Annotated in this window: 204 protein-coding genes, 4 tRNA genes, 1 other RNA gene and 1 riboswitch (2 of these 210 running past the window's edge); of the genes, 73 read left to right on the top strand and 136 right to left on the bottom strand. The window is 62.6% G+C overall.

Annotated elements, in window-relative coordinates; all coding sequences use genetic code 11:
- The 5 genes from serA to ilvD form a co-directional block, all read right to left on the bottom strand.
- A protein-coding gene (gene serA / locus AB0N65_RS05315; protein ID WP_364158663.1) for a phosphoglycerate dehydrogenase crosses the window boundary here: on the bottom strand, positions 1-1,387 show its 5' portion. The gene continues 209 nt to the left of window position 1, outside the view; the window shows 1,387 of its 1,596 coding nt (coding positions 1-1,387); its start codon is at positions 1,385-1,387; its stop codon lies off the left edge, out of view.
- A 249-nt stretch (positions 1,388-1,636) separates the two neighbouring features.
- Positions 1,637-2,662: a ketol-acid reductoisomerase gene (ilvC, locus tag AB0N65_RS05310; RefSeq protein WP_364158660.1), complete on the bottom strand. Its 1,026-nt coding sequence runs from the start codon at positions 2,660-2,662 to the stop codon at positions 1,637-1,639.
- A gap of 111 nt (positions 2,663-2,773) precedes the next feature.
- Positions 2,774-3,286, bottom strand: a complete 513-nt coding sequence (gene ilvN, locus AB0N65_RS05305; protein ID WP_011775174.1) for an acetolactate synthase small subunit — start codon at positions 3,284-3,286, stop codon at positions 2,774-2,776.
- A gap of 2 nt (positions 3,287-3,288) precedes the next feature.
- Positions 3,289-5,193 carry an acetolactate synthase large subunit gene (locus tag AB0N65_RS05300; protein ID WP_364158656.1) on the bottom strand — a complete coding sequence of 635 codons (1,905 nt, stop codon included), beginning with the start codon at positions 5,191-5,193 and terminating at the stop codon, positions 3,289-3,291.
- Between the two features lie 324 nt (positions 5,194-5,517).
- Positions 5,518-7,239, bottom strand: coding sequence for a dihydroxy-acid dehydratase (gene ilvD, locus AB0N65_RS05295; RefSeq protein ID WP_364158653.1), 1,722 nt, complete (start codon positions 7,237-7,239; stop codon positions 5,518-5,520).
- A 175-nt stretch (positions 7,240-7,414) separates the two neighbouring features.
- Between ilvD and AB0N65_RS05290 the strand changes: the two genes are divergently transcribed.
- The 4 genes from AB0N65_RS05290 (at position 7,415) to AB0N65_RS05275 (ending at position 10,032) form a co-directional block, all read left to right on the top strand.
- On the top strand, positions 7,415-8,362 hold the full coding sequence (locus AB0N65_RS05290) for a hypothetical protein (RefSeq protein WP_364158650.1): 948 nt from the start codon (positions 7,415-7,417) through the stop codon (positions 8,360-8,362).
- A 48-nt stretch (positions 8,363-8,410) separates the two neighbouring features.
- Positions 8,411-9,580 (top strand): PQQ-dependent sugar dehydrogenase, encoded by a 1,170-nt coding sequence (locus AB0N65_RS05285; protein ID WP_364158647.1) that lies wholly within the window; start codon positions 8,411-8,413, stop codon positions 9,578-9,580.
- A gap of 107 nt (positions 9,581-9,687) precedes the next feature.
- Positions 9,688-9,763, top strand: a tRNA-Lys gene (locus AB0N65_RS05280).
- Between the two features lie 193 nt (positions 9,764-9,956).
- Positions 9,957-10,032: transfer RNA gene (locus AB0N65_RS05275), tRNA-Lys, on the top strand.
- Between the two features lie 142 nt (positions 10,033-10,174).
- Here the strand turns inward: AB0N65_RS05275 and AB0N65_RS05270 are convergent.
- Complete coding sequence (locus AB0N65_RS05270) at positions 10,175-10,636, bottom strand: MarR family transcriptional regulator (RefSeq protein ID WP_364158644.1); 462 nt, start codon at positions 10,634-10,636, stop codon at positions 10,175-10,177.
- 85 nt (positions 10,637-10,721) lie between these two features.
- Between AB0N65_RS05270 and bcp the strand changes: the two genes are divergently transcribed.
- The 7 genes from bcp (at position 10,722) to AB0N65_RS05235 (ending at position 19,842) form a co-directional block, all read left to right on the top strand.
- Complete coding sequence (gene bcp, locus AB0N65_RS05265) at positions 10,722-11,195, top strand: thioredoxin-dependent thiol peroxidase (protein WP_364158641.1); 474 nt, start codon at positions 10,722-10,724, stop codon at positions 11,193-11,195.
- A 63-nt stretch (positions 11,196-11,258) separates the two neighbouring features.
- Positions 11,259-11,340, top strand: a tRNA-Leu gene (locus tag AB0N65_RS05260).
- A 222-nt stretch (positions 11,341-11,562) separates the two neighbouring features.
- On the top strand, positions 11,563-13,230 hold the full coding sequence (locus AB0N65_RS05255) for an ABC transporter substrate-binding protein (RefSeq protein WP_364158638.1): 1,668 nt from the start codon (positions 11,563-11,565) through the stop codon (positions 13,228-13,230).
- Between the two features lie 79 nt (positions 13,231-13,309).
- Entirely contained in the window at positions 13,310-14,815 is a 1,506-nt protein-coding gene (locus tag AB0N65_RS05250) for a malate:quinone oxidoreductase (RefSeq protein WP_364158636.1), read from the top strand.
- Between the two features lie 62 nt (positions 14,816-14,877).
- Positions 14,878-18,117, top strand: a complete 3,240-nt coding sequence (locus AB0N65_RS05245) for an efflux RND transporter permease subunit (RefSeq protein WP_364158633.1) — start codon at positions 14,878-14,880, stop codon at positions 18,115-18,117.
- 139 nt (positions 18,118-18,256) lie between these two features.
- The gene (locus AB0N65_RS05240) at positions 18,257-19,381 is read left to right on the top strand and encodes an LLM class flavin-dependent oxidoreductase (RefSeq protein ID WP_364158630.1); all 1,125 of its coding nucleotides are present in this window, start codon (positions 18,257-18,259) and stop codon (positions 19,379-19,381) included.
- The gene (locus tag AB0N65_RS05235; protein ID WP_364158628.1) at positions 19,381-19,842 is read left to right on the top strand and encodes a MarR family winged helix-turn-helix transcriptional regulator; all 462 of its coding nucleotides are present in this window, start codon (positions 19,381-19,383) and stop codon (positions 19,840-19,842) included. Before AB0N65_RS05240 ends, AB0N65_RS05235 begins: the two co-directional genes overlap by 1 nt.
- Before the next feature lie 28 nt (positions 19,843-19,870).
- Here the strand turns inward: AB0N65_RS05235 and AB0N65_RS05230 are convergent, their stop codons facing one another.
- Complete coding sequence (locus AB0N65_RS05230) at positions 19,871-20,677, bottom strand: transglutaminase family protein (protein ID WP_364158625.1); 807 nt, start codon at positions 20,675-20,677, stop codon at positions 19,871-19,873.
- Positions 20,678-20,746: 69 nt separating this feature from the next.
- Complete coding sequence (locus AB0N65_RS05225; RefSeq protein WP_364158623.1) at positions 20,747-21,589, bottom strand: hypothetical protein; 843 nt, start codon at positions 21,587-21,589, stop codon at positions 20,747-20,749.
- Positions 21,590-21,695: 106 nt separating this feature from the next.
- Between AB0N65_RS05225 and AB0N65_RS05220 the strand changes: the two genes are divergently transcribed.
- The 4 genes from AB0N65_RS05220 to AB0N65_RS05205 all read left to right on the top strand — a co-directional run bounded on the left by AB0N65_RS05220 (position 21,696) and on the right by AB0N65_RS05205 (position 24,514).
- Positions 21,696-22,373 (top strand): DUF1684 domain-containing protein, encoded by a 678-nt coding sequence (locus tag AB0N65_RS05220; protein ID WP_364158870.1) that lies wholly within the window; start codon positions 21,696-21,698, stop codon positions 22,371-22,373.
- A gap of 95 nt (positions 22,374-22,468) precedes the next feature.
- Positions 22,469-23,041: a DM13 domain-containing protein gene (locus AB0N65_RS05215; RefSeq protein ID WP_364158621.1), complete on the top strand. Its 573-nt coding sequence runs from the start codon at positions 22,469-22,471 to the stop codon at positions 23,039-23,041.
- Between the two features lie 90 nt (positions 23,042-23,131).
- On the top strand, positions 23,132-24,010 hold the full coding sequence (locus AB0N65_RS05210; protein WP_364158619.1) for a fumarylacetoacetate hydrolase family protein: 879 nt from the start codon (positions 23,132-23,134) through the stop codon (positions 24,008-24,010).
- 18 nt (positions 24,011-24,028) lie between these two features.
- Positions 24,029-24,514 (top strand): GtrA family protein, encoded by a 486-nt coding sequence (locus tag AB0N65_RS05205; protein WP_364158616.1) that lies wholly within the window; start codon positions 24,029-24,031, stop codon positions 24,512-24,514.
- Here AB0N65_RS05205 and AB0N65_RS05200 read toward each other — a convergent pair whose 3' ends face one another.
- The 6 genes from AB0N65_RS05200 to AB0N65_RS05175 form a co-directional block, all read right to left on the bottom strand.
- A complete protein-coding gene (locus AB0N65_RS05200) occupies positions 24,515-25,681 on the bottom strand; it encodes a cysteine desulfurase family protein (RefSeq protein ID WP_364158613.1) in 1,167 nt (388 codons plus the stop codon).
- 5 nt (positions 25,682-25,686) lie between these two features.
- The gene (nadC, locus tag AB0N65_RS05195) at positions 25,687-26,559 is read right to left on the bottom strand and encodes a carboxylating nicotinate-nucleotide diphosphorylase (protein WP_364158611.1); all 873 of its coding nucleotides are present in this window, start codon (positions 26,557-26,559) and stop codon (positions 25,687-25,689) included.
- Positions 26,556-28,340 (bottom strand): L-aspartate oxidase, encoded by a 1,785-nt coding sequence (nadB, locus tag AB0N65_RS05190; RefSeq protein WP_364158609.1) that lies wholly within the window; start codon positions 28,338-28,340, stop codon positions 26,556-26,558. The genes nadC and nadB overlap by 4 nt, the downstream gene beginning before the upstream one ends.
- A 48-nt stretch (positions 28,341-28,388) precedes the next feature.
- The gene (gene nadA / locus AB0N65_RS05185; protein ID WP_364158607.1) at positions 28,389-29,696 is read right to left on the bottom strand and encodes a quinolinate synthase NadA; all 1,308 of its coding nucleotides are present in this window, start codon (positions 29,694-29,696) and stop codon (positions 28,389-28,391) included.
- Positions 29,693-30,412, bottom strand: coding sequence for an NUDIX domain-containing protein (locus AB0N65_RS05180; RefSeq protein WP_364158604.1), 720 nt, complete (start codon positions 30,410-30,412; stop codon positions 29,693-29,695). The genes nadA and AB0N65_RS05180 overlap by 4 nt, the downstream gene beginning before the upstream one ends.
- Positions 30,413-30,512: 100 nt before the next feature.
- A complete protein-coding gene (locus tag AB0N65_RS05175) occupies positions 30,513-30,986 on the bottom strand; it encodes an Lrp/AsnC ligand binding domain-containing protein (protein ID WP_207593857.1) in 474 nt (157 codons plus the stop codon).
- Positions 30,987-31,160: 174 nt separating this feature from the next.
- Between AB0N65_RS05175 and AB0N65_RS05170 the strand changes: the two genes are divergently transcribed.
- The 5 genes from AB0N65_RS05170 (at position 31,161) to AB0N65_RS05150 (ending at position 35,958) form a co-directional block, all read left to right on the top strand.
- The gene (locus AB0N65_RS05170; RefSeq protein ID WP_364158601.1) at positions 31,161-32,543 is read left to right on the top strand and encodes an amino acid permease; all 1,383 of its coding nucleotides are present in this window, start codon (positions 31,161-31,163) and stop codon (positions 32,541-32,543) included.
- A gap of 139 nt (positions 32,544-32,682) precedes the next feature.
- Positions 32,683-33,735: a thiamine pyrophosphate-dependent enzyme gene (locus AB0N65_RS05165; RefSeq protein WP_364158599.1), complete on the top strand. Its 1,053-nt coding sequence runs from the start codon at positions 32,683-32,685 to the stop codon at positions 33,733-33,735.
- Positions 33,728-34,804 carry an alpha-ketoacid dehydrogenase subunit beta gene (locus tag AB0N65_RS05160; RefSeq protein WP_364158597.1) on the top strand — a complete coding sequence of 359 codons (1,077 nt, stop codon included), beginning with the start codon at positions 33,728-33,730 and terminating at the stop codon, positions 34,802-34,804. The genes AB0N65_RS05165 and AB0N65_RS05160 overlap by 8 nt, the downstream gene beginning before the upstream one ends.
- The gene (locus AB0N65_RS05155) at positions 34,797-35,126 is read left to right on the top strand and encodes a biotin/lipoyl-containing protein (protein ID WP_364158595.1); all 330 of its coding nucleotides are present in this window, start codon (positions 34,797-34,799) and stop codon (positions 35,124-35,126) included. The genes AB0N65_RS05160 and AB0N65_RS05155 overlap by 8 nt, the downstream gene beginning before the upstream one ends.
- A 1-nt stretch (position 35,127) precedes the next feature.
- On the top strand, positions 35,128-35,958 hold the full coding sequence (locus AB0N65_RS05150; protein ID WP_364158593.1) for an alpha/beta fold hydrolase: 831 nt from the start codon (positions 35,128-35,130) through the stop codon (positions 35,956-35,958).
- Between the two features lie 49 nt (positions 35,959-36,007).
- On the opposite strand, the gene AB0N65_RS05145 is transcribed toward AB0N65_RS05150, so the two are convergent.
- Entirely contained in the window at positions 36,008-36,421 is a 414-nt protein-coding gene (locus AB0N65_RS05145) for a MarR family transcriptional regulator (RefSeq protein WP_364158590.1), read from the bottom strand.
- Positions 36,422-36,492: 71 nt separating this feature from the next.
- Here AB0N65_RS05145 and AB0N65_RS05140 point away from each other — a divergent pair, with 71 nt between their 5' ends.
- Positions 36,493-37,170 carry a phosphoribosyltransferase family protein gene (locus tag AB0N65_RS05140; RefSeq protein ID WP_364158867.1) on the top strand — a complete coding sequence of 226 codons (678 nt, stop codon included), beginning with the start codon at positions 36,493-36,495 and terminating at the stop codon, positions 37,168-37,170.
- 78 nt (positions 37,171-37,248) lie between these two features.
- Here the strand turns inward: AB0N65_RS05140 and AB0N65_RS05135 are convergent, their stop codons facing one another.
- Positions 37,249-38,583, bottom strand: coding sequence for an MFS transporter (locus AB0N65_RS05135; protein ID WP_364158587.1), 1,335 nt, complete (start codon positions 38,581-38,583; stop codon positions 37,249-37,251).
- Between the two features lie 202 nt (positions 38,584-38,785).
- On the opposite strand from AB0N65_RS05135, the gene AB0N65_RS05130 reads away from it, so the two are divergent.
- Entirely contained in the window at positions 38,786-39,532 is a 747-nt protein-coding gene (locus AB0N65_RS05130) for a helix-turn-helix domain-containing protein (RefSeq protein WP_364158585.1), read from the top strand.
- A gap of 121 nt (positions 39,533-39,653) precedes the next feature.
- Positions 39,654-40,463, top strand: coding sequence for a MoaF C-terminal domain-containing protein (locus AB0N65_RS05125; RefSeq protein WP_364158582.1), 810 nt, complete (start codon positions 39,654-39,656; stop codon positions 40,461-40,463).
- An 87-nt stretch (positions 40,464-40,550) separates the two neighbouring features.
- Here the strand turns inward: AB0N65_RS05125 and AB0N65_RS05120 are convergent, their stop codons facing one another.
- Positions 40,551-42,026, bottom strand: coding sequence for an APC family permease (locus tag AB0N65_RS05120; RefSeq protein ID WP_364158579.1), 1,476 nt, complete (start codon positions 42,024-42,026; stop codon positions 40,551-40,553).
- A 250-nt stretch (positions 42,027-42,276) separates the two neighbouring features.
- Here AB0N65_RS05120 and AB0N65_RS05115 point away from each other — a divergent pair, with 250 nt between their 5' ends.
- Positions 42,277-43,260 (top strand): helix-turn-helix domain-containing protein, encoded by a 984-nt coding sequence (locus AB0N65_RS05115; RefSeq protein WP_364158577.1) that lies wholly within the window; start codon positions 42,277-42,279, stop codon positions 43,258-43,260.
- Between the two features lie 30 nt (positions 43,261-43,290).
- On the opposite strand, the gene AB0N65_RS05110 is transcribed toward AB0N65_RS05115, so the two are convergent.
- Genes AB0N65_RS05110 through AB0N65_RS05085 form a run of 6 tightly spaced genes read right to left on the bottom strand, consistent with a single transcriptional unit; the run spans position 43,291 to position 50,094 of the window.
- A complete protein-coding gene (locus tag AB0N65_RS05110; RefSeq protein ID WP_364158574.1) occupies positions 43,291-44,901 on the bottom strand; it encodes a sulfatase-like hydrolase/transferase in 1,611 nt (536 codons plus the stop codon).
- Positions 44,898-45,752 carry an ABC transporter ATP-binding protein gene (locus tag AB0N65_RS05105; RefSeq protein ID WP_364158572.1) on the bottom strand — a complete coding sequence of 285 codons (855 nt, stop codon included), beginning with the start codon at positions 45,750-45,752 and terminating at the stop codon, positions 44,898-44,900. Before AB0N65_RS05105 ends, AB0N65_RS05110 begins: the two co-directional genes overlap by 4 nt.
- Entirely contained in the window at positions 45,749-46,528 is a 780-nt protein-coding gene (locus tag AB0N65_RS05100) for an ABC transporter permease (protein WP_364158570.1), read from the bottom strand. Before AB0N65_RS05100 ends, AB0N65_RS05105 begins: the two co-directional genes overlap by 4 nt.
- Positions 46,528-47,301, bottom strand: coding sequence for an ABC transporter permease (locus AB0N65_RS05095; RefSeq protein WP_364158567.1), 774 nt, complete (start codon positions 47,299-47,301; stop codon positions 46,528-46,530). The genes AB0N65_RS05100 and AB0N65_RS05095 overlap by 1 nt, the downstream gene beginning before the upstream one ends.
- A 27-nt stretch (positions 47,302-47,328) precedes the next feature.
- Positions 47,329-48,321 carry an ABC transporter substrate-binding protein gene (locus AB0N65_RS05090; RefSeq protein WP_364158564.1) on the bottom strand — a complete coding sequence of 331 codons (993 nt, stop codon included), beginning with the start codon at positions 48,319-48,321 and terminating at the stop codon, positions 47,329-47,331.
- A 51-nt stretch (positions 48,322-48,372) separates the two neighbouring features.
- On the bottom strand, positions 48,373-50,094 hold the full coding sequence (locus AB0N65_RS05085; RefSeq protein ID WP_364158561.1) for an amidohydrolase: 1,722 nt from the start codon (positions 50,092-50,094) through the stop codon (positions 48,373-48,375).
- 231 nt (positions 50,095-50,325) lie between these two features.
- Between AB0N65_RS05085 and AB0N65_RS05080 the strand changes: the two genes are divergently transcribed.
- On the top strand, positions 50,326-50,937 hold the full coding sequence (locus AB0N65_RS05080; protein ID WP_364158558.1) for a helix-turn-helix domain-containing protein: 612 nt from the start codon (positions 50,326-50,328) through the stop codon (positions 50,935-50,937).
- A 6-nt stretch (positions 50,938-50,943) separates the two neighbouring features.
- On the opposite strand, the gene AB0N65_RS05075 is transcribed toward AB0N65_RS05080, so the two are convergent.
- The 6 genes from AB0N65_RS05075 to AB0N65_RS05050 form a co-directional block, all read right to left on the bottom strand.
- The gene (locus tag AB0N65_RS05075) at positions 50,944-52,392 is read right to left on the bottom strand and encodes an MFS transporter (RefSeq protein ID WP_364158555.1); all 1,449 of its coding nucleotides are present in this window, start codon (positions 52,390-52,392) and stop codon (positions 50,944-50,946) included.
- 88 nt (positions 52,393-52,480) lie between these two features.
- On the bottom strand, positions 52,481-55,522 hold the full coding sequence (locus AB0N65_RS05070; protein ID WP_364158552.1) for an SMC family ATPase: 3,042 nt from the start codon (positions 55,520-55,522) through the stop codon (positions 52,481-52,483).
- On the bottom strand, positions 55,519-56,691 hold the full coding sequence (locus tag AB0N65_RS05065) for an exonuclease SbcCD subunit D (RefSeq protein ID WP_364158550.1): 1,173 nt from the start codon (positions 56,689-56,691) through the stop codon (positions 55,519-55,521). The genes AB0N65_RS05070 and AB0N65_RS05065 overlap by 4 nt, the downstream gene beginning before the upstream one ends.
- Before the next feature lie 71 nt (positions 56,692-56,762).
- On the bottom strand, positions 56,763-57,710 hold the full coding sequence (locus tag AB0N65_RS05060) for an aquaporin (RefSeq protein WP_364158547.1): 948 nt from the start codon (positions 57,708-57,710) through the stop codon (positions 56,763-56,765).
- 109 nt (positions 57,711-57,819) lie between these two features.
- On the bottom strand, positions 57,820-58,170 hold the full coding sequence (locus AB0N65_RS05055) for a DUF202 domain-containing protein (RefSeq protein WP_364158545.1): 351 nt from the start codon (positions 58,168-58,170) through the stop codon (positions 57,820-57,822).
- A gap of 30 nt (positions 58,171-58,200) precedes the next feature.
- Positions 58,201-58,557: a DUF202 domain-containing protein gene (locus AB0N65_RS05050; protein ID WP_364158543.1), complete on the bottom strand. Its 357-nt coding sequence runs from the start codon at positions 58,555-58,557 to the stop codon at positions 58,201-58,203.
- 79 nt (positions 58,558-58,636) lie between these two features.
- On the opposite strand from AB0N65_RS05050, the gene AB0N65_RS05045 reads away from it, so the two are divergent.
- Positions 58,637-59,704 (top strand): ADP-ribosylglycohydrolase family protein, encoded by a 1,068-nt coding sequence (locus AB0N65_RS05045; protein WP_364158540.1) that lies wholly within the window; start codon positions 58,637-58,639, stop codon positions 59,702-59,704.
- On the opposite strand, the gene AB0N65_RS05040 is transcribed toward AB0N65_RS05045, so the two are convergent.
- The 5 genes from AB0N65_RS05040 to AB0N65_RS05020 all read right to left on the bottom strand — a co-directional run bounded on the left by AB0N65_RS05040 (position 59,691) and on the right by AB0N65_RS05020 (position 63,554).
- Positions 59,691-60,272: a DUF4395 domain-containing protein gene (locus AB0N65_RS05040; protein ID WP_364158537.1), complete on the bottom strand. Its 582-nt coding sequence runs from the start codon at positions 60,270-60,272 to the stop codon at positions 59,691-59,693. The two genes, AB0N65_RS05045 and AB0N65_RS05040, sit on opposite strands and share 14 nt — an antisense overlap.
- A gap of 81 nt (positions 60,273-60,353) precedes the next feature.
- Complete coding sequence (locus AB0N65_RS05035; RefSeq protein WP_364158535.1) at positions 60,354-61,367, bottom strand: exonuclease domain-containing protein; 1,014 nt, start codon at positions 61,365-61,367, stop codon at positions 60,354-60,356.
- A gap of 158 nt (positions 61,368-61,525) precedes the next feature.
- Positions 61,526-62,212, bottom strand: coding sequence for a hypothetical protein (locus AB0N65_RS05030; RefSeq protein ID WP_364158532.1), 687 nt, complete (start codon positions 62,210-62,212; stop codon positions 61,526-61,528).
- On the bottom strand, positions 62,209-63,156 hold the full coding sequence (locus tag AB0N65_RS05025) for an ABC transporter ATP-binding protein (RefSeq protein WP_364158529.1): 948 nt from the start codon (positions 63,154-63,156) through the stop codon (positions 62,209-62,211). Before AB0N65_RS05025 ends, AB0N65_RS05030 begins: the two co-directional genes overlap by 4 nt.
- Positions 63,153-63,554 carry a GntR family transcriptional regulator gene (locus AB0N65_RS05020; protein WP_364158526.1) on the bottom strand — a complete coding sequence of 134 codons (402 nt, stop codon included), beginning with the start codon at positions 63,552-63,554 and terminating at the stop codon, positions 63,153-63,155. The genes AB0N65_RS05025 and AB0N65_RS05020 overlap by 4 nt, the downstream gene beginning before the upstream one ends.
- Before the next feature lie 129 nt (positions 63,555-63,683).
- Here AB0N65_RS05020 and AB0N65_RS05015 point away from each other — a divergent pair, with 129 nt between their 5' ends.
- Positions 63,684-64,448 carry a VTT domain-containing protein gene (locus AB0N65_RS05015; RefSeq protein ID WP_364158864.1) on the top strand — a complete coding sequence of 255 codons (765 nt, stop codon included), beginning with the start codon at positions 63,684-63,686 and terminating at the stop codon, positions 64,446-64,448.
- Positions 64,449-64,538: 90 nt separating this feature from the next.
- Here the strand turns inward: AB0N65_RS05015 and rdgB are convergent, their stop codons facing one another.
- From rdgB to clpS, 6 genes are all read right to left on the bottom strand, one after another.
- Positions 64,539-65,216, bottom strand: coding sequence for an RdgB/HAM1 family non-canonical purine NTP pyrophosphatase (rdgB, locus tag AB0N65_RS05010; RefSeq protein WP_364158524.1), 678 nt, complete (start codon positions 65,214-65,216; stop codon positions 64,539-64,541).
- Positions 65,213-65,971 carry a ribonuclease PH gene (rph, locus tag AB0N65_RS05005; RefSeq protein ID WP_364158522.1) on the bottom strand — a complete coding sequence of 253 codons (759 nt, stop codon included), beginning with the start codon at positions 65,969-65,971 and terminating at the stop codon, positions 65,213-65,215. The genes rdgB and rph overlap by 4 nt, the downstream gene beginning before the upstream one ends.
- Before the next feature lie 48 nt (positions 65,972-66,019).
- Entirely contained in the window at positions 66,020-66,817 is a 798-nt protein-coding gene (locus AB0N65_RS05000; RefSeq protein ID WP_364158519.1) for an MBL fold metallo-hydrolase, read from the bottom strand.
- Positions 66,814-67,923 carry a glutamate racemase gene (gene murI / locus AB0N65_RS04995; protein ID WP_364158517.1) on the bottom strand — a complete coding sequence of 370 codons (1,110 nt, stop codon included), beginning with the start codon at positions 67,921-67,923 and terminating at the stop codon, positions 66,814-66,816. The genes AB0N65_RS05000 and murI overlap by 4 nt, the downstream gene beginning before the upstream one ends.
- A 64-nt stretch (positions 67,924-67,987) precedes the next feature.
- Positions 67,988-68,554, bottom strand: a complete 567-nt coding sequence (locus AB0N65_RS04990) for a DUF2017 domain-containing protein (protein ID WP_364158514.1) — start codon at positions 68,552-68,554, stop codon at positions 67,988-67,990.
- Entirely contained in the window at positions 68,547-68,909 is a 363-nt protein-coding gene (gene clpS, locus AB0N65_RS04985; RefSeq protein WP_364158511.1) for an ATP-dependent Clp protease adapter ClpS, read from the bottom strand. Before clpS ends, AB0N65_RS04990 begins: the two co-directional genes overlap by 8 nt.
- Positions 68,910-68,946: 37 nt before the next feature.
- On the opposite strand from clpS, the gene AB0N65_RS04980 reads away from it, so the two are divergent.
- Together AB0N65_RS04980 and AB0N65_RS04975 are read left to right on the top strand one after the other, a co-directional pair.
- Positions 68,947-70,275, top strand: a complete 1,329-nt coding sequence (locus tag AB0N65_RS04980) for a nicotinate phosphoribosyltransferase (RefSeq protein WP_364158509.1) — start codon at positions 68,947-68,949, stop codon at positions 70,273-70,275.
- Entirely contained in the window at positions 70,275-70,901 is a 627-nt protein-coding gene (locus tag AB0N65_RS04975) for an isochorismatase family protein (protein ID WP_364158507.1), read from the top strand. The genes AB0N65_RS04980 and AB0N65_RS04975 overlap by 1 nt, the downstream gene beginning before the upstream one ends.
- A 6-nt stretch (positions 70,902-70,907) precedes the next feature.
- Here AB0N65_RS04975 and AB0N65_RS04970 read toward each other — a convergent pair whose 3' ends face one another.
- From AB0N65_RS04970 to AB0N65_RS04935, 8 genes are all read right to left on the bottom strand, one after another.
- Entirely contained in the window at positions 70,908-72,683 is a 1,776-nt protein-coding gene (locus AB0N65_RS04970; protein WP_364158504.1) for a DEAD/DEAH box helicase, read from the bottom strand.
- A 112-nt stretch (positions 72,684-72,795) separates the two neighbouring features.
- Positions 72,796-73,134 carry a DUF3039 domain-containing protein gene (locus tag AB0N65_RS04965; protein ID WP_364158501.1) on the bottom strand — a complete coding sequence of 113 codons (339 nt, stop codon included), beginning with the start codon at positions 73,132-73,134 and terminating at the stop codon, positions 72,796-72,798.
- Between the two features lie 8 nt (positions 73,135-73,142).
- Positions 73,143-73,925 (bottom strand): glucosamine-6-phosphate deaminase, encoded by a 783-nt coding sequence (nagB, locus tag AB0N65_RS04960; protein WP_364158861.1) that lies wholly within the window; start codon positions 73,923-73,925, stop codon positions 73,143-73,145.
- Positions 73,926-74,029: 104 nt separating this feature from the next.
- The gene (locus AB0N65_RS04955; protein ID WP_364158498.1) at positions 74,030-75,601 is read right to left on the bottom strand and encodes a transporter; all 1,572 of its coding nucleotides are present in this window, start codon (positions 75,599-75,601) and stop codon (positions 74,030-74,032) included.
- Positions 75,583-76,449 (bottom strand): ABC transporter ATP-binding protein, encoded by an 867-nt coding sequence (locus AB0N65_RS04950; RefSeq protein WP_364158495.1) that lies wholly within the window; start codon positions 76,447-76,449, stop codon positions 75,583-75,585. Before AB0N65_RS04950 ends, AB0N65_RS04955 begins: the two co-directional genes overlap by 19 nt.
- A 40-nt stretch (positions 76,450-76,489) precedes the next feature.
- A complete protein-coding gene (locus AB0N65_RS04945) occupies positions 76,490-77,590 on the bottom strand; it encodes an NADH:flavin oxidoreductase/NADH oxidase (protein WP_364158492.1) in 1,101 nt (366 codons plus the stop codon).
- Entirely contained in the window at positions 77,590-78,573 is a 984-nt protein-coding gene (locus tag AB0N65_RS04940) for a tetratricopeptide repeat protein (protein WP_364158489.1), read from the bottom strand. The genes AB0N65_RS04945 and AB0N65_RS04940 overlap by 1 nt, the downstream gene beginning before the upstream one ends.
- A gap of 37 nt (positions 78,574-78,610) precedes the next feature.
- Positions 78,611-80,353: a hypothetical protein gene (locus AB0N65_RS04935; RefSeq protein ID WP_364158486.1), complete on the bottom strand. Its 1,743-nt coding sequence runs from the start codon at positions 80,351-80,353 to the stop codon at positions 78,611-78,613.
- Between the two features lie 202 nt (positions 80,354-80,555).
- Between AB0N65_RS04935 and AB0N65_RS04930 the strand changes: the two genes are divergently transcribed.
- The gene (locus AB0N65_RS04930; protein WP_364158483.1) at positions 80,556-81,848 is read left to right on the top strand and encodes an AI-2E family transporter; all 1,293 of its coding nucleotides are present in this window, start codon (positions 80,556-80,558) and stop codon (positions 81,846-81,848) included.
- Between the two features lie 37 nt (positions 81,849-81,885).
- Here AB0N65_RS04930 and AB0N65_RS04925 read toward each other — a convergent pair whose 3' ends face one another.
- A complete protein-coding gene (locus AB0N65_RS04925) occupies positions 81,886-82,683 on the bottom strand; it encodes an alpha/beta hydrolase (RefSeq protein WP_364158480.1) in 798 nt (265 codons plus the stop codon).
- 19 nt (positions 82,684-82,702) lie between these two features.
- A complete protein-coding gene (locus tag AB0N65_RS04920) occupies positions 82,703-83,047 on the bottom strand; it encodes an ATP/GTP-binding protein (RefSeq protein WP_364158477.1) in 345 nt (114 codons plus the stop codon).
- 49 nt (positions 83,048-83,096) lie between these two features.
- On the opposite strand from AB0N65_RS04920, the gene nucS reads away from it, so the two are divergent.
- The 3 genes from nucS to AB0N65_RS04905 all read left to right on the top strand — a co-directional run bounded on the left by nucS (position 83,097) and on the right by AB0N65_RS04905 (position 85,568).
- On the top strand, positions 83,097-83,792 hold the full coding sequence (gene nucS / locus AB0N65_RS04915) for an endonuclease NucS (protein WP_364158474.1): 696 nt from the start codon (positions 83,097-83,099) through the stop codon (positions 83,790-83,792).
- Positions 83,793-83,839: 47 nt separating this feature from the next.
- Complete coding sequence (locus AB0N65_RS04910) at positions 83,840-85,087, top strand: amidohydrolase family protein (protein WP_364158471.1); 1,248 nt, start codon at positions 83,840-83,842, stop codon at positions 85,085-85,087.
- 277 nt (positions 85,088-85,364) lie between these two features.
- Complete coding sequence (locus tag AB0N65_RS04905; RefSeq protein ID WP_018776337.1) at positions 85,365-85,568, top strand: cold-shock protein; 204 nt, start codon at positions 85,365-85,367, stop codon at positions 85,566-85,568.
- A gap of 174 nt (positions 85,569-85,742) precedes the next feature.
- On the opposite strand, the gene AB0N65_RS04900 is transcribed toward AB0N65_RS04905, so the two are convergent.
- The 25 genes from AB0N65_RS04900 to argS form a co-directional block, all read right to left on the bottom strand.
- A complete protein-coding gene (locus AB0N65_RS04900) occupies positions 85,743-88,259 on the bottom strand; it encodes a DUF2156 domain-containing protein (protein WP_364158468.1) in 2,517 nt (838 codons plus the stop codon).
- On the bottom strand, positions 88,241-89,539 hold the full coding sequence (locus AB0N65_RS04895) for an alpha/beta hydrolase-fold protein (RefSeq protein WP_364158465.1): 1,299 nt from the start codon (positions 89,537-89,539) through the stop codon (positions 88,241-88,243). Before AB0N65_RS04895 ends, AB0N65_RS04900 begins: the two co-directional genes overlap by 19 nt.
- A gap of 5 nt (positions 89,540-89,544) precedes the next feature.
- Positions 89,545-89,976 carry a DUF2550 domain-containing protein gene (locus tag AB0N65_RS04890; RefSeq protein WP_364158462.1) on the bottom strand — a complete coding sequence of 144 codons (432 nt, stop codon included), beginning with the start codon at positions 89,974-89,976 and terminating at the stop codon, positions 89,545-89,547.
- A gap of 10 nt (positions 89,977-89,986) precedes the next feature.
- Complete coding sequence (locus AB0N65_RS04885) at positions 89,987-90,271, bottom strand: F0F1 ATP synthase subunit epsilon (RefSeq protein ID WP_364158459.1); 285 nt, start codon at positions 90,269-90,271, stop codon at positions 89,987-89,989.
- 1 nt (position 90,272) lies between these two features.
- Positions 90,273-91,724 (bottom strand): F0F1 ATP synthase subunit beta, encoded by a 1,452-nt coding sequence (atpD, locus tag AB0N65_RS04880; protein ID WP_364158456.1) that lies wholly within the window; start codon positions 91,722-91,724, stop codon positions 90,273-90,275.
- Between the two features lie 84 nt (positions 91,725-91,808).
- The gene (locus tag AB0N65_RS04875) at positions 91,809-92,699 is read right to left on the bottom strand and encodes a F0F1 ATP synthase subunit gamma (protein ID WP_364158453.1); all 891 of its coding nucleotides are present in this window, start codon (positions 92,697-92,699) and stop codon (positions 91,809-91,811) included.
- A 76-nt stretch (positions 92,700-92,775) separates the two neighbouring features.
- Positions 92,776-94,413: a F0F1 ATP synthase subunit alpha gene (gene atpA / locus AB0N65_RS04870; protein WP_364158858.1), complete on the bottom strand. Its 1,638-nt coding sequence runs from the start codon at positions 94,411-94,413 to the stop codon at positions 92,776-92,778.
- 83 nt (positions 94,414-94,496) lie between these two features.
- Positions 94,497-95,324, bottom strand: coding sequence for a F0F1 ATP synthase subunit delta (locus AB0N65_RS04865; protein WP_364158450.1), 828 nt, complete (start codon positions 95,322-95,324; stop codon positions 94,497-94,499).
- Positions 95,324-95,878 (bottom strand): F0F1 ATP synthase subunit B, encoded by a 555-nt coding sequence (locus tag AB0N65_RS04860; RefSeq protein ID WP_364158447.1) that lies wholly within the window; start codon positions 95,876-95,878, stop codon positions 95,324-95,326. The genes AB0N65_RS04865 and AB0N65_RS04860 overlap by 1 nt, the downstream gene beginning before the upstream one ends.
- A gap of 50 nt (positions 95,879-95,928) precedes the next feature.
- Positions 95,929-96,147, bottom strand: a complete 219-nt coding sequence (gene atpE, locus AB0N65_RS04855; RefSeq protein ID WP_011775261.1) for an ATP synthase F0 subunit C — start codon at positions 96,145-96,147, stop codon at positions 95,929-95,931.
- A gap of 80 nt (positions 96,148-96,227) precedes the next feature.
- The gene (atpB, locus tag AB0N65_RS04850; RefSeq protein WP_364158444.1) at positions 96,228-97,028 is read right to left on the bottom strand and encodes a F0F1 ATP synthase subunit A; all 801 of its coding nucleotides are present in this window, start codon (positions 97,026-97,028) and stop codon (positions 96,228-96,230) included.
- Between the two features lie 81 nt (positions 97,029-97,109).
- Positions 97,110-97,445, bottom strand: a complete 336-nt coding sequence (locus AB0N65_RS04845; protein ID WP_364158441.1) for a hypothetical protein — start codon at positions 97,443-97,445, stop codon at positions 97,110-97,112.
- Positions 97,432-97,923, bottom strand: coding sequence for a hypothetical protein (locus AB0N65_RS04840; protein ID WP_364158438.1), 492 nt, complete (start codon positions 97,921-97,923; stop codon positions 97,432-97,434). Before AB0N65_RS04840 ends, AB0N65_RS04845 begins: the two co-directional genes overlap by 14 nt.
- Positions 97,924-98,043: 120 nt before the next feature.
- Positions 98,044-99,156, bottom strand: coding sequence for an MraY family glycosyltransferase (locus tag AB0N65_RS04835; protein ID WP_364158435.1), 1,113 nt, complete (start codon positions 99,154-99,156; stop codon positions 98,044-98,046).
- 282 nt (positions 99,157-99,438) lie between these two features.
- Positions 99,439-100,395: a glycosyltransferase gene (locus AB0N65_RS04830; protein ID WP_364158432.1), complete on the bottom strand. Its 957-nt coding sequence runs from the start codon at positions 100,393-100,395 to the stop codon at positions 99,439-99,441.
- Positions 100,395-101,180, bottom strand: a complete 786-nt coding sequence (locus AB0N65_RS04825; RefSeq protein WP_364158429.1) for a WecB/TagA/CpsF family glycosyltransferase — start codon at positions 101,178-101,180, stop codon at positions 100,395-100,397. Before AB0N65_RS04825 ends, AB0N65_RS04830 begins: the two co-directional genes overlap by 1 nt.
- The gene (locus AB0N65_RS04820; protein ID WP_364158426.1) at positions 101,177-101,995 is read right to left on the bottom strand and encodes an L-threonylcarbamoyladenylate synthase; all 819 of its coding nucleotides are present in this window, start codon (positions 101,993-101,995) and stop codon (positions 101,177-101,179) included. Before AB0N65_RS04820 ends, AB0N65_RS04825 begins: the two co-directional genes overlap by 4 nt.
- 12 nt (positions 101,996-102,007) lie before the next feature.
- A complete protein-coding gene (prmC, locus tag AB0N65_RS04815) occupies positions 102,008-102,880 on the bottom strand; it encodes a peptide chain release factor N(5)-glutamine methyltransferase (RefSeq protein ID WP_364158423.1) in 873 nt (290 codons plus the stop codon).
- A 15-nt stretch (positions 102,881-102,895) separates the two neighbouring features.
- A complete protein-coding gene (gene prfA / locus AB0N65_RS04810) occupies positions 102,896-103,969 on the bottom strand; it encodes a peptide chain release factor 1 (protein ID WP_364158420.1) in 1,074 nt (357 codons plus the stop codon).
- 308 nt (positions 103,970-104,277) lie between these two features.
- Positions 104,278-106,419 carry a transcription termination factor Rho gene (gene rho / locus AB0N65_RS04805; protein WP_364158417.1) on the bottom strand — a complete coding sequence of 714 codons (2,142 nt, stop codon included), beginning with the start codon at positions 106,417-106,419 and terminating at the stop codon, positions 104,278-104,280.
- Positions 106,420-106,728: 309 nt separating this feature from the next.
- On the bottom strand, positions 106,729-107,703 hold the full coding sequence (gene thrB, locus AB0N65_RS04800; RefSeq protein WP_364158414.1) for a homoserine kinase: 975 nt from the start codon (positions 107,701-107,703) through the stop codon (positions 106,729-106,731).
- Between the two features lie 2 nt (positions 107,704-107,705).
- On the bottom strand, positions 107,706-108,809 hold the full coding sequence (thrC, locus tag AB0N65_RS04795; protein ID WP_364158411.1) for a threonine synthase: 1,104 nt from the start codon (positions 108,807-108,809) through the stop codon (positions 107,706-107,708).
- Positions 108,810-110,126, bottom strand: coding sequence for a homoserine dehydrogenase (locus AB0N65_RS04790; protein WP_364158408.1), 1,317 nt, complete (start codon positions 110,124-110,126; stop codon positions 108,810-108,812).
- Entirely contained in the window at positions 110,119-111,585 is a 1,467-nt protein-coding gene (gene lysA / locus AB0N65_RS04785) for a diaminopimelate decarboxylase (RefSeq protein ID WP_364158405.1), read from the bottom strand. Before lysA ends, AB0N65_RS04790 begins: the two co-directional genes overlap by 8 nt.
- 5 nt (positions 111,586-111,590) lie before the next feature.
- The gene (gene argS, locus AB0N65_RS04780) at positions 111,591-113,240 is read right to left on the bottom strand and encodes an arginine--tRNA ligase (RefSeq protein ID WP_364158402.1); all 1,650 of its coding nucleotides are present in this window, start codon (positions 113,238-113,240) and stop codon (positions 111,591-111,593) included.
- A gap of 262 nt (positions 113,241-113,502) precedes the next feature.
- Here argS and AB0N65_RS04775 point away from each other — a divergent pair, with 262 nt between their 5' ends.
- From AB0N65_RS04775 to AB0N65_RS04750, 6 genes are all read left to right on the top strand, one after another.
- Positions 113,503-113,976 (top strand): hypothetical protein, encoded by a 474-nt coding sequence (locus tag AB0N65_RS04775; protein WP_364158399.1) that lies wholly within the window; start codon positions 113,503-113,505, stop codon positions 113,974-113,976.
- A 5-nt stretch (positions 113,977-113,981) separates the two neighbouring features.
- On the top strand, positions 113,982-114,854 hold the full coding sequence (locus AB0N65_RS04770; protein WP_364158396.1) for an FAD:protein FMN transferase: 873 nt from the start codon (positions 113,982-113,984) through the stop codon (positions 114,852-114,854).
- Complete coding sequence (locus AB0N65_RS04765; RefSeq protein ID WP_364158393.1) at positions 114,851-116,353, top strand: oxidoreductase; 1,503 nt, start codon at positions 114,851-114,853, stop codon at positions 116,351-116,353. Before AB0N65_RS04770 ends, AB0N65_RS04765 begins: the two co-directional genes overlap by 4 nt.
- A gap of 174 nt (positions 116,354-116,527) precedes the next feature.
- Positions 116,528-116,600, top strand: a tRNA-Arg gene (locus tag AB0N65_RS04760).
- Between the two features lie 175 nt (positions 116,601-116,775).
- Complete coding sequence (locus AB0N65_RS04755) at positions 116,776-117,819, top strand: M4 family metallopeptidase (protein WP_364158390.1); 1,044 nt, start codon at positions 116,776-116,778, stop codon at positions 117,817-117,819.
- Positions 117,820-117,889: 70 nt separating this feature from the next.
- Entirely contained in the window at positions 117,890-118,192 is a 303-nt protein-coding gene (locus AB0N65_RS04750) for a protealysin inhibitor emfourin (protein WP_364158387.1), read from the top strand.
- Here the strand turns inward: AB0N65_RS04750 and AB0N65_RS04745 are convergent.
- Complete coding sequence (locus AB0N65_RS04745; RefSeq protein WP_364158384.1) at positions 118,189-119,157, bottom strand: helix-turn-helix domain-containing protein; 969 nt, start codon at positions 119,155-119,157, stop codon at positions 118,189-118,191. The genes AB0N65_RS04750 and AB0N65_RS04745 overlap by 4 nt on opposite strands.
- 81 nt (positions 119,158-119,238) lie before the next feature.
- Between AB0N65_RS04745 and AB0N65_RS04740 the strand changes: the two genes are divergently transcribed.
- From AB0N65_RS04740 to hrpA, 3 genes are all read left to right on the top strand, one after another.
- Positions 119,239-119,409 (top strand): hypothetical protein, encoded by a 171-nt coding sequence (locus AB0N65_RS04740; RefSeq protein ID WP_364158381.1) that lies wholly within the window; start codon positions 119,239-119,241, stop codon positions 119,407-119,409.
- A gap of 169 nt (positions 119,410-119,578) precedes the next feature.
- Entirely contained in the window at positions 119,579-120,556 is a 978-nt protein-coding gene (locus tag AB0N65_RS04735) for a transcriptional regulator (RefSeq protein WP_364158378.1), read from the top strand.
- 28 nt (positions 120,557-120,584) lie between these two features.
- A complete protein-coding gene (gene hrpA / locus AB0N65_RS04730) occupies positions 120,585-124,589 on the top strand; it encodes an ATP-dependent RNA helicase HrpA (protein WP_364158376.1) in 4,005 nt (1,334 codons plus the stop codon).
- A 59-nt stretch (positions 124,590-124,648) separates the two neighbouring features.
- On the opposite strand, the gene AB0N65_RS04725 is transcribed toward hrpA, so the two are convergent.
- From AB0N65_RS04725 to AB0N65_RS04715, 3 genes are read right to left on the bottom strand one after another with little or no spacing between them, the layout of a single operon-like run.
- Positions 124,649-125,077 (bottom strand): HIT family protein, encoded by a 429-nt coding sequence (locus AB0N65_RS04725; protein ID WP_364158373.1) that lies wholly within the window; start codon positions 125,075-125,077, stop codon positions 124,649-124,651.
- A complete protein-coding gene (locus tag AB0N65_RS04720; RefSeq protein WP_364158370.1) occupies positions 125,074-126,240 on the bottom strand; it encodes an NAD(P)-dependent alcohol dehydrogenase in 1,167 nt (388 codons plus the stop codon). The genes AB0N65_RS04725 and AB0N65_RS04720 overlap by 4 nt, the downstream gene beginning before the upstream one ends.
- Positions 126,237-127,139: a sulfurtransferase gene (locus AB0N65_RS04715; RefSeq protein ID WP_364158368.1), complete on the bottom strand. Its 903-nt coding sequence runs from the start codon at positions 127,137-127,139 to the stop codon at positions 126,237-126,239. Before AB0N65_RS04715 ends, AB0N65_RS04720 begins: the two co-directional genes overlap by 4 nt.
- A gap of 85 nt (positions 127,140-127,224) precedes the next feature.
- Here AB0N65_RS04715 and AB0N65_RS04710 point away from each other — a divergent pair, with 85 nt between their 5' ends.
- Positions 127,225-128,307: a PLP-dependent cysteine synthase family protein gene (locus tag AB0N65_RS04710; RefSeq protein WP_364158365.1), complete on the top strand. Its 1,083-nt coding sequence runs from the start codon at positions 127,225-127,227 to the stop codon at positions 128,305-128,307.
- Here the strand turns inward: AB0N65_RS04710 and AB0N65_RS04705 are convergent.
- Positions 128,304-128,981, bottom strand: coding sequence for an MBL fold metallo-hydrolase (locus AB0N65_RS04705; protein WP_364158362.1), 678 nt, complete (start codon positions 128,979-128,981; stop codon positions 128,304-128,306). The genes AB0N65_RS04710 and AB0N65_RS04705 overlap by 4 nt on opposite strands.
- Positions 128,982-129,075: 94 nt before the next feature.
- Between AB0N65_RS04705 and AB0N65_RS04700 the strand changes: the two genes are divergently transcribed.
- Positions 129,076-129,543 (top strand): Fur family transcriptional regulator, encoded by a 468-nt coding sequence (locus tag AB0N65_RS04700; RefSeq protein WP_364158855.1) that lies wholly within the window; start codon positions 129,076-129,078, stop codon positions 129,541-129,543.
- 38 nt (positions 129,544-129,581) lie between these two features.
- On the opposite strand, the gene AB0N65_RS04695 is transcribed toward AB0N65_RS04700, so the two are convergent.
- The 5 genes from AB0N65_RS04695 to AB0N65_RS04675 form a co-directional block, all read right to left on the bottom strand.
- Positions 129,582-130,472, bottom strand: coding sequence for a metal ABC transporter permease (locus AB0N65_RS04695; protein ID WP_364158358.1), 891 nt, complete (start codon positions 130,470-130,472; stop codon positions 129,582-129,584).
- Positions 130,473-131,288, bottom strand: a complete 816-nt coding sequence (locus AB0N65_RS04690) for a metal ABC transporter ATP-binding protein (RefSeq protein ID WP_364158356.1) — start codon at positions 131,286-131,288, stop codon at positions 130,473-130,475. It abuts the gene before it with no gap.
- Between the two features lie 155 nt (positions 131,289-131,443).
- The gene (locus tag AB0N65_RS04685; protein WP_364158353.1) at positions 131,444-132,460 is read right to left on the bottom strand and encodes a zinc ABC transporter substrate-binding protein; all 1,017 of its coding nucleotides are present in this window, start codon (positions 132,458-132,460) and stop codon (positions 131,444-131,446) included.
- A gap of 105 nt (positions 132,461-132,565) precedes the next feature.
- The gene (locus AB0N65_RS04680) at positions 132,566-133,636 is read right to left on the bottom strand and encodes a hemolysin family protein (protein WP_364158351.1); all 1,071 of its coding nucleotides are present in this window, start codon (positions 133,634-133,636) and stop codon (positions 132,566-132,568) included.
- Positions 133,633-134,985, bottom strand: a complete 1,353-nt coding sequence (locus tag AB0N65_RS04675; protein ID WP_364158349.1) for a hemolysin family protein — start codon at positions 134,983-134,985, stop codon at positions 133,633-133,635. The genes AB0N65_RS04680 and AB0N65_RS04675 overlap by 4 nt, the downstream gene beginning before the upstream one ends.
- Before the next feature lie 504 nt (positions 134,986-135,489).
- Here AB0N65_RS04675 and AB0N65_RS04670 point away from each other — a divergent pair.
- The 4 genes from AB0N65_RS04670 (at position 135,490) to AB0N65_RS04655 (ending at position 141,605) form a co-directional block, all read left to right on the top strand.
- Entirely contained in the window at positions 135,490-139,302 is a 3,813-nt protein-coding gene (locus AB0N65_RS04670) for a multifunctional oxoglutarate decarboxylase/oxoglutarate dehydrogenase thiamine pyrophosphate-binding subunit/dihydrolipoyllysine-residue succinyltransferase subunit (protein ID WP_364158347.1), read from the top strand.
- Between the two features lie 139 nt (positions 139,303-139,441).
- Positions 139,442-140,041 carry a GDSL-type esterase/lipase family protein gene (locus tag AB0N65_RS04665; RefSeq protein WP_364158345.1) on the top strand — a complete coding sequence of 200 codons (600 nt, stop codon included), beginning with the start codon at positions 139,442-139,444 and terminating at the stop codon, positions 140,039-140,041.
- A gap of 101 nt (positions 140,042-140,142) precedes the next feature.
- Positions 140,143-140,991, top strand: coding sequence for a DUF4097 family beta strand repeat-containing protein (locus AB0N65_RS04660; protein ID WP_364158343.1), 849 nt, complete (start codon positions 140,143-140,145; stop codon positions 140,989-140,991).
- Positions 140,991-141,605, top strand: a complete 615-nt coding sequence (locus AB0N65_RS04655; protein WP_364158340.1) for a PadR family transcriptional regulator — start codon at positions 140,991-140,993, stop codon at positions 141,603-141,605. Before AB0N65_RS04660 ends, AB0N65_RS04655 begins: the two co-directional genes overlap by 1 nt.
- Positions 141,606-141,868: 263 nt before the next feature.
- Here AB0N65_RS04655 and rsrA read toward each other — a convergent pair whose 3' ends face one another.
- Together rsrA and AB0N65_RS04645 are read right to left on the bottom strand one after the other, a co-directional pair.
- Complete coding sequence (gene rsrA, locus AB0N65_RS04650; protein ID WP_364158337.1) at positions 141,869-142,129, bottom strand: mycothiol system anti-sigma-R factor; 261 nt, start codon at positions 142,127-142,129, stop codon at positions 141,869-141,871.
- Entirely contained in the window at positions 142,126-142,845 is a 720-nt protein-coding gene (locus AB0N65_RS04645) for a sigma-70 family RNA polymerase sigma factor (RefSeq protein ID WP_364158334.1), read from the bottom strand. Before AB0N65_RS04645 ends, rsrA begins: the two co-directional genes overlap by 4 nt.
- Positions 142,846-143,115: 270 nt before the next feature.
- Here AB0N65_RS04645 and AB0N65_RS04640 point away from each other — a divergent pair, with 270 nt between their 5' ends.
- The 8 genes from AB0N65_RS04640 to AB0N65_RS04605 all read left to right on the top strand — a co-directional run bounded on the left by AB0N65_RS04640 (position 143,116) and on the right by AB0N65_RS04605 (position 150,800).
- Entirely contained in the window at positions 143,116-143,631 is a 516-nt protein-coding gene (locus AB0N65_RS04640; RefSeq protein ID WP_364158331.1) for a DoxX family membrane protein, read from the top strand.
- Between the two features lie 6 nt (positions 143,632-143,637).
- Positions 143,638-145,011 carry a 3-phosphoshikimate 1-carboxyvinyltransferase gene (gene aroA / locus AB0N65_RS04635; protein WP_364158328.1) on the top strand — a complete coding sequence of 458 codons (1,374 nt, stop codon included), beginning with the start codon at positions 143,638-143,640 and terminating at the stop codon, positions 145,009-145,011.
- A gap of 2 nt (positions 145,012-145,013) precedes the next feature.
- The gene (locus tag AB0N65_RS04630; RefSeq protein WP_364158325.1) at positions 145,014-146,129 is read left to right on the top strand and encodes a ribosome small subunit-dependent GTPase A; all 1,116 of its coding nucleotides are present in this window, start codon (positions 145,014-145,016) and stop codon (positions 146,127-146,129) included.
- A 53-nt stretch (positions 146,130-146,182) separates the two neighbouring features.
- Positions 146,183-146,995 carry a histidinol-phosphatase gene (gene hisN / locus AB0N65_RS04625; protein ID WP_364158322.1) on the top strand — a complete coding sequence of 271 codons (813 nt, stop codon included), beginning with the start codon at positions 146,183-146,185 and terminating at the stop codon, positions 146,993-146,995.
- A gap of 181 nt (positions 146,996-147,176) precedes the next feature.
- Positions 147,177-147,290, top strand: a riboswitch (SAM riboswitch).
- A 29-nt stretch (positions 147,291-147,319) separates the two neighbouring features.
- Complete coding sequence (locus tag AB0N65_RS04620) at positions 147,320-148,729, top strand: aminotransferase class V-fold PLP-dependent enzyme (protein ID WP_364158319.1); 1,410 nt, start codon at positions 147,320-147,322, stop codon at positions 148,727-148,729.
- A 157-nt stretch (positions 148,730-148,886) separates the two neighbouring features.
- Positions 148,887-149,648, top strand: coding sequence for a class I SAM-dependent methyltransferase (locus tag AB0N65_RS04615; RefSeq protein WP_364158852.1), 762 nt, complete (start codon positions 148,887-148,889; stop codon positions 149,646-149,648).
- A 27-nt stretch (positions 149,649-149,675) separates the two neighbouring features.
- Positions 149,676-150,389: a metal-dependent transcriptional regulator gene (locus AB0N65_RS04610; RefSeq protein ID WP_364158316.1), complete on the top strand. Its 714-nt coding sequence runs from the start codon at positions 149,676-149,678 to the stop codon at positions 150,387-150,389.
- A gap of 36 nt (positions 150,390-150,425) precedes the next feature.
- Positions 150,426-150,800, top strand: coding sequence for a hypothetical protein (locus AB0N65_RS04605; RefSeq protein ID WP_364158313.1), 375 nt, complete (start codon positions 150,426-150,428; stop codon positions 150,798-150,800).
- A 6-nt stretch (positions 150,801-150,806) separates the two neighbouring features.
- On the opposite strand, the gene AB0N65_RS04600 is transcribed toward AB0N65_RS04605, so the two are convergent.
- The 14 genes from AB0N65_RS04600 to AB0N65_RS04535 form a co-directional block, all read right to left on the bottom strand.
- Positions 150,807-151,736 (bottom strand): trypsin-like peptidase domain-containing protein, encoded by a 930-nt coding sequence (locus tag AB0N65_RS04600; protein ID WP_364158849.1) that lies wholly within the window; start codon positions 151,734-151,736, stop codon positions 150,807-150,809.
- 267 nt (positions 151,737-152,003) lie between these two features.
- Positions 152,004-152,372: a transfer-messenger RNA gene (gene ssrA / locus AB0N65_RS04595) on the bottom strand.
- A gap of 127 nt (positions 152,373-152,499) precedes the next feature.
- On the bottom strand, positions 152,500-152,970 hold the full coding sequence (gene smpB / locus AB0N65_RS04590; RefSeq protein ID WP_364158310.1) for an SsrA-binding protein SmpB: 471 nt from the start codon (positions 152,968-152,970) through the stop codon (positions 152,500-152,502).
- 82 nt (positions 152,971-153,052) lie between these two features.
- Positions 153,053-154,465 (bottom strand): peptidoglycan DD-metalloendopeptidase family protein, encoded by a 1,413-nt coding sequence (locus AB0N65_RS04585; protein ID WP_364158846.1) that lies wholly within the window; start codon positions 154,463-154,465, stop codon positions 153,053-153,055.
- Between the two features lie 56 nt (positions 154,466-154,521).
- Complete coding sequence (gene ftsX, locus AB0N65_RS04580) at positions 154,522-155,436, bottom strand: permease-like cell division protein FtsX (RefSeq protein ID WP_364158307.1); 915 nt, start codon at positions 155,434-155,436, stop codon at positions 154,522-154,524.
- The gene (ftsE, locus tag AB0N65_RS04575) at positions 155,433-156,197 is read right to left on the bottom strand and encodes a cell division ATP-binding protein FtsE (RefSeq protein WP_364158304.1); all 765 of its coding nucleotides are present in this window, start codon (positions 156,195-156,197) and stop codon (positions 155,433-155,435) included. The genes ftsX and ftsE overlap by 4 nt, the downstream gene beginning before the upstream one ends.
- Before the next feature lie 215 nt (positions 156,198-156,412).
- On the bottom strand, positions 156,413-157,528 hold the full coding sequence (prfB, locus tag AB0N65_RS04570; RefSeq protein WP_364158301.1) for a peptide chain release factor 2: 1,116 nt from the start codon (positions 157,526-157,528) through the stop codon (positions 156,413-156,415).
- A 49-nt stretch (positions 157,529-157,577) separates the two neighbouring features.
- The gene (locus AB0N65_RS04565; RefSeq protein WP_364158298.1) at positions 157,578-157,988 is read right to left on the bottom strand and encodes a pilus assembly protein TadG-related protein; all 411 of its coding nucleotides are present in this window, start codon (positions 157,986-157,988) and stop codon (positions 157,578-157,580) included.
- A gap of 56 nt (positions 157,989-158,044) precedes the next feature.
- The gene (locus AB0N65_RS04560; protein ID WP_364158295.1) at positions 158,045-158,506 is read right to left on the bottom strand and encodes a hypothetical protein; all 462 of its coding nucleotides are present in this window, start codon (positions 158,504-158,506) and stop codon (positions 158,045-158,047) included.
- Entirely contained in the window at positions 158,490-158,861 is a 372-nt protein-coding gene (locus AB0N65_RS04555; RefSeq protein ID WP_364158843.1) for a TadE family protein, read from the bottom strand. Before AB0N65_RS04555 ends, AB0N65_RS04560 begins: the two co-directional genes overlap by 17 nt.
- A gap of 23 nt (positions 158,862-158,884) precedes the next feature.
- On the bottom strand, positions 158,885-159,133 hold the full coding sequence (locus AB0N65_RS04550; protein ID WP_364158292.1) for a hypothetical protein: 249 nt from the start codon (positions 159,131-159,133) through the stop codon (positions 158,885-158,887).
- 43 nt (positions 159,134-159,176) lie between these two features.
- Positions 159,177-160,118 carry a type II secretion system F family protein gene (locus tag AB0N65_RS04545; protein WP_364158289.1) on the bottom strand — a complete coding sequence of 314 codons (942 nt, stop codon included), beginning with the start codon at positions 160,116-160,118 and terminating at the stop codon, positions 159,177-159,179.
- On the bottom strand, positions 160,115-160,969 hold the full coding sequence (locus AB0N65_RS04540) for a type II secretion system F family protein (protein WP_364158286.1): 855 nt from the start codon (positions 160,967-160,969) through the stop codon (positions 160,115-160,117). The genes AB0N65_RS04545 and AB0N65_RS04540 overlap by 4 nt, the downstream gene beginning before the upstream one ends.
- Positions 160,969-162,192, bottom strand: coding sequence for an ATPase, T2SS/T4P/T4SS family (locus AB0N65_RS04535; RefSeq protein WP_364158840.1), 1,224 nt, complete (start codon positions 162,190-162,192; stop codon positions 160,969-160,971). Before AB0N65_RS04535 ends, AB0N65_RS04540 begins: the two co-directional genes overlap by 1 nt.
- Before the next feature lie 286 nt (positions 162,193-162,478).
- On the opposite strand from AB0N65_RS04535, the gene AB0N65_RS04530 reads away from it, so the two are divergent.
- Complete coding sequence (locus tag AB0N65_RS04530) at positions 162,479-165,202, top strand: GH25 family lysozyme (protein ID WP_364158283.1); 2,724 nt, start codon at positions 162,479-162,481, stop codon at positions 165,200-165,202.
- Between the two features lie 263 nt (positions 165,203-165,465).
- The gene (locus AB0N65_RS04525) at positions 165,466-166,812 is read left to right on the top strand and encodes a hypothetical protein (protein WP_364158281.1); all 1,347 of its coding nucleotides are present in this window, start codon (positions 165,466-165,468) and stop codon (positions 166,810-166,812) included.
- 56 nt (positions 166,813-166,868) lie between these two features.
- On the opposite strand, the gene AB0N65_RS04520 is transcribed toward AB0N65_RS04525, so the two are convergent.
- A complete protein-coding gene (locus AB0N65_RS04520) occupies positions 166,869-167,309 on the bottom strand; it encodes a hypothetical protein (protein WP_364158278.1) in 441 nt (146 codons plus the stop codon).
- Positions 167,310-167,494: 185 nt separating this feature from the next.
- A complete protein-coding gene (locus AB0N65_RS04515; RefSeq protein ID WP_364158275.1) occupies positions 167,495-168,280 on the bottom strand; it encodes a hypothetical protein in 786 nt (261 codons plus the stop codon).
- A gap of 229 nt (positions 168,281-168,509) precedes the next feature.
- Here AB0N65_RS04515 and AB0N65_RS04510 point away from each other — a divergent pair, with 229 nt between their 5' ends.
- Positions 168,510-171,953: a chitobiase/beta-hexosaminidase C-terminal domain-containing protein gene (locus AB0N65_RS04510; protein ID WP_364158272.1), complete on the top strand. Its 3,444-nt coding sequence runs from the start codon at positions 168,510-168,512 to the stop codon at positions 171,951-171,953.
- Positions 171,954-172,018: 65 nt separating this feature from the next.
- On the opposite strand, the gene AB0N65_RS04505 is transcribed toward AB0N65_RS04510, so the two are convergent.
- The 10 genes from AB0N65_RS04505 to AB0N65_RS04460 form a co-directional block, all read right to left on the bottom strand.
- Positions 172,019-172,975, bottom strand: coding sequence for a glycosyltransferase family 2 protein (locus tag AB0N65_RS04505; protein ID WP_364158269.1), 957 nt, complete (start codon positions 172,973-172,975; stop codon positions 172,019-172,021).
- A gap of 3 nt (positions 172,976-172,978) precedes the next feature.
- A complete protein-coding gene (locus AB0N65_RS04500) occupies positions 172,979-173,464 on the bottom strand; it encodes a GtrA family protein (RefSeq protein ID WP_364158266.1) in 486 nt (161 codons plus the stop codon).
- A gap of 2 nt (positions 173,465-173,466) precedes the next feature.
- Positions 173,467-175,572: a DUF6541 family protein gene (locus AB0N65_RS04495; protein ID WP_364158264.1), complete on the bottom strand. Its 2,106-nt coding sequence runs from the start codon at positions 175,570-175,572 to the stop codon at positions 173,467-173,469.
- Positions 175,573-175,645: 73 nt separating this feature from the next.
- On the bottom strand, positions 175,646-176,377 hold the full coding sequence (locus tag AB0N65_RS04490) for an ABC transporter ATP-binding protein (protein ID WP_364158261.1): 732 nt from the start codon (positions 176,375-176,377) through the stop codon (positions 175,646-175,648).
- Positions 176,378-177,235, bottom strand: coding sequence for an ABC transporter permease (locus AB0N65_RS04485; RefSeq protein ID WP_364158258.1), 858 nt, complete (start codon positions 177,233-177,235; stop codon positions 176,378-176,380). It lies immediately after the preceding gene.
- A gap of 2 nt (positions 177,236-177,237) precedes the next feature.
- A complete protein-coding gene (locus AB0N65_RS04480) occupies positions 177,238-179,250 on the bottom strand; it encodes a glycosyltransferase (RefSeq protein ID WP_364158255.1) in 2,013 nt (670 codons plus the stop codon).
- On the bottom strand, positions 179,247-180,431 hold the full coding sequence (gene glf, locus AB0N65_RS04475) for a UDP-galactopyranose mutase (protein ID WP_364158253.1): 1,185 nt from the start codon (positions 180,429-180,431) through the stop codon (positions 179,247-179,249). The genes AB0N65_RS04480 and glf overlap by 4 nt, the downstream gene beginning before the upstream one ends.
- A gap of 185 nt (positions 180,432-180,616) precedes the next feature.
- A complete protein-coding gene (locus tag AB0N65_RS04470; RefSeq protein ID WP_364158251.1) occupies positions 180,617-181,603 on the bottom strand; it encodes a Gfo/Idh/MocA family oxidoreductase in 987 nt (328 codons plus the stop codon).
- Positions 181,603-182,694, bottom strand: coding sequence for a DegT/DnrJ/EryC1/StrS family aminotransferase (locus tag AB0N65_RS04465; protein ID WP_364158249.1), 1,092 nt, complete (start codon positions 182,692-182,694; stop codon positions 181,603-181,605). The genes AB0N65_RS04470 and AB0N65_RS04465 overlap by 1 nt, the downstream gene beginning before the upstream one ends.
- Complete coding sequence (locus AB0N65_RS04460) at positions 182,691-183,281, bottom strand: acyltransferase (RefSeq protein ID WP_364158246.1); 591 nt, start codon at positions 183,279-183,281, stop codon at positions 182,691-182,693. The genes AB0N65_RS04465 and AB0N65_RS04460 overlap by 4 nt, the downstream gene beginning before the upstream one ends.
- Positions 183,282-183,478: 197 nt before the next feature.
- Between AB0N65_RS04460 and AB0N65_RS04455 the strand changes: the two genes are divergently transcribed.
- The gene (locus tag AB0N65_RS04455) at positions 183,479-187,651 is read left to right on the top strand and encodes an FtsK/SpoIIIE domain-containing protein (RefSeq protein ID WP_364158243.1); all 4,173 of its coding nucleotides are present in this window, start codon (positions 183,479-183,481) and stop codon (positions 187,649-187,651) included.
- 23 nt (positions 187,652-187,674) lie between these two features.
- Here the strand turns inward: AB0N65_RS04455 and AB0N65_RS04450 are convergent, their stop codons facing one another.
- Positions 187,675-188,076: a hypothetical protein gene (locus AB0N65_RS04450; RefSeq protein ID WP_364158838.1), complete on the bottom strand. Its 402-nt coding sequence runs from the start codon at positions 188,074-188,076 to the stop codon at positions 187,675-187,677.
- A 271-nt stretch (positions 188,077-188,347) separates the two neighbouring features.
- Here AB0N65_RS04450 and AB0N65_RS04445 point away from each other — a divergent pair, with 271 nt between their 5' ends.
- Positions 188,348-188,596: a WhiB family transcriptional regulator gene (locus tag AB0N65_RS04445; protein WP_003804966.1), complete on the top strand. Its 249-nt coding sequence runs from the start codon at positions 188,348-188,350 to the stop codon at positions 188,594-188,596.
- Between the two features lie 123 nt (positions 188,597-188,719).
- Here the strand turns inward: AB0N65_RS04445 and AB0N65_RS04440 are convergent, their stop codons facing one another.
- From AB0N65_RS04440 to AB0N65_RS04425, 4 genes are read right to left on the bottom strand one after another with little or no spacing between them, the layout of a single operon-like run.
- Positions 188,720-190,189, bottom strand: coding sequence for a histidine kinase N-terminal domain-containing protein (locus AB0N65_RS04440; RefSeq protein ID WP_364158240.1), 1,470 nt, complete (start codon positions 190,187-190,189; stop codon positions 188,720-188,722).
- Between the two features lie 30 nt (positions 190,190-190,219).
- Positions 190,220-195,076, bottom strand: a complete 4,857-nt coding sequence (locus tag AB0N65_RS04435) for an NAD-glutamate dehydrogenase (protein WP_364158237.1) — start codon at positions 195,074-195,076, stop codon at positions 190,220-190,222.
- A 57-nt stretch (positions 195,077-195,133) separates the two neighbouring features.
- A complete protein-coding gene (locus AB0N65_RS04430) occupies positions 195,134-196,444 on the bottom strand; it encodes a P-loop NTPase (protein WP_364158234.1) in 1,311 nt (436 codons plus the stop codon).
- Complete coding sequence (locus AB0N65_RS04425) at positions 196,441-197,085, bottom strand: SAF domain-containing protein (RefSeq protein WP_364158231.1); 645 nt, start codon at positions 197,083-197,085, stop codon at positions 196,441-196,443. The genes AB0N65_RS04430 and AB0N65_RS04425 overlap by 4 nt, the downstream gene beginning before the upstream one ends.
- Before the next feature lie 145 nt (positions 197,086-197,230).
- On the opposite strand from AB0N65_RS04425, the gene AB0N65_RS04420 reads away from it, so the two are divergent.
- On the top strand, positions 197,231-197,446 hold the full coding sequence (locus AB0N65_RS04420; RefSeq protein WP_364158228.1) for a helix-turn-helix domain-containing protein: 216 nt from the start codon (positions 197,231-197,233) through the stop codon (positions 197,444-197,446).
- A 60-nt stretch (positions 197,447-197,506) separates the two neighbouring features.
- Here the strand turns inward: AB0N65_RS04420 and AB0N65_RS04415 are convergent, their stop codons facing one another.
- Positions 197,507-198,076, bottom strand: a complete 570-nt coding sequence (locus AB0N65_RS04415; RefSeq protein ID WP_364158226.1) for a hypothetical protein — start codon at positions 198,074-198,076, stop codon at positions 197,507-197,509.
- A gap of 127 nt (positions 198,077-198,203) precedes the next feature.
- On the opposite strand from AB0N65_RS04415, the gene AB0N65_RS04410 reads away from it, so the two are divergent.
- Complete coding sequence (locus AB0N65_RS04410; protein WP_364158223.1) at positions 198,204-199,016, top strand: LysM domain-containing protein; 813 nt, start codon at positions 198,204-198,206, stop codon at positions 199,014-199,016.
- Between the two features lie 155 nt (positions 199,017-199,171).
- A complete protein-coding gene (locus tag AB0N65_RS04405) occupies positions 199,172-199,594 on the top strand; it encodes an Rv3235 family protein (protein WP_364158220.1) in 423 nt (140 codons plus the stop codon).
- Positions 199,595-199,616: 22 nt separating this feature from the next.
- On the opposite strand, the gene secA is transcribed toward AB0N65_RS04405, so the two are convergent.
- The 4 genes from secA to AB0N65_RS04385 form a co-directional block, all read right to left on the bottom strand.
- Positions 199,617-202,358, bottom strand: coding sequence for a preprotein translocase subunit SecA (gene secA, locus AB0N65_RS04400; RefSeq protein ID WP_364158217.1), 2,742 nt, complete (start codon positions 202,356-202,358; stop codon positions 199,617-199,619).
- A gap of 115 nt (positions 202,359-202,473) precedes the next feature.
- On the bottom strand, positions 202,474-203,679 hold the full coding sequence (locus tag AB0N65_RS04395) for a crosslink repair DNA glycosylase YcaQ family protein (RefSeq protein ID WP_364158214.1): 1,206 nt from the start codon (positions 203,677-203,679) through the stop codon (positions 202,474-202,476).
- A gap of 29 nt (positions 203,680-203,708) precedes the next feature.
- Entirely contained in the window at positions 203,709-204,437 is a 729-nt protein-coding gene (gene raiA, locus AB0N65_RS04390) for a ribosome-associated translation inhibitor RaiA (protein ID WP_364158212.1), read from the bottom strand.
- 184 nt (positions 204,438-204,621) lie between these two features.
- A complete protein-coding gene (locus AB0N65_RS04385) occupies positions 204,622-204,828 on the bottom strand; it encodes a phosphoribosyltransferase (protein ID WP_364158209.1) in 207 nt (68 codons plus the stop codon).
- A 471-nt stretch (positions 204,829-205,299) separates the two neighbouring features.
- Here AB0N65_RS04385 and AB0N65_RS04380 point away from each other — a divergent pair, with 471 nt between their 5' ends.
- Positions 205,300-205,428 carry a hypothetical protein gene (locus AB0N65_RS04380; RefSeq protein ID WP_364158206.1) on the top strand — a complete coding sequence of 43 codons (129 nt, stop codon included), beginning with the start codon at positions 205,300-205,302 and terminating at the stop codon, positions 205,426-205,428.
- A gap of 256 nt (positions 205,429-205,684) precedes the next feature.
- Here the strand turns inward: AB0N65_RS04380 and AB0N65_RS04375 are convergent, their stop codons facing one another.
- From AB0N65_RS04375 to mtrA, 3 genes are all read right to left on the bottom strand, one after another.
- The gene (locus AB0N65_RS04375; RefSeq protein WP_364158203.1) at positions 205,685-207,403 is read right to left on the bottom strand and encodes an LpqB family beta-propeller domain-containing protein; all 1,719 of its coding nucleotides are present in this window, start codon (positions 207,401-207,403) and stop codon (positions 205,685-205,687) included.
- The gene (gene mtrB / locus AB0N65_RS04370) at positions 207,400-209,199 is read right to left on the bottom strand and encodes an MtrAB system histidine kinase MtrB (RefSeq protein ID WP_364158835.1); all 1,800 of its coding nucleotides are present in this window, start codon (positions 209,197-209,199) and stop codon (positions 207,400-207,402) included. Before mtrB ends, AB0N65_RS04375 begins: the two co-directional genes overlap by 4 nt.
- A 154-nt stretch (positions 209,200-209,353) precedes the next feature.
- Positions 209,354-210,028, bottom strand: coding sequence for an MtrAB system response regulator MtrA (mtrA, locus tag AB0N65_RS04365; protein ID WP_144649950.1), 675 nt, complete (start codon positions 210,026-210,028; stop codon positions 209,354-209,356).
- Positions 210,029-210,254: 226 nt separating this feature from the next.
- Between mtrA and AB0N65_RS04360 the strand changes: the two genes are divergently transcribed.
- The 6 genes from AB0N65_RS04360 to AB0N65_RS04335 are packed head-to-tail and all read left to right on the top strand — an operon-like array spanning position 210,255 to position 216,522.
- Complete coding sequence (locus tag AB0N65_RS04360; protein WP_364158199.1) at positions 210,255-211,493, top strand: hypothetical protein; 1,239 nt, start codon at positions 210,255-210,257, stop codon at positions 211,491-211,493.
- Positions 211,433-212,182: a DUF4129 domain-containing protein gene (locus AB0N65_RS04355; RefSeq protein WP_364158196.1), complete on the top strand. Its 750-nt coding sequence runs from the start codon at positions 211,433-211,435 to the stop codon at positions 212,180-212,182. The genes AB0N65_RS04360 and AB0N65_RS04355 overlap by 61 nt, the downstream gene beginning before the upstream one ends.
- Positions 212,179-213,363, top strand: coding sequence for a DUF4350 domain-containing protein (locus AB0N65_RS04350; RefSeq protein ID WP_364158194.1), 1,185 nt, complete (start codon positions 212,179-212,181; stop codon positions 213,361-213,363). The genes AB0N65_RS04355 and AB0N65_RS04350 overlap by 4 nt, the downstream gene beginning before the upstream one ends.
- Positions 213,360-214,415 (top strand): MoxR family ATPase, encoded by a 1,056-nt coding sequence (locus AB0N65_RS04345; RefSeq protein ID WP_364158191.1) that lies wholly within the window; start codon positions 213,360-213,362, stop codon positions 214,413-214,415. The genes AB0N65_RS04350 and AB0N65_RS04345 overlap by 4 nt, the downstream gene beginning before the upstream one ends.
- 55 nt (positions 214,416-214,470) lie before the next feature.
- Positions 214,471-215,763 (top strand): DUF58 domain-containing protein, encoded by a 1,293-nt coding sequence (locus AB0N65_RS04340; RefSeq protein WP_364158188.1) that lies wholly within the window; start codon positions 214,471-214,473, stop codon positions 215,761-215,763.
- Positions 215,764-215,775: 12 nt separating this feature from the next.
- Positions 215,776-216,522: a DUF4166 domain-containing protein gene (locus AB0N65_RS04335; protein WP_364158185.1), complete on the top strand. Its 747-nt coding sequence runs from the start codon at positions 215,776-215,778 to the stop codon at positions 216,520-216,522.
- 94 nt (positions 216,523-216,616) lie between these two features.
- Here AB0N65_RS04335 and AB0N65_RS04330 read toward each other — a convergent pair whose 3' ends face one another.
- The 6 genes from AB0N65_RS04330 to AB0N65_RS04305 form a co-directional block, all read right to left on the bottom strand.
- Positions 216,617-217,651, bottom strand: coding sequence for a hypothetical protein (locus tag AB0N65_RS04330; RefSeq protein ID WP_364158182.1), 1,035 nt, complete (start codon positions 217,649-217,651; stop codon positions 216,617-216,619).
- 3 nt (positions 217,652-217,654) lie between these two features.
- A complete protein-coding gene (locus AB0N65_RS04325; RefSeq protein WP_364158179.1) occupies positions 217,655-218,044 on the bottom strand; it encodes a chorismate mutase in 390 nt (129 codons plus the stop codon).
- Positions 218,045-218,165: 121 nt separating this feature from the next.
- On the bottom strand, positions 218,166-219,872 hold the full coding sequence (locus tag AB0N65_RS04320; protein WP_364158177.1) for an ABC transporter ATP-binding protein: 1,707 nt from the start codon (positions 219,870-219,872) through the stop codon (positions 218,166-218,168).
- The gene (locus AB0N65_RS04315; protein WP_364158174.1) at positions 219,869-220,867 is read right to left on the bottom strand and encodes an ABC transporter permease; all 999 of its coding nucleotides are present in this window, start codon (positions 220,865-220,867) and stop codon (positions 219,869-219,871) included. Before AB0N65_RS04315 ends, AB0N65_RS04320 begins: the two co-directional genes overlap by 4 nt.
- 2 nt (positions 220,868-220,869) lie before the next feature.
- Positions 220,870-221,961 carry an ABC transporter permease gene (locus tag AB0N65_RS04310; protein WP_364158172.1) on the bottom strand — a complete coding sequence of 364 codons (1,092 nt, stop codon included), beginning with the start codon at positions 221,959-221,961 and terminating at the stop codon, positions 220,870-220,872.
- Positions 221,962-222,079: 118 nt separating this feature from the next.
- Positions 222,080-223,708 carry an ABC transporter substrate-binding protein gene (locus tag AB0N65_RS04305; protein WP_364158169.1) on the bottom strand — a complete coding sequence of 543 codons (1,629 nt, stop codon included), beginning with the start codon at positions 223,706-223,708 and terminating at the stop codon, positions 222,080-222,082.
- A gap of 225 nt (positions 223,709-223,933) precedes the next feature.
- On the opposite strand from AB0N65_RS04305, the gene AB0N65_RS04300 reads away from it, so the two are divergent.
- Positions 223,934-224,761, top strand: a complete 828-nt coding sequence (locus tag AB0N65_RS04300) for a caspase family protein (RefSeq protein ID WP_364158166.1) — start codon at positions 223,934-223,936, stop codon at positions 224,759-224,761.
- A gap of 57 nt (positions 224,762-224,818) precedes the next feature.
- On the opposite strand, the gene AB0N65_RS04295 is transcribed toward AB0N65_RS04300, so the two are convergent.
- Positions 224,819-226,444 carry a hypothetical protein gene (locus tag AB0N65_RS04295; protein WP_364158164.1) on the bottom strand — a complete coding sequence of 542 codons (1,626 nt, stop codon included), beginning with the start codon at positions 226,442-226,444 and terminating at the stop codon, positions 224,819-224,821.
- A 94-nt stretch (positions 226,445-226,538) separates the two neighbouring features.
- Positions 226,539-227,660, bottom strand: a complete 1,122-nt coding sequence (gene mnmA, locus AB0N65_RS04290) for a tRNA 2-thiouridine(34) synthase MnmA (RefSeq protein ID WP_364158832.1) — start codon at positions 227,658-227,660, stop codon at positions 226,539-226,541.
- A gap of 209 nt (positions 227,661-227,869) precedes the next feature.
- Here mnmA and AB0N65_RS04285 point away from each other — a divergent pair, with 209 nt between their 5' ends.
- Complete coding sequence (locus AB0N65_RS04285; protein ID WP_364158161.1) at positions 227,870-229,123, top strand: FAD-dependent oxidoreductase; 1,254 nt, start codon at positions 227,870-227,872, stop codon at positions 229,121-229,123.
- Between the two features lie 46 nt (positions 229,124-229,169).
- On the opposite strand, the gene AB0N65_RS04280 is transcribed toward AB0N65_RS04285, so the two are convergent.
- Positions 229,170-230,402 (bottom strand): cysteine desulfurase family protein, encoded by a 1,233-nt coding sequence (locus AB0N65_RS04280; protein ID WP_364158159.1) that lies wholly within the window; start codon positions 230,400-230,402, stop codon positions 229,170-229,172.
- A 27-nt stretch (positions 230,403-230,429) separates the two neighbouring features.
- Positions 230,430-230,686 carry the end of a helix-turn-helix domain-containing protein gene (locus AB0N65_RS04275; RefSeq protein WP_364158156.1) on the bottom strand. 427 nt of this gene lie beyond the right edge of the window, so the window shows 257 of its 684 coding nt (coding positions 428-684); the start codon falls outside the window, past its right edge — the gene reads right to left on this strand; its stop codon occupies positions 230,430-230,432.

Here is a 230,686-nt window from a genome sequence, read left to right as displayed (position 1 = left end):
CGTAGGCAACCACCACAAGGTGCTCGCTGATGGGGATTTCGACGTCATAGCCGTTGACTCCCACGAGCTTCTCGACCTGCTTGGGTCCCGTGAGGGTACCGGCAACGGAAATCTGCGAACCGTCGCTCAGTGCGCCGCGGATGGTGAGGACGTTGCGGTAGTCCTCGGCCTCGGGGGTGGTGATCAGGCGGGTGTTGATACCGCGCTGCTCGGCGATGACCGGTGCGTTGACGTACGACACCTGCTCCGTGACGACATCGGCGAAGACGCCCTTCAGCGCAGCAAGCTCAAGTACCTTTACATCCAGGGCGGCGATTTCACCGGCGACCTCGACGTCGATCTGGGTCAGCGATGCATGGGTCAGCGCCGTGAAGATCCGTCCCAGCTTTTCGATCAGCGGAATGCCCGGGCGGATGTCCGGAGCGATCACGCCACCCGCGACGTTGACGGCATCCGGGACCAGCTCACCGGCAAGGGCCAGGCGAACGGACTTAGCTACGGAAACACCGGCCTTTTCCTGGGCTTCGTCGGTGGAGGCACCAAGGTGTGGGGTCACCACGACGTTATCCAGCTCGAAGAAGGGCAGGTCCGTGCTGGGCTCCTTGACGAAGACATCCACGCCTGCACCGGCGATCTGGCCTTCCTTCAGCGCGATGTAGAGTGCTTCCTCGTCCACCAGTCCACCGCGGGCGACGTTGATGACGTACGCGGTTTCCTTCATCTTGCGGAAAGCATCGGCACCCAGCATGCCTACCGTCTCGGGCGTCTTGGGCATGTGGATCGTGATGAAGTCGGAGTTCTCCAAGAGTTCATCCAAGGTGACAAGCTTGACGCCCAACTGGGCCGCGCGGGCGGCAGTGATGTAGGGGTCGTAGGCGAGGATCTCGGTTTCGAAACCCTGCAGGCGGGCTGCGACGAGGGCACCGATGCGGCCGAGGCCGATGATGCCGATCTTCTTTTCGAAGAGTTCAATGCCGGTGTACTTGGACCGCTTCCACTCCCCGCCCTTGAGGGCTGAGCTGGCCTGCGGGATGTGGCGGGCAAGGCTCAGGATGTGCCCTACCGTGAGCTCAGCCGCCGAAACGATGTTGGACGTGGGGGCGTTGACGACCATGACGCCTGCCTGCGTCGCCGATTTGATGTCCACGTTGTCCAGCCCCACGCCTGCGCGGGCGATAACCTTCAGGTTCTTTGCAGCGGCGATGGCTTCGGCATCAACCTGGGTTGCCGAGCGCACCAGGATGGCATCGACGTCGGCGATGGCGGACAGCAGTTGGGAGCGGTCGGCGCCGTCGGTCTGGCGGATTTCGAAATCCGGGCCCAACGCCTCGACTGTGGCGGGCGAGAGTTCCTCGGCGAGGAGGACGACGGGTTTGGTGGCTGACACGGGGTGGCACCTTACTTTGGACAACTTGGGACAGAACTGGACAAGGAGCGGATGCGTGGCCCGGACACAGCGCCGGGACCAGCCCAGAATATCGAACACGGACCGCTATTCCGGAGCCGGTGTGCGATGTTACGGCCGGGCAGGGGCAGTTGTGAAGAAATTCACAGCACTCCGTGGGCGAAGGGAATGCAGGGGAAACGCGGACGCCCGCCCGGCTTTGTCGGCCGGACGGGCGTTGCGGGTGGAAGGTTAGCGGGCTGCCGAACCTTCAACGTAGTCCTCGTCCTGCTGCTGCCAGGAGAAGAGCGAACGCAGCTCGCGGCCAACTTCCTCGATCGGGTGCTGCTCTGCCTTGGCTCGCAGTTCCTTGAACTCGACGGCACCGTTGTCCTGGTCGTCGATGAAGCGCTTGGCGAAGGCGCCGCTCTGGATGTCCGCGAGGACAGCCTTCATGTTTTCCTTCACCTCGGGGGTGATGACGCGGGGGCCGGAGACGTAGTCGCCGTACTCAGCGGTGTCGGAAACGCTCCAGCGCTGCTTGGCAATGCCGCCTTCCCACATGAGGTCGACGATGAGCTTGAGCTCGTGCAGCACCTCGAAGTAGGCGATCTGCGGCTGGTAGCCGGCTTCGGTGAGGGTTTCGAAGCCATACTGGACCAGCTGGGAGACACCGCCACAGAGGACGGACTGCTCGCCGAAGAGGTCCGTTTCGGTCTCTTCAGTGAAGGTGGTTTTGATGACGCCGGCGCGGGTGCCGCCGATGGCCTTGGCGTAGGACTTGGCCAGCTCCCAGGCGGAACCGGAAGCGTCCTGCTCAACCGCGATGATGTCCGGGATGCCACGGCCTGCTTCGAATTCGCGGCGAACGGTGTGACCCGGTGCCTTCGGAGCAACCAGGATGACGTCAACGCCTGCCGGAGCTTCGATGTAGCCGAAGCGGATGTTGAAGCCGTGGGCGAAGGCCAGTGCCTTGCCTTCGGTCAGCTTGTCCTTGATGGAGTCGTTGTAGATCGCACGCTGGTGCTGGTCCGGCGCCAGGATCATGATGACGTCTGCCCATTCGGCGGCGTCGGCAACGTTCTTGACCGTGAAGCCTGCGTCCTCGGCCTTGGCGGTCGACTTCGACCCGTCCTTGAGCGCGATGACGACGTCGACGCCGGAATCGCGCAGGTTGAGCGCGTGGGCGTGGCCCTGGGAACCATAGCCAACAATGGCGACCTTGCGACCCTGGATGATCGACAGGTCTGCGTCGTCGTCGTAGAACATTTCAGTCACTTGCGTAACTCCTCTTGAGTGGATTTCTCGATATTGATTGTGGTGCTGCGGTACTGGACGCAACGCTCGGCGGGCCCAGTCAACGATGACATCGACTGAACCTGCCTGGTTTCACGCGGAGCGAAGCGCCCTGTCACTCATGGAGCGGGATCCCCGTCCAACGGCCAAGGTGCCGGACTGCACGATTTCGCGGATGCCGAACGGCTCCAACACCGAAAGCAGTGCTGCGAGCTTTTCGGGGGTACCGGTTGCCTCGATCACCAACGAGTCTGTAGACACGTCGACGACAGCGGCACGGAACAGGTCTGCAGCCTGGGTGACCTGCAGACGTGTTGCGGCATCCGCACGTACCTTGACCAGGATGTGGTCTCGTTGTACGGAAGATTCAGAAGTCAGCTCCACAATCTTGATCACGTTGACCAGTTTGTTGAGCTGCTTGGTGACCTGCTCGATGAGGTCGCCGTCGGCGTCGACGACAACCGTCATGCGGGACATGCCGGGGACCTCGGTTGGTCCCACAGCAAGGGAATTGATGTTGAAAGCGCGCCGGGCGAAGAGGCTGGCTACGCGGGTCAGCACGCCGGGCTTGTCTTCGACCAGAACGGACAGTGTGTGGCGGCTCATGCCTAGTCCTCCTCTTCCCATTCCGGGGTCATGTTGCGGGCAACCTGGATCTGGTCATTGCTGACGCCTGCGGGCACCATGGGCCACACCATCGAGTTGGGGCTGACCACGAAGTCGATCACTACAGGGCGGTCATTGATTTCCAGTGCCTTCTGGATGGTGGCGTCGATGTCTTCGTCGCGCTCGCACCGCAGCGCAGCGCAGCCGTAGGCATCTGCCAGCTTGACGAAATCCGGGATTCGGATGGTGTCGTGGCCCGTGTTCAGGTCCGTATTGGAATAGCGGCCTTCGTAAAACAGGGTCTGCCATTGACGGACCATGCCCAGCGAAGAGTTGTTGATGATGGCAACCTTGATCGGGATGTTGTTGATGGCACAGGTGGCCAATTCCTGATTGGTCATCTGGAAGCAGCCGTCACCATCGATTGCCCAGACCACGCGGTCCGGTTCACCAACCTTGGCGCCCATGGCTGCCGGAACCGAGTATCCCATGGTTCCGGCCCCGCCGGAGTTCAGCCAGGAGTGGGGACGCTCGTACTTGATGAACTGGGCAGCCCACATCTGGTGCTGGCCCACGCCGGCCACGTAGATACCGTCAGGTCCGGTGAGCTCGCCGATGCGCTTGAGCACCCGCTGGGGAGCGGTGAGTCCGTCATCCGGCTCCGTCCAGCCCAAGGGGTAGGTTTCGCGCAGGTTGTTCAGGAAAGCCCACCACGACTCAAGATCCGGCGTACCGCTCTGCTCGAACTGGGCCTTCACTGCCTCGGTCAGTTCCGGAATGATTTCCTTGACGGAGCCGACGATTGGCACATCGGCTGTCCGGTTCTTGGAAATTTCCGCGGGGTCGATGTCCGCGTGGATCACCTTCGCGAACGGAGCGAACGTCTTCAGCACACCCGTCACGCGGTCGTCGAACCGCGCACCCAAGGTGATGAGCAGGTCTGCCTGCTGGAGGGCGGTGACAGCAGAAACGGAGCCGTGCATGCCGGGCATGCCGACGTGCTGCGGGTGCGAGTCGGGGAAGGAACCGCGGGCCATCAGCGTGGTCACGACGGGCGCCCCGGTTGCCAGGGCCAACTCCATCAGTTCAGCCGAAGCGTGCCCCTTGATGACGCCACCACCTACGTAGAGGACGGGCTTGCTGGAGGCTGCAATGAGCTTTGCGGCTTCGCGGACCTGCTTGTTGTGGCCGCGGACCACCGGACGGTATCCGGGCAGGTCCACTTTGGGAGGCCACGAGAACGTCATCTGGCCAACCTGGGCATCCTTGGCGATGTCCACGAGCACGGGGCCGGGACGTCCGGTGGATGCGAGGTGGAAAGCTTCTGCCATGACGTGCGGGATGTCGTTGGGGTCGGTCACCAGGAAGGAATGCTTGGTGATGGGCATGGTGATGCCCACGATGTCGGCTTCCTGGAAGGCATCAGTGCCAATGACTGCACTGGAGACCTGGCCCGTGATGGCAACCATCGGCACGGAGTCCATGTGGGCGTCCATGATGGCGGTAACGAGGTTGGTGGCACCGGGGCCGGAGGTAGCGATGCAAACGCCTACCCGTCCGGTGACCATGGCGTAGCCTTGCGCGGCGTGGCCGGCTCCCTGTTCGTGACGGACCAGGATGTGATTCATGCTGGAAGCCATCAAGGGGTCGTAGGTGGGCAGGATCGCGCCACCGGGCAAACCAAAAATATCGTCCACGCCGAGTTCTTCGAGCGAGCGGACAATTGCTTGCGAGCCGGTCATCACCGTTGGGGGTACAACGTTGTTCGGCCCAAGTACAGGAGAGAGAGGTGCAGCAGCATCGACGACGACGGACTCTGCCGTCCGGTCGACCTTTTCCGGAGCTTTGGGGGCTCCAGCGGACTTTGCAGCCATCAGCGAGGGGCTGATCGGCGATCCTTTGCTCATCGGACTCTTCCTTAGTGGATCTTCAGTTGATGTGTCTTGCTTCTTGGTGCAGCCATACCGCGCTGCGAATCGACCTCAGGTAATAAAAAAACCCCTCAGCCTTGCGGCTCTTCGAGGGGTTGCGCGTGACAGTTCGTTACCAGTCGGGCTATGCCACGCGCTTGGTAAGGACGACGACGCCGAAGGTAACGAATGAGATCATGCGTTCAGTGTTCCCTCAAAGTGAGATACGTGTCAATTGAGCATCATCGTATCTCACTATTCGGACCCCGTTGTCCGCCTACCGGACTCCGCTCCGAAGAGCGGGGCGGAGCCGCGATGCTTCTACCCGCAGTAAGCGCCCGTTGAGGCACTGTGGACGAGCTTGGCGTACTTGGCGAGGACGCCCTTGGTGAACTTGGCCGGCAGCGGCTCCCATCCCACCTTGCGGGCCTCGAGTTCGGCCTCGTCCACCAGCAGGTCGAAGGACCGCGCTCCGATGTCTACGCGGATCCGGTCGCCGTCCCTGACGAAGGCGATGGGGCCGCCGTCGACGGCTTCCGGCGCAACGTGGCCAATACACAAGCCGGTGGTACCGCCCGAGAAGCGGCCGTCCGTGAGCAGCAGGACGTCCTTTCCAAGGCCGGCTCCCTTGATGGCACCGGTAATGGCCAGCATCTCGCGCATACCCGGACCGCCCTTGGGGCCCTCGTAGCGGATGACAACGACGTCCCCTTTGTGGATTTCGCCGTTGTCCAGCGCATCAAGGGCACCCTGTTCCCGCTCGAAGACGCGCGCAGTCCCCTCAAAGACGTCAGCGTCGAAGCCCGCGCTCTTGACGACGGCACCTTCCGGGGCCAGGGAACCGTGGAGAATGGTGATGCCGCCGGTCTTGTGGATGGGGTTGTCCAGCGCGCGCAGGATCTTGCCGTCAAGGTCCGGCGGATTAATGGTGGCAAGGTTCTCTGCGAGTGTCTTGCCGGTGACGGTGAGGCAGTCGCCGTGCAGCAGACCGGCGTCGAGCAGTGCCTTCATGATGACGGGCACGCCGCCAATCTTGTCCACGTCCGTCATGACGTAGCGGCCGAAGGGCTTGAGGTCGCCCAGGTGCGGGATCTTGTCGCCGATCCGGTTGAAATCGTCCAGGGTGAGTTCCACCTGGGCCTCGCGGGCGATGGCGAGCAAGTGCAGCACCGCGTTGGTGGAACCGCCGAACGCCATGGTGACGGCGATGGCGTTCTCAAAGGCCTTCTTGGTCATGATGTCCCGGGCCGTGATGCCCTGGCGGAGCAGGTTGACCACTGCTTCGCCGGACTTGCGCGCAAACTCATCACGACGACGGTCTGCCGAGGGTGGTGCGGCCGAGCCGGGAAGGGACATCCCCAAGGCCTCGCCGATGCACGCCATGGTGTTGGCCGTGTACATGCCGCCGCAGGCGCCCTCGCCCGGACAGATGGCCTTTTCGATTCGATCCAGGTCCTCACGGCTCATTTTGCCTGCCGCACATGCGCCAACTGCCTCAAAGGCATCGATCAGCGTGACTTCCTTCTCCGATCCGTCTTCGAGCTTGACCCAGCCGGGCATGATGGACCCCGCATAAAGAAACACGCTGGCCAGGTCCAGGCGGGCGGCAGCCATCAGCATGCCGGGAAGGGACTTGTCACAGCCTGCCAGCAGCACGGAGCCGTCGATGCGTTCCGCTTGCATGACCGTCTCCACCGAATCGGCAATGACTTCGCGTGAAACAAGGGAGAAGTGCATGCCCTCGTGGCCCATGGAGATACCGTCCGAGACGGAGATGGTCCCGAATTGCATGGGGAACCCACCGCCGGCATGGACACCTTCCTTGGCGCCCTGGGCGAGCCGGTTGAGGGAAAGGTTGCAAGGCGTGATCTCGTTCCACGAACTCGCGACGCCGATCTGGGGTTTGGCGAAGTCGTCGTCCCCCATTCCCACCGCACGGAACATGCCGCGTGCGGGAGCTGCGTGAATGCCGTCGGTCACCACCCGGCTACGGGGCTTGATGTCCGGCGTCGTCTCTGTCGCGGTTCGGGTGGCATCACTCATGAGCCAAAGTCTATGTGCCCTCATGCCGCCTTGCGATGAAAGGTGGCGGGTTACGCACAAAAGGCACAATATTTCGATCCGCCGGCTACGTCTCGAAATGCTGGACAGCCCAATTGCAGCAACGTACCGTCGGAAATACCACTAACTGCACCCCTGTGAGCAGAAGGGCTTCACCATGGACTGGTTGATTTGGGTCATTGTAATTGTCTTGATCGTCGCGATTGTCTGGTGGCTGATGAGCCGCAACAACAGGAATTCGCAATCTCCAACGTCCGGTGTCAGCCAGGGCGAAGGCACTCCGGGTCAGCAGGGCACCACCACACCGGCCGCCACGGAACCAAGCAACACCATGTCCGTGCCGGAAACCGCCGCGGCAGCAGCCGGCGTTGCAGGGCTGGCCGGGGTGACCAATATGGGCAGGGCCGCGGCAGAAGGATCCGGCCCCACGGAGGAAGAAGCGCGGATCCGGGAGGAGGACGCCGGACGGGAATCGAAGGACGTAGGCGAAGAATCAGCGACCGCAGTGCACGAACCTGCCGTTGAAGCGCCCGTGGTCGCTGAACCCGCCCTCTCCGAGCCGGACATCGGTACGAAAGCAGAGACGGCAGCGGGGCAAGGCGGCGACGTCGATGACTGGGAAGCAGGGTCCTCAACGCCGGCAGCAGCCGCGGCGCCGGTGGCCGACGCCGGAAGGCGTGCGGATGACGCTGCGGACAAAGCGGAATGGGAATCGTCGTGGACGGACGCAAAGGGCACCCCTGTCCATCACCACGAGTACACGGATGCACACTCTCCCACTCTCCCCGGGGCGGAGACAGCCGCGGCCGAAACGGCGGACGCCGACGATGCAGCCGGCTCCGCTGGAGAATACGCCACTCCTGAGCCGACTGCCGCACCATCCGGCCACTTGGCTGCCGACCATCCTTATGGAGTCGGTTCCTCGGGAGCTGCCGCCGATGGCAGTAGCCCGGATGGCTACCCCGTGAAGGCAGACGCGGCCACCATGACTTACTTCGAGGAAGATTCGTCCGGGTACGCAGAAGCGGGCGCCGACGTCTGGTTCGAGTCGGCAGCCCACGCGGAAGCAGCAGGCTTCCGACCACCACGGCGCAGCAGGCTCTGACCCGGGCACGAGACCCGCGGAGGACAATTGGGAAGGCACAGGACAGGAATGGACGGGCGGGTAGCCTCCCGGTTCGTGCCTGCCCTGTCGCTCTCCGTGGTGGTGCTCGCTGCCTGCACGGGCAGCCCGTCGTCGCCAGGATCAGCCGCGACACCGGGTGGGAGCGCGACACCAGGCCTTCCCGCGGCTTCCGCCCCAGGTCCGGGCGCAGCCTCCACCAGCGTCTCCGCCCCGCCAACAGCGCCGCAAAGCCTGGTGGTCCGGCAAAAGCTCGACGTCGACCTGCAGCTACCGTGGTCAGTCGTCTTCACGGGGGATGGGACTGCCGTCGTTTCGGAGCGGGATTCCGCTCTGATCAAGAGCATCCGAGATGGCCAGGCCACGACGGTCGGCGAGGTTCCCGGGGTCGATCCCGGCGGGGAGGGCGGGCTGCTGGGCCTGGCTTTGTCTCCCGAATTCGACAGCGATCGTTGGCTTTACGCTTATTTCACATCCGACACCGATAATCGGATAGCGAGAATGCAATTAACGGCTGATGCCTCGGGAAAGCTGTCATTGGGCGATCCCGAAGTGATCTTTTCCGGTATGTCGAAGGCCTCCACCCATAATGGGGGCAGAATCCGCTTTGGTCCTGATGGATTCCTCTACGTGGGCACCGGCGATTCCCAACGGCGCGAGCAGCCGCAGGACACGAACGCCCTTGGCGGCAAGATCCTGCGGCTGACGCCTCAAGGACAACCGGCCCCGGGCAATCCGTTCGGGGACAACCCCGTCTACAGCTATGGACACCGGAACGTGCAGGGCCTTGCCTGGGACAGCCAAGGCCGACTATGGGCAAGTGAGTTCGGCCCCGATGTGGACGACGAACTAAACCTGGTCATCCCTGGTGGCAACTACGGCTGGCCCACCGTCACGGGTGCTCCCGGCAAGAGCGGCCTTATCGACGCGAAGGTCGTCTGGCCCTCGACGTCGGAAGCGTCACCGAGCGGATTGGACATCGTTGATGGCGTGGCTTACACCGGCGCACTTCGCGGCCAGCGCCTTTGGGCAGTCCCGCTCAACGGCGAAACGGCGGGAACTCCCGTGGCCTACTTCACGTCCGAATACGGGCGATTAAGGGATGTCGCCAAGGCACCGGATGGATCAATATGGGTCCTCAGCAACAACAGAAACCCCGACTTCGCACTGATCGTGGACCCCCCGAAAGCCGGAAGCTAAGCTGCGTCGGCCCCGATTTCCCACATCGGCGGATGTCGTGTAGAGTTACTTGTCGTTGCGGAGATCTCCGAGGGAATAAACCCCTCGAGGGACCACCACCAACAGCTGCACCTCTAGCTCAACTGGCAGAGCAATTGACTCTTAATCAATGGGTTCCGGGTTCGAGTCCCGGGGGGTGCACCAAGGAAAGGCCTTGGAGTGAATTTCACTCCAAGGCCTTTTGCGTTGCCGCCTTAAAGCGCCCCGCCCTCCAATCGTGTGATACGTCACTCATGTCCGCAATTGGTCAATTGCGGCAAAAAAGTAGTGTAGAGTTATCTGTCGTTGCGGAGGTCGACAGGGAAATAACTTCCCCGAATCGCCTTCGACAATAGCTGCACCTCTAGCTCAACTGGCAGAGCAATTGACTCTTAATCAATGGGTTCCGGGTTCGAGTCCCGGGGGGTGCACCAAGAGAAAAAGCTCCGGAACGCTGATGCGATCCGGAGCTTTTTCTTTGTCCTTGAACTTTCCGGCTTTATTCCGTGGAACCGGTCTGCGGACCGGCCTCACTGAATTTCACCTCAAGCTACTCCCCGTGGTGGCTTGGCCACGCTATTGGGTGCCGGCGCTGGTCTCCCCTGCCGGGCCTTCGAGCGCGGGCGTACCCGCAAGGCCGCGGACCACGATCCTGAGTTCCTCGCGCAGCCGGGCGGTGTCGACAGCCACAGGAGCCAGGACGTCCTGCTCCAAGCGGACAGCTTCAGCCAAAGCGGCGCTGCCGGCCTCCGTAAGGGTGACCACATGGCTTCGACGGTCGGAGTCACTTCGTTGGCGGCTGACATGCCCGTGCAGTTCCAATCTCGCAAGAGTAGTGCCCATGGTTTGCGCCTTGACCCGGGCAACCTCTGCCAAGGCGGCCTGCGTAATGGGCCCCTTCGCCGCGAGCACCTGCATGGCGATGACGCCGGCATGCGTCAAGCCGATGTTCTTCAATTTTTCGTTCCACGAGATTTCCACGAGCCGCGCAGCCGTCGAAAGCAATCGCGTGGTGGGCCATCTTTCCATATCCGGCATGCCGACAGTATATGCGCGTGCGGCGTGAAGCCGTGGCTCCTCCGCACTATGCTGGGGAGTCGCGAACGTAAGCAAGGAGCAAATTTTGGCCGAACGACTCATTCCCGGTGACGCAGCTCCGGACTTCACACTTCAGGACAAGTCCGGAAACGACGTCAGCCTGTCCGACTTCAGGGGACGGAAGACCATTGTGTATTTCTACCCGGCAGCATCAACTCCCGGCTGCACCAAACAAGCGTGTGATTTCCGGGACAACCTCGCCTCCCTGCAAGCGGCAGGATACGACATCCTTGGAGTCTCCCCGGACCCCGTCAAAGCATTGGCCAGGTTCGCGGAGGAGGAGCAGCTGACGTTCCCGCTGCTTTCCGATGAAGACCATTCCGTGGCTGAGGCCTATGGGGCGTGGGGCGAAAAGAAGAACTATGGCCGCACCTACATGGGTCTCATCCGCTCGACCATTGTGGTGGATCCCGACGGCAAGGTCCAGCTCGCCCAGTACAACGTCCGAGCCACAGGGCATGTCGCCAAGCTGCGGCGGGATCTTAAGCTCGATAAGTAACGGGTACACTGGAGGCCGGTAGGACGCTGCACCGGCCCGCGAGGCAGGGACAGCGACCGTCCAGCGCGAGTGGTGAAATTGGCAGACACGCAGGATTTAGGTTCCTGTGCCTTCGGGCGTGGGGGTTCAAGTCCCCCCTTGCGCACAGTGGTGAACCTGCACAGTGGTGAACCGCGCACAGTGGTGAAGAACCGCGATCTCCCATATGCCCCCGGTTCGCTTTGGATCGGGGGCATTTCTTCCTCCAGCAGACGGGGACCATGTCCTGCATGCCTGCGACACGGGGCCACCAGGACGTTCAACTAGACTGGAATGCGGTCTGGCCGACGCCGGACACAGCACTTCCGACCGGCTTGAGGGGACAAGAGTGGCAAGCAGCAAGTTACGGCGGCTGGCAGTACAGCTCGGAGCCATCGCTATGGTCTTGGGGCTCGCTGCCTGCACCGGAACACCTGGACCTGCCCCTTCGTCGTCGGGAAGCAGTACAGCGGCGGCCGAGCCCTCAGCCATTTTCAACTTTGGAACGGCATCGATGCCCTTGGGCCTGGATCCTGCCATGACTGCGGATTCGGAGTCCTACAGGATTACCCGCCAGGTCCTTGAAGGATTGGTGGGCGTGGATGGCGCTACAGGACAAACCACTCCCCTGCTCGCGACGGAATGGAAAGACAGCAACAACGGGCTGAGCTACGACTTCACGTTGCGGTCCGGGGTGTCCTTCCACGACGGTACGCCGTTTGATGCGGCGGCAGTCTGCGCCAATTTCAACCGCTGGTTCACTTTCCCGGCAGAGCTCAGGAAACAGGCTCCGGGGATCTCCTTCCAGAGTGTTTTCCAAGCCTATTCGGACCAACCGGTGTTCTCTATCTTCAAGGACTGCAAGGTAATTTCTGCCAGCGACGTGCAGATCAACCTCACCCGGCCGTTCACGGGATTTCTCCAGGCCTTGACGCTACCTGCCTTCGCGATCTCGTCCCCCGCGGCCTTGGAAGCCCAAACGGCCAACGTCCTGGACAAGGTGCAGAACGGCCAGGCTGTCTCTGCCTACGCGGGTCATCCTGTGGGAACCGGACCGTATGAGTTCGGAACGTGGGACGAGCAGAAGATTACGTTGACCAGCTACAAGGGTTATTGGGGCGACAGGGGCCAGATCGCAACGATCAATTTCATACCCTACGACCACGCGGAGACGCGTCAGCAGGCCTTGCTGGATGGCAAGATCGACGCCTATGACCTGGTGACCTCGGGTACTTTCGATGAGCTGGTCAAGAAGGGTGTCCAGATCATTCAGCGCGACCCGTTCTCGGTGATGTACCTGGGCATTAACCAGGCCGTGGCACCCCTCGAGAAACTTGAGGTCCGCCAGGCGATAGAAATGGCCATTGATAAGGAAACGCTGATCAGGCGGTTCTTCATCGACAACACGGCACAGGCTTCCCAGTTCGTTCCGCCAAAGCTCAGCGGCTTCAACAACAATGCTCCGTCGCTGGGTTACAACCCGGAAAAGGCCAAGGAACTCTTGGAGAAGGCGGGGTACAAGGGCGAGGAGCTGAAGTTCTACTACCCCCTCAACGCAACCCGCGCCTACATGCCGACTCCGGAGAAGATCTACGCGGAGATCAGCCGTCAATTGGTGGCCGTGGGCCTCAACATCAAGCCTGTTCCCGTGGAGTGGGAGGAGGGTTACCTGCAGAAGGTCCAATCGCCGGGTGACCACGCCTTGCATTTGCTCGGTTGGAACGGTTCCTATGCCGACGCCGACAACTTCCTGGGCCCCCTGTTTGGAGAGACGAGCGGCGAATTCGGGTACTCGGATTCCGAGGTGTTCCATAAGATCGAGAGGGCACGCGCACTGCCTGACGGCGATGACCGCAACACCCAATACCAGGCTGTCAACGCCGAGATTGCAGCGTCCGTTCCAGCCGTTCCGATCGCCTTCCCCATCTCCGCCCTCGCCCTGTCCAACAAGGTGGAAAACTACCCGGCTTCCCCTGTTCTGAACGAAGTTTTCACAAACGTCCGCTTAAAGCCTTGACGATTCCCCACAATTTCAGTATTGGGTCTGCGCGGGGATATTCTGTGACAGCCAGTGCCGCCGCTAACGGAGATTGATCGTGACCTTCATTTCCAAGACTCAACATGCCGACGTCGTCCTTATAGGCGGCGGAATCATGAGTGCCACCCTTGGTGCTTTCATCAAGCAACTCGAACCCACCTGGACCATCTCCCTGTTTGAACGGCTCGATGAGGCCGGGCTCGAGAGCTCCGGCCCCTGGAACAATGCAGGCACCGGGCACGCCGCGCTGTGTGAGCTTAACTACTCCCCCGCGGCCAAGGACGGTTCCGTTGATCCCTCCAAGGCCATCCACATCAATGAACAGTTCCAGCTCTCCCGCCAGTTCTGGTCCCACTTGGTGGACAGCAAAGTCATCGGCTCGCCGAAGAACTTCATCAACACCGTCCCGCACATGAGCTTCGTCATTGGGGACGACCACGCGAACTTCCTCAAGACGCGGTACGAGGCACTGAAGCCCAACACCCTCTTCCGGAGCATGGAGTACACGGAGGATCAGGAACGGATCGCAAAGTGGGCCCCCTTGATCGTCAAGGGACGCGACCGCAAGCAACGCGTTGCCGCCACCCGGGCAGCTGAAGGCACCGACGTCGACTTTGGCGCGCTGACCCGGGAGCTGACCGGTTACCTGCAGGGCAGCGGCGCCGAGGTCAACTACGGTCACGACGTCACCAACATCCACCGTGCCTCGGGCGGCGGCTGGGACCTGTCCCTCAAGCACCGCAAGTCCGGCGAGCACGGGCGCATCCACGCGAAGTTCGTCTTTGTTGGAGCCGGCGGTGGAGCACTCCACCTGCTGCAGGCTTCGGGCATCCCCGAGAGCAAGGGCTACGGTGGTTTCCCGGTGTCCGGCCAGTTCTTCCGCTGCACGGATGAATCCATCACCAGCCAGCACAGCGCCAAAGTCTATGGCCAGGCATCAGTGGGGGCACCGCCCATGTCTGTCCCGCACTTGGACACCCGGTTCGTGAACGGCAAGAGGTCCCTGCTCTTTGGCCCGTACGCGGGTTTCTCCACGAACTTCCTCAAAACGTCCAGCTACCTTGACCTGCCGTTGTCCATCCGTCCCGGAAACATCATCCCCATGTTGGCTGTGGCCAAGGACAACATGGACCTCACGGCCTACCTGATCAAGGAAGTGGCAAAGCGCCACGAGGCCAAGGTTGAGTCCTTGCGTGAGTACTACCCGGAGGCGGCCGGCGGTGACTGGGAACTCATCACGGCAGGACAGCGCGTGCAGATCATCAAGAAGCACCCGCAAAAGGGCGGCATCCTGCAATTCGGCACAGAGGTCATCGCTTCCCGCGACGGTTCCATCGGTGCCCTGCTGGGCGCTTCCCCGGGAGCGTCCACTGCCGTGCCGATCATGATCGAGCTGCTGCAAAAATCGTTCCCCAAGAACTTCAAGGGTTGGCAGTCCAAGCTCAAGGACATGATGCCGGGCTACGGCGTCAAGCTCAACGAGAACCCGGAACTTGCAGCTGAGCTTGAAGCGAGCACGGCACGCTCGTTGCAACTGGAAGCAGCCAACGCGCTCCAGAGCTAGGCAAGGGGCTGCGGCCGGATCCCGTCAGCCGAATGACTCCGTAGACCTCAGGAGACGATGCAATGTTCCGCCTGGCCACGCTGTCCCTGGGAAACCGGGCCCTGATCGCGCTGATCACCGTCTTTGCGGCGGTGTTCGGCGTGATCACCATGGGGTCGCTCAAGCAAGAGCTCATTCCGTCCATCGAGTTCCCGCAAATTACGGTTGTGACGTCGATGCCGGGCGCCTCGCCCGAGGTCGTGGACAAGCAACTCAGCCAGCCCCTCGAGACGGCCCTGAACAGCGTGGAGGGGTTGGAATCCACAACGTCGACGTCCCGCAATGGTGTCTCCCAGATCACCATGGTGTTCACGTACGGGTCCAACCTCGACCGTGCACGCAACCAGATAGACCGGGCAATATCGAACGCCAAGCGTGTGCTGCCCGCGGACGTCGAACCGCAGTCCATTGCGGGAAACATCAGCGACTTTCCCATCGTCTACCTGGCGGTGTCCTCGGACAAGCCCCTCAGCGAGCTCAACGCCGACCTCCAACGCTTGAGCGTTCCGCGGCTCCAAAAGATCGACGGCGTTCGCGGCGCCGATGTGACTGGCGGCTCCACGCAGCACATCCTGGTGCAACCGCGCCCCACCGAGCTCGCAGCCTCGGGCGCATCCTTGCAATCGATCAGCGATGCGCTGAAGAACAACGGCGCCCTGGTGCCCGTGGGCACCATCGAGGACCAAGGCAAGACACTCTCACTGCAGCTCGGAAGCCCGGTTGATTCGCTGGACGTCATCCGGAGTCTCCCTTTGCCCGGCACCAAGAACGCGGCAACCATCGGAAACGTGGCCGACGTCGGCATCGAAGACGATGCCGCCACCTCGATCACCCGAACCAACGGGAAACCAACGCTGGCGTTGTCGGTCACCAAGAAGCCGGAAGGCGACACTGTAGCGATTTCCCATGCCGTGCGGGATGCGATCGGGCCGATGGAAGCCGAACTGGGCAACAATGCGGCCTTCACGCCCGTTTTCGATCAGGCTCCCTTCATCGAGAAGTCAATCAAGGACCTCACCACCGAGGGCCTCCTTGGCCTGGGTTTCGCCGTCGCGGTGATCCTTGTCTTCCTGATGTCGGTGCGGTCAACGCTGGTGACCGCCGTGTCCATCCCTTTGTCGCTACTGATTACCTTCATCGGCATTTCGGCCACCGGCTACTCCTTGAACATCCTCACGCTGGGGGCTTTGACCATCGCCATCGGCCGCGTGGTTGACGACTCCATCGTCGTGATTGAGAACATCAAGCGCCACCTGAGCTATGGCGAGCACAAGCTGACCGCCATCCTGACCTCGATCCGCGAGGTTGCCGGCGCCATCACCGCTTCTACGCTCACCACGGTGGCGGTCTTCCTCCCCATCGCTTTCGTGGGCGACCTCGCAGGCGAGTTGTTCAGGCCTTTTGCCCTGACGGTAACCATCGCGCTGTTGTCTTCGTTGTTGGTCTCCCTGACGATCGTCCCGGTGCTGGCCTATTGGTTCCTCCCCTCGGGAACCAAGAGCGCTCCGGGCACGGCAGGAACGGCAGAAGTGGATGGCAAGGCGGCGGCGCAACGGAAGCTCCGGCTTGAGCAAGTGCGTGAAGCTGAACAGCGGACCCGGCTTCAACGGGCCTATTTGCCGATCCTTGCCAAGACCCAGAAGCATCCTGTGATCACGTTGTCCGCGGCGGGCCTGGTGCTCGTGGCAACCATCGCTGTTTCGCCCCTCCTTGCCACTGACCTCCTGGGCCGCTCCGGAGAGAACAGCATGACGGTGCGCCAGGTGCTTCCTGCCGGTACCAGCCTGGAGGCGACCGCCAACGAGGCAGCAAAAATTGAAGAAGCCGTTCGTGGCATGGAGGGCATCAAGGATGTCCAGGTCACTTCCGGCAATGCCCGGACAGGCTTCGCAGCCCTGACTTCCACAGGATCCTCCAACTCCACCTTCACGATCGTTACCGATGAGAAGGCCAACCAGAAGAAGCTTCAAGACGATGTCCGCGCCAAGCTGGCAGGGTTTGCAGGCAAGGTCACCGTCGGATCCCAGCAGGGTGGGTTTGGAACGTCGTCCACAGTGGACATCACCATCAGGGCGGCGAATTCGGCGGATCTTCGGGCTGCCAGCGACGCCATGGTGAAGGCCATGGAGGGCGTTCCCGGCAGTACGGAAGTGGCCACGAACCTGGCAGCCAACCAGTCGGTGGTCCAGGTACGCGTGGATCGGGCCAAGGCAGTGGCGGCAGGCCTGACGGAGCAACAAGTCGGCGCTTTCCTGGCGGCCACTGTGAGCCCTGTTCCGGCCGGAACCGTGCGCATCGAGACCAACGACTACCCGGTGCAGATCGGGCAGGGAACCCGTTTTACGAGCATCACGGCGGTGCGTGGACTCCAGTTGCCAACAGCGCGGGGTCCGGTCGCGCTTGAGTCCATTGCCGCCGTCGAGCAGGTTGATACTCCGGTGTCCATAACAAGCAGCAACGGCCAGCGCACCGCGAAGGTGACGGTCACGCCGTCGGGGTCCAACCTGGGCAGCGTCAGCGCAGCAGTGCAGGAGCGGCTCGCCGATGTCCAACTGCCCGCCGGCGTCACTGCCACGATCGGCGGCGCAACCACGCAGCAGGCCGAGTCCTTCCGGCAATTGGGCCTGGCACTCCTGGCTGCCATCGCCATTGTCTATGTGATCATGGTGGCTGCCTTCAAGTCGCTGGTGCAGCCGTTGATCCTGCTGGTTTCGGTACCGTTCGCTGCTACGGGTGCTGTAGGGCTGCTGCTGGTGACCGGGGTTCCCCTGGGCCTTCCGTCGTTGATCGGCATGCTCATGCTGGTGGGAATTGTGGTGACCAATGCAATTGTGTTGATCGACCTCATCAACCAATACCGCAAACCGCATGATGGCAGCGCCGGCATGAACGTGGCGGACGCCATTACGCATGGGGCAAGGCAGCGCCTCCGGCCTATCCTGATGACTGCCCTCGCCACTGTTTTTGCGCTGACTCCCATGGCTTTGGGCCTTACCGGTGGAGGCGGATTCATTTCCCAGCCACTGGCGATTGTAGTGATTGGCGGACTGGTGTCTTCCACTGCACTGACGCTGGTCCTGGTACCGGTCCTCTACAGGCTGGTTGAGGGGCGACGAGAGAAGAAAAAGCTCCTGAAGGACCTGCAGAACCGTCCGGAGCCCGCCGCCGGTAACGGAAACAGCCAGGATGACTTCCTCGACTGGACCACGGGCATGATCCCCAGGGTTACGGGCCGGCGCGCCGCCAACAATCCAGCGGAATAGCTACCTCAGCAACAACAGGACAGGGCCGGGAACAAATCCCGGCCCTGTCCTGTTGTCCGCAGTGATACATGCAAATGCATCTATTTTCAGGTACACTGGTTTCAGGGCCCGGGACCACGGGCAGGGAGAAAGGCACATCATGCAGATTGGCGTATTCAGCGTCAGCGACATCACCACTGACCCCACCACGGGACGCACTCCCACGGAAAACGAGCGCATCAAGGCTTCCGTAGCCATCGCCAGGAAGGTGGAAGAAATCGGCATGGATGTCTACGCCTTGGGCGAGCACCACAACCGACCATTCTTCTCCTCCTCACCCACCACCACGCTGGCCTACATCGCGGCCCAGACCGAACGCATCACGCTTTCCACGGCCACAACGCTGATCACCACAAACGACCCCGTAAAGATCGCCGAAGACTTCGCGATGCTGCAGCACCTGTCCGACGGACGCGTGGACCTGGTACTGGGCCGCGGCAACACCGCCCCGGTATATCCCTGGTTCGGCAAGAACATCCAGGACGGGATCGAGTTGGCGATCGAGAACTACAGCCTGCTGCGCAAGCTGTGGGACGAGGACACCGTCAACTGGTCCGGCAAGTTCCGCACTCCCCTGCAGAACTTCACCTCCACGCCGCGCCCGCTGGACGGCGTTGCACCGTTCGTGTGGCACGGATCCATCCGTACGCCGCAGATCGCCGAAGTGGCGGCCTACTACGGTGACGGATTCTTCGCCAACAACATCTTCTGGCCCAAGGAGCACTACCAGCAGTTGATCGGCCTCTACCGCGAGCGCTACGAACACTACGGGCACGGCAAGGCAGACCAGGCGCTTGTTGGCCTCGGCGGGCAGTTCTTCATGAGGAAGAACTCCCAGGACGCCGTCAAGGAGTTCCGTCCGTACTTCGACAACGCCCCGGTATACGGCCACGGACCGTCCCTGGAGGACTTCACCTCACAGACGCCCCTGACGGTAGGCAGCCCGCAGGAAGTCATTGAGAAGACCCTCACGTTCCGTGAGTTCTTCGGCGACTACCAGCGGCAACTGTTCCTGATCGACCATGCCGGCCTGCCTCTCAAGACCGTCCTGGAGCAACTGGACCTCTTCGGCGAAGAAGTCCTGCCGGTCCTGCGCAAGGAGTACGCCGCCCGGAAGCCGGCCCACGTGCCGGACGCGCCGACCCACGCTTCGCGTGTTGCCTCCGCGCTGGAGGCCAGCGTCAGCGAATCCGCACCGGCCGGAACCGCAGGTCAGGACGCCTGATGACCGGCCCCTCGGCGTCCAGTGCCGTCCGTCTCGCCGCCGAAACCTGGGAGTCGCTGTTCCGCTCCCAGGTGGCGGTGATGCGGAAGCTGCAGTCCGGCCCTGCCTTCAAGGCCCTGCCGGTGAAGGAATACGACGTCCTCTTTACGCTCTCCCGCTGCCCTTCGGGCCAGCTGCGCCTGAACGAGATCAACGACAAAGTGCTCCTGAGCCAGTCGAGCCTCAGCCGGTTGGTGGACCGCTTGGAGAAGCGCGGTTTGGTGGAACGGACAACAGCCCCCGACGACGGTCGTGGAGTCCTGCTGTCCCTCACCGAAGCAGGCAGCGAGCTGCAGAAAACGATTGGTCGGGAACATGTTCGCGACATTGCCCAATTGGTGGCGCCTGCCCTTACCGCCGACGAGCAGCGGGAGCTGCTGCGCCTGACGGAAAAACTGCGGGCGGCCGTGGCAGGACATTAGCTAACGGACACTCGTCAACGGGACATGGTCAGCGCAGGCTGACAAGTTCCGCAGGATCCTCGGCTGGAAGCTCACCTTTGACGGATGCCTCGACCTTCAGTGTCTTAAGCGAGAGGCTCCCGCCGACTGTGGAGAGGAAAGCCGTGTCCGAGGAATCGCGTCCTGCGGTGATTCTCAGCATCGAGTGGCGGGGGGCAAGGCCGGTAGGGTCGATGATGTGCCAGGCATCATCAATGTAGGCCTCGGCCACTGCGTGGAAGTCCATCGGCTTCAGCCCGGGTGCGTAGACGGCAGCGAGTCGGGCCGGAACGTCCTTGGACCTCAGCAGTGCGATGGCCAGATGGGCGAAGTCGCGGCAGACACCTCGGCGGTGGAGAAGTGTCTCCACCGCTCCGTCCGTTCCGCGTGAGGAGCCGCTGACGTAGCGAAGTTCACCGTTGACCCAGTCGCGGACGGCGTGCAGGAGTTCGGCTCCGCGAAGGCTTCCGAACTGGGCATATGACGTGGGCAGGAGCCTGTCGGACTCCGCGTATCTGCTGGGTCGTACGTACCGGATGAGTTCCATCGGAGATGACGAGTCCCGCTCACCGAGGCCAAGGACTGTGGCCGTGTAGTCAACGGTCACCTCGCTTGGCTCAGTGAATTCCATGTACTGGAACCGGCCGCCATGGTGGTCGCTGAGCTCAGCGAAAGGAACTTCTTTGCCGTCCACGGTGATGGACAGTGATTCCGTCACTGACTCATACCCCGGATTGTTTGCCACGGCGATGGCCATGGCTACTTTCGTGTTGGCTACTGTCTTGAAAACGAGCTTGGCAGCAACGTTGCGTTCCATTGATCTCCGGGGTGGTTGCGGCGGTACAGCCCCCGATGCCGCCGTGGTGTGGATCAGCCAATCGCAGGGCTACAGATTGACCTTCAGAGACAGTAGCATCCGTTGGACGTTGGCAAATTCAGAACCGTGGGCAACATACTTGGCCGCCAGGTCCAGGGTGTCAAAGGTCTTTGCGGGAGCCACTTTTTCATCCGCGGCAAACGCGTGCACTGCCGCTACGTCACCAAAAGAGTAGTCGCCTCGGCCGGCCGGCCCCTGCACACGGTTTCGTAGCTCGCAGGAGTGGCCGTCCGCGCCCGCCACCATGTTGGTGATGCCGTAGGAACCGAAGAATTTGTAGCCTTGGATGACGCGGAAAACGACTCGTGGATCAATGGTGTCAGGGCCGTTGGAGTGCGGAACGTCAAGCGGGACGCTGCTGATAACGACGTAGGGACGGGCCTGGCCGGTTGAACACGGACGGGCTTCCGCGGGAGGCAGGCCCGTTTGCAGCGTCGCGACATACTTGCCTGCACTGTCTTTGACCTCCACTTTCACAGCACCCGGCAGTGCTCCGGCGTCGGTGTCCACAGACTGGGTGATCCAATCCTGCGGGAGCTCAAAGCTGACCGTCTTGGCGGGGTCCGTGTAAGTCTTCCATGACAATGCTGTCGCTACCGGCGTCGGACGTGCCGACTCCCCGGAGCCGGAAGTGCCGGACGGCGGGGCGGATGCCGCCGTCGTACTTCCCGCCGACGGCGAAGCCGTTGCCGGGCCGGACTCCGAACTGTTGGGCCGGGACGTGGCGGTGTCGGATACCTGTGGTCCCTTGTTTTCGGCGGAGCACGCAGCGCTGGCCCCGAGAAGGAAACCGCCCACGATACATGCAGCGATGGCCTGCCGGGCGGTACCGGGTTTTGTCATGCCCTTCATGCGGACAGCCTATCGGCCGTGGCCCAACGACACGCAGAGGCCCGGCAGGCCCGGGGGGCCGCCCTTGACGGCGTGGCATGAAACGGCCGGGGACTACGCTGAAGGCATGGCACCTGATCACTTCGACTCTGACGACAACATTCCCACCATGTCGGCGGTGGACATCGTGGACTGGCGCCTGCGGACTTTCGCGCTCTACGACCGTGTGCGGCAGCTCGCCGCCACCGACCCCTTCGACGCCCACAACTATTGGCGCCAGGAACGGGACAGGATGTTTGCCACGCATCCGGCTTCAGCGCTGACGGCGGACATGAAATCCTCCTTCGCAGGTTTGCTTACCGCCGACTACGATCCCGCCTTCCGAATGTCGGTCCCGTTGCTGCCTGAGGGTGCCGGTCAGGAAATGAACGTGGAGACCGGGACTGACGGCCTCGTCCCTTTTGTACGTCTTGGAACGTTCGACCTGCAGGGGCTGGGAACACTGGCAGTGTGGCGTTTGAAGAGCTACGGAGGTGGCATCTTCGTTCCGTTCCGCGACGCAACCGCCGGAAGGGAAGGCGGAAGCTACGGGGCGGGAAGGTATCTCCTGGACACCGTGAAGGGATCCTTCCACGGAATGCGCCGCTCCGGAGAACAACAGGAGTTCATCCTGGACTTCAACTTTGCCTACAACCCCTCCTGTGCCTACAACGAAGCTTGGGCTTGCCCCTTGGCCGGTCCGGCAAACCGGCTCCAGGCCGGGATCCCCGTGGGGGAACTTTACCTGGCAGGCAACCGGCCGTAGCCCGCCACAACCGGGATACAACCGCCAAACTCACCGTAAGGCGACGGTAAGCAATGGGGCACCCGCGGCCCGCCTCCGACGCCTAGCCTTAAACCATGAACCACATCGGCCGGCTGATCCGAAAACATAGGGTCCTTGCTCCCGTCGCTGCCGTCTCAATCCTGGCGTTGGTCGTCGTCGGGGCGGCCCTGTTCCAACCATGGCGCTTGTTCACCAGCAGCCTCGTGGACGAGGCCCCGCCCCTGGCGTCGCCGAGCATGGCATCGCCAACGCCAGGCGTGACGGTAACGACCGAACCGGCACCGCCCGCCGCGCCGGCAGCCGCTGTACCCCTGATCGTCAGCACAGGCAGCTTCCAGTCCCAGGAGCATGAGACCACAGGGTCCGCACAATTGCTGCGGCTTCCCGACGGCAGCCATGTACTCCGGCTGGAGAACCTGGCAAGCAGCGATGGGCCGGACGTCAAGGTGTGGCTGAGCAGCCTCGAAGCCGGCGGGGATTGGTTCAAATACCGCGGCGGAAAGTTCCTTGACCTCGGGCCCATCAAGGCAACCCACGGCAACCAGAACTACGCGATCCCGCCAGGCACAGAGCTCTCGGACCTCACAACGGTGGTCCTGTGGTGTGACCGGTTCAGCGTGGCGTTCGGATCCGCGGCACTCGCCTGACGTGTTGCGATGCCCGCTCTGCGCGCAAAGGGACTGGTCTTGGGGCGTAAAGCGGGCCTCACAACTCATGGCAGGACGTAGGATGTCATCATGAGTTCAACCCTCCCCCGCCGTATCGCGCGTGTACGGCCAATCGTTGCCCGCTCCTCAGCCCAGCCGTCCCGCACGGAGCCATGCCACGACGAGCAGTTCTTCGTCGCCAACAACGCACCGGATTTCGATTCCGACGCAGGCACCCGATGGACGGTCATTGATTCCCCGTTCCCGGCTTCGAGGGCAAACGCGGGGAGCCCCGCCAGGGAGGGTTGGGAACGTGGTGCCGTGGTCAGCCAGGATGCCTTTACGTTCCTGGCCCCTTCCGTACCGGTCAACGTGTTCGGCATGGCCCACAACACGGGCCAACCTGGCCGTGACCTTCCGCCCCAGGCGTTCCACAAGGCGGCGTCGAGCGTGATCGGACCCGGAGAGGCGATCCAGCTAAGCTCCACCGTAGGTTACGTGGACCCGGAAGCTGAACTGACTATCGTCATCGGCCGTGCAGCGCGGGGGTTGACCCTCGAAACAGCGCGGTCGGCGATCCTGGGCTACACCATCGGCAACGACGTCTCGGCGCGGGACCTGCAGAAGACCGACGAACTCTGGATCAGCGCCAAAAGCCAGGACACTTTCACGCCGGCAGGGCCATGGATTGTGACGGAGCTTGACGAAGCGGACCTTTCCATCGGGATCGTCCATAACGGCACCGAGCTGAAAACCGCCAGCTCTGCGGACCTCGGGTGGAACGTGGATGAGATCCTCGTCTACCTCACCTCGTTCATGACGCTGCAACCCGGAGACCTGGTGCTGACTGGATTCCCGGCGGAGTGCGCGCGCCTCCAGCCAGGGGACACCGTGGTGTGCCGCGTGGAAGGCATCGGTGAACTTCACAACCCCGTCACCAGTGCCTCGTGGGAGAAGCTGCCGGTTTAGTGTGTCAGGCTTGATGGTATGGAGAGAGCAGGGAATGCCACTGAGCTGCGCCCGTCTCCCTCTCCTAAATTGCCACGCAAGCGGCATCGGGGCGTCCTCAGGTATCCGGTGGTGCGGCAATTGCTGCGCTTCACGGGCGTCGGGATTGTTTGTACCGCGAGCTCACTCGCGATCTATGCGTTGCTGCGACCCTGGATCGATCCCCAGCTGGCCAATGCGGTTGCCTTGATTGTCACTTCCCTGATGAACACGGCATTGAACCGCCGCCTGACGTTCAAGATCACGGGCAGGAAGAAACGCGCACAGGACCACTTGAATGGGGTGATCGTCATAGTCATTGCCCTGATCATCACCGGCGGCAGCCTGGGCGTGCTGCACTTTTTCCGCCCGGAAGCTACGGTCACGGAGGAATTGTGGACCACGACCCTTTCAGGCTTTGTGGCCACGGCGGTGCGGTTTACGTTGCTGCGGCATTGGATTTTCCGCCGCGCCCGCCACGTCTAGCTAGCCGGCCTGCGGGGACGCGAGGTTCCGCACGCGCCCGACGGCGGTTTCCACGGCTGCCGCAGCTTCTTCGAGTTCCGCTGCGGTAATTGATGAGGCGAAGCTGAAGCGCACGGCTGTCTGGGCCGTTTCGGGCTCGATGCCCAGTGCGACGAGGACCGGGGAAGGCGCGTCCGAACCCGCTGCGCAGGCAGACCCGCTGGAGCAGAGCACGCCGAGGCGCTCAAGCTCCAGCAGTACCGATTCACCGCTGGTGCCCGGGAAGCAGAAGGACGCCACCGACGGGAGGCGTTGGCTGCGGTGTCCGGTAAGCATGGCGTCCGGCACAGCACCGAGGACGCGGGCAATGAACGACTCGCGCAACTCCGCCACCCGGGCCGATTGCACAGGCTGTTCGGAATGGCTGATGGCCAGGGCAGTGGAGAGTGCCACAGCGCCGGCCACATTTTCCGTTCCCGAGCGCTTCCCCCGTTCCTGCCCGCCTCCATGGACCAAGGGTTCAAGGCTCAAGCGTCCTTTGCAGAACAACACGCCCGAACCTTTGGGCGCGCCTATTTTGTGCCCGGAAAGGCTCAATGCATCCACGCCCAGGACCTTGACATCCACGGGCAACCAGCCGGCCGCCTGCACGGCGTCGGTGTGGAACGGCACGCCCAGCTCGTGTGCGGCCGCGCTCAGTTCGGCTATGGGCTGTACCGTTCCGATTTCATTGTTCGCGTACATGATGCTGACCAGCGCAGTCTCTGGCCGCAGGACCTCCCTGAGTGCGTCAACGCTGACCAGCCCGTCCCCGTCCACGGCCACCACATCCACCGCGAAACCGTGGACGCGCTCGAGGTAGCGGGCGGACTCCTCCACGGCAGGATGCTCGACGGCGCTGATCACCACCCGGTTAAGGGACGGGTCAGCTGACTGCCGTGCGAGGGCGATGCCTTTGACGGCCAGATTGTCCGCCTCCGTGCCACCCGAAGTGAACGTCACCTCACCGGCACGGCAGTTGAGGACCTTCGCGACGGCGGACCTTGCCCCGGCGAGCGCAGTCGCCGCGGTTTCGCCCAGGCTATGGTGGCTGGACGGGTTTCCGAATTCTCCGCTGAGGTACGGCCACATGGCCTCGAGCGCTTCGCGGCGGACGGGCGTGGTGGCGGCTGCGTCGAGGAAGATCATGGGATTCAGTGGGCCGCCAGCTCGACGTCAAGGCCGAGGTCCAGGGCCGCAACACTGTGCGTCAGGCCGCCGATGGAGATGACATCCACGCCTGTGGCGGCGATTTCGGCCACCGTATTGACGGTGACGTTGCCGCTTGCTTCCACAATGGCGCGGCCGTCCACCTGCTTGACGCCTGCCCGGAGCTCTTCCACGGAGAAGTTGTCCAGCATGATGGTGTCCACACCCGCAGCGAGCACGGGCTCGATTTGCTCTGCCCGGTCCACTTCCACTTCGAAGTGCGTGGTGTGTCCTAACTGTGTTTTGGCTGCGGTGAGCAGCTCAGTCAGTTTCGCCGGGTCCCCACCGGTCATCACGGCAAGGTGGTTGTCCTTGGCCAGCACGGCGTCGGAAAGGCTGTAGCGGTGGTTTGCTCCCCCGCCGCAGCGCACGGCGTAACGTTCCAGGATGCGCAGCCCTGGCGTCGTTTTCCGGGTATCGGTGATGCGCGCCCGTGTCCCTTGGACGAGCCTGACGAACTCCGCGGTCTTGGTGGCGATGGCGCTCATCCGCTGGACGAGGTTGAGTCCCACGCGTTCGGCGAGCAGCACCGAACGTGCCGTTCCGCTGACGCGCGCGAGGTGGGTGCCGGCGTCGAACGCTTCTCCGTCGACGAGCAGGAGCTCAACCTCGGTGTCGGGGTCGATGAGCTTCATGGCGTCGCGGAACACGGTGCCGCCGCTGAGCACACCCGGGACCCGGGCGTTGAGGACCGCGGTGGCACGGGCCGCTGCCGGAATCAGCAGTTGGGAGGTGATGTCGCCGCCGGGTGCGTCTTCGGCGAAGGCCCTTTCAAGGATCTCCCGCACAGGGGCGGCGGGAAGGGTCAGGTTAGTCATTGGACGAGGCTCGCTTTCCGGCTCATGGTGTAACGCTTGTCTATGTAGTTGGCGGGATCGTCGACGGCGGCTGGTTCAGACACACTATCGCTGCGGTAGTGCGCCCCGAGCGACGCCGGCCGCTCCCGCGCAGCCCGAACCAACAGCTGCGCAGCCACCAAGAGGTTCGCATCCTCGTGATCCCGCACCTCAAGCGAAGAAGCCCCTGCCAAAGGCAGCACGTCCTCAGCCCATTCAGCCAGCACAGCTTCAGCTTCGGCCAACAACACCCCGCTCCGAAGCACCCCGGCCTTGGCAGTCATGATCTGCTGCAGGGCCTGCCTGGAGAACGGCCTCTGCACTTGAGAGGCCCGCATATTGTCGAGTTCATCCAGCGGCGCCAGAGGCCCCGAAAGCGCCGTTGTCGCGTGAGCGGCCGGACTGGCCGCCGAGCTTGCGAGGCGATCGCCGGTCCGAGCCGCGAGCGCAGGCGCCGAGGGGCCTGTGGCGCCGCGCTCACCAAGGAACGCCGACACTGCCCGCCGCGCAAACACGAGGCCTTCAAGCAAGGAGTTGCTGGCCAGCCGGTTAGCGCCTTGCACACCGGTACAGGCGGCTTCGCCCGCAGCAAACAGGCCAGGCACAGTGGTCCGGCCGTGGAGGTCGGTCACCACCCCACCCATCCAGTAGTGCGCCGCCGGTGCTACGGGCACGGGTTCGCGGGTCCAATCGATACCGGCTTCGCGGGTGCGGCTGGTGATGGTTGGGAAGCGCTTCTCGAGGAAGCCCTTGCCGCGGTGCTTTTCGATCACTGTGGCGTCGAGGAACACGTGGCCGTTGGGGTCGTCCAGGGCGGCCAGGTGTAGTGCGATACTGCGGGAGACGACGTCCCTCGGGGCGAGTTCTGCATCGGGGTGGTAGTCGGGCATGAAGCGCCGTCCGGTGGCGTCGACGAGGATGGCTCCTTCACCGCGGACAGCTTCGGAGATCAGCAGGGGCTCGTTGTTCGATGGGGTTGGTGCGGACACGCCGGGGTCGGCGGGTGGAACCATGCAGGTGGGGTGGAACTGGAAGAATTCGAGGTCCGCTACGTCGGCGCCGGCGCGCCAGGCGAGTGCGAGTCCGTCTGCTGTGGCCACGGCGGGATTGGTGGTTTGCGCGAACAGTTGGCCCGCTCCCCCGCTCGCGAGGAGCACGGCCCCGGCGTTGAGCTCACGTTCCTTGCCTTGGTGGAGGACGGTCACTCCCACCACGCGCCCGCAGTCCCGGGCCAGCGACGTCACGTAGGCGCCTGCGATCACCTGGATGCGGCCTTCTGCCTGCACTTCCAGCACGCTCTTGATCAACGCATCGGAGATCCGGGCTCCGGTAGCGTCGCCGCCGGCGTGCAGGATGCGGGGCGCGGAATGTGCAGCTTCGAGTCCCAAGGCGGGATCGCCGTCGTCGTCCATATCGAACCGGACCCCGAAGCGAACCAGGCCGGCAATGTCCAGCCGCGCCTCCGTGCAGAGCACACCGACGGCGTCCGGATCACAATGCCCGGCGCCAGCTTGAAGGGTATCGGCGATGTGGGCTGCGACCGTGTCGCCGGGCGCAGGCACGTCGAGCACCGCTGAGATCCCGCCTTGGGCGTAGTACGTGTTGCTGTCCGCGAGGGCACCTTTGGTGAGCAGCACGACCTCCGCCCCGGCTTCGGCGGCGAGCAGGGCAGAGTACAGTCCCGCGATACCGCTTCCGACGACGATCAGTCGCTTGCGCTGGTGCCCGCCGGCAAGGCTCGGCGACGCAGGGCTCGTAGTCATGTGGGCTCGATTCGGCTCGTCCGGGGGTCCGGAGATGGTTTGCCTGGTTTAAGCAGGTTTCGCAGCCAGCATGCGCTCCAGCGCGATCTTGGCGTTGTCCTGCACGGTGTCGTCCACGGTGATGCGGTTGACGATGCGGCCTTCCACGAGTTCCTCAAGCACCCAGGCGAGGTAGCCGGGGTGGATGCGGTACATGGTGGAGCACGGGCAAATGACGGGATCCAAGCAGAAGATGGTGTGTTGCGGGTTTTCCGCCGCGAGCCTGTTCACCATGTTGATTTCGGTGCCGATGGCGAACGTGGTCGGTTCGGTGGCGGCGGCGATGGCCTTCTTGATGAAGTCGGTTGAACCTGCGGAATCCGCGGCGTCCACTACTTCCATGGGGCACTCGGGGTGCACGATGACGTTGACGCCGGGGAAGTCCTGGCGTGCCTTCTCGATCTGGCCAACGTTGAAGCGCTTGTGCACCGAGCAGAAGCCATGCCAGAGAATGACCCGGGAGTCCAGCAGCGTTTGTTCGTCGTTGCCGCCAAGTTCCTTGCGGGGGTTCCACATGGGCATCTGCTCCAGCGGGACCCCGAGGGCCTTGGCCGTGTTGCGCCCCAGGTGCTGGTCGGGAAAGAACAGCACGCGCTGCCCGCGCTCGAACGCCCATTCAAGGACCACCTTGGCATTGGATGAGGTGCAGACAATGCCGCCGTTGCGCCCACAGAACGCCTTGAGTGCCGCAGAGGAATTCATGTAGGTGACGGGGATGACGGGAACCCGGCCCTGCTCGTCACCATCGGCTCCGAAGATTTCCTCGAGCTGCTCCCAGCATTCTTCCACGGAGTCCTCGTCAGCCATGTCCGCCATGGAGCAGCCGGCGGCGAGGTTGGGCAGGATGACTGCCTGCTCCGGGGTGGACAGGATGTCTGCTGTTTCGGCCATGAAGTGGACGCCGCAGAAGATGATCGCCTCGGCGTCCGGCTTGGTGAGGGCTGCGTTGGCGAGCTGGAAGGAATCTCCCACGAAGTCGGCGTACTGGATGACTTCGTCCCGCTGGTAGAAGTGGCCCAGGATCACGGCGCGGTCACCGAGTTTGGCCTTCGCTGCGCGGATACGGGCGTCAAGTTCGGCATCCGTGGCCCGCTTGTATTGTTCCGGGAGCTGGCCCTGCCGGGGGGTGGAGCGGGGCGCCACATCACTGCTCGACGCCCCGGGCCCGTAGGCAGGTGCGTCCGCGATTGCCTCCGCGAGGTCGTATTCCCACGGGCCCTTGGCCAGGGCAGGGCTGCAGGTTGCTCCGGCGCGGGACAGGCCCTTCTCGGCTTCCTCCCGCGTGATCAGCTGGACGGCAGTGTTGACGCTGCTCATGGTGTACTCCTGTTATCTGGCCCGAGGCCGGGCGTGCCGGTGAAGCGGTAGAGGCGTGGCGGACGGTGCTTTCCGCCCTGCAGGTATTCACCGGTTTCTTCGATTTCCGGTGTGGCTTTGATGTGCCGGCGGAAGTTGGCCGGATCAAGTTGGCGGTCCAGGACTGCCTCGTACACTTCGCGCACCTGCGCCAACGTGAAGAACTCCCCCAGCAGGTGGTAGGCGATGGATCCGTAGGCCATCTTGTTGCGGAGCCGCCACAGCGCATAGTCCACGATCGCGTTGTGGTCGAAGGCAAGATCGCCGAGCCTGTCCGCGCGGAACCACTTCACGTTTTCTGATTCGTCGGCGAGCGCTGCTTCGGTGGGCTGGACGAGGGCCCAGTAAACGATGGACACCACGCGCTGGCTCGGCGAACGATGGACGCCCCCGAAGGCGTACAACTGCTCGAGGTAGTTGGGAGCCAGGCCGGTGGTTTCGCGCAGGTTGCGGGATGCCGCGTCCTGGAGGGATTCGTCGTGCGCCAGGGGTCCGCCCGGCAGCGCCCACATGTCCTTGTAAGGCTCGCGGATCCTGCGGACCAGCGGCAGCCACAAGGTGGGGCGCCCGGATTTTTCGCTGGGGCGCAGTGCAAAAATCACCGTTGAGATAGCCAACGACGGCGGTGCGAGCCGCCGCTCAGCGACGTTGGCAGAGTTGACGTTCACGGCGTTCACCTCGCTTCATCGCCGCCGGAGCTGCGCTCCGTATTAGTTAAAGTCACATTGACTAGAACTAATGGTACGACTTTGCGGCCCCGCAGCAAAATGCTTTGCGTCACACAGTCTTTGCAGCCGCCTCCATCAGGGGAAGCGTCCGGCCTTGGATGTGGCTGTTCAACACGATGACGGACGAACAACGCACTACGGATTTCGTGGCGATCATGGCATCAAGCACGCGCTGCATATCGGGATTGGAACGCGCCGCGATCCGCACCATGAGGTCGGAGTTGCCAGTCACCGTATGGACCTCGATGATCTCGGGAATGGCGCTCAAGCTCTCAATGATGGCGTCATGCCCGATTTCCTGCGTGATGGTGACCGAACAGAACGCAACCACGGGAAAACCGAAATTGGCCGGATCCGGTTGCGGCACCCACGAGCCAATGACCCCGTTCTCGATCATTCGGTCAATCCGCGACTGCACGGTCGCCCTCGCGACCCTCAGCACGCGGGAGGCCTCCAGTACGGAAGATCGCGGTGAATCCGTGAAGAAACGTACAATTTTTGCATCAAGTGCATCGACCAGCATCAAAGTTCCTGTCCCCGGGGAGCCATGCCCATCACTTCGCCACAGCAAAAAGTGATGTATCTTACAAACTGCGAGAATTATTCCACGGCTCTTGCTGCGTCGTCGACGCCCCGCGTGCCCAGCCCAAGAGGCTGCACGCGAAACCCTTGTGAAATCCATAGAAGGTAGACACGTATGACAACGAAGTCCATCGCGGCTCCTGCGCCTACATCCGGCCTCGGCCACTCACTGAAGCCCCGCCAGCTCACGATGATGGGGCTCGGCAGCGCCATCGGGGCAGGACTTTTCCTCGGCTCCGGCGCGGGCGTCCAAGCCGCAGGTCCGGCAGTCCTGATTTCCTATCTCGTGGCGGGAACCTTGATCATCGTGGTCATGTGGGCCCTGGGCGAGATGGCTGCCGCTAATCCCAACAGCGGGGCTTTCTCGGTCTACGCGGAAAAGGCCATGGGAAAGACTGCCGGCGGCACCATCGGCTGGCTGTGGTGGCTGCAGCTTGTGGTGGTCATCGCTGCCGAAGCCCTGGGCGCCGCGGGCCTGCTGTTTTCCATTTGGCCCGTGGTCCCCGTCTGGGTCCTGGCCCTCGTTTTCATGGTGGTCTTCACCGGCATCAACCTTGTTGGTGTCCGCAACTTCGGTGAGTTCGAGTTCTGGTTTGCCATCCTCAAGGTGGCTGCCATTGTGATCTTCCTGCTCATCGGCGCAGCCCTGCTCTTCGGCTGGCTTCCCAACGTGGCCTCCCCCGGTTTGTCGGCCTTCGGCGATTTCGCCCCCAACGGCCTTGGTGGCGTCGCAGCTGCCCTCTTCGTCGTCATTTTCGCGTTCGGCGGTACTGAAATCGTCAGCGTCGCAGCTGCTGAGACGGAAAACCCGACCCACAGCGTCGGCAAGGCCATCCGGACCGTCGTTTGGCGCATCCTGGTCTTCTACATCGGCTCCGTGTTTGTGATCGCAGCGATACTGCCGGTGGGGTCGGAGGGACTGAAATCCCCGTTCGCCGGCGTGCTGGACCTCGCAGGAATCCCGGGCGCCGGAGCTGCGATCACGCTCGTAGCCGTCGTAGCGCTGCTCTCGGCCCTGAACGCAAACCTCTACGGCGCCTCGCGCATGATCTTCTCACTGTCCGAGCGCGGCGAGGCTCCGCGCCTCCTGTCCCGCCTCAGCGGCGCCAAAGTCCCCGTTGCCGCCGTCGGCATTTCCGTCGCCTTCGGGTTTATTGCGACGGTCCTCGAACTCCTGTTCCCGGAAATGGTGCTGCCGGCGCTCCTGAACCTCGTGGGATCCACGTGCCTTGTGGTTTGGGGCACTGCCCTGGTGTCGCAGCTCATCCTGCGACGCAGGGCGGACCGGGAAGGCGTTGAGCTGCCGCTGCGCATGAAGGGCTTCCCCGCCCTCACCATCGTGGGCCTCGTGCTGCTGGGCATCATCTTCGCAGTGGGCTTCGCGAATCCTGTGAGCGCCGGCCAGCTGATCGGCACGTTTATCCTCATCCTCTTCATCGCCCTCGGCTGCTTCCTCAACGCCAGGGCAAAGTCCGCCAAGAGCGGCGCCGCTTCGTAGAGTTTTTGTCCATAGCTCATAAGAGGTCCTTTACAGTTTGTTTGGTAAAGGGCCTCTTTTGCTATCCGAATTGCGCAAAGTGTTTGACCAGGAATGTGCTGATTGCGCACCGCCCCCGAGGGTGACTATGGTCACAGCCATGACAAGCAATTCAGTGCTCGCCGCCGTCGATGACGACGCGGCCCCGCTCACGCACCAGCAATTGCGTGAGCTGTACACCCTGATGGCAGCAGTCCGCCACCTGGACACCGCGGCCGTTGCCTGGCAACGCCAAGGCATCATCCCGGGTTACGCCCCGCAACTCGGCCAGGAGGCGGCCCAGGTAGGCAGCGGCTATGCGGTTGACCGGCGCCGTGACTTTGTGTTCCCCACCTACCGCGAAATGGGCGTGGCCCGGGCGATGAAGCTGGACATGGTGGGCTACATGTCAACGCACAAGGCCACGTGGCATGGCGGGATGTACAACCCGGTGGAAGCCCGTTTCGCCCCCATCCAGGCCGTCGTGGCCGGTTCCGTCCTGCATGCCGTTGGCTGGGCGCACGGCCAAAGCCTGTCCGGCAAGCCCGCAGGAGAGCGGGGCGTCGCGCTGACGTACTTCGGGGATGGGGCCTCGTCGCAAGGCGATGTGCACGAAGCAATGAACTTCGCTGCCGTCATGAAGGCACCCGTGGTGTTCTTCATCCAGAACAACGGCTGGGCCATCTCCGTCCCTACAGAACGCCAGGTTGCGGGCGGCTCGGTGGCCGCCCGGGCAGCAGGTTACGGAATCCCCGCACTGCGGATCGACGGCAACGATGTCGTGGCAGTCCACGAAGCAACCCGCTCGGCCCTGGCGCACTGCCGCGCCGGGAACGGGCCGGTGGTGATAGAGGCCATGACCTACCGCCGCGGGCCACATTCCACCGCGGACGACCCCGGGCGCTACCGGACCTTGGATGAGGAACGCCTGGACGCCGGCGAGGACCCCCTCGAACGGTTCAAGCAGCGCCTGCTGGACGACGGCGTGGCCGACGAGGCCTTTTTCGCGGAGGCAGAGCGGCTTGCCCGCGAGGAAGAAGAAGCCGTCCGCTCCGGCATCGAGGACCTCGGGCCACGGCCCGGAGCGGAAATGTTCAGCCTGGTTTTCCAAGAGCCCACGCCCGCCCTTCAATCCCAGCACGCCGCATGGCGCGAGGAGTCCGAACATGCCTGAGACCATTACGGCGGCTACCGATGCCCCTGCTTCCACGCCTGCCATGGAACACCTTTCAATGCAGCAAGCGCTCAACAAGGCACTGGACGAAGTCCTCGCCGACAACCCCAAAACCGTGGTGTTCGGTGAGGACTGCGGCAGGCTGGGAGGTGTCTTCCGGATCACGGACGGCCTGCAGGCGAAGCACGGGGAAGACCGGGTCTTCGATACTCCCCTGGCCGAATCGGGCATCCTCGGCATGTCCGTTGGACTGGCCATGGCCGGCTTCCACCCCATCCCGGAGGTGCAGTTCGACGGCTTCGCGTATCCGGCGATCAACCAGATCGTCTGCCAGATTGCCCGAATGAACTACCGCAGCCGCGGAACCATGCCGATGCCCATCACGCTCCGCGTTCCCAGCTTCGGCGGCATCCGCGCTCCCGAACACCATGGGGAGAGCCTCGAAGCACTGTTTGCCCACGTTCCAGGACTGAAGGTGGTTTCCCCCTCCAATCCGCACGACGCGTACCACCTCCTGAAATACGCAGCTACCCGTCCGGACCCTGTCATCTTCATGGAACCGAAGTCCCGCTATTGGCAAAAAGGTCCCGTGGACGTCACCAATGCCGTTGCTCCGGAGAGCGGAACGTTCGACGCCGGCACGCAGCAGGGCGGGAACCTCACCGGCGCGCGGGTAGCCCGGGAGGGCCGCCACCTGACCCTGGTTGCGTGGGGTGCCATGGTGGCACGCTGCCTGCAGGTCGCGGAACTGGCCGCCGAAGACGGCATCGACATCGAGGTCCTGGACCTGCGCTGGCTGAAACCGATCGACGCAGAAGCCCTGGCGACGTCCGTCCGGAAGACGCGGCGCGCCGTCGTCGTGCATGAAGCGCCACTGACCTCAGGCCTGGGTGCCGAAGTAGCGCAACTGATCACGCAACAGTGCTTCAGCACGCTCAAGGCGCCTGTGGAGCGCGTGACGGGCTTTGACGTTCCTTATCCCTCCGGTGACCTGGAGGACGAATACATCCCCAACATCGACCGCATCCTCTTTGGGATCCAACGCGTACTGGAGTACCGCCGTGGCTGAAATTGCTTTCCCCCTCCCCGACCTTGGCGAAGGCCTCATCGAGGCAACCGTGCTCGACTGGCTCGTGGAACCGGGCCAGCACGTAGAACGGAACCAACCCCTGGTGGAGCTTGAAACCAGCAAGTCCGCGCTCGAATTGCCCAGTCCACAGGCAGGTAAAGTGGTGCGTATCCACGGAACGCCGGGTGAAACCATCAACGTCGGCGAACCGCTGATCGTGTTCGAGGTTCCGGATGACACCGCCGGCATCGTGGGCACTGTTCCGAAGGACGAAGCACCCAAGCGCCGGGTCCGCCTGAGCGCCGTACTCGATGAGGACTGACATGATGACCGGCAGGCACACCGTGGAACAGCAGAGACACACAGTGGAGGGCACGGACCCCGGCTTGTTCGTTGAAGTCCATGAGCCCGCTACGGACGCCGGGCTGCGGCCGGTCCTGCTGATCCACGGTTTTTCCTCCTCGAGCAAGCTCAATTGGGCGGACAGCGGGTGGATCACCACGCTGCAGGAAGCAGGGCGCCGCGTCATTACCGTGGACCTTCCCGGTCACGGCCGAAGCCACTCTCCCGAGGACCTCGATTCCTACACGCCAAGCCGCATCCGCGCCGACCTCCTCCAGATTGTCACCGACGCCGGCGCCCGCCCGCTCCGGCCCGGCGACCCAACCACAGGACTGGATGTCATCGGGTATTCGCTGGGATCCAGGCTCGCGTGGGAGTTCGCCTCGACCCAACCGGACCTGGTCCACCGCGTCGTCCTGGGCGGCCCCAGCTCTGCCGATCCCCTCGCCGCGTTCGATCTCGCGGCTGCACAGCGGTACCTTGCCGATGGAACGCCCATCGAGGACGAATCGACGGCAGGGCTGCTGAAGATGGCGCAGTTGCTGCCGAGCAACAACCTGTTCGCGATGCTGTCACTCATCGAGGCCATCAAGGGCGAACCGTTCGATCCCGCCGAGGCCGCACCGCACATGCCCATCCTGCTGGTGGCAGGCGAGAAAGATGACCGGGCGGCAACCATGCCGGAGCTTGCATCCCTTGCAGGCAAGCGCGGTGCATTGGTGGAAACACTGGTCATCCCGGGACGAACGCACACCAACGTGGTGACAAGCCGGGCGTTCAAGGATGCGGCTGTCGAGTTCCTGGGAGTTTAGCCGCGGGGGCCCTAGTGGCGGGCTGGCCGTAGTCGCGGCCCGGCCGGGGCTAACGTGCAAGGCGTTCGGCGTTGAGGCTCATGCGTTCCAGGACACTCAGCGCCATGGCGTACTCATCAATGCCGATGCCCATGGACAGGTCGCGGCGGGCATCCTCCACCAAGCGCAGGGCCTGATGGTAGCTTTCCCGCCCGCGCTCGCTCAGCATCAGGCGCTCGTCGATCATGGTGATGAAGCCCTTGCCGACGAGCGCGGCCAGCTCCCGCTCACGCAGGCGGTCGTCGCCACCCCAAAAAGGTCTCAGGGCATCCTCCAGTTCCTTGGGGCGGAGCGGCGCTTCCGCCAGGATGTTGAGGGTCTGCCATTGTCGTCGGCTGAGCCTGATGCGTGCCAACGTGGTGTCGAGCTGCATTTCAAGCGCCGCGTCCAGCCTCTTGATCCAATATCCGATGGGCTTGTCCACACTGCCATGCTTCCAGCGGACGCCTCACCGGGCAAGGATTGAACGGTAGGCTGGAAGCAGCGGTGAATCAGGTGGAAGTGGGGCAGATGGGCATGCGGTTCAAGGACCGGGCGGAAGCCGGGCGTCGCCTGGCGGAAGGACTCCCCCAGTTCAGGGAACGGCGCGACACGGTGGTCCTGGGCCTCGCCCGCGGCGGCGTTCCGTTGGCAGTTGCCGCGGCCTCCGCGCTGTACCTGCCGTTCGGCGCCGTGCTGGTCCGCAAACTGGGGATCCCGGGGCGCGCCGAAACCGCGTTCGGCGCTCTCGCGTGGTGCCAGGGCGACGTTGTCCGGATAGTCAACAAGCCCCTCAAAGAACACATCCTCGCGCACGGCATTACGGAGGCATCGCTGGAAACTGTCGAGGCGCACGAACGGGCAGAACTCGTACGCCGCGCCAAGCAGTATCCGGGAGTGGAGCACGACCTCCGCGGGAAGACCGTTGTCCTGGTGGACGATGGCCTCGCCACCGGCGCCACCATGCGTGCCGCCGTCGAAGCCGTGCGGGCGGCAGGTGCCGCCACCGTCGTCGCGGCCGTTCCGGTGGCCTCGCTGGAAGCGTCAACGTCGCTGGCGCGGGTGTGCGATTTTGTCCTGTCCCTGCACACCCCGGGCAAGTTCCATGCCGTGGGCGCATTTTACGACCGCTTTGAACAACTGTCGGACTCCGACGTCGTGGAGCAGCTCCGCACAGCGGGCGCGGCACCCTGATCCGCCTCCGACGTAAGTGGATACGCAAACGGGCGCAGCCCCGGAAGGCCGCGCCCGCTCTCTGACTCTGGTGCAGGATCAGTGGTGCACGCTGTAACCGAGGGGACGACCCTTGGTTTCCTTGGCAAGGATGACACCCACCGCTGAGATGACGCACAGCGCCATGATGTAGATGCCCACGGAGCCGGACCACTTGGTTCCATCCAGGAGTGCCTGCGCGATGGTCGGCGCGAAGGCACCTCCGAGGATTGCACCCAAGGCATAGCCGATGGAGATACCGGAGTAGCGGACCTGGGGCGGGAACATCTCGGCGTACATCGCGGACATAGGACCGTAAGACAAGCCGAGCCCGATGGTCAGGACGAACAGCGCAACTCCATAGAGAAGGATGTCCTTGCTATCAATGAGCGCGAAGAGCGGGATCATCCACACAAACACCAGCGCATAGCCGGCCAGGAATGTCTTGACACGGCCGATTTTGTCCGAAAGCCAACCGCCCACCATGGTGAAGATCAGCCAACCAAAGGAGGCAATGGTGGTAGCCAACAGAATCTGCGGGGTGGGCATCTTCAGCGCCCGGGTGGCATACGAAATGAAGAACGCAATCAGCAGGTAGCCGGCGGCGTTGTTGGCGATGAAGATCAAGGCCGCCAGAATGACCTCTTTGGTGTTGTGGCGGAACAGCTCACTCAACGGCGCCTTGCTCTCAGCCTTGCGCTGGGCAATCTCCTTGAAGACCGGGCTTTCACCAACAGCTCGACGGATAAGGTAACCCACCACGATCAGGACAACCGAAAGCAGGAAGGGAACACGCCAGCCCCATGCCGAGAAGGCCTCCTTGGACATCCCGGACTGGAGGAAGAACAGCAGGCCTGTCGCCAGGATCATGCCAATGGGAACACCGATCTGCGGGTAGGCGCCAAACAGTCCGCGCTTGGACAGCGGCGCGTGCTCCACGGCCATGAGCGCCGCGCCACCCCACTCGCCGCCTGCGGAAAAGCCTTGGACAACCCGCAGGAAGATCAACATGACTGGAGCCCAAAGGCCGATGGCATCGTACGTCGGCAGGAGGCCGATGAGGGCGGTGGCCGCGCCCATCAACACGAGCGTCATGACCAGGACAGCCTTACGGCCAACCCTGTCGCCCAAGTGGCCGGCTACGGTGGCACCCAGGGGCCGGAAGAGGAAGCTGATGCCAATGGTCGCGAAGGACAGGAGCTGTGCAACCCCTGGGTTGGACTCCTCCAACGGCGTCAGGAACAGCGGCGACAACAGCGTGGCCGTGAGCTGGGCAAAGATGAAGAAGTCGTACCACTCGATCGTGGTTCCCACCAAGGTCCCGGCCAGGACCCGGCGCTCTTCGCGGCGGCTGCTGGGGCCCGACGGGGAGTCGACAGTGGAAGCTGCGGTCATTGAAACTCCAAAAGGTGAGTGACTGGTCGGCTCGTGAAGAGCATTAACCGACAGAACGGTCAGTTAGGAAAGAATACTACAAGTGTGATCCCACGCACAGCCCCTTTGCGCAGGGCCTCTCTCCACGTTGAGTTCGGTAGTTGAAAAGACGATTCCCATAGTGGACGCGAGGCAGGAGCCTGCCACCGGACAGCACCATAGAATGGTTCGCATGAATCCCCGCAGCGACGCCAAAAGCCAGCCGGACGCAGCCATCCAAGCGCCGCCGTCGCAGACTCTCTCGCGCGGGATCCGCGCCCTGGAGATCCTCGCCGAGGCCGAACGCCCCCTCAGCATTGCCGAACTCTCGGAGGCCATGGGCGTACACCGTTCGGTGGCGTATCGCATCCTGCGGACCCTGGAGGACCACTCGCTCCTGTTCCGCGACGACTCCGGACGCGTACAGCCCGGCCCCGGATTGGCAGTCCTGGCACGCGGCGTGTCCCGGAACCTGCAAACCGCTGCCCTGCCCGAACTGACGCAGCTGGCCAACACACTGCACATGACAACCTTCGTGGCAGTGTGGGACCACCAGGAGTGCATCACCTTGGTCACAGTAGAACCTCGCCATTCCGGGGCGGCACTGGCCCAGCACCCGGGAACCCGCCACCCCATCAGCACCGGTGCGCCGGGAATCGCGATCCAATCCACCATGACCGAGGATCGCTGGCACCAAGTAGGCGCAGGTATCCCCTACCGCCCGGAGGCGCACGAGGCCCGTCGCGTAGGCTACGCCACGAGCCACGACGAAGTCATCGCCGGCCTGTCATCGCTTGCCGCCCCCATCCATGTTCCCGGCGGACGTCCGGCCGCCATCGCCGTCGTCTATATCCGCCTCGACCAGGACCCCGACGCCGTCGGCAAGGCCCTCGTGGCAAGCGCCGCGCGAATCGAGAGCCAGCTCGCCTAACCATTCCTTCCTGGTCAAGCGGAATGCTCCGCCGCACAAGACCCACCAGCCATGGAAGCCGAATACTCGAAGAAGGGCAGATCAGCTGTCCTTCATGTCGTCGAGCACGAGTAGGAAATCCATGACACTCAATCTTCTTGACACCTCCAACTGGCTCCCGCTGGACGGATTGGCACCCGGCTTCGATGCCAACAAAGCCGGGACCGTCCAGGACCTCGCAGGGCAGAACTTCACCGTCTGCACAGACAGCGGCACCATGGCCTTCAGCTTCGATGACGAAGAAGTCCAATGGTCCGCAGCCGGGCACAGCGGAACAGCACCGTATGAAGCCTTCGCCGTGGCCGGGCAACTGTACTACGCCCAATGGCACAGCCCCGTGGAACCGGACCTTGCCGTTTCACTGGTCCTGGACCTCACCCACGGCCGGGCGCTTTATGTCGGTGCTTCCCTCGGGCAGGCGTCCCACGGATCTCCGGCCGTCCAGCACGAGTTCCGTCCGGGAACCCTGGACAGCTACCCGGTCAGCGGTGCCCCCATCGGCGAGAGCACTTCCCTCATCGGGCGGCGCGTGGAGTGGGTCTACAGCGAATCACACGCATACGAACACATCTACCTCAGCCCTACCTGGTACACCTGGCAGTGCCTGGCCGGGCCGGAACGCGGACTGGCGGACACCGACGCCAACACTGTGCTGCAGGTCCGTCCGGGTATCTTCGTCTTCACGTGGCGGGAAAAAGTCATTCCCTGTGGGTCGGTAACCATCGCAGACCACCGGGATGTGAACGCCATCCGCTCACATGGCAGCCTGTTCGGCTGGGACGAATCGGGCACCACACCCGTGCACTTCACCTTCGGCGCCCATGGCCGGTTGATCAGCATCACGCACCACGGCCCCGGGCTCAACCCCGCGGCGGCCGCTCCCTCCGCGTAACGCACGGAAGGACCACGCAAGGAAGCCCCGGCAGTTGGACTGGTCAATTGCCGGGGCTTCCTTGCGTTGAGGACGGACGGTGCCTGGTCAGCCTTCCGCGCCGTGACCGATCCGGGCGTAGAGCTCCGGCTGCGAGCGCCGCAGGCGCAGGCCCCAGGCAACTCCCACCACGCCTGGCAGCAGCACCACCATCGGAAGGACGAACGTGGCCGGCGTCGAGTCGGTTTGCCCAAGCAGGACATTGAAGTTGGCGAGGATGAGCACGAACACCACGGCCAGCAGGGCGAAGCCCAGCCCCGGGGCCACCAGCCTGACCCACAGGCTTGCCCCATGCGGTTTCCGGCGGAAGTAGCCGATCACGGCCAGCGAGACAACAGTCATGAGCAGGACCAGCCCCATTGCACCGCTGTTGGTGAGCCAGGTAAACATGGTCAGCACGGGGTACAGTTCGCCGAATTCCGAACCTGTTCCTGCTGCGGCAAAAGCAACGGTCACGACGACGGCGATCACCGTCTGTGCCAACGACCCCGCAAACGGCGCACGGCTGTGTTTCCTGACGCCGGCGAAGAAGGGCGGAAGGACGCGCTCGCGGCCCAGGGAGAAGAAGTATCGCGCTACGGCGTTGTGGAAGCTGACCAGTGCTGCGAAGAGGCTCGTGACAAACAGGAGTTGCGCGATGTCGCTCAGCAGCACGCCACCGTTTGCGCCGAGGAAGGCGAAAATCATGTCCGGACCATTGGCAGTGGCTGTGTCGATGACAGCCGACGGACCGGCGCCCACCGTCATGGCCCACGCGGAAACCGCGTAGAACAGGGCGATGATCGCCACGGCCGCGAACGTGGCCCGGGCAACCGTACGCTTGGGGTCTTTGGATTCCTCCCCGTAGATCGCTGCGGATTCAAACCCCATGAAGGCAGCGATTCCAAAGGACAGGACCGCTCCGATACCCGGGACAAAGAGGCTTTCCGGGCTAAGGGACGCGGCGCTGACACCCTCGGGGGCGACGGCCAGGCTGATGGCGTCGTACACGATCACCACCAGGAATTCGAGGGCTACCAGCACCCCAAGGACCTTCGCCGACAGGTCCACCCTGTTGACGCCCAGCCAGCCCACGATGGCGATGCAGACCAGCACGGGGATCCACCACGGCACGCTGATGCCAAGCCGGGCTGACAGCAGCGACGAGACAGTGAAGCCGAAGAGTCCATAGATTCCCACTTGCATGAGGTTGTACGCCATCAGCGCGACGAGTGAGGCGCCCACGCCGGCGGGCCGCGAGATGCCTTGCGCGATGTAGGCGTAGAACGCACCGGCGTTGGTTACGTAACGGCTCATGGCGGCGTATCCCACGGCGAAGAGGCCAAGGATTCCGCCCAGGATCAGGAAGGACAGGGGCACCCCGGTGACGCCGGTGACGGCGAAGGTGGTGGTCACCCCGCCTGCCAGGACTGTCAGCGGCGCGGAGGCCGCGATGATCATGAAGGTCACGGCCGGTACGCCAAGCCGCCTTTTGGTTTCTGTGGCTCCGGCGATCTTGCCCTGGACTGGGTTGTCTACGCTCAAAATGTGCTCCTGCCTCGGTACCGTTGAAGATCGCACCGTGGGAGATTGCACGGCACGGTTGTCGGTCATTCCGCCATCTTCCATCGCCAAGGCGGGGCGTGACTTGTCTCACACCGCAGGGTCGTTGACTGTGCACGCAAGCACCGGCACAGGAGTGGCGCCGGTGTAGAATCGTGGGCAAGCTCACGTCCGCACTGGTGGCAACCTGGACCAGTGCCAAACGGCACGGCGGGCCATGAAAGGGAGTTTGATGACCGTCGCGGCTGACACTGGCCCCTCAACCGTGCACACCGTCGTCGCGGAGTCGTTCCAGGAATGGAGCCGGGCAATTTCCGCGTCCTTCGTTCCGTTGCTGGCAACCGGCCCCCGGGGGGCCACGTTCCACGGCACCATGCGGGCACGCGTCCTTGGGCAGATTTCGGTGGTCGAAGTCACGGCCGGTCCGCACACGGTACTCCGCACGCCGGAGCTGATCGCCAAGTCCGCCGGACGCTTCTTCAAGCTCAGCATTCAGCTTTCGGGCTCGGGCAGGTTGATCCAGGACCACCGCGAAGCGGTGCTTCACCCCGGGGACCTCTCCATCTACGACACCTCCCGCCCTTATGAGTTAACGTTCGACGACGACTTCCGCACCTTGGTGCTGATGTTCCCCCACGGCCTGCTCGACTTGCCCGCCGAAGCCATGGGGCATGTGACAGCGTTGAGGATCCCCGGAGACGAGGGCCTGGGCCAACTCATCAGCCCGTTCCTGGTGAGGCTGGCGGACAACCTCGAGGCGCTCTCGGGGACCAACGGGCTGCGGCTGGTACACAACGCCCTGGACCTGGTCACAACGCTCTTCAACGGCGAGCTTGACCAGCTCATCGAGACCGGCCGCGACCCCCACCTGCTCCTCCTGGGCCGGATCCATGACTACATCGAGGCAAACCTGGGCGATCCCGGGCTTTCGCCGGGCACCATAGCTGCGGCGCATTACATCTCCACGCGACACCTCCACGACCTCTTCCAGGAGATAGGCACCACCGTGGCGGCATCCATCAGGCAACGGCGACTGGAGCGCTGCCGCCGTGACCTGCTGGATCCGGTGCTGGCAGACCGGCCTGTCACCGCCATCGCGGCCCGGTGGGGTTTCACTGACGCAGCCCATTTCAGCAGGATCTTCCGGGCTGCCTTCGGGAACTCCCCCACCGGGTACCGCACCGCCAACCAAGGTTCCTCCACCGCGGAACCTTAGCCCCGCCGTCGAACTTTCAGAGCCTGACCTTCAGGCCGCCGCCGTGGGTGCTGTCCCCTGGTCCGCCACCGCGGCCATCTCATCCAGCATGGTCCGCATCAACCGCTCCTCGAGGTCCGCCGCTGCGGGGTCGCCGGCACGGTTGAGGAGCTCGCCGGGGTCGCTGCGGAAGTCATACAGTTCCGTCACGTCCGTGCCGAAGTAGCGCGTCAGCCTCCCCTCTGCGGTGATGACCGTCCGCATCCGTACGGGGCCGGGCAGCCCATCCAGGCCGAAGGGCTGTTCCTCTTCCACCAACAGGGCATCCCTGTGGCGCTCGGCAGTCCCCCGCAGCACGGGCAGCAGGGAACGTCCTTGGATGCCCCGGTATGCAGCGGAGCCGGCCAACTCAAGCAAGGTTGGTGCAATATCAGCGCTGGAGACGAGCGCGGAGGAGCGTTTCGGGGTGACGCCCGGGATTTTCACCAGCAAGGGAACGTTCGTCACTGCCCGGTAATGGACAAAATGCTTGAGCATGAGTCCATGGTCGCCAAAGAGGTCGCCATGATCGCTGGTGAAGACGATGACGGTGTCCTCCGCCATGCCTTGGCGCTCCAACTCGGCAAGAATCCTGCCGATGTGCTCGTCCATCAACGTGATCAGGCCGTACTGGGCGGCAGCAGCGTGCCTGTACTGCTCTTCGGTAGCCGCCCAGGTCATGGTGGGGTCGGCGTTGGGCGTGCCACGGTGTTCGATCATGGCCCTGACATGCGCAGGTGAGGCTGAGTGGTCCTGCTCGAAGCCAAGCGGCAGGGGCAGGTCCTTGGGATCGTACAGGTCCGCATAGCCTGCCGGCGGTGAGAAGGGATGATGGGGATCCGGGAAGGACACGAACATGAAGAAGGGCTGGTCCTGGCCCGCAGCGTCCTTAAGGTGTTCGATGGCCTTCTCGCTGACGTAGCTTGTGGGGTGTGCCTCGGCCGGAACGGCCGTTTGGTACACCTGGTCCCAGCCACCGAAAGTGCTGGCCGAGTTGCCGGGCCCACCCAATGCCTCGGGGTCGATGCCATGTTCCCGTGCCCAATGCACATAGTGCCCGCCGGGACGGTCGCCATGGCCAATGACCAGGTCCACATGGTTGTAGCCGTAATAGTTGGCGGGTAGCCCGATGAAGCGCTTGTCGTGGGCGTCGCGGTTCTCCCATTGGTCCCACCCTGCGTCGAAACCGTGGCGCCGGGCATCGCCCACACCGTCGTCGAGCAGCATGGGGTCCGTGGCCCGGATCTCCTCGGCCTGGTGCGGTTCGAACTCCCAGCCCATGTTCTGGTGGTGCAGCTTCCCAACGGCAACAGTGTGGTAGCCCCCCGCCGCCAATGACCCGGGCACGGTCTGGGTCAGCGGATCCAAGGTGATGCCGTTGCACCGTGTCCCGTGTGCCGAAGGCCATCTCCCGGTCATGAGGCTGGCGCGGTTGGGCATGCAGGTGGGGTTGGCCACTGTCGCGTTGTCGAACACCACGCTGCGGGCCGCGAGCGCATCAAGGTTGGGGGTCCGTACGGTGCTGTTGCCGCCGAATCCAAGGTGGTCGGCCCTCAGTTGGTCAGCGATGAAAAAGAGCACATTCGGCCTGCGCTTTGCCGGCCCGCGGTCCTCCCCTGTCATGCCGGCCTCTTGATGAGCGACAGGACTTCCGTTCTCTGGCGCGCGAATTCGGGCAAGGAACGCGTGGTGATCTGGTCCCGCGGTGCGGGCAGGTCCACGTCCACCACCCGCAGGACACGGGCAGGACGCGAACCCAGGACGACAACGCGGTCCGCAAGGTAGACGGCTTCGTCGATGTCGTGGGTCACCACGAGGATGGTCATGTTGAAATCACGGCGGATTTTCAGGCACAGGTCTTCCAGGTCGAACCGCGTTTGAGCGTCCACGGACGCGAAAGGCTCGTCCATGATAAGGATCTCCGGACGGTATGCGAGGGCACGCGCGATGGCAACGCGCTGCTGCATGCCTCCGGACAGCTGCCAGGGATACTGGTTGTCGGCATGGGAAAGCCCGACGGCGGCCAGCGCACTATCGCAGCGTTCCTTCAGTTCCGCTGACGGCAGCTTAAGGTGCCGAAGAGGGAGGACCAGGTTCTTGCGCACAGTCAGCCACGGCATCAGGGACCGGTTGTAGTCCTGGAAAACCAACGCCATCTCCGGCGGCGGACCGCTGATGGTCCTGCCGTCGATTGCTGCCCTTCCGCTGCTCGCAGGATGTAGGCCTGCGAGGCATTTCAGGAGTGTCGTCTTTCCCACCCCGGACGGGCCAACTATGCAGACCACTTCCCCGGCATCCACGGTGAACGTGAGGTCTTCGATGACAGTGCGGGCTTTGTCACCGCTGCCGTATGTCTTGGCCAGGTGCGCCACGTCCAACCGTGGAGTGGTCGCGTTGGTGCGTGTTTCTGGTTGCTGTGCCATGGCGGACTTTCTGTTTCGGGTGGGACGGGCGGGGGCCTGCCTGATGCTCATGCTGCACGCGCCAGGCGTCGGGAGCCGAGGTACCAGGAAAGGACCTTGCGCTTAAGGAGGCTGAAGAGGACGTTGACGAGGAACCCTATGACGCCAAGGAGCAAGATTCCCGCCCACATGTCAGCGGTCATGAAACTCTGCTGAGCCAGCAAGGTCATGGCCCCGATGCCTTGCGAACTCCCCAGCATTTCGCTCGCGATCATCACGATGAACGCGACTTGCAGGCTCACTTGGAGACCGGAAAAGATTTGCGGCCCGGCAGCGGGGAGAAGGACGTTCAGGATGCGCTCCCTGCGCGTGAGCCTGTAGACCCTGGCGACATCCATGAGCTCGGTGCCTACGCTGCGGATTCCGTCCACCGTGGCGATCATGGTCGGGAAGAGCGCGGCCAGGGCGATGCTGGTGACGCGCATCTCCGTACCGAATCCGATCAGCGAGATGAAGATCGGCACCAAGGCCACTGGAGGGATTCCCCGCAGGAAGTGGATCAGGGGATCGATCATCCAGCGGACCGGACGAACCAGTGCAGTGGCAAATCCCAAGCCGATCCCGGCAACGGCGGCGATGGCGAATCCGAGGAACAGGTTCCCCAGGCTGAGCAGGATGTCGGATTGGAAGTGCTCGAAAAGCCACAGTTCCTGGAAGCGGACCATGATGGATTGGAGCGGAGGAAAGAACGGGTCTGTCGAATCCGCTGACAGTACCCACCAAGCCAACAGCAGCACCAACGGTGTGCCTGCCCCGACCAGCCAATGTCGAAGGTTTGGGTTTTTCATCACGGCACCACTTCCCGGTAGGACTCATGCCAGTGCAGGACCCGGCGTTCGGCGAGCCTCGTGGCACCTTGAAACAGAAGGCCCAGGACACCGAGGACGATGACCAGTGCATACAGGCTCGCGTAGTCGCCGGCGGCCTGCGCTTGATAGATGCTTCGGCCCAGGCCAGGGCCCCCGCCGAGGAGTCCGGCCACAACTGTGACCACGAGCGCCGCGGGCGCTGCCACCCGCATGGCGGTACCGATGTATGGCAAGGCGCTGGGCAGGACGACGCGTGTCAGGATTTCCGCTTCGCCCATTCCGTAGGACCGTGCTGTGTCGCGGGCGACGGGGTCCGTCCCATGAACTCCGTCCACGGTTTGCATGATGATGGGCAGCAGGCAACCGAACGCCACCAGGAACAGGGACATCTCCCCCGTGGGGCCCAGTACCAGCACCGCGAGTGGAAGGATGACGATGGGTGGAACGGGCTTCAGGAACTCAAGCACAGCCAGGGTGGCGTACCTGACCGTTTCGAAGCTGCCGATCAGCAGACCCAGGGCTACGCCTGCCACGGCTGAGATCGCCAGGGCGAGCAGGGCGATGCCCAGGGTGGCTCCCAGCGAAGACCAGAACGTCGCTGTGCCGAGGATCGCCGCCAATGTGGTGAAGACCGTGGTGGCTGCAGGTAATGCGTTGCCTCCTGCATCGGCCTCCGCGAGGACCTGCCAGATCACCAGTGCCGCCGCGACACCCAGGGCGCTGAAGGCCATGGGACGGATGGACCCCTTCATGATGAATCTCCCATGATTGTCTTTCGCCTACTTCCCGAAAATGAGGTCGCCGGGAAGCTTTACGGGTGCATCCAGGAAGCCAAGATCGGCGAGGTTGGTGTTGGCACGCTCGATGTCTTCGATGCGGACGTCGTCCGGCCAGTAGTTGACGGCTCCGGCCTTGACCACCTCCACCGGGGTCTTGGTGATCTCGGCGCTGAGCTTCTGTGCCTCATCCAGGTTGCCGTTCGCGTAAGCATTGGCCTTGTAGATGGCGGTCCTGAAACCCTCCAAAGCCTTCTCCTTGGACTTCACTGTGTTGGCGCCGGACACCCAGAGTCCGATTGCTCCCTCTTCGAAAAACTCGACACCGGGGGAAGCCAGCAGACGGTTCCCTTCGGACACAGCCTTGGATGTGAACGGTGCCACGAGCGAGGCAGCGTCAACGCGTCCCGAGTTCAGGGATTGCAGCGCCGAGGATGGGTCGAGCACCATCCAGTTCACCTTGGCAGGATCACCGCCGTCGTCTTTGACAAGCTTGCTGACGGTGACTTCCAACTGGGCTTTCCGAGCGGGAACACTCACGCTCTTGCCTTCGAGGTCCTTTGGCCGGGAGATGGCGGACGACTGCTGGACCAGCAATCCCGTGTCATCGACGCGGTCGAGGTCTCCGGACTCTCCGGCTCCATCCTTGTATCCGTCTGCTGCCGCTACGACCTTCAGCGGCACGTTCTGGCTCAATGCGTTGAGCAGTGGGATGGATGGGGTGTACGTGAGATCGATCTGGCCGCTCTGGGCAGCTGCAATGCCGGCCGGCGGGTTGGCGATGACGGAAACCTCGACGTTGAGGTTTTGTTCCTTGAAGTAGCCCTTGTCAATGGCGAGCCGGAGTGCGGCATCGGAACCGATGCCGATGGTGCCCACCTTGAGTGTGGTGGTTCCGTCCGCTGCCGGCGTGGCTGCAGGGCCGGAACCGCCGCCGCAGGCCGCAAGCGTCAGAGAAAGGACCGCGGCCAAGGCCAGGGGAATGGTGCGTCGCATGTGGTGCTCCTTGGATTGGGAAATGAATTGCTGCAACGGTTGGGGGTGGTACTAGCTGGTGGATTGGTGGACAACGCGTCCACCGCTGAGAGTGAGCGTGATCTGCGCGTCGAGGAGTTTTTCGATCTCGTCGTCGTCAGGCCAGGGGACGGAGAGCATGCAAAGGTCCGCGGTCATGCCCGGAACCAGCGCACCCTTGAACTCTTCTGCGTGGTCCTGCCAGGCGGCGTTGATGGTCATGGCCGCGAGGGCCTGGAGTCCGGTGATCCGTTCGGGATCGTCCGGGTTGCCAGGCCGTGTGCGTGTGGACCGGCGAACCGCCGCGGCCACTGTCCGGCGCCAATCGGCGCTGGTCACCGGGGCGTCGGAGGCAATGGTGAAGCGGACTCCTGCCTTGAGCGCCGAGTCCAAAGGCTGATGTCGGGAGAACCGTTCTTCACCGAGTACCTGGCGCATCATGTCGCCTGCTTCCGTGCGGATCAGCGGATTGGTACTGTATCCGATTCCCTCGGCAGCCATGGTGTCCAGGACCGCGTTGTCGCTGAAGGCGCCATGGATGATGTAGTGGCGGTTCCCGTCAGCGGCGGGGTGGCGTTCCGCGGGGTGCCCGACGTTGCCGTCGCTTCGGGTAGCCGCGACGATGGCCTCCACCCCTGCCGATGTGGCGGCGTCCCCTGTTGCATGGATGCCTGCTTGGAGCCCGGCATCTTGAATCAACCGGAGGATGTTCTTGAGTTCAGCTACACGTTCATGGTCATCGGCGCCTTGGATCACCAGGCTGCCGTGCGTGCAGGCCTGGCCGTAGGGTTCACTCATCCACGCCGTTCCGCTGCGTGGAATCCCGTCCGCGAAGACCTTGACGCCGGCGATCCTCAACTGCTTGGGGTCGATCCGTCGATTGGCGTACGTCCCGCGGAGACCGCTGCGCAGCCCTTCGTCGATGGCCTTCGCGGTGGCGCCTCCTGTTCCGGCGAAAAGCATGAGCACGGTGATTCTCAGGCTCAATTCGTTTCCTTCGGCGAGATCCCCCAACAACTCCAGTGCCGCCGTCGAACCCGCCCCGTCCATCAGCCCGGCGCTGGCCGGCCCCAAACCCGGCTCAGTCAGTGACGTGATACCGAGTGCGTGCAACTGTTCCTGCAGTTTCAGCACGGCCGGGCGGAGGGTCGCCGAAGGAACCGGCGGCATGATGTGTGAGACGAGCCGCATGGCACCGTCCTGAAGAAGGCCGGTCGGCTGTCCGTCCTCTCCGCGGGCGATCACACCACCATCCACGTCGTCCGTCGAGGCAGAAATACCGGCCCTGCTGAGGGCCTCCCGGTTCGTCAGGAGTTGATGCCCTGTGCTGTCGAAGGCCACCACGGGAGTGCCGGGCCGGCTATCCAGCAGATTGCCGCTGGCCGGGCCGAGCAGAGACTCGTCCCAGCCATGGGCGCGAACCCAGCCGTCTTCCCCGGCGGGCGCACCTTCGATCACATCGACGACGGCTGCCCAGTCCCGCGCAGCCGAGGCATCCACACGGGTGTAACCGAAGGCGGCCATGGCCGCGGACACGAAATGCAGGTGGGAGTCATTGATTCCCGGAAGGACCGCGCCACCGGCAGCGTCGATGATGCGCGTGTTGGGCCCGGTCACCGCCGCCGTGCGTTCTTTCCCCAGCGCGAGGACGCTCCCGTCCTTGACCGCGACGGCATCCGCAATGAACCCTGGCCGCGCCGGATCCATAGTGTGAACCGATGCATTCACGATCACGAGGTCCGCGAAACGGTCCATGAAGCCTCCCTAAGGTTTCGCACCAACATGTGATGCACGCAACGTCTTAGAAAGAAGTATGTCGCCTGACTAGGTCACTTGACTAGGTTTTCGGATAAAATTTCTTTGACAGGTCTTTCCGGGCCGCGCGGCCCTGCGACAGGCAGGCCGGAGCACACAGCGCCTAGGATCGATGAGACCGATGATTGGTGAACCCGATCACGGATGTAACTGAGGGCAGGAAGGTACGCAATGGCCAGGGTTCCCGCTGAAGCGCGGCGGTTGCAGTTCGTTGAGGCCGCGGCAAGGGTGATAGCGCAGGATGGACTGGCCTCAGCCACCACCCGCCGGATCGCCAGCGAAGCCGATGCTCCGCTGGCTGCGCTCCATTACTGCTTCCGCAGCAAGGACGAGTTGCTGGAGGAGGTGTACAACTTCCTCAGCAGGGACTACGCCAAGGCGCTGGAACCGGTCGCCGATCCCGGCTTGGGCTTGCGGCATATGATCGGTGCCCATGCCAGGCGCATCTGGATCCGCATGCTGGAGAATCCGCACGAGCAGGTGACCACGTTCGAACTGCTGTTGCGACGGTTCCGCGTTGAGGCAGTCGACCAGCCCCAAGCACTCCTGATGAACCGTTCGATGTATGACGGGTGGGTCAACTCAACCATCGAACTGTTCCGTGGTGCCGCAGCCGCCGCAGGCGAGCCGGTCCCCCGCAACCTGGAAGACGTGACCCGCCTGTTTATCTCCGGCATCGATGGCATCAGCATGCAGCACTTGGCAGACCCCGACGACGAGCGGTCCATGCGCCTGGTGGAACTGATGGCGCAATCGCTTGCCGGGGCCCTTGACTACGCCTGAGCGGAACTACGCCCGGGGTCGGCGCTTCATGACCACGGACGTCACGAGGCCCAGGACCAACAGGCCTGCCGCGGCTGCCATGGAAACGAGGAAGGCCGCAGCCGGGCCCTGCGTCTCAGCCAACTGCCCGGCGAAATAGGCCCCGAGGGCGGTACCCGCGACGATTCCGCTGGCCAAGGCGGTCATTACCGTTGCCATACGGCCGGCCGGAGCAACCAAACCGCCGATGCTGAAAACTGTGACCATCACCGGCCCCACCGGGATTCCCAACAGCAGCAGGACAAAGACCATCGGCCAGATACCCGCCGGAACAAGCAGCAGCAAGGACAGCATTGACATCGCCAGTGCGGCAGCGACCCAGCGGGCAGCCAAGCCAAAGCGTTGCGGCCAGAAGGCCACCGACAACGCAGCCACAGCTGAACTTAGGCCCATGACGGAGTACAGGAGCCCGGCGAGCTCGGCGGTTGCATACTGAGCGGCATACGCACTCAACGCGTTCTGTGTCGCCCCGAAGAAGGTCCCCATGCACACCATCGCCGCTACGGGAACCGCTACTACAGCACCGGCCCGGCGGCTCCGCTGCCGTCCACCCTTTTCGGAACTTACGACGCCGGTCCCCGCCTTGGGGGCGGGCGGCACCACAGCGTGGTGGCTCGGGTGCACAGCAAACGCAGGCACCAAAGTAATCGTCATGAGGGCCGCCAGCGCGAGGGGCAACCAGGGAGCAAGAAGGCTGGCAAGCACACCCACCAGGGCAGGCCCCAGGACGAACGTGATCTCATCCGCCGTGCCCTCGTACGAGAGTGCGGTGTCGAGGTCGGCACGGTTCGCTGCAACACTGCGGCTACCGCTTACTGGAAAAGGAACGCCAACGGAATCCGGGGCGTTCGTGGGCTGCGGGGCGCCGACCGACTGCGGGGCGCGGGCCGGGAGCAAGTTCCGGGTAGTGAGGGCCATCCAGCGTACCCGGGCCATGGGGCCAACTTGGGGGCAGCTTGCACCGGCGAGGAACGCGGCAACCAGGACGCCGGTAGCAGCCAGTGCACTCTCGTAGCCCGGGGTGACGTAGGCCGCGGCAAGAAGCCCGGCTACGGCCAGGGTGTTAACCACTGCGGCGACGAGCAACACCACACGCTGCCCCGCACGGTCAGCCAACGAACCAAGTACCGGAGCACCCACGGCCGAGCCGATCCCCACGGCGCCCGCCGCCATGCCGCCGATCGCGTAGGACTGGCTGACGGAAGTGACGAGGGTCAGTGTGCCCACAGTGAGCATGGCCAAGGGAAGCCTGGCGAACAGGCCAAGCGGCAGGAAGCCCGGACCGGCCAGTTCCGGAAGCCGCGCAAACCTGCCGGGCAGGCGCGAGCGACGGGCGGAGGCTTTGGCGATATTTTGGGCCGAGCCGAACTGCTGGGGCTGCACGTGGGAGGAGGATGCCAGAGAGGGTTTTTCCATGTTTTTCCGGGTTCGCTAAATGGTGCGCATCGTCCCTCCTCCCGATGCGCGCGACCCGGTGTAACGAAGCAAGTCTATCGGATCCGACTCAGGCAGGCACAGCGTCCGCTATAAGGACGGTAGACCCGTTCCGGCCCTTGACCACCTGAAGCTGACTGCTGATCCGCTGCTTCATTTCGGCGACGTGACTGACGAGTCCAACAACCCTGCCGCCGTCGCGAAGGCCTTCCAAGGCATCCATGACCTGCTCCAGGGCTTGGTCGTCGAGGCTCCCGAAGCCCTCGTCCACGAAGAGTGTCTCGATGTCCACGCCACCGGCTTCATGCTGTACGACGTCGGCAAGTCCCAAGGCAAGCGACAAGGAGGCCATAAACGATTCCCCTCCCGACAATGTGGACGTATCCCGGCGTTGCCCCGTCCACTCATCCACGACTTCAAGTCCCAGCCCGGACTTCGCACCGCGCGCTGCTTTCGCATCCGTGTGCTGCAACGTGTACCGGCCGTCGCTCATGGCAACGAGTCTTTCGGAGGCCGCAACAGCCACCTGTTCAAGACGCGCGGCCAGCACGTAGCTGTTCAAGCTCATGCGGTAACTGTTGTCTCCTGCGCCACGCAGGGTCTCCGCAAGGCTGGTCAGGATACGGGCGTGCTCGCGCGGTTCCCTGCCCTCTTGGGCAATCCTTCCGTAGTCCTGGCGGACACGGATGATTGCCTCCAGTGCCTTGCTTGCAAGACCGGCTGACACCGCCAAAGCAGTTGCAGCCTCCGCCGCCCGGGCAACGTCGGCCTTGGCGTCCGCGAGTTCCGCCGCGGTAGGCGGAAGTTCGCCAATGCTCACCTCTTTGCCGGCCAGAACAAGGTCCTCCCCGGCAAACAGCTCGTCCAATCGAGCCGATTCGGCGTCGAAATCCGACAGGGCCTTCTCGATTGCCACCACGTCCGATGGTGACATCAGTTCCCGCCTTGCGTCCTCGACGGAAGCGAAGCCCGTCTCCGGCAGCGCCCTTTCCAGCGCAGCCGCCGCCTCAGCTTGCGCCAGCCCGGCCACGTGGACCTCATTTTCCGCGTCCACAGCATCCTGGAGGATATTGCGTTCCACGGACAACGCCTCCAAGCGATCCCCCAGGCTGGGGAATTCCTGCATGAGGCTGCTCAGCTCAGTTTCCAGGGCGTGGTGCTGTTCCTGGAGGAGCGCGGCACTCGAGGAGGCCTGCGCAGCAGCATTCACATGGGTATCGTGTTCCTCCTGCACATCCTTGATGCGCAGGATTTGGGTATCCAGCCGGCTGCGGAGGTTTTGCAGTGCTTCTGCCGCCGCACGTGCCTCCGCGGCTGCACCATCGGCGGCAACCGCGCGTGCTGCGGTTTCATCAGGATTGGCTGCACCCCCCTGCGCGGCCAATGCTGCGAGCAGCTGGGCCGTGGATGACATGTGTTCCGCGATCCGTGCCAGAGATTGCTCGCTGGCTTCAAACCGCAAACGTACATCTTCTTCTTCCTGGGCGATCGACAGTGCGGAACGGGCAGCTTCCGCTGGACGTGGGTGCTCCGTGCTCCCGCAGACGGCACAGGGTTTGCCCTCCGCCAAGGACGCGGCCAACTCTCCAGCAGCATTGGCCAGCCGGGTTTCGCGGAGGTCCAACCATGCTTGCCGGAGGTCCTGGGACTCCGAACGGGCTGCAGCATGCCGCTCGGTAACTATCTCCAGCTCAGAGGATATTGCCGTATGGCGGGATACAACCTCTACCAGGGCGGCTGCTGCGGCAGCCTCACGTTCCAGGTCCGGAAGCCGCAAAACCTGTGGTTCCAATGCTTTGATACTTGCGGAAAGTTCAGACTCCTCAAGGCGCAATTGCCGGAGCGTCGCAGCGGCTGCTTCCGCGGCGGTCGTCCTTCGCTCGGCTTCCCGCCATTGTGCGGTGAGCCGGGCTGCCACCTCTTCCATGCGCCGTTCGTCCGGAAGGCGGGCTTCCAGGACGGCAAGGGTGGTCCTCGCCGCCTCCAATGCCGCCAAGGGCCGGGCAGTGTCCAGGCCGGCAGACACCAGCTGCCGCCGGACACTGTCCTTGCGGGCTACGGCTGAGTCCAACTTGATCGCGGCCTTATCCACGGCATCCAGTTGTCCGGCCAGGACGGCGGCGCGACGATGGCCATCAAGCTTTTCTTTGTTCTCCAGGGCCTCGGGGGCCGCCAACTCCAGCAAGACGCGCCGTTGCATCGCCGCAGCCAGCCGGCCATGCCTTTGCATCTTTTCCTGGTCCTCCTGGAGCTTCCCTGCCAGACGGAGGGATCGGGAATCGGCCAGTGCGGCCTCCTCCGTGCGGCGGTCCCTTTCGGCCGCCATCTCCGACTCCAACTGTTCAAGCCATGCTTCAGGATCCAGTGGCGGGTCCGCAGCAGGTCCGGGGGTAGGCAATTCCGGGCCCTGCGATTCGTGGTTAGGGAGGGAAAGGCCAAGTTGCTCGCGTTCAGCGGCCGCCCTACCCAACAGCAGCCTGAGTTCTGCCGCGTTGTCCTCCACCACCCGGGCTGCTTCCACCGCTTGCCGGGCAATCTGCCGTTCCACTGCCTCGAAGCGCTGTGTTCCGAACAGCTTCTGGAGGAGCTCGAGCCGATCGTTCGCTTTTGAACGCAGGAAGGCGGCAAAGTCCCCTTGGGGAAGCATGACGACACGGGTGAACTGTTCCCGATCCATCCCCAGGACGTCTGAAAGTTCAGCGCCGACTTCGTCGTTCCGGGAGGATTTTTCTTCCCATCCACCCTCTACCCACTCCCTCAGGAGCGTCTTGGCCTGCTGTGTGGTGGAACCGTTTCGGCCGCGCTTGCTGGGACGCTCCCACGCAGGCGAGCGCGTGACTTCAAAGCGGCGGCCACGTGCCGAGAACTCGCATACCACGCGGGGCTCCACTCCCGGAGCGGCGTGATCGCTCCGCAGCCGCTTTCCCTCCTGGCGGGCTCCGGGGACAGAACCGTAAAGGGCGTAGCAGATGGCGTCGAGGATGCTGGTCTTACCGGCGCCCGTAGCCCCGTTGAGGAGGAAGAGCCCTTGGGCGCTGAGGTGGTCGAAATCTACATGCTGGGGCTCAGCAAAGGGTCCGAATGCCTCGATCTCCAGGCGGTGAATCCTCATAGCTCGGCTGCCTCCAACCTGATGGACTCCAGCGCCTCGCGCAGCGCAGCTTCTTCCACGGCCCCGGCGCTGCGTTGCCGGACGTGTTCCAGGAAGCCACAACAGATGCCGAGGTCGTCCTCTGCCGCAGCGAGCCTGCTGCTGTAGGTGGATTGCGGCTTCTCTTCGACACCTTCAGGATCGAACGCGAGGACCAAGGTGCCGGGAAAGCGTGTGCGGAGCTGTTCCATCGCCTGGACCGGGCGATGCGGGTCCGTGAGGGTGACTTGGCAGTAGGCGGTCTCAGCCCATCGGTGCTCCTCTGACTCCAGTAGCTGGTCCAGCGTGCCCCGCAGCACTGCAAGCTCGGTGGGGTTGTTCCACACGACCTCCTGGACTTCGATACCTCCGTCGCTGGCCAGATCCACCAACCAAGCACCCTTACGGTGCTTTGCTTCAGAGAACGAGTAAGCCAGCGGCGAGCCGGAGTAGCGGACGTTGGGGGCGAGCTCTTGCCGTCCGTGGAGGTGGCCCAATGCCGTGTAGCCAAAGTCCTGGAACAGGTCCAGGGGTACGGCGCCCAGCCCGCCAATGCTCAGGTCTCTCTCGCTGTCCGAGGTAATCCCGCCGCTGGCAAAGGTGTGGGCGAGGACCACTGAAGACACTGGTCCGGCCTGGCGGCGACGCTCGAGGTCACGCCGGATCCGTTCCGTGGCTTCACGGGTCACATCGAAATGGCCCGCGTTGGCAACACCGAGTCGCTCTGCCACCAGGCGCGGTTCCAGGTAGGGAATTCCGTAGATCGCTACCACCGCGCCCTGGTCCCCGTCGTCGAACGGGAGGAGCACCGGAACATCAAGATCCTCGATTTGGGTCCTTAAGTGGACCCCACCGCGTTCCAGCAAGCGGGCGGCAAAGCCCAGGCGGATCGCCGAATCATGGTTGCCGCTGGTCAGCACCACCTTCGCTCCGGTGCCGGTGATGCGCACCAGCGCGTCATCAAGCAGCTTGACGACGTCGAGTCCTGGCAGTGCGCGGTCGTAGACATCGCCCGCAATCAGGACGACATCCACCGACTCGGCTTCGACAAAGGCGACCAACTGGTCCACGAAACCGCGCTGCGCCTCAAGCATGCCAACGCCGTGGAAGGACCGGCCAAGGTGCCAGTCCGAGGTATGGAGTAACCGCATATTTTCAAGCTAACGCCGGGCACCGACAAAAAAGCGCAGGCAAGCCGCCCGGCGTCGAACCCGTCAGGCTCCTAACCCTTCCTGCCGTCAAAGAAGTCGCGGGCGTCGTCGACAACCGGATTCTTCCCGGCAGCCTCGGAGTCCCTCGTGGATTCCTTGCCGGATTCGTTAATCGGTGCGTCGAAATCGTCGTCCACCGTGTCATCCGCCTCAAGATGCAGGTCCTCGTCGGGTTCCTTGCGCGACTCCTTGGCTGCCGTGACCCTGCTGCTGCGGTTGACGTCCACTGACGCGACTGCGCTGAAGCCACGGAAGGCGAACCCGGCCAAGGCGGCCCCCATCAAGGGCGAAACCCAGAACAGCCACAAGCTACCCAGCGCCCAGGACGAACTGAAGAACGCCAAACCCGTAGCGTGGGCGGGGTTGAAGGGGATGTTGCCGAGCACCTGGCCAAACTGAAGCAACACGGCGAGCGCCAGTCCAACCGCAAAAGGTGCCATGGCCGGCGCGGCACGGCGACCGGCTGTAGCTCCGAGGAAGACCGCAACCAGGACAGCGGAGCCGATGACTTCAACCAGCAAGACACCCGCCAGTTGCGTTTGCGCGACCGCGTGCTCGCCGTAACCCGGGGCGGCCGTGTCGAAAGCCGCCCGGGCATCTGTCAGGACCGGTACCGTTCGCACAACGAGGTACACCAAGGCTGCACCGACGACACCGCCCACTACCTGTGCGGCAACGTAGGCAAGAGCTGCAACGGCACGGATACGGCCAACAATGAGGTTGCCCAGGGTGATGGCCGGGTTGAAGTGGCCACCGGAAACATAGCCGAAGGCCAGCATCCCGGCCGTCAACGCGAGGCCGGTTGCCAGGGAAGCCGGCAACGGTCCTCCCTGCTGGTTGGAGAAGATCTTCACTCCCACAGCGATAAGAACCAGGAACATCGTTCCCAGGGCTTCAGCACCCAGCCGGGCCACGATTCCCGATTCGTTCGCGGACGTGGCTTGCACAGGAGGGGTCATGTCGGATGATTCCTAACGTTCTGGAGTAAAGACCTGAGTATCTTGCCAGCCAAGGCTGGGCACTTGCTGGGTTCCGCCGCATGAGGGATACCCAGGCACAAAGCAGAGCTTAGCCGCCCAAGGCGATGGCGGCGATCGCCGTTGCCCCCAGACCCATGACGGCACAGGTACTGACAAGGATCAGCCGGGAGGATGCGGCCTCGTTTCCGCCGTGAAGCTGCCGTGAACGGACCCACACCACACAGGCCAAAACCACGGTGGCGGCCGCAGCCATCAACGCACAAATGCCTTGGTAATCCAAGCCCGGCAGGGCAGGGAACAAGTTTCCGGTCGACGGCTCGGACGTGAGCCAACTGCGCCAGATGAACAGGTCCACGACAACCAGAGATATGAGCGTACGGCGCCACGCAAGCGTCGTCCGCTCCGGTTGCAGCCCGGGATCCCGGACATCCATGCTCATGCGCGCACGCAGCTCAACGCGTCACCAGCGTCACCGCGCCACCAGGATCAGCACAGCGAACCCGAAAGCCGCGACTGCCACCACGATCGTCATGAAGAGCATCACCCTGGAAAACGGCAAGGCCTCGTCATTGCGCATGGCAGCTTCCATCTGCCCCCACCTGCGATAAGAAAGGGCAGCCAACCCCGCACCGATCAAGGCCAGCAGGACACAAAGGACGATGCGGACCGGCTGTGGTGCGATGTTGGGAGCCAGTTGGTCGATGGCCACCGCGCCTGCAAGAAGCGCCAGCGACGTACGGATCCAAGCAAGGAAGGTGCGCTCGTTGGCCAGGGAGAACCTGTAGTCAGGTGTCTTGCCTGTTCGTCGCCAAGCCGGTTCACGCACGTTGCTTCTCCAGTTTCCTCATGCCGCGCAGCTTCCCCACCATATCAGCGGCGGTTCCCGGGCACGGTAAGTTACTGGCATGAGTGTTGAAGCCTCCCCCGCCGCCCCGTCCTTCCCGTCACGCGTCTACGCGACACTCCTGGGGGGAGCTTTGGGCGATTCCCTTGGTTATGCCGTGGAATTCGACACCATCGGCGTCATCCGCGCGCGCTTCGGTCCCGCCGGACTCACCTCGTTTGAACAGCTCGACGGCGACACACACATTTCCGACGACACCCAGATGACGCTTTACACGGTTGATGGCCTGGTGGAAGCGCTCGAATGGGCCAACGACGGAGTAGCCGCCGACGAGCTGGCGTGCCTGTGGTTGGCATACCTGCGTTGGCTGGCGACCCAGGACGTTGCGGTATCTGCTTCCGCCCCTGTTCCCCAGCCCCGCTGGATTGATCGTCAGGAGGTGCTGCGCCACCGCCGGGCCCCCGGGAACACCTGCCTCAGCGCACTCGCCTCGGGAGAGATGGGAACGGTCGCCCGGCCACTCAATCCGGAATCCAAGGGCTGCGGCACCGTGATGCGCTCCGCACCCTTCGGCCTCATTCCACATATCTCGCTCGAAGCGGTCAACAAACTCAGCACAGACGCCGCAACGCTGACGCACGGCCACCCGTCGGCAAGGCTGAGCGCCGCAGCCTTCAGCCTCCTTGTCCACCACCTGGTCACCGGGAAGGACATCCGAGGCGCAGCCACTGAAGCCCTCCATTACGTCAACGGCCTGCCCACCAAGGCTCCCGAGCTTCCGGAACGCCTGGAAGCAGCCTTGCGGCTGTCGTCCGCGCCAACCGTTCTCAGCCCCGAGGAACTGACCGCAGCGCTCGGTGAGGGTTGGGTCGCAGAGGAAGCGCTCGCCGTCGGGCTTTACGCGGTGTTGGCGACGCAGGGCGGCGATCCGGCCGACCACTTCCGCAGGGCGATCGGCGTCGCCGTCAACCACAGCGGTGACAGCGACTCCACGGGGTCAATTGCCGGCAACATCCTTGGTGCCTACTATGGCGAAGCGTGCCTGCCGTCCGATTGGCTGGCTGCCCTCGAGGGTGTGGATGTGATCCGTGGCATGGCCGACCGGCTTCTAGCCGTCACGACCGCCTGACGGATTCCCGGCCGCGGCCGAGTGCCACGTTGTCGCAGGCTTCGCAAACATCGGCGGGAACCAGCCCCCGTCGCTGCAGGAAACCGAAAATCGCGCACCCCAGGCAGAAGCCGACAAACGCTTCCAACGACGCTGCCACGATCAGCAGCGCGAGCAGGATCCACGCTGCCGGCTGGAAGCCGGTGAAAAAAAGCACGACGGCGGCACTCGTCAACGCGGCCCCGATCCCTTGGGCGAACCGCTTGGGAGGACCGGGCACCAACTTGGCGTGACCGATGCGCGGAGCCAGGACCTTCACGGAGAGCAAAGCCAGCGGAGAGACCCTTGGGCCGAACAGGACCCTCAGCCAGAAGCCAATGGCCAGGGCAACCAGCCCCCAACCCCACCCGGACACCAACGTGCCGACAGCCACCACGACCACGAGCCCTGCAGTGATTCTCGCAGCGTATTCGTTGACGGGGTTGGGGAAAGCAAAGACAGCACGCCGGTTGACCCGCTGCCGTGAGGGTGCATCCAACGCCGGAGCAGCTGCCTGCCGGGCGGCATTGGAAGGATTGGCCCTTGTCATGCCCTCTAGGCTAGGAGCGCGGATCCATTCACTGGAAGGGTTATTGCGGAGTATGACCGGAGCCCCCGGCGTCGTCGGACCCTAGCTCCCGCCAACCATCTGCAGGAATTCGCCCTCGGAGACCACCTCGATCTGCTGGCCCTTCGCATGAAGTTCAAGGACTCGTTTTGCCTTGCCGGTTAGTCGTCCGGCCCGCAGGTCGTCGGCAACGAAGCCGTCGCCGACAACCAGGACGGTGGTGCGCGCCGTCACGCGGCTCTCCGGGCGGGCGCCCATGTCCGCAGCCCGTGATTTCGCTTCGGGGCGGGCCATGGTCAGGTCGCCGGTGAAGACCACTGTCTGGCCGAACAGGGGGTGACCCGCCTCGGCGGCCGGGTTGGGCAAAGGGTTCGGCCCCTCCTCCGGCCATGACGACCAGCTTCCGCGCGGGCTACGGCTTTCTTCCAGTTGATTCTCGGCAGGGCTGCCGGCTTTCCTGCCGGCGAGCGCAGCGAGTGTCGCCTTGGACAGGCCCCCGGCCGGGTCGAAGGCTGCCTGCCTGGGCAGGGTGAGGCCAAGCGACAAATACAACTCCGCAATGCTGTTGGCGTTGTTGCGGCGTGCGATATCCACCAAAATTCCGGCGCAGGCGCGGGCATCCTCTGCGGCGTCATGGTGGTTGATCAGGGGCACTCCGGCCTCCTCTGCTGCATACGGCAGCGAGTTGGACACCAGCGAATAGCAGCGGCGGGACAACATGACGGTGCACACGTACTCATAGGCCGGACCGGGAAGTCCGGAGACTTCGAGGCCGGAACGGATGACGCCGAGATCGAACGCGGCGTTGTGGGCTGCAAGGATGTCGTCTCCGATGAAAGCGCCGATCTCCGGGAAGAGTTCGCCAAAGCGCGGTCGGCCGGCGACGTCCTCGGCCCGGATGCCGTGGATCCGCGTGTTGTGGAACTCGAAATGGTCGTGGTTCTCCGGCGGTCGCATGAGCCAGGTGGCTTCTTCCACCACCACTCCGCCGCGGACTTTGCTGAGGCCGACCGAACACGGCGACCCCCTGAAGCCGTTGGCTGTTTCGAAGTCGATCGCCGTAAAGTCCAATGCCACTGGTCAAGGGTACAGGGAGCAAGGGTTACTGGTGGAAAAGGGTTGCAGGCAAACGGACCGCCCCGGCCGATGGTGCGGCGGGGGCGGTCTTTCCGGGTCGGGACGGATGCGCGTCAGGAGCCGCGCGTGGTCAGGGAATCGTGGTCAGGGAATCGTGGTCAAGGAGTCGCGCGGCGGAGGGTCGCGTAGGAACCCGCAGCGAGTCCAACGCAGAGCAGGGCGGCCCAACCGCTGATGCTCAACGGAGTTTGCTGGGTGAACCACGAGCCAATGCTTCCCCACCACTGAAGCGCGGTGGAGAGGGCTGCGAGTCCAATCAGCACAACAACTGTTCCCAGGGTTGAGATCAGGACCCCGGTAGTGCCCCAGCGCTTGAAGATCGTAGCGAACCAGAAGCCGATGATGAACATGAACATCATCACAACGAAGAAGAACGCTGCGGTGGAGTACCACGGGCCGGCGGTCACCCAGGGAATCGTGAAGAAGTAGCCCTGCACTCCCCACCCGTTGGTAGCCCTCTCTACGACACCACCAAGGAGGTACAAAGCGGTCATGCCCGCGGCGATCAACGCGAACAACCCAAGGGAACCGAGATAGAACGCCTTGCGGCTGATGCTCAGTCCCTGCGAGAACGGGAACACCAGGGTCATGCTTTGGATGCCGAGCACCAGGAAGTACCACATGGGCGCCTGGCTTCCCCCGCCGTACTTTCCCTCATCAACGGGAATCAAGGCGAAGATGGCGAGCGACATCAAGAACGCCGCCGCCAGAATCGTCAGGGGCCACCCGATGTAGGTCCACTTGTTGATCAGTTGCATGCGGGCAACTGCTACTGCCCTGCTCATCGCCTTGCCTCCATCGTGTCATCGGTGCCCAGGGGGAATTCACTCGCGCCCGCCGCTGTCCCGGCGGCACCGCTGCCGGACATGGTCTTGCGGACCACCAGTTGTTGCAGCGACACCGGCGTGAGTTCCAGTCCCAGCTCCTGTGCCTCTGCCCGTTCTCGGCTGTTCAGCGCTTCGTCTACTGTGACCGAAGCCAACGAGCCCAGGGTTTCGCGGTGCAGGATCTTCCGTCCTGCCAGGAACATGTCCACTTTCTCCGCTGAACCGGAGACTGTGACGGCCGAACCACGGATATCTTCCGCATCAGCGTCCATGATGATCCGGCCACGGTCGATCACCACTACGTGTTCCAACAAGTTCGCCACCTCGTCGATCAGGTGTGATGAAAGGATGATGGTCCGTGGGTGTTCTGCGTAGTCCTGCACCAGGCGGTCGTAGAACAGCTGCCGGGCTACGGCGTCGAGGCCCAGGTAGGGTTCGTCGAAGAACGTGAGTTCCGCACGCGATGCCAGGCCGATGATGACTCCGACGGCAGATAGCTGTCCGCGGGAAAGTTTCTTGATCCGTCGCTTGACGGGCAGTTGGAAATCCTCGGCCAGTCGATCGGCGAAGTCCTGGTCCCAGTTTTCGTAGAAGAGCGCCGCGGATCGGAAGGCGTGTTGCGGTTGGAAGTCGTCAGGGTACTTCTGCGACTCGCGGATGAAGCAGACCCGCGCCAATACGGCGTCGTTCTCGTAGGCACTGGCTCCAAACACGAGCGCCTGTCCCGAGGAAGCGAAGGCCTGGGCGGTCAGGATGGACATCAGGGTGGTTTTGCCTGCGCCGTTTCGCCCCAAAAGTCCATAGATGCGGTTGGCCGTCAAGGTCAGGTTGACGTTATCCAGTGCCAAGAGATCCTTGTACCGTTTGTTCAGGTTACGGACCTCGACGATGGTCTCGTTCACAGGGCCGCGCTCCTTTCCTTGTCAGTTCCCGGTTCCAGGGCAAGCCCCGTGCCGCGTTCAATCATGCTGTTCAGCTGTTGCGCCGAGATGCCTAGCTTGCGGGCCTCGGCGGTCAACGGCCTGACGTACTGTTCGAAGAACTCCTCGGTACGGCGCGCAACAACTTGGGCGCGGGCCCCTGTGGCAACGAACATCCCTATCCCCCTGCGTTTGTAAAGAATTCCCGAGTCCACCAGCACGTTGACGCCCTTGGCGGCCGTTGCCGGGTTGATGCGATGGAAGGCAGCGAACTCGTTCGTGGACGGCACCTGCGATTCTTCGGGCAGGCTGCCATCGACGATTCCGTTCTCGATCAGTTCTGCAATCTGCATGAATATCGGTTTGCTGTCGTCGATCATGAGCACCACCGCCCTACTGGTTCATTACTCATGTAACTAACCATACAACCAACCAGCCCTCAGTCAAGGGACGGGAAGAAATTTCGACGACGCCCCGTCCAGTAGGCTTGATGGGTGATCTTTTCTGCTCTGAGCGACCTTGCCGTATCCACTTTCGGGGGCGCGGGACCGGTGCGGCCGCCCATGGCCTCGTTCCTGCCTGACTGGCTGAACCCCCAGATCTTCCTGGCCGACCCCGCCCTGGCTCCTTGGGTTGTGCTGCTCGTGTGCGGCATCGTCTTTGCTGAGACGGGCCTCCTGGTGGGCTTCTTCCTGCCCGGCGACTCCATGTTGTTTACCGCCGGGTTGCTTGTGGCCACGGACACCATCAAGTTCAACATCTGGGCGTTTGCAGCGTTGATCATCATCGCCGCCATCATCGGCAACCAGACCGGCTACCTCATCGGGTCCAAAGCCGGGCCTGCTATCTTCAACAAGCCTGATTCCCGGCTGTTCAAGAAAGAAAACGTTGAAAGCGCCCACGCGTTTTTCGAGAAGCACGGCGGTAAGGCACTGATCCTTGCCCGCTTCGTTCCCATTATCCGGACCTTCGTTCCGGTCATCGTGGGCGTGGCGCAGATGGATAAGCGGAAATTCTTCCTGTTCAACGTCATCGGCGCCGTCCTGTGGGGCGGGGGTGTCACCCTGCTGGGCTACCTCCTGGGCGACCGCGTTCCGTGGGTCAAGGACAATCTGGACATCATCTTCATTGTCATCGTGCTGATCTCCGTCATCCCGATCTTCATCGAGGTTGGCCGTGGCTTCGTTGCCAAGCGCAAGGCCGCCATCGAGGGAACCAACCCTGTTGAAGAATTCATCGAGGAACACGAAGGCGGAAAGCACGGAGACCACTAAGGGTCACCGCGCGCACCCCGCCACTACATGGAAAGGCACCCCGCACTATGCGGGGTGCCTTTCCATATGCCTCTAAAATCAATCTGGGGGTCAGGTGGAGCGAACGCCGGACAACGCAGCCACAATCGCCGGGAGCAGGGCCCGGAACGCCTGCCCGCGGTGACTGATGGCGTTCTTTTCCTCGGAGCTCAACTCGGCGCAGCTGCGGTCCATTCCCGCAGGCTGCAGGACGGGATCGTAACCGAAACCGCCCTCGCCGCGGGGTTCGCGAAGCAGGGTTCCTTCAAGCTGGCCGTATTCGACCGTCTCATGCTCAATGCCGTCAGGTCCGGGGACAGCCAAGGCTGCTGCGCAGACGAACGCCGCACCCCGGAAGTCATCCGGCACGTCGGAGAGCTGAGCGAGCAGGAGCTGCAGGTTCGCAGCATCGTCCCCGTGCTTCCCGGACCAGCGCGCCGAGAAGATCCCGGGCGCACCGCCCAGGACGTCGACGGCGAGGCCGGAGTCGTCCGCGATGGCCACCAAACCCGTGGCCTCCGCCACCGCCCGCGCTTTCAGGAGCGAGTTTTCAGCAAACGTGACGCCGGTTTCTGCGACATCCGGGGCACCTGCCGCAGCCGCGTCCACCACCTGGGTATCGACGTCGAGCCCTGGAACCTGGCCCCGGAGCAGTTCGCGGAGCTCCCTCAGCTTGCCCTTGTTGTGCGTCGCGAGCACGACGCGCGGAGCGCCGGGTTCCGTCGGGCCGGATGTTGCCGTGCCGCTCACGGAGCCTCCGCCAAAGTCTCGCGCTGGATGGCGGCCAGCTGGCCAGTGCCAATCAGTGCCAGGTCCAGCAGCGCATTGAGTTCATCGCGGTCAAACGGCGCGCCTTCCGCGGTGCCCTGGACCTCCACGAACTTGCCGGAGCCGGTAACCACTACGTTCATGTCCGTTTCGGCGCGGACGTCCTCGACGTAAGGAAGGTCCAGCATGGGGACGCCGTCGATGATCCCCACCGAAACGGCCGCAATCGTGTCCACCAAGGGCTCGGCGTTGCGCGCGATGAGCTTGTTGTCCCGCGCGAAGCGGATCGCCTCGGCGAGTGCCACGTAGGCGCCCGTGATCGCGGCAGTACGCGTACCGCCGTCGGCCTGCAGGACATCGCAGTCCAAGACGATCGTGTTCTCGCCCAAAGCCTTGGTATCGATGATGGAACGCAACGAACGGCCGATCAGGCGGGAGATTTCATGTGTGCGTCCTCCGATCTTGCCTTTGACGGACTCACGGTCCGAACGGGTGTTGGTGGCGCGGGGAAGCATGGCGTATTCAGCAGTAACCCAGCCACGCCCCTCCCCTTTGAGCCAGCGGGGAACGCCTTCAGTCAGGGAAGCCGTACACAGCACACGGGTGTTGCCAAACTCGATCAGGGCCGAACCTTCAGCCTGCTTGGACCAGCCCCGGGTGATGCTGATGGGGCGCAATTGGTCGGGGGTCCGGCCATCGGCGCGGATGACGGGTGTGGCTGTAGCTTCTGAAGTCATGCCTCAAGCTTAGCGATGATGGTGGTGCGACCTGCGCGCCGTGGCGGCCTAAACGGTGTAGTGGACCCCGGCGACGGCGACGGCGACATCACCGGCAAAAACGGGCTTCGCCTCGGACATGACTTTGGTCTGCGAGGTCCAGACCGGGATGTGGGTCAGGAGCAGGCGCTTTGCACCCGCGTTCGTTGCGGCCTCGCCTGCGCGCTTGCCTGTCAGGTGCACGTCCTTGATGCCATCGTCACGGCCTTCCTCGAAGGCCGCCTCGCAGAGGAACAAGTCAGCGTCCCGTGCAGCATCTTCCAGCCCCTGGCAAGAATCCGTGTCGCCGGAGTACGTCAGGATCCGCGTGACCGGCGTTCCGTCCTTGTCCGGTTCCGTGGCCGTGACACGCAGCGCGTACGCTTCTTCCACAGGGTGGTTCACACCATAGGGAGTCACCGTGAACGGGCCAACCGCGACCGGCTTTTGTTCCGCCCAGTTGGTGAAGTCGAATTCCTCGTGCATGCCCGGATCCAGGTCCAGTCCATAGGCAGTTGCCATCCGGTCAGCAGTAGCGGCGGGCCCCCATACCGGCAGGCGGTCGCGGCCCCAACCACCGGGCTTCCAGCGGACGGCCACGTGCAGGCCACACAAATCCATGCAATGATCCGGGTGCAGATGGGTGAGGAAGATCGCGTCAATGTCTTCCAGGTCCGTGTAGCGCTGGATCGCACCCAAGGCCCCGCTCCCGAGGTCCATGACGATCTTCCACTCGCGCTCACCATCGTGGGCGGTCACGAGGTAGCACGACGCCGGAGAACCTGGGCCGGGAAACGATCCCGTACAGCCCACAATCGTCAGTTTCACAGGCCACGCCCCAAAGCGGCTCCGGAACCGGCATGCGGCTCATCGGCCGGCTGAACGAAATATGATCGGCGTGCCAGTCCTCCCCCGGCCCGTGCTGCTTCCAGCATTTCAGGGGTGATGCGGGCGAGGCTGCCGGTGGGATACTGGGCCGCCACGTGGTCCACATGTTTGACCGACAGGACCTCCGGCCCCAGGAAACGGCGGGCCAGGGTTTCGAACTGGGCGGCGTCGCCGGTGGCGATGAACTCATGGCTGGGCGCGGTGTCCTGCGTCCGCTGGATGCCGCCATTGGCGAGGGCCCGGTACACGTCCTTGGCAGTTTCCTCTGCACTGGACACCAGGGTCACTTCTTCGCCCATGACAAACGAAATCACGCCGGTCAAGAGCGGATAGTGGGTGCATCCCAGGACAACTGTGTCCACGCCGGCGTGCTTGAGGGGTTCCAGGTACTCGTTCGCTGCCGCAAGGAGGTCCGGGCCGGTAGTGATCCCGGCCTCAACAAAGTTGACGAATGACGGGCATGCCACGGAGGTGATGGAGAGGTCCGGAGCCGCCGCGAACGTATCCTCGTAGGCCCGCGACCCTACAGTGGCGGACGTGCCGATAACGCCGATCCTGCCGGAACGCGTAGCCGAAACGGCCCGCCGTACTGCGGGCTGGATGACCTCGATAACGGGAATGCCATAGCGCGCCGTATAGCGTTCGCGGGCATCCCGGAGGACAGCGGCGGATGCGGAGTTACAGGCAATGGTCAACAGCTTGACGCCGGAGTCAACGAGTTCGTCCATCACGCCCAAGGCGTTGGCACGGACTTCGGCGATGGGCAGCGGACCGTAGGGACCGTTGGCCGTATCCCCCACATACAGGATGGACTCGTTGGGGAGCTGATCGATGATGGACCGGGCTACTGTCAGGCCGCCCACGCCGGAGTCAAAGACACCGATCGGGCGTGACCCCACGAGCGACGCAGAGCCTTGCGGTTCACCAAGCGAAGTGCCGGACGGGGCCTCCGGGCGTGCACCATGTGTGGATCCGCCGCCTGATGAACTGCCAGATGCTGAAGTCATGATTATTCGAGAATAAGGCTTACCCTGTGCTGCGGCCATCAGCTGTGATCCTCGCATCGTGTCTGATTGGTCACACAGCGGGGACAACCACCGGCCACACCGATCAGGGTTTTGCCTGGCGCGCGGCCAACATCGACTGCACCAGCGACTCCTGGAGCCACGTGGTGAAGTTGTAAACCAGGGCCAGGTAGCTTTCCACGTCCTCAGCCTGGCTCCAGTCCTGCATGCTGTGGATGTGTTCGGCGTCGGCCTCATCCCGGATGTCCAGCCGCTCCGCCAGGACCAGGCGCACATCGTTGAGTGCCATCGACCAGCGCGTCGCATCCTCCGGCGTCAGCACAAGGTCGTCCTTGTCCAAACCCAGGGCCGTTGCCTTCAAGGCGCCGATTTTCGCCTCCCGGACTGAGCGTTCGGTGAGCTGGCGGAACTCCAGCGAGCCGCCGTCGTCGTCCTTCATGACGTTCGGAAGAAGCCTCAGCAAAGCCCGGTCGCTTGGCTGCTTGACGTCCATGTCCAGCCCGATGAGGGCGGCAAGCGGGTCTTCATTTTCCCTGACGTCGGACTCCAGCATGGAAATGACGTCGTCCAGCAGGCCCCGCAAAAGGTCGCGCTCAGCGGGTTCGAGGTATCCGCTGATCCCCTTGAGTCCGTACTTAAAAGCCTTAGCCACGCCGGCGGCCGCCCTTCCCGGGTGTGTCGTTGCCGCTTGCGGCTTTCTCTACGGTTGCCCACAGGCCGAAGCCGTGCATGGCTACGGCGTGTTGTTCCACCTGTTCCTTGCTGCCGTGCGCCACGATGGACCGGCCTTTCCTATGGACCTCCATCATCAGCTTGTGGGCCTTGGACTCGGAGTAGCCAAAGTAACTCTGAAATACATAGCTGACATAGCTCATGAGATTGACGGGATCATTCCAGATCACCAGGTTCCAAGGGATGTCCGGGGCTGTCAGGACATCGGTGGACGTCTGCTCAACAGCTTCCGTCCGCTCATCAATGTCCGTGCCAAACGCAACGCTAGGGGTCATCTGTCCATTCTATGGCGGCTCGCACTAGAGTGAATTCGTGAGTAGAGCCACGTCTTGGGACCACCCCGCCACTTCCTTGTACACCGACCACTACGAATTGACGATGCTGCAGGCCGCCCTTCACTCGGGTGCCGCACACCGCCGTTCCGTGTTCGAAGCCTTTGCCCGCCGGTTGCCTGACGGGCGCCGCTATGGCGTCGTAGGCGGAACCGGGCGGCTTCTGGAAGGCATCGCCGACTTCAGCTTCGGCGATGCAGAGCTTGCGTTCCTGGAACAGAACAAGGTGGTCAACCAGGAAACGCTGGACTACCTCGCCAACTACAAATTCAGCGGCGACATATGGGGATACGCCGAAGGCGAGGCCTATTTCCCGAACTCCCCCATCCTCATTGTGGAATCCACTTTCGCCGAGGCTTGCATCCTGGAGACATACATCCTGTCCGTCCTCAACCACGACAGCGCCATTGCCTCGGCAGCCTCGAGGATGACCTCCGCGGCCGGCAGCCGCCCGTGTATCGAGATGGGCTCCCGGCGCACCCAGGAGGAATCCGCGACGGCGGCAGCCCGCGCCGCTGTGATTGCCGGCTTTGCCAGCACCTCCAACCTGGAAGCCGGACGACGTTACGGCATCAAGACCGTGGGGACCGCCGCCCACTCCTTTACGCTCCTCCACGACACCGAGCGCGAGGCATTTGAAGCACAAATTGCTGCGTTCGGCCCGGGGACGTCACTGCTCGTGGACACCTACGATGTCGAAGCCGGCGTCCGTACGGCCGTGGAACTCGCCGGGGACAAACTGGGTGCCGTCCGGCTTGATTCCGGCGACCTCGTCGCCCAGGCGCAGTGGGTCCGGCAGTTGCTCGATGACCTGGGCAACGTGAACACCCGGATCGTGGTGACCTCGGATCTCGACGAGTACGCCATTGCCGCGCTTCAGTCAGCACCCGTGGACTCTTACGGCGTAGGCACGTCCTTGGTCACCGGTTCCGGCGCACCCACCGCCAGCATGGTGTACAAACTGGTCAGCCGCACCAATGACGACGGAGAATTCATCTCCGTCGCGAAGGCCGCCAAGAACAAGGCAAGCGTCGGTGGACGCAAATATGCGCTCCGGAAGCTCAACGAGCACGGCACGGCCACCCAGGAAATCGTGGGAATCGGCCACCGGCCCGAGGACGACGGCAACGACCGCCCGCTGCTGCAGCAATTCGTCAAGAACGGTGAACTGCTGCCCGGCTGGACAGGTCCCGAAGGCGTCATCCGTGCCAAGGAACGCCACGCGGCCAGCATGGCGGAACTGCCCGCCGTCGTGAACCGCCTCCAGCGAGGCGAAGCGGCAATCCCCACCATCTACGAGGAGAACTGATGTCCAGGGCCCTGATCATCGTCGATGTCCAGAACGATTTCTGCGAGGGCGGCGCCCTCGCCGTCGAAGGCGGCGCTGCCGTTGCCGGCGCCATCTCGGAATACGTCGATGCCAACCAGCAGCACTTCGACCACATCGTGGCGACCCAGGACTGGCACATCGAACCGGGCAGCCACTTCTCGGACGCGCCCGACATGGTTGATTCGTGGCCGCCGCACTGCCGGGCACGCACCAAGGGTGCCGAACTGCACGAGGACCTGGACCCCGAGTACATCCAGGCGTACTTCCGCAAGGGACAGTACACAGCGGCGTACTCCGGATTTGAGGGCGTGCTCGCACCGGAAGACGACGTACCGTCAGGCGACTTGAAAGCCGGAGCTGCCGTTGCCGAGGTCCTCGATGAAAACGCGATCGGCCTGGATGATTGGCTGCAGAGCCACGACGTCGAAGAGGTAGTGGTCGTGGGACTGGCAACCGATTACTGCGTCAAGGCCACGGCCCTCGACGCCGTGCAGGCCGGATACACCACCACGGTGATCGCGGAACTCACCGCCGGAATCGCCGAAGACCTCACTGAGGCCTACGACGAAATGGAGGCTGCCGGCGTCGAGGTCGAACGCGACTGACGCCGGCTACTTCCGGCCGATAAACCAGTCCTGCAACTTCCGCAGGCGGGCCTGCAGTTGTTCCTCGTTTGCCTGGGCCACTGCAGGGCCGCCGCACAGTTCACGAAGCTTGGTGTGAACAACTCCATGCGGGGTTCCTGTACGTGCGGACCATGCCGCCACGTTCTTCGCAAGTTCGTTGCGCAGGTCCATCAGCATGCGGTGGTCGGGGACAGCCGGCGAGGCTGCGGCCGCCAAGGGAGACTGGCGCTTCTTGCGTGACTGCTGTTCATGCTGGCGCTGGCGCAGGAGGGTACCCACCTGCTCGGCATCAAGGAGTCCCGGGATACCGAGGAAGTCCAGCTCTTCGTCGGAGCCGATATCGGCCCCCGTGCCGAACTCGCCGCCGTCGAACAGGACACGGTCGAAGGAGGCCTGGGAATCGAGGGCTTCGAACTTGCCCTTGGTGAGCTCGTCCGAGGCCTTGTCCTCCCGGTTGGCCTCGGCCATCAGGTTCTCTTCGGGGTTGAAGAGCCCGTCCTCATCCTTCTCCGGCCGGTCCAATGCATGGTCCCGTTCGGCCTCCATCGTGTTCGCCAGCACCATCAGCGGTGGTACGGACGGCAGGAAGACCGACGCCGTTTCTCCCCTTTTCCGGGCACGGACAAAACGGCCCACGGCCTGGGCAAAGAACAACGGAGTCGAGGTGGATGTCGCATAGACGCCGACGGAAAGGCGCGGAACGTCGACGCCCTCGGAAACCATCCGAACGGCGACCATCCACCGTTTGTCCCCGGCCGAGAACTCCTCGATCTTGCTGGAAGCCTTGGAATCGTCCGACAGGATGACGGTAGGTGACTGGCCGGTGATCTTCTTAAGCTGTCCGGCGTAGGCGCGGGCGTCCTCGTGATCCGTGGCAATGACCAATCCACCGGCATCCGGCACGGTGCGGCGAACCTCGCTCAGTCGCTTGTCCGCAGCGGCAAGGACCGCGGGGATCCACTCTCCGGCCGGATTCAACGCGGTCCGCCATGCCTGCGAGGTGATGTCCTTGGTGACTGCGGCTTCCCCGAGGGAAGCCGCCATCTCGTCACCTGCGCTTGTCCTCCAACGCATTTGGCCGGAGTACGCCATGAAAAGAACAGGGCGCACCACGTGGTCACGAAGCGCATTGCCGTAGCCATACGTGTAATCGGCCTTCGACCGGCGAATGCCGTCACGGTCCTCGGCGTACTCGACGAACGGAATGGGCGAAGTGTCCGAACGGAAAGGTGTACCTGTCAGGGACAAACGCCTCGCGGCGGGATCGAAAGCCTCCCGCAACCCATCGCCCCAGGAAAGCGCCTCACCACCATGGTGGATCTCATCCAGGATCACCAAGGTGCGGGCAGCTTCGGTCTTTGCGCGGTGCAGCATCGGCTTGCTGGCAACCTGGGCGTAGGTTACGGCGACACCCACAAAGCCGCGCCCATGCTGGCCATCGGAGTTCTTGAAGTTGGGGTCGATCGCAATACCGACACGCGCAGCGGCGTCAGCCCACTGCCGCTTGAGGTGGTCCGTGGGGGCCACGATGGTGACCCGGTTGACCACACCGCTGTCCAACAGTGTGGTGGCAATGCGCAAGGCGAAGGTCGTCTTACCTGCACCAGGCGTAGCCACGGCAAGGAAGTCCTTCGGATTGCGCGTCATGTAGAGGTCCAGCGCTTCCTGCTGCCAGGCACGGAGCTTGGGGGCGGTCCCCCACGCAGCGCGTTCCGGGTACGCCGGAGGCAGGGATGGACCACCAAAAAGTGTTTCTGTCATGCGGACTCCCCCGGCCTGATGGCAGCGAAAAATAGCCTCGTTTGTCCGGGCACGCGGCCACGGACAGCTATGCGGTGACGATCGGTGGGGACCTGTGCTCTCTTCCCACCCACTACTTGGAGTTGCCCGGGCCGCCGTCTTTGCCACCGTCGTTACCTGGACGGAGGCCATCGTAGATCTCCTTGCATTCCGGGCACACGGGGAACTTCTTCGGATCGCGTCCGGGAGTCCAGACCTTGCCGCACAAGGCAATGACGGGCTCGCCGGTCATCGCCGACTCCATGATTTTTTCCTTGCGGACATAGTGCGCAAACCGCTCACGGTCGCCGGGTTCCACTTCCTGGCGCGTTTCCTCGCGCTCAATGGTGGCAGTGGACGTTCCGGCTCCGGAAAGCTCGCGCATGGGGTCGTTGTCGAATGGATCCGGAGGAAGCGTAGTCATGGCATCCATCCTACCGTCTAGAGTCCCTGCCACTCCGGCTTGTTGTCGTAAGTGTGGCGATAGTAATCGGCCAGCTTCAGTGAGGATGCGGCCGCTTCATCGACCAAGACCGTGGCATGCGGGTGCATTTGGAGGATCGATGCGGCGCAGATGGCAGCAACCGGCCCTTCCACGAAATCGCGCACAGCCTGGGCCTTCTGGGCACCGGTAGCCACCAGCACCACATGGCGGGCGTCCATGATGGTACCAAGTCCCTGCGTAACCACGTGGTGGGGCACGTCGTCGATGCTGTCGAAGAAGCGTGCGTTGTCCTTGCGCGTCTGCTCGATCAGGGTCTTGATGCGCGTCCGGGATGCCAGGGACGAGCCGGGTTCATTGAAGCCGATGTGTCCGTCCGTGCCGACGCCGAGGATCTGGAGATCAACACCACCAGCCGACTTGATGGCTTGCTCGTAAGCCTCGCACGCAGCTTCGAGGTCCCCTGCAGCGCCGTCCGGACCATGGACATTCCCGGGCTTGATGTTGACCCTGTTGGTGAACTCGCGCCGGATAACTTCACGGTAGGACTCGGGATGGCCGGCCTGAAGTCCAACATATTCATCCAGGGCAAAACCGTGCGCCTCGCTGAAATCCACCTCTCCCGCTTCATAGCGCCGGGCCAGTTCATCGTAAATCGGCAAAGGCGAGGAACCTGTTGCCAGGCCCAACACGGCATTGGGCTTGCGGCGGACAAGTGCCACTATGGCATCCGCAGCCAGTGCACCAATCTGCTTGGTACCGGGGAGGATGACAACTTCCATCGTCACGGCCTTTCTTTGTCGCTACTGGATTTATGCTTGAGGTTATCCCATGTCCTATATACAGCGCATGGTTGTTACGGGGTTTGTTGGTTCGATGATGTGCCTCATCGGTTAACGCTCAATTGCGCGAACATCTCGGGCCCCCGGGCGTCGAGCCACCGGCCACCGAGGCGGACGCCCGCCGCAAAGAGGGCAACGCCCAACACCGGACCTGCTGCAAGGTTGATCCACCCTGCCCCAGGGTTACCGCCCCACAGCTGCATAGCGATGAGTGTCATCTCGGGAAGCAACAAGAGGGCAAGTGCTCCCATCCCCACCCCTTGTACGGCGAGCGTCTGGGCGACGTTTCCCGGCGGCTTCTTGAAAGGACTGTCACCCGGCAACGGAACAGCGATGTTGTAGCGCGCCGAAATGACGGACGACAGTCCGAGGCCGGTGAAAAGGGTGCCGATTGACAGCCCCAGGAGGTTTGGCAGCCAAATCCAATCACCCGTCACGAACAAGGGCCCCACCGTGAAAACCAGCACCACGGGAAGTGAGATGGCCAGGCATGCCATGGCCCGCCCCAGCCGGTCATCGACGCCCCGGACACCCGCGGCGAGATGGAGCGCAAAGGCAGTGTTGTCATAGGAGACGTCAGCGCAAATCGACCACGCCATGATGAACGCAGTCAGGGGCCCCAGGAACATCAGCAATCCATAGTTGCCGTCTTGGGATGCGCCAAAGTAGAAGATGACAGGCAGCAAGGGGACGACCACCAGCGAGCCCGCATAGCGCGGATCCTTCATCCAGTAGATCAGCGCCCGCGCCGCGACAGCGCCGGCAGGCGTGGGCGGCACGACGCCGAACAGCCCCGGTTTTCCACCCTTCCTGGCAGCTCCCCCGGAGTACGGCGGAGTCACGAGTGCCTTCTGCAACAGTACGTGCCAGCACAGGAGCAGGGCAGCGATGGTGGCCGCGGCTATAAGGAATTTAAGGCCGGCCCCTCCGTAGTCCCCCCGTTCCATGTCCCCGCCGAGTGCCCACGCGGCACCAAGCGGCGTCCAGGCCACGGTCCGTGCAAGCATGTGCAAGTAGTCAACGCTGCCCCGGACTCCGTCAACGATCCCCACCATCATGGGGCCCATCAGCATCAGGGGGACAAAGACCACAATGCTGCTGACATCCTTGAAGCGTCGCGACGACGCAAGGCCTGCGGTAGCTGTAGTCACCACTTTGGACAAGACAATGCATGTCACGGCTGCCAGCAAGGCACCTACGAAGGCTCCTGCTGCTGCTGGAACACTGCGCCACCATGTGCCCACTGTCCCCAATGCGGCGATCACGGTGGCGACGCCGGGAATGCCAATGAAACCGGCCAGTGCCAGCCCGGCCAGGAGTTGCCTTGGTGGAACCGCAAACGTCGTGAAGCGTGCAGGGTCAAGCGTCATATCGGCCGCTGACGCTACAAGCGGAATGACCGCCCACCCCAGGATCGTCGCTGCCCCTCCAAGCACAACCACGGTGTGGGCAAGGTCGGCGTCAGCCCAACGCAAGGCCACCAACCCACCCACGAAGAGGGACAGCATGCCGAGGGCGTACAGCAACCCCAGCGCAATGCCAATCAATTGAAGCGGGCTGCGTTTGAACCCGTTGAGGAGCAGCCGCCACTTCAGGCTCAGAAGGTGCGCAACCATTCCAACCCTTCCGTCCGGTGTCCGCCGCCTACCAGCTGGACGAAGCGTTCCTCAAGGGTGGTTCCGTTGCGTACTTCTTCCACGGAGCCTGCTGCGAGAAGCCGTCCAGCGGCAACGACTGCCACGTGGCTGCACATCCGCTGCACGAGGTCCATCACGTGGCTGGACACAATGACGGTTCCGCCGGAAGCTACGTAGCTCTCCAGGATGCCCCTGATGTTGGCGGCCGAGACAGGGTCCACCGATTCGAAGGGCTCATCCAGGACCAGGAGGCGCGGGGCGTGGATCAACGCGGAAGCCAGTGCGATTTTCTTGGTCATCCCGGCCGAGTAGTCGACCACCAGGGATCCGGCATCACCTTCGAGGTCGAGGGCCGCCAGCAGCTCGGCGACACGGCTGGCCACGACAGCACGGTCCATTCCCCGGAGCAATCCCGCGTACGTCACCAATTGCTCACCTGTCAGCCTGTCAAAAAGCCGGACCCCATCAGGAAGGACGCCCATCAGCTTCTTGGCCTCCAGGGGAGCTGACCAGACGTCCACGCCGTGGACCAGCGCTGTCCCGAAATCGGGTCTCAGCAACCCGGTGGCCATGGACAACGTCGTCGTCTTTCCGGCCCCGTTGGGACCGACCATGCCAAAAAAAGAGCCCGAAGGAACTTCCAGGCTTAGTCCGTCGACGGCGATTTTCCCGCCGAACCTCTTGGCCAGGCCACGGATGGATAGAGCTGACTTTTGCTGTGGCAATCCGTTTCCGGATGGTGCGTCTTGCGCGGCCGGGGGTTGCGGATACGCGCCCGGCTGTGGGGGCGCGGGCAATGGCGTTGGCTTGTGGCTTGGTTCCGTCATAGGTCCAGCCTAGCTGCGCCCAACACCGGCGGCGGAGGTCCTAAAAGCCGTGGCGCGGGATGGCCCGCTGGTACTGCGGAACCCAGGGAATGTCATGGCCCAGCTCATAAGCAGCACGCAGCCACCAGTGCGGATCCCGCAGCGCCGCGCGGGCCATGAACACAGAATCCGCCCGCCCGTTTGCCACGATGTCCTCCGCCTGGGTGGCGCTGGTGAGGAGGCCCACCGCCCCGGTGGGGACACCGGCGTCGTGCCTGACTCGTTCGGCAAATCCCGCCTGGTAGCCGGGCACCGGCCGAATGCTCTGGTGCGCCACTGCACCGCCACTGGAGACATCAACAAGGTCCACTCCACGCTCGGCCGCCGAACGGGCCAGACGAACAGACGCTTCGACGTCCACTCCGCCCTCCGCCCAATCCGACGCCGAGATCCGCAGCATGAGCGGCATGGAGTCGGGAATAACGTTCCTTACCGCCTCAACAACCGCGAGCATCAGGCGGTTACGTCCGTGCTCATCCCCGCCCCAACCGTCCGTTCTGGTGTTAATAAGGGGGCTTTGGAACTGGTGCAGCAGGTATCCGTGCGCGCCGTGGATCTCCACGGTATCGAATCCGATCTCGACTGCCCGCAGGGCCGCCGCCGCGAAGTCCGCAATGACCCCTCGGATGTCCTCTTCCGTCATGGCCCTGGGCGCGGCGTACCCGTCATAGGGTTGGGACGTCGGCGCCACGGTGACCCAACCGCCGCCGGACTCCGGCACGGAGCCGGCACGCTCCGAAAACGGCCAGTAGGTGGACGCTTTGCGGCCTGCATGGGCAAGCTGTGCACCGACCTTGCAATCCACCGCGCCGTACCGGTGGATAAACTGCACGATCCGCTCCCAGCCGGCTGCCTGCTCCCTGGTGTAGAGCCCGGCGTCCAACGGACTGATGCGGCCCGTGGCGTTCACGGCTGCTGCCTCGGTCAGGATCAGGCCGGCGCCCCCTGCGGCAAAGGAGCCGAGGTGCATGAGATGCCAGTCGTTCGGGACACCCTCGCCCGCTTCCGCATGGCAACTGTACTGGCACATCGGCGAAACCCAGCCGCGGTGCGGGACAGTCAGCGAACGGAGCCGGAGCGGGGTGAAGAGCGCGGAGGGCACTAGAACAGGACCCTCGCAAGGCCTTGGCGCGCCTTGGCAACCCTTTCGTCGGAGGTGCCGACGACCTCGAACAGTTCGAGGAGGCGCACACGGGCCGTCTCGCGCTCGGGACCGAAATTGCGGCCGATGAAGGCGATGATCCTGTTGAAAGCGTCCTCGATGTGGCCTCCGGAAATGTCCAGGTCCGCTACACCAAGCTGGGCCTGGACGTTGTCCGGCTCCTGAGCAGCCAGTTCGCGGAGGCTCTCGGCCTCCGGTGCGGTGAGCTTCTCCAGCCGCGCCATCAGCTCCACCTGCGCAAGGCCCGCCTTGGCCTCGGTGTCCGCCGGCTGCTCAAGGAGGGCCTGCTTGTAGGCAGCTGCTGCGCCCGCGTAATCGCCGGCTTCAATGGCATCCACGGCTGCCTGGTGCAACGGCGGCAACGGGGCCGGTTCGGTTTCGCCCTCCTGCGCGGCGTCACCGATGCTGCCGGTCACGCCATTTGCGGCGGCAACCTTGAGGAGTTCGTCAACCAAGCCCCGGATCTGTTCGTCATCGGCGGGACCTTGGAAGAGGGGTACGGGTTGCCCCTTGACGACGGCGACTGCCGTGGGCACGGCCTGGACCTGGAACGCCTGCGCCAGCTGCGGGAAGGAGTCGACGTCAGCGGCGGCAAGGACCAGACGGCCGCCGTAACTGTTGACGACCCGTTCGGCGGCGTCCAGGACGGCCGGCGACTCGGCCGCGTAACGGGACCAGAGGAGGAAGAGCACGGGGATCTGCGCCGACAACTGCACGAGATCCTGGAAGTTGGTTTCGGTGGCATCCACACGAAGGGGCGCCCGCCCTGCGTCGGCTCCACCGGGTGTGCCCGGCTCAGTTGGACCGGCAGCGGGTGGCGACTGGGCGGGAGCCGGGCGGCGCAACGACGAAAGGTCAACGGCGCCGCGAAGGTTGAGCTGGCTGGCAGCGGCTGGAGTGGGTCGGTATCCGGGCGAACTCATACCGTCCACTCTAGCCGCTGCCCTGCCAACGGTATGCCTACTTGAAGCTGGCTCCCACCAGTCCACGGGTGGCCGCAACGAGCTTCATGGGATCGGCGGAACCTGCCGGCGGAATGTAGACAGCCACCGATTCAGCAAAGTTGAGGACCATGCCGGTGGTGGTTTCCTTGCCGCCTGCGAAGACGGCGGAATCGTCTTCGAGGATGAGCTTGTCACCTGCGGCTTTGGGCGTACCTTCGAAAGCGAAGTCGAGCCGGCCCACAACCAAGGCTCCCCCGTCAGCCGTGCGGAGCACTACGGTCTGGTTGGTCACGGGCGTGTGCGAGAACTTGAAGTTGGCGCTGGTTCCGTTCTTCACCGTGTCCGCCTGGTACGTCAAGGCACCCGCAATGTACGGAGATGACTGGCCGTCGGCCAGCTTGCTCCTGTTCGGCGAATCAGGGGTCGTCAACATTTCGCCCAGGATCCCCAAGGCCTCGTTGCCGCTATAGGCCAAGCCGGTCTTATCGTCGGCCGCGACGGCCGCCGTTCCGTCACGAGGCACGGGGAAGGACGGGAAGTTCGTGCCCGGCTGCAGCGGGGCACTGCCCCACAGCTTGTAGTTTTCCCGCGGAGAAAGCTGCACGAGCGTCAGGATCTGGGGCACCACGTTCCCGTCGCCCTGGGTCAGGGCGAAAACGGTACGGGGCCAGTCCCGCTTTGTGCTGATGACGCTGCTCTGAAGCTTGGTGGCACGAACCGGCATGCGCGCTTCATACGCTGAAACCGCTGTGCGGATCTTGTAGTTCTGGGTGCGGACCTGCAGTTCCATCTTGTCCACGCGGGGGGCAAGCTTCGCTGCGTCCTTGGCGGCGTCGGCGGCGTCCACGGTGCTCGCAACCTGCTCGAGGATGCGCTGCAATTGCGATTCGAGCATGACCGGTGCCGCGTCGCCCTCTGCCGGGGCAGACTCGGAGGAACTGGTTGTGGCCTCCGGCGTGGAGGTAGCCTGCGCGGCCACCGCAGTGCCGCCTACGAGGGCCGCTGCAACTGCAGCTGCAGTTGCGGTGACGCGGAGGCTGCTGCCCTCGGCGCCCCGGCGATTGCCGGCGTCGCCTGCCCGGGGCTGGACCGGAAGCGCAGTGGTTTCGCCACGCGGGCCGTCGGCGTCGTCGTCCTTGCGGCGGTTGCTGATGGCTTTGGCGACGAACGGCAGGGCGGCCCCCGCCAGGATGATGATGATGCCGAGCACGATGAGCGGTACTGCCCACGGTGTCGTCGCGTTGTTGGGGAACGTCATGGAGATCGACGACGGCGCAGGCTGGGTTCCGTCGCCGGCTACCAGCAGTGACCACTCGCCTCCTGCCGGCGGATTCCAGGTGTAGTCGAGCTCGCCGCTTGCTTCCTCGGTGTTGACCCACAGATCGGAACCGACAGGGGAAGGTGCTGTCGCTTCGCCATCGGTTGAGGCGACTTCCAGTGCCTTCTGGTCTTGTGAGACGCCGGTCAGGGTGTTGTGGGCGGTGTTGCCCACCCAAGCGTCAACGTCGTCCGGGCGACCCGTGGCGACGATGAAGTTGCCTTCACCCTGGATCTTGATCTTTACCGGGCCCTCGTGGAGGGCGATCAGCTTTTGGTCAATCACGGTCAACGGGGCGGCTTTCGTGTCGCCGGGTGCCGAGGCCGTAACGGTCTCGGCGGGGGCCCAGAAAGTCAGCTGGCCAATGCCGGCCAGCATCGTCAGCAGGCCCAGCAGCACCAGCAAGGCTGCAGTCTTCAAACGCACAGGATCACCTATCATCAGCGGTCGTTGAACTTCAAGGGTAACCGTTTTGTTATCAAAGAGTCAGATCGGCGGTCAACGACGGACACGCCGAAAACCCCGCAACGGCGCCGTCAAGGCGCGATTCAGGGCTCCTGATAGTGTGGCGATGATCATGATATCCGGGCAAGCAGTCGCCTGTATCCGCAGGGAAACAACAGAGAAAAGGCAGCAAAACCGCGTGAAAGACCACATGGAGTCCCATCCCGTCGACGAATCGGGGTCAACCGCAGCGGACGCCCCTGTGGACGGCGGCTCCGCGACGGTTCCTGTGCGGACGGGACGCCTTGCTGCCGTGGCCCGGAGGCTGAGGCAGCCGATCCCCGGCGCCAGGACCCGTGTCCGCTTCGAGATGCCCCCGGAAGACGGGCTTGATGCCTCGGGACAAGGGGTCGCAGCTGACGAAGACAACGGCTTCGGCGCTCCCGGTCCCCGGATGTCCTCGCAGCATCCCCTCTATGTGGGGTTCATGGGGACAGCCGGTGTGGGCGTGGCCCTCCTGGTCTTCTACATCGCCAGCAACACCACTCAGCTCATCCTGTGGATCGTCGCCGCGCTCTTCATCGCGCTGGGGCTGGACCCCGTGGTCCGCTGGCTGGAAGGCCGCAGGGTCCCCCGGCCAGCGGGCATCCTGGTATCCGTCTCGGTGCTGGTGCTTGCGGTTGCCGGATTCTTCGCAACCCTGATTCCCACCATCGTTGAACAGGTTTCGGAAATCGTGCGCCAGGCGCCCGAATGGATCCGGGGCTTCCTCGACTCAGACTTCTTCCGGACCGTGGACAGCCAATTCGGCGTGCGCGACCGCATCACGACGGAGCTGGACAAATTCGTCAAGGACCCCGAGGCCATGGGTGGCATCTTCGGCGGCGTGGTGGGCTTTGGGTCCACTGTTGCCAACGGCCTCTTCGGCACGCTGATTGTCCTGGTGCTCAGCCTCTACTTTCTGGCTGCTCTTCCGTCCATGAAGAAATGGGCGTACCGCCTGGCGCCCCGGTCCCGGCGTCCCCGCGTGGAAGCTCTCTCCGAGGCCATCACGGATTCCGTGGGCAACTACGTGATCGGCCAAGCCTGTGTTGCCCTGCTGAACGCTTTCTTCGCCTTCATCGTGATGAGCATCCTGGGCATTCCCTTCAGCGTCCTTCTCGCATTCGTAGTGGCCCTGTTGGCTTTCATCCCCTTGGTAGGTGGCTTGATCGCCGCCGTCGGGGTGATCCTGGTTGCACTCACGGCAGGTTGGCAGACCGCCGTCATCTACGCAATCGCCTACTTCGCCTACCTGCAGTTCGAGGCCTACTTCATCTCACCGCGCATCATGCAGCGGGCGGTGGCGGTGCCCGGTGCCGTGGCTGTCATTTCGGTTATCGCCGGCGGCAGCCTGCTGGGCGTTCTTGGTGCACTGATCGCCATTCCAACCGCGGCGGCCATCATGCTGCTGATCAAGGAAGTCTTCATCATGCGCCAGGACAGGCACTAGGGCGCACCTATCGGACCAGGCCGACACTGCAGCCGGACTAAGCCGACACCGCAACCGGCCCCGCCCACTCGCGCGGCAGGCCGTTGACGCCCGCACCCTCCGGAGTGACGTCGTCGACGATTTCATCCAGGACGCGCGCCGCGTACTTTTCGCCCACCCACAGGTGCTTGGCACCGTCGACGCCGACCAGGCGGGCCTGGGGCACCAAGCCGAAGCGCCCGGCTGCTTCAACCGGCTGCAGGTAATCGTCATGCTCCGGCACCAGGACAGTCAGGGGCTTGCCCGAGGCCGCCCACTCCTTCAGGTGCACATCCGTTGCCCGGTGCAGCGGCGGAGACAGAAGGACCGCGCCCTCGATTTGCGAGGCCACCGGCTCCACCGCACCGTACATCAGGGCGAGTTCCGTCCCGAACGACCAGCCCACCAGCCAGCGGTTTGGCAGGCCACGCCCGACGGCGAAACGAACAGCAGCCTCGACGTCGTACCGTTCCCCGATTCCTTCCTCGAAATGCCCCTGGCTGGTGCCGCGCGGCGAATGGGTGCCGCGGGTGTTGAACCGCAGAACGGCGACACCGGCCAAGGCAGGCAACCTGTAGGAGGCCTTGCGGTAGACGTGCGAATCCATGAATCCGCCGTGGGTGGGCAGCGGGTGGAGCGTAATCAGCGTCGCCGTCACTTCGCCTGATTCCGGCAGGGCCAATTCCCCCAGCAGGACCTTGCCGTCTTCGGTGGTGAACTCTATGTTTTCGCGCCGCGCCGGGAGGACCGTGGAGGCCCGGATCGCCGAAGGAGCATCCTGCGGACTGAAAACGAATGAAGCGGGGTCGAAAGTCATGCCAACAAGCCTAAGCGAATCAACGGTACCGGTATGTCCTGGAAGTCCAGCAGTTGGTGTGCCAGTGCCTTCGTTCTGCCAACCCGGCGGCTTCCCCGAACAAGTGGTCATCGGACCACACCACCAAATGTGCAATACCAGGGAGGATCGCGGTGGAGCAGCCCGGACAGATGTATTGCTTCTCCGCTTTCCTTGCCGTCATGGTCCGCACCATCCAATCGCCGTCTGGAGCGCTTTCGCGCCGGGCGATGCCTGCGCGGGCCCGCTCCAAGTCAAGCTCGTCGGCCGGCTCGGTCCATTTGCCCGCGGGCTTGCCGGACCGTGAACCGGACGCGTTGCGGCGAGGGCGGTTGGAGCGGGGCATGGTTCCATTCTGCCCCAGCCATGGCCCGCCACGCGGTAATGTGGGGCGGGTGCGACTCGTCATAGCCCGTTGTTCTGTTGATTACGTTGGCCGCTTGAAGGCCCACCTTCCCCTCGCCACGAGGCTCTTGCTGGTGAAAGCCGATGGTTCCGTGCTGGTGCATTCGGACGGCGGGTCCTATAAGCCACTGAACTGGATGAGCCCGCCCGCCACCTTGCGCGTCACCTCGCCGGAGGAGACGGAAGTGGAGGAAGGCGTGGTGGAGCAGTGGACCGTGCAGTCCGCGAAAACCGATGACCGCCTCATTATCAATATCTATGAGCAGCTCCACGACACCTCGCATGAACTCGGCGTGGATCCGGGACTGATCAAGGACGGCGTTGAGGCCGACCTGCAGCGTCTCCTGGCCGAACAGATCGAGACACTGGGAAGCGGGTACTCGCTGATCCGGCGTGAATACTTCACCGCGATTGGACCGGTGGACATCCTGGCAAGGGACGCCGAGGGCACCACCGTTGCCATTGAGCTGAAGCGGCGCGGTGACATCGACGGCGTCGAGCAACTGACGCGGTACCTCGAACTGCTTAACCGCGACCCCCTCCTGGCGCCCGTCCGTGGAATTTTCGCGGCCCAACAGATCAAGCCGCAGGCAAAAGTCCTGGCCAACGACCGCGGAATCGACTGCGTCACCTTGGATTACGACGCCATGCGTGGAGTGGATGACAGCGAGTCCCGTCTCTTCTGAGTTGCAGTCTTCCTGGGGCTGTGCCGCAGCCCACTAGAATCGTTGGTATGACTGCCGCAGACCATTTCGTTCCTTCTTCCGCGCCCAGCCACCAAATCCTTACCGGGACTCTTGTCAGCGACGGCGTGGTGGTGGAAGACGGCCTGCTGGCCATTGAAGGCGACCGCATTGCCTACGCCGGACCTTCGGAGGGATTCTCCGTTGACGACTTCGAGGGCTTTCAAGGCGCCATCCGCCTTGGCGTGCCCAGTGGCAGCTTTCTCCTTCCAGGCCTGGTGGATGTCCACTGCCACGGTGGGAACGGCGGTGATTTCCCCGGCGGCGAGGAAGCATCGGCACGCAAGGCAGTCGACTTCCTGCACCGCTCGGGCACCACTACCCTGTTGGCAAGCATGGTCACGGCACCACGCGAGGACCTCCTGCGCGGGATTGAGCTCTACGTCAAACTTGCCGACGAAGGCCTCGTAGCAGGCATCCACCTCGAAGGCCCCTTCCTGTCGCATGCCAGGTGCGGCGCCCAGAACCCCGATTACCTCCTCGAACCGGACCTTGACCTCATGGACGAGCTCGTCGGCGCAGCGGCCGGCAAGCTGGCCACCATGACCTACGCACCCGAACTCCCCGGGGCCGGCGCGTTGGTTGATCTCATGACCTCCCATGGCGTCACCCCCTCGCTCGGACATACGGATTGCGACGACGCCACGGCAGCGGCGTCGTTGGCCGCCGCGCGTGAGGGACTTGAGTCAGCAGGTTTCGACGGCGTCAGCTCGCTTCCCACCGTGACTCACCTTTTCAACGGGATGCCGCCGATGCACCACCGCGCACCCGGTCCGGTTGCCGCATGCTTGCGGACGGCCCAGGAGGGAAAGGCAGTGGTGGAACTCATCGCGGACGATACCCACCTCGACCCCAGCACAGTGGCCACGGTCTTTCAGCTCGTCGGCGCCGCCAACATTGTCCTGGTCACCGATTCGATGGCGGCAGCAGGACTATCCGACGGCAGTTACATGTTGGGCCCCTCTCCGGTCACCGTCAGCAACGGCGTGGCGACACTCGATGCCACTGGGTCCATTGCGGGAGGAACAGCAACGCTTCTGGAAGTGGTGCGCAAGACAGTGGCAGCAGGTGTTCCCCTGCCCGAAGCAGTCTGCTCGGCGACGGCCGTACCTGCCGCCGTACTGGGCCTCTCGGACGAAGTTGGTGGCTTGCGGCGCGGTTTGAGGGCGGACGTGGTCATGACCGACCAGGAACTCGGACTGACAGGTGTCATGCGAAACGGCAACTGGCTGGACTAGCGCAATGCGTCCAATGCGAATTGCAGGAACCGCGTTACCTTCTTTTTACCGAAAATTTTCCAGAATTGCCTAAAAGACCGTTGACCTCCGGCACGCCACATGAAAGTGTTGTAGCAGTCTTTGTGTAGGTGGTTTTCATGCTCGCAAGACGAGTTGCGAGCGTGAAGCTCCTGCGAAACCAATCGGGCCAAGCCCGGGCGGAATCCCGGATCTTCTCGCGGAGTAACAAGGCCGGTACGAGGTGTATCGGACTGCTGTTTCAAATGAGGAGAAATACATGGCACTGGGAACCGTCAAGTGGTTCAACGCTGAAAAGGGCTTCGGCTTCATCACCCCGGACGACTCCGATGGGGACGTCTTCGTTCACTACTCCGAGATCCAGACCGGTGGCTTCAAGACCCTCGACGAGAACCAGCGCGTTCAGTTCGAGATCGGCCAGGGCGCCAAGGGCCCGCAGGCTACCGGCGTCACCGTCGTCTAGTTTGAGCCACTGATCCTGCGCATAGCAGTTTCAACAAACACATTGGCCCCGGCTTTAGTGCCGGGGCCAACGTGTTTTAACGGCCAATGGTCCATAAATGTCTGATATGTCAACAAGGTCTGTTACAAACCATGAAGAAATGCCAAAAGGCTCTCTGCAATAAGCGTTGATAATTCAACCAACCAAGGTCCGAAGGAGCCTTGCGGAATGTCTTACCGACAATCCCGGAAGGTAGGCCCGGCTGAGCGCGCGACCCATTGCAGGCAGATGCAAGGGGTCTTGGTAATACATGTACAGCGTCCGGTAGTCGGGCTTGAACCGTGACTTAAACGACGCGAGCGACCTGAAACCATAAACAGGCTCCAGCGCCTGCCCGACGACGTCCAAAATTCCCGCCAGGCCCTCTGCCCGCCGGTCTATCTCGTCCTGTTCCCTGGCCAAGGGCGATCCCGACAACGAGATCACTTCGACGGTCTCCCTGAGATGAAGGATCGCGGAGGCGATCAGGAACTCCATCACACCGGGAAAGGCGTCACCCCGTCTCCTCATGAAATCCAAGGTCCAACTCACGATGCGGCCATCGCGGTAGACAGGCAGCCAACTCGTCACGCCATAGACAAAACCCCGGGCGTCGGCGGCCACGCAGCACAGTACGTCGGGGTCCTCAAGCTCATCCAAGCCACCCAGCGTGAAGCCCATTTCCGGTACGCGCTTGTTCGCGGCCCATTCCTCGGAGACCTCGCCCACCTGGGTGCGCAAAGCATGAGGGAGTTCTGCATAGGGTCCCCACACTGCGGTAATGCCCATCTTGGCGGCGCGGTTCAGGGACGTCCGTACGTTCTGCCACTCCTTGCCGCGGAACTCCAGGCCCCGGACGTTCAGTCGGGTCTCCTGGGCGACCGCAACCCGTCGGAAGCCGCGGGACTGGAGCATGGGCCACAACTCGTCCGTGCATGAGTAAAGGCACGGTATCAGGGCATGCTGCGAGCAATACTCCAGGAAGTCCTTTGCCGTTTCGACATGGTGTTCGCGCGCACCAAAAGGCCCAGCCAGCGTCAAGGCAACATGACCGTGCTGTTGAAAGGCGACTCCCCCGGTGCCCTGCCGGTTGAACCAGAATTTGTTCGGTTCCCAGAGCGCCATCCAGGACAACGAATCCCCGCCGGCCTTAACCAATTCCCTGGCCCGGTCCCGTGAGTGACGGTCGAGTCCCCCCGCATGGTGTCCGCGAAGAAGGAGAATCCAGACGCCGAGGAGGGCCACCAGCCAAAACACTGTTCCCGAGTAGGAGAAGAGGAAGGCCTCCGTGGCGTCGCGTTCGGCGAACACCTTCCGGTAGACGCCTGGCAAGGGTACCGGCAGGTACTGCCTGGCGAGTTCGGCACCCAAACCCAACAGCCCGCCGTCGCGCGTCATTCCTCCCGCGGCCAACCACACAGAGGTATAGGCCAGCGCAAGCAGCCCGCCCGTCAGCCCGACCAACCAGAAGACGCGGCGCCGTAGACGGGCAGAAGACTCCACCCGGAAGTGCCCCCGGTACGCGAACAGCAGCACCGCGAGGGCAAGGGGAACCAACACCAGGGGTATGAGATGCGCAACCGGGGAATTCAGCATACCGACAGGGGGACGCCCCTGCGGCAAGGGCATCCCGGCGAAAAGGCCCAGGTACACCGCCGACAACCCGACCACCACCAATTGGACCGCAATCGCAATGCCCAGGGCCAAGCGCCTGCCACGCCGCATTCCATCGGCACAAATAAGCAGCAACACCACAGGGACCACAGCCAAGGCCAAGCCAAGGGGACCTGTGTAGCCTTGGCGGCCAATATCCAGGCAAGCCACATCCACCGTTCCCCCGCAACTCTCTTCCAACTGGCTCAACGTAGGCAGTGGGTTGAGGATAACGTCACGTAAAAGGGCGAGCGGTCCGGAGGGACTCTTGGCAGCCGCAGTGAGGATGGGACCGACCGCAAAGATCGCCATGGTCAGGGACAGCAGGTTCCGCACTTCACGGCCGGTGGAGCGGTGCAAGTGAAGGTGTCCCTGGCTGCTTTGCATCCACCAGCCGGCGGCCAGGCCCAGCAAGGCACCGAGGAGACCAACAACGGTTTCAGCGTGTCCGACGTACAGCACCAGCAGCAGCGACAACGACAGCGTAACCGTCCGGAGACGCCGTTGCCACAACGTCGGGAGGTAGGCGCTGGCCGCCAGCGCCGTCGCGATCAACGCTCCGTACGGGCCGATCAACCGCTGGTCCACCATTTGCGAAAGCCAGCCGTCACCGGCGTGCAGTGCGACCTGGGTGACCAGGAGAAAGGCCACTACGCACGCGAACTGGCTCCCCAGGAAGATCGCCAGGGTCCGAAGGGAACCGAGTTGACGTTCCGAAAGCCCGAGGAGGAACAACATCATGAGCGCCGAAGTCACGAAGGCCAAGGCATTGGTTGTGAAGAACAACGAAGTCCAGATAGACCACCACTCCCCTGCCTTCAAACCTTCCAACGTCACCCCGGCGACAGGTAGCCACGATTCCGGAGGTCCCGCAAGGAAACTTCCCGAGACGATGCTTATGGCAATAAACAGGACGACGACAAACAGGGTGAGGGGCGTGGCGCGAAGATGCCTCGCCGCATGCCTCAAGGCAGGCTGAACAACACCTTCCAAGGCAAGACTCACTGCGGAAGTCCCCACCGGCCGGCCAGGAAGGACAAGGCGCCTGGCATGCTCCGGACCACAGCGTCCCAGGAGTGGCCGGCATGCGGAATGGAGTGCTCTTCCGTAGTGAAGCCGGCTGACCTTGCTGCATCGGCAAGCACATGCATGTAGTCCGTGAACTCTGTGTCTGTGGCACCAGCCGTCAAATACATGCCGTTGCCTTCGTACGTGCGCTGCTGCATCAGCACCAAAGGAGTCCTTGATTCGAACGCATTGACGTCACCATCGAATGAGTCCGCGATGGTCTTGTTCCGGTCCTTGGCAAGAGCTGGTTCCTGCTCGGCGGCGAAACCCAGAATGGATGAGAACAGTTCGGGGTGGCTGGTTCCCATCTGGACGGCACATGTACCCCCGAACGAGAACCCTCCGACTGCCCATTGTCCAGGGTCATCCGAAACGTCCAGGGTGGCGGTAATCCAGGCAGGAACATCACGGGAAAGATAGGTGTCCGCAGCGGCAATGCGACTGTCCATGCACATGGTGTTGGCACTGCCCGATCCGTTCGGGTCAACCACAACCGTGACAGGAGCCAGACCGTTGTGTGCTTCTGCATATTTGTCCAGCTGGGAACGGAGCTGACCCCCGGTCAACCAGTCGGCGGGACCTCCGGGTTGCCCGGAAAACAGCACCAGGACCGGCAAGTCCGGTCGGGCTGATGTTTGATAAGCCGGCGGCAGGTAGATGTACGCGTCCCGTGCCATGAAGCCGGAGGAGGTGCCGGGGATATTGGCCTTGCGAAGGAGCCCGCCGCGTGGCATGGACTCCGGCGCAGTCCATTGGGATAACGGTACCCCGCGCTTGGTGCCCTGGTTCCGCTGCAGGCCTGCTTCGAGGGGTTGGATGCGGGAAACTGCCGTACCCAGCAGGTCAGCCACCGTGTTGTTGAGCCCAAAGTAGACGTTGACTTGGACCACGCTCAGAAGCACGACGGCCAGCGCGGCCACAACACTGCCCGAGCGACCCCGCCAGCTTGACCGCGGAAAGCGTGCTGCGCACAGTACTATCGCTGCCACAGCAGGTACCGACCAGGCCAACGTCTCGAACGGAAGATTCTCCGAGAAAACAGCCAAAACGTCGATCAGTATCCAGTGTGCCAGAGCTACGATGCCGACTCCGGCAGCCACGGACGCCAAGACTACCAGCGGCCACGAGCGGCTTCGCCGCCACAGCAAACAGGCCGCCCCGGCAACACCGCAAGCGATGCTCAACCAAAGGAACGGCCCATCAACCAGGCTGACGTCCAAAAGAAAATCCATGGCGCCTAACGCCAGGTTCCAACGCCGATGACAGGTCCGGCTTCCAGCCAGGACGACAACCCGGCGTAGGCGTCGAAGTTCATGGCCAGCATGAACTTCCGGCCTTCATACTCGAGCTCCACCACCACGACGCCTGGTTGCACACGGACAAGTTCATCCTCGGTAGGCTGGCGACGGCCCAGGAGCTCCAAGGAGCTGCGCTTAAACCTGTGCTTTGGTATCACGCTCAAGGACATCAAGCGGAACCACTCAAGTTCATTGTCCTGATAACGACAAACCCCCATCTGCCAGCTGTGTCCAGCTGTGCAAATGGAGGCGTCGACCGTGCCCAGGGCGCGCCGCAGATTGAAGCGACGCACCCCGAAAAGGCACAGTGTGAAAATCAGCAACGTAAACGCCGTTGCCAGGGCGATGAACGGAATAAGGGAATCGTCCATCAGGGTGGTGCTATCGGATCCCCGCTGTAGCCGCTTCGCCCAGGTGGGCGTTGTCAGCAACAATGACCACGCGATCGTTGTCGACGGAGAAGAAACCGCCGTCAACTTCTACCGCGATACGGTCGCCGGAAACCGGCTGGATTGCCAGCTCGCCCGCGGCCAGGATGGCCAGGAGGGGCGAGTGGCCCGGCAGGATTCCGATTTCACCATCGCTGGTGCGGGCCTTCACCATCTTGGCCGCACCGGACCACACAAAGTGGTCCGCTGCGACAATCTCAACCTCAAGCTCAGCCATATTACTTGGTCTGTTCCTGGATCTTGGCCCAGTTACGCTCGACGTCATCCAGGCCACCGACGTTGAAGAACGCCTGCTCTGCAATGTGGTCCAGCTCGCCGTCGCAGATCGCCGTGAAGCCTTCAACGGTGTCCTTGATGGACACGGTGGAGCCCTCAACGCCGGTGAACTGCTTGGCGGTGTAGGTGTTCTGGGACAGGAACTGCTGGATGCGACGTGCACGCGACACGACGATCTTGTCCTCTTCGGACAGTTCGTCAACGCCAAGGATGGCAATGATGTCCTGGAGTTCCTTGTTCTTCTGCAGGATCTGCTTCACACGGACAGCCGTGTTGTAGTGATCCTTGCCGATGTACTGGGGGTCCAGGATACGGGAGGTCGACGTCAGCGGGTCAACTGCCGGGTACAGACCACGGGAGGCGATTTCACGGGAAAGTTCCGTGGTCGCGTCGAGGTGTGCGAAGGTGGTTGCCGGTGCCGGGTCGGTGTAGTCGTCAGCAGGCACGTAGATGGCCTGCATGGACGTGATGGAGTGACCCTTGGTGGAGGTGATGCGCTCCTGGAGCAGACCCATCTCGTCGGCAAGGTTCGGCTGGTAACCCACAGCGGACGGCATACGGCCGAGCAGCGTGGAAACCTCGGAACCCGCCTGGGTGAAGCGGAAGATGTTGTCGATGAAGAGCAGCACGTCCTGGTTCTGCACATCGCGGAAGTACTCCGCCATGGTGAGAGCAGAGAGGGCAACACGCAGACGCGTTCCCGGCGGCTCATCCATCTGGCCGAAAACAAGGGCGGTGTCCTTCAGAACGCCGGCCTCTTCCATTTCAACCCAGAGGTCGTTACCTTCACGCGTACGCTCGCCAACACCGGCGAACACCGAAGTACCACCGAAGTTACGGGCAACACGGGTGATCATTTCCTGGATCAGAACGGTCTTGCCAACACCGGCGCCACCGAACAGACCAATCTTTCCACCCTTGATGTAGGGGGTGAGGAGGTCGATGACCTTGATGCCGGTCTCGAGCATCTCGGTGGAGCCCTCGAGGGAGGCAAAGCTCGGAGCCTTGCGGTGGATCGGCCAGTAGGCGTCAGCCTTGATCTGGGACTCTTCGACATCCAGCGGCTTGCCCAGGACGTTGAAGATGTGGCCCTTGACGCCATCGCCAACGGGCACGGAGATCGGGGCACCGGAGTCCTGCACGGTGGTACCGCGAACGAGGCCATCGGTAGCCTGCAGGGAGATGGCGCGGACGAGGTTGTCACCCAGGTGCTGGGAGGTCTCGAACGTGATGGTCTTCGTCTGGCCGTTGAGGGTGACCTCAGTGGTCAGTGCGTTGTAAATCTCGGGGATTGCGTCAGCCGGGAATTCGACGTCGACAACCGGACCAATAACACGGGCAATGCGGCCGGTTGCACCGGCCGTTGCTACGTGTTCGGTAGCAGTGGCAGTCATCTCTCTCACTTCACTCAGTAGATGGCGTGGGGTTAAGTTTATCTGTTTGGTGCAGGTGCGGCTTCGGGCCGAATCCGTTGCCGGCTAGGACGCGAGGGCGTCGGCGCCGGCCACGATCTCGGAAAGCTCCTGCGTAATCTCGGCCTGGCGGGCCGTGTTGCGAAGGCGCGTGTACTTCTTGATCAGTTCCGTAGCGTTGTCACCGGCCGACTTCATGGCGCGCTGACGGGCGGCGAGCTCGGAAGCAGCTGCCTGCAGCATGGCTGCGAAGATACGGGATTCGATGTAACGCGGCAGCAGGGCGTCGAGGACCTGCTCCGTTTCCGGTTCGAACTCGTACAGCGGCAACAGCTCGGACTCCGAAGCTGCTTCCTCTTCGACGACCTCGAGCGGGAGCAAACGGATCACCGTGGGCTCCTGCGTGACCATCGACTTGAAGCGGGTGTAGACAACGTGGATCTCGTCCACGCCTCCCTCTTCATAGCTGGTGGCGAAGTCTTCAAGGAGGGCAGCCCCGACTTCCTGGGCTGTCTCGAATTCCGGAGCATCCGTGCCGCCGGTCCATACACGGGCGTAGTCACGGTTACGGAAATCGAAGTAAGCCTGCGCCTTCCGGCCGACCAGGTACGACTTGACTTCCTTGCCTTCTGCGTGAAGAAGCTCGGTGAGGCCTTCGGCCTGCTTGAGCACACTGGCGGAGTAGGATCCTGCAAGGCCACGGTCCGAAGTAATGATGAGGACGGCGGCGCGGCGGATCTGCTCCGGCTCGGTGGTCAGCGGGTGGTCGATTTCGCTCTGAGTTGCGACAGCAGAAACGGCGCGGGTAATCGCGTTCGCGTAAGGCAGTGAAGCTGCTACGCGGGCGCGGGCCTTACCGATGCGCGAGGTAGCGATCAGTTCCATCGCCTTGAAGATCTTGCGCATCGACGTCGTCGAGCTGATCTTCTGACGGTAGACCCGGATCTGGGCTCCCATACTTATCCTTTCCTAAGTTCCCGATGTACTGCCCTGCCGGGGCCCTTGCGGACCCCGGCAGAGCAGGTCATCGAAACTAGCGCTTCTGCTTGACGATCTTTTCCTGGTCGACGTCGCCGCCCGAGATCGCTTCGTGCTCTTCGTGTCCAGCACCAACCAGTCGGTTGTCGCCTTCGCCGAAGAAGCCCTTCTTGAAGGAAACGATGGCTTCCTTCAGCGCTGCAACGGTGTCGTCATCCAGGACGTTGGTCTGGGCCAGCGTGGTCAGGATGGAGGACTGGTGCTTGAGGTGCTCCAGGAACTCGGATTCGAAACGGTTGATGTCCTCAACCGGAACGTCGTCCAGGTAGCCGTTGGTACCTGCCCAGATGGAAACAACCTGGTTCTCGACCGGGAACGGCGAGTACTGGCCCTGCTTCAGCAGCTCCATCAGGCGTGCGCCACGGGTCAGCTGCTGACGGGAAGCAGCGTCGAGGTCCGATGCGAACATCGCGAAGGCCTGCATATCGCGGTACTGGGCCAGGTCCAGCTTCAAAGTACCGGAGACCTTCTTCATGGACTTGACCTGTGCGGCGCCACCAACACGGGAAACCGACACACCGACGTCAACAGCGGGGCGCTGGTTGGCGTTGAAGAGGTCCGACTGAAGGAAGATCTGGCCATCGGTAATGGAGATCACGTTGGTCGGGATGTAGGCGGAAACGTCGTTTGCCTTGGTTTCAACGATCGGCAGACCGGTCATCGAACCCGCGCCAAGCTCGTCGGAGAGCTTTGCACAACGCTCCAGCAGGCGGGAGTGCAAGTAGAAGACGTCGCCCGGGTAGGCTTCGCGTCCCGGCGGACGACGCAGCAGCAGCGACACGGCGCGGTAGGCTTCGGCCTGCTTGGACAGGTCATCGAAGATCACCAGGACGTGCTTGCCGCCGTACATCCAGTGCTGGCCAATGGCCGAGCCCGCGTACGGTGCGAGGTACTTGAAGCCGGCCGGGTCCGAAGCCGGGGAAGCCACGATGGTGGTGTATTCCAGCGCGCCGTGGTCTTCCAGGGTCTGGCGGACGGCGGCGATGGTGGAAGCCTTCTGGCCGACACCGACGTAGACGCAGCGCACCTGCTTGGAGACATCGCCCGAAGCCCAGTTGGCCTTCTGGTTGATGATGGTGTCCACGGCAATAGCGGTCTTGCCGGTCTGGCGGTCACCAATGATCAGCTGACGCTGGCCACGGCCGATCGGGATCATGGCGTCGATAGCCTTGAGGCCGGTCTGCATCGGCTCGTGAACCGACTTGCGCTCGGTAACGCCAGGAGCCTGGAGTTCCAGTGCGCGCGTGGTCTCTGCCTTGATTTCGCCGAGGTCGTCGATCGGCTGGCCCAGGGGGTCGACAACGCGACCCAGGAAGGCGTCGCCAACCGGAACGGAAAGGATCTCACCGGTGCGGTGAACTTCCTGGCCTTCTTCGATACCGGTGAAGTCACCGAGGATAATGACACCGATCTCGCGGACGTCAAGGTTCTGGGCCAAGCCCAGCGTGCCATCTTCGAAGCGAAGCAGCTCGTTCGCCATGACCGAGGGAAGACCCTCAACACGGGCGATGCCGTCACTTGCGGTGGTCACACGACCAACCTCTACGCGCTCTGCGTTACCGGGTTCGTAGGACGCCGCGAACTCGTTCAACGCATTACGGACGTCGTCGGCGTTGATGGTCAATTCGGCCATCTGCAGTCCCTGCTCTCCTGTTTCGTGATCATCGTTGCTCACGATGACCGGGTTTTATATCAGTTAGTTGTGCTTTGTCTTCGCTAGCCAGCGAGCTGACGGCGGAGCTCGGTCAAGCGGGCGATGACCGAAGCGTCAAGCACTTCGTCGCCTACCTGAACCCGGATTCCACCGATCAAGGCGGGGTCAACGTTGACGTTGACCTTGAGTTCGCGGCCGTACAGGGCATCCAGCCCGGCCTGCAGACGGCTGGCCTGCGTTTCCGTCAACGGACGGGTAACGCTGACAGTTGCAATCCAGCGCTGCTGACGCTTGGCTGCAAGCTTGGCGAACGACTCGACGAGCTTGCTCGGCTTGACACCGCGTGGCTGCGTTACCGCTTGGCCGATGAGAACCTTTGCTTCCTCGCTGATGCCAGGAACAAGCTTCTCGGCCAGTGCAACCTTGGCCGCGGCGGATGCCTGCGGTTCGGACAGAGCACGTTGTACTTCGTGGCTGGAAGCAACGGTCTGGTTGAAAGCAAACAGATCGTTTTCCAGCTCTTCCAGCCCCGTAATACCGGAGGCAGAAACGGCCGACTTGTTTTCAGCTACGGCAATGACAACCGTGGCGGCAAGAGTCTCGAGTGCATCGCCGATATCGCGTGCAGAAGCCCAGCGCGAGCTGGCCAATCCGCCTGCAATCTCAGCAGCATCAGCGGAGACTTTTCCGCCAACCAGCTGCTTGACCAGCGCCGACTTCTCGTCTCCGCTACGGGACGGGTCAGTCAGGGCGCGGCGCAAGCCAGCCGAGCTGTCCACCGTTCCCAGGATTCCGAAGAGGTCCTTAGCCAACTGCAGCGAGGCCAAAGGAAGCTTCGCTTCCAACTCTGCCAGCGCCGTGGTCAGCGATTCGCTCGATATACCTGCCATTACTTAGCTGCACCTGCGTTCTGGGTCTCCAGATCCGCCAGGAAGCGGTCCACAACGCGTGCGGCACGCTCGTCGTCGGTAAGTGCTTCGCCAACGATGCGGCCAGCCAGGGTGGTTGCCAGGGTGCCGACCTCGGAGCGGAGCGAGACAACTGCTGCCTGGCGCTCGGACTCAATGGCAGCGTGTGCCTGCTCGGTGATGCGTGCAGACTCGGCAGCGGCCTTGGCCTTCAGGTCAGCGAGGATCTGGGCGCCTTCGGCGCGTGCTTCCTCGCGGATACGGTTGGCTTCGGCACGGGCATCAGTGAGCTGCTGCTTGTACTCTTCAAGAGCCGCAGAAGCTTCTGCCTGGGCCTGTTCGGCCTTTGCAATGCCACCTTCGATCGCTTCGGCGCGCTCTGCGAAGGTCTTCTCGAACATCGGGACAACAAACTTGACCACGATGTACATGAGGACCGCAAAGCCGACGAGGACGACGCCCATCTCCCAAATGTTGGGCATCAGGGGGCTGACCGATTCGCCTTCAGTGGCGGCTGAGATGATCAGCTGATTCATGTTTCACCCGTCCTATCTACTCGTGCTTGGAATTCGCTTGGTTCTTAGGACTAGGAAAGAACGAAAGCGAAGACGAGGCCGAGGATGGCGAGAGCTTCGGTCAGTGCCAGACCAAGGAACGCGATCGGCTGCAGCACACGCTGAGCTTCCGGCTGACGTGCTACACCGTTGATGTAAGCGGCGAACACGAGACCCACACCGATACCACCGCCGATGGCCGAAAGACCGTAGCCGATGAGGTTGAGGGAGCCGTTGATGGTGCCTTCCATTTTTTCTTCCTTTCAAGATGCCGCCCGTGCGGCAGGTTGTTTGGGTTGCTTCATCCCCGCGAGGGGAAGTGTGTGGGTGCCTAGTGGCTGTCGGCGTGCAGGGCGCCTTCGATGTAGATCGCGGTCAGCAGGGTGAACACGTAAGCCTGCAGGGCCATGATCAAAGCTTCGAGCATGTACATGGCAATGGCGCCGACGAGCACGAGGACCGATGCGCCCTTGAGCAGCACGTTCTCCTGCATGACGAGGAACTCGATGCCGGAGCCGGCGAGCATGACGATCAAGTGGCCGGCCAGCATGGTCGCAAACAAACGGAGGCTGTGCGTGACCGGGCGGACCAGGAAGTTGGAGATGATTTCGATCGGTACGACGATCGGGAGGATGTACCACGGCACGCCGGAAGGAACGGTGGCGAGCTTGAAGTACTTCAGGCCGTTCTTCTTGATGCCGATGGCGATCCAGGTGAAGTACACGATGCCCGCGAGGACGTACGCGCCGCCAACGTGGGAGAAGCTCGGAAGCTGGATCAGCGGGATCGCGCCATAGATGTTGTTCAACAGAATGAAGAAGAACAGGCTGAACAGCAGCGGGACGTACTTGATGAAGTCCTTGCCGCCGATGATGTCCTTGGCGATGCTGTTGCGGACGAAGCCATAGGCCATTTCGCCTGCGAACTGCAGTTTGCCGGGAACCAGCTGCTGCTTACGTGCAGCGAGGATGAAGAATGTAGCGATAATGACGACCGAAAGGATCACCAGCAACATCTGCTTGGAGAAGCCATCGTGCGCACCCCAAGGCAGGATTGCCGGCAGGTGCATTTCGTCGATTCCGGGTGGGGTGAATGACCCCGAATCCTGGGCGGGGAGCGCAAGCGCGATCAACGCGTTTCCTCTCTGCTGTGTCCATCATTGGGCATTGGGTGGAAGGTGGACACGTTCGAGGCGTCCGGTTTCCGTGTGAAATTATTTGGCATTACTGTCCCCGTCCGTGGACGGACCGCTGTCTGCGTTGCTCCCGCCAGCAGAAGAACCTTGCTTGGTGAGGCCGTGCATATGGGAAAGATAGAACCCTCCTGCGGCTCCCAGCAGAGCGCCAAGGAGCACAATCCAGCGGGTCCCCCACAGATTATCCAGACCCCAGCCTATCAAACTCCAGACAATGATCCCGCCAATGATGTAGCTGAAGACGGCAATGCCGGCGTTGTATCCGCCGTCGTTTCCGGGTTCGGCAGAATCGTTGGTGTTGCTTGGCGGGGAAGCATGTCCGGACTGGCCGGAGTTGCGCTTACGCAAGGACATCCGGGCCACCCTTCTGTTCAGCGGGGTCGTTGTAAATCTGCAACCGCGCCTTGCCGAAGCCGTAGATTTCGGCGGCCTGCCAGAAAACCACGGATACGACGGCGCCGATCAGGAACCAGCGGTCGTGGAGCCATTCAGGGGCACCAATCACAAACAGCACTACCGCGAAGCCGACCACTTTGACGAAGTAGGTGGCAACGAAGAGTCCTACTGCTCCGGAGGGATTGTTGCGTCCCACGAAGTGGCCGATCAGGAGGCTGATTGCGAAGAAGAGCATCACCAGCGCGGCGCCGAATACTGCTGAGAGCGCGCCTTCCCCGCCGTTCATGAAGGCCGCGACCAAGCATGTCACTGCAGTGGCCGCCAGCGCAGCAGAGGCGCTGAGTGCAAGAAGGCGAAGCCATAGGGAGGAAGATTGTCCGGAAACTCCAACAACGCGTTTGCCGGACGGGCGTCCGGTGTTGGCGTTGGATGTCATGGGGATACCAATCCTCGTGGCACAGGTGCCATATTCTCAAAGTGGTGTTACGGGCGAGTGACTGTCCGCAGAAGGAATTCTACATGAGATAGAACTGTGACCATAACTGCGCGTCATGAGTTACTCCCCCTGACGCGCCGTGTTCCGCGTGAAGTACGGCCATGCCGTCACGGCGGCCATCACCAGCGCAGCAGCGACGTCGATAATCAGCACGATCTGCCAAGGGAAGACGGCGAAAGCGACGCCGCCAAAGGCCAGGATGCAAGTCCAGACATAGAGCATGACGACGGCGGTGCGGTGCGAGTATCCGAGATCCACCAACTTGTGGTGGAGGTGCCCCCGGTCCGCCGACCACGGTGACTGCCCCCGCGCCGTCCTGCGGACTACCGCCATGCCGAAGTCAAGCAGGGGAAGGGACAGCACGGCGAACGGGAGCAGGATCGGGATGATGGTCGGGATACCGTTGGCGCGATCGTAGAGACCGGAACTGATCTGGCCTGTGGCCACGACACCGGCAGAGGCCATCAGCAGGCCTATCAGCATCGCGCCGGAATCACCCATGAAGATCTTGGCCGGAAACCAGTTGTGCGGCAGGAACCCGATGCACCCGCCAACGAGGATTGCCATCAGGAGTGTCGCCAGGTCCGAATTATCCGTGGAAGGGTTGTTCCGGTGGACCCAGTACGCGGTGAGGAAGAACGCACCGCCGCCAATGGTTGCCACTCCGGCGGCCAAGCCGTCCAAGCCGTCTATGAAGTTGACCGCGTTCATCGTGGTGACGATCAATCCCGCCGTCAGGACGATTTGGACGATTTCCGACTCAAGGAGAACCGGCTCGGGGATGAACGGCACCACGGACATCCGGACTCCCCAGATGGCCACAATGAGCGCTGCTGCCACCTGCCCCAGAAGCTTGATCCACCAACGGATATCGAGGATATCGTCAGCGACTCCCACAGCGACGATGACCACGGCGCCTGCGAGGATCCCCCACGGGGCGTCGTTGTGGCGGAAAATGTCCTTCACGAAAAACGAATTGCCGGCCACCACCAGCGCTACGAAGAAGCCGGTGAAGATGCCAAGGCCACCAAGCTTGGAGATAAGGGCCGAGTGCATGTCCCTGCTGCGGATGGGACGGTAGAGCCGCAGCTTGTTTCCGAGGACGCGTGCACCCCATGTCGCCGCATAGGACACCACGGCAGCCGTGAGCGCCATCAGCAAATACATGATCATGACGCGGCTCCGGAGCGCAGCCCGCTGACCAGGCCCGGAACACGGACCAACCAACGCAGCTGATGCGTCTGTGGATAGTCGTTTAGTTCCGGGCAGCCCAAGGTGTGGAATTCTGTCTGTCGATAAATTGAACTACTCCGTCGCCATGCCTGCACCGGCTGTGCCGAATGATGGTGGGTTTGTGTGGACTCTAGTCACGATACTAATGCCAACGGCCGTGACCGCTCCGTGACACAGCCGTAAGCCGCAGCTTTGATGGACTGCAGAAAAAGGGTATTGGGTCTACCTGACCGGTTGATGGACTTCGCGCAAGTCGTAGATTCCCTCTAGCACTTCAGCGTTGGAACGCGGCGCCTTCAGGCCGTGGCGCACTCCCTTGAAAAGGCCTTCCAGCAACACCTTTCGGTTCGGCGAGGAAGCAATCGTCCTGGTCCAGTTGCGAATCGACGCGCCCGTGAAAAGCACTTTTTCCCAAGGTGCCAGCGCCGTGGATCGTGTGTAAACCCAGAGTTTGTTCCGCACCTCGTAGTAGAAACGCGGCCCTGGGTCTGCCCCGGCATCGCCGAATACCTTGGTGTGGTGGTTGGCCACTGAGGCAGGCGCTGCCAAGGCGGTGCCGCGACGCGAAATCCTTGCCGTGTATTCGAGGTCGTCATTCCAAATGAAGTAATCGGCGATCGGCAGGCCGTGCCGCTTGATCTCCTCGGCCCGGATCAGCACGGACACAAAGGACGCGCTCCTGATCTGTGTGGCACCGACGCGGGCGGCCATGCTCCGCGATTCGCCGCTGGCCCCGATCCGTGGTCGCATGCGGTTCATGGGGTGGTCCCGGCCGTCAGTCCACACCACGCGGCTGGCGACAAACGCGGGGGCCTCTCCGGTTTCCCGCCGGTAGGCGCCGCACACGTCCAGCGCTTCCCGAAGGGCTTCGGGTTGCGGCTCGGTATCGTCGTCCATGATCCACACTTGGTCCGCTGCGTGGTCAAGGACGGCGCGTTCCATACCCACGACGAATCCTCCTGCGCCGCCGACATTCGTGTTCAGAGTGACGATGTCAGTGGGCACCGAACCCGCATAGTTGCGCAGGAATTCGGCAGTACCGTCAGTGGAGGCATTGTCCACCACGACGACGGCGTCCGGCACCTGGGTGCCGGCGGCGATGCCCGCCAAAGTAGTTTCGAGGAGTTCACGCCGGTTATAGGTCACGACGACGGCGACTACAACGGGTTGGGACGTCATTATTTGCCTTTGGTCTTGGATGGACGGAAGTGCCGGCGGGCCAGAAGGCCCGCAAGCTTCCACGGTTCAACAAAAACGCGGTAGGCGACCCGACCCGGGTGGAGCACCAGCCGCCATGCCCATTCGAGGCCGAGCCGGCCCAACCAGCGGGGTGCGAGCTTCTGGACACCGGCCACTTGCTCGATGGCTCCGCCCACGGCGCAGTAGACGGCGGGGGGCAACTGCAGGAGTCGTCGACGCAGCACCGTCTCTTGGAGCGGCATGCCCAGGCCCAGCAGGACCAGTTGGGGACGGAAGTCCGCCAGCCACGCCACCACGGCATCTTCGATGTCCTCGTCCCAGGCTTCACCGGGCATGCCGTCCACCGTGGCTCCGGGGATGATGGTGCGCAGGCGCGCCACGGCCTCGGTATTCGCAGCACGTCCGGCGCCAATCACGGCAACCCGTTCAAGGCCTTCTACCCCGCCCAGAGCAGGTACCCAGTCCATGGAGCCGAGACGGTAGGCCATGGGTCCTCGCTGAAGTGGCGTGAGCTGGCGTTTGTGGGCAAGTCCCCACAACATTGCGACAGGCGCGCCATCAAGCAACACGATCGAGCTCTGGTCATAGAGGGAACGGAAGTCCGCGCACGAGTGAAACAGGGTGATGCTGTGGAGGTTATGGCCCAGCACGGTTGCGGTGGTGCCGGCGGCAATGAGTCCGCCCAGGGCTTCGATCAGCTCATTGACGCGCAGCGGAGTCGCGTCGACGTCCAGGACGGGGACGCGCTGGCGGTCTGGAATCATTCCGGTTTGGTTTCAGCTGCGGTCTCCGGCGCGGAAGCCCTGATCGGATCCTCGACGGCGGGTGGCTCAGTAACGTCAGCGTGCCCGACTTCACCGTGCGCGGAGTCCGCCGGGACAGTCGCCTCCGATGCGTCATCTGCCCCCGGCAAAGCCGTCTCGCCGACGCCAAGTACGGTCGGAACCACCTCGCGCAGCTGTTCCAAGGAGATCGCTCCCTGGCGCACCACTTTGAACGGAGATGACGTCGCGTCCACGATCGTCGAGGGCACGGCAGCCGTACCCTTCACGGGCCGGAAGCCGCCTTCGAGGTAAACGTCCACGGATTCGGCCAGTTGCATTCTGGCCTCGGAGGCCGTTTGTGCCGCTTCCTGGCCGGTGCGGTTGGCCGAGGAGACAGCAAGTGGACCCGTCAGGCCCAAGAGTTCCAAGGCAAGCTCGTCATCCGGCATACGCAGGGCCACGGTGCCCTTGGTATCTCCCAGGTCCCAGTCCAGGGATGGCTGTGCATGCAGGATGAGCGTCAGTCCACCCGGCCAAAACGCCTGGGCCAGGGCCCTGGCATCGCCAGGTACGTCGGTGGCGAGTCCGTCCAGGGCGTTGATACGCGGGATGAGTACAGGTGGAGGCATTTGCCTGCTCCGTCCCTTGGACGCCAACAACATCGTTACGGCCAAGGGTGAGAAGGCGTCTGCCGCTATTCCATAGACGGTGTCCGTCGGCAGAACGATGCACTTCTTTTCGCTGATGGCACGCTGTGCGTGTTGAAGTCCCTCAGCCCGCTGGTCATCGGAAGTGCAGTTGTATGTTGTGGTCACAGCGCTATTCTTTCACTCATCAGCAGCCTTGTTTGCCAGCACCGCGCTCGTGGCACGTTCCTTGCCATTGAGGTCGAAGTGCGTGGTGACGTCAGTCCAGTGTCCTGTACGCCGCAGGAGTCCCGCGATCCATGCCGCCTGGACTTCGGCGTGTTCCATCACGAAGTAGCCGCCGGCCTTCAGGAGGCGCGCCGCAGAGGCAGCAGCCGCCGTCGGAAGTTCCATGCCGTCCGCTCCCCCGCCGTACAGCGCTTCGGGAGGGTCGTGGAGGGCTACTTCAGGTTCGTTGGGTATGGCTTCCGCCGGGATGTAGGGCGGATTGGACACGACGACGTCAAAGGATCCGTTGTGGTCCGGCAACGCATCACGCAGGTCGCCTTGGATCAAGGTCACACCCAGGGGTTCGAGGTTCCGGCTGGCCCACGCATGCGCAAAAACGCTGAACTCCACGGCGTAGACATCGGCTTCCGGGACCTCGTGAGCGATGGAGCCGGCGATGGCTCCGGAACCGGTGCCGAGATCCACCACCTTCGGCTGCGGAACGCCTTTCAGGTGGTCGATCACCAGCTGAACAACCGATTCTGTTTCGGGGCGGGGAATGAATACGCCTGGCCCGACCTTCAACTCAAGGTGGCGAAAATACGCCACGCCGGTGATGTGCTGCAGCGGAATGCGACCCGCGCGCTCGGCTACAAGTTCGGCATAACCATCGGGAGCCGGCGAATCGCCCAGCAGCATGGTCCTGAGCCGTCCAAGCCCGACCCCCAGGAGGTGCTCGGCAAGCAGTTCGGCGTCAACCCTGGGGCTGGGAACACCAGCGTCGGACAAAACGGCAGCGGCCTCGCGGACTGCGTCCGCGAGGCTTTGGCCTGGGTAGAACGTCATGGAAGGTTCCCGGCGTTACTCGCCGATCGCGTCCAGGCGCGACTGCTCATCCATCTCAATTGCTGACTGGATGACGGGTTCCAGGTCACCGTTCATCACGGCATCAAGGTTGTAGGCCTTGTAGCCGGTGCGGTGGTCCGCGATGCGGTTTTCCGGGAAGTTGTAGGTCCGGATGCGTTCCGAGCGGTCCATGGTTCGGATCTGCGACTTGCGCTGTTCCGAGTTGGCGGCATCGATCTGCTCCTGCTGGTGGGCCAGGAGCCGGGCACGGAGCACGCGCATGCCGGCTTCACGGTTTTGAAGCTGGGACTTCTCGTTCTGCATGGCCACCACGATGCCCGTGGGCAAGTGGGTGATGCGGACGGCGGAGTCAGTGGTGTTCACGGACTGGCCGCCCGGACCGGACGAACGGTAGACGTCGATCTTCAGGTCGCTCTGGTTGATCTCGAGTTCCTCGGGCTCGTCCACTTCGGGAAGCACCAGGACACCGGCGGCCGACGTGTGGATCCGACCCTGCGACTCGGTCACGGGAACACGCTGCACGCGGTGGACACCGCCTTCGAACTTCAACCGCGCAAAGACACCTTCGGCAGGATCATTCGAGTTGCCCTTGATGGCCACGGAAACGTCTTTGTATCCGCCAAGGTCGGATTCGGTGGCGGAGATCATCTCGGTTTTCCAGCCCCGGGACTCCGCATAGCGCATGTACATCCGCAGGAGGTCTCCGGCGAACAAGGCGGCCTCGTCTCCGCCTTCGCCGCCCTTCACTTCAAGAATCACGTTGCGGGCGTCATCCGGATCACGCGGGATCAACAGACGGCGCAACTTCTCCTGGGCCGCGGGAATCTGCTCCTCGAGCTGCTCAACCTCAGCGGCGAAGTCAGGATCCTCGGCAGCCATTTCCTTGGCAGCCTCAAGGTCGTCATTGAGCCCGCGCCACTTGTTGTAAGCCTCCACGATGCCCTGAAGCTGAGCAGACCGCCGCCCCAGCTTCCGAGCCAAGGACTGGTCGGCATAAACGGCAGGATCACTCAACTGCGCCTGGATAGCAGCATGCTCATCAAGCAGTCCCTGAACGGACTCAAACATTTTCAAACCTCTTTCGACTCGTACAAGTCTAATAACTGCGACGAGGGGCTACGTACAGCCCTCGTCGGTGTGCCAACATACGCCGCGCTGAGCACTCGTGGTGCCGAGCCAGGGATCTCCGTTTAAACAAAGACCGCTCAAAATATGCCGGCCAGGGAGTGCGTTCGATGACTCCCAACCTTCGCAAGCTCAGGTCGGGGCCCTCGTCATCTCTCTTATGGCCTGCCGGAGCCGGGTGGCTTGGGATCGCAGATCGCAAGCCACCCGGCGAAGGGGCGGGGCCGGCATATTTTGAGCGGTAAGAGCAGCTACTTGTCGTTGTCCGACTTTGCTCCGAGCGTCGTCTTCTGAACCTGCATGAGGAACTCGACGTTGCTCTGCGTTTCCCGGATCTTGTTGGTCAGCAGCTCGAGGCTCTGCTGCTGCTCCAGTCCGGAGAGGACGCGGCGCAGCTTCCACATGATCTTGACTTCTTCAGCCGACAGCAGGTTCTCTTCGCGTCGCGTGCCGGACGCGTTAACGTCCACGGCCGGGAAGATGCGCTTGTCTGCCAACTGGCGGGACAGACGGAGTTCCATGTTGCCGGTGCCCTTGAACTCTTCGAAGATGACTTCGTCCATCTTGGAGCCGGTCTCGACGAGCGCGGTTGCAAGGATGGTGAGTGAGCCACCGTTTTCGATGTTGCGGGCGGCACCGAAGAAACGCTTGGGCGGGTAAAGGGCTGCGGAGTCCACACCACCGGACAGGATACGGCCGGAGGCCGGTGCTGCCAGGTTGTACGCACGGCCCAAGCGGGTCATGGAGTCCAGGAGGACAACGACGTCCATGCCCATTTCAACGAGGCGCTTTGCGCGTTCGATGGAGAGCTCGGCAACCGTGGTGTGGTCGTCGGCGGGACGGTCGAAGGTGGAGGCAATGACCTCGCCCTTGACGGTGCGCTGCATGTCCGTGACTTCTTCCGGACGTTCATCGACCAGCACCATCATGAGGTGGACCTCAGGGTTGTTGGTGGTGATGGCGTTCGCGATGGACTGCAGGATGAGCGTCTTGCCGGCCTTGGGCGGGGAGACGATCAGGCCACGCTGACCCTTGCCAATAGGGGCCACGAGGTCGATGACACGGGGGCCGATCTTCTTCGGGTCGGTCTCGAGGCGAAGGCGCTCGGACGGGTAAAGCGGAACCAGCTTGGCAAACTCAACGCGGTCCTTGAGTTCTTCAGGCGTCTTGCCGTTGACGGACGTCACACGGACCAGCGCATTGAACTTTTGGCGCGAGGACTGCTGGTTGCGGTCTTCGCCTTCACGCGGAGCCCGGATGGCACCAACCACGGCGTCGCCCTTGCGCAGGTTGTACTTCTTTACCTGGGCGAGGGAAACATAGACGTCGTTGGCTCCGGGGAGGTAGCCGGACGTACGAATGAATGCGTAGTTCTCCAGGACGTCGAGGATGCCGGCAACGGGCAGCAGGACGTCGTCTTCGGTGACTTCGATGTCATCGACATCCGGTCCCTGGGCACGTCCACGACGACGTTCGTTGCGGTCGCGGAAACGGTCGCTGCGGGTGTTGCCGTCGCGGCTGTCCTGGCCGCCACGACGGTCGCCCCGGTCATTCTGTTCGCTGCGGTCACGACGGTTGCGGCGGTTGCGGCGGTTGCCGGTCTCTTCGCCGTCGGTGTCGTCACGGCGCCCGCGGGAACCGTCCCGGCGCTCACGCGGCTGCTGGTCTCCGGATTCGGCCTGTTCGCGCTGTTCCGTGCGCTCTGCGCGCTCGGTGCGGGCTTCGCGCTGTTCGGCACGTTCTCCGCGGGCTTCGCGCTGTTCGGTGCGGGCTTCGCGCTGCTCAGCCCGCTGCTCGGGCGCCTGCGTTTCCGCGGCATCGGCCGGAGCTGCTTCGGCGCGGCGGCGGTTACGGGTACGAGGCTGACGGCGCTCGGTTGCGGATTCGCCGGCTTCCGGTGCTGCCGGTGCTTCGGGAGCCGGAGCTGCCTCGACCTCAGCCGGTGCCGTTGGAGCCTCGGCGCCGGCTGCCACGACGCCGTCGCTCGTGGCACGGCGGCTACGGCCACGGCCCCTTGCACGCGGTACTTCCTGGACAGCCGTATCAGCCGTGGCGTCAGTAGCGGCGGGTGCGCTTTCGACGGCGGTCTTGGCCTTGGTTGCCGGCGCTTCCGCGGGCTCGGCGGTGGTTGCCTTGGCCGACGCGGAAGCGCCCTTTCCGGCCGCAGGCGCCTTGGTGGTCGAGGTACCGGCGCGGTGGGCGGAAATGGCGGTGACCAGGTCCCCCTTGCGCATACGGGATCCACCGGAGATCCCCAACTGGCTCGCAAGAGCCTGAAGCTGGGCGAGCTTAAGGCCGGCAAGGCCGCTGCTCTTGGTGGTTGCTGCCGTTGACGACTCGGCAGCAGAAGATGCGGTGTCCACAGCTGAAGCCAGCTCAGTGGTTTCTGTCACGAAGGATCCTTCCCCCTCGACGGCGTCCAGAGCGAGAGCTGGACGCGATGATTTGTTCTGGGCTGCAGTTCAGATCTGCAGCCGGTGATTTCGGCCGTGCCTGATGGATTGTGGCCAACAGGGCCGGATACTGATTCGTCTTCACTGGATCCAGCTACCTGGAACAGCCGACTGACTATTCAGGGAACAGAGAGAAATCTGCGGAACCTGAGACAGGCCGGAAGGAGACGGCACCACCAGACGTTGACGCAGTTGACGAAAGGAACGGCAATACCACCGAGATCCAAAATCAGGGAACTGCCCGCGGCTTTACCGGCGGTGCACTTCCACTCTAGCACCTTCGACGTCGACAGCCAGCGTCATCACGCGCCAACCGACATCCGGTGTGTTCGCTGCCGTGAACGCGTTGATGTGTTCAACCACGGCGGCTGCTTCGCTTTCGCCGTTCGCAAGGACCATGACGGTGGGACCGGCCCCGGAAACAACAGCGGCATATCCGGCGTTCCGCAGGGCTGCGATGAGGTCGGCGCTGGGACGCATTGCCTCTGCCCTGTAGCTCTGGTGGAGGTAGTCCTCCGTGCCCGGCAGCAGGAACTCCGGCTTACTGGTCAACGCGTGGATGAGCAGCGCTGCGCGTCCGGAGTTCATTGCCGCGGCGTGATGTCCTACCGATGCGGGCAAGAGGCCTCGGGCGGTCTCCGTGGAGAGTTCGTAATCCGGAACGGCAACAACGGGAACAACGGAAGGAGCGACGTCGGCACGGGTGCTGCTGTACTGCTCGCTGTCCTGCCACGACAGCGCCAGTCCGCCGAAAATGGCGGGTGCGACGTTGTCCGGGTGGCCTTCGATCTCGCTGGTCAGCTGCAGGATCCAGTCGCGTCCCTGCCGGGCGTCTTCGGGAACCAGCGCGTTTGCCGCCGTCACCGCAGCAACTACAGCGGAGGCAGAGGAACCTAGTCCGCGTCCGTGCGGATTGACGTTGTCCGCCGTGATTTTGAGTCCGGAACGCTGGAAGCCCAATCGCTCCAACGCGAGGTCAATGGCGCGGACCACCAGGTGACTGGCATCGCGGGGAAGGGTTTCGGCGCCCTCACCGGAGAGCTCGAATTCGAGCTCTCCGGTGCCGAGCGTTTCGACCGTCAAGGTGTCGTATATGGACAGGGCCAGGCCGAGGCTGTCGTAGCCGGGGCCCAGGTTGGCACTCGTACCGGGGACCTTGACGGTCAGCCGCTGGCCTACCGCGACGAGTGCACGATCGGTCGCGGTGGGCTGCGTTGATTCCACTCTTACTTTTCTTCCAGTCCCAGTTCTGCTGCAACGGTAACGACGTCGTTGGGCACCTTGACGGGCTGCACGTCACTGCCGTCTTCGGTGCGGAGGGCCCACTGCGGGTCCTTCAGTCCGTGCCCGGTGACGGTGATGACGATGGTCTTGCCTGAGGGAACCTCACCGGCTGCGTGCTTCTTAATCAGGCCTGCGACGCCGGCGGCGGAGCCGGGCTCAACGAAGACGCCTTCCTTGGACGACAACCAACGGTGCGCTGCCAGGATTTCGTCATCGGTGACGGCTTCGATCAAGCCGCCGGACTCATCGCGGGCGGCTACGGCGGTTTCCCACGAGGCGGGGTTGCCGATACGGATGGCCGTGGCGATGGTGTCGGGTTCGGTGATCGGGTGGCCGGCAACGAAGGGCGCGGCACCGGCAGCCTGGAAACCCCACATGACGGGAGTCTTGGTGGAAACGGCAGGCAGTGTCCCGTTGGCGGTTTCGAACGGAGCGGAGTACTCCTTGTAACCCTTCCAGTAGGCGCTGATGTTGCCGGCGTTGCCGACGGGCAGCACGTGGATATCCGGAGCGTCGCCCAAGGAGTCCACCACTTCGAAGGCGCCGGTCTTCTGGCCCTGGATACGGGCAGGGTTGACGGAGTTCACCAGGAAGACCGGGTAGGACTCACCCAGCTTGCGGGCGATGTCCAGGCAGTTGTCGAAGTTGCCGTCCACCTGCAGCAGCGTGGCACCATGGGCGATGGCCTGGCTGAGCTTACCCATGGAGATCTTGCCCTCAGGGACCAGGACTGCGCACTTGAGGCCGGCAGCAGTCGCATAGGCGGCCGCCGAAGCGGAGGTGTTTCCCGTGGACGCGCACACAACGGCCTTCGCCCCGGCCTCCACCGCAGCGGTCATGGCCATGGTCATGCCGCGGTCTTTGAAGGAACCCGTGGGGTTCATGCCTTCGACCTTGAGGTAGACCTCGGAGCCGGTAAGCTCCGAAAGCTTCCGGGCGTGGACCAGCGGCGTGCCGCCCTCTCCGAGCGAAATGACCTTGGTGGCTTCCGTTACGGGCAAACGATCAGCGTATTCACGGATTACTCCGCGCCATTGGTGAGCCACTTAGACCCCTTCTACCCGCAGAACGGATGTTACAGAATTGATGACGTCGAGGCCTTTCACGGCCTCCACGGTTGCTGCGAGTGCAGCTTCGGACGCACGGTGCGTCACGATTTTCAGCTCGGCCGACTCAACGTTCGAGGCAGCATCGCGGTGGATCGTTTGGCGCATGATCTCGATTGAGACACCGTTCTCGGCAAAGATGTGCGCGATGCGTGCCAGCACACCCGCCTGGTCCGCTACGTCCAGGCCGATGTAATAGCTGGTGTTCGAAGCGTCGATCGGCAGGGCAGGAACGTGTCCCGTGGTGGTTTCGGTGCGGCCAGGCCCGCCGAGGACCAGCCGGCGCGCTGCCGACACGAGGTCGCCCAGGACGGCCGACGCCGTAGGAGTGCCGCCCGCGCCCTGGCCGTAGAACATCAGTTCGCCGGCGTTTTCGGCTTCAATGAAAACGGCATTGAAGGCGCCGCGCACAGCTGCCAGCGGGTGTTCACGGGGCAGGAGTGTGGGGTGCACCCGGACGGAGATCCCGTCGCCGTCATCTTGTGTCTCGATCTTCTCGGCAATGGCGAGAAGCTTGATGACGAAGCCGGCTTCCTTGGCGGAGGCGATGTCCTCTGCGCTGACCTTGGTGATGCCTTCGCAGTAGACGTCATCCAGCGAGAACCGCGTGTGGAAGGACAGCGAGGCCAGGATCGCTGCCTTGGCCGCAGCATCATGGCCTTCGACATCTGCGGTCGGATCAGCTTCGGCATAACCAAGGCGCTGGGCTTCAGCGAGGGCATCGGCGAACTGCGCGCCGGTGCTGTCCATCTGGTCAAGGATGAAGTTGGTGGTTCCGTTGACGATGCCGAGGACCCGGGTGATGCGGTCACCGGAAAGGCTGTCGCGGATGGGCCGCAGGATGGGGATGGCCCCTGCCACTGCGGCTTCGTAGGACAACTGGACGCCGGCTTTGTCGGCCTCTTCGTAGAGTGTGGGACCGTCCTGTGCGAGGAGGGCCTTGTTGCCCGTGACGACGCAGGCGCCGTTCTGGATGGCGGTCAGGATCAGCGAACGTGCCGGCTCGATTCCACCCATGAGCTCGATGACGAGGTCTGCGTCCTTGACGAGCGTTTCGGCATCGGTGGTGAACAAGTCACGGGGCAAGTTGACGTCCCTGGGCGAGTCCGGATTCCGCACTGCGATGCCGGACAGTTCCAGCCGGGCACCGCTGCGTGCAGCGAGTGCCTCGGCGTCGTCAATCAGAATCCGCGCGACCTGGGCCCCCACGTTGCCACAGCCCAGCAGGGCCACCTTCAGGTTTCGCACTTCAGACATTCGCCACTCCCATGTCACGGTTCAAGAGATCTTCTTCGGTTTCCCCGCGGACAATGAGCCTGGCGGCTCCGTCGCGCACAGCGACGACTCCTGGCCGGGCCAGGTAGTTGTAGTTGCTGGAGAGGGCCCAGCAGTAGGCGCCGGTACCCGGTACTGCGAGCAAATCACCGGCTGCCACATCCGCGGGCAGATATACATCTCTAACAACTATGTCGCCGCTCTCGCAATGTTTGCCCACTACGCGGGACAGCTGCGGAGCAGCGTCAGACCCGCGGGAAGCCAAAATCGCCGAATAATCCGCGTCGTAAAGCACCGGACGGGCGTTGTCGCTCATGCCACCGTCCACCGACACATAGCGGCGGGGATACGTAACGTTTTCCTCGTCCTCCTTACCGGAGGGGACGTCAACACGAATGGTTTTCAGGGTGCCTACCTCGTACAACGTGAAGGTGGTGCTGCCAACGATCGCGCGCCCGGGTTCGATGGAGATACGGGGTGAATCGATGCCGAGTTCGGCACACGTGGAACGTACGACGGCGGCCATCGCCTGCGCGATGTCTGCCGGCGGGCGGGGCGTGTCCACAGGCGTGTACGCGATTCCGTAGCCGCCCCCAAGATCGAGTTCCGGCATGACGATGGAGTACTTGGCCTGCATGGCGGCCTGGAAGCCCAGCAGTTTCACTGCAGCCAGGGCAAAACCGTCGGGCTCGAATATCTGGGATCCGATATGGCAATGCAACCCCAGGAGTTCCACGCTGGGATACGACGTCGCTGCTGCCACGGCCTCTTCGGCAGCGGACAAGCCCTTTTCTTCCGTGGAGTCTTCGGCCATGGAGAGACCAAATTTCTGGTCTTCGTGCGCAGTGGCGATGAACTCATGGGTGTGGGCGTGCACTCCGGGTGTGAGGCGCAGCATCACCTTTGCGGTTTCACCGCGGCTGGAGGCGATCTTTGCCACCCGCTCCAGCTCATCGAGGCTGTCCACCACGATCCTGCCGAGCTTCAGGTCCAGCGCACGGTTGATTTCGGCGTCGGACTTGTTGTTGCCGTGCAAGCTCAACTTGGCGCCCGGGATGCCGGCGTGTGTGGCCACAGCCAACTCTCCGCCGGAGCACGTGTCCAAGCGGAGACCTTCCTCCACCACCCAAGCGGCAACGGCCGTGCAAAGGAAGGACTTGCCGGCGTAGTAGACGTCCACGCCCCCGCAGATGTCCGCAAAGGCGGCGTCGAACGCCTCCTTGAAAGCGCGGGCACGGGACCGGAAGTCTGATTCGCTCATGACGAAAAGCGGTGTACCGAACTGTTCCTTGAGCTTACTGACGGCGATCCCGTCAATGGTGACTTCACCGGCGTCGTTCTTCTCCACTCCGGCCGCCCACAGAGGCGACTGAAGCGCGTTGAGGTCTTCGGGAACAGCCAACCATTCAGGCGCAAGCGGAGATTCGTGTGACGGGTTCATTTGCGCTACATCCGTTCCGGCGCCGAAACGCCCAGCAAGTCGAGTCCGTTGGCCAGTACCTGGCTGGTGGCGTCGTTGAGCCACAGCCGCGTGCGGTTGACATCCTGCACAGGCTCGTCGCCCTGCGGCGATACGCGGCAGGCGTCGTACCAGCGGTGATAAGCACCGGCGATAACCTCAAGATGCCGGGCAACACGGTGCGGTTCACGAAGTTCCGCAGCCTTGGCAACAATCGACGGGTAGCTGCCAAGGTACGACAGGAGCTCGTTTTCGGTCTCATGGTCCAGCAACGCCGCATCGAACACCGAACGGTCGACGCCGGCTTCTGCTGCATTCCGTGCCGTACCGCGGGAGCGGGCGTGCGCATACTGGACGTAGAAGACCGGGTTCTCGTTGCTGTTCTTCTTGAGCAGTTCGGGGTCAAGCGTCAGCGGCGAATCCGCGGGGAAACGGGCCAGGGAATAGCGGACTGCGTCCTTGCCCAGCCAGGAAATAAGGTCCTTGAGTTCGATGATGTTGCCAGCGCGCTTGGACAGCTTGGCTCCGTTGACGGAGACCAACTGTCCGATCAGGACCTCGATGTTGACCTCGGGGTCGTCCCCTGCGCAGGCGGCGATAGCCTTCAACCGGTTGATGTAACCGTGGTGGTCGGCACCGAGCAGGTAGATCTTTTCGGTGAACCCGCGGTCCTTCTTGGACAGGTAGTAGGCAGCGTCCGCGGCGAAGTACGTCGGTTCGCCATTGGCTCGGATCATGACGCGGTCTTTGTCGTCGCCGAAATCGGTGGTGCGCAACCATACCGCCCCTCCGTCGTCGAACACATGCCCTTGTTCCCGAAGGCGGGCGACTGCAGACTCGATAGCTCCGGCGTCGTGCAGTTCCTGCTCGGAGAAGAAGACATCGAACTCGACGTCGAAATCGGCCAGGGTGTTCTTGATGTCGATCATCTGCGCTTCATAGGCGGCGGCGCGGATGACAGGAAGCGCGGCTTCGTCAGTGAGTTCGCGGATGTCCGGATGCGCCTTGAGGACTTCGTCACCAAGCTCACGGATGTATTCCCCGGGGTAACCGCCCTCGGGAACGGCACGGCCGTGGAGCCGGGAAAGGACCGAGTTGGCAAAGACGTTCATCTGCGAACCGGCGTCGTTGATGTAGTACTCGGCCGTGACGTCGGCACCGGAAGCCCGCAGCACCCTGGCAATGGCGTCGCCCAGGGCGGCCCAGCGAGTGTGGCCGATGTGCAGGGGGCCGGTGGGGTTTGCCGAGACGAACTCCATGTTGACCACGTGGCCTGCGAGCGCTTGGTTGGTGCCGTAGGCGGACCCTGCCTCGACGATCACCTTGGCGAGCGCTCCGGCCGTAGCGGCATCCACTGTGATGTTCAGGAACCCGGGCCCTGCGATTTCCACGCCGGTCACGCCCGGGATTCCCTGCAGGTGATTGCTGAGGATTCCAGCAAACTCGCGCGGGTTGGTACCGGCCTGCTTGGCCAGCTGCAGCGCGATGTTGGTGGCCCAGTCTCCGTGATCCCTGTTCTTGGGTCGCTCCACCCGGACGTCGTCGGGTACGGCAGATTCCGCCAAGGCGATTTCGCCGGCAGACACGGCGTCCTTGAGGCAGGTGGATATGGCAGCAGAGAGTTCTTCGGGAGTCACGCATCTAGCCTACCGGGGGCCTGCAAAGACGCGGAATTCGAGGTCGTCCATGTGGAAAAACCGTGCACAGCCGGGGCACAGGAATGGCTGTCTTCGGGCACAGGCTGAACCATTACGCTGAATCCAACGTTGTGAACACGTAGGAAGTGGCCTTGACGGCCGTCCAGTGTCCCTGTCCGTGTTTCAGTCCCAGTCCATGATTCAGTCGAAATCCCATCACCCTATGTCCCAGTCGAAGCGCCCACTTGAAACGAGCAGAACCATGACTACGCCACTCCGCAAGAGCCTTTTCGTCGGTATCGCCGGCCTTTCCATCATGGGAGCGGCGGCGGCCTGCGCCCCCACGTCGCAGCCGTCCACGCAGACGCCCGCTACCGAAAACGGCGGACAGGCTTCAACCAGCAGCCCTTCATCCACTACTGCCGGAACAAGCGGAACGTCGACGTACAAGGACGGCACGTACAGCGCTGACGGAACGTATACCTCTCCCAACGGCCAGGAAACAGTGGGGGTTGAGCTTACGCTCGCCGGCGGCACGGTCTCGGCAGTGAACATCACTGTCCACCCGTCCAACCCCAACACCAAGAAGTTCCAGGGCGAGTTTGCCGGCGGCATCTCGGCACAGATCGTCGGCAAGAACATCGACGAACTCAACGTTTCCAAAGTGGCCGGCTCGTCGTTGACGTCCGGCGGCTTCAACGACGCCGTCCAGCAAATCAAGTCCCAGGCGAAGTAGCAGCGATGCCGCACCCGGGCTGGAGCAGCTTCAGCTTCGACGGGATCGGGACCCGGTGGGAGATTTCGACGGCGGCCGGGCTGGATACGGGAGTGCGGCGCCAACTGCTGGACGCCGTAGAGGAATACGACCAAACGTATTCACGGTTCAGGCAGGATTCGTTGGTGTCCGGGCTGGCGACCAAGCCGGGCCGCGTCGAACTGCCCGGGCACGCTGCCGCGCTCCGCAACATCTACGAGGCTTTGTACCGGCTCAGCAATGGCGCAGTCACACCACTGATCGGCAGCAGCCTGTCACGGCTGGGCTATGACGCCGCATATTCGCTGGCCCCCTCGGGCCCGGCAGAGGCCCCGCCACGATGGGAGGATGCCCTGGATTGGAGTGGTACTGCACTCGTCGCCAAGGAACCGCTGGTCCTGGACATCGGAGCTGCAGGCAAGGGCCAACTCGTCGACCTGCTGGGAAGCATCCTGCGCTCTGCCGGTCATTCCGACTTCCTTGTGGATGGCAGCGGCGACATGCTGCACGCCGGAAACCAACCCGTCACCGTCGCGTTGGAGCATCCCTACAACACTGCGCAGGCCATCGGGATTCTCGAACTGCAGAATTCGGCTCTCTGTGCGTCCTCGACCAACCGCCGTGCCTGGGGGGATGGCCTGCACCATGTTCTGGACGGAAGCACGGGACGGCCGATCCGGACCACCATCGCCACCTGGACGATGGCGGCGAGCGCCATGGTTGCCGATGCCCTGGCCACCGCTCTTTTCATGGTGGAACCGGCAACGCTGGAAGCAGAGTTCGACTTCTCGTGGCTGCGCGTGGTGTCAAGCGGCGCTGCCACATTTTCGGACGGCTTTGAGGGGAAACTGTTCACATGAACGCAGCGAAATCGCGATTGGACACGTGGCTCGGACGATTCACCATGTACCGGCTCATCCTGTGGGTGCTCGGCGTGCTGGTGGGCTACAGCCTCCTCCTGAACGCCCTGGGATGGCTGACTTTCGGAATCCCCCAGATGCTGGTGCACCTCGCCTTGTGCCTGGGCGCCACCTACGCGTCGAATCGCCTCCTGGCACTCCTGTTCCGGACCACGCCGCACTCGGAGTCCTCACTCATCACCGGTCTCCTGTTGTATTTCCTCTTCTGGCCAACGTTCGTTCCCGCTGACGTGGCGGGGGTGGCATTGGCATGTGTCCTGGCAAGTGTTTCCAAGTACGCACTCGCATTCCGCGGCCGCCACATTTTTAACCCGGCAGCCGCCGGGGCCTTCATTACGGGACTGACCGGCTTGAACATTGCCACGTGGTGGGCTGCCACGCCTGCCATGCTCTGGCTGCTCGTGCCGGGTGTCCTGGCGGTTTTGTACCGCACGCGGAAGATGCTCATGGCCACGGTCTTCCTGGTGGTTTCCACAAGTATTATTTTCGTCGAACTGCTGAGCCGTGGAATGTCGGTCGGCCAGGCCCTGTGGCAGCCGCTCGCCCAGCGTCCATTGCTGTTCTTCGTGGGCTTCATGCTGTCGGAGCCGCTCACGTTGCCCCCGCGACGTTGGCAGCAGTTGGCGCTGGCGGCCGTCGTGGGCGTGGTCTTCGCGGTGCCGTACAACCTTGGCTTCGTTGCCAACTCCCCTGAGCTTGCCCTCTTGCTGGGTAATCTCCTGGCCTTCTTCCTGGGCCAGCGTGGCGGCGTCATGTTGACCTTCAAAGGCTCACGCGCCCTGACGCCGGGAAGCCGGGAGTTCCGCTTTGAGCCAAGCCGGCCCGTCCGGTATTCGGCCGGCCAGTTCATGGAACTCAACCTTCCCCACAGCCACTCCGACGGCAAGGGCAGGCGCCGCGTCTTCAGCATCACCAGCGCGCCGGGCGCTCCCGAGGTGACGTTCGGTGTGGGGACGGCCGAACCGCTCTCCACGGCGAAGAAAACACTCCTTGCCCTGAGGCCGGGCGACAAGGTTTCCGCCACCGCAGTGGGCGGGGACTTTCTCTTACCACGCGACACCGGAAGACCGGTCCTGCTGATCGCCGCCGGCATCGGGATCACGCCCTTCCTGTCCCACCTCGCCTCAGAAGCAGCAGCGAGGGACGCGGTGTTGCTTTACCTTGCTTCGGGGCGGAGTGAACTCGCCGCCTGCGAGGAACTCCAAGCGTCCGGGGCAAAGGTGATCGCCCGGCTCGCCGACGGTTCCACTCCACCGGATTTCATGGACGACGCCGGGACCGCGCGGATAGATTCAGCGCGGCTCAAAGAACTCGTGCCGGATATCGGGAGCCGCGACGTGTATGTTTCGGGTTCTCCGGCCAGCGTCGATTCATTGCGTGCCGCTGCCAGGGGCGCGGGTGCACGGCGCGTACACGTCGACTCGTTCGCAGGATACTGACCCGGGATACTGAACCTGGAAACGGGCCGGAACCGCGCGTCCTGCCCGGAAGAGATCACGGCACCTGTTGGATACCTCCATCCTGGTCCCTCGAAGCCATGCCGCGTTTTCTTTTGTGGCTGTGTGGCTGCTAAGCTCTAGGACGTCCCACCGGCAACGGAGGGAACCCCGGATGCCCTCGTAGCTCAGGGGATAGAGCGTCTGCCTCCGGAGCAGAAGGCCGTAGGTTCGAATCCTATCGAGGGCACAAGCAATACCCCGCCAGTCCAGCTGGCGGGGTATTTTTTGTTTTCCCGATGTTCCCGCAGGTCCCGAATTGCCACTATCACTTCGGGGCTTGCCGGGAGGGGAAGGCAATAATGTCGTACCCCGCTCCTAGGCTGAAGTCAGTTAGCGGCCGCAGAGAGCAAAAGGGGTATGCCGTGATCTGTTCCATCGTTCCGCCTTACATGCTGCGCAGGATCGCTGCACAAAATGAACCCGCGTTGCGCGCCGTAGCACGCGCGGCCAAAGAATCGCTCCTGCACATCAAGGATCTGCAGGCCATCCGCGCCACCCCGGTCCCGGCTGCCCCGCCCAGCGCCAGGCAAGCCAAGCCAGGACCGCCCAAGCGCACTGTCTTCGATGCCGACGGTTCGGAAACCCTGCCAGGACGCGTAGTCAGGAAGGAAGGGGCGCCTCCCGTCGGGGATGCCGCCGCCGACGAAGCATACGATGCCCTGGGCGGTACACATCGCCTGTACGCTGACATCTTCGGCCGCGATTCAATTGACGACGCCGGCCTGGCGCTGGACGCGACAGTCCACTACGGGAAGCTCTACGACAATGCCTTCTGGGATGGCAGCCAGATGGTCTTCGGCGATGGCGATGGGCAAATCTTCCAGCGCTTCACCAAGTCCGTCAGCGTCATCGGACATGAGCTTGCCCATGGCGTGACTCAATACACTGCGAACCTCGCGTACCGGAACCAGGCCGGGGCGTTGAACGAATCCATGTCGGATGTCTTCGGCGTCCTCGTGGAGCAATACCTCAAGAAGGAGACTGCAGCGCAGGCCACCTGGCTCATCGGAGAGGGTCTTTTCACGGACCAGGTCCAAGGCGAGGCCCTGCGCTCAATGAAAGCCCCCGGCACCGCCTACGATGACGATGTCCTCGGTAAGGATCCCCAGCCTGATTCCATGGACACCTACGTCCGTACCAGCGCGGACAATGGCGGGGTCCATATCAATTCCGGCATCCCGAACAGGGCTTTCTATGTGGTCGCATCCGAGCTGGGCGGCAATGCGTGGGAGGCTCCGGGGCAGATCTGGTACGGAACGTTGACCAGCGGGGCCTTGCCCGTAGCGTGCACTTTTGGCAAGTTCGCCAAAACCACTGTGGCTACGGCCGAGGAGCTTTTCGGCGCAGGCTCGGCCGAGCATGACGCCGTCCTCAAGGCGTGGGAGACTGTGAAGGTCAAGGTTTAACACCAGTGGGCGGAGGCCCGGACCGGATGCTCCCCCGCCTGGATCCCGCGGAAGGTCGTTAGCAGCCGCCATGAAGATCACCGTCCAACGCAGCGGGGGCGTCGCCGCGATGACCCGCGTATGGATCGTCGACGCCGTGTCGTCCGATGAGAAGGAGCGGTGGCTGCCGATGGTCGAGGCATGCCCCTGGGACGAGGCGAAGAACCAAGCCAGGTCAATCAATCACCCCGACCAATTCATGTACTCCATCCGGGCAGGACAACGCCGCGCCACCTTGCCGGACCGCGCCGTCACCGGGCCTTGGCAGGAACTAGTGGAATGCGCCAAAGCTGAGGGATCGGAGACCCGCGGGCGCATCGGACCCCGCCGCTAAATCGCTTCCGCCAGCTGGCCCCGGAACGCACGGCGGTAACTCTGCGGACTTGTATTCAGCACTTTGGCGAAGTGGTGGCGGAGCAGCACCGATTGACCGAATCCCGCTTCCCGCGCAATTTCGTCGATGTTCAGTTCCGTGGTTTCCAGCAGTTCCTGCGCGCGCAACACCCGCTGGGAGTTGAGCCAGGCCGCAGGGGTTGTGCCCGTTTCCGCCCTGAAGCGCCGCGCAAAAGTCCTGGGCGACATATGCAGCCGGGCAGCGAGCTCATTCACGCTGTGCTCTTGGTCAAGGTGCTCCACCATCCAGCGAAGGAGTTCTTCCATGGGCGCTGAACCGCAGCGGGGCATGGGCCGGTCGATGAACTGGGCCTGGCCGCCGTCGCGATGCGGCGGGACCACCATGTCCCGTGCGATGGCCGCAGCCACGTTGGCTCCAAGCTCCACGCGGACGAGGTGCAGGCACGCGTCGATCCCTGCCGCGGTTCCGGCGCTCGTGATGATGGTTCCGTCCTGGACATAGAGGACGTTTTCATCCACGATTGCCTGCGGGTACCGGCGGGCGAGGTCCTGCGAGTAGTGCCAGTGGGTGGTACACCTGCGGCCATCCAGGAGTCCGGCCCGCGCCAAGGCGTAGGCCCCGGAACAAATCGACATCACCCAGGCTCCCCTGGCGTGGGCTGCCCGGAGGGCATCCATAACGGACTCGGGAACCTCCTGGTCCCTGCCGAAAGGTGCCATGATCACGAGGTCCGCATCGGCTGCCGCCTCAAGCCCTTGGCTGACATGCAGGGAAAGCCCTGATTTCATGCGGACATCGCCCGGTTCGGGAGCAACCACCCGGAAGTCGAAGGCTGGAACGCCCGACCCCCTGTCCGATCTATCGATTCCGAAGACCTCGAACGCAGTGCCGAACTCAAAGATCGAGAAGTTGGGGACAACAATCACGGCTACTGATTTCAACATAACTCCAGTGTGGCAGAAAATTATCTAAATGGGGCATTTCTGCCACTGTTTCTTGGGGGACCGCAAGAGAAGGATGGAGCCATGGAAATCTTCGGAATCATCCTCTTCATCGTCCTCATCACCGCCGTCGCCGCGACCGTCACAGCACTGCTCAAAGACGGGCGCGGACACAATCCACCCATCAACTCCAAGGAACCTTGGAGTGCCCTGGACGCTCCGAGCGCCCCTTACTGGAATCCCCGTATCTACTAGCCGAAGGCCGGACAATCGGGAAGGATCGTGCCAAGCCCATCCAACGGACGTCCGCCGGTTCACGGAATCCACCATGATTTCCGCGATCGGCGGACCTTCTTATGTTCCGTCACTACCGTTCTGTAGCGTCCGTTCTCCGGGCCCTGCTCCGTGGGCTAGATTCATCAGCATGATCCAGACGTCCGCCCGCCTCCTCCAGCTTCTCTCCCTGTTGCAGGTCAGACGGGAATGGACAGGCCCTGCCCTTGCCGACCGAATGGGAGTCACGGAGCGGACTGTCCGGCGGGACATCGACAAACTGCGCAACCTTGGATACCCCATACATGCCTCCCCCGGCATTGCCGGAGGCTATCAATTGGGAGCGGGTGCCCAACTGCCTCCCCTTCTCCTGGACGACAACGAGGCATTGGCGGTCGCACTCGGCCTGAACGCCGTGGCGGCCGGACCCGTCGCCGGGATCGGCGAGGCATCGGTCCGCGCGTTGGCCAAGCTCGAACAGGTCCTGCCGTCCAGGCTTCGGCCCAAGTTCGCCATGCTGAAGGCTGCCGTCACCACTCTTCCCAGCAACGCTGCATCCGTGGACCCACAGCAGCTCACTGTCATGTCGGCTGCCATCTCGGACCGCCGCCAAGTCTCCTTTGACTACGTCAAGTCCGATGGCGCCTCTGCGCGCCGGTTGGTGGAGCCCTACAGGTTGGTGGATACCGGCCGGCGCTGGTACCTCGTAGCGTGGGACGTAGACAGGGAAGACTGGCGGACGTTCCGCGCGGACCGGATCGCGTCTTTACCGTCGGAACGCAAGAAGTATGTGCCGCGCCCGCTGCCTGCCGAGGACCTCGCTGCCTACGTTCAGCAGTCCATCACCCGCTCGCCGTACAGGTTCGACGTCGTGGTGCGGCTCCGCGCGCCGCTCGCCGAGGTGGCTGCCGTCGTCGGGCCTCATATCGCTTCCCTGTCCCCGGACGGGCCCACCGCCACTATCCTTCGCGCCGGTTGGGACAACCTCGCGGCGCCGGCCGCACAACTGGCCGCCCTGGACATGGACTTCGAAATTCTTGAGCCGGCCGAATTCAAATCCTTCGCCCGCCACCTCTCCCACCGACTAAGTGCCGCGGCGCGTGGTGCGACGGAGGCAGGGGACTCATAACGAAAGCCACAGTAGACTGGCAGCAGCCATGACACTTCATATTTCCTACCCCGCCGAGCTGCCCGTTTCGGAGCGCCGCGAGGACCTGATGGCGGCCATTGCCGCAAACCAAGTGACCATCATCGCGGGCGAAACAGGCTCCGGAAAGACCACACAGATCCCCAAGATGTGCTTGGAACTCGGCTTGGGCGAGCAAGGCCTCATCGGCCACACCCAGCCCCGCCGTCTGGCTGCAAGGACAGTAGCCGAACGCATCGCATCCGAGCTCGGCGTCGAAATCGGCCAGGAAGTCGGTTTCCAAGTCCGTTTCACCGGTGAAGTGAGCGCTTCCACCAAGATCAAACTCATGACCGACGGCATCCTCCTGGCCGAAATCCAGCGGGACAGGCTCCTCAGGAAATACAGCACCATCATCATCGACGAGGCCCACGAGCGCAGCCTCAACATCGACTTCATCCTTGGCTACCTCAAGCGGATCCTTCCCCAGCGCCCGGACCTGAAAGTCATCATTACCTCGGCCACGATCGACCCCGGGCGCTTTGCCAAACACTTCGGAACCGAGGAATCCCCGGCTCCGATCCTTGAGGTCTCCGGCCGGACCTACCCCGTGGAGATCCGTTATCGTCCCCTCTCGCAGCCGGCCGACCCCGACGAAGACGGTTCAGACGACGAACTGGAAGAAGACCGCGACCCGCTGGATGCTGTGTGCGACGCCGTGGATGAACTCGCCAAGGAGGCGCCCGGCGACATCCTCGTGTTCTTCTCCGGGGAGCGCGAAATCCGTGACGCGGCCGAGGCCATTAACGGCCGCATACAGGCCAACCGCAGACTTGCCGGTACGGAAGTCCTGCCGCTCTTTGCCCGCCTCAGCCTGCAGGAGCAGCACCGTGTCTTCAATCCCGGGGGCAAGCGGCGAATCATCCTGGCCACCAACGTAGCGGAGACCTCCTTGACGGTCCCGGGCATCAAATATGTGATCGACACCGGCACGGCCCGCATCTCCAGGTATTCGCACCGCACCAAAGTGCAGCGTTTGCCGATTGAACGGGTGTCACAGGCATCGGCCAATCAGCGTTCAGGCCGTTGCGGCCGCGTTTCGGAAGGCATCGCAATACGCCTTTACTCGGAAGAGGACTACGAATCCCGACCGCAGTTCACCGATCCGGAGATTCTGCGGACCAACCTCGCTGCCGTCATCCTGCAGATGACGGCCATGGGCGTTGCCCGCGGACCGAAGGACGTGGAGAACTTTCCCTTTGTTGAGCCACCCGACTCGCGGGCCATCAACGACGGCGTCACACTCCTCCGTGAACTCGGGGCACTAACAGCCACCCAACCACAGGGAACGGCACAACGGGAGGGCCCGGGTGGGACAACGGGGAAAGCACGCAGCAACCAGGCCCGGACCGGCAGCGGCCTGACCGCCGTCGGGCAGAAACTTGCCCAGCTGCCGGTGGACCCAAGACTCGGCCGCATGATCGTCGAAGCGGGCAAACGGGGTTGTGTCCGCGAGGTCATGATCCTGGCTGCCGCCCTCACTATCCAGGATCCGCGCGAACGTCCAACGGATAAGCAGCAACTGGCAGCGGAGAAGCACGCACGGTTCCGGGACGAGAACTCCGACTTCACCGGGTACCTCAACCTGTGGAACTACGTCCAGGAAAAGCAGCGGGAACTCTCCTCGACGCAATTTCGCAGGCTTTGCCGTAACGAATTCATCAACTACCTCCGGATCCGCGAGTGGCAGGACCTTTTTACGCAACTGCGTCAACTGGCCAAGCCGCTGGGTATCACGCTTGACAACAAGCGCGAGGCCGATCCGGTCGGCAACCATGAGGGCATCCATATCAGCCTGCTGTCCGGACTGCTGAGCCACATCGGACTCCTGGACGAGCGAAAGCGTGAATATGCGGGCGCCCGCGGAACCCGGTTCGCCATCTTCCCCGGCTCGGCCTTGTTCAAGAAATCTCCGGCCTTCGTCATGGCTGCCGAACTGGTGGAAACCAGCCGCTTGTGGGCTCGGGTCGCTGCCAGGTTCGATCCCCTATGGGCCGAACAGGTTGCCCCGGACCTGGTCAAGCGCTCCTACAGCGAACCGCACTGGTCCTCGCGCCAAGGTTCCGTCATGGCCCACGAGAAAGTCACGCTGTACGGTGTGCCGATCATCCCCAACCGACGGGTCAACTACGGCCGTATCGATCCCGAATTGTCACGGGAACTGTTTATCCGCCATGCCCTGGTGGAGGGCGAGTGGCGGACCCACCACAAGTTCTTCCACCGGAACCGTGCCCTTCTTCAGGAAATCGAGGAACTGGAAACCCGGATGCGTCGTCGCGACATCCTGGTGGATGACCAGACACTCTTCGAGTTCTATGACGCCCGGGTGGGCAAGGACGTCGTCTCAGAGCGGCATTTCGACAAGTGGTGGAAGGAGGCCCGCCAATCCGACCCGCATCTGCTGGACTTCGACCAGTCGCTCTTGATGAGCGAGGATGCCGAAGCCTTGGACGATTCGGCCTACCCGAAGACCTGGTTGCACAAGGGATTTGAACTCCCCCTTAGCTATGAATTCCATCCGGTAGCTCCCGGTTCCGCCCCGAACCCGTCCGACGGTGTTACGGCCGAAGTTCCGGTGCTGTTCCTGAACCAGCTGGATGACGCGCCTTTCCGGTGGCAGATCCCCGGCCAACGCACGGAGCTCGTGACGGCACTCATCAAATCGTTGCCAAAACAGGTGAGGAAGAACTTCGTTCCCGCTCCGGACGTAGCACGGCAGGCGACGGCCGCCCTCGCGGCGGATTTCGATCCCGCTACGGACGAACTCGAACCATCCTTGGAGTTGGTCCTCCGCCGCCTCCGCGGACATATCATCCCGCCTGGATCGTGGAACTGGGACGCAGTGCCTCCACACCTGCGCGTAAGTTTCAAAGTAGTCGACAGCAGCGGCAAGGTCCTGGACGAAGGTAAGGATCTCGCCGGACTCCAGGAGAAACTGGCCCCCGCTACGCGTCGCGCCATTGCTGAATCCCTCGGGGCCACACCGGCGACGACGACGCGCCCCAAGAAGGGCAAGGACTCCGGAGCATCCGGCCCTGCACAAGTTCAAACTCCGACGCCGGCCAGCTCCGGCGCGGATGTCGCGGGCTCCGCTAACGGTGCGGTTGCCGAACGTACAGGAATCACCCAATGGGACGTCGGTACCATCGAGCGGCAGGTTACCCGAACGGTCAAGGGCCACGCCGTCACAGGTTTCCCCGCCCTTGTTGACGAGGGAAAGTCCGTCGCCCTTCGGGTCTTCCAGACCCGGCAGGAGCAGGAAGCCGCCATGCGCACTGGAGTGATCCGCCTCCTTGCGCTGCGGATTCCCTCGCCGGACCGTTACGTGTTGGAGCACTTGAGCAATACGGAGAAACTGACCTTCAGCCAGAACCCGCACGGCTCCGTGGCAGCCCTGATCGCGGACTGCGCGCTTGCCGCCATCGACAAACTCACGCCGGTAGCCCTGCCGTGGGACCAAGAGGCCTTCGACGCGTTGTATGAAGTAGTCCGCGCAGACCTTATCGATACAGTTTTCACCGTGACGGCCGTCGTCGAGCGCATCCTGGCGAGTACCCGGCGCATCCAGAAGCAGCTGAAGTCGAACGCCAGCCTTGCCCTCATCAGCGCCCTTAACGACATGAAGAGCCAGTTGGAGCAGCTGGTCTTCCCGGGCTTTGTGGCACAGACGGGCTACGCACAGCTGAGTCAGCTGCCGAGGTATCTGCAGGCGATTGAAAAGCGGCTCGAGAAGCTTCCGGGCAACGTCCAACGGGATGGGTTGAACATGGCTGTGATCCAAGCCCTTGAGGACGACTACGATGACGCCGTTTCGGCGTTGCTCCCGGGTCGCCGGGCCGGGACGGAGTTAACCCGGGTGCGCTGGATGATCGAGGAACTGCGGGTCAGCCTCTTCGCAGGGGAACTTGGCACCGCCTACTCGGTCTCCGAGAAGCGTATTCGAACCGTTCTCAACCAAGCCTTGGCGCCTGCCTAAGCAGCTGAACGGAACCCGGCGGTGCTGATGAAGCACCGCCGGGTTAACTCATGAAACGACTAGTCCTCGGGCACAAACGCAGCATGGCCGGCAGACCTCAAAGCTGCCCGCAGCTTGACGGCCGTGGCATCCATGACTGCGGGGTCCGGGTTACGGTCCACGTTGTGCACTTCGAAATCCGCCAGGGAGTAGGCCGGCCACACATGCACGTGCAGGTGGTCCACTTCGAATCCTTCCATCAGTACGCCGACCCTCTTGGCCGCGAAGAGCTCTTCCTGGACCTTGCCGATGCGCTGTGCGACGTCCATGACCTTGGCCAGCAATTCCGGGCTGGCGTGCGTCCACGAGTCGACTTCCTCACGTGGTACCACCAAGGTGTGTCCTGGAGTAATAGGGGCGATCGTCAGGAAGGCCACGACGTCGTCGTCCTTCCAGACGAAGCGGCCGGGGATCTCCCCGTTGATGATCCTGGTGAACAGCGTGCTCATGCGTCTGCCCTTTCTGACGGTTCCTGAAGTGTGGAGGTGTCCAACACGAATCGGTACTTGACGTCGCCCGCCACCATGCGGTCATACGCTTCGTTCAGCTGATCCGCACTGACCACCTCGACGTCGCTGGTCACTCCATGCTCCGCGCAGAAGTCCAGCATTTCCTGCGTTTCCTCGATCCCGCCAATCAGCGAGCCGGCATACGCCAGCCGGCGACGGATAAGCAGCCCGGGGCTGACGGGAGGCATGTCCTCCGCGGGAAGCCCCAACTGGAACAGCGCTCCGTCGAGACGGAGTGTCCGGAAGTAGGGGTTGAGGTCGTGCGGCGCCGCAACAGTGTCAATAATGATGTCGATGCTGCGGTTCGCGGCCTCCATGGCCTCCGGGTCCTTGGACAGCACCACGTGGTCGGCACCAAGTTCGCGCGCAGCGTCGAACTTGGACTCGGACGTGGTGAAGACCGTGACGTCGGCGCCCATGGCCTTGGCTATTTTGACCGCCATATGCCCCAGGCCGCCGAGCCCCACGACCCCTACGGAATCGCCGTCCTCGACCTCGAAGTACCGCAACGGCGAGTAGGTTGTGATGCCGGCGCACAACAGCGGCGCTGCAGCAGCAGCGTCCAGGGTTTCCGGGACACGAAGAACGAAGCGGCGGTCAACGACTACCGACGTCGAGTAGCCGCCCTGCGTGATCGCGTCGCCGTTACGCGGGTCCTTGGCCCCATACGTGCCAATGTTCCCGCGCTCGCAGTACTGCTCCAGGCCTTCAAGGCAGCTTTCGCATTCCCGGCAGGAGTCCACCAGGCAGCCAACTCCCACCCGGTCCCCGGGGCTGAAAGTTTTCACGCCGGCACCTACGCGGGTTACCCGGCCGACGATCTCGTGCCCGGGAACCAATGGGTAGGGAGGCAAGCGCCACTCCCCACGGGTTGCATGGACGTCCGAGTGGCACAGTCCGCAAAATTCGATGGCGATCTCTACGTCGTCCTCTTTGGGTGCACGTCGCGCCACCGTCAGGGGCTGCAAGCCGCTGTCCGGGGATGTCGCACCGTACGCGGCGGCAAGTGTGCCTGTGTCGGATTCTTCAGGCTTTTGGATGGTGGCGGGTTCGGCGGGGATCGGTTTGGCAAGGGGCGGGGGCACAGGGCGTCCGGGCGTCATGCTCTGACGCTACTCCCGGCAGCGGCGGTGGTGCCACTTGGGCCGTTTCCCGGACCTGCTTCGAACGGCTCGCTGCCCACCACCACGGGATTCCCCGCGGTGTTCGACCATTGCGAGAAGGAGCCCGGATAAAGGGCTGCGCGGTAACCAGCAAGTTCAAGTGCCACGATCTGGTGCGCAGCCGTGACACCGGAACCACAGTAGACGGCGACGTCGGCCGACTCCCCGACACCCAATTGAGCAAACCGTGCCCGAAGCTGCTCAGGCGGCAGGAAAAAACCGTCGCTGCTGACGTTTTCGGTAGTCGGCGCGCTGACGGCACCCGGTATGTGGCCTGCACGGGGATCCACGGGTTCAATTTCCCCGCGGTAGCGCTCCCCCGCCCGCGCATCCAACAAAATGCCGCGGCTATGCCATGCCCCGGCTTCCTTTTGGGTGATCGTTGGCAGATGTCCGTCGCCCAAGGTGACATCCCCGACGGCGGGACGCACCTCGCCTGCCTCCACGCGGTGACCCTCCGCCCGCCAGGCGGCCAGGCCGCCGTCGAGCAGGTGAACAGACCCAATCCCGGCGTTCCTCAGCATCCACCAAACCCGGGCGGCAGCCATGCTCCCGCTGTCGTCGTAAGCAACGATCGTGTCGCCGTTGTTGATGCCCCAACGTCGCGCCACCTCCTGGAACTTCTCACGGGAAGGCATCGGGTGCCTGCCCAGTTCCGGCCGCGCATGGTCTGCAAGTTCGTTGGGAAGATCGACAAACACAGCGCCGGGAAGATGGCCCGCCAGATATTGGTCGCGCCCGTCCGTGCGCCCCAACACCCAGCGGACATCCAGGATTACGGTGCGCTCCCCGGCCTCCAGGCGGCGGTGCAGTTCGGCTGCGTCCATCAGCGTTGCCATCAATTCTCCTTCGCTCGACCAGCGCAACTCCGCGCCCGGCTTCCAGCCTAGCCCGGGCCACCGGCACCGCCGGTAGGCTGGTCAGGTGAGCAATTCGTGTATCCAGGACAGGGCGTGGGCCAACGAGGCCATCCGAAAGATCGAAGCGGAAAACAACCGCTCGGCAGACACCCACCTCTACGCCGTTCCGCTGCCGGAGCATTGGGGCGTCCAACTGTACCTGAAGGACGAGTCGACGCACCGTTCCGGCAGCCTCAAACACCGCCTGGCCCGCTCCTTGTTCCTCTACGGACTGGTCAACGGCTGGATCACGGAGGGAACCACCATTGTGGAGGCCTCAAGCGGCAGCACAGCCGTGTCCGAAGCGTATTTCGCCCGCCTCATCGGTTTGCCGTTCATCGCGGTCATGACCAAAACCACCAGCCCGGAGAAGATCGCGCTCATTGAAGAGTTCGGCGGTGCGTGTCTTTTCGTCGACCACGCTTCCGAGGTGTACGCCGTAGCGGAAGCAACCGCAAGGACATCCGGCGGCTATTACATGGACCAGTTCACCTTCGCTGAGCGTGCCACCGATTGGCGGGGCAACAACAACATTGCCGAATCGATCTTCGAGCAACTGGCGCTTGAAGAACATCCGGTTCCCGACTGGATCGTGGTGGGTGCCGGAACCGGAGGGACCAGCGCAACCATTGGACGCTACCTGCGCTATAACCGGCACAGCACCTGCCTCGCGGTGGTTGATCCCGAGAACTCTGCGTTCTACCCGGCGTGGAAGGAAGGCAACGCAGAAGCTGCCACCGGACTTCCTTCGCGCATCGAAGGCATCGGCCGGCCGCGTGCCGAACCGAGCTTTGTCCCGGCAGTGATCGACCACATGATCCAGGTGCCGGACGCCGCGTCCGTGGCGGCGATGCGGCACCTGCGACGACTCACGGGACTGCACGCCGGCCCCTCCACCGGCACCAATCTGTGGGGCGTCTGGCAATTGGTGGCCGGCATGGTTTCGGAGGGACGGCAGGGCAGCATCGTTTCGTTGATGTGCGATGCCGGCGATCGTTACGCAGGCAGCTATAACAACGACGAATGGCTGGTTGCGAAAGGACTGGACCCGGCTCCATACGAGGTTGTCCTGGAACAATTCCACGAGACGGGCATCTGGACCGGCTAGACGTCTACGGACTCCCGGGGAGAGAGGCGCTCGTAGGTGGTGCCATAACGCGCACCAATCCGGGTGACGTGGCCCTCCACGATTCCGCGTCCAAGTTCATTGAGCAAGCCGTCGTGGACGGGAAATGCTTTGGGAGCACGCACGGAAATGACAAAGTCCACCACCTCGCCAACCTTGGACCAGGGCGCGTGGATGGGTACCAGAAGCGTACTGACCGTGATGCCGTCCGGAACCACGAACGAGTCACCCGGGTGGAAGACATTTGCATCCACGAGGTACCCGATGTTCGCCACCACCGGGATCTGGGCGTGGATTACTGCATGCTGGCCACCAAACGTCCGGACATGGAAGCCCGCAACCTCGAACTCAGACCCCGGTTCCACCGCATGGATCCGCCGTGCCACATCTTCTTCCCGGGCAGTTTCCTTCAGCGCAGCTTCCTTCAATGCGGTGGCTACACCGGCCGGAGCGTAAACCTGCAGGGAAGCGTCGCTGCGCAGCGCCGTAAGCACCGCCGGCCGATCTATGTGATCGTTATGCTCATGGGTAACCAGTACCGCATGGGCCCCGGCCAAGGCTTCCTCCGCCTCTGAGAAGGTTCCCGGATCAATCACCAGGACCCTTTGCGCTTTTTCGAGGCGGACACAGGCGTGCGTGTACTTGGTGAGCTTCATGCTGACAGCCTAGGGGCGGCCTCCGACAGTGTCCAAGCTTCCCCGGCTGGTAAAATTGGGGTTTGCCAGCGTCCCCAGGGAAGTGAGTTTGTCAATGCCACAGGGCACCAATTCCGCCACGACCGGCCCAGCCGCGCCGGCCACCAGCGGCGTCAAGGAGCAGCGCGTCACCAAGCAGCGCTTGGCTGTAAGCGCCGCCCTGGATGAATTGGACGACTTCGTCAGCACCCAGGAGTTGTACCGCCTGCTGCAGAACAAGGGCATTTCCGTGTCATTGGCCACGGCCTACCGCATTCTTCAATCCCTTGCCGACGATGGCCTGATTGACGTCCTGCGCAACGGTGAAGGCGAGGCCGTCTACCGCCGGTGTGCTGTCACGGGACACCACCACCACCTGCTGTGCCGCAACTGCGGAAAGGCGGTAGAGGTGGAGGCGCCCGCTGTAGAAACGTGGGCAGCCCGGACCGCGACGGACCACGGCTTCACCGAAGTCGCCCACACGGTGGAGATCTTCGGGCTGTGCCCGGAGTGCACTGCGAAGAAGGCTGCCGGAAAGCTCTAGGGTTTCCAGCGTCCTTCTTGGCCTTACGGGGGCTCCGGCTACAGGGCGCCCGCCGGCTGGTCCCGGGACACCCTGCCGTTGAGGCCACGGTTTGCCCTGATCCGCCCGATGATCCTGCATGCCACGTAAATAAGGAAGGACAACGTGGTGACGTAGGGGCTGATGGGAATGCGGCTGCCGAGCGCCAGCAGGATTCCGCCCACGGTCGCCGTCGTCGCAAACAGGACGCTCAACAGCACAACAAGCCGCGGTGACGTGGTGACCTTCAAGGCAGCAGCGGCCGGTGTAATCAGCAGTGCCAGGACCAGCAACGCGCCAACAATCTGGATGGAGAGGGCGACGCTGATGCCCAACAACACCATGAAGCCGATGGCCAACCCGCGGACGGGCACTCCCCGGGCCTCAGCCATCTCGGGATCCACGCTCGCGAAACTCAGCGGCCTCCAAATGGCGACCAGTGCGATCATCACTGCAACTGCCGTCCCGGCGAGGGCTTGCAGCTGGACGGTGTCGACGGACACGATCTGACCGGTCAACAAGCCGAACTTGTTGGCCGCGCGGCCTTCGTAAAGAGCAAGGAAGAGGATACCCAGGCCAAGGCCGAACGGCATGATCACACCGATGATGGAGTTCTTGTCCCGCGCCCGCACGCCCATGAATCCCAGCAGCACCGCCGCAGCCACGGAGCCCACCAGGGAACCGAAGATGATGTCTGCACCGATCAAAAGGGCAAAAGCCGCACCGGCAAAAGACAATTCCGAGATGCCGTGGACTGCGAAGGCGAGATCCCTTTTCATCACGAAAGTTCCTACCAGGCCTCCAAGCAGCCCCAGGACAGCTCCGGCCCAAATGGAGTTCTGGACCAGGACCAGCAATTCGCCGTAGTTTTCGAAGTTGAAAATGGTCTGCAGGATGCTCGCGAGGTCCATCTAGTATTCCTCCCCGGCGTTGGCGTGCGCATCGTCATGGAAGTGCGTGGTTGCGTCGGGCAAGCCGACGACGACGATCCTTCCGTTGGTGTGGATGACCTCAACATGGCTGTTGTACAGCTCGGAAAGAACTTCCGTGGTCATGACCTCCTGCGGCGTCCCCACCCGGAATTGCCCTCCGGCCAGGTAGAGGACGCGATCCACGTAGTCGATCACGGGGTTGATTTCGTGCGTCACGAACACCACCGCGCTGTTCTGGGCGTGGCACTGCTCGTTGATGAGCGAGCTGACGCCCTGTTGGTGATGCAGGTCGAGGGAAAGCAACGGCTCGTCACAGAGGAGCACCTCCGGTTCCGTGGCCAAAGCCTGTGCCACCCTGAGCCGTTGTTGCTCGCCGCCGGAGAGTTGCCCTATCGGTACTTTGGCGTAGTCGGAAGCACCCACGAGTTCAAGCAGTTCATCAATCCGCCTGTTGACCGTTCGGGACCCCAAGCGCATGCCCCAGCGGTGACCGTCAATGCCCAAGGCAACAAGGTCCCGGGCCCGCAGCGGGGTATCCGAGGCAAACGATTTTTGCTGTGGGATGTAACCGATCCGTTTACTTCCGCGTTCCACCGGGTGGCCGGCCAACGTCACCGTTCCGGAGTGCAGTTCCTGGAGTCCGAGGAGGACTTTGAGGAAGCTGGTCTTGCCGCTGCCGTTCGGGCCAAGAACAGCGAAGAACTCCCCCGGGTTGATGTCGAGATCGAGATTTCGCCACAGTGTCCTCTTGCCGAACTGCAGGCTCGCTCCGCGGAGGCTCACTACCGGTGTCAAAAGTTGTCCTCGATCCACGCACTGCCGTGCAGCGCGATTGTTTTCATGGCGCAGGGCTATGCGCCCATGGTGGCGGCAGGCAGAAGGCCCCGCAGCCACCCTCAATATCTTAGGACGCTGGCGGGGCCCTTCACTGCCAATGTGGTTTCAGAAAGCTACTTTGCGAGGGCTGCCGAGATGGATTCCACGTTCTCGGTCATCCATTGGACGTAGTCCTTGCCGTCCGGCAGCGTTTCGGTGAAGTTCACTACAGGGACGCCTGCGGTCTCTGCCGCTTTTTTGACAGACTCGGTCTGGGGTCCCTCGGTCTGCTCGTTGTAGGCGAGCAACCGCACGGTCTTGGCACTGACCAGGTCCGTGGTCTCCTTGAGGACAGAGGCAGGGACGTCCGTCCCTTCTTCGATGGCGGCACTGTAAGCCTCGGGCGTCTTGTTCTCCAGCCCCGCCGCTTCCAGCAGGTACAGCGGAACGGGCTCCGTAATGGCTACGGGCGCGTGCTCGTTGGCAGCCTTGACGGCGTCAAGCTTTCCCGTCAACTCACCCAACTTAGCCTTGAAGGCGTCAGCATTTGCCGTAAAGGTGGAAGCCGACGCGGCGTCAAGGCTGCCGAGCTTGCTTGCCACCGCATCCGCCAACTTGGTCATTGTCTCCAGGCTGTACCAAACGTGCTCATTGAACTCGCCATGGTTGTGGGTGTGGCCCTCTTCGGAGTGGGACTCCTCGCTATGGCTCTCTTCCTCCGGGGCGAGGCCGGAAACTTCGACGGCACTGATCATGTTGTCGTGGCCGACTTTCGTCTCGTCCGCGATCTTGTGGAGGAACTCGTCGTAGCCCCCACCGTTCTCCACAACGAGCTTGGCCTTGGAAATAACCAGCTTGTCCTGCGCGCTCGCTTCATAGGAGTGCGGGTCCTGGCTGGTCTTGGTGATGATGGCGCTGACGTTGACCTTATCCCCGCCAATGGCCTTGACTACATCCCCGTAGACGTTGGTGGACGTTACCACTTCGATCGCCGTTGACGATGAAGCAGTTGTCGAATTCCCGTTTCCGGCGCCGGCGGAACCGGAGCAGGAGGAAAGCAACAGGGCGGCAAGACCGGCAGAAGCGGCCAGGGACAGGCGGGCGGCGGGACGACGCACGGAGACCTCGGATCTACTCAAAATGAGAATCAAACACAATTACTGGGTGGCTCCAGTGTAGCCCTAAATGGGAATGATTCCTATTTAGGGCCGCTGGCGCCTGGCCTTACAGGGCAGGCGCCAGCTTTGGACCGTGGATCACACAGCCTGGGAACCGCCGTAGCGCCGGATTCCTGTGGCCTGCGTGGCGTCCCGGATTTCTCCTACCAACTGCTCAATGACGTCCTCAAGGAACAAGACTCCGGTGGTTGCTCCCCCAGGCCCCACCACGCGCGCCAAGTGCGAGCCGGTCCGCTGCATCACCGACAACGCCTGTTCTATCTCGTCCTCCGGGGAAAGGTTGGCCAGGGAACGGATACGCCCTTCGGCGATCGGGTGCTTTCGCCCCTCTTCAGGGATGGACAGGATGTCCTTGACGTGCAGGTATCCGGCGAGTTCGCCGTCGTCGTCCACCATGGGGAAACGCGAGAAGCCGGTGCGGCTGACCGCTTTTTCCACCTCCACGGGGGTGGATGCAGTCTTGAGCACCACCAACTTGTCCAACGGAACCATGATGCTTGAGGCTGTGTGTTCCGAGAACTCCAGAGCTCCGCTCAGCAGGCCGGCTTCGTCGTCCACCAGGCCATGGCGGGTGGACTCCTGGACGATGGACTGCACTTCCTCCAGGGTGAACGATGACGAAACCTCGTCCTTGGGCTCGATCTTCATCAGGCGCAGGATGTGGTTCGCAAGCCAGTTCAGGGTCCAGATCACCGGGTTCACCACACGGGAAATGAACACGAGTGGCGGTGCCAGAAGGAGTGCCGCCTTGTCTGCGACAGACACCGAAATGTTCTTCGGGACCATTTCGCCAAAGGTGACGTGCAGGAACGTGACAAACAACAGTGCGATCGCAAAAGCGATGACATCCGCCAATTCCACCGGCATTCCAACAGCCTCCAGCGGCTCAGCCAGGAGGTGGTGGATCGCAGGCTCTGCAACCTGGAGGATCAAGAGGGAACACACCGTGATGCCCAACTGCGCACACGCGAGCATCAAGGAGACGTTCTCCATGGCGCGCAGCGTTGTCTGCGCCCTCTTGGAGCCTTGCTCAGCCAGCGGTTCTATCTGGCTGCGGCGGGCGGACATGACGGCGAACTCGGCGCCAACGAAGAATGCGTTGCCGATCAGGAGGATCACCAACCAGACAATCCCTGCCCAGTCACTCATCGCGCACCTGCCTCGTGTCGGCCGTTGTCGTCATCTGCCAGCACGGCATCGGTCCCTGCAACGTGGTGGAAGCAGATCCGGTCGATCCTGCGTCCGTCCATCCTCGTTACTGTCAACGTGCCGCCCCCGGCATCCACGGTGTCCCCCACTTTGGCAATCCGGCCCAGCTTGCTCATGACGTACCCGCCCACGGTCTCGTAGGCCGATTCGTCAGGAACCACCAGGTTGGGAATCTGCTCGGACACTTCGTCCGGCCTCAGCAGGCCCGGGAAGAACCAGTCCCCGGACGCGCTCTGCAGCAGGCCCGGACGTACTTTGTCGTGCTCATCCGCCACCTCACCGACGATTTCTTCGACGAGGTCCTCCAAGGTCGTGATTCCCGCGGTGCCGCCATATTCGTCAAGCACGACGGCGAGCTGCAGGTTTCCCTCGCGGAGCGCGGATAGAAGGGCATCCAGGTGGATGGTCTCGGGGACGCGCAGCACGTCTGTCATGATGGCGCCGGCCTCGAGCTTTGCCCGGCGGTCCGAAGGAACGGCGACAGCCTTCTTGATATGGACGACGCCCCGGATATCGTCAGCCGAATCCCCGATGACAGGAAAACGCGAATAACCGGTCCGCCGCGCGGCGTCAAGGATATCGACCACCGGCTGGTCGGCGTCGATCGTTTCCATCCGGATACGTGGAGTCATCACGTCGGCGGCAGTGCGCCCGGAAAAGTTCAGGGTCCGGGCGACGAAGTTTGCGGTGCCGGGATCGAGGGTGCCCAGCTCCGCGGAGCGCCGCACCAAGGATGCCAGTTCAGCCGGGGTCCGGGCGCCGGAAATTTCCTCCTTTGCCTCAAGGCCGAACAAATTCAGGACCTTGTTCGAAAAGCCGTTGAGCACAATGATGGCCGGCTTGAAAACCGCGGTGAACAGCAACTGCGGACGTGCCAGGCGCCGCCCCAGGGGGAACGCCAACGCGATGGCCATGTTCTTGGGAACCAGCTCACCGATCAGCATCGATAGGAGCGTCGCAAGAACCATTGCGACAACCAGTGCCACGGAGTGTGCAACCTCTGGACCGAGGCCCAATAGTCCAAGCGGGCCCGAGAGGAGCTGGCCGACCGATGGTTCCATGACGAAACCGGTCAGCAGGGTGGTCAACGTAATACCAAGCTGGCAACTGGACAGCTGGGTGGAGAGGGACTTGAGGCATTTCAGCAGGGGCCGCGCAGCGTGGTCGCCGTCATCAACCGCCCGCTGAACGGTTGCCTGGTCCAAGGCAACCAGGGAAAACTCGACTGCTACAAAGAATCCGGTCCCCAGGATCAGGGCAAAACCGGCAAGGAGAAGAATCCATTCCATTTAGCGCGTTCCCCCAGGCTCAAGAGTTCTCAGTTCAGGAGCTCGCAATGGAGTGGTGGCCACAGATACGGGCGCTCGCCCCGGCGGAGGCTGGTCAGGTCCCTCAGACGCATGGTCTGCGGCACCACCGGCTTGGAACGCCGGCGCGTGATGGGCATGTGAACGGGTGTTGCCGGCTCGCGGGGCACGCTGTGCGGAGTGGCCAGTTCGGCTCCCCCGACAGTACCCAGGCCGGCACCTAGATTTACTGTCCATAAGGATTTCAGTCTACAGGGAGCCCGGCCGGAGCCCCTTCTGAGGCAGCAGTGCGCCGCGGGAAAATGACGCAGAGAAGCAATACGGGAGCCGCAACATGATTTAGGTCACCACTATTGGCAGTTAACCAACGATCCTAACTAGACTGGCAAAGGTCTGAGTTCGCGGGACCCGGACCCTGGCGCATTGTTGTGGAAAAGCAACCTTGGCCAGCGGGAAATCAACACTCATGGAAGAGGCGTATTTCAAGTGCCAGAGCAGCCCAGCCACCGTCTACCAGAGGAATTTGGCGGAAACGAGTGGCTCGTTGACGAACTGTACGAGCGGTACCAGCAGGACAAGAATTCGGTCGACGCCAAGTGGTGGCCGCTCTTCGAGTCTTTCGATACCGGTGACGGCACTTCTTCCAACGGAACCTCCGCAGCCCCGACGGCTGCCAATCCCCCCACCCAAGTACTTCCCGTGGTAGCTCCCGCTGCAGCGGCTCCGGCACCGGCGCCGGCCGCTCCCGCAGCTGCCCCGGCCGCTGCACCGGCCCCTGCTGCTGACGCGGCAGCCCAGGCCCCGGCGAAGAAAGCACCTGCCACGGTTGCCAAGGACGGAGCAAAGAAGCCCGCCGGCGGCAACGCAGCACAGCCGATTCCGGCCCAGCTCCCGAAGAGCACCAAGGCGCCCACCGCACCGGAAGAGGACGTCGTATCGGTCCTCCGCGGTCCGGCCAAGGCCATCGCCTCCAACATGGTGACCAGCCTCGAGGTCCCCACGGCCACGAGTGTACGGGCAGTCCCCGCCAAACTGCTGATCGACAACCGCGTGGTCATCAACTCCAACCTTGCCCGTGCCCGCGGTGGCAAGGTGTCCTTCACGCACCTTATCGGTTACGCCGTTGTCCGCGCGTTGTCGCAGTTCCCGTCAATGAATGTCTACTACGACGAAATCGACGGCAAGCCCAGCGCTGTCCAGCCTGCCCACGTCAACTTCGGCATCGCCATTGACATGCCCAAGCCCGATGGCACGCGCCTCCTGATGGTTCCCAACATCAAGAAGGCCGAGACCATGGACTTCGCCGAGTTCTGGCACACCTACGAGGACCTCATCAAGCGCGCCCGCAACGGTAAGCTGACTGCCGACGACCACGCCGGCACCACTGTTTCGCTGACCAACCCGGGCGGCATCGGCACGGTTCACTCCGTACCGCGCCTGTCCAAGGGCCAAGCCGCCATTATCGGGGTGGGAGCACTTGACTACCCCGCCGAGTTCCAGGGCGCGAGCGAGAAGATCATTGCCCAGAATGCCATCAGCAAGATCCTCACCCTGACCTCCACGTACGACCACCGTGTCATCCAGGGAGCCGGCAGCGGCGAGTTCCTCAAGCTCGTCCACCAACTGCTCCTCGGCGCGCAGAACTTCTACGACGAAATCTTCGAAGCCCTGCGCATTCCGTACGAGCCCGTCCGCTGGAGCCCCGACCTCCAGGTCGATCCCGCTGACGAGATCAACAAGGTGGCGCGGATCCAACAGCTGATCCACTCCTACCGCGTGCGCGGCCACCTCATGGCCGACACCGACCCCCTGGAGTACGTCCAGCGGAAGCACCCGGACCTCGACGTCCTCACCTATGGCCTCACGCTCTGGGACCTGGACCGCGAATGGCCCACGGGTGGGTTCGGCGGCAAGCCCCAGCTGAAGTTCCGTGACATCCTCGGCGTGCTGCGTGATGCTTACTGCCGCACCACAGGCATCGAGTACATGCACATCCAGGAGCCTGCGGAGCGCAAGTGGTTCCAGGACGAGCTTGAACACCCGTACTCCAAGCCAAGCCGTGAAGAGCAGCTGCGCATTGTGTCCAAGCTCAATGCAGCCGAGGCTTTCGAAACCTTCCTGCAGACCAAGTTCGTGGGACAGAAGCGCTTCTCCCTCGAGGGCGGCGAGTCGTTGATTCCGCTGCTCGATGCCGTGATCTCGGACGCAGCCGATGACGGCCTGGACGAAGTCGCAATCGGCATGGCCCACCGCGGCCGCCTCAACGTCCTGACGAACATCGCAGGCAAGACCTACGCACAGGTGTTCCGCGAATTCGAAGGAACCCAGGACCCCCGCTCGGTCCAGGGCTCCGGTGACGTCAAGTACCACCTCGGCACTGAAGGCACGTTCACGTCGGACAACGGCAAGCAGACCAAGGTGTACCTGGCCGCTAACCCGTCGCACCTTGAAGCTGTGGACTCCGTCCTGGAAGGCATCGTCCGCGCCAAGCAGGACCGCCTGGACCAGGGCGAATCCTTCCCCGTCCTGCCCATCATGGTGCACGGTGACGCCGCGTTTGCCGGCCAGGGTGTCGTGGCGGAAACCCTGAACCTTTCGCAGCTCCGTGGCTACCGCACCGGCGGTACGATCCACGTGATCGTCAACAACCAGGTCGGCTTCACCACGGCTCCTTCTTCTTCCCGTTCGTCCACGTACTCCACGGACGTTGCGAAGATGATCCAGGCACCGGTCTTCCACGTGAATGGTGACGACCCCGAGGCCGTGGTCCGCGTAGCGCAGCTCGCGTACCAGTTCCGCCAGCGCTTCCACAAGGATGTCGTCATCGACATGGTTTGCTACCGCCGCCGCGGGCACAACGAGGGCGACGACCCCTCGATGACGCAGCCATTGATGTACAACCTGATCGAAGCCAAGCGCTCGGTCCGTAAGCTGTACACGGAATCCCTGATTGGCCGTGGCGATATCACCGAGGAAGAAGCAGAGCAGCTGCTCCGCGACTACCAGGAACGCCTTGAGCGTGTCTTCGCCGAAACGCACGCAGCCCAGACGTCGCCGATCCCGATCATCACTGCGGACTCCGCAGCTGTTTCGGACATCGAACGGCCCATCGCCCAGCAGGCGGATTTCGGGACCAATTCCCCGACGTCCACGGCCATCTCGGCTGAAACCCTTGCGCGCATCGGCAAGGCCCACCTGGAGATCCCCGAGGGCTTCACGGTGCACTCCAAGCTCAAGCAGCTCCTCGAGAAGCGCGAGCAGATGTCCCGCGAAGGTGGAATCGACTGGGGCTTTGGCGAGATCGCAGCCTTCGGCTCGCTGATCATGGAGGGCGTCCCCGTCCGGCTCGCAGGCCAGGACTCCCGCCGCGGCACGTTTGTCCAGCGCCACGCCGTCTTCCACGACCGCGCCAACGGCAACGAATGGCTGCCCTTGGGCAACCTCTCGGACAATCAGGCCAAGCTGTGGATCTACGACTCCTTGCTGTCCGAATACGCGGCCATGGGCTTCGAATACGGCTACTCCGTGGAGCGTCCCGACGCCTTGGTGCTGTGGGAAGCCCAATTCGGCGACTTCGTCAACGGCGCGCAGACCATCATTGATGAGTTCATCTCCTCGGCTGAGCAAAAGTGGGGTCAGCGTTCTTCGCTCGTGCTCATGCTCCCGCATGGCTACGAAGGCCAGGGCCCGGACCACTCCTCGGCCCGTATTGAGCGCTTCCTCCAGCTGTGCGCCGAGGACAACATGATCGTGGCCAACCCCACGACGGCCGCTTCCCACTTCCACCTCTTGCGCCGTCAGGCCTACAGCCGCCCCCGCAAGCCGTTGATCATCTTCACGCCGAAGCAGCTGCTCCGTCTGAAGGGGGCCGCTTCCGCCGTCGAGGACTTCACCACGGGCGGCTTCAAGCCGGTCATCGGGGAACACGAACTGCAGCCTGCAACCGTGGACCGCGTCATCCTGGTTTCCGGTCGTTTGTACTACGACCTCCTGTCGAACCGTCAGAAGTCCGGCGACACGTCCACTGCGATTATCCGCGTGGAGCAGCTGTACCCGTTGCCGAAGGCCGAGATCGAGGCCGAGCTCGCCAAGTACCCGAACGCAGACATCGTTTGGGCGCAGGACGAGCCCGCCAACCAGGGTCCGTGGCCGTTCATGGGCCTGAACCTGGCTCCTGAGCTGGACCGCAAGGTCCGCCTGGTGTCGCGTCCGGCATCCGCGTCAACGGCCGCCGGGTCGATGAAGCGCCACGCAGCCGAGCAGGACACCCTGATCAAGCAGGCGTTCGAACGCAAGTAAAAACAAAACTGCCCGGCTGGAGGAGCGATGTCCGCGCCTCCAGCCGGGCAGTTCTGTTTAATGGGACAGATACCCGGTTCAAAGACCGGCGCTGATCCTGATGCCGTGCAAGGACCGTAACGAGTGTGAAGAGGTAACCGTGGAAGACAGGAAGCTGCGTATCGCAGCTGTTGGAGATGAATTGCTGGCGGGCTTGGGCGACCCCCGCGCATTGGGTTGGCTCGGACGCGTGCTGGCCCGGACCCCCCAGGACGCGGTCGTGGTGGAAAGCTTCTCACTCCCCTGCCCCATGGAAGGAACCGAGGGCCTCGCGTCACGATGGCAGGATGAAGCGAGCAGGCGTTTCAGTGAAACGCACGAGAACCGCCTGGTGATCGGCCTTTCCGGAAGGGATTTGGAGTTCGGCCTTTCCACCGCACGTAGCCGGCTGAACCTCGCGAACATCCTCGACGGCGCATCCCACAGCGGTGTTGAGGTCTTCGTGGTTGGTCCGCCGCCCACGTTGGATCCAGCCCGGAACAAACGCTTGGCTGAACTCAACACGGCCTTCGCCGATGTCACCACCCGTCGGAACCACCACTACGTCGACACCTTTTCGCCGTTGCTCAACCATGAGCAGTGGCGAACGGACCTCGCAGCAAACGGCGGAACACCCGGACAAGCCGGCTACGGACTCATTGCGTGGCTCGTACTGCACCGTGGCTGGTTCCAGTGGCTTAACATCGCCCAGCCCGAGTAACCGCAAGCTGAGAGAACCGCAGTCGGTGTGAGCTATTGCGCTTCCTCCGTTCGAGATATATCGTGTTTTCCATAACGCGATATATCGCAATTGGAGGGATCATGTCAGACGAACTCTGGACTGTAACAGGCCCACAAACCATTGACGTCGAGGACGTCCGCTCACTCAAGCTGGGAATCGTGAAGGGCCGTTTCGACGTCGTAACCCACGATGAACCTTTCGCCCGGATCGAAATCAGCGAGATCTCCGGCGACCCCCTCACCGTCACCTTGGTGGATGGGCGGCTTGAGATCCGCCATCAGCTCCAGGGGCCACAAGGGTGGTTCCGCAACCTGATGGGAACGGTTAACAACAGCAGCACCAACTCGGTGGTGGTCGGTGTCGCGCTGCCACCCGGCGTCGATGTCGAAGCAGGAACGGTGAGCGGCGACGGCATGGTTTCCCGAACCCACGGCCGCACGCGGCTGAACACCGTTTCCGGTTCGGTCATGGCTGATGCCACCAGCGGCGAACTCCACGTCAACACCGTCAGCGGTGAGGTCATCGCCAGAAACCACGACGGCGTCCTGACCGCCAAGAGCGTCTCAGGGGAAGTAACGGCGTCGGGCAAGTTCTCCAACATCCGCGCGACCACCGTGAGCGGCGACCTCAGCTTCGACCTGCACAGCTACACCAACGATTTTGGTGCCAACTCCGTCTCCGGCGACCTGACCATACGACTGCCGCACGATGTAGGCCTCGACATCGTGGCGAAATCGGCGAGTGGCACAGTAGTCATCGACGACCAGATGTACACCCAGCCCGGCAGCAACGTGCACACCATTGTGGGTCCTGACGAAAAGCTGATGCTGGTACGGACCAACACCGTTTCCGGCAAGACCTACATCATGCACGGGAGTGCTCCCACGGCTGATAACGGCCACCCGTTTCCCGGCGAAGCAGGTCTCTGATGCCTCCGGTCTTCGCCCATGGTGCACTGCGCCTCTACCTCCTGGCGCTGCTCGAATCCGGGCCAAAGCACGGGTACGAACTCATCAAAGCCTTGGGGGACCGCTTTGGGGGAACCTACTCCCCCAGCGCCGGAACCATCTATCCGCGGCTCCAAAAGCTGGAGGAAGAAGGCCTCGTGGCCACTGAGTTGGAAGGCAGGCGCACCAAGTACCTCGTCACGGACGCCGGCAGGGCGGAACTGGACAGGCGGCGCGAAGAGCTCGCCGACGTCGAAAACAATATCTCGGAGTCCGTGCGCCGACTGGCCGATAACTTGCGCAGCGACATCCGCACCAACATGCGCGGGCTGCGGGCCGACCTTGCTGCCACCGCGGAAGCCGCCCGCGCTCACGCAACGGCAGCCACCTTCCAGAGCCGGACGAAGGGCTACTCCGCCGAAGGCCAACGCATCCTCAAAGAGGCCGAACTCATGGTGCAGACCTTCAGGGACGACATCCGGGTCGAGTTGCGCCAGCACGGTGCAGCGCACGAGTTAACGCCGGTGACGCTCGAGACGGTGCGGGCCGTTTTGGACCAGGCCCGCATTTCCATCCGCAATTCGCTTCAGAATTGAGCACGGACCTTCCGGTTCGCGACCCAGCGGCTGAATGTGCGAAACTGGAGGGCAGCTCTATTGAGTATCGATCATTGAAGGAGGCCAGCTATGAGCAAGCGTGCACGTAAGCGTCGTGACCGCAAGCGCGGCGGCGCGAACCACGGCAAGCGTCCCAACACCTAAGCCAGCGGCTTAGCGTTCAAGGCTTAACAGCGAAGGCCCCGGAAACCATGCGGTTTCCGGGGCCTTTGGCGTCAAACGCCCGCTCGTGGGCAGCGGACCTAGGCGTCCACAGGCTTCATGGAGTGGATCCGGTCAAGAATCGACGTTTTGAGGTTCTCGGGCGCGGACTCCGTGCATGACCGCTTGACCATGGTTCTAATGAGGCACTCGAGGTCGTACTGCTCCGTGCACTCATCACAGGTGTCCAGGTGCTGCTTGATCTCGGTGAGGTCCTCGCGGGTCAAGGCGCCATCGAGGTACTCGTAGATCCGCTGCATCCGCGTATCGTCGCAATCGCCCAATCCCTGGCAGTCGCTCATTGCTCTTTCTCCTGATTGTTGCTCCCGGCCGTGGCCTGGTCTTCGGTCTGGGCCCTGAAGCCCCGTTCTGCGGCGTAGTCCGCCAGCATGTCCCGCAGCATCTTCCTGCCGCGGTGAAGCCGCGACATAACCGTGCCGATCGGGGTGTTCATGATCTCGGAAATTTGCTTGTAGGCATATCCTTCGACGTCCGCGAAGTAAACCGCCAACCTGAATTCCTCCGGAATGGCCTGCAAGGCGTTCTTGACGTCAGAGTCCGGCAAGTGGTCCAAGGCCTCGGCCTCAGCCGAACGGAGCCCCGACGATGTGTGTGACTCGGCCTTGGCCAACTGCCAGTCCTCGATGGTGTCGGAATTGGACTGCAGCGGCTCGCGCTGGCGCTTCCGATAGAGGTTGATGTAGGTATTCGTCAGGATCCTGTACAGCCACGCCTTCAGGTTTGTCCCCGGCTTGTACTGGTGGAAGGCCGAAAACGCTTTGGTATACGCCTCTTGGACGAGGTCTTCAGCATCCGAGGGATTCCGGGCCATCCTCATTGCAGCCGAGTACAGCTGATCCACATACTGCATTGCGTCACGCTCGAAGCGTTCCCGCCGCTGTTCGGCAGTTTCCGTTGTGACATCGACGTCGATGCCCGCGCCGGCAGCACTGTCTTCTTCAGGGGACAGGCCGGTTGCCTCGTATATGGCCGCTGTGGGCGGTTCAATGGTGCTCATCGTTGCCAAGTCTACTGTCAGTTTCCGGGAATCCGGCTGCGCCGGAAGCCCTGGCTCCAGTAGACCAACACGGTCCCTTACCAAGGTCAAAAAACCAACTCCGTTCAGCACTGCGGCAACACCATGCCGCGGCCCGGTCTTCACCGCGCCTGATGTTCACAACTGCGGGCGCTGGGTAAATATTCCGCAAAGGTGCAAGACTAGAGCAGACTGCACCCCTTGAACACAACACTCATTGACTATTGTGGCAAGCCATCCAGGAGGCAAGACATGTCTGTTATCCGTTTCCTCGCACGACCAATGCTCGCGACCAGCTTCGTTGTTGCAGGTTTGGACAAGCTCAAGAATGCGGACGACACTGCGAAGCAACTGTCCCCCGTGCTCCGCCGCGCCTCGGAATCCCTTCCGTTCCCGGCAGACGAGAAGGTCCTCGCGCGGGTCATCGGCGGCGCGCAACTGGGTGCAGGAGCCCTCCTTGGCCTGGGAAAGATGTCCCGCTTTGCTGCTACTGTGCTGGCCCTGACCTCGGCTTTGAACTCCTATGTTGAATGGCGGTCGGCGGACATCAGCACCAAGGAAGGCCGGGCAGCCAGGCGCGCGCAGCTCCTCCGGAACATCTCGTTGACGGGCGGAGTGTTGCTTGCCGCCGTGGATACGGCCGGCCGCCCCAGCCTGGCTTGGCGCGCCGAGCACCTGGCGGCTGACGCCAGGAAGGCGACGGGCAAGCAGATCAAGCGCGCCGACAAAGCAGTACGCAAGGCCGTAGACACAGCAGTTGGAGCATAAGGAAGCATGACAGGTACCACCGCCGCCAGCACGGACTCAATGAACAGCAGCAAGGCACTGCCGCTGTGGCCGGCCCCCCACGCAAAGTCCCCGATAGACGCCACAGTGACGGTGCCCGGGTCCAAGTCCCTCACCAACCGTTTCCTGGTGCTCGCGGCATTGGCCGACGGCCCCTCGCGCCTCCGCGCTCCCCTGCACTCACGCGACTCCGCATTGATGGTCCAAGCCCTCCGTCAATTGGGCGCCACCGTGACGGAGGTACCCGGTGACGGTACATTTGGCCCGGACCTTGAGATCACTCCACTGGACCCGGCGGCGCAGACAGCAGAAACAGCCATCGACTGCGGCCTTGCGGGAACAGTGATGCGCTTCGTCCCGCCGCTGGCCGCGTTGCGCAATGGTTCCACGCTCTTCGACGGCGACCCGCATGCCCGCAAGCGGCCCATGGGAACCATCATTGAGGCGCTGATTGCCCTCGGGGTGCCGGTCGCCAGCGAAGGCGGCAGGACGCCGTCGGCCCTTCCGTTCACAGTGGACGGAACCGGGGAGGTCCGGGGCGGCCACCTGGTCATCGACGCCAGCGCGTCATCGCAGTTCGTCTCGGCCCTCCTCCTGGTGGGCGCGCGTTTCACTGAGGGGCTGCACCTTGAACACGTCGGTAAGCCCGTCCCGAGCCTGGACCACATCAATATGACGGTGGCCGTCCTCCGCAGCGTTGGCGTCACCGTGGACGATTCCGTGCCGAACCATTGGCGGGTTGCGCCGGGTCCGATCCGCGCTTTCGACCAGAGGATAGAGCAGGACCTCTCCAACGCGGGCCCGTTCCTTGCCGCCGCGCTCGCGACGGGCGGAACTGTAAGGATCCCCAATTGGCCCACCGGGACCACCCAGGTCGGCGATCTCTGGCGCACCATCCTCGCTGCGATGGGTGCCACAGTGACCTTGGAGAACGGCACCCTCACAGTCACCGGCGGTCCGGAGATCAAAGGCGCGGATTTCGATGAGACCAGTGAGCTTGCCCCCACCGTGGCGGCGCTGTGTGCATTGGCAAACGGGCCTTCCCGGCTAACGGGCATCGCACACCTCCGGGGCCACGAAACAGACCGGTTGGCTGCATTGGTCGCCGAGATCAACGGGCTTGGTGGCAACGTTGAGGAGACCGCGGATGGTTTGATCATCCGTCCTGCCACGCTCCACGCCGGAGTCTTCCACAGCTACGCGGACCACCGTATGGCCACGGCCGGCGCCATCCTGGGGCTCGCCGTCGAAGGAGTCCAGGTGGAGGACATCGCCACGACATCCAAGACCATGCCCGAATTCCCGCGGATGTGGGAAGCAATGCTCGAGCAGTCCCGGGACACCGACGAGGCCAGCAGCTGACCATGGGCCGCGACGCACGTTCCTGGGACGAATCCGACGTCCGGATCCGTCCCAACAAAAAGGGTTCAAGGCCCCGTACCAAGGACCGGCCAAGCCACGATGACGCCGTCATCGGCAGGATCATCACCGTGGACCGCGGACGTTACACCGCGATTGTGGATGAGGACTCCGCCAACGAGCGCATCGTCATTGCGGCCCGTGCGCGTGAGTTACGGAGGAGCCCCGTGGTCCCCGGTGACTTCGTTGCCTTGGTCGGCGACGTCTCCGGCGGGCCGGACACACTTGCCAGGCTGGTCCGCGTTGAGGAACGCAAGACCCTTCTTCGCCGCAGCGCCGACGACACCGATCCCATCGAAAGGGTGGTGGTGGCCAACGCAGACCAACTCGTTGTGGTGGTCGCCGCCGCCAACCCGGAACCGCGTACCGGTTTTATCGACCGCGCCTTGGTGGCAGCTTACGACGCCGGTATCGAGCCACTGCTGCTCGTCACCAAAGCGGACGTCAGGGATCCCGCTGAGTTGTTGTCGAATTACCTCAGCCTGGACTTCCCGGTGATCATCAGCCGCACGGCCGACGCTGAAGCCTCCGGAATCGATGCCCGCTCGGATGATGGACTTTCCGCCCGTCTCGACAGCGACGCCGTATCGCGGTTGCGGGCACACCTGGACGGGAAAGTAACCGTCATGTTGGGCCACTCCGGCGTCGGAAAGTCGACCATGGTGAACGCGTTGACAGGTGCCGAGCGCGCCACGGGCGGGGTCAACGCAGTGACGGGCCGCGGTCGGCATACATCATCATCGGCCCTGGCACTGAAACTGGCCGATGCCCCATCCGGCAGTTGGATCATCGACACCCCGGGCATCCGCTCCTTTGGATTGGCCCACGTGGATCCCGACCGTATCCTGCATTCCTTCCCGGACCTCGAGCCGGGTACGGAAGCCTGCGAGCGGGGCTGCAAGCATGACGCCGGTGCCGTCAACTGCGGCCTGGACGCGTGGGTCACCGAGGGTCATGCCGGCCCGTCAGGCGTAGCCCGCCTGTCCTCGCTGCGCAGGCTGCTCGGAGCCGACCCGCGGCTGGAAGCCAAAGAGACCAAAGAACTGGGCACAGTCAACTAGACGACCCATCTTCACGTCCCCGTGCACAGAACGATTCACGATAACTTGGTGGCATGACCCAACCCGTTTCCAGCTACAACGACGACCTGCGCCTGGCCCATGTCCTGGCAGATTCCGTGGATGCACAGACCATGGACCGCTTCAAGGCATTGGACCTGCAGATCGAGACCAAGCCCGACCTGACCCCCGTCACCGACGCCGACAAGGCAGCAGAAGAGGCGATCCGTGGCCAGTTGTCCCGCTCACGTCCCCGTGATGCCGTCCTTGGCGAGGAGTTCGGCAGCAGCGGTCATGGTTCGCGTCGCTGGATCATCGATCCCATCGACGGCACCAAGAACTTCGTGCGCGGCGTGCCGGTGTGGGCCACGTTGATCGCGCTCGTCGACGAGGGCGAACCCGTGGTTGGCGTAGTGAGCGCACCGGCACTGGGCAAGCGTTGGTGGGCGGCCAAGGGCATGGGCGCGTACACGGGACGTTCACTTGCCTCGGCCACGCGGCTCAAGGTTTCCAACGTGTCACGACTCGCCGACGCCTCATTGTCCTATTCGAGCCTCTCCGGCTGGAAAGAGCGTGGCAACCTTGACGAGTTCCTTGGCCTCACGGAAGACGTGTGGCGGACCCGTGCCTATGGCGATTTCTGGTCCTATTGCCTCGTCGCCGAGGGCGCGGTGGACATAGCCTGCGAGCCCGAACTCAACCTCTACGATATGGCCGCACTAGTGCCGATCGTCACGGAAGCGGGGGGTCGCTTTACATCCCTGGAGGGCGAGGACGGTCCCTTCGGAGGCAATGCCCTCGCCACCAATTCCATCCTGCACTCCGAAGTCCTGAAGCAACTGAATCCTGGACTGGACGATCTCCTCTGACACAGCCCGGCACGCGACTTCACGGCCGGTTTGCAGAATTTTCGACGGCGGATGCCCCCTTCCGGGGGCTTCCGCCGTTTTTTCTTCGTCAAAACGAGGATTTTCCAATCCGCCGTAACAATGTGCTTAACAAAGGATCCGGCTTTGGAACGGGCGCGGAGAGTGCCCTAACCTCTTTACAGGTCACGAGTGCCAGCGCAAAACCCCGGTTTGCTGGCCGGCAACCCTCCATTCGCGGTGGGGTGCCCCGGGTGACGACCTGGCCGGTCCGGAACGGATGCGGCAAGCGCGGATCCCTTGGGGATCCCTCTTGAGTGAGGTCCAATGAGCACTGCTACGTTCAACTCCACCATCCTGCCGTCCCTGGCCGCCGAAGAATCGGTGCGCGAAGCCGCCGCAGGCCGTCCCCTGGCCGCAGTTACCGGTGCCGAACTGCAAGCTCCCCTGATCCAGGGCGGACACGTCCGCTACGCAAACCTGGACTACGGAGCGTCCGCACCGGCCTTGACGATCGTGTCCGCATATCTGAACGAGATTCTCCCGTACTACGCGAGCGTCCACCGCGGCGCCGGATACGCCTCACAGATCAGCACCTCCGTTTATGAGAACTCCCGCAACGTGGTCCGCGAGTTCGTCGGCGGCAGGCCCGATGACTCGGTCATTTTCACGCGGAACACCACCGATTCCCTGAACCTGCTGGCCGGCTGCCTGCCTCAACTGGCCGGGAAGCACACTGGTGAGGTCCTGTACCTGGACATCGAGCACCACGCGAACCTCCTTCCTTGGCAAGGAGTCCCGCATCGCAGTGTCGTCGCCCAATCCACCTTGACCGGCACCGTGGCCAAGCTGCGTGACGAACTCAGCCAGGGTGGGGTCTCCTTGCTGGCCGTCACAGGCGCATCCAACGTAACGGGCGAGATCCTGCCTATCGCCGAACTCGCAGCACTCGCGCACGAGTACGGTGCACGCATTGTGGTGGATGCCGCGCAACTCGCCCCGCACCGCCGCATCAACATCGCCGAAGCCGATGTCGACTACGTGGTCTTCTCCGGCCACAAGCTCTACGCACCGTTCGGTGCGGGCGTCGTGGTCGGCCGCCCGGACTGGCTCGACGCCGGCACTCCGCACCTTGCCGGCGGTGGCGCGGTCCGCGAAGCACGTCTGGATTCCGTCAGCTGGGCTACGGGTCCGGCACGCCACGAGGGCGGTTCACCCAACGTTCTCGGCGCCGCGACCCTGGCTCGCGCCACTCAAGTACTGTCCGCGCTTGACCCCCAGGCGTGGCATGATCACGAGGCAGGCATCCGCTCCTATCTGGTTGAAGGTTTACGGGCAATCGATGGTGTGACCGTCCACCAGATTTTCAGCGATTCCGTGGACACCATAGGCGTGGTCAATTTCTCGGTGGAGGGATTCGACGCCGGACTGGTCGCGGCCTACCTTGCAGCTGAGCACGGCGTCGGTCTCCGTGACGGCCGCTTCTGCGCTCACCCCCTCCTCAAGCGCCTCGGGCTGCCTTCGGGGTCCTTGCGTGCAAGCTTCGGCGTCGGCTCCCGGTTGGAGGACGCGGCCCGCTTGCTCGCCGGTATCGAGGAGTTGAAGCGCACCGGACTTGGCTGGGACTACGTCGTGGACGAGGGCCGTTGGGTTCCCGCCAACGATCACCGCAGCTACCCCGAATGGGCACCGAACACTCCAGGTACCGCCGGCGCTGCACCCTGCACAGTCGACTAAGCAGGAGCCCACCTGCCGAGCACTGACCCACGGGAGCGTCCGGTAGTCCACTGACGTATTCGTTCCGGATCCTGCGGTAGATTCGTAGGTATCCCACGGCGTTTGCGGCAAAAGGAGTTTGTGCGTGGCCATGCGTTCAACTGGAGTCTCCGGCCGTATGGGCAGGGGCGGCGGCCCCCGGCTCCATGCCCGGCGCCGGCACGAACTTGGCCAGAGCTTCCAGGACGGCGGGGAGCATTATGACCGCGTGCGCCCGGGCTACCCGGCAGACTCCGCCGATTGGTTGATTCCCCCCGGTGCAATGTCCGCCGTTGACGTTGGTGCGGGCACAGGAAAGTTCACTGCACTTCTGGTTAAGCGTAACTTGGCGGTGACCGCCGTCGATCCTTCCAACGACATGCTGGAACAATTGCGAAAGTCCTATCCGCACGTCATTGCACTGGAGGGAACGGCCGAGGCGACCGGACTGGCGGACTCAGCATTCGACGTCGTCAGCGTTGCCCAGGCGTGGCACTGGTGTGACCCGCTCGAGGCGAGCACGGAGCTGGCCCGTATCCTCAGTCCGCAAGGGGTTCTGGGCCTGATCTGGAACCAACTGGATACCTCTGTACCTTGGGTCCACCGCCTTTCACGCATCATGCATGCCGGCGACGTCCACAAACCGGGTTTCCGGCCGGTCATCGGCCCGGAATTCAAGGACGCAGAGAGCCACCTCACGACGTGGACGGACACGGTTTCGCCGGAAGATGTCATGGAACTGACCAAGTCCCGCAGTTATTACCTCCGCGCCAATGACACTACCCGCGCGAAGGTCATGGCCAACCTTGAGTGGTACTTGTACGAGCATCTTGGCCATGCGCCGGGAGAGCTTCTCGGATTGCCCTACCTCACGCAGACCTGGCGGGCCCGCAAGGCCTGAATCCCGCGGCCACGGTAGGCTTGGACTGTGAAGACCAGTACGCCCTCCTCCTCGATCGAGGACTACGTCAAGGTCATTTACTCCTACACGGAGTGGCAGGACAAGCCCATCACGTCATCCCAACTGGCCCAGCGGCTGGGTGTTGCCAACTCGTCGGTGTCCGAGATGGTGCGAAAACTCAAGGACCAAGGTTTGGTGGACCACCAACCCTACAGTGCCATTCGGTTGACGCCGGAAGGCATGCGCCTGGCGTTGGCGATGGTCCGGCGCCACCGTCTCATTGAGACCTACCTGGTTGAGGAACTGGGATACAGCTGGGATGAAGTCCACGACGAAGCCGAGATGTTGGAACATGCAGTCTCGGATACCTTCATCGAGCGCATGGCAGCAAAGCTTGGCCACCCCGTGCGGGATCCGCACGGCGATCCCATTCCGGCAGCCGACGGCTCAGTCGACCTACCGCATGCCTACCGCATGATTGAACTGGATGAGGGACACTCCGGCCGGATAACCCGCATCAGCGACGAAAACCCCGACCTTCTCCGGTACCTCGCCGCCGAAGAGATCGCCCTCGACTCACCTGTCGAGGTTGTGGGGCGCAAGCCGTTCGGCGGGGCGCTCGTGGTGCGGATCGGGAGTGGAACACGGCGACGTGAATTCGATCTCGCCGATGAAGTCACGTCAGCCCTCTGGGTACAGAGCGGCGAAGTCCACGAGGGCTGTATTCTCCCGGCCCGCTGACAAGCTGCCCCGGCGCGTCCGGTCCCGTATCGTTGAATGGTGATGAGTAGACGTGACGCAGCCCTGGCCCTCGATATTTCCATGGAAATGGCCCAGCGCCACGGGATCCCACCGCGCGTTTCCGATGCGGAGTTCCGCGAGCTCCAGGAAAATCCGCCGGCCTGGCTGCTCCAGTCACGTGCCAACCGAACGGGTAAACGACCGGTCTGGATCCACCTGACGTGTGCAGTGTGCGGATACTCGGAGGCGGTGCGGCCAAAGAAATGGTGGCCTGACTTCTCCTTCGTGTTCTGCGGACATCATCGGAACAACGAGTTGCCGGAGCTCTTCCCGGGAGATGTCCGCAGCGAATACGACGGCATCGGCAGCCGGTTCGTAGGCATCGTGGACGTCCCCAAGGAGCAGTCCTAGCCCGTATCAGCGCGGTTGGCTCATCTCGGAAGGTACCGCCATGAGCTGCAGTATCTTCCCCTCCCGGAGCACCGTCAGTAGGAACGGCTCGCCGATCGCCTCGGCGAACAAGAGTTTCTGGAGACTTTCCGCGCTGGAAACCGCACGTCCCAGCGCGCGGAGGACCAAATCCCCTGGTTGGAGTCCGGATGATTCTGCCGGTGAGCCGGCGATGACTTCCACCACCCGGAGGCCCTCTTTCTGCCCGGTCCGGACCACAGCGCTGGCGTCAAGCGGGATGGGTGTACTCACCAAGCCCAGGTAGGCGCGTCGAACCCTGCCATCCTTGAGGAGGGACGCAATGATGCGCTGCGTGGTCTTGTTGATGGGGACAGCCAATCCGAGGCCCAGTCCCGCCACCGCTGTGTTGATACCGACGATCCGTCCCCGGGTGTCAGCCAACGCGCCCCCGGAGTTTCCCGGGTTCAGTGCTGCATCCGTTTGGATGACGTCTTCTATGACACGCCTGTGCTCCCCCGCCCGTACGGGAATGGAACGCCCCAAACCACTGACGACGCCGGCGGTCACCGATCCCGCCAAGCCGAGCGGGTTGCCCACCGCGATCACCAATTGCCCAACCCGCAGGGAATCGGCGTTCCCCAGGATGGCTGGCGGAGGCGTGGACCGCAGACCACGGACGACTGCCAGATCGGAGAGCGGATCGGCACCAACCAACTCTACGTCGCTGTTTTTGCCGTTTGCGAACACGGCGCGGCCCGACTGGATGCCTGCCACTACGTGCGCGTTGGTCAACATATAGCCATCACCAGTGAAGACCACAGCCGAACCGCTGCCCATCCGCACCTGTCCACGGCGTGTGCTCGTCATTTCAATCGCGGCCACGTGGGGCGTGACGGATTCTGCCACACGGATGACGATGGTCGAATAGGCGTCCATCGCCGCATCATCATCAGCGTACGAACCTGATACGTCTTCCCCCCGCGCCAACGGCGAAGGCAGATCCTCAGGTAGTTCAAAATCCGGCTCGGTGCTCATCACATGCCTCCTGCCACCGCCATGCATCCCGTCACTGGTCTTCGTACAGTGCTTATCGAATACAACGACTTTCAAGGGGACGCTAGTCCGGATTCGCCTACGCCGTGGGTGAACGCCGGCTGCCGGATAAAAGAAAACCCCCGGATCACAAGGATCCGAGGGTCTTCAGGGTGGAGATGGGGGGAATTGAACCCCCGTCCGATGTCGTGTTGTCAGGGCTTCTCCGGGCGCAGTTTGCGTCGGATTTTCTCGGCCCCAGCCATCCTGCAAACAGGTGGCTGATCCGGGCCCAGTCATCTAAGAGTCCCGTTTACCTCAATGACGAAGGCAAACAGCAGTGGCTATCTAAATGACGCCAGGAACCGGGGCGATAGCAACCCCGGGCTGACGGACTGTCTTACTGCTTAGGCAGCAAGAGCGAAGTCAGTGCGCTTAGATTCGGCACTTATTGGTTTGCAGACAGCGTTTACGAGATAATTCTGCATCCTCGGCCCGCTTCACCTGTCGCGACTAACATCGTCGAAACCGATCATCCCCGTATTTTGTTACCAAACCGGCAGGCGGATCGAACCATCGAATTCCTACCGGACTATCCATCATAACGCATGTTCCGTGTCGATCATTCCCGGGACACGAGCTATGTTGCCCATAATCCGCTGCCGGGTTAGCGGCGGTTCCGCTCCCGCAGTTCACGCAGCGATTCACGCTTGTCCTGCTGCTCGCGGAGCGTTTGGCGTTTGTCGTAATCCTTCTTGCCGCGGGCAATGGCGATTTCGACCTTGGCCCGCCCGTCCAGGAAGTAAAGCTGCAGGGGCACCACAGTAAAGCCGGACTCGCGGATTTTATGCGAAATCTTGTCCAGTTCTTCCCGATGGAGGAGGAGCTTACGACGACGGCGGGCAGCGTGGTTGGTCCAGCTCCCTTGGTTGTACTCGGGAATGTGGATTCCCTCCATCCACAACTCATCGTTGTAGAAGGTGCAAAAGCCATCCACCATTGAGGCGTGGCCTTCGCGGAGCGACTTGACCTCCGTACCCATAAGCGCAATGCCTGCTTCGTAGGTATCCAGGACATGGTAGTTATGCCGGGCCTTCCGATTGGTGGCCACTACCTTACGGCCACTTTCCTTGGGCACGGTAGAACTCCTTGTTGGTTGCGGATTCCAACCAGTGTACGCCAGCACGGCGGTGAAACCGCGCGTGGCGTCGACTGATTCCCTAAAGCAGGGTCATGGGGTCGACGGCGGCGCTGTTGAGCCACGTCTCGAAGTGCGCATGGCAGCCTGTAGAGTTGCCGGTGCTCCCCGAATAGGCAATCAATTGCCCCTGCGATACGTGTTGGCCGTTGGCAACCACGATGCTGCTGTTGTGGTAGTAGATCGTGGTGAGCGAATTACCTTGCACAACGCCATGTGACAGCTTGACCCGCCAGCCCCCACCGTCCGCGGAGTTCCAACCCGAGTTGAAAACCGTGCCGGCCGCAGCGGCATACACGGGAGTTCCACAAGCGGCGCCGAAGTCGATACCGGTGTGCATGTATCCGCCCGTTCCGTAGAAATCGATGGTGCCAGGCGGTGTCGCCCGCCAGCCGAATCCTGACGTGATGGGTACGTAGCTGGCGAAGGGATGGCGCAAACCAAAAGCCGAAGGCGAACCAACAGGCGGCACGTAGGGCACTTCCGGCGGCGCCGGCCTCCCCTGTGCTGCCGCTGCGGCGGCCGCAGCTGCAGCGGCCTCCGCTGCCAAGCGTCGCTGTTCGGCTTCCCATGCCTCTCGAAGCTTCCGGTCCCGTTCGACGATTTCCGCTGCCACGGAGTCCTGCTCAGCCTTCACACGGGCAAGATCGGCTTCAATGACGGGCCGTGCGGCTTGGAGCTGGCCGTTCAGGCGCGTGGTGTCCTCGATGAGCTTGTCTACTTCGGCTTTCTTGCTGGCTGCCTCGTCACGCGCAGCCTTCTCTCGTTCCAGGGCGGCGTCAGCTTTTGCTTTCAGGTCCTGGATCTCCGCTTCAACGGCCGCAAGCCTCGCCTGGGAATTGACGTTGGTTGCATTCTGCTGGGTCAATTTGGTCATGGCCGCGTTCTGGCTTCGCATGGCCTGGTCGGCCAGGTCCATGGACTCCGTCAGGCTCCCGGATTCATTCGACCCAAACAGGAGGGCGATGTTCGTAGGCACACCACCGGACTTGTAGGCCTGAGATGCGATCTGCCCGATCAGCTTTTTGGTGTCGTTGATTTTCTGCTTGTCGCTCTCCAACTGCTCCGTGATCTTGGCTTTGTTCTGCTGGGCAAGTTCCACCCTTGCAGCCAACGCTTCTACTTCCTTAACAGCGCTGGCTACACGTCCTTGGGCCTCAAGAAGGGCCTGTTGGGCTCCAGGGAGCCGGCCTTGGTAGATCACCAGGTCGCCGGCCGCCTTGGCAATCTTCGAGTCAACGAATTCAAGGGACGCTTGCACGCGTGCAGCTTCAGCTTCCAGGGCAGCTTGCTGGTCATCGAGTTCATCGGCTTGGGCCGCAGGAGCTCCGGAAAGGAGGCTGACAGCGAGACCCACCGCGAGTACGGCGCCAAGAATCCGGGCTTGGCCGGACGCAAGGCGCCGCCGCAGGGAATTCTGGTCCAACGTGGTCATCATGAGTCCTTTTTCGCTTGTCAGCACGGTTGCACGTCGGCGTTGATGGTTCATCGCTAAACCTTCAAGTAGCGCCGGAGGGTCAACAAGGAGGATATCCCGGCCAAGCCCCCACCCAGCCCAATAAGCACAGGGGCGATCACAAGCACCTGGGTCGACGAGATGAAAGGTGTGTTAAGGAACTGCCTTGAAAGGTCGCCATTGAGCCAGAAATGTGCCATCAGCCACAAGGTTGTGGATGCCAACAGGGCGCCAAGGACGGCGGCAATCACACCTTCCAGGATGAAGGGCAACTGGATTACTGCCTTGGAGGCACCTACCAGCCGCATGATTCCCGTTTCCCTGCGGCGACTGAAAGCAGACAACCGGATAGTGGTGGTTATCAGCAGTACAGCGCAGAAGATCATGACGGCAGCTACACCCATGGCGGCAACAGAAGCCCCGTTCATCCAGGAAAAGATTCTTTCAAGCACCTGGCGCTGGTCACTGACCGTTTCCACGCCGGGCTGGGAAGAAAACGTTTCGCTGATGATCTGGTACTTTTCCGGATTCTTCATGTTGATGCGGAAAGAGGCCGGCAATTGGTCCTCGGAGACCGAGTCAACAATCGGTGAGTTGGAGAACTGCTCCTTGAAGTGTTTGTACGCCTCAGCTTGCGATTCGAATTGGAAATCGTTGATGTACTGCTTTACAGCGGGAGACTCAAGCATCGACTGAAGGTTGTCCTGCTGTTCCTGGGTCACAGCCCCCGAAGCGCAACCGACCGCCGTCGAACCCTCGTTGCAAAGGAAAACGGCCACCTGGACTTTGTCGTACCAGTAGCCCTTCATCTGGTTGATCTGCATCTGCAACATGCCCGCTGCGCCAACGAACGTCAGCGAAACGAAGGTCACGAGGACCACGGAAATCACCATGGACAGGTTGCGCCGCAAGCCGCTGCCGATTTCTCCAAGGATAAAAAGGAGCCTCACAGCTGGGCCCCCTGCGCGCGGTTGATTTCCTCGCCGCTGGCGTCCCGCAGCCGCCGTGAGGCGCCCACCACGGGGATCATCGACGTGTAAAGCGCCTTCGCCTCGTCACGGATGACCTTGCCGTTTTCCAGTTCCACGACCCGGCGGCGCATTTCATTAACGATGTCGTCATCGTGGGTCGCCATGACAACAGTGGTGCCGTTCTGGTTGATCTTGTCCAGGACACCCATGATGCCCATGGAGGTGATGGGGTCCAGGTTTCCTGTGGGTTCGTCCGCAAGGAGGATGCCTGGCCGGTTCACGACCGCCCGGGCGATGGCCACCCGCTGCTGCTCACCACCGGAAAGCTCGTGGGGCATCCTGCGCTCCTTGCCTTCCAGGCCCACAGTCTTAAGTACTTCCGGGACCGTTTCCCGGATGATGGAGCGGCTCTTACCAATCACCTGCATGGCAAAGGCGACGTTCGCGAAGACATTCTTTTGCGGCAGGAGCCGAAAATCCTGGAAAACTACGCCGATTCCGCGCCGGAGTTTGGGCACTCGCCAACTGGAGATGTTGGCCACGTTTTGCCCGGCAACGTAAACAGCACCCGAGGAAGCCTTGTCTTCCTTCAGGATCAACCGCAGGAACGTGGACTTGCCTGAGCCCGAAGCCCCAACAAGGAAGGTGAATTCACCGCGGTTGATCTCAAGGCTGACAGAATCGAGCGCCGGTCGGGCATTCTGCTCATAGACCTTGGTGACATTCTCAAATCTGATCATGGCCCTTTTGGAACCCCGCCGGACCTGACGTACTCGCCCAGTCCAACAGCCGGAGCGCGGGCTTTCGATGGGGGAAGTGAGAGCACCGGCTCCTCGACTATACGCACGAGAAACCCGGGATTCCCGGGGTTTCAGGGGCGTGTCGCTGAATCCGCGGGCATCAGCCCTGCCCTGCCCCGCGCGGCGAGCTCCTCCCGTCGCTCGCGGGCCCTTTCCTAGCTTGCCGCGTTGCGGTTGCCGGTACGCCAGCGAATTCCGGCGTCAATGAAGTCATCGATGTCGCCGTCGAGCACAGCCGAGGTATTGCCCACCTCGTGTTCCGTGCGCAGGTCCTTGACCATTTGGTAGGGGTTGAGGACGTAGGACCGCATTTGGTCACCCCAGGAAGCCTTAACGTCCCCTGCCAGTGCTTTCTTTTCGGCGTCCTGCTGCTCCTTCTTGAGCAACAGCAAGCGCGATTGAAGCACCCGCAGGGCAGCGGCCCGGTTCTGGAGCTGTGACTTTTCGTTCTGCATCGACACCACGATCCCTGTGGGGATGTGGGTCAGGCGTACTGCGGAGTCCGTTGTGTTCACGGACTGGCCACCGGGCCCCGAAGAGCGGAAGACGTCCACACGGATCTCGTTGTCGGGGATGTCGATGGAATCGGTCTGCTCGATCAGCGGGATGACCTCGACCGCAGCGAACGATGTCTGACGGCGGCCTTGGTTGTCGAAGGGACTGATCCGAACCAGGCGGTGCGTACCGGCCTCGACGCTCAGTGTTCCAAACGCGTAGGGCGCCTTGACCTCGAACGTTGCGGACTTCAAACCTGCTTCTTCGGCATAAGAGGTGTCCATCACCGTGGTGGGGTAACCGTGCCGTTCCGCCCAGCGCAGGTACATCCGCAACAGCATCTCCGCGAAGTCGGCCGCGTCCACTCCACCGGCCCCCGCCCTGATAGTTACCACGGCCTCGCGTTCGTCGTATTCGCCCGACAACAGGGTGACGACTTCAAGTTCCGCGAGGGCCTTGCGAATGGACGAAAGTTCGTTGGCGGCCTCGGCCATTGAGGCTTCGTCGCCCTCATCCTGGCCCAGTTCGACGAGTACTTCGAGGTCATCGATGCGAGCACCGAGCTTGGTAAGACGCTCGACCTCCGCTTGCTTGTGCGACAGCCGCGAGGTCACCACTTGGGCGGACGCGGGATCGTCCCAGAGGTCCGGCGCTCCGGCCTGTTCGCTCAGTTCTGCGATCTCAGCCTTCAAGGATTCGATGTCCGTGACATTCTCGATGGAGCCGTAAGTAGCGCGAAGTCCGCGGATTTCTGCGGGAAAATCAATATCAGCCATGGTCATTCCAGCCTACGCTATCCGCCGTGGTGCCCCCGCGGCGGCGTCATCATTGCGTCAGACGAGACCTTGCGGTGGAACGGACTTCGATGACGACCCCTTCCGGAAGCAGGAAACTGATCAACGGCGGACGGGCAACGGCACTCAGCACCACAACGGCAGTTCCACCTGGAGCGCTCCCCGTTCCAGGTCCCAGTTGTAGTTGTTCGTGCTCCTGGTATGCATCGGTGTCAACCAGGAAGCTGACGGCCGCGCTTTGCACACGATCATTGGTCAAGGACGCCATGGGAGCATTCGTTCCTTGGATATCCGTCGCCAGGTAGGTGTCAGCGGCGGCCAGCGCTGCCCCATCAGCCGCGGACAACAGTTTTTTGCGTTCCAGGTAAAGGGCTGATGCCGCGAAGACCACCGAGGCCAGCAGGAGGAGCAGGAGAACGAAACCGACGATCAGAACGCTCATTTGTCCATCGCTTCGGCCGCCGGGCGCCCGCCGCTGCCGTGCCATATGACGCAGCGTCAATGGAATCGCCCTTGTACTTGTGTGGCAGATGCAGTCAACCGTGCGGCGTCCAGTTGCAAGACATCTCCAAACGGGACCATCGGCAGCGGGACCGTCAGGCGGACCACGGCGGTGACGGCGGTTCCAGCCGACGAGCAGTCAGCGGGATCGCAGATAATCTCAACGTCGGCCATCGCGGCGGAAAATCCGTGGTCCTCCAGAGCCATGACGGCTGATTGTTCCGCGGCCTTGGTTGCTGCATCTGGTTCCGCCTGCGACACAAAGACTTTGGCGGCTTGGTCCGCCGCACCGACGACGGCGAAGGAACCACCCTGGATTTGCCCCACAGTGACCACGAAATAGACCACGGGCACCATGAGCAGCAAAGCCAGAAAAGTGAACTCAACAACCGCGCTGCCCTCTTCGCTCCGTCCGTGCTCCTGGACTTGGCCCGGACTCGTATCACGGCAGGATCGCATGCCCTTTCACCTCCAGAAGTCCCCGGGGGCCCAGCATCCCGACCAACGGCAGGGGCGCCCTGACGGTAACCTCGAGGGCATTCATCCCGTCGTAGCTGATCTCAGTAGCTGTTACGTCCTCAGCGAAACCGCCGTTGAGCGCCGTAGTGATCAGTTCGGTAGCCCTGCCCCGGGCATCCGAGGCCGTGCGGTCGGCGAGCGCGCCATGCCGGGCTCCGGACGCTGCAGCATCAATGAGGGTGTTCCTGACATGGAGCACCAGCATGAGCTGAACGATTGACATGCAGAACACGGTCAGCAGCGCAGCAACCAGCACGAAGTCGACAACAGCCGAGCCCTCCTCCCCGGACCGCATGCCGTGCTGTGCCCGAGGCACGCTCAGTTGCCCACTTTGGCCATGGCTTGTTCGAAGAGGTCCTCGAGTGCGGGCGAGGCGATGGCCAGCAGCCCGGCGACGAGGATCGCGGACATTAGGGTGATCATCACCCATCCGGGGACGTCGCCCCGCTCAGCGTCTTCCTGCGATGCCAGGAACTTCCGGGTTGCTCCCGCTCCCCTGACGAACAGGGCAGGCAGGCCGAGGTACAAGGTTGCAGCTGTAAGCAGCGGGTGTGCTGGTGATTTCATTTTTCTCCCCAATGGTGTGTGTGGTGTGGCTGATGAAGTGGAGTCATAGCGTCATTTCCAGGGCGGCAACTGCCGGGAAAGCTGCGAAGATGACCGTCAGCGGCAAGACCCCGAACACGAGGGGAACCATCATTCCGATCTCCTTGCGGCCTGCTGATTCCATGAGTTCGCGTTTGGCGGCGTCGCGGACATCAGCGGCCTGCGCCCGAAGGACGTCGGCCAAGGGTGTTCCCCGCTCGACTGCCACCACTAATCCGTCGACGAACCGCACAAGCGGCGCAAGTTCTGTTCGCGCCGAGAATGCCTGAAGTGCTTCCGCGAGCGCCTTCCCGGAACGGGTATCAGCAAGGACAGTCGAAAATTCCGTGGCGAGCTCACCGTTGGAACTCCTGCACACCCTGTCCATTGCTCCCATCGCACTCTCGCCTGCTGCTACTGCCAGTGCCATCAGTTCTGCAAGGCCGGGAAACTCCGCGAGCAACGCCGACTCCCGTCGCTTGATGCGTCGGCCCAACATGAAGTCGGGCAGCAGGTACCCGCACAGGGAGCCCAGGGCAACACCCGCCAGCGAAAGTACCGGACTGAACCGGCCTGACGCCGCACTGATAGCGACAGCGGCCAGGGCGCAGAGGAACCCGGCTGAGGCCCACAGCAGTTGCTCCGCGCGGAAGTCCAAGGGCGACTTCGCTGTTCCCGCCCTCGCCAGGCGCTTTCCCAAGGCGGCACCTCCGAGGTGAAAGCGCCCCAGGTACTTGATTCCGTCCCGAATGACCGGGCGCACTATTCGCTCAAGCGGGCCGAAGGGAGTGAGATTGTTTGTCGGCGTACGCAGCAGACGGGATTCGAGGTTATGCGATTTCAGTTGCGGGTCAACCCGCTCTGCAAACGTCATCCCACGCATGAAGGGGAGCCGAACCAGAATCAACCATGAGCCGGCCCCCAGCAGCAGGCCCAGGAGCACAGCGGCCGCGGAAGGTGTCCTCACCTGAGCACCCGCTCATCTTCGGGCAAGGCTCCGACCCTGAGCATCACGGAGTAGCAGACAACCGATATCAGCAGGCCGCCGATGAGGACAACGGCGCCAACTCCCGAGTTGTAGGCCAGCATCGCTTCAGGCCGGCCGGCCATGACCACAAGGACTACCCAGGGAGCAGTCACGGCCAGCCGTGCAGCATTGACCGTCCAGGATTGCCGGGCTTCCAGCTCACTTCGGGTTCGGGAGCTGTCCCTCAGGAAACCTGCCAGAGTGCCCAGCATCAGGCCAAGATCGGAGCCACCCACTTCACGTGTCATCCGTAAGGCTTCGATGATCCGGTCCGCCACAGGGTCGGCCAGTCGCTCCTTAAGTTTGTTCAGTGCAGACTCGAAGTTGCCCCCGGACCTATAGTCGGCACCGAAATCGTGAAACAAGCTCCGTAGCTCTTCGGGCCCGTTGTGTCCGAGCTGGATCAGGGCCTCAGGCAGAGCCAGGCCGGCACGAATCGCCGAGCGGAGGTGGTCGACGACGTCCGGCCACAGCTGGCGGAGTGTGATTCGTCGCTTACGCGCCGTCCGACGAACGAGGGCAAACGGGGCCCATCCGCCGAAAACGCCAAAACACAGGGCCACCGGCAGCGAGCCGGTCAGTACGAAAAACACGAGCATGGCAAGGAGCCCGGAACCTGCGCAACTCAGAAGGAGGCCGCCACCCGAGACTTTCTCGATCCCGGCAGACAACAGCAGCAGTTCCAAGGGCCGGGACCTGCTCTTCCTTGCATCCTTGGAGGGGTTGTCCCATGCGGACCACCAGATGAGGAAAACGCCGGCGCCACAGATGATGCCCAGCAACGGCGCCATCAGTTCAACTCCAGCAGCGCGGCAACATCAAAACCTGCCCGGGAAAACTTCCCGGAGGCAGGCATTGAATTCGCTGTGGGCTGCAGTTGGCCTTCAACCATCCGGAATACTGTTGAGGACTCTATGACACCGTTCTCTACGCGTCGGCCGAGAGAGAGAATCTCAGTGACCTGCCTGCGGCCGGTTGAGTGACGGCTGCAATGCACCACCAGATCAATGCATGAGGCGACTGTGGGCAGAACGAAGGCGTTGGAAATATTTGCTCCCGCGAGCAAAGGGAGCGTGCAGATCTTGGTGACGGCGTCATGCGCGGAGTTGGCGTGCACGGTGCACATCCCGGGGAGCCCCGAATTAAGTGCGATGAGCATATCGAGGCTTTCTGCTTCACGGACCTCCCCCACGATCAACCTGTCAGGCCTCATGCGAAGTGCTTCCTTGACGAGTCTCCGCAGCGGGATTTCGCCCCCGCCCTCCAGATTGGGCTGGCGGCATTGCAGCCCCACGACGTCCCGCAAGGGGAGTTGCAACTCAAAGATCTCTTCGACTGTGATGACCCGCTCGCGAGGGCCGATCCCTGCTGCAAGACAGTTCAACATGGTGGTCTTCCCTGCCTGCGTGGCGCCGGATACCAGGATGTTGAGTCCGCTTGCTACTGCCGCCCCAAGAAACCTTGCCGCCTGGGGCGTCAGGCTGCCCAGTTCCACAAGGTGCTCGAGCCGGCTGGCCCTGGCGATGAATTTGCGGATGTTGACGGCCCAGTGCCTCTTGGTGACGTCGGGTATGGCCACATGCAGGCGGGAACCGTCGGGGAGCGCAGCATCCACAAACGGGGACGATAGATCCAGCCGTCGCCCGGAGCTTTTCAGCATCCGTTCGACGAGGTCCCGAACCTGCTGCTCGCTCAAGCCAACAGTCGTCAATTCCGATTCGCCGTTGCGGGCTACGTAGACCTCGTGCGGCGCGTTGATCCATAGTTCTTCAACGTTGGGGTCGTCCAGTAGCGGCTGCAACGGCCCGAAGCCAGCGACCGCGTCAAACACATACTGCCGGGCCGTTTCCAGCGACCCGATTGGGGGAAGAGGCCCCAGGAGCGCGCGTTCGTCGTAGTCGCTGACAGCGGCTTCGACCAAACGCCTGACGTCGGCGGGCTGTTCCAGCGGATCCAGGCCGCGGCGCCGGATGAGTTCCCGGACTTCGCCCTCAACGATCCGTAATGCCTCCATGATTCCCCCAATAACCTGCGTGTCCGTAAACGAGAGGCGCATCTCGAGTTACTTACGCTAGGCGAGCGGGAGGGGCCCGACAAAGAGGGCCGCAGCGGCCTGTGGATAAGTGCGAAACAAAGGTCACCTTCGTCTCGCTCGTCCCACTAGTCACTCCTGTTTCAGAATGTTAGGGTAAAGGCCGTTAGGAGCTGGCCTTTGGTCTCATGCGCAGGCGCCCGCCCCGGAGCTTGTCCGCAAGCCACACCATGCCCCGCTGAGCCGCGGCGCAGGGCCGGATTTGGATATGACAAGATACTCAGCTGCGACGGTCGGACCCGGATTCCTGGCCAAGGCCGGGATTGGCCTTGCCATTGTTCTCGTTGCCGGCACCTTTCCAAGCGCCATAGCATGGGCAGAAGACTCCGGACCGCGGCCAGCTCCCCCGTCGGTGAGCGGTGAGGCCGCCCCTGCACAGGCTCCCCAGTACCCACCTGCGGTTCCGGGTGCCGGCCAATCGCCTGCCCCGGCGCCATCCGCCCCGGCGCTGACGGGGCAGCCCGAGCCGACTGCCGCCGTCGAGCCTTCCGGCCCCGCGCCGGCCACGGGGCCTGTCCCCGAGCCCTCGCCGAACGATCCGTCATCACCGGCCAAGCCCGGAGACGCTCCCAACGCAGAGGCGATGAAAGCGGCAATGCGTGCAGCCATCCCGGCCGGCGGGGCCGAAATGGGGCAGCGCTCCCCCAGGGTCATGGCCGCCAAGAATGACAAGGGCGGTTCCGCAACCGCGGGCTCACGCGGAGTAAGCCGGATCGTCCCGATGGCAACCGATGTAGGACACTGGCGCCCGACGATCGGAGTCCACGGGCAGGACGTCAGCGCGCACCAAGGCAACGTCGACTGGCAAAGCCAGTGGAACCAGGGTTCGCGATGGGCCTACGTCAAGGCGTCGGAGGGCAATTACTACCTCAACGAGAACTACACCCAGCAATATGACGGCTCCCGCAATGTGGGCATGGTTCGCGGCGCGTACCATTTCGCCATACCCAACTGGTCTTCCGGCGCAGACCAGGCCCGCTACTTCGTGGCCAACGGCGGCGGCTGGACAGCCGACGGCTACACTCTCCCACCCGTCCTTGACATCGAGTACAACCCCTACGCCGGAAGAACCATCAACGGCTTCTACTTCGGCAACACGTGCTACAACATGTCCAAGGCGCAACTTGGGCAGTGGGCCGCTGATTTCGGCAACACAGTCAAAGCCCTCACCGGCCGCTTCCCGGTCATCTACAGCACCACGGACTGGTGGAACACCTGCGTAGGAAACTCGACGTTCGGCAGCTACCCTCTGTGGCTCGCCTCCTACTGGACCAATCCCACCAATTCCCCAGGTTCAATGCCCGCCAGCTGGGGCAACTACACCATGTGGCAGTACAGCAGCACCGGGCCGTTCCAAGGCGACTCCAATATCTTCAACGGCAGTTATGACCAACTGCGGACCTTCGCCCGCGGGGTTTCCTACCCCTCGAATCCCTCCATCAAGTCGCCCGCCGACGTCCTGACCACCAGCTCCTCCGGTCGGCTGGACGTCTTTCCAGCGAACGGGAGCGGACGCATCACCGGCCCTGTAGCCATTGGTTCCGGCTGGGCAGGGGCAAAGTCGCTGTACGTCGTTGACTGGAACCAGGACGGCGTCCAGGACATATTGTCCCAATGGCAGGACGGAACATTGAAGGTCTTCCGGGGTGCGCCCGGCGGGAGCTTCTACTCGCCCATCCAGGTCGGCTCGGGGTGGCAGGAAATGTCACTGACGGTCGGTTGGTGGAACTACAAGGACGCATATCCGGGCGTGATCGGGCAGGACTACCGCGGCAATCTGTACCGATATCCAAACACCGCCGGTGGAGCCCTGGGGAACGGCGTCCTGATCGGAACAGGCTTCAGCGGCCACCAGCTCAACCAACTAGACCTTGACTCAGATGGCAACCAGGACATGGTCACACGGACGGGCGACGGCACGCTCCGTCTCTACCGTTCCAACGGGGTAGGCAGCTTCTACAACGAATCCGCCCGTGTCATCGGGACCGGTTGGGACAGCATGACCGCGGTCGCTTCCGCAACCAATTTCCACGGCGCAGCCTCGCAGGGACTCCTGGCACGCGCGGGTAGCGGGGACCTCCTCTACTACCCGATAGTTTCGGGAAACTGGGGCAACCGCAGCCTGGTCGGACTGGGGTGGAACGATGCAAGCCTGATCAGCGGCGCGCCCCTTGATGTTGAAACGACGCTGGGCATTGACCAAGAGGACCTCCTGGCGATCCGGCCCGACGCCAATCTGTACAGGTATCCGGGAACAGGCACCACGGCGCTCCTGCCGGAGGACCTCATCGGAACGGGATGGGCGGGACTAAAAGCAGGCTTCGTCACGGATTGGAACGACGACGGCGCCCTCGACATAGTGGCCCAGTGGTCGGATGGCAGGTTGAACGTCTACCCGGGCAGGACCGGTAGCGGCTTCGGTGCACCGATATCCCTCGGCACCAACTGGAGGGCGTGGACACTGAGCGTCGGTACATGGAAGAAGTCCGACGCCCATCCCGGAATCGTCGGCTACGACTCGAACGGCCGCCTGTACTACTTCAGCAACCCCAACGGCAGGACGGTTTCCACGGGGGTTGCCATCGGAGCCGGTTGGGCGGGCCTCGACATTGTCCAGATGGATTTCGACAAGGACTCCAACGCCGACCTCCTCGCGAAAACAAGCACAGGCGACCTCAAGCTGTACCGCTCCAATGGAAGCGGCAATTTCGTGCAGGAGGCCCCCGGCGTTGTCGGTACGGGATGGAATGTCATTTCGAGCATGGGTGCAGTACGCGGTTTCGCCGGTTCCGGTTCCTCCGGCATCATCGCCCGCACAACCATCGGTGAACTGCGCTATTACCCGGTCTTATCCAACAGGACCTGGGGAAATGCAAGCAAGATAGGAACGGGCTGGAACGGGCTCACGATCCTGGCCCCGGCCGCACCATAGGTCCTCGCGAAAACCGGCACTCCACCCGTCACGGGCCTGCCCACCGGAAATCTTCGGGAACAGGCCGGCGATTGCTTTGCCGCACCCATCGGCGCTTGCCGGGTCCACAATTAAATTCCCCCGGGCGCCCCTAAATTGCGGGATCACATGGTCTAATGAAGGTGGTCTCACGTATTGGCTGTTCGGCGCATTCGGGAAACGTACTTTGTTTGGGGGCAAGCGAAGAAGATCACCCATTGCGCGCAATCAAGGAGTGATCTTATATGGCGTTTAGAGTTGGAACTGCCAGCACTGACATTACGCCGTCGCTGAGCACCAATCCGTACATGGCAGGATACGGGTCCACCGACGGCGGTCGCGAGGCCACCAGCAGTTCACCGTTCGAGCCCCTCTATGCTCGGGCAATCCTCATCTGGGAAGACGCACACCCCCACATCATCATCAGCCTGGACGTCCTGGCGCTGCCGAGGGCCATGCACCAAAGAATCCGCGACAGGATCATCGGCCTGGCGGATTGGACAAGCAGCGACATCCTGATCCAGGCCACACACACGCACAATGGACCCGCCCTGATCGACACGCTGCACCCCTATATGGCGTACGGGTTGTCAGACCTCGGATTGGTACAGTCCTACAGCGCGGACCTGGAGGACACAGTGGTGGACCTGGCGCAGGCCGCCTTGGATGCCGACGAAGTCTCGGTGACATTCGACTACAAAGTGTCAACCCAAAACTTTTCCGCGAACAGGGTGGGTCTGCCTTACACGGAAACTGCGGTGCCGATCCTCGTCGCACGAAGGGGAAACGGTACTCCCGCTGCCGTCATTTTCAGTTACGGCTGCCATCCGATCAGCGCCGGCTTGCGGACGCTCTTCGACGGGGACTTCGCCGCAGGCGCCTGCAACTACATCGAGAACCGCAACCCGAATTGCTTCGCGATGTTCATCCAGGGACCCGCTGGAGACCAGGACCCGGGCGGCGTGCGCGGGTGGGAACTCCGTGACCGGCATGGCGATGCCCTGGGCGCCACCGTTCACACGAACATGCAGTCGGCGGGGCGGGCGCTCAGCGGCCCGATGGTCACGCGCTACCAGGAGGTCCAACTGCCACTCGATATCACTCCCACGGCCGGTAACCTGGCGGCGGTTCGTGCTGCCTACGTCTCCCGCCTGGCCAACCCCAACGGGCAGCCACAGTGGTACCAGCGGCACGCCCAGGTCATGATCGGGCGGATCGACAGCAACAGCTACGACACAGCAGTACCCTCCCCCTTCCAGGTGTGGAAATTCAATGGCAGTCCCCAGCTGAAAATTGCCATGATCGGCGGAGAACTTGTCAGTGGATATGCAGCCTATTTCCGTAGCCGGAACGGCGGAAACAACGGAATTATCGTGGGCGGATATGCAAACGAATCCTGCTGCTACATACCCAGCAATGAATTCTTCCCGCCTTTCATGCCGCTTGGCAGCTATGAGGGCGGTTGGGAACCCGATTTTCCCGGAATTGCCGGCGGATCAATGACCGTTTACGGCCATCTGGCCCATTTCAAAGGCGGTTCAGACGGCGTTGAGACGACGCTTATCAATGCGATGAATTCATTGCTTGCCTAGCGAAGAAACAGATAAGCAATGGGCGCGGATCCTTGGATCCGCGCCCATTCATGTTGTTATTGCCCGGGCGCTACGGTCTTGAGCCATCTCGTGAGCAGGACCGCTTGGGGTGCCAACGGCGCCAGCGTCAAGGACCCCTTAACCACCGGCACCCCGTATGCCGCAAGCGAAGCGTCCAAGGTGCGGTGATCGGTCCGCGTACTCGCCCGGATGATGCGGAGGCACAGTTCCGAAGGCTGTCCGGAAGGGGCGCCGGCAGCCACTGCCGCGTTGACGGCGGCCGTCTCCTCGGCCGTCAGTACATGCGGGCCACTGCCCACGTACGCCACCCGGCAGTCCGTGATGTGCATATACCTCGTCGAAGCCCACACTTCCTCAAGGCTCGAGAACGTGCCAATGAGGCTGCCATCGGCGGCCGTGCACGTGAACTGATACCTGATGAGCGGCTCGGGCCGTTCCTTGGGGACTTTGTCATCGTTGGCAACGACAGGCGCCATATCAAGGGCCGACGTCCGGGAAGTTTCTACATTGGTTCCTGAGCAACCGGCAAGGGCAAGTGTCGCCACACCGAGCTGAAGAACACTGCGCCTGCGCATGTCCACCGAGGGATCCCCACTTCATTCGGATGCTCCCCAGCTCCGCATGCATTGGTTATTCGCCCCAAGCCGTTTCCGGCTGCGTCTTAGTACATCTTCCCCCAAATCCCGCATTTGTCACTAGTAAAGTTTTGGCCGGTTCCGATCTGCGTCCCGTTCATCGCTTCGGACAGTCCGCCCCGGGCAGCCTCGCTCCCGCCTGAACCTGCCACGGACCACGTGCATTCAGCGGCAGACGGGCCTTGCTTGACGAGCTGGTACGTGCCCGGTTCCACGGCTTCGCCGGCAACGTGGCTTCCATCGCCCACCCTCGTGCCATCGGCCCAAGCCGCGATGATCTTGCCTTGGGGAGCATCCGGACAGTACGACGCGGCGGCCTGCAGTTCTTCGCGACCGGCGTCCTGGAAACCGTCCGGACCGGTCTCGTCGCTGACCCGAGTGCAAAGCCGGAGCACGTTCGCGATCACGTCCAGCCCGCTGTCCGTCCCCTGGGGGTCGGCAATCCCGATAGCTTCAGCCTCCCGGGGCGTTGGCTCGTACGGCTCTTCGCCGGTGAATGTCACCTCGCAGGAGTCCATTCGCGTGTAATTGGTGGCAGCCCACACCTCCGCAAGGCTCGACAACTGGACTTCCGGGGATGCATCCAGGCTGGAGCAGCGGTAGGCCCACCGACCCGGCTCATCCGCTGCTGCGGTCGGCTCGCCGGTCCCGGTGCCTCCCGGGACGTTCGACGGCGATTGGCTGGGTTCGGCTGTGGCGCTGGAAGTGTTGGTTACAGAGGTACTCGCTCCCGGAGACGCTTGCGGCGATGGAACAGTGCACGCAGCCAGCATCACCAACATGGGCACCACCGTCGGAATCAGTCTGCGCATTGTGTCCTCCACCTCAATCGTGCGGTGGCTGGATTGCCCGGTCAAGACGTCAAGGGCAGCTCCATGTCCGACGCAGTTTCCACGGTCAAACTACGGCTCCGGAAAAACACACTAGTGACAAATGTGAAAATTGGGGGAAGATGTACGTAGACGCAGCCGGCAACGGCGTGGGGCGAATAACCAATGCATGCGGAGCTGGGGAGCATCCGAATGAAGTGGGGATCCCTCGGTGGACACGCGCAATCGCAGTGTTCTTCAGCTTGGTTTGGCGTGTCTTGCCCTCGCCGGTCGCTCAAGAACCTCTCATGGAAAAGCCCAACCGCATGCCCGCCGCGGGTTGGCCGGCGGACCACGCCGCCAGAAACTGACAGCGTTTCTGGCCTCCGCGAGCCTCGCCACAGCAGCTCTGACCGGCCTGCTCACTGCAGGTACCGCAGTAGCGGACCAAGCCCGTCAAACCGTGGCAGTAGGACTGACCAAGGCCTCGGGGTCCTTGGTTGACCCTGACGGGAGGATCTGGGTTTCGGATGCCCGGGCCGGGTTCTGCCGGGTGACCGAAGCAAGCGGCACCACCCCTGGCGGGCTGGAAACCGGAACCTGCCTGGGCGGCACCCTCCCGGGCCACCAAGGTGGCCCGGCCTTGGCTGGAAGCCCTGCCCTGATCGATCCGTCACCAGCCAGCCACGGCAGTGGTGACGAATTCGCGTTCATTCCGGATGCCGCCGTCGGAAGTTCCGCCGTCGTACGCGCTTTCTGGGACCCGTCCGATGGTGTCTTCGTCTATGACGGCGAGCTGACCATCTTTGATGGCGACCTGCGCCCAAATGCCGTGAGTGACGGCCCGGACGGCAACATCTACCTTTCGTTCGCCAACGCCCGGTCGATCGTGAAGATCGTCAACCCAACTGCCCTCCACCCAAGCATCGAATCCATTGCATCCGTGAATTCCAGTTCGCTCGGCCTCGCTGCTACGCATCGCAACAGCGCCGGCAACGTCGTAGTGTATGTGGCAGAAACGTCGGGGTTGACGGTGTTCACCGCACCCGCCGATGGCGTCCTGACCAACTTCGTGCCCCAACCGCTCTACAACGTAGGGAAGCCGACCGCCATCTACTACGACTGGCATTCACCGCTGGTCCTGTACACGGGCACGGGAAATGGAACCACCACGGCAGACGCCGGAAAGGACACGATTTCCCGCATCGACCTCAGCACCGACACCGTGGACAACCAATGGGCACTTGGTTTCAGCAAGGTGGGCGGGCTGTCCATGAGGGACGGGAAACTGCTCGTCATGGAAGACCCGGGACAGCTGGACCCGGCCAAACCAAGCCAGAAGGGCAGGCTGCTCACCTTGGGCGGCGTAGTTCCCTCCATCGTCAGCGGCCCGACGGCGGCAGACGGCACCCAGGCTGCCAACCCGGCCTTTACCAATGACCCGACGCCTACTTTTGCTGTGGCCTCGACGCCTCCTGGCGGGGCTCTCGACTGCAGCCTCCAACTGAGCACCGCGACGCCCGTGTGGCAGGTATGCTCCAGCGGCACCTATACGCCCGCAACTCCACTGGCCAACGGCGCCTACACATTCTCGGTGAGGGCGGCACCTTCGGGCCTCCCCGTATCCAGGGCCTTCACTGTCGACGTCACAGCTCCGGCCGCACCGGTGATCACCTCGCCCGCGGCTGGGGCGACGGTCAACAAGGCACCGGTTCTGGGCGTCACCTCGGAAGCGGACTCCACCCTGTCTTGCTCGGTAGATTCCACTACTGCGTTTACAGCCTGCAGCAACGGCTACGTCTTCAACCTCACAACCGCGGGCCAGCACGTCCTGAGGGTGCGGGCTACCGACATGGCAGGCAACGTCAGCGCGGTGGCGTCCGTTACGGTTACTGCCGACCTGACGGCCCCGCAGGTTTCCATTACGGCTCCCGCCGAGGGCGCAACAGTGGGCACCTCCGCATCGTTCACCTTCACATCCACGTCTTCGGACATAGCAGGTTACAGGTGCAAGCTTGGCTCCAATGCCTTCACGGCATGCACATCACCCAAGTCCTACACGAACCTCCCGAGCGGTCCTGCCTCGTTCACGGTGGAAGCGAGGGATGCTGCAGGCAACACCTCCACTGCCACCAGGAACGTGACAGTTTTCGCTCCTGATACAGCAGCACCGGTTGTTTCCGTGGACCCCGCCGGCGGAACCTATGGTGCCAACAAGACGGTGGCCCTTTCGGTCAATGAAGCAGCCACGATCTACTTCACCACCGACGGTTCGACGCCCACAACGTCCAGTCCCGTCTATTCGGGGCCGATTGCGTTGACGTCCATGACGCTGCAGTATTTTGCCCGGGACACTGCGGGAAACACGTCAGCAGTCGCCACGCAGACCTATGTGCTGGATAACATCGCGCCCACGGTGTCCGTGACGCCGGCGGCCGGCGGCTACGCCTCGGGTCAATTGGTCACCATCTCCTCCAGTGAAGCCGGAAGCATCTTCTACACAACCGACGGCACCACCCCTGCCACGACCGCGACCGGAAGCACCAAGGCTTACACGGCCCCGTTTGCACTGACGGCCAACACGACGGTCAAGGCACTGGCTGTGGATGCCTACGGAAATGTATCCCAGATAGCAACCAGGCTGTACACGGTGCTGGACACCACCGCGCCCGTTGTGACGGTGACGCCGCCAGCCGGCAGCTACCCGGTCAACCAACAGATCACGCTCTCGGCCAACGAAGCGGGATCCAGCATCTACTTCACCACCAACGGAACCAACCCAACGGCAACAGCCGCCAACAAGTACTCCACCCCCATCACGCTGACAGCGGCGATGACACTGAAGTACTTCGCGGTAGACGCCTCGAACAACAGTTCGGCAATCGGAACGCAGGCCTACACCGTGACAGCGCCGCCGGCCAACACATGGAAGGACTACAACGGCGACGCCAAGAACGACGTCGTGGCACGCGACAACGGCGGGACGCTGTGGCTCTATCCCGGAAACGGCACGGGCGGATGGCTCGCGCAGCGTTCGATTGGCACTGGCTGGAACACTCTGAATGCGATTGTCCCCACCAAGGACTTCAACGGGGACGGACGAAGCGATGTCCTGGCACGGGATACGAACGGCGTCCTCTGGTTGTACCCCGGCAACGCCACCGGAGGGCTTCAAACCCGGGTACAAGTCGCGACCGGTTGGGCAGGGATGACGCTGATCCTTGGACCGGGAGACTTCAGCGGGGACGGCAAGGCCGATGTCCTTGCACGCAACTCCACAGGTGCTTTGTTGCTCTACCGGGGCAACGGTACCGGGGGCTTTGCGTCCAGCGCGCAAGTCGGAACCGGCTGGAACGCGATGACTGCCATCCTGAGTACAGGCGACTTCAACGGAGACGGTAAGACAGACGTGCTGGCAAGGGACACGTCGGGTCTCCTGTGGCTTTACCCGGGCAACGGCACAGGCGGCTGGCTCAGCCGGGTTCAGGTGGGAAGTGGCTGGAACTCAATGACCGCCATCATCGGCCCGGGCGATTTCAACGGGGACGGGAAGAACGACGTCCTGGCCCGGGACACAGGCGGAAGCCTGTTCCTGTACCCCGGCAACGGGACATCCGGATGGCTCTCGCGCAGCCAGGTCGGCTGGGGCTGGGGCGGATTCACGTCACTCCCCTAACCTGATATGGCACAAGGGCCCGGACTGCTTCATCAGCGTCCGGGCCCTTATGTGAGTCCGTGTTGTCAGGCACGTTCCTTCATAGGATGCATGGTTGGCCTGTCGGGGCTGGCTTGAATGTCCAATTGAAGCGAGACAAGCAGCATTTGTACGCCCAGCACAAAGGGCACGACGGCCAGCATCACCGACCCCGCCGTGGGAGAACCGACACTTGCCGCAAGGACCCAGGCGCCAACTACGAGCCCCATGAGGATGAGGACAAGCCCGGCGATCAGCAGCAGGGCAACTGCCGAGAAGGACCACACCATATACTTCCACCACACCCGGCGCCAGAAGCCACCAAAGAGCATGGCAAGAAGCTCAGGAATGACTTTCCGAAGCTTGATGCTGGAAACCTCGTTACCGTAGACCGCCGGAATCGGCACGTCGACGATCGGCACATCAAGAATGTTGAGGTGGATCAGGAGGTCGTTTTCAAAGCTGTAACGCGCTGCGACCTTGTTCATGGGCAGGCGACGCAGGACTTCGGTCCGGATGGCGGTGTAACCATTCTGGGGGTCGAAGATGTGCCAATATCCAGAGGCAAGCTTCGTCATGAAGGACAAGACAATGTTGCCGAAGATACGGTAGCCGGGCATACCGGCAAAGGACTCGCCGGAGAAGAAGCGGTTGGCCTTGGCGAAGCCGTAGCCGTCCACTACGGGATCCAACAGCTGGGGCAGGTACTCCGGGTCCATTTGCGCGTCACCGGCCATGACAACGTTGATGTCGGAACCAAGTTCCATGGCCGCCTTATGTGCGGTGAGCACGGCTCCTCCAACACCCTGGTTGACCTCGTGGCGGATCAGGGTGACCCTGCCATCGTCAGCACGGCGCGCGGCGCCCGAAGTGTCGTCAGGGCTGCAGTCATCAACAATGACGATGTCGTCGACGAAATCAGGCATCGTCTTGATGACCTGTGCGATGTGGTTTTCTTCTTTGTAGGCCGGTACTACCGCGGCAATTCGAACGCCTCGATACATCGATTATCCTTCGCTGCTGTTAGGGGTGAGTTTTTGTGCCGGCGCGTCGGTGCCTGACGCGCCTTCAGTCTGTTCGCTGGCGTTCTTCGGTTGCTTCTTGTGCGGGAAGATCCAGTGCTTGTAAATGAAGTAGTTCCATCCCATGGTCACGATCGTCGCCACTACTTTACCGACGACGTATCCCGCACCCAGGAATTGGAAAAGCTCAACGATTCCCATGACCGCCACGGTGTTGAATGCCAAGAGGCCTGAATACCGGAGCACACCGCCCAGGGCCGTTCCTCCCCCGCCAAAGGCAAAGTGGCGTTGAAGGAAGTAGTTGAAGAAGAAGCTTCCCCAAAAGCCCGCGCCCGTTGCCAGCCACAGCGGCCAGCCGAACACTTGGAAGCACAGGGCCAGCAGGCCCAGGTCAACAAGGAAGCTCAAGCCGCCCACCACAAGGAAACGGAACAGGCTGGACGCCAGCAACTTGGCGATGAATGCCTTCATGGTCAGCAAATCCTTCCAAGCGGGGCAATGCCATCCGGATTCCGGTTTTCGAGTATTCCAGGGACTCCATCGAGCTGCACACGGTCCTTGGCGGCGGCGTCGAATGCTTCCTTGCCGCCAGGCAACTGCGACCAGTCGATCTGGTAGAGCGCTGCGTTCCCTTCGCGCACCACAAGCTTAAGGAAAGGAATCGAATCAGGCTGCGTCAAGCCGGCCTTGGGTTCATCCCAGGCCCGGATCCGGCCGTCGGCCACGTAGACCCACTCGATGCCCAGCTCAGCGGCGGCCTCGCGAACTTCAGGGTCCGTAGCCAGTTCCGGCAATTTTTGCAGGACAAGCAACTGCCGGTTCGTTGGAAGGATCTCGAAGTGGCGGATCATGGGCATCCGGTCGCCCAAGGCATACATCCATACAGACCCGTCGCACGAATCATTGAGAACGGTGGCATCTTGCGGGACGTATTGGTCGATCTTGCTCAGCAGCCCGACTTCCGAGGTGCTCAAGGTGGCACCGTCAACCTTTGTATTGATGTTGATGCGCTGCGCGTTCTGTTTGAAGTAGGGAATCGCCGCGATGCCACTGACCAAAAGTACTGCGGCAGCCGCGGCAGCAGTCACTACATGGTTGGGCCTGCGTCCTTCGTGCGCGTTGGACCGGACAGGACGGTTGCGGATCCTCCTGATTGCCCACTCCACTGCTTCTGCCGCCTGTGCGACACCCAAGCCGGCAAGGGGCACAAGCAGCATCACCAGGATGCCGAAGATGCGCCATTGGTCATCGTAGAAAGGCGCCGTCAGCGTCATGAAGCGAGGGCTGTCACTCCCCATGGTGTAGACGGAGAGGAACGCGAAGGCCAGCACGGGCCCGAAGTACCACCACATACGGATCCGGAAGGCGACTGCCAGGCAGCCCAGGGCAACGAGCGCCGTCAGGATCGGCATCGCCATGGAGCCATGATTGAGGAACACGATGTTCTGGATCGCGCCGTTCCGATCTGTATCCGCTGCCCACACTTGCTTGGAAACGCGGGCAGACTCCTTCAGCATCTGCGCGATGATCGGCATGCCGATGATTGCTGCCAGGACACCGGACACGGCCAGATAAACGGTGATGCCAAGGATGCGGCCCTTGCGTCGTATCAGCGCCGACAACAACCAGAAGACAAGTACGGGCAACACCACGAAGGCCAGTGAAGGATGGACGGCGATAACGCCCACCGCACCGAAAGCTATGCCGAGAACCCAGAACTTTTGTCGTTCCAGTGCGCCCTTGACCGCCAGGAAGGCGAAGGGCCCCACCAACAGCATGCCCGCGAAAAAGGGGATCAAGGGGCCACGCCACAGGAGATCGTACGGGTACACGGTGAACCACCCTGAAACCGCCGCCGCTGCGGCAACGGCGATCGGGCGCCGTGTCACCAGCATGGTGAGTGCCATCGTGCTAAGGGGCAACTGGACCGCCATCATCACCAGGACAAAAACATTAAGGAAGACCGGGATGCTGACGCTGCTCAGCGGCCAGAACAACGACAAGACTGCATGGAACGCTATGGGGTAGCTCCGGATGGGAGCATCCGGGATGGAGGTGTCGTAGTACGCGAAGTTTCCGGCGATGCCCGGGTCCCACTCATGATTGACCGAAATGAGCCGGATCATGTTGGCGTGCCACGGAATGTCCCAATCCTGGTTAATCCCCAGCAGGCCTTCAGTACCAACAATCCATGAGACTCCTGCCACTGCCCCGCCGGCAACGAGCCCGGCCAGCAGGATCCACCAGGAGCCGGCAAAACGGTGCTTGCCGAAGATGCTTGGCTGGCTCCTGGCAGGCGTCCCGAACTTGTCCGGGAAATACCGGCGCAAAAGGATCCGGGCTCCGAAAAGTATGCCGGCCAGCACTAAAAGGACTGCCGTTACAGGCAGCAACTGCCAACTGAGGCCCAGCGAGTTTCCCATCACTCCAATGACCGTCAACGCTCCCATACCCAGCAAAGGAGCCACAACAGGCAAGAGCGTTCTGCGGACCCCCAGTGCCTCGCCGAGGAGCCAACCAGGACCCCACCACAACACAACGATCAGGAGTACACACAACAGCAGGGGGCCGATACCCATTCCTACGATCGCCTTTCTAAGATGCTTTTGCGAGCGGTCCGTGACGGGACCACTCTTGCAAGGGGGATGCCGGTTAGTTGCGTTCCCGCAACCAAGCGACAGCCTGGTCCGCCGGACCTTCGAACTGGACCGTGCCGGAGGACAGCACCACTCCCCGATCGCAGATTCGCGAGATCATGTCCAGGTCATGGCTGACCACCACAAGTGTCCTGCCCTCTTCGGAGAGTTGCTTGATCTTGGCCAAACATTTCCGCTGGAAGGGTTCGTCGCCCACGGCAAGAATCTCATCCACCAGGAAGATATCCGGCTGGGTATGAACCGCTACCGCAAACGCAAGGCGCAGAAACATGCCGGACGAATAGAACTTCACTTCCGTGTCGATGAATTGCTCGATCTCGGAGAAGGCAACGATCTCGTCGAATTTCTCGTTGATCTCCTGTTCAGTCATCCCGAGGATCGCCGCGTTAAGGAAGACGTTCTCCCGCCCGGACAAATCCGGATGGAATCCTGCGCCTACTTCAATGAGCCCGGCCACGCGGCCCTTGGTCCGCACGGTGCCCTTGTCCGGCAGGATGACCCCTGAGATGAGTTTCAGCAAGGTGGACTTTCCGGAGCCGTTAAAGCCCAAAAGTGCGACGGTCTCCCCCGGCTGGATCTCAAAGCTGACGTCGTGCAACGCATCGAACTTCTTGGTGAGTTCACCCTTGCGGCCCTTGACGAGCCACACAAGCGTTTCCTTGAGTGAGTGCGAGTGACGGAGGTTGAAGGTCTTCTTCAATCCCTTGACTATGACGGCGGCGCCCACTTAGACCTCCTGCGCAAAGTGGCCTTCAAGCCGGCGGAAAACCAGCTGGCCGATAATAAGGAAAACAGCGGCCATGCCCAACCCTGCGAGCCCGGTCAACATCAGGTGCGGGGGTAGCTCCACGGGCCTCGTCACCGTCGGATACCAGAAAGCCCAGTGGAAGAGTTCCACTGCCACCGTCACGGGGTTCAGCTGATAGATCGTCAGGACCCAGTCAGGAGCGAGCCGGCGGATCATCGTCCAGTCGTACAGGACCGGAGAAGTCCACGTGACAACCATCATCAGCATGTCGACAATATTCTCGGCATCACGGAAGAATACGTTGATCGCCCCTGCGAGAAGACCAAGGCCGGTGGCGGTGATAGCCACAATGACGAAGCCCAAGGCCGCACCCACCAACTGCATGGCATCCGGCCGCCAGCCGCTCAGAAGAGCAGCGGCCAGCAAAACAACCAGCTGGGGCAGGAAGTGGACAGCAGCCACCCAGACCGAAGCGACCGGGAAGAGCTCCCTGGGAAGGTAGATCTTCTTTACCAATGCGGAATTCCACACTATGGAGCGCGTGGCGTTCGAGAAAGCTTCGGTGAAAAAGTTGACCACAATCACGCCCGAGAACATGTAAAGGGCGTAATTGGGGATCTGGTCACCAACACGAAGGACGATACCCAGCGCGAAGAACAGAACCAGGTACTGGACGAGCGGCTTCACATAGGACCAAGCCAGTCCAAGGACAGAGCCCCGGTACCGGACCCGGAGTTCCTTGCGGACAATCAGCTTGAGGAGGTACCGGCGCCGGAATACATCCAGCAAACCGGCACCGACCCCGGGTACAACATACGAATCAGTAGAGTTCGACATCGCTACTTTTGGGGCTCCGAAGCGTCGAACGTTGCCTGCCACGACTCCATGGACGTAATGTCGGGAAGCGCTGCACGGTACTCGGCACGAAGAGTCTCCCAATTGGAGAAAAGCTGCGCGTGGAGCTGGGCGGTTTCGGCCAAAAGCCTGCGTGCCAGCTTCGGGTCGCGCTGGTACCAGGAGGCACCAGTGCCGTCAGCGTTGGACACAACAGCACTGTCGAGGTGGGCAAGACTCCACCATTTGCCGTCCTGATGGGCAACATGAGCTTCAGGGTTGGATTTGGCGGTGTCCCGAACGGGAGCCAGCGTCTGCTTGAGGACGGTCTTCACCGCCCAGGGAAGGAGACCCAGGGCACCTGGTTGCTTGTATGTCTGGGGCTTCTTCGGTGGACGTTTCCGGAAGACCTCAGGAAAGGCCCCGGGATCCGTCTTAACCTGCGAATCAACGAATTCGTCACGCATGGCTCGAAGCTTCGGCATGGTGGTCGGAAGTTGTTCGTGAAGCTTGCCCGGACCTTCAAGGACGTCCCGGAGTGCCATGATGCGGGCCTGCTCCGGGTAGTACTGCATGGAGACGAGATGCTTGATGTCCGTGTTCAGGCTCTCCCGGAAGATACGGCCACCCTTGGGGAAGGGCGAATGCAGGAGCGTAGCGATGAGCCTGTTGCGCTCATGGTAGTACGCCTGCCAGTCGACGGAGTCGTCCTTGTCGGCCCAGGAGACGTGCCATACAGCAGCGCCGGGAAGAGTCACGGTCGGGAAGCCATTGGCCCGTCCGCGAAGTGAGTATTCGGCGTCATCCCACTTGATGAAGACCGGCAACGACAAGCCAATGGTTTCCACCACAGTTTTCGGAATGAGGCACATCCACCAGCCGTTGTAATCGGCATCCCAACGACGGTGCAACTGCGGCGTGGAGCGGAGGCCTTCGGCGGAGAAGTCGTGATTGCCCAGGCCTTCAACCGGTCCCCACAGGAAGCGGTAGAAGTTCACAACCTCGGCATAGGCATGCAGGACTGACTTGTTGTACATGTCGAACATATGCCCGCCCACGATGGTGGGTTTGCGGCAGAGATCAGCGAAGGCCACAGCCCGCAGGACGCCTTCGGTCTCCAACTCGATGTCGTCATCGAGCAGCATGACGTAGTCGCTCTTGTCGGTGACCACCATCTCGTACATGTTCCTGGCGAAGCCGCCGGAGCCACCGAGGTTACCTTGGTTGATAATGCGGAGCTGTTCCCCCATGGAAGCCGCGACGTCGTCGAAGCCTTCCTCGTCCGCCACCTTCTTATTGCCTTGGTCCACAATGATCAGTTCCGCGAGGATCTCGCGGAGACCGGAATCGGCGTCGATCGACTTGATGGTCTCAAGGCAGTAGTCGGCACGGTTGAAGGTGGTGACGCCGAGCGTCACCTTGCCCTGGGGGCGGCCTTCATCGGGAACAGCCCAGTGGGCGCTCCGCAGGGTCATTCCGTCGCCGCCGGCAATCAAGTCAAACCAATACCAGCCGCCGTCGCCGAACGGTGCGAGCGTGAGCTCAAAGTCGTTGGATGCGCTGCCTTCAACCAGGATCGAATCAACGCGTTGCGCAGCACCGCGGGCATTCGACCTGTAGACGATGACCGTTCCTTCACCCTCGGTCTCGATGTGAAGGACCGTCTTGGTGGCAATCGTCCACTTACGCCAATAGCTGGCAGGGAATGCGTTGAAGTAGGAACCGAAGGAGAGCCGTTCGCCGCGGCGGACCTGGACTGATCCACGGTCCAGGATGTCCTCGGGGTGCAGCTTCCTGGCCATGCCTACGGCCTGGACCACCGTGCCGCCGTTATCGTCCTGCTTCCGGACTTTGTTGGTGTCAGGGTCCACGTACAGCGGGAGGGTGTCGAGGTCCCTGTTCGCCGGGAAGACCACCCGCTGAACAATCCGCAGGTCGTCTTTCGTGGATGCTGGTGTTTCTGCGGCTGTTGTGGCCGTCATGACAGTCTCCTGGCTTTGATTCGTCGTGGCGGTCATGCGTCCACTCCACCGCTCTCCAGCTTTGCGCCGCCCGAGAAGTGCGGCTTGATCTTGTTGTCGAACATGGACAGGGCCGAACCAATGGCCATGTGCATGTCCAAGTACTTGTAGGTTCCCAGGCGGCCGCCGAACAAGACCGACTTCTCGCCGCGGGCGAGGTCGCGGTACGCCAGCAATTTGGTGCGGTCGTCCGCAGTGTTCACGGGGTAGTACGGCTCGTCGCCCTTCTCCGCGAAGCGCGAGAATTCACGCATGATGACGGTCGCGTCCTTCGTGTAGTCCCGCTCAGGATGGAAGTGGCGGAACTCGTGGATGCGCGTGAAGGCGGCATCGGCGTCGGGGTAGTTCATGACAGCGCAACCCTGGAAGTCTTCGATCGGCAGAACTTCTTCTTCGAGGTCGATGGTGCGCCACGAAAGGTCGCCTTCGGCGTAGTCAAAGTAACGGTCAACAGGACCCGTATAAATAACAGGCACCTGGCCCAGGACGGAAGACCGGCCGAATTCACCGTCTTCGAAGAAGTCCGTGTTGAGGATGACCTCGATATTGGGGTGGTCCGCCATCCGCTCGATCCAGGCGGTGTAGCCGTCAACCGGGAGACCTTCGTAGGTGTCGTTGAAATAGCGGTTGTCGTAGTTGTAGCGGACAGGGAGCCTGGAGATGATCTCGGCGGGCAGATCCTTGGGATCGGTCTGCCACTGCTTTCCGGTGTAGTGCTTGATGAAAGCTTCGTAAAGCGGGCGGCCGATCAGCTGGATGCCCTTGTCGTTCAGGTTTTGTGGATCCGTGCCGGCCAATTCGCCAGCCTGCTCCGCGATCAGCGCACGGGCTTCCGACGGGCTCATCGCTGAACGGAAGAACTGGTTGATGGTGCCCAGGTTGATGGGCATCGGGTACACCTCGCCCTTATGGCTGGTGTAGACCTTGTGCTGGTAGTTGGTGAACTGCGTGAACTTGTTCACATAGTCCCAAACGCGTTCATTCGATGTGTGGAAGAGGTGCGCTCCGTAGCGGTGCACCTCGATTCCGGTCTTCTCTTCATTCTCGCTGTAGGCGTTTCCTCCAATATGGTGGCGGCGATCAAGAACCGCGACCTTCAGCCCCAACTCGGTAGCGGCGCGTTCTGCAATGGTCAGGCCAAAGAAACCCGAGCCGACGACGACGAGATCAGCGTTCACAAACTCTCCTGTGTATTGGCGTGCGGGCACAGAAGTGCCCACGTCTACTGGTCAAGGCTACCCGACGAGACGCGGGTTCCCCGTATCCGGGGCGCACCGGGGCAAGGACGACGGGCCCTGGAAAAACAGCGAAGGGAGGCTGGCACATCGCCAGCCTCCCCCTCAAACTTGCTCGAGTTGGCGGTTCAGAGAGTGATGACGGAACCCGACGTGGCGGAATTCAACACAGCCTCTGCAACCCGCAATGTCTCCAGGCCCTCTGCCATGGTGACAATGTTCATCGACTTGCCCAGAACGGCATCGCGGAATGCCTCGTGTTCCATCTTCAGGGGTTCACGCTTGGCTAAGGCGAAGCGCGTCGAGGACCCCTCGGACACGCCCCGGAACGCAGCGATGGAATCCCAGTCGGTCTGGAAGGTTCCGTTTTCGACGAAGGTCAGGTCGGCCGAGATCGTATCCGCGATGAAGGCACCCCTCTCACCCAGAACCACCGTTGTGCGTTCCTTCATTGGCGACAACCAGTTCACGATGTGGTTGGTGACGACACCACTCTTCAAGTGGCCGATCGCGGTAACCATGTCCTCGTGCTCACGGCCGCTGCGGGAAGTGGTGTGCGCCACCACGTTGACGAAGTTGCTTTGCGCGAGCCATGCAGTGAGGTCGATGTCGTGCGTTGCGAGGTCCTTGACCACCCCAACGTCCGCGATGCGCGCAGGGAAAGGTCCCTGCCGCCTCGTGCTGATCTGGTAGACATCGCCGAGGTCGCCATTCTCAAGGCGGTCCCGAAGGCTCTGCAGCGAAGGGTTGAAGCGCTCGATGTGCCCAACAGCCCCAACAAGGCCTTTGGATTCGAAGGCCTGCGCAATGCGCCGGCCGGACTCGGAGTCATTGGCGATCGGCTTTTCAACGAGGCAATGGATGCCGGCCTCGGCGAGCTGCAATGCCACTTCCTCGTGCAGGATGGTGGGCACGGCTGCCACGGCCATGTCGATGCCTTGGGCAATCAGCTCCTCAACCGTGTTGTAGACGGTCAGGCCATCGGCTACGTTGTGCGGATCTCCAAAGGAATCCGCAACAGCAACCAGGTCAACGCCTTCGAGTTCACGGATAACGCGGGCATGATGGCGCCCCATCATGCCCAGTCCGATAAGGCCTGCGCGAAGATTCGCCACTAGCTACCTGCCTTTGCTACCGCATTGACCGCCGAGACAATCCGGTCGAGGTCGTCCTGGCTAAGCGAGGGGTGAACCGGAAGGGAAAGCACACTGGCTGCAGCCTCTTCGGTGACGGGCAGGTCGTCAGAGGTCTGGAAGGGAGCAAGCCGGTGGTTCGGGATGGGGTAGTACACGCCACAGCCGACGTTGTATTCCTCGCGCAATGCCTTGGCAAATCCATCCCGGTCCTCGGCGATGCGGATGGTGTACTGGTGATAGACGTGCTCATAGCCCTCGGCGACCTTCGGGGTTACAACGCCCTCGATGTTTGCGTCGAAGAACGCTGCGTTTTCCTGGCGGGTCTTGGTCCAGCCCTCGACCTTCGTCAACTGGACGCGGCCGATGGCAGCATGGATGTTCGTCATGCGGGCGTTGAAACCGACCAGCTCGTTTTCGTACTGCCGCTCCATGCCTTGATTGCGCAAAAGACGCAGACGGCGTTCAACATCCGCCAGGCCTGTGCTGACCATGCCGCCCTCGCCGGACGTCATGTTCTTCGTGGGATACAGGCTGAACATGGCGAAGTCACCAAACGTCCCGACTTTCCGGCCGTTGACAGCAGCACCATGCGCCTGGGCGGCGTCTTCGAATACCTTCACGCCGTGCTTTTCAGCCAGCGCTCCGATGGCGTCGACATTGAAAGGGTGCCCGTACAGGTGGACAGGCATAATGGCTGCCGTGCGATCCGTGATCTTCGACTCGACGGAGGCAGGGTCGAGTGTGTAGTGGTCCGGGTCTACGTCGGCGAAGACGGGAGTGGCCCCGGTCAGGGCAACGGAGTTTGCCGTGGCAGCAAAAGTGAACGAAGGAACGATGACTTCGTCGCCGGCGCCTATGCCGGCTGCCAGCAAGCCAAGATGAAGGCCGGAAGTACCGGAGTTGACGGCGACCGCGGCCCGGCCGTCGAGGAGCACCTGGGAGAACTCCTGCTCGAAGGATGCGACCTCCGAGCCCTGGGCAAGCTGGCCCGAAGCCAGGACGGCCTCTACTGCCTTACGCTCGTCATCACCGATGATGGGCTTGGCGGGGGGAATGAATTCGGGGCTCATGCCTCTACCTCTCGAAGGGTTTCGTTCTGTTCAACATAGGTGGCACCGGTTTCCGGGCAAACCCAGTTCTCACCATTGCGCTGGAGGGGAAATCCAGCCTTGCCAACCCATCCGTGCCGTTTGGCCGGCACGCCTACCATGAGGGCAAAGTCAGGGACATCTTTTGCCACGACGGCTCCGGCCGCAACCGTAGCCCACCGTCCGATGGTCACAGGAGCGACACAAACTGCTCGAGCACCGATTGAAGCACCCTCACGGATAGTGACGCCCACCGGCTCCCAATCGTGGGCGCTCTTCAAGCTTCCGTCGGGGCCCACTGCGCGTGGATAGGTGTCATTGGTTAGGACAACTGCCGGCCCAATGAAGACTCCGGCTTCCAGCTCGGCGGGTTCATAGACAAGGGCATAATTCTGTACCTTGCAGTTGTCCCCCATTTTGACGCCGGTGCCGATGTAAGCGCCGCGTCCAACAATGCAATTTACGCCCAACTCGGCCTTCTCACGGACTTGGGCAAGGTGCCAGATCTTGGATCCATCACCAATCTGCGCCTCGTCTGAAACATCGGCGCTCTCTGCAACCACTATCACCGGTGAAGGTCCTTCCTCATTGAGCACACGCGACAACGAGTTTCATCTTAGCCGAGACCCAATGGCCTCGCGTCAAGCGCTGCCGGGCACGTCTTTGCCTGCAAGTTGTCCACATAGCAGCTTTCATAGGCTGCCAACTGCCCCTCGATTCCATAGCGTCGGTCCTGGACGCCTTGAACAGCGAGAGAGGAACGGCTATGACCTTCGAGTGCACCTTGGTGCGCGGTCCGGCGGCAGCTCACCGTGCGGCACCCGAGGAGTTGAGCATCGCCGTAGTGGGAGGAACTCCAGGGGCCGAGTTGCAGCGCCTGCTGCAAGACGCCCGCAGCATCGGCCCGCTGTCCGTCGCAGGCCACGACCTTTCGAGCCTGACGGTTGGCTGTCCTCCCCTGGTCAACGGAGCCGTGTTGCTTGACGGAGCCGTGTTGCTCGACGGGCAAGCCGGTCCTCGCGAAAAGCCAGAGCTGCGCGCACCTTTAGTGTTGTTGGTCCACACAGGCCCGGCAGCCGGTTCTGCTTTTCACCTCGGCCGTGGCCGGTATCGAATAGGCCGGGGCGCAGTCGAGGTCTCCGTTCCCGACCCCGGAATGTCCCGCAACCATGCTTTGCTGGAAGTATCCGGCACCGCCCTGAGCATCAAGGACGAGACGGACAGCCGGAACCCGGTGTGGGTCGATGGCGACCCCGTACGCGAGAGAACCGTGACCTCGTCCTCGGTGATTCGCTGCGGCAACACTACCTTTACGATCCTCAGTCCAAACAGTCCAACGCCGGTCATTGGGGCACGTGCAGGCCGCTCGGTTGAAGAACCGATCGAAGTCCACCGGCCCGTGCTTTCCGGAAATCGTATGGCCATGGTCACCGGAGCCGTTTTGCCCCTATTGGCAGGAGTTGGGCTGGCCCTCATCACAGGCATGTGGATGTTTCTGGGCTTCACCGCTGTCTCCGCGGTAAGCCTGCTTATTCCTTTGCTTGCCGGGAGGAAAAGACGTCTTGAATTCAAAATTGCCGTGGCCAAGGCGACCAGCGACGACACCGAACGGAGAGCTCGCTGTTCGCCGTCAGCGGCGGAAATCCTCCTCAGTGTTTCGACGGCGAAACACGGCTCGGGTGGACCTGCCGGGTCGCTGATGCCCGCGGGGCCGGAGTCCCTCGTCAGCCAGGCCGACACCAGGGAGGGCCAAGCAGGGACATGGGTTCGGGTAGGTACAGCGTCGTCACCTGCGAACATCCGCTTGGTACCGGACGACGCCGGCCATGTGCCGCCGTCCGTTGGAGTCGTCCCTTTAACTGTTGGTCCGCTGACCCCGACCGTGCACCTTCACGGCCGACGTCAAGACGTCGACGGAATGCTCCGATTCATTGTGATGCAACTGGCCTGCTTCCCCGATGCGTCCTCTATGCCCGTCCTCATCCTGGGAAGCGTCGGCCGTTTGCCCCTCAGCGCCAGGTTTCTGTCCAACGTCACCTTGGCGACAAGCGTCAAGCCGGCGTTGTCTATGCTGAAACAGCTGGCAGGACGGTCCAAGGGATGGCTCATCGTCCTCGACGATCCAATGGGTGGACCTGACAGCGTAAGCAGCCTGCGCGAGGTCGCCTTGGACGCTTCCTGGCAAGTAATCATCGAAGGCACCCCCGGTGCTGGAGAATCGCTTTCGGCCATTGAGCTGGAGCCATCAGGAACGTCTGGTGTCCTTCGGTCAGCGGCCAGACAGCAACGCTTTGTCCCGGATCTTGTCCCGGATTTAGTTTTCGATCAGTTCTGCCGGAGGGTAGCAGCGAACAAGTGTGCCTCGGAACCGTCCCCCACGGGGCTACCTGTGCACTGTTCCCTGGACGAGTTGCTTCCTTTCGGCCCCCGCGCCATCCTCCGCCGATGGGCCACCAACGAAGTCCCGCCTGTGGGGGCTACGGCCGTGCTGGGCAGAAACGCCACGGCAGCCATCACCTTTGATTTCCAGGCAGATGGTCCACACCTGTTGGTTGGCGGAACCACAGGGTCCGGTAAGTCGGAGCTGCTGCGGACAATGGTGGCATCCTTGGCCCTGAATCATTCACCGGACCACGTGGTCTTCCTGTTCATTGACTTCAAAGGCGGCTCGGGCCTGGGCCCCTTGGCAGGCCTGCCGCACTGTGTCGGCATGCTGACGGATCTGGGGAGTCACGACCTTGACCGGGCGCTGGCATCCTTACGCAGCGAAATACAGTACCGCGAGAAACTGTTTGCGGAGGTCGGTGTGTCCGATCTGCCCGCCTACCAACGTTCAACTGCCGTGCAGGTCCTCCCTCGTTTGGTTATCGTCATCGATGAGTTCCGCATGCTGGTTGACGAGGCTCCGGGCGCCCTCCGGGAGCTCATGCGCGTTGCCGCCATTGGCCGCTCGCTCGGCCTGCATCTCGTCATGGCGACGCAACGACCACAAGGTGCCTTGACTGCCGATATCCGCGCCAACGTTACGGCGAGCATCGCACTTCGTGTCCAGTCGGATGCGGAGTCGATGGACATCATCAATTCGAAAATTGCGTCATCGATTGGAGTAGATGTTCCTGGCCGTGGATACCTGGCCAAAGCCGCTGCCAAACCGGAAGAATTTCAAACCGCTTCCGTATCGACGAAAGCCGCCGGCACCACATCACAACAGGTCACCACCGGCGAATCCTTTGCAGGCATTGGCGTCGTGGACTCCATACAGAATGTTTTACAGCGCCCCCAAGGAGCGGGACCCGCACGGGACACCGTCGAGGTCGCAGCCGGAACCTCGATGGACAATCTGCTGCCAGCTATCCAAACCGTTTGGCGTTGCCTTGACAGGCCCATGCCCCGGCGCCCTGTAGCGCCCTCACTCCCGGGATCCTTGGAATGGCATGAGTTTGAGGCCCTGGGCGGGCCGTACGACTCCCCGGAACCTCATTCACGTGCCAGGCAAGACGACGTCGTCCCGATCGGAATAGTCGACAGGCCCGAACACCAAATCCTGGGATCCCTGCTGTGGTCACCGTCCCAACATGGGCATCTTGCCATGATTGGCAGTGGCTCAAGCGGCATGCCGGAGTGTTTCCGCGCTGTCTCGGCACTTCTCGCCACACACGGAACAAAACCTCATCTTTACATCTTGGACGCAACCGGGACGTTGGGTGAAGTAGCCCATCAGGGCCACTACGGCGCCATGGCCGGCCTGCACCAACTTGCCCTTGCCGTGAGGGTGCTCGAGCGCATCACAGAAGAGATGACCAGCCGACGCGTGGCAGGCGGACGTGTGCCGACCGACCAGCAACTGGTCCTGATTGTGGCCGGATGGTGCTCATGGGCTGCTGCCCTGCGCTCCGGTCGCTTTGCATGGGCGGAAGAACTCTTCCAGGACATCATCCGGGACGGAAGGCAACTGGGCATCACGGTCATAGTCTCCGGAGAGCGCGAACTTGTGGGCTCGCGGTTCTTTCCCTCGATACCAAACCGGGCGTTCTTTCCGGCAGCATCTACTGATGAGTCCCGCTTCCGCTGGCCAAGGCTGCCCCGAATGGAGCCTCTGCCCGGAAGGGCCTTCGCGGAAGGCGGCTTCGTTCAGGGCATGCCTGCGGTCACGCAATTTCGCGCGGCGCCGGAATCAGGCGAGTGGCCCTTCGGCGCCCTCACGCCTACATCGGAGCCTCCGTTCAGGGTCAGACCGCTTCCACGGCGTTTAAGCTACGGCGACCTTGGCGACATGCTCGCTGCCGCTCCCCATGAACGGTCGATGTCCGAGCACGTATCCGGGCACTCCCCGCCATGCAGCGACAGGATATCGGCCGGCGTTTCCGCGCAAGCAGGGCCGGCACATCGAAAGCTCTGGTTCGGCGTTGGTGGCGATGAGGCAACTCCAGTCTGTATCCCTTTCGGCCCGCGCGGTGTCACCGTTGTCCTGGGCGGTCACCGATCAGGAAAGAGCTCACTCCTGGCGACCTTCCAAGCCATGAACTCCGGCGTTGCCTGGATTTTGCCCAGTGGGGAGACAAATCCCGGCGCATTCTGGGCGGAGGCCGCGGCGGCCGCCTCCGCAGGGACCCTCAATCCGGACAGCATCCTCTTGGTAGACGACGCGGATTACCTGGATACCGAGGGTCAGAGGGCGCTCGCAGATCTCGTCGGGAAAGTACGGGGCATCATCATGACCGCAACTCCTGGCCACGCCCTCCTCCAGCAGTTGCCGCTTGCCCGTGAAGTCCAGGCTTCAGGCACGGACCTTGTCCTCGCCCCCAGGAGCCCTCTGGACGGAGACATCCTGGGCGTGCGGGTGGACGTCAACCCTGCTCCCGGAAGCGGGTTCCTCGTCTGCGGCAACACGCTAATTCCCTTCCGTGCCGCATTTCCCGAGGACAGGTCCGGACGCTGAACCATCCCGGTCATGTCACAGGACTAAAGAGCACCCTGGGCGCCGCCCACACGAGAGGCATATGTGATGACGCTTTTGTTGAAGAGAAAGATGATCGCGGCGGCAGCGGGAATTATCATCGCCAGGCCGGGCAGGACCAGACCCCCGGTCATCGTGGGGAACCCGATGGTCATGACGAACAACTGGGCGACGAGCGCGGCCGCCCGTGTCCACCTGTAGCCGCGGAACAGGAAATGGCCGACTGCGAACAGCCAGGCGGAGAAGACCAAGAGGAGACCCAGCGTAAATACGGCGCCCCAGAAGGTGAGGACGGGAGCTCCACTCACGAGTTCGTACGCGTACCAAGCCGCAGCACAAAGGAGCGCCAGTGCCTCCAAGAGGACAACGACTGAAATCAACACGATACCGGGGGGCCGTTTGCTGATGGGTTGGGCAGGGTTTACAGGAGGTCTTGACACACTGGCACACTACCGGACATAGTCATCTAGCAGTGAGGGCAGTGGCGGCTGATGTGATGCATCGCTCACGGATTCCGGGCATTTCGAGGACTAATACCCCTTGTTTACAAGGCGTTAACATGAAACGCTTGACTCAGACGACCAAGGGGGCCCATGCGGGCCCCTTTCCTTTGGAGCCTCTCGTGAATGTTTTCACAAAAGGCCCACCTAGTTCTCACGAATGGAGTGACTGATCAGCATGGATTGGCGTAATCGCGCAGCCTGCCTCGACAAGGACCCGGAGCTCTTCTTCCCAGTCGGCAACACGGGACCAGCACTTCTGCAGATTGAGGAAGCCAAGAGCGTTTGCCGCCGCTGCCCCGTCGTGGATACGTGCCTCCAGTGGGCACTCGAATCCGGCCAGGATGCCGGCGTGTGGGGCGGCATGAGCGAAGACGAGCGCCGAGCACTCAAGCGTCGCGCAGCACGCGCACGCCGCGCTTCCTAAGCAGGAGCTTCCTCAGCAGGAGCTTCCTCAGCAGGAGCCTTCCTAACATCAAAGCGGAAGACCGCGGACCAATTGGTCCGCGGTCTTCCGCTTTTTCAGACACTTGGGATCATCCCGCTGACCTTAGGCGCGCGCCAGGTTCAGGACGATCTCCACAGCGGTCCCACCCCCGTCACGGGGCCGCCACTGTATGGAACCCCCGAGTTCACTCGTGACGAGCGTGCGCACAATCTGCAGGCCCAAGCCCTCCGTATACTGGCCATCCGGAAGCCCGACACCGTCGTCCGCAATAGTGACAGTCAGGAATTCGTCATTCCCGTCGCCCAATGCTCTATCTGCCAGCAACCACACGGTCCCTGTCCTTCCCTCCAAACCGTGCTCCACGGCGTTGGTGACCAGTTCGTTGATGACCAAGGCCAGAGGAGTGGCAAAGTCGCTTGGCAGTTCACCGAACATGCCTGAACGCTCTGTTCTGACGTGCTGTGACGGCGAGGCGACTTCCGCGGACAACCGGAACTGGCGCCCGATGAGTTCGTCGAAATCGACGCTCTGTGTCAGCCCCTGGGACAAGGTCTCATGAACCAGCGCAATAGTGGCAACCCGTCGCATGGCCTGCTCCAGGCCCTGCTTTGCTTCGTCGCTCACCATGCGGCGCGACTGCATCCGGAGCAGGGCGGCCACTGTCTGCAGATTGTTCTTGACCCGGTGGTGAATCTCGCGGATGGTTGCGTCCTTGGTCACGAGTTCCATCTCGCGCCGCCTGAGTTCAGAGACGTCGCGGCACAGGACCAAGGCGCCGAAACGGTGCTGCTCATCCCTCAGGGGAATAGCCCGCAAGGACAGACTGACACCCCTGGATTCGATCTCACTGCGCCAGGGCATGCGTCCGGTAACCACGAGCGGCAAGGTCTCATCCACCATGCGGCGATCCTTAAGCAGGCCGGCAGTCACCTCAGCCAACGATCTGCCTTCCAGCGATTCGACTTCGCCAAGACGCCGGAACGCCGAAACCCCGTTCGGGCTTGCGTACTGCACCACACCCTCGGCATCCAGCCTGATAAGGCCATCACCCACGCGAGGTGCGCCACGTCGCGAGCCCGTCGGGGAAGCGAAGTCGGGCCACAGCCCCAAAGTTCCCATCCGAAGGAGGTCGTAGGCACATTGCCGGTAGGTCAGTTCCAGCCGGGACGGCATCCTGGAACTGGACAGGTCCATATGCGAGGTAACCACAGCGAGGGTCCGACCATTGCGCACCATGGGAACAGCTTCGACGCGGAGCGCCATCTCGCTGCTCCAACTCGTTTCGCTGGAACGCTCGATGGCACGGCTGTTCCACGCCTTTTCCACTAGTGGCCGCAGATCTGAGCGGATCCCCTCGCCCACGAAGTCCGCGTGAAACACCGTGTGTGATGTTGACGGACGTACGTGGGCGAGGGCGATGTAGCCCAGCTCCGGATGCGGAAACCACAAGGCAAGATCGGCGAATGCGAGGTCGGCAACCATTTGCCAGTCGCCGACCAGGAGGTGCAGCCATTCGGCATCTCCCGGCCCGAAATCAGCGTGTTCCCTGATAGGGTCCGTAAAGATTGCCACTGCACCTCCATTTGCGACGCGGGAATTGCCCTAGCGTCGGACGATTGACCTCAAGAGCCTTAATGCTACCGAGAGAGAAGCCATGTCGTCGGCTTCGAGCGCGTTGACCTCATCGAACATCGTCTTCGCCCGTCCGAGTTGTTCGGCGTTCTGGCTTTCCCAGGACTTAAGGCGATCCTCAGCAGGGGTGCCCGGATCGCTCGACTCAAGTACCGACGTCGTGATGTCCGCAACGGTGGAGTACAGGTCGTCCCGAAGCGCGGCGCGGGCAAGGGCCTGCCAGCGGTCGTCACGCGGCAGGGAGCTGATCCGTTCAAGAAGCGAGTCCACATGGAAGCGGTTGAATACCGTGTAGTAGACGTGGGCCACGTCCCCCACGGTGTTGCTTCCTGTCTGGGCGATCCGTGCGATGTCCAGCAGTGCATAGCTCTCGAAGAGCTCGGCCCACCTGTGTGCGAGGTGCTCCGGCAGTTGCCAGCCACGGGCCTTTTCCAGCCATCCCGTGATCCGGACTTTGTCGTCGCCACGAAGGTAGTCCAAGAGCTTGGCCCGCAATGGCGCCATCATCGGCTTAAAGGAGTCCACGACATCCGCAATGGGCCGCGACGCCATGCCTTGGCCAAGGACCCAACGGACTGCCCGGTCCAGGAGGCGCCTGATGTCGAGATGGACTTCACTCCAGTGTTCGGTCGGGAACGATGCCGGCAGCGCATTCAGCTCGGCAACCATGGGGTCGAGGTCGTAGATTTCACGCAAGGCCACGAACGCCTTTGCTACTGCAACCTCGTTCGCCGACGTTTCTTCGATAGCCCGGAAGGCGAAGGTGATGCCGCCGAGGTTGATGATGTCGTTGGCCACGACCGTGGCCACGATTTCGCGCCGCAGCGGATGGGTGTCCAATTCGGCGTCGAACCGATCACGCAACTGCTTCGGGAAGTACGAGCGGATGGTGTCCTTGAACCACGGATCGTCAGCCAGGTTGCTTTCCCGCAGCGCGGCACCGAGTTCAATCTTGGCGTACGCAGCAAGGACGGAGAGCTCAGGAGAGGTCAGCCCCTGACCCTGTTCGAGGCGTTGCCGCAGAGTCTCTGTGGTGGGCAGCGCTTCAAGGTCACGCTTGAGGTCGGCCGACTTCTCCAACCAATCCATGAGCCGTTCATAGCTGGGACTCCAGTCCGCAACACGGGTCCGGTCATTGAGCAACAGGATGTTCTGGTCGATGTTGTCCTGGAGGACAAGGCGACCCACTTCCTCGGTCATGTCGGCAAGGAAGGCTGCCCGTTCGGCAGCGTCCAGCTTGCCGGCCGCTACCATCCGGTCAACGAAGATCTTGATGTTGACCTCGTGGTCGGAGCAGTCCACGCCTGCCGAGTTGTCGATGGCGTCGGTGTTGAGGATGACTCCTTGAAGTGCAGCTTCAATACGCCCGCGCTGCGTCAGCCCGAGGTTGCCGCCCTCGCCTACCACCTTGACGCGCAGGTCCCGCCCGTCGACGCGGATGGCGTCATTGGCCTTGTCCCCGACCGCAGCATGGGTTTCAGTGCTTGCCTTGACATAGGTCCCGATGCCGCCGTTGTAGAGCAAGTCGGCCGGAGCCAACAGGATGGCCTTGAGCAACTCGGGCGGGCTCAGCTGAGTGGTTCCATCGGGCAAGCCCAAGGCCTTCCGCACCTGTTCGGACACCGGAATGGTCTTTGCCTGGCGCGGGTAGATTCCACCGCCCTCGCTGATCAGGCTCCGGTCGTAGTCGTCCCAGGAAGACCGCGGCAACTCAAAGAGCCGCTGCCGTTCCGTGAAGGATGCCGCGGCGTCCGGGGTCGGGTCCAGGAAGATGTGGCGGTGGTCGAAGGCGGCCACCAGGCGAATGTGTTGCGACAGCAGCATGCCGTTACCGAAGACGTCACCTGACATATCCCCGACGCCCACAACCGTGAACTCTTCCGTCTGGGTATCCAGGTCCAGTTCGCTGAAGTGGCGTTTGACTGATTCCCACGCGCCGCGGGCAGTGATGCCCATCGCCTTGTGGTCATAGCCCACGGACCCGCCGGAGGCGAAAGCGTCGCCCAGCCAGAACCCGTATTCCGCCGCCAGGCCGTTGGCCGTGTCGGAGAAGGTTGCGGTGCCCTTGTCCGCAGCGACAACAAGGTACGAGTCGTCACCGTCGTGGCGAACAACGTCCGACGGAGGCACGAGCCTTTCGCCGTCAGCTGCCGTGACGAGGTTGTCGGTGATGTCGAGCAGGCCCCGGATGAAGGTCTTGTAGCTCTCGATCCCCTCGGCCATCCATGCGGCCCGATCCACTGCCGGGTTGGGAAGTTTCTTCGCGAAGAATCCACCCTTGGCGCCCGTCGGAACGATCACGGCATTCTTGACCGTCTGCGCCTTCACCAGGCCAAGAATTTCCGTACGGAAGTCCTCACGGCGGTCAGACCAGCGAAGACCACCGCGCGCGACCTTGCCGAAGCGCAGGTGGACGCCTTCGACCCTCGGAGAGTAGACCCAGATCTCATACATTGGCCGCGGGAAGGGCAGACCATCAATGTTCGTGGGATCCAACTTGAAGCTGAGGTAGCCCTTGTTCTGGAAGTAGTTGGTGCGCAGCGTGGATTCGATGAGGTTTACGAACGTACGCAGCACACGGTCCGCATCCAGGGTCGCCACTTGCTCAATGGCTTCGGCGAGTGCAACCCGCGCGGCAGCCTGGCGTTCCGGCCGCTGGCTTTCCTCTACAGCGGGATCAAAGCGTGCCGAGAACAGGACCATCAGCCCGCGGGCTACTTCCGGGTTGGAAAGGAGTGTGTCGGCAATGAATCCGAAGGAGTTCGTATTGCCCATTTGCCGCATGTATTTGGCATAGGCGCGGAGAACCACGACCTGGCGCCAGTGCATGCCTTCGCGCAGCACCAGGCGGTCGAAGTTGTCCGATTCAACTGCTCCGGTGACGGCAGCACCGAACGAGTCCGCCAAAAGGTCACCGGTCGCGAGGGGATCGATGCCTGCCGGGAACTTGAGCCCAAGGTCGTACAGGAAGAAATCACGGTGATCGGCGGTTTCGATTTCGAAGGGGCGCTCGTCGAGGACTTCAAGCCCGAGGTTGTGGAAATAGGGAAGAATTTGGCTCAGGCTCTTTGGCTCCATCAGGTAGAGCTTGACGCGCGCGTCCTCCTCCAGCGACTCACCCGCACCTTCGGGAAGGTAGACGTGGACGCCGGGGCGGAGTTCCTTGCTGGCTTCCCCCGCCCGCTCTGCTTGGGCTCCGTACTTTTCGAAGCGTTCGATGTCCTCAAGCGCGTCCTCGACTTCATAATCAACGCGGTAGCCGGCGGGGAAGGCTTCGGCCCACAGCGCTGAGAGCACTTCGGCGCTCTCTGCGGGGCGGTTCTCCCGCAGCACCTCTGCAATGCCCTCGCTCCATGACCTGGAGGCGCGCATCAACCGATGTTCAAGTTCTTCCACGTTGACGTCCGCGATTTCAGCAGTGCGTGGCAGCCTGATCCTGAAGAAAACACGCGCCAGGGCCGACTCGGTGATCCGGGCCTCGTAGTCAATGCTCTCGGCCTGGAACGTCTCCCTCAGTTCCTGCTCAATGCGTAGCCGGACGCTCGTGGTGTAGCGGTCACGCGGCAGGTAGACCACGGCGGACATGAACCGTCCATAGATGTCAGGGCGCAGGAAAAGCTTGGTCCGACGACGCTCCTGAAGGCGTTGGATCCCGGTTGCCGTGGCAGCCAGGTCCGGAATTTCAATCTGGAACAGCTCGTCGCGGGGGTAGGTTTCCAGGATTCCGAGGAGGTCCTTGCCGGAGTGCGAGTCAGTGGGGAAACCTGCGTTCCGCAGGACGGCATCCACTTTGTCTCGAACGATGGGAATGTTTCGCACGGATCCCGTGTAGGCGCTCGTTGCGAACAACCCGATGAAACGCCGCTCGCCGTTCACGTTGCCGGCTGCGTCGAAGCTTTTGACGCCGATGTAGTCCAAGTAGGCCGGACGATGGACCGTGGAGCGTGAGTTCGCCTTGGTGATAACCAGTGCGCGCTTTTCCCTTGCACGCTTGCGGCCGGCATCGGTGAGGTGCTGGATCTGCCGCGTGCTGTCCCCTGCGCGCAGCAAGCCCAAACCGCTGTCCTCGCGAAGTTCAAGGACGTCTTCCCCGTCTTCATTAACAAGGTCGTATTCGCGGTAGCCCAGGAAGGTGAAGTTACCGTTGTCCAGCCATCGCAGGAGGTCTTGCGCTTGGCGCAGTTCGGCGATTTGCTCCGGGTGGGAGACGCTTCCGAGTGTCTCGGCGAGTTCCAGCGCCTTGCTTCGCATCTTTGGCCAGTCTTCGACGGCGGCCCGGACGTCGCCCAGCACGCGCTGGAGTCCGGTGATCAATTCTTCCCGGGCTTCCTCGCTGACGCGGTCAATTTCGACGGCGATCCAGGACTCCATGTGGGAGGCGTTGTCACCGTCCCCGAGCAAGTGGGCGACGCTCGGCAAGGCCGCGGTGTCGCCGCTGGAGATACCGATGTTTGAGGGAACGCGGGCTACGCTGCCAAGTTCATGTGAAACCCGGTTCCGGGTTACGACGAACAAAGGGTGCATTACCAAGCGGATGGCGCAGTTCTGTCGGACCAGTTCAGCGTTAACCGAGTCAACCAGGAAGGGCATATCGTCCGTGACGATGTACACGACGCTTCGGTCCGCCTCGGCAACGACGTCTACAACGGCTTTTCCGGGGCGGCGGGACTGCGCCAGATCTTTGTGCTTGTTTGCCCTTGCGACCAGCAAGTCAGCCGAGTAGCCCTTGGAGTCTTCTTCAGCAAGGTGCTCATAGTAGTCACCGAAGAATCCCTCCCGGACAATTGTTGTTCCGGACCGATCCTCCACGCTGGATCCTGACGACATCTACAAACGCCTCCATCACATGTTGATTGCTGCGACTCTGCAGCCCACACCGTGAGCCTAGCGCTTAAGGAAGCGGAAGGCTCTGGTTGATCGACTAATGGATTCTGGTTTTTGCTGGACGGGTGCACAGGCCAAACTGGCAATGGCGAGACGCAAGGGTGAATCCGGGGACGATTCGAGGAGTACGGCCCCGTTCAGCAGCGCTGCGTCACAGGCATCGGGGTCTGCGGGCAGGAACGCATCAACCGCTAAACCAGGTCCGTATCGTTCCCACGCCTCAGTCAATTGCCGACGCGGAGAGCGCCCAACGGACGACCGCCGGACTTTGTTCAGTACCACGCGCGGGGCAGCGTTCGGCACGGCCGCCGCCAGGTCCGCGAGTCCACGGACGAGGCGCGGTACACCGATTGCATCAGCAGCTCCCACCGCAATAACCTCGTCAGCCAGTTCCAGGCTCCGAAGCGCCGCTCCATTCCGGCGGGGAGCCATGGTGTCGAAGCTCAATTCCTCGTCTGCTTCCAAACAGAACCCCACGTCCACCACCACGGTCTCTGCGGCTTGTTTGGCCTTTTCCAGTACGAGCGAAAGGGCTGATGCCCTCAGTTCGATCCAACGGTCAGCCCGCGTGGTGCCTGTGAGAACACGGAAGCTGCCGCCTGTCGTGAAGACCGGAGTCGCCGTCCGCGCCAACGCAGCATCATCGAGCAGCCCTTGGTCCGCCAGCCGGCAAGCCTGCGCCAATCCTGCTGACTCTTCCAACAATCCCACCATGGCAGACACGCTCGCACCATAGCTGTCAGCATCCACCAACAGAACGGATTTCCCGGCCGCTGCCAACTCAGCAGTTATATTGACTGCCACCAGCGTTCGGCCGGGAGCACCCGTGGGCCCCCACACAGCAATTATTCGGCCGCTACCAGGAGGGTCCACGTCGACTGGGGCGGGTTCCCAAACCGGGTCCCCCTCCGCTGATAGCTCCGCGAAGCCCGCATCGAGGGTGGAACGAGAGCCCGCAAGTCCACGCCCTCTTCCTACCGATTCGGCGATTCTGGCCGCGAGGGCGGTCGGCTCGATGTCAGCCGAAGCCGGAACTGCACCGATCGTCTGGAGTCGCAAGGCCTCCGCGGGGTCGTTGGTCAACGCGACAATCGAGACGCCTACCGCGCCGAGCCGATCCACCAACGTACTGGTCAAGTCCTCGGAACCATGGGCAACGACGGCGGCCAAGGCGAGCCCGCTTTGGCAGGCAGCCATCAACTCATTGAGTTCCGAACAGCGACGGACCACAGTCACCGGCCCATGGAGCCGCTCCAGTCCGCTGACCACCGCCTCCTGCGTGGGTCCGAACGTGACGACCGGGATGCTCACGGGGTGACACCAGCCGGGTTCCAAACGACGGAAATTTTTGCCTCGTTGGCCTGGGCACCCAGTAGCTTCGGCATTTGTTCGTCGGTTACAAGCACAAGCACAACGGTGGACTTCGAGGCGCCCAAGGCACTGGAACCTGTCTCAATTTCGGAGATTTCCACGCCTGGCAGAAGTAGCTGGGGCTCATCAAAGGCTGAGCCCGAACCGCGCATGGCCACCCAAACATCCACCCTTGCCCCGGGAACCGCCTGCGCCGGCAGCGTCTCCGCCACAGAGATGGAAACAGGCTTGCGGTTCAAGGCAGCCGCCTGCCCCAGGCTGGCCCTGGGGACCAGTTGATTTTTCCCGACCCTATGCAGGGCGACTTTGCCTTCATCGAGGCCGCTTTCCACCGTGACGTACCCGGGCTCGACATCGTCCAGGCGGACGTTGACCACCATGAGGTCTTTGGGCGTGACCTCCTGCCCAACAGCAATGTCTTCCCGGGCGGCATAAACCTGCGTGGTCCTGTCGGCGGTCCCCACAACGGCGATTACTCCGGAAACTGAAGCAAGAACCAGCAAAAGGCCCACCAGAAGCCTGGGGTCTTTCCACGACGGCTTTTTCAACCTGACACCTGCAACGGGTGTAGTCGGCTCCATATGTTTTGCTCCCCCGGTCGGCATCGCAGTGCCCTCCCCGGACCTGCACGTTTATTCTCACCGGCGGCAAGACGCGAACCAAAGCCAACGACCACAAGTTGTGGATAACTGCACCAAACAACAGCGACGGTGGCAAAATGGTGCCATGCCCCGATTCCTGACTCTTGCCGATGTGGCAGAACAACTACAGATCAATTCACCGCAGGCCTACGCCCTCGTCCGGAGCGGTGAACTTAAAGCAATCCAAGTGGGCGGTCGCGGCCAGTGGCGCATTGAAGAGAAGATGCTGGAGCAGTACATAGAAGAGCGCTATGCCGAGGCCAGCCGCATGATCGAAAAGTCAAAAGCCAAGCCCAGTTAGCCCGTTCAAGGCCCGATAACCCACCCATGCCCTGGCCAGACCGCGGGCCGGGCGCGAAAGCTAGAGGCCGGCACGGCTTGAGCAGATTGCCGCCAGCGAAGTAAAAGGAATGGTGGCAACAGCCGCCACTTTGCCGGCACGCCTGGCTTCCCCTCGCGTAATGGCCAGATCAAGGTGGTCACGCCCAACCCTGTCTATGACCCCCAGGAGGGATTGGGCGTCTGCCCCGGCGCCCGCCACGTGCACCGAAACTTCCGCCCTGTCCCGCGCCAGGCCCCGCGACGCACTGGCAAGCGTCAACGATCCCTCCATCGGCGAACGGGGGGCCCGGGCCACCCTTCCCAAACCTTCGTAATAGGTCACGGACGCATAAGGGATCAGCCACTGCCTGAAGCCGCCCTCGAGTATCACGAGGAAATCCCTACCCACGTGAATCACGGGCCCACGCAAACGCAGTCCAACGGCAAGGACAACACCGAATTCCGCGTCCCCCACCCCACGAAGCCGGTCGCCGACACTGAGTCCTGCCAGTTCTACGCGCGCACGCTCAGAGATCTCCGATTCGCGCTGAAGAGCCCGTTCGGAAAAAAACTGTGCCTCAAGATCATCGAAGAGAGAGTCCCATCTCATATGGTCAGGGTAGGCTCACAAGCAAGCTAAGCCAAGTTCAGGGGCAGGCCACGAGCACGGATTGGACAAGATGGCACAAAACTGCTCAGAATAGGCAAACGATGTCAAATGACATCAAAGAGCATGAATGGGGGATTTCATGAGCGGCCGGGATCAAGTAGTTCGACGCGATGGTGGGACGGCGGTGACGCTCCTCGGACTTGGCCTGCTGCTTCTGATCATCGGAAAAGCAGTGCTCAGCCAGCAGCGTGCCGCTATGGCAGATGGACAGGGCCTGATTTTCGAACACCTGCTCGGGCTTGTGGTGAGTGGTGCCGGGCTGGCCGTCGTGGCCTGGTGGGTGCTGACACTCGGCTTTGCGCTTGCCGCGGCAGCATTGAAGCGTACGGGCAGGGACAAAAGCGCCACCGCTGTTGCCAAGTTCAGTCCGTCCTTCATGTTGCGGCTGGCATGTGCAACTCTCAGTTTGAACTTGGTGGGCCTTAACGCAGCCTTTGCAGCTGCGCCTCCGGAACCGGGTCCCGGCTCCCCTTCATTGAGCGTCCCGGCTTCGGGGGCGGGGTGGCAGGTGAGTACCGATATTCCTGCTCAGCATCTCCTCCTTGCCTCTGTCCCGGACCTGCTCAATGAAGCAGAAAAGCACGATCCCGCAGAATCAGGGCCGGGCTGGCGCCCGCAGCCACCCGTCGTCGAACCTGGCCTATTGGCTCGCGAAAGTTCCCGGGCTGCCGGCTTCGGTGGTCCATCCGCGGATGCTGTGGTTGTCATGAAAGGCGACACACTTTGGTCCATCGCTGCGGCCAGGCTTGGACCCCTGGCGACAGACCTCGACGTAGCGCTCAGTTGGCCCCAGTGGTTTGCGGCCAACAGATCGGTGATCGGCGATAACCCCGCAGCACTTCTGCCGGGACAAGTCCTGCAGCCGCCCCCGCCTGGCTGATTCGGCAACCCCGCACAAACTTAATTTCGAGGACCCCTCGCCCGCTCAGGGGCCGGAGTCCATGCCCCGAACCAACTCCAGAGTCATCCCAGACACAGCCAGTGAGCCAGGCGTTGCCCGCGCCGGCTTGCAACGTGAACTCACGAGGATTGACCATGACAGTTGGAACTGCACGCCGCCCTGCGAACCGCAACGTGACCAAACGTCCCGTCACGGCCTATGGAGCCGGTGCTTCAAACATCGACATCCGGCTGGTGGCACGCAGCATCGCACAGGCCACAGTGGAAGTCCTCGCCGGCACCCGCCCCATCCAGCAATTATCGCGATCGTTGGATGCGGAATGTTTTCTGTCCCTCCAGCACAGGGCGGCACTCACCCGTGAGCATGCGCTTCGAAGCCGGGGAGCACAACACATCCACAGAAGCCCCATGGTCCGTTCTGTGCGTACATGCTCCATCTCGGAGACCGTTTACGAGGCCGCAATCGTCGTCTCGGAAGAACTTCGCTCACGGGCCATTGCCATGAGGTTGGAGCGTCGGGATGACCTTTGGCAAGTCACCGCCCTGGAAATTGGCTAGAGCTGGAACCAAGGCCCGCCAATCAGCGACGCTTCTTCTTGGAAGACCTTCTCTGCTCCTGAGTAGCCGCTTTAGCTGGATTGCCGGAGCGACCGGATGACCGTCCCTCAATGCGGGTTTGGCTGGCGCCGTCTTCTCCAGGTGCGGTGTACTGCAGCTGGGCAGGCTTTTCCGGTGCTTCCAGGCCGGCGGCACGGATTTGGGGATCGTGGTGCTCGGTGTGCGCGCCCGCAGGCGTATCATCCGCAACCACCACGTCCTCGGCCGGAGTGACCTCAACCTCAAGGTTATAGAGGAAGCCAATACTCTCCTCGCGGATCGCTTCCATCATGCTCTGGAACATCACGAAGCCTTCACGCTGGTACTCCACCAAAGGGTCGCGCTGGGCCATTGCACGAAGGCCGATGCCTTCCTTGAGATAGTCCATCTCGTACAGATGTTCCTGCCACTTTCGCCCCAGCACGGAAAGAACGACGCGGCGCTCAAGCTCACGCATGCTCTCCGAGCCGATGGCTTCCTCCCGCGCTTGGTATACGAGCCGTGCGTCGGAAAGGATTTCTTCCCTGAGAAATTCGGGTGTGACCTTCGACTGGCCGCCGGCTTCGTCGATGATCTCCTGCGCGGTCACGGTGGCCGGGTACAGCGTCTTCAAGTTCGCCCACAGTTGGTTGAAGTCCCAGTCGTCGCCGGTTCCCTCGGCCGTTGCCGCATCGATGAGGGCGTTGATGGTGTCTTCCAGGAAGAACTGAACTTTCTCGTGGAGATCGTCACCTTCAAGGATCCGGCGGCGGTCGCCGTAAATAGCCTCACGCTGCCGGTTCAGGACGTCGTCGTATTTGAGGACGTTCTTGCGCTGCTCGGCGTTGCGGCCCTCCACCTGGCCTTGAGCCGACGCGATGGCGCGCGAAACGAGCTTCGACTCCAAGGCGACATCGTCAGGAACGGAGCTGTTCATGAGCCGCTCTGCAGCGCCGGAGTTGAAGAGTCTCATCAGGTCGTCCGTCAATGAAAGGTAGAAACGGGATTCCCCGGGGTCGCCCTGGCGCCCGGAACGGCCGCGCAACTGGTTGTCGATGCGTCGCGATTCGTGGCGCTCGGTGCCGAGCACGTAAAGCCCGCCAAGGTCCAGGACTTCCTCGTGTTCGTCCTTGACCGCCTGCTTGGCAGCCGACAAGGCCGCGGGCCAGGCGGCTTCGTACTCTTCGGAGTTTTCCTCAGGATCGAGGCCACGCTTGGCAAGCTCCGCAATGGCGGTAAATTCGGCGTTGCCACCCAGCATGATGTCCGTACCGCGGCCGGCCATGTTCGTCGCCACCGTGACCGCACCCTTACGACCGGCCTGGGCAACAATGGACGCTTCCCGCGCGTGGTTCTTGGCGTTCAGGACTTCGTGGCGGATGCCTTCCTTTGCCAGGAGTTTGGAGAGGTACTCGCTCTTCTCAACACTGGTTGTGCCAACAAGGACAGGCTGGCCTTTTTCGTGCCGTTCGGCGATGTCTTTGACCACGGCATCAAACTTGACGATCTCGTTCTTGTAGACGAGGTCCGGCTGGTCGATCCGCTGCATATCCCTGTTCGTCGGGATCGGAACAACGCCGAGTTTGTAGGTGCTCATGAACTCGGCGGCTTCCGTTTCGGCGGTACCGGTCATGCCGGAGAGCTTCGAGTACATACGGAAGTAGTTCTGGAGTGTCACGGTAGCCAAGGTCTGGTTTTCGGCCTTGATCTCGACGTTTTCCTTGGCCTCAATGGCCTGGTGCATGCCTTCGTTGTACCGGCGCCCGGCCAGGATACGGCCGGTGTGCTCGTCAACGATCAGGACCTCACCGTCGAGAATGACGTAGTCTTTGTCGCGCTTGAACAGTTCCTTGGCCTTGATGGCGTTGTTCAGGAACCCGATCAACGGGGTGTTGGCGGACTCATACAGGTTCTGGATGCCGAGGTAGTCCTCCACTTTTTCAATGCCGGATTCCAGGACACCGACCGTGCGCTTCTTTTCGTCGACTTCATAATCGACTTCGGGCTGGAGCCTCAGGACGACCTTCGCGAATTCGCTGTACCAGCGGTTCGTGTCGCCCTGGGCGGGGCCGGAGATGATGAGCGGCGTACGGGCTTCATCGATCAGGATGGAGTCCACCTCATCCACGATTGCGAAGTGGTGCCCGCGCTGCACAAGCTCACTGGCATCCCATGCCATGTTGTCCCGCAGGTAGTCGAAGCCGAATTCGTTGTTTGTGCCGTAGGTGATGTCGGCCGCATATTGCTGCCGGCGCACGGCAGGATCCTGGTTGGAAAGGATGCAGCCGCTCGTGAGGCCCAGGAAGCGGTAGACACGTCCCATCAGTTCGGACTGGTACTCGGCGAGGTAGTCGTTCACTGTCACCACGTGGACGCCCTTGCCCGTGAGTGCGTTCAGATAGGCAGGCGCCGTGGCTACGAGGGTCTTGCCTTCACCGGTCTTCATCTCTGCGATGTTGCCCAGGTGAAGTGCGGCGCCACCCATGAGCTGGACATCGAAGTGGCGCATGCCCAAAGTGCGGGACGAGGCCTCGCGCACTGCCGCGAACGCTTCCGGGAGCAGATTGTCCAAGGTTTCGCCGTCCTGGTGACGGGTCCGCAGGCGATCGGTTTCTTCGCGAAGTTCAGCATCGGAGAACGTCTTGAAAGAGTCTTCAAGGGCATTGATGGAATCGGCATAGTTCCGCAGTTGCTTGAGTGTTTTTTTGTCACCCGTGCGGAGAAGTTTTTCGATTAGTGATGCCACGTGAAATTGCTCCCAGTCTCATGCCGCCGAATTCTGGCTGTTTCAGTCTACGGGAGAGACCAACACCACGTTGCCCGGTTTCCCTATCAGCGGATTGCTCCCTGTTCCACGGGCCTCAATGGCAGGTCATCGCATCCGCGACCTGTGCCGAAAGATCGCCCACGGGCCACACCTCGACCTCTCGAAGGCCGAGCCACTCAGCCATGAGATTGAGTTCGGCTGAAAGTTCGACGGCGGTATCCGGCGGAGCTCCTGCCTCCCCGTAGGCGGAACGAACCAGAAGCCGGCCTGCGGCCCGGTCAGCTTTGAGGTCCACCCTGGCGACGATGTTTTCCCGAAGGAGGAAGGGCAGAACGTAGTACCCGAAGCGCCGCTTTGCCGCCGGTGTGTAGATTTCTATCCGGTAGTGGAAGCCGAACAGCTCTTCAAGGCGCCTCCTCTCAAAGACCAGGGAATCGAACGGGCTGAGCAAGGCACGGGCCTCCGCCCTTCGCGGAAGCCGGGCGTCGACGTGCCGGTAGGTTTCGCGCTCCCAGCCCCGTACTGAAACCCGCTCCAAACGACCTGCGTCAACGAGTCGCTGCACGGACTCCGCCCCTGCCTTAAGCGGCGTGCGGAAGTAGTCTGCGAAGCAGCGTACCGTTCCGATGCCATGGGCCTGCGCTGCTGCGTCAATGAGTCTGTCCATGGACCTGTCCGCGTTGGTTCCTTCCCCCGGAACTGCATGGATGACCTTGGAAGTCAGGGTGTATCGCCGTTCAAACTGAGGGCTCCGCGAAGCCGCGGACACGCGTCCCTCTTCAAAAAGGTGTTCCAGCACGCGCTTCACGACGTTCCAGTTCCAGCCCCAGTTATCCCGTTCACCGTCCTCGTGATGGTCGAGTCTTGCTGTCAACTCGGAGGCTGTCAGAGGCACACTGGTGGCGAGAACGGCGAGAATCCGCTCCTCCATCGCCTTTCGCAGTGCCGGTTCCATTCCATTCGCCCCTACCCACGCGCGCTTTTGCCACAGGAGCAGGTCGTGGAAGTGTTCCGGCCGGATGTAGCTGGCCTCGTGGGCCCAGTACTCCATCATCCTGCGGGGCTTGCGACCCGACATGGCTTGAAGGATGGCAGGATCATAATTGCCGAGCCGGGAAAAGAAGGGTAGGAAGTGGCTCCGCGCGAGCACGTTGACGGAGTCGATCTGGACAAGCTGGAGTTGCGCAAAAGTCCGGCCCACCGCCCGTGGTGACACGGGGCCGGCGGGCCGGACTTTAGCCAATCCTTGGGCTGCCAATGCGATCCGCCGTGCCTGGGACAGGCTCAGCGAAGCTGTCATTGAAGTCCTTTCGTGGTGGCGACTATGCCCTACTTGGCTGTGGCAGCCTGGTCATCGGAGCGGTAGGCGTGGATCTTTTCCTCCACGGCTTCCTCACCTGGCTCGCATGTGGAATCGAGCGTAATGACACCGTAAGTCCAGCCACTGCGCCGGTAGACAACCGACGGGGCGTTGGTCTCCTTGTCCAGGAACAGGTAGAAGTTATGTCCCACGAGCTCCATGTTGTCCACGGCATCATCGAGTGTCAGCGATGCTGCGGGGAAAACCTTCCGGCGGATCAAGACAGGTGAATCACCGGCAGGGATGTCGTTCTCGATATCGTAGGGCGAGCGCTCATCCGGCTCGGGCGATGCCTCCCGATGGTTACTGGCCTCTACGTAGATGGGCTCGCTGGCACTTGCGGGCTCAAGGGATGCCGTTGCTTCCCGGACGGCTTTGGGCGTGTGGCGCCCGTGGTGCACCTTCTTCCTGTCCTTCGCGCGACGCAGCCGCTCAAGCAGCTTGTTATACGCGAGATCGAAGGCAGCAAATTTGTCAGCGGCTGTGGCCTCTGCACGGATAACGGGGCCTCGGCCCAGGACTGTGACTTCGACGGTGAGCTGGCCCGGCGTCTGCCGGGGGTTGGTCTCCTTGGAAACCTTTGCGTCTACCCGTTGGACCTTGTCCCCCAGCGATTCAATCTTTGAGATTTTCTCGCCGGCGTATTCGCGAAAGCGGTCAGAAACTGTCAGATTTCGTCCGCTGATCATGAACTCCATGGTGCCCTCCAAATAACTCAGGTGACACGACAACGACGCTGTTTGGGGCCGGTCTGAAGGACAGTCGAGCCCCTTTCCGAGCCGCTATCGACAGGTACAACTGTTCTTGGTACCCACAACCGACGTTAGTTCATCGGCACGAGTTATTCACCCTTTAGCCACTTATTTTTTGATTGAGTCTTAACTAACCCGGGGGAGTCGTCGAGGCAGCAAATGAAGCGTATGCTGGTGGCCTCGTGGCCGCCAGGACTACCGCTCCGCAGACGACGCCGCCGGCCGCCGAGACAGCCCTCGCCGCCTCCGCAAGAGTGGCACCCGTAGTGAGGACGTCGTCCACAATCAGGCACTGCCTACCTCTCAGCTGTTGCCTCCAGCGTTTTCGAACCTTCATGGATCCCCGGACACGCCGGGCTCTATCGCCGCGCCCCAACCCTTTCTGGCCCGCGGTCTGCACAGCGTAGGGACTTCCGCCAAGTGCAGCGGTGAACCGGCCGGCCAGGTCAGTCCATCGGGACAGATCCCGGTGCCTTGAGGCTCCCTTCCGTTCCAAAGCATCGACGACCGGGCATCCGGGTACCATCCGGCGCCTGCGCAGGCACGCCAAGAGAACGTGCACCGGACTAAACCCTCGCTGCCGGAACGCCTTCCCACTGCTGGGTACCGGAACAAGCCAGTACCCGGACCGGTTTCCGGTCGCTGCCAATACAGCCCTCCCAAGACACGGACCCAGTACAGCTGCCAATCGCCATTGCCCGAGACGCTTATATGACAGCAGCGACTGCGCAAGTTCATCCCTGTAGGGTCCTGCGGCAACGACGCCCAACCTCACGGTGCCGTCAAAGTCGACGAGCGCCGGCGACTCATGTTCGGCGCGGAAGGGTTTGCTGCACAGCAGCCGTACGCGTTTGGCGCAGGTGCTGCAGAGAACGGTGTCTTCGACGCCGCAGCAGACACATTCGGCGGGAACGATGAAGGCCAGCAGTTCCGCTGATGCTTTCTGGCTCCACGCAAGGACCCGGAGAGCACGGTGCGCTGCAAGTGCCCTTCGCCGCGGGGCTTGGGGCTCGGGCGACAGACTGTCCGGGTCGGGCCGTCGCTGCCTTCGGCTGCCCAACGAAAGGTACCTGGCTGAGCTTCGGGGCGGGGTCATGCAAAAAGTCTGGTCCCGGCCATCATTGGACACCAGCTGCCGATGGACCTATGTGGATATCCGCGCCTTTTTTCGCCCCGAGGGAGCTCGTTGACCCTCAGCCGGGGAACGCGGGCTCGGTGGGGCCTTTCAACTGTAGCTCCCAACCGTTCCCGACCCTCTGGAAAATGCCGGCGGCGGACTGGCCGTAAATCTGTTCCGATCCGTTGCCTGCGCTGAGGTAGGTCAGGCCTTCCCAGGGCGCCAGTTGCTGCGGTTCCCCTGAGGCCAGGGAGAGCAGTTCCGGAACCACGGTGCCCGTCGACGAACCGGCCATCACCGCCACTGTGGATCCGTTGACCCACACACCCTGATCCGGCGACGTGGAACTGAACAGCGTGATCGGAGCGGTAAGGTCTTTGGGCGCGCCATCGGAGTTCCGCACGATACCTGTGATCTGCACCACGGTTTTGCCGTTCAGTTCGGAAATCACCAACGCCCTGGCCCCCTCACGGGAGACCCTGAAGTCCTTGATCGTCCGCCCGGACAGCCATGATGGCGAGATGGCGACGGAAGGAACGGCCATCCCCGGAGCGACGCCAGTGGGTTTGAACGCCACAACCTCCGTGCCGCCGCCGGCGCCCGGCCCGGCCGTCCAAATCCAGTCATGAGGGCTGATTGACGGACCGGTCAGGGTGCTCCTGGTAGTCAACTGACGGGCAGGCTGACCCGGTTCTATGGAGTACAACGCAGTCTTGTCGCCATTGAGGAACGCGATCGTCTGCGATACCGGGGATTCCGCGGGTGAGTGCGGTCCCAAGGCAGCCACGGACTGAATATCGGGTAGCGGCGAAACGCGATTGTTTTCGTAGCGCACCAGGTCCCCGTTGTTCAGGGCAATCTGTCGCGCCGGGACGCTCTTATCCACAACAGGCGGCAGGACCGAACCATTGTCCTCGACGCGAACCAGGTCCTGATCTGCCCTCAGTTGCACGTTGATCACATCCGGTTGGCTCCTGAATGTGAGGGCCAACTGGTTCTGCATCCGTTGCCTGTCTTCTGTGGAGGCGTTGAACAGTTCCTTCGCCGACAAATCAACCTGCGCAGCACCGGAAACAACGGGAACCGATTCCCTGGTCAGTTTCATCCCGGACGGGAAGGCACTCACGACTGCGCCGCGCAAGTACGGCGAAGGGCCTGCCAACAGGGCGCTGGTCATCGATTTAACAGTGTTTTTCTTGATGAACCAGCGGTAGTCAGGCACGGCGTAGGTGAAGGTCGGGTCGTAGAAGTAGATGGGGAACGGACCGTAGATGACCTTGAACGTCTCCTCCGGGATGGCGGTGCCATCAGGCACCTTGGAGATCCGCCACTCCCCGTCTACTTGTTCCAGTGAAACAGGAATCGTTTCTTTGGTTCCCGGAGGATACTGCGTTGCAACGCCATCCGCGTCTACGGAGTATGCGAGGTCAAGTTCGTAGAGGTACTCGTTCTCGGTGGCGGTCTTGACGACCTGGGCTTCGCGGAAAACAATGGCGCGTTCATCGGGCTTCCACGTCACCGACTGTGCCTGGGTGAGGTATTGGCGTGCGACGGGATAGTCGTCTTCATAGCCGCTGCCTGCCATGTAGAAGTCTTCGATGACAGCTTCCGGGCTGGCTCCCGCTCGTGGTGCAGCAGGGAAGAACACCGGGGCGTTGGGGTTGCCCGCGCTCTCGTCCTCGCTCTTGCCCACCGGGCCCGACCGCGGAATCTGGGCGCAGGAAGCCAGCAGAACCATGAGCAGTGCGAGCACAGCAACAACGCTGCGCGTGCGTTTTGAGCGCGTGATCGTCATGACGCGTCGCCTCTTCCCCCCTCGTCTCTTTCGCCCTCGTGCGGCGCAGCACCAAGGGCTTGGGAGGCATCAGCTGTTCCCGCAGTGCGGACCTCCGTACCAACCACCAGCATCTGCCGTTCGCCTGCGGATCCGGGCAAGTCGATGTGAGCTGGTTCAAGCTGGAGCGGGGATTTGAGGATCGTTCCGCCTTGCCGCAGCGGTAGCGTGAGCCGGAAGTTGGAGCCGGCGCCCTTGCGCCCCCAAGCCTGGAGCCAGCCGTTGTGCAGTTTTGTGTCCTCAGCGGCGATGGAGAGCCCCAGGCCGCTTCCGCCGGTGGTGCGGGCCCGTGCCGGGTCCGCCCGCCAAAACCGGTCGAAGACGCGGGCTGCTTCGGCCTGGCTCATGCCTATGCCGTGGTCACGGACGGCCACGGCCACGGCGTCGTGGTTGGCCGCGACTGAGATGTGCACCGGCTTTCCTTCACCGTGTTCGAGTGCGTTGAGCAGGAGGTTCCGCAGGATACGGTCGATCCTGCGGGAGTCCATTTCGACGATGATGCTCTTCTCCCGCGCATTCAGGCGGACTTCCGAGCCATATTCAGCTGCCACGGGGGCCGCGCCCTCCATGACGTGGGAGATGACCTGGAAGATGTCCTGCGGTTCGGCGTCCAGAACTGCCGCCCCGGCGTCGAAGCGCGATATTTCCAACAGGTCCGATAGCAGCGACTGGAAACGCTCAACCTGGTGGTAAAGGAGCTCGGCCGATCTCTTGTTCATGGGGTCGAATTCGTCCCGTGCATCGAAGAGGACCTCGGCTGCCATACGCACGGTCGTGAGAGGGGTTCGAAGCTCGTGGGAGACGTCCGAGACGAACCTCTGCTGCATCTGCGACAAAGTGGCGAGCTGGGTGATCTGCTCCTGCAGGCTGGCCGCCATGTGGTTGAAGGACGCACCAAGCCGCGCTACTTCATCCTCGCCCTTGACCACCATGCGTTCCTGGAGCTGGCCTGCCGCCAGTTTTTCCGAGACCACGGCGGCATGGCTGACGGGGCTGACCACATTCCTGGTGACGTACCAGGCGATTGCCCCAATCATGAGGACGAGTGCCGCGCCGCCTGCCCAGAGGACATTCTGGATCTCGTCCAGGGTCTTCTGGGCGGTATTGAGGTCGTAGATGAGGTACAGCTCGTACATCGTGCCGTTGAAGGTGACCTTGTTTCCCACAGCGATACCGGGGCGGTCCTCATTGCCTACAGGGAACTGCGTGGAAGCCCAGAACTGTTGCTTTCCACCCTCCTGGACGGCCTTGCGCAGGTCGGGAGGAATGACGCGGACCGTCAACTGGTCCGATGCCCGGGATTCAACCCAGCGGTTGCGGGGCTTGGTCTGTTCCGGCACGGCTTCAAAGACGTAGCGCCGCTGAATGACCGAGCCCCTGCCTTCGACGGCGGTCAGCGTGTCATAGACCAACGTGATGACGCTGGACTGGTCAGTGACTTGGGCGCCGTCGAACGTGTCCTGGACCTGTTTGACGTTATAGCGGGACTCCGACTCAGCCTGGGCCAGCCGCTCCTGGAAGAGGTTATTGGCGATCTGGTTCGAAAGGTATGCGCCCACAATGGCGAAGGAGGTCACGGCCAGCAGGAGCGTGGTCAGGACGGTCCTGAACTCCAACGAGCGACGCCAGCGTTTCAGCAGTGACCGCCAGAGGAAGCGGAGGCCTGGCCGGATATGGCGTACACCTGTCGCAACAAGACGTGAGACCCGCAGCACCAGGATCAGTCCCCGCCGGGTCCATATCCGTACGCGGGTCATGAACCACGAGAAATTCCGGTCCCGTGCCGCCGAGCCCGGCTCCGGTGACTTTGCCGCCGTCGAAGTTACCGGAGCCTGCTGCCGGGCACCGGTACTTTCAAGACTGCCGGATCCCTGGTCCGCGCCTTTGTTGCCGGTCTTGCCGGCAGGTGACTCAGGAACCTGCTTTGTACCCGACACCACGCACCGTCAATACGACCTCGGGCGCTTCCGGATCGCGTTCAATCTTGGAGCGCAGACGCTGGACATGGACGTTGACCAGACGGGTATCCGCGGCGTGGCGGTAGCCCCAGACCTGCTCAAGCAATAACTCGCGCGTAAATACCTGCCATGGCTTGCGGGCAAGGGCAACAAGGAGGTCAAACTCGAGCGGCGTCAACGAGATGCGCTCTCCCCCGCGCGTAACCAGGTGTCCTGCAACATCGATGGTCACGTCGGCGATCCGCAAGGTTTCCGGTGCTTTCTGCTCGCCCGGACGGAGGCGGGCCCGGACGCGGGCAACGAGTTCGGCCGGTTTGAAAGGTTTGGGCACGTAATCGTCGGCACCGGATTCAAGGCCACGAACAACGTCCGAGGTATCCGACTTAGCGGTCAGCATGACGATGGGGACATCAGACTCGCCTCGAATCTGCCGGCACACCTCGATGCCGTCCGAGCCTGGCAGCATGAGGTCCAGGAGAACCAAGTCTGGTTTGGATGACCGGAAGACCTCAAGCGCTTGGCCGCCGTCTGCGCAGAAAACGGGCTCGAAGCCGTCATTGCGCAGCACAATGCCAATCATTTCTGCGAGGGCTTCGTCGTCGTCAACTACCAGAATGCGTGCCTTCATAGTTATATATTCCCTTATCCCCAAGTCTTTGTCGTGTTGGGCAGGGCGCACGGCATGGCGTCCCCCAGCAGTTCCACCGTACTGCACTCCTGCTGTCCGCCACCTTTGTCACCGTGCCGTAACAGGTCCGGGCTAGGAGCGACGACGACGGGACTATAGGCTGGGGGCGACGGTCCGTATGGGGGACGTCGGATGTCGACGGACCGGGTCTCGTGGGGAGGAAATCGTGTCACAGCCAGAGCACGGCCAGCAGCCATATCCGGGCAGTCAGCCGGGGTGGGGCGGCCAACCGCAATGGGGCGGGCAACCTGGGTGGCCCGCCGGGCAAGGCGGCGGTCAATTCTGGCAAGGGCAACCGACTCCTGGCTGGCCGGGTAACCCGGTTTACGGGCAGCCGCTGTACGTTGCTCCGCCCAAGCCCGGAATCATCCCTCTACGGCCCCTGCAGTTCGGCGAGATACTCGACGGTTCGTTCCAGACCATTCGCCGGAACGCTGCATCGATGTTCGGTTCGGCATTGATTGTGCAGGCGATCGCCGCAGCCTTGTTGGGCATTGTCACCGTGGCAATGCTCCAAGTGGCGGAGTCACTGGAAACAGTGGAAACGACGGCGGAATTCGATGAGTTTTTGGGTCCGTTCATAGCGATCGTTGCCGGCGCGCTTGGGGTTTCCCTTCTTGTCGGGTTCCTCGGGGCGGTTCTCCAAGGCGTCATGGTTGTCCCGGTCTCCCGCTCGGTCCTCAACCGCCGTACGGGTTTCAAGCAGATGTGGAAGCTGGCCGCCGGCCGGATTCCGGCTTTGTTGGGCGTTGCCGCGCTCCTGACCTTCGCCGGCCTGCTGGCTGTGGCCGCCGTCGTCGGTATAGCCGTGCTGTTGTTCACTGCGATGGGTCCTGTCGCACTCGTGATCGTCTTCCCCCTGGGCCTTGGTGGCGTGGTGGTGTTCCTCTGGATCGGCCTGAAGCTCATGTTTGCCCCTGCGGCCATCGTGGTCGAACGGCTCGGGGTCTACGACGGACTGCTGCGGTCCTGGCACCTGACCAAGAACAACTGGTGGCGCATCTTCGGAATCACGCTCGTGGTGAGCTTGATGGTGGGAATCATTGCGCAGATCGTCCAGATTCCGGTCTCCCTGGCTGCCACGGCCATCGGCGCGGTAGTTACTCCACACCCCGACCCGGAAACCATCACCTCCACCATGGTGGTCACAACAGTGATATCGATGGTCATCGGGGCCCTGGTCGGTTCAGTGACGTTCGCTTTCCAAACATCGGTCTCGGCCCTGATCTACATGGATCTCCGGATGCGACGCGATGGACTGGATGTCGAGTTCATGCGCCTGATGGAAACGGGAGCCGATCCCGAGGGAATCCCGGGCAGTCAGGCCCCGGCCCAAGGAAACACATGGCCTCCTTCCGCAGGCCATGCTCCCGGCACCCCTCCAGGTTCCTGGCCTACCGCATGAAGGCAGTCCCGTTCCAACGTGTCCAGGCGCTTGGCCGCTTCGAGCCGCCGATAACCCCGGATCGTGAAGAAGCCAGGCGCTGGGCAGAGGAGGAGTTGTCGAAGCCGAAGTATCCGGAAGCCCGCCCCAGCTGGATTGACCAGCTATGGCGCGACTTCCTGGAGTGGCTTGATTCCCTAGGGGGCGACGGGACAGTCGACGGTGCCAATTTCGCTGTTCCCGTCATCATTGCCCTGGCGGTTGTCCTCATAGTCGTAGCCGTCCTCGTCGTCCGGCCACGCTTGAATGCGCGGCGGAAGTCCGCTGCTGCCGGGATCTACGGCAAAGAACCGGTCGTTGACGCGTCTGCTTATCGGAAGCTTGCAAGGGATGCGGCCGGGAACGGCGACTGGCCCGCGGCCGTCGTCGAACAATTCCGTGCATTGGTGCGTTCCGCCGAGGAGCGGGACATCATTGAGTCCCGGGCCGGCCGTACTGCTGATGAGGCGGCGGTCCACTTGGGCCAGGTGTTCGAGGCTGCCCAAACACGACTCGATGACGCCGCCCATCTATTCGACGCCGTCCGCTACGGTAAACAGGCCGCGACCCGCGAAGACTATGACACGGTGCGGCTCCTGGACAGCGAGCTTTTGAACCTGACACCCGATTTCGAGGCTCATAGCCGGCACGGGTTCGCGGTGCCCCGATGACACTTGGCGCAGAAACCCGCGAACCAGAAGCACCACCAGCCCGGGCCTCAGGATTCCGGAGCTGGTTCCGGAGGCACCTGACGTGGATCGGCATCGGGCTCCTGTTTGCAGCTCTTGCGACTTTTCTGGTGGTTAACCGGTTCTCAGCGCCGGATGACGCACGTCCTCTCTCAGCTCATAATCCTGCGCCGGACGGCGGCATGGCCGTAGCCGAGATCCTCCGTGCGCGTGGGGTGGCGGTCACTGCAACGGACAGCCACCAAGAGACGTTGGCTGAGCTTGCGGGCTCGGGGGATACTACTCTTTTGCTCTACGACCCCAAGGGCTTCCTCGCCGGGCAACAGCTTGAGGATCTGAAAAAGGCCGCCAATCGAGTCGTTGTCGTTGCGCCGAGACTCCGCACACTGACCGGACTCGACGAAGATCTCCGTCCCGGCGGCGTCGTCCCGGAAGCAACAAACGTCCTCGAACCGGGCTGTGCAGACGAGGATGCCGAAGCGGCAGGTCCCGTTTCAGCCCAGGGTCCCGTCTACATTGGCCCCGGGGTGTGCTACCCGACACGAAGCGATGGGCCTGGCCTTTATGCAGCGTCGGAGGATGGCAACGTCATCGTGCTGGGAAGCCAGGAGTTGCTGGATAACGAACACTTGGACGATGAGGGAAATGCCGCCCTTGCGTTCAGGACCCTGGGCAGCACCAGCGAGCTGATCTGGTATTTGCCCGGCGCCACGGACATCGCAGCCGATAGGTCAGCGCCAACGCTGAATGAGTTGGCCCCTGCGTGGTTGGCCTTTGTCGGGCCATGGCTTGCCTTTGTGGCCATCCTGGCGATCGTGTGGAGAGGCCGACGTCTTGGACCCTTGGTTTTTGAACCCCTCCCGGTGGTGGTCCAGGCAGCCGAAACCGCGGAAGGCCGCGCACGCCTGTATCAGGATTCCCGCGCAGTTCAACGCGCTGCGGATAACTTGAGGGCCGGCGCCCTGGCGCGGTTGGCCAGGCACTTCAACCTCGGAGCCGATGCCACGGCGGAGTCCATTGTGGATGCGGTGGCCAGGCATTCCACCCGGCCGTCCCCGGAACTGCGGACACTCCTGCTGGATGTCACACCACAAACAGAAGGACACCTGGTGCAGTGGGCACAACAGATGGAACGAATAGAACAGGAGGCTACGGCCCGATGAGCCACCAGCCGAACAACTATACGGACAGTAACACCGGATACTCCGGTGCCACGTCGGCGCACGTGGACGAATCCCACCGTGGCGCCTCCCGCGGATCACTCGACGACCCGGCCCGGCATTCATTGCTGAACGTCCGCAATGAGGTGGGAAAGGCCGTGGTTGGCCAGGATCCCACGGTCACCGGCATGCTCATCGCCCTTCTCTGTGGCGGACACGTGCTCTTGGAGGGGGTACCCGGCGTCGCCAAAACCTTGCTGGTCAGGGCGCTGTCAACCGCTCTGAGCCTGGACACGAAACGCGTCCAGTTCACCCCTGACCTCATGCCCGGTGACGTCACGGGCTCCTTGGTCTATGACACGCACACGTCGGAATTCACCTTCCGGGAGGGTCCTGTCTTCACCAACATCCTGCTGGCAGATGAAATCAACCGAACTCCGCCGAAGACCCAAGCCTCGCTCCTTGAAGCCATGGAAGAGCGCCAGGTTTCGGTGGACGGAGTTTCCCGGCCGCTCCCGGCCCCGTTCATTGTTGCGGCAACGCAAAACCCCGTCGAATACGAAGGAACCTATCCCCTGCCCGAGGCGCAACTGGACCGCTTCCTGCTTAAGCTGACCATGCCGTTGCCCGGCAGGGAGGAAGAGATCGAGGTGATCCGGCGTCACGCGGACGGTTTTGACCCCCGTGACCTGTCGGCCGCAGGAGTGCGTCCCGTTGCCGGCGCGCGCGAGCTTGAAAAGGCTCGTGCCGCAGTGGCACAAGTAGTGGTTGCCCCGGAAATACTGGCCTACATCGTGGATGTTGCCAGGGCTACGCGATCCGCTCCGTCCTTCCAGCTCGGCGTCTCTCCCCGCGGTGCAACCGCCTTGCTGAACACCTCCAAGGCGTGGGCCTGGCTCTCGGGAAGGACCTTCGTGACGCCGGACGACGTCAAGGCTTTGTCGCTGCCTTGCCTGCGGCACCGCGTCGGGCTCCGTCCCGAGGCGCAAATGGACGGCATCCATGTTGATGACGTGCTCGGCAGCATCCTGGCCTCAGTGCCGGTGCCGCGTTGATGGTGCCGGTGCCGCATTGATCCTGCACCCAGTACCTGCAGCGAAGGTGTCCTGAATGGCCATCACGGGTCGCTTCGTAGTTCTCGCCTTCGTCGGGCTGGCGCCCCTGGTGCTCTTCCCCGCGTGGAGCACCGTCTTGTGGGTGGTCTCCGCCCTGCTCTTGCTCGTGGTGGCGGACCTCTTGCTGGCTGTATCTCCTGCCAAGCTGGGCCTGGAACGCCGTCAACCAGGCAACGTCACCCTGGAAAGCCAGGTTGACGCGATTGTCTCGGTCACCAACGCCACCCGGCGAACGCTGAGGGCTACTGTCCGTGACGCTTGGCAGCCGTCAGCGGGCGCCACAAACCCGGTGCAGTGGCTCAAGGTCCCGGCAGGCGAACGCCGCCGCTTGGCCGTGACGTTGATCCCCCGGCGCCGGGGCGACGTTCAAAGTCCCCATGTCACCATCCGCTCCTACGGACCCCTGGGGCTGGCCGCCCGGCAACGTACCCGACCGCTGCCCGGACGGCTAAGGGTGCTTCCGCCCTTCCATTCCAAACGCCATTTGCCCTCCAAGCTGAGGAAGCTGCGTGAATTGGACGGCAAAGCCGCAGTCCAGATCCGCGGTGCGGGAACGGAATTCGATTCGCTTCGCGACTACGTGCGCGGCGACGATGTCCGCTCCATTGATTGGCGTGCAACTGCCCGCCGGACCTCGGTAGTGGTGCGGACCTGGCGTCCCGAACGCGATCGTCGCGTCGTTATCGTCCTCGACACCTCTCGGACAGCGGCGGCCAGGATCGAGGACGAGCCCAGGCTCGATACGGGCATCGAAGCTGCGCTGCTGCTTGCCGTACTCGCTGAACGCGGCGGGGACCGTGTTGATTTCCTTGCCTACGACCGCAGGCTGCGTGCCCGCGTTGAATCGGCGTCGAAAGGTAATCTGCTGGGCCAACTCGTGCAGGCCATGGCACCGTTGGAGGCGGAACTGATCGAGTTGGACTGGCAACAGATCCCCGGGCAGGTGCGTGCCGTCTCGGCGCACCGCTCACTCGTCGTGCTTTTGACGGCCCTCGACGGCGGCGCCCCCGCAGAAGGCCTTCTCCCCATGGTTGCCCGGTTGGCCCAACAGCATGTGGTGGTGGTTGCCTCCGTGCGGGATCCCTTGTTGTCGGCGATGAAGGAGGAGCGCTCCACGGCAAGCCAGGTCTTCCGAGCCGCCGCTGCGGAGCGCGCCTTGCTCGAGCGGGCCGCCGTCACGGCCCAGTTGCGCCAGCTCGGAGCCGAAGTGGTGGACGCGGAACCGCTTGAAGTCCCGCCTTTGCTTGCCGATACTTACATCCGGCTAAAAGCTGCCGGCCGGCTCTAGGAAGGACCTCCAATGAACATCCCTATCTACCAGCTAGCCCTCGGCAATGATTTCGCCAAGCTCACCCCGCAGCTCCAGGAGTATTTCTCCTTGGCTGCCGGATCCGGTTCCTATGGAATCGGGGAAGGCTTTTTCGACGTTGTCGGCTGCCGGCAAAAGTGGTTACGCCCCCTGCTTGCCCTGACCGGCAGCGAAGAAGCTTTTTTCCCCGAATACGGCGAAGGCATCCCGTTCCGCATTGAAAACCACGCCCACGTGGATCCTTTTGGAAGGCCGGCAATCACTGCACGCCGTGAAATCTACTTCCCGTCCGGGACCCGCCTGTTCCACGACACCACCAGCGCTGTTGTGACGCCGACGGACGGATCGGTTTCAACGTCAGGAACAGCAGACGCCCCCTCCCGCGCCCGACTGGTGGACCACGTAGGCCGCTACCGGCGCCTTGTCACCGACTTGGAACTCAGCGTCACGCCGGCAGGAAGGCTGCGCGGCGTGTCTAAAGCCAGCCGCCTGTTCCTGGGTCCCCTCCGTATTCCGCTGCCGGCGGCACTGGATGCGCGGGCATATGCGGAGCAGTGGTGGGATGAAGCGGAACGCAAGCACCGCATCCAAGTCAAAGTCATCCAACCGCAGATCGGGTTGGTGCTCGTTTATGCGGGCCGTTTTGACTATCGACTGGCTCCGTACCTGCCCGGAACGGCGTCAGGCACGGGGCTCCCGCGCTACGCCGAACCGGACCGCTGGGAACAGCGGGTGTAGCCCTTTGGCGGGCGCCGGCTCTGTCCGGCCGCGTCCGTCCGGGAGTCTGCCGCGCCCGGCAACTGACCGAAACCGGCAACCACACCCGCCCGGATTAGCCTTGCGCCAGTTGATCCAAGCCGTCCGCAACCTGTGTCAGCCGGGTAAGTACCTGCTTGGCGCTGGACGGCTTCAAGTGCGCCAAACCGGTTGAGGGCGTCACCCGGAGTCCTGCCAGGGCTGATGCCGGCAGGCCAAGCTGGCGCCATGGCTTCCAGATGGTCTCCACGACGTCGGCGGTCCGGGGCAGGTTCGCGTCGGCCTCGGCTGTAGGCAGCGCACCGGCCCACACGCGTTTCCCGGCTTCGACAGCCGCAGCAAGTTGCTCCCATTGGCGGGTGGTCAAGGCCTTCAGCGGCACAGCGACGCCGTCCGCGCCGGCTGCCAGGATCCGCTCGATAGGGGCCTCGATCTCGGGCACGGACACCACGGTTTCGACGGCGCCCGCAGCCTTGAGTGCCTCGATCACCAGCCGCCACGCTCCGGTGATTTCCTCGCCGGGGACGGACCGCAACGTGCGGTAACCACTCGCCGTCGGGATGGTTCCGCCCATGATGGCAGCGATGTCCGGCTCGTCCAGGTGAACGACAATTCCGGCACCGGGGACCGCCGCTGCGACGCGGCGTAAATGCTCTGCGACCCCCGCCGCCAACGATTCGGCAATGTCCCGGCGCGCACCGTAGTCGAGCAGTGCCCTCTCACCGTTGTGCAGGTAAAGCCCGGCAGCGAGGCTCATCGGACCGAGCAGCTGGATCTTGACCTCTGCGGCGGGAACTTCTTCCGCACCCGCGACGTCGGCCAGGATGTTGATGTCTGTCGCCAGTGCGGATTGTGCTCGTCGAACGTCTTTCCCCGGCCTGTCCACGAGCCGCCATCCGTGCGGCTGCACGTCGATGGCGAGTTCTGCCAGGAGGGAGCCCGTACGTCCCACAGCGTCCGACCCCACTCCGCGGTCCGGAAATTCAGGCAGGAACGGAACATGGGGATCCCCCAATTCGCCGCGGATCGTACGAATTGCCTCCGCGGGATCGTTACCCGGCCATGGACCCAATGCGGTCGCGCTGGCCCGTTTCCCGTTGACAGCCGTCATCCGCTACGCCTGCTGGTTGGAAATCTGGTGGTCCTCCGCGATGGCCTCGTGGTGGCGGATCACTTCGCTGATGATGAAGTTCAGGAATTTCTCGGCAAAGGCCGGATCCAGGTGTGCGTCTTCGGCAAGACGGCGAAGACGGGAAATCTGGGCTGCTTCCCGCCCCGGGTCCCCCGCAGGCAGCTTATGGGTAGCCTTGAGGATGCCCACCTTTTGGGTTGCCTTGAACCGCTCGGCGAGCAGGAAGACAAGCGTAGCGTCGATGTTGTCGATGCTGGACCGGATGGACAAGAGCTCATCCATGATGGCGCGGTCCACTTGGCCAGCCAGGGAACTCGCAGCCGGGTTGAAGGATTCGGCGTCTTCGGGGAGGGCATTGTTCTGCTCGGTCATGCTCCCCAGTCTATTGTGCGCGGACATGCCGCCGCGGGTGTTACCGAACGGCAAAGTCCGCCACTCGTGAATGAGGAGCGGACTTTGCCGGATCCGGCACTGTCGGACGCGGAGACCTTCCCTAGCCGCCCAACAGCGCGCGGTGGGCTTCCCGCCGTCGTGCTTGTTCATCAGGGTCCGGCACCGGCAGGGAGGCGATCAGCCTCTTGGTGTAATCGTGCCGGGGCGAACCCATCACGTGGTTGCCTATTCCTTGCTCGACGAGCCTGCCCTTGTACAGCACGCCAACCCAGTGGGACAACATGTCCACCACTGCAAGATCATGGCTGATGAAGAGCGCAGCGAATCCAAAGTGTTCCTGGATTTCCTTGAAGAGGTCCAGCACTTTGGCCTGCACGGAGACGTCCAGGGCGGACGTCGGCTCGTCGGCGATCAGGAGGCGCGGATTGAGGGCCAGCGACCTCGCCAGGGAGGCCCGCTGCCGCTGTCCGCCGGACAGCTCGTGCGGGTAGCGCTGGGCGTACGACGCCGGCAACTGGACTGATTCGAGAAGCTCGCCTACCTTCTTCCTCACCTCAGCCGCGCTTGGCTTGGTGTGGATGATCAGGGGTTCGGCCACGCATTCGCCGATGGTGAGATGCGGGTTGAAGGATGCCGCGGGATCCTGGAACACGAAACCGATGTCCTTCCGCAACGGACGGAAAGTCCGTTCCTTGAAGTCCAGCATTTCGTAGCCAAGTACCTTCAAGCTGCCGCCGGTTGCCCGGGTAAGGCCCGCAATGGCGCGTCCGATGGTGGACTTTCCGGAGCCGGACTCCCCTACCAGGCCGAAGACTTCATTCTCGGAGATGGTAAAGCTGACGTCGTCCACGGCTTTGAACCCATGCCGTCCAAAGCGGCCCGGGTATTCGATAGTGAGGTTCCTGGCCTCGACCAGGATTTTTCCGTCCTGATGGAGCCTTCCCCGGGCACCCTCCGAGGCCGAATTGCGTCCAAGGTGAGGGACCGCGGCAAGGAGTTTCCTGGTGTAGTCCTGTTGTGGTTCCGCAAACAGGGTCCTCGATGGTGCTTCCTCCACGACATCGCCCTGGTACATGACCACGACCCTGTCGGCGAGGTCGGCCACCACACCCATGTTGTGGGTGATGAGCACAATGGACGTGCCGTAGCTGTCCCGCAAATCCCGGAGCAGTTGCAGGATTTCGGCCTGTACCGTGACATCCAGGGCCGTGGTCGGTTCATCGGCGACGATAAGTCCCGGGTTCAGCGCCAAAGCTGCGGCGATGACAACCCGTTGTTTCTGCCCGCCGGAAAACTGGTGGGGATAGTAGTTGACCCTGGTCTCCGGATCCGGAATCCCCACTTTTCGCAGTGCTTCAACGGCCCTGCTCCTGGCTTCCTTGGCCGACACTTTACGGCCGTCCTTGGCGTGAGCACGGATTCCCTCGGCAATTTGCCATCCCACGGTGAACACGGGGTTCAGAGCGGTGGAGGGCTCCTGGAAGACCATGGCTACGTCCTTGCCTCGAATGTTGCGCAAGGCCGACTTGCCGACGCTGATAACGTTGCTGCCGTTGATCACTACGGCTCCCGAACTTACAGCAGTTTCGGGAAGCAGGCCAAGGATCGTCTTGGCCGTGACCGTTTTGCCGGATCCGGACTCCCCCACGATTGCCACGACCTCGCCCGGCTTCACGTCGAGGCTGACGTCCTTGACGGCGTGGACGTCCCCGGCGTCCGTGGCGAAGGTGACTTTGAGCCGGTCGATCGTAAGAACCGGCTGGCGGGCCGAAGGCTTATCCGCGATGTTTCCGAGGTTTGTGGTCATGACTTGCCTGCTTCTGAAGGTGTGGACGGTCCCGCGGGGAGCGTGGGTTGTGTCCCCGCCCGTTTGCGTCCACGAATCCGCGGATCGTTGAGGTCATTGATGCTCTCGCCCACCAGGGTCAGGCCAAGGACAGTCAGGACAATGGCGATACCCGGGAAGACCCCTGTCCACCAGATGCCCGATGACGTATCCGCCAATGCTTTGTTGAGGTCGAAACCCCACTCGGCAGCAGAGGTGGGTTCAATACCGAATCCCAGGAAGCCCAGGCCTGCAAGCGTCAGGATTGCCTCCGATGCGTTCAGCGTGAACATCAGGGGCAAGGTACGCGTGGCGTTCTTGAAGATGTGCCGTCCGATGATCCTCAGGCTGGACGCACCCAGGACCTTGGCCGACTCAACGAAGGGTTCAGCCTTGAGGCGTATGGTCTCGGCCCGGATGACCCGGAAGTATTGCGGAACGAACACCACAGTGATGGCGAACGCACAGGAAAAGATACCGCCCCAGAAACTGGATTGACCCCTGCTGATGACGATCGAGACCACGATGGCCAGCAGCAAGGTGGGAAAGGCGTAGATGGCATCAGCTATGACCACAAGGATCCGGTCCACCCAGCCGCCGAAGTAGCCGCTCAGGAGGCCCAGTGCCACACCGAGGAAGAGTGACATTGCCACGGATACCACGATGACGGTTACCGCAGTCTGGGAACCCCAGATTACCCGCGACAGGACGTCGTAGCCGCCCACGGTGGTTCCGAGCAGGTGTTTCGAGCTCGGAGCCTCCTGCGTGGGAAAGGAACCGGAAGCGTCGCTGAGCTGGGAATATCCATAGGGCGCCAGGAGCGGGGCAAATATGCTGGTCAGCAGGAAAAGCCCGCTGAGGACCACACCCACAACGAGCATGCCCCTTTGGAGGCCCACGCTCTTTTTCAAGTGCGATACCACCGGCAGCCGCGAGGACAGCGGCTGCTTGGGAGCGGTCAGTTCGGGAGTGCTCATGGTCAGTACCTCACTCGCGGGTCGATGAGCGCGGCAATGATGTCCACGATGAAGTTGGTCACGGCAACGATGATGGCCAGCAAAACGACGATGCCCTGGACAGCCACGAAGTCACGGGCGCTCAGGTATTGCACCAGTTGGTACCCGAGCCCTTTCCATTCGAAGGTTGTCTCCGTCAGGATGGCGCCGCCGAGCATCAGGGCGATTTGCAGGCCCATCACGGTGATGATGGGAATCAGTGCCGGCTTGTAGGCGTGCTTGGTGAGCAGCCGGAATTCGCTCACTCCCCGGGAGCGCCCTGCTTCCACGTAGTCCTTGCCAAGCGTGCCGATCACGTTGGTGCGAACCAACCGGAGGAAGACTCCGGCGGTCAGCAAGCCCAAGGCGACGGCCGGGAGGACGGCGTGGGAAGCAACGTCACCGAGTGCCGTGAAATTTCCGCTGCGGAGGGCGTCAAGCCAGTAGATTCCCGATGGGGCCGCCAGGTTGCTCATGGCCAGTTCTGTCCGTGTGCCCGACCGGCCAGCCACGGGAAACCACCCGAGCCACACCGAAAAGGTCAGCTTGAGCAGCAAACCGGAGAAGAATACGGGCGTGGCATAGCAAAGGATCGCGAAGAACCTCAGGATGGCATCCGTCGTCTTGTCCCGGTGTTGAGCCGCAATGAGGCCCAACGGGATGCCCACGGCGAGCGCGACGATCAAGGCATTGATCGACAACTCGAGGGTGGCTGCGCCAAAGGTGGTCAGCACCTCCACAACAGGACGACGGTCCGTGATGGTGGTGCCGAAGTTGCCGGTCAAAAGTTGGCCCAGATACTCGAAGTACTGAATCAGTATGGGCCGGTCATAGCCTGCCTCATGAATCCGCTGGGCGAGCACATCCGGGGGAAGGCGGCCTCCTTGGGCGGCCGTGATGGGATCGCCGATGACCCTCATCAGGAAGAAAACCAGGGTCACCAGGATGAAGACCGTGGGAATGATCAGGAAGAACCTGACCACGATGTATTTCCCCAGGCCTCCCCCGGACCTGGACTTGCTCTTGGGTGCTACGACGCCGGGCTCGGCGTCCGGTACGTCTACGAGTGTTGTCATTGTTACCTGTGATTCCTGCCCGTGGATTGCGCGGGACTGGCTGGTGGGCGCCGACGACGATAGGTGTCAGCAAAGGAGGCGGGACACCGGATGGGTGTCCCGCCTCCCCACGGCATGGCTACTTGGAAATGGTTCCGAGGCGGAACTTGAAGGATGCATCCAGCGTCTTGTCGACGCCGTTTACGCTGCTGCCTGCGATGGCAACCTGCGCGCCTTGGAGCAGCGGCAGCGTGGAAATGTCCTTGGCGAGGGCATTTTGGACGTCCTTGATGGCCGTTTCACGTGCCGACTTGTCGGCCTCTGTCAGCTCTTTGCTGATGAGCTGATTCACGGTTTCGTTGTTGTAGTGGTTGTTCAGGAAGCCGCCCTTGGGGAAGAACGGGGTCAGGTAGTTGTCCGCATCGCTGAAGTCGGGGAACCAACCGAACTGGAACAGCGGGTACTCATCGGCGCGGCTGGCTTTGGTGTAAGTAACCCATTCCGTGGACTGCAGGTTGACCGTGAACAGGCCGGACTTCTCCAGCTGTTCCTTGACCATGGCGTATTCGTCGCCTGACGATCCGCCGTAGTGGTCCGGGTTGTACTGCAGGTTCAGCACCACTTTCGCGGTGATGCCCGCGTCGGCCAGCACCTTCTTGGCTTTGTCGAGGCTCGGCTTGCCCGCGTCACCGTATGCGTCCTTGAAGGACTCGTTGGCACCGAGGAAGCCGCTTGGCACGTTGGACCACAGCGGGAGGTAGGTGCCTTTGTAAACCTGGTCGGCGATGGCTTCCCGGTCCACGAGGTTGGCTATGGCTTGCCGGACGGCAAGGGCCTTTGCGGGGTCTGCGTCCGGGGTTTTGGCTCCGAACGGCATGGTGTCGAAGTTGAAGGTGATGTACCGGATCTCGCCACCCGGCCCGGTCAGGACCTTCACCTTGGAATCCTTTTTGAGGTCATCCACGTCCGTGGCGCTCAGGCTCCGGAAGGCGACGTCCAGGTTGCCCTGCTGGATATCCAGTTTCAGGTTGGTGGGGCTGGCGTAGTACTTGATGGTGGCTTCATCGTTGGCCGGCTTGCCCAGCACCCCCTGGTAGTCGGGGAACGCCTTGAGGCTGACCAGTTCGTTCTTCTTGTAGCTGTCGATGGTGTACTGCCCGTGGAAGGCCTTGGCTTTGATGATGTCGTCGTCGGCCAGGACCTTGTCTGCCGGAAAGACTTCATCGTCGACGATCGGCGCTGCGGGGCTGCTGAGTATGAACGGGATGGTCTGGTCATTGGCCAGCTTGGACTTGAACACTACAGTGTTGGCATCCGGAGCGGTAACACTCTCGATATTGGCCAGCAGCGATGCCGGCCCGGCGGGGTCGTTGATGGCGACTTGCCGGTCGAAGGAAAACTTTACGTCCTTGGAGTCCAAGGTGTTTCCGTTGGCCCATTTGAGCCCTGTCTTGAGCTTCACCGTGTATTCAGTGGGTGCCGTGAACGACGACGACTCTGCCAGGTCCGGAACGGGTTCCGCGCTGCCGGGTTTGGAGTTCAAGAGGAAAGAGTAGATCTGGTTCATCACCATGAACGAACCGTTGTCGTAGGACCCTGCCGGGTCCAAGGCCGTGACTTTGTCTGTGGTGCCGTAGGCGATCGGGCCCCCGGCAGCGGGGGCGGACGAAGAACCGCCGCCCGAGGGCCCCGTACATGCCGTTAAGGCGAGTGCGGAAACGCCCGCGAGCGCGATAACGCCATGCAGGGCCTTCTTGTTCAGTGCCATCTGATGAACCTTCTGTTCGATGGATTCGGCGCGCCGCCGTGGGATATTTGTGGCAGCGAGCACTCTTGGTTCCACGATTCAATCAGACTTCGAGCCTCACGAAGCCTTGAAATTGTGATTTGAGACACAAAATTTACCTACGAGTAGCTTTGCCCCAGGGGCGGAAGGCATTGCCTCCGGAGGGCTACGGGAATATCTTTGGTCCCGAGTCGGAAGGAGAGGCGCATGAGCAAGGCAGCCCTCTGTGTAGGCATCAACAAGTTCAAGTATCTTCCCCAATCCAGCTGGCTTCAGGGATGTGTCAACGACGCAGAGGACATGGCCTCCATCCTGGAAGCGAAGTATGGTTTCGCGCCAGCCGGCATCACCGTCCTCCGTGATGCGAAGGCCACCAAGAAGGCGGTGATGAGCGAACTCAACAAGCTGGTGGACGGAGCCGTGGATGGCAGCTCGGAACACCTGGTTCTTACCTTCTCCAGCCACGGCACCCAGGTACCGGACACCAGCGGGGACGAAGCGGACCGGCTGGATGAGGCCTTCGCCTGCTACGACATCAACAACGCCGGCGACGCGTGGGACCCGGACACTGTCATCTCCGACGATGAACTGGCGACGCTCTTCACCCGGTTGCCCGAGGGAGTGCTCATGGACGTTATCCTGGACACTTGCCATAGCGGCACGGGCCTGAAGTCGCTGGACCTGCTGCCAGGGCGGCGGCCGCGCTTCCTGCCCGCCCCGACACCCCGGGCTGTTATCGCCAACGAGTTCAATGACACCCGTACCCTCCGGGACATGGTCAAGGCCGCCAAGCTGTCCAGGCCGGTGTTGATGGCTGCTTGCCGCTCGGACCAGACCGCAGCCGACGCGCCGATTAATGGCCGCTACAACGGAGCCTTCACCTACCACTTCCTGAAGTCGGTCCAGAGTGACGGCACGGCAGGTCGCGCCGAGATCCTGAAGCTTGTCAGCAAGGGATTGAAGGCCGGCGGTTTCGACCAAGTGGCCCAATTGGAAGGCACGACGGCGGCACGCAAGGCCGCGTGGGGAAGCTGACCGGCGGCGCGGATCACCTCCCGCTGCCTTCGGGAAGGCTCGGTTTCGTGGCGCGGCCTATTCGCCGGTTCCGTGGAACTTGTCCCTGACTCCGGAGGAAGCCGCTTCTTCCGCATCGTGGTGCTGGTCGGAACCAAACAACAGCCCTTGGCGTTCCCGATCCATGACCGGCTTTAGCGCTGCATAGACCAGCCGGCCACCGGCGTCGAACCTGAGCAGCCCACCGCCGCGGATATCCACATAGTCGCGGCGTGTCTTCAAGCCAAGCCGGACATAAGCCTCCTTGCGGCTCATCCGAACCGTTTGGATAAATGAAGCCCCGATTTCGGAAATGATGAAACCGTCCGGCGATACCCGTTCCGAGGTGCGTACCCGCGTGGAACTCAATGGCGTGCGTCGCTCGAGCCGGGCAGCATCCAGGAGGCGGGGGTTCTCCCAGACGAAGCGCTGGACTTCCTGCGGATCAGACCCCAATGCCGACAACCGGATCGGATATCGAAGGCCCTGGTAGTTGTCCACGCCGCTGATGTTGTGCAGGGAAACCCGTCGGATGCCGATAGCGGAGAACTCCGCCTGGATGGCATCCCGGTAGCCGTAGTTGTCCTCCGGAACCATGTCGAGGTCCGCCGCGACGATTCCGCGCAGGAGGTCCCGCCAGCCGACGTCCACCGGCGGCATGTAGGACAGACCGCGGATGACCATGCGCAAGACCCTCGTGGCGACAATCGAGCCTGATTCGGCCTTCTGCTGCAGGCTCTGATGATCGCCGAAGCGGGTATTCCTTTCGGACCACAACCGCTGCACAGCGCGCAGCACCGCCCCGACCACAACAGCCCCGCGGGCATGGGGTTCGGGCAATTCCTGCCAATTGTCCGGAATTGCCCCCACGAAGGGCTCGCGCAGAGGACCGCGGGCAAACAAGTCCCGGGCGAAGTCGAAAAGTGACCGCAGCAGAAGGTCATCGTCCACTACTTCCCCGGCCTGGAAGCAACCCGCGGCCGCCTCAAGCTGCCGGAAGACTACTTCCCGGGAGGAAAACACGGACAGGATGGCAACCAGGTCGGCCAAAGCTTCATGCATGGCAAGCTGCTCCATCGTTGCCAACTGGTCTGCCCACGCCGGCCGGAACCCGTCGAGAATGGCATGGGTGACTTCATGGGCCACGATGTCCCTGTAAAGCGCAGTGGGAACCTTGTATCCCATGCGGTCCACGGAACCGAAGCGGATGACGTTGGTCCCCCGCTCGTAACCCGTCTCTGTGGCAGTCACACGGTCCCTGGCCTTGAGGACCACCCTGCCTTCCGGGTTCCAAGGCATGCGTCGCCCTAGCGTTGACTCGAAGATATCCAGGGTGCTCATCGCCACGCCGTACACGTGCTGGGCGAGGAACCGGGTATCGTCCAGGAGTTCCCGGAGGTCCTGGGGCGGCACTTGGGAGACCAGGTGCCACGGATCTCCCTGCAGGGTCAAGCTGACCGGGGACACCGTGGTGCCGCGCCACTTCCTGATGTGTATCGCGTAGCGATGACCGGTTGGCCCGCGCCGCAGCCGCTCCACGGGTATCCGGACCTGGGCCGTGAGGGGCGGCAAGCCTCCGACGCCGATCGGCCCTTCAGCCAGGACTGTCACGGAGACCATCTGCCCGGCCTTGATGTCTCCCGGGCCCTTCTTAGGAAATGCCACAGTCATCGCCGTCCCGAATGCGCACCCCAACACACGGCAGCGGTTGCGCTGCTTAGGCCAGTATGGGGGCGGGCCAATCCGGAGGCAATGATTCCTAGAGCGCTGCCCTCTGCAGGGAGCGCGCGGCGTCGATTGTCGCTTGGCCGAGCACACGGCTGCCTTGGTACAGCACAACGGTCTGTCCGGGTGCTACGCCACGAAGTGAATCCGTGAGCGTGACCACCAACTCTGCGCGCTCAACGCCGGTCTCATCTGCCTTCAGTTCCACCCGGGCGCGCGCCGGAACGGGATCCCCATGAGCCCGGACTTGGGCATGGCATTCGAAGTCGGCTCCAGTGGCCACCTCTGTAATGGGCAGGCCCGCCCACGACACCTTGATACCGCGGATCTCGTCGATGGCCAGAAGGGCCTCGGGGCCAACGACTACCTTGTTTTCCTTGGGCCGGATCTCAAGGACAAAACGGGGCTTGCCGTCCGCAGCGGGAGTGCCCAACTTCAAACCACGGCGCTGGCCCACGGTGAAGGCGTTCGCTCCGGGGTGCTCCCCGACCTTCGCGCCCGTCTCATCCACGATGTCGCCCGTGGTCATCTCGATCTTTTCTGCCAGCCAGCCACGCGTGTCACCGTCGGAGATAAAGCAAATATCGTGGCTGTCCGGCTTGTTCGCCACGGACAGGCCGCGCCGCTCCGCTTCCGCCCGGACCTCGGCCTTGGACGGCGTGTCTGCCAACGGGAACATGGAATGCTTCAGCTGTTCGTGGGTGAGGACACCGAGGACGTAGCTCTGGTCCTTGGCCCAGTCCGCAGCACGGTGCAACTCACGGTTTCCGTCCGCGTCCTCGATGACCTTCGCGTAGTGCCCGGTGCACACGGCATCAAATCCCAGGGCAATTGCCTTCTCCAGCAACGCCGCGAACTTGATCCGCTCGTTGCACCTCATGCACGGATTGGGGGTTCGTCCAGCCGCGTATTCGTCGATGAAATCCTGGACGACGTCTTCCTTGAAGCGTTCCGAAAAGTCCCACACATAGTAGGGAATGCCCAGGACATCACAAGCACGCCACGCATCGCGGGAGTCCTCGATGGTGCAGCAGCCCCGGCTTCCCGTACGCAGGGTGCCCGGCATCCGCGACAACGCGAGGTGCACCCCAACGACGTCATGACCGGCCTCGACGGCGCGGGCGGCTGCTACGGCGGAATCGACTCCACCGCTCATTGCTGCAAGTACTCGCATGCTGGCTTTCTATGGTTTGGGTTTGGGTGCTTGTGGCGCTGTGCCCTGCTGGGGGCATTCGGCGCGCCAATCCATTCTAGCTAACGCAGCAAGGGGGGCGTTAAATTCCCTTGAGTGGAACCTTGGAATTGCTTGACTGACGGACAGGCGCCTTCTAAAGTCAAAGTTACTGGTTTTAGAATCGAGTCGACATGGCAAGCGAACGAATGATCATCGCCGGCGGCGGTCTTGCCGGCGCCACAGCTGCAAAGACCTTGCGGTCCGAAGGGTTCCAGGGACCAATTACCATGCTGTCAGCCGAGGACAGGGTCCCGTATCTCCGGCCACCGCTGTCCAAGGAGTTCCTCCTGGGCAAGGAAGACGAAGAGAAGGTCTCAGTCGTGCCCGCCGCTTGGTATGCGGAAAACGACGTAGACCTACGGATCAGCAACCCGGTGGTTGGAATCGACACGACAAGCCACTCCGTCACGTTGCGCGACGGCCAGGGCCTTGGCTATGGCAAGCTGCTTGTCGCGACCGGCGCCCAACCCCGCCGGATTCCACTTCCCGGCATGGACCTGGAAGGAGTGATGACCTTCCGGACCTTCGAGGACAGCCTGAGGTTGCAAGCACTCCTCAGGGAGGGCGGACAAAGAGTTGTCATGGTGGGCTCCGGTTGGATCGGCATGGAGCTGGCCGCGGCCGCCCGCAGCTACGGCAATGATGTTGCCCTGATGGGCTTGGAGGACATTCCACTCAGTGCCGCCGTAGGTCCGGAACTTGGCACGTACTTCCGGAAACTGCACGAGGACGAAGGGGTCCGCTTCCTGCTGCCGGCGAGCGCAGCAGGAATTGACGGAAAGAATGGCCGGGTCGTCGCGGTACGCACCAGCGCAGGCGAGACCCTGCCGGCGGACCTGGTGATCATTGCCGTGGGCGTGGTCCCCGATACTTCGGTAGCCGGGAAGGCCGGGCTTGCTTTGGACAACGGGATCCTGGTGGACGCCTCGCTGCGCACCAGCGCGGCGGATGTGCATGCTGCAGGTGATGTAGCCAATGCACTGCATCCCTTCACCGGCGAGCACCATCGCAGTGAGCACTGGGCGAACGCCCTCAACGGCGGGAAAGTGGCGGCCAAGGCCATGCTGGGGCAGGAGGCGACCCTCGACGTCGTTCCCTATTTCTACACGGATCAGTTCACGCTGAGCATGGAGTATTCGGGTTTTCCCTCGCTGGCAGCCGGCGTGTCACCGGTGCTTCGCGGCTCGCTTGACGACGGCAGCTTCATCGCATTCTGGATGCGGGACGGAAGAACGGATCATGGCGAAGTCGTTGCGGGGATGAGCGTGAACCAGCGGCGGGTCCAGAAGCCCATCAAGGCGCTGATTTCGGGCAGGGTCGACGTCGACGTCAGCCGGCTCACCGATCCCGGCATTCCGCTCGAGGAGTTCCTGCCTGCTGAATAGCCCGCTGTGCGGCTGCGCCAAGCCCGCAGTGCCGTGGAGACCGGCGTCAGGAACGCCCCTGCACGCCCTGCCGTGCGACTGTCGCTGCCGTCTGGATACTCGATTCGTGGCCGGCCATGCCCGCTTGACGTGCCCTTGAACAGGCTTCAGGGAGCGCCTTGAGCAAGACGTCCACGTCGTCCTCCGTGGAACCGTGCCCGAGCGTGAAACGCTGGGCTCCGCGGGCGGTGTCCTCATCCAGCCCCATGGCCAGCAGGACGTGCGATGGGCGTGGCACGCCGGCTGTGCACGCCGAGCCCGTGGAGGATTCCACCCCGGCCAGGTCCAGGAGGAACAGCAGGGAGTCGCCTTCACAGCCGGGAAAGGTGAAATGGGCATTGCCCGGAAGCCTGCCATCGCCGGGGGCGCCCCGGAGCACTGCATCCGGGACCGCTTCACGAACTCCGGCAATGAGCTTGTCCCGCAAAGCGCTGAGGCGGTTCCGCTCCTCCTCCATGCCATTTGTGGCCGCCTCGGCGGCAGCCGCGAAGGCAGCGATGGCAGGGGTATCCAGGGTCCCGGACCGTACGTCGCGTTCCTGCCCGCCGCCATGCTGAACCGGCGTCAATTTCACGGCGCGGCCAAGGAACAACGCGCCAACGCCGACAGGGCCGCCCAACTTATGCCCTGACACCGACATCGCGGCGAGCCCTGAGGCCTTGAAGTCGACCGGAAGAGAGCCGAAGGCCTGTACAGCATCGGAATGGACTGGTATCCCGTGGCGCTCGGCCAACTCCACGATGGCGGAAACAGGCTGGATCGAGCCGACCTCGTTGTTGGCCCACATCACGGTGATCAGTGCCACCGAGTCCGGGTCGCGGGCCAGCTCACGCTGGACGGCCTCCAGCTGCACCATGCCATCGGAGTCCACGGGCAGCCACACGACGTCGGCGCCCTCATGGCGCTCGAGCCACTCCACCGTGTCCATGACCGCATGATGCTCGACGGCGGAACACAGGATGCGCGTTCGGCGCGGGTTTTCGTCGTGGCGGGCCCAGTAAAGTCCCTTGACGGCCAGGTTGTCCGCTTCCGTCCCGCCTGAAGTGAAGATGACCTCGGAAGGGTGGGCACCCGCCGCGGCGGCCAACGTCTCACGGGCATCTTCGACGATTCGCCTGGCCCGGCGTCCGGCGCCGTGGAGCGAAGACGGGTTGCCCGTCCTCGCCAGCTCGCGCGTCATGACCGCAAGAGCTTCAGCGGTCATGGGTGTAGTGGCGGCATGGTCCAGGTATACAGGCACCTTGTAATTCTACCGGGGAGGATGCCTTCAGTTCCCGGAGCCGGTTCCCGCCCCGGCAATGCGGGCGCAGCAGTGGCCGGGACCCGGATCAGGCAGGACAGCTTCCTCACCGGCGCCGGATGCAGCCGCCGCCCCTTTCAAGAAGGCGCCGTTCATCGTGCAAACCACCGCTTGGTGATCCCGCGAGAGCCGGTGGAAGGGACAATTCAGCAGCCGATAACCTCCGGAACCATCTGTCGCCGGTTCGTAGCCAAGGTTCCTGAGTGCGCCAAGGAAGTCGCCAG

This window comes from Paenarthrobacter sp. NPDC089322 (genome assembly GCF_040684895.1).
In the GTDB taxonomy this organism is placed as follows: domain Bacteria; phylum Actinomycetota; class Actinomycetes; order Actinomycetales; family Micrococcaceae; genus Arthrobacter.
Note: the sequence above shows the minus strand (reverse complement) of the source record. Positions and strands in the feature narration are given on the sequence as shown.

What these genes read in the sequence shown, in the direction of transcription:
- ilvN (WP_011775174.1), bottom strand. Translation starts at nt 3,286, where the DNA reads ATGAGCCGCCACACACTGTCCGTTCTGGTCGAAGACAAGCCCGGCGTG.
- AB0N65_RS05300 (WP_364158656.1), bottom strand. Translation starts at nt 5,193, where the DNA reads ATGAGCAAAGGATCGCCGATCAGCCCCTCGCTGATGGCTGCAAAGTCC.
- ilvD (WP_364158653.1), bottom strand. Translation starts at nt 7,239, where the DNA reads ATGAGTGATGCCACCCGAACCGCGACAGAGACGACGCCGGACATCAAG.
- AB0N65_RS05290 (WP_364158650.1), top strand. Translation starts at nt 7,415, where the DNA reads ATGGACTGGTTGATTTGGGTCATTGTAATTGTCTTGATCGTCGCGATT.
- AB0N65_RS05285 (WP_364158647.1), top strand. Translation starts at nt 8,411, where the DNA reads ATGGACGGGCGGGTAGCCTCCCGGTTCGTGCCTGCCCTGTCGCTCTCC.
- AB0N65_RS05270 (WP_364158644.1), bottom strand. Translation starts at nt 10,636, where the DNA reads ATGCCGGATATGGAAAGATGGCCCACCACGCGATTGCTTTCGACGGCT.
- AB0N65_RS05245 (WP_364158633.1), top strand. Translation starts at nt 14,878, where the DNA reads ATGTTCCGCCTGGCCACGCTGTCCCTGGGAAACCGGGCCCTGATCGCG.
- AB0N65_RS05240 (WP_364158630.1), top strand. Translation starts at nt 18,257, where the DNA reads ATGCAGATTGGCGTATTCAGCGTCAGCGACATCACCACTGACCCCACC.
- AB0N65_RS05235 (WP_364158628.1), top strand. Translation starts at nt 19,381, where the DNA reads ATGACCGGCCCCTCGGCGTCCAGTGCCGTCCGTCTCGCCGCCGAAACC.
- AB0N65_RS05230 (WP_364158625.1), bottom strand. Translation starts at nt 20,677, where the DNA reads ATGGAACGCAACGTTGCTGCCAAGCTCGTTTTCAAGACAGTAGCCAAC.
- AB0N65_RS05225 (WP_364158623.1), bottom strand. Translation starts at nt 21,589, where the DNA reads ATGAAGGGCATGACAAAACCCGGTACCGCCCGGCAGGCCATCGCTGCA.
- AB0N65_RS05220 (WP_364158870.1), top strand. Translation starts at nt 21,696, where the DNA reads ATGGCACCTGATCACTTCGACTCTGACGACAACATTCCCACCATGTCG.
- AB0N65_RS05215 (WP_364158621.1), top strand. Translation starts at nt 22,469, where the DNA reads ATGAACCACATCGGCCGGCTGATCCGAAAACATAGGGTCCTTGCTCCC.
- AB0N65_RS05210 (WP_364158619.1), top strand. Translation starts at nt 23,132, where the DNA reads ATGAGTTCAACCCTCCCCCGCCGTATCGCGCGTGTACGGCCAATCGTT.
- AB0N65_RS05205 (WP_364158616.1), top strand. Translation starts at nt 24,029, where the DNA reads ATGGAGAGAGCAGGGAATGCCACTGAGCTGCGCCCGTCTCCCTCTCCT.
- AB0N65_RS05200 (WP_364158613.1), bottom strand. Translation starts at nt 25,681, where the DNA reads ATGATCTTCCTCGACGCAGCCGCCACCACGCCCGTCCGCCGCGAAGCG.
- nadC (WP_364158611.1), bottom strand. Translation starts at nt 26,559, where the DNA reads ATGACTAACCTGACCCTTCCCGCCGCCCCTGTGCGGGAGATCCTTGAA.
- nadB (WP_364158609.1), bottom strand. Translation starts at nt 28,340, where the DNA reads ATGACTACGAGCCCTGCGTCGCCGAGCCTTGCCGGCGGGCACCAGCGC.
- nadA (WP_364158607.1), bottom strand. Translation starts at nt 29,696, where the DNA reads ATGAGCAGCGTCAACACTGCCGTCCAGCTGATCACGCGGGAGGAAGCC.
- AB0N65_RS05175 (WP_207593857.1), bottom strand. Translation starts at nt 30,986, where the DNA reads ATGCTGGTCGATGCACTTGATGCAAAAATTGTACGTTTCTTCACGGAT.
- AB0N65_RS05170 (WP_364158601.1), top strand. Translation starts at nt 31,161, where the DNA reads ATGACAACGAAGTCCATCGCGGCTCCTGCGCCTACATCCGGCCTCGGC.
- AB0N65_RS05165 (WP_364158599.1), top strand. Translation starts at nt 32,683, where the DNA reads ATGACAAGCAATTCAGTGCTCGCCGCCGTCGATGACGACGCGGCCCCG.
- AB0N65_RS05160 (WP_364158597.1), top strand. Translation starts at nt 33,728, where the DNA reads ATGCCTGAGACCATTACGGCGGCTACCGATGCCCCTGCTTCCACGCCT.
- AB0N65_RS05150 (WP_364158593.1), top strand. Translation starts at nt 35,128, where the DNA reads ATGATGACCGGCAGGCACACCGTGGAACAGCAGAGACACACAGTGGAG.
- AB0N65_RS05135 (WP_364158587.1), bottom strand. Translation starts at nt 38,583, where the DNA reads ATGACCGCAGCTTCCACTGTCGACTCCCCGTCGGGCCCCAGCAGCCGC.
- AB0N65_RS05130 (WP_364158585.1), top strand. Translation starts at nt 38,786, where the DNA reads ATGGTTCGCATGAATCCCCGCAGCGACGCCAAAAGCCAGCCGGACGCA.
- AB0N65_RS05125 (WP_364158582.1), top strand. Translation starts at nt 39,654, where the DNA reads ATGACACTCAATCTTCTTGACACCTCCAACTGGCTCCCGCTGGACGGA.
- AB0N65_RS05115 (WP_364158577.1), top strand. Translation starts at nt 42,277, where the DNA reads ATGACCGTCGCGGCTGACACTGGCCCCTCAACCGTGCACACCGTCGTC.
- AB0N65_RS05110 (WP_364158574.1), bottom strand. Translation starts at nt 44,901, where the DNA reads ATGACAGGGGAGGACCGCGGGCCGGCAAAGCGCAGGCCGAATGTGCTC.
- AB0N65_RS05105 (WP_364158572.1), bottom strand. Translation starts at nt 45,752, where the DNA reads ATGAGCATCAGGCAGGCCCCCGCCCGTCCCACCCGAAACAGAAAGTCC.
- AB0N65_RS05100 (WP_364158570.1), bottom strand. Translation starts at nt 46,528, where the DNA reads ATGAAAAACCCAAACCTTCGACATTGGCTGGTCGGGGCAGGCACACCG.
- AB0N65_RS05095 (WP_364158567.1), bottom strand. Translation starts at nt 47,301, where the DNA reads ATGAAGGGGTCCATCCGTCCCATGGCCTTCAGCGCCCTGGGTGTCGCG.
- AB0N65_RS05090 (WP_364158564.1), bottom strand. Translation starts at nt 48,321, where the DNA reads ATGCGACGCACCATTCCCCTGGCCTTGGCCGCGGTCCTTTCTCTGACG.
- AB0N65_RS05085 (WP_364158561.1), bottom strand. Translation starts at nt 50,094, where the DNA reads ATGGACCGTTTCGCGGACCTCGTGATCGTGAATGCATCGGTTCACACT.
- AB0N65_RS05080 (WP_364158558.1), top strand. Translation starts at nt 50,326, where the DNA reads ATGGCCAGGGTTCCCGCTGAAGCGCGGCGGTTGCAGTTCGTTGAGGCC.
- AB0N65_RS05075 (WP_364158555.1), bottom strand. Translation starts at nt 52,392, where the DNA reads ATGGAAAAACCCTCTCTGGCATCCTCCTCCCACGTGCAGCCCCAGCAG.
- AB0N65_RS05070 (WP_364158552.1), bottom strand. Translation starts at nt 55,522, where the DNA reads ATGAGGATTCACCGCCTGGAGATCGAGGCATTCGGACCCTTTGCTGAG.
- AB0N65_RS05065 (WP_364158550.1), bottom strand. Translation starts at nt 56,691, where the DNA reads ATGCGGTTACTCCATACCTCGGACTGGCACCTTGGCCGGTCCTTCCAC.
- AB0N65_RS05060 (WP_364158547.1), bottom strand. Translation starts at nt 57,710, where the DNA reads ATGACCCCTCCTGTGCAAGCCACGTCCGCGAACGAATCGGGAATCGTG.
- AB0N65_RS05055 (WP_364158545.1), bottom strand. Translation starts at nt 58,170, where the DNA reads ATGAGCATGGATGTCCGGGATCCCGGGCTGCAACCGGAGCGGACGACG.
- AB0N65_RS05045 (WP_364158540.1), top strand. Translation starts at nt 58,637, where the DNA reads ATGAGTGTTGAAGCCTCCCCCGCCGCCCCGTCCTTCCCGTCACGCGTC.
- AB0N65_RS05040 (WP_364158537.1), bottom strand. Translation starts at nt 60,272, where the DNA reads ATGACAAGGGCCAATCCTTCCAATGCCGCCCGGCAGGCAGCTGCTCCG.
- AB0N65_RS05030 (WP_364158532.1), bottom strand. Translation starts at nt 62,212, where the DNA reads ATGAGCAGGGCAGTAGCAGTTGCCCGCATGCAACTGATCAACAAGTGG.
- AB0N65_RS05020 (WP_364158526.1), bottom strand. Translation starts at nt 63,554, where the DNA reads ATGATCGACGACAGCAAACCGATATTCATGCAGATTGCAGAACTGATC.
- rph (WP_364158522.1), bottom strand. Translation starts at nt 65,971, where the DNA reads ATGACTTCAGAAGCTACAGCCACACCCGTCATCCGCGCCGATGGCCGG.
- murI (WP_364158517.1), bottom strand. Translation starts at nt 67,923, where the DNA reads ATGGCCGCAGCACAGGGTAAGCCTTATTCTCGAATAATCATGACTTCA.
- clpS (WP_364158511.1), bottom strand. Translation starts at nt 68,909, where the DNA reads ATGACCCCTAGCGTTGCGTTTGGCACGGACATTGATGAGCGGACGGAA.
- AB0N65_RS04975 (WP_364158507.1), top strand. Translation starts at nt 70,275, where the DNA reads ATGTCCAGGGCCCTGATCATCGTCGATGTCCAGAACGATTTCTGCGAG.
- AB0N65_RS04970 (WP_364158504.1), bottom strand. Translation starts at nt 72,683, where the DNA reads ATGACAGAAACACTTTTTGGTGGTCCATCCCTGCCTCCGGCGTACCCG.
- AB0N65_RS04965 (WP_364158501.1), bottom strand. Translation starts at nt 73,134, where the DNA reads ATGGATGCCATGACTACGCTTCCTCCGGATCCATTCGACAACGACCCC.
- nagB (WP_364158861.1), bottom strand. Translation starts at nt 73,925, where the DNA reads ATGGAAGTTGTCATCCTCCCCGGTACCAAGCAGATTGGTGCACTGGCT.
- AB0N65_RS04955 (WP_364158498.1), bottom strand. Translation starts at nt 75,601, where the DNA reads ATGGTTGCGCACCTTCTGAGCCTGAAGTGGCGGCTGCTCCTCAACGGG.
- AB0N65_RS04950 (WP_364158495.1), bottom strand. Translation starts at nt 76,449, where the DNA reads ATGACGGAACCAAGCCACAAGCCAACGCCATTGCCCGCGCCCCCACAG.
- AB0N65_RS04940 (WP_364158489.1), bottom strand. Translation starts at nt 78,573, where the DNA reads ATGAGTTCGCCCGGATACCGACCCACTCCAGCCGCTGCCAGCCAGCTC.
- AB0N65_RS04935 (WP_364158486.1), bottom strand. Translation starts at nt 80,353, where the DNA reads ATGATAGGTGATCCTGTGCGTTTGAAGACTGCAGCCTTGCTGGTGCTG.
- AB0N65_RS04925 (WP_364158480.1), bottom strand. Translation starts at nt 82,683, where the DNA reads ATGACTTTCGACCCCGCTTCATTCGTTTTCAGTCCGCAGGATGCTCCT.
- AB0N65_RS04920 (WP_364158477.1), bottom strand. Translation starts at nt 83,047, where the DNA reads ATGCCCCGCTCCAACCGCCCTCGCCGCAACGCGTCCGGTTCACGGTCC.
- AB0N65_RS04910 (WP_364158471.1), top strand. Translation starts at nt 83,840, where the DNA reads ATGACTGCCGCAGACCATTTCGTTCCTTCTTCCGCGCCCAGCCACCAA.
- AB0N65_RS04905 (WP_018776337.1), top strand. Translation starts at nt 85,365, where the DNA reads ATGGCACTGGGAACCGTCAAGTGGTTCAACGCTGAAAAGGGCTTCGGC.
- AB0N65_RS04895 (WP_364158465.1), bottom strand. Translation starts at nt 89,539, where the DNA reads ATGGATTTTCTTTTGGACGTCAGCCTGGTTGATGGGCCGTTCCTTTGG.
- AB0N65_RS04890 (WP_364158462.1), bottom strand. Translation starts at nt 89,976, where the DNA reads ATGGACGATTCCCTTATTCCGTTCATCGCCCTGGCAACGGCGTTTACG.
- AB0N65_RS04885 (WP_364158459.1), bottom strand. Translation starts at nt 90,271, where the DNA reads ATGGCTGAGCTTGAGGTTGAGATTGTCGCAGCGGACCACTTTGTGTGG.
- atpD (WP_364158456.1), bottom strand. Translation starts at nt 91,724, where the DNA reads ATGACTGCCACTGCTACCGAACACGTAGCAACGGCCGGTGCAACCGGC.
- AB0N65_RS04875 (WP_364158453.1), bottom strand. Translation starts at nt 92,699, where the DNA reads ATGGGAGCCCAGATCCGGGTCTACCGTCAGAAGATCAGCTCGACGACG.
- atpA (WP_364158858.1), bottom strand. Translation starts at nt 94,413, where the DNA reads ATGGCCGAATTGACCATCAACGCCGACGACGTCCGTAATGCGTTGAAC.
- AB0N65_RS04865 (WP_364158450.1), bottom strand. Translation starts at nt 95,324, where the DNA reads ATGGCAGGTATATCGAGCGAATCGCTGACCACGGCGCTGGCAGAGTTG.
- AB0N65_RS04860 (WP_364158447.1), bottom strand. Translation starts at nt 95,878, where the DNA reads ATGAATCAGCTGATCATCTCAGCCGCCACTGAAGGCGAATCGGTCAGC.
- atpE (WP_011775261.1), bottom strand. Translation starts at nt 96,147, where the DNA reads ATGGAAGGCACCATCAACGGCTCCCTCAACCTCATCGGCTACGGTCTT.
- AB0N65_RS04845 (WP_364158441.1), bottom strand. Translation starts at nt 97,445, where the DNA reads ATGTCCTTGCGTAAGCGCAACTCCGGCCAGTCCGGACATGCTTCCCCG.
- AB0N65_RS04840 (WP_364158438.1), bottom strand. Translation starts at nt 97,923, where the DNA reads ATGACATCCAACGCCAACACCGGACGCCCGTCCGGCAAACGCGTTGTT.
- AB0N65_RS04835 (WP_364158435.1), bottom strand. Translation starts at nt 99,156, where the DNA reads ATGATCATGTATTTGCTGATGGCGCTCACGGCTGCCGTGGTGTCCTAT.
- AB0N65_RS04830 (WP_364158432.1), bottom strand. Translation starts at nt 100,395, where the DNA reads ATGACGTCCCAACCCGTTGTAGTCGCCGTCGTCGTGACCTATAACCGG.
- AB0N65_RS04825 (WP_364158429.1), bottom strand. Translation starts at nt 101,180, where the DNA reads ATGATTCCAGACCGCCAGCGCGTCCCCGTCCTGGACGTCGACGCGACT.
- prmC (WP_364158423.1), bottom strand. Translation starts at nt 102,880, where the DNA reads ATGACGTTCTACCCAGGCCAAAGCCTCGCGGACGCAGTCCGCGAGGCC.
- prfA (WP_364158420.1), bottom strand. Translation starts at nt 103,969, where the DNA reads ATGTTTGAGTCCGTTCAGGGACTGCTTGATGAGCATGCTGCTATCCAG.
- AB0N65_RS04790 (WP_364158408.1), bottom strand. Translation starts at nt 110,126, where the DNA reads ATGTCTGAAGTGCGAAACCTGAAGGTGGCCCTGCTGGGCTGTGGCAAC.
- lysA (WP_364158405.1), bottom strand. Translation starts at nt 111,585, where the DNA reads ATGAACCCGTCACACGAATCTCCGCTTGCGCCTGAATGGTTGGCTGTT.
- AB0N65_RS04775 (WP_364158399.1), top strand. Translation starts at nt 113,503, where the DNA reads ATGACTACGCCACTCCGCAAGAGCCTTTTCGTCGGTATCGCCGGCCTT.
- AB0N65_RS04770 (WP_364158396.1), top strand. Translation starts at nt 113,982, where the DNA reads ATGCCGCACCCGGGCTGGAGCAGCTTCAGCTTCGACGGGATCGGGACC.
- AB0N65_RS04765 (WP_364158393.1), top strand. Translation starts at nt 114,851, where the DNA reads ATGAACGCAGCGAAATCGCGATTGGACACGTGGCTCGGACGATTCACC.
- AB0N65_RS04750 (WP_364158387.1), top strand. Translation starts at nt 117,890, where the DNA reads ATGAAGATCACCGTCCAACGCAGCGGGGGCGTCGCCGCGATGACCCGC.
- AB0N65_RS04745 (WP_364158384.1), bottom strand. Translation starts at nt 119,157, where the DNA reads ATGTTGAAATCAGTAGCCGTGATTGTTGTCCCCAACTTCTCGATCTTT.
- AB0N65_RS04740 (WP_364158381.1), top strand. Translation starts at nt 119,239, where the DNA reads ATGGAAATCTTCGGAATCATCCTCTTCATCGTCCTCATCACCGCCGTC.
- AB0N65_RS04735 (WP_364158378.1), top strand. Translation starts at nt 119,579, where the DNA reads ATGATCCAGACGTCCGCCCGCCTCCTCCAGCTTCTCTCCCTGTTGCAG.
- hrpA (WP_364158376.1), top strand. Translation starts at nt 120,585, where the DNA reads ATGACACTTCATATTTCCTACCCCGCCGAGCTGCCCGTTTCGGAGCGC.
- AB0N65_RS04725 (WP_364158373.1), bottom strand. Translation starts at nt 125,077, where the DNA reads ATGAGCACGCTGTTCACCAGGATCATCAACGGGGAGATCCCCGGCCGC.
- AB0N65_RS04720 (WP_364158370.1), bottom strand. Translation starts at nt 126,240, where the DNA reads ATGACGCCCGGACGCCCTGTGCCCCCGCCCCTTGCCAAACCGATCCCC.
- AB0N65_RS04715 (WP_364158368.1), bottom strand. Translation starts at nt 127,139, where the DNA reads ATGGCAACGCTGATGGACGCAGCCGAACTGCACCGCCGCCTGGAGGCC.
- AB0N65_RS04705 (WP_364158362.1), bottom strand. Translation starts at nt 128,981, where the DNA reads ATGAAGCTCACCAAGTACACGCACGCCTGTGTCCGCCTCGAAAAAGCG.
- AB0N65_RS04700 (WP_364158855.1), top strand. Translation starts at nt 129,076, where the DNA reads ATGCCACAGGGCACCAATTCCGCCACGACCGGCCCAGCCGCGCCGGCC.
- AB0N65_RS04695 (WP_364158358.1), bottom strand. Translation starts at nt 130,472, where the DNA reads ATGGACCTCGCGAGCATCCTGCAGACCATTTTCAACTTCGAAAACTAC.
- AB0N65_RS04680 (WP_364158351.1), bottom strand. Translation starts at nt 133,636, where the DNA reads ATGAGTGACTGGGCAGGGATTGTCTGGTTGGTGATCCTCCTGATCGGC.
- AB0N65_RS04675 (WP_364158349.1), bottom strand. Translation starts at nt 134,985, where the DNA reads ATGGAATGGATTCTTCTCCTTGCCGGTTTTGCCCTGATCCTGGGGACC.
- AB0N65_RS04660 (WP_364158343.1), top strand. Translation starts at nt 140,143, where the DNA reads ATGTCAGACGAACTCTGGACTGTAACAGGCCCACAAACCATTGACGTC.
- AB0N65_RS04655 (WP_364158340.1), top strand. Translation starts at nt 140,991, where the DNA reads ATGCCTCCGGTCTTCGCCCATGGTGCACTGCGCCTCTACCTCCTGGCG.
- rsrA (WP_364158337.1), bottom strand. Translation starts at nt 142,129, where the DNA reads ATGAGCGACTGCCAGGGATTGGGCGATTGCGACGATACGCGGATGCAG.
- AB0N65_RS04645 (WP_364158334.1), bottom strand. Translation starts at nt 142,845, where the DNA reads ATGAGCACCATTGAACCGCCCACAGCGGCCATATACGAGGCAACCGGC.
- AB0N65_RS04640 (WP_364158331.1), top strand. Translation starts at nt 143,116, where the DNA reads ATGTCTGTTATCCGTTTCCTCGCACGACCAATGCTCGCGACCAGCTTC.
- aroA (WP_364158328.1), top strand. Translation starts at nt 143,638, where the DNA reads ATGACAGGTACCACCGCCGCCAGCACGGACTCAATGAACAGCAGCAAG.
- AB0N65_RS04630 (WP_364158325.1), top strand. Translation starts at nt 145,014, where the DNA reads ATGGGCCGCGACGCACGTTCCTGGGACGAATCCGACGTCCGGATCCGT.
- hisN (WP_364158322.1), top strand. Translation starts at nt 146,183, where the DNA reads ATGACCCAACCCGTTTCCAGCTACAACGACGACCTGCGCCTGGCCCAT.
- AB0N65_RS04620 (WP_364158319.1), top strand. Translation starts at nt 147,320, where the DNA reads ATGAGCACTGCTACGTTCAACTCCACCATCCTGCCGTCCCTGGCCGCC.
- AB0N65_RS04615 (WP_364158852.1), top strand. Translation starts at nt 148,887, where the DNA reads ATGGGCAGGGGCGGCGGCCCCCGGCTCCATGCCCGGCGCCGGCACGAA.
- AB0N65_RS04605 (WP_364158313.1), top strand. Translation starts at nt 150,426, where the DNA reads ATGGTGATGAGTAGACGTGACGCAGCCCTGGCCCTCGATATTTCCATG.
- AB0N65_RS04600 (WP_364158849.1), bottom strand. Translation starts at nt 151,736, where the DNA reads ATGGACGCCTATTCGACCATCGTCATCCGTGTGGCAGAATCCGTCACG.
- AB0N65_RS04585 (WP_364158846.1), bottom strand. Translation starts at nt 154,465, where the DNA reads ATGACCACGTTGGACCAGAATTCCCTGCGGCGGCGCCTTGCGTCCGGC.
- ftsE (WP_364158304.1), bottom strand. Translation starts at nt 156,197, where the DNA reads ATGATCAGATTTGAGAATGTCACCAAGGTCTATGAGCAGAATGCCCGA.
- prfB (WP_364158301.1), bottom strand. Translation starts at nt 157,528, where the DNA reads ATGGCTGATATTGATTTTCCCGCAGAAATCCGCGGACTTCGCGCTACT.
- AB0N65_RS04565 (WP_364158298.1), bottom strand. Translation starts at nt 157,988, where the DNA reads ATGAGCGTTCTGATCGTCGGTTTCGTTCTCCTGCTCCTCCTGCTGGCC.
- AB0N65_RS04560 (WP_364158295.1), bottom strand. Translation starts at nt 158,506, where the DNA reads ATGCGATCCTGCCGTGATACGAGTCCGGGCCAAGTCCAGGAGCACGGA.
- AB0N65_RS04555 (WP_364158843.1), bottom strand. Translation starts at nt 158,861, where the DNA reads ATGCGGTCCGGGGAGGAGGGCTCGGCTGTTGTCGACTTCGTGCTGGTT.
- AB0N65_RS04550 (WP_364158292.1), bottom strand. Translation starts at nt 159,133, where the DNA reads ATGAAATCACCAGCACACCCGCTGCTTACAGCTGCAACCTTGTACCTC.
- AB0N65_RS04540 (WP_364158286.1), bottom strand. Translation starts at nt 160,969, where the DNA reads ATGGCGCCGTTGCTGGGCATCATCTGTGGCGCCGGCGTTTTCCTCATC.
- AB0N65_RS04535 (WP_364158840.1), bottom strand. Translation starts at nt 162,192, where the DNA reads ATGGAGGCATTACGGATCGTTGAGGGCGAAGTCCGGGAACTCATCCGG.
- AB0N65_RS04530 (WP_364158283.1), top strand. Translation starts at nt 162,479, where the DNA reads ATGACAAGATACTCAGCTGCGACGGTCGGACCCGGATTCCTGGCCAAG.
- AB0N65_RS04525 (WP_364158281.1), top strand. Translation starts at nt 165,466, where the DNA reads ATGGCGTTTAGAGTTGGAACTGCCAGCACTGACATTACGCCGTCGCTG.
- AB0N65_RS04520 (WP_364158278.1), bottom strand. Translation starts at nt 167,309, where the DNA reads ATGGCGCCTGTCGTTGCCAACGATGACAAAGTCCCCAAGGAACGGCCC.
- AB0N65_RS04515 (WP_364158275.1), bottom strand. Translation starts at nt 168,280, where the DNA reads ATGCGCAGACTGATTCCGACGGTGGTGCCCATGTTGGTGATGCTGGCT.
- AB0N65_RS04505 (WP_364158269.1), bottom strand. Translation starts at nt 172,975, where the DNA reads ATGTATCGAGGCGTTCGAATTGCCGCGGTAGTACCGGCCTACAAAGAA.
- AB0N65_RS04500 (WP_364158266.1), bottom strand. Translation starts at nt 173,464, where the DNA reads ATGAAGGCATTCATCGCCAAGTTGCTGGCGTCCAGCCTGTTCCGTTTC.
- AB0N65_RS04495 (WP_364158264.1), bottom strand. Translation starts at nt 175,572, where the DNA reads ATGGGTATCGGCCCCCTGCTGTTGTGTGTACTCCTGATCGTTGTGTTG.
- AB0N65_RS04485 (WP_364158258.1), bottom strand. Translation starts at nt 177,235, where the DNA reads ATGTCGAACTCTACTGATTCGTATGTTGTACCCGGGGTCGGTGCCGGT.
- AB0N65_RS04480 (WP_364158255.1), bottom strand. Translation starts at nt 179,250, where the DNA reads ATGACCGCCACGACGAATCAAAGCCAGGAGACTGTCATGACGGCCACA.
- AB0N65_RS04465 (WP_364158249.1), bottom strand. Translation starts at nt 182,694, where the DNA reads ATGAGCCCCGAATTCATTCCCCCCGCCAAGCCCATCATCGGTGATGAC.
- AB0N65_RS04455 (WP_364158243.1), top strand. Translation starts at nt 183,479, where the DNA reads ATGACCTTCGAGTGCACCTTGGTGCGCGGTCCGGCGGCAGCTCACCGT.
- AB0N65_RS04445 (WP_003804966.1), top strand. Translation starts at nt 188,348, where the DNA reads ATGGATTGGCGTAATCGCGCAGCCTGCCTCGACAAGGACCCGGAGCTC.
- AB0N65_RS04435 (WP_364158237.1), bottom strand. Translation starts at nt 195,076, where the DNA reads ATGTCGTCAGGATCCAGCGTGGAGGATCGGTCCGGAACAACAATTGTC.
- AB0N65_RS04425 (WP_364158231.1), bottom strand. Translation starts at nt 197,085, where the DNA reads ATGGAGCCGACTACACCCGTTGCAGGTGTCAGGTTGAAAAAGCCGTCG.
- AB0N65_RS04420 (WP_364158228.1), top strand. Translation starts at nt 197,231, where the DNA reads ATGCCCCGATTCCTGACTCTTGCCGATGTGGCAGAACAACTACAGATC.
- AB0N65_RS04415 (WP_364158226.1), bottom strand. Translation starts at nt 198,076, where the DNA reads ATGAGATGGGACTCTCTCTTCGATGATCTTGAGGCACAGTTTTTTTCC.
- AB0N65_RS04410 (WP_364158223.1), top strand. Translation starts at nt 198,204, where the DNA reads ATGGGGGATTTCATGAGCGGCCGGGATCAAGTAGTTCGACGCGATGGT.
- AB0N65_RS04405 (WP_364158220.1), top strand. Translation starts at nt 199,172, where the DNA reads ATGACAGTTGGAACTGCACGCCGCCCTGCGAACCGCAACGTGACCAAA.
- AB0N65_RS04395 (WP_364158214.1), bottom strand. Translation starts at nt 203,679, where the DNA reads ATGACAGCTTCGCTGAGCCTGTCCCAGGCACGGCGGATCGCATTGGCA.
- raiA (WP_364158212.1), bottom strand. Translation starts at nt 204,437, where the DNA reads ATGGAGTTCATGATCAGCGGACGAAATCTGACAGTTTCTGACCGCTTT.
- AB0N65_RS04385 (WP_364158209.1), bottom strand. Translation starts at nt 204,828, where the DNA reads ATGAAGGTTCGAAAACGCTGGAGGCAACAGCTGAGAGGTAGGCAGTGC.
- AB0N65_RS04380 (WP_364158206.1), top strand. Translation starts at nt 205,300, where the DNA reads ATGTTCGGCGCGGAAGGGTTTGCTGCACAGCAGCCGTACGCGTTTGGC.
- AB0N65_RS04375 (WP_364158203.1), bottom strand. Translation starts at nt 207,403, where the DNA reads ATGACGATCACGCGCTCAAAACGCACGCGCAGCGTTGTTGCTGTGCTC.
- mtrB (WP_364158835.1), bottom strand. Translation starts at nt 209,199, where the DNA reads ATGACCCGCGTACGGATATGGACCCGGCGGGGACTGATCCTGGTGCTG.
- mtrA (WP_144649950.1), bottom strand. Translation starts at nt 210,028, where the DNA reads ATGAAGGCACGCATTCTGGTAGTTGACGACGACGAAGCCCTCGCAGAA.
- AB0N65_RS04355 (WP_364158196.1), top strand. Translation starts at nt 211,433, where the DNA reads ATGGCCTCCTTCCGCAGGCCATGCTCCCGGCACCCCTCCAGGTTCCTG.
- AB0N65_RS04350 (WP_364158194.1), top strand. Translation starts at nt 212,179, where the DNA reads ATGACACTTGGCGCAGAAACCCGCGAACCAGAAGCACCACCAGCCCGG.
- AB0N65_RS04345 (WP_364158191.1), top strand. Translation starts at nt 213,360, where the DNA reads ATGAGCCACCAGCCGAACAACTATACGGACAGTAACACCGGATACTCC.
- AB0N65_RS04340 (WP_364158188.1), top strand. Translation starts at nt 214,471, where the DNA reads ATGGCCATCACGGGTCGCTTCGTAGTTCTCGCCTTCGTCGGGCTGGCG.
- AB0N65_RS04335 (WP_364158185.1), top strand. Translation starts at nt 215,776, where the DNA reads ATGAACATCCCTATCTACCAGCTAGCCCTCGGCAATGATTTCGCCAAG.
- AB0N65_RS04330 (WP_364158182.1), bottom strand. Translation starts at nt 217,651, where the DNA reads ATGACGGCTGTCAACGGGAAACGGGCCAGCGCGACCGCATTGGGTCCA.
- AB0N65_RS04325 (WP_364158179.1), bottom strand. Translation starts at nt 218,044, where the DNA reads ATGACCGAGCAGAACAATGCCCTCCCCGAAGACGCCGAATCCTTCAAC.
- AB0N65_RS04320 (WP_364158177.1), bottom strand. Translation starts at nt 219,872, where the DNA reads ATGACCACAAACCTCGGAAACATCGCGGATAAGCCTTCGGCCCGCCAG.
- AB0N65_RS04315 (WP_364158174.1), bottom strand. Translation starts at nt 220,867, where the DNA reads ATGAGCACTCCCGAACTGACCGCTCCCAAGCAGCCGCTGTCCTCGCGG.
- AB0N65_RS04310 (WP_364158172.1), bottom strand. Translation starts at nt 221,961, where the DNA reads ATGACAACACTCGTAGACGTACCGGACGCCGAGCCCGGCGTCGTAGCA.
- AB0N65_RS04305 (WP_364158169.1), bottom strand. Translation starts at nt 223,708, where the DNA reads ATGGCACTGAACAAGAAGGCCCTGCATGGCGTTATCGCGCTCGCGGGC.
- AB0N65_RS04300 (WP_364158166.1), top strand. Translation starts at nt 223,934, where the DNA reads ATGAGCAAGGCAGCCCTCTGTGTAGGCATCAACAAGTTCAAGTATCTT.
- mnmA (WP_364158832.1), bottom strand. Translation starts at nt 227,660, where the DNA reads ATGAGCGGTGGAGTCGATTCCGCCGTAGCAGCCGCCCGCGCCGTCGAG.
- AB0N65_RS04285 (WP_364158161.1), top strand. Translation starts at nt 227,870, where the DNA reads ATGGCAAGCGAACGAATGATCATCGCCGGCGGCGGTCTTGCCGGCGCC.